219 protein-coding genes, 7 tRNA genes and 1 pseudogene (2 of these 227 running past the window's edge) are annotated in these 230,020 nt (G+C 54.1%); 140 read left to right on the top strand and 87 right to left on the bottom strand.

Annotation, left to right across the window (positions count from 1 at the left end; genetic code table 11):
• Positions 1-1,503: the 3' portion of an aldehyde dehydrogenase gene (locus tag J0X12_RS15715; RefSeq protein WP_207047381.1), read on the top strand. 3 nt of this gene lie to the left of the window's left edge; 1,503 of the gene's 1,506 nt are visible here — the last part of the coding sequence; its start codon lies beyond the left edge, outside the window; the stop codon is at positions 1,501-1,503.
• A 32-nt stretch (positions 1,504-1,535) separates the two neighbouring features.
• Positions 1,536-2,585: an alcohol dehydrogenase gene (locus J0X12_RS15710; protein ID WP_207047380.1), complete on the top strand. Its 1,050-nt coding sequence runs from the start codon at positions 1,536-1,538 to the stop codon at positions 2,583-2,585.
• Positions 2,586-2,657: 72 nt separating this feature from the next.
• Here J0X12_RS15710 and J0X12_RS15705 read toward each other — a convergent pair whose 3' ends face one another.
• The 14 genes from J0X12_RS15705 to J0X12_RS15640 form a co-directional block, all read right to left on the bottom strand.
• Complete coding sequence (locus J0X12_RS15705) at positions 2,658-2,882, bottom strand: hypothetical protein (RefSeq protein ID WP_207047379.1); 225 nt, start codon at positions 2,880-2,882, stop codon at positions 2,658-2,660.
• A 98-nt stretch (positions 2,883-2,980) separates the two neighbouring features.
• Positions 2,981-3,682: a DUF2461 domain-containing protein gene (locus tag J0X12_RS15700; RefSeq protein ID WP_207047378.1), complete on the bottom strand. Its 702-nt coding sequence runs from the start codon at positions 3,680-3,682 to the stop codon at positions 2,981-2,983.
• Between the two features lie 9 nt (positions 3,683-3,691).
• Positions 3,692-4,990, bottom strand: coding sequence for a phenylacetate--CoA ligase PaaK (gene paaK / locus J0X12_RS15695; RefSeq protein WP_207047377.1), 1,299 nt, complete (start codon positions 4,988-4,990; stop codon positions 3,692-3,694).
• A gap of 16 nt (positions 4,991-5,006) precedes the next feature.
• The gene (gene pcaF / locus J0X12_RS15690) at positions 5,007-6,209 is read right to left on the bottom strand and encodes a 3-oxoadipyl-CoA thiolase (RefSeq protein ID WP_207047376.1); all 1,203 of its coding nucleotides are present in this window, start codon (positions 6,207-6,209) and stop codon (positions 5,007-5,009) included.
• The gene (gene paaI, locus J0X12_RS15685) at positions 6,206-6,670 is read right to left on the bottom strand and encodes a hydroxyphenylacetyl-CoA thioesterase PaaI (protein WP_207047375.1); all 465 of its coding nucleotides are present in this window, start codon (positions 6,668-6,670) and stop codon (positions 6,206-6,208) included. The genes pcaF and paaI overlap by 4 nt, the downstream gene beginning before the upstream one ends.
• Before the next feature lies 1 nt (position 6,671).
• Positions 6,672-7,454, bottom strand: a complete 783-nt coding sequence (locus tag J0X12_RS15680; protein ID WP_207047374.1) for an enoyl-CoA hydratase — start codon at positions 7,452-7,454, stop codon at positions 6,672-6,674.
• Between the two features lie 162 nt (positions 7,455-7,616).
• Positions 7,617-8,648, bottom strand: a complete 1,032-nt coding sequence (locus J0X12_RS15675) for a GGDEF domain-containing protein (protein WP_288900596.1) — start codon at positions 8,646-8,648, stop codon at positions 7,617-7,619.
• Positions 8,649-8,834: 186 nt separating this feature from the next.
• Positions 8,835-9,536: an ABC transporter ATP-binding protein gene (locus J0X12_RS15670; RefSeq protein WP_237688174.1), complete on the bottom strand. Its 702-nt coding sequence runs from the start codon at positions 9,534-9,536 to the stop codon at positions 8,835-8,837.
• Position 9,537: 1 nt separating this feature from the next.
• Entirely contained in the window at positions 9,538-10,290 is a 753-nt protein-coding gene (locus tag J0X12_RS15665) for an ABC transporter ATP-binding protein (RefSeq protein WP_207047371.1), read from the bottom strand.
• The gene (locus tag J0X12_RS15660) at positions 10,287-11,279 is read right to left on the bottom strand and encodes a branched-chain amino acid ABC transporter permease (protein ID WP_207047370.1); all 993 of its coding nucleotides are present in this window, start codon (positions 11,277-11,279) and stop codon (positions 10,287-10,289) included. Before J0X12_RS15660 ends, J0X12_RS15665 begins: the two co-directional genes overlap by 4 nt.
• The gene (locus tag J0X12_RS15655; protein WP_207047369.1) at positions 11,276-12,205 is read right to left on the bottom strand and encodes a branched-chain amino acid ABC transporter permease; all 930 of its coding nucleotides are present in this window, start codon (positions 12,203-12,205) and stop codon (positions 11,276-11,278) included. Before J0X12_RS15655 ends, J0X12_RS15660 begins: the two co-directional genes overlap by 4 nt.
• Positions 12,206-12,305: 100 nt before the next feature.
• Positions 12,306-13,442 (bottom strand): ABC transporter substrate-binding protein, encoded by a 1,137-nt coding sequence (locus tag J0X12_RS15650; RefSeq protein WP_207047484.1) that lies wholly within the window; start codon positions 13,440-13,442, stop codon positions 12,306-12,308.
• A 173-nt stretch (positions 13,443-13,615) separates the two neighbouring features.
• Complete coding sequence (locus tag J0X12_RS15645) at positions 13,616-13,858, bottom strand: Lrp/AsnC ligand binding domain-containing protein (RefSeq protein WP_207047368.1); 243 nt, start codon at positions 13,856-13,858, stop codon at positions 13,616-13,618.
• A gap of 133 nt (positions 13,859-13,991) precedes the next feature.
• Positions 13,992-15,437 carry a DEAD/DEAH box helicase gene (locus J0X12_RS15640; protein WP_207047367.1) on the bottom strand — a complete coding sequence of 482 codons (1,446 nt, stop codon included), beginning with the start codon at positions 15,435-15,437 and terminating at the stop codon, positions 13,992-13,994.
• Positions 15,438-15,683: 246 nt separating this feature from the next.
• Between J0X12_RS15640 and J0X12_RS15635 the strand changes: the two genes are divergently transcribed.
• Positions 15,684-16,391, top strand: a complete 708-nt coding sequence (locus J0X12_RS15635) for an alpha/beta fold hydrolase (protein WP_207047366.1) — start codon at positions 15,684-15,686, stop codon at positions 16,389-16,391.
• A gap of 8 nt (positions 16,392-16,399) precedes the next feature.
• On the opposite strand, the gene parE is transcribed toward J0X12_RS15635, so the two are convergent.
• On the bottom strand, positions 16,400-18,361 hold the full coding sequence (gene parE / locus J0X12_RS15630; protein ID WP_207047365.1) for a DNA topoisomerase IV subunit B: 1,962 nt from the start codon (positions 18,359-18,361) through the stop codon (positions 16,400-16,402).
• A gap of 116 nt (positions 18,362-18,477) precedes the next feature.
• Between parE and J0X12_RS15625 the strand changes: the two genes are divergently transcribed.
• Positions 18,478-18,852 carry an acyl-CoA thioesterase gene (locus J0X12_RS15625; RefSeq protein WP_207047364.1) on the top strand — a complete coding sequence of 125 codons (375 nt, stop codon included), beginning with the start codon at positions 18,478-18,480 and terminating at the stop codon, positions 18,850-18,852.
• A 93-nt stretch (positions 18,853-18,945) separates the two neighbouring features.
• Here the strand turns inward: J0X12_RS15625 and glnA are convergent, their stop codons facing one another.
• The 5 genes from glnA to J0X12_RS15600 all read right to left on the bottom strand — a co-directional run bounded on the left by glnA (position 18,946) and on the right by J0X12_RS15600 (position 22,733).
• Positions 18,946-20,349 (bottom strand): type I glutamate--ammonia ligase, encoded by a 1,404-nt coding sequence (gene glnA, locus J0X12_RS15620; RefSeq protein WP_207047363.1) that lies wholly within the window; start codon positions 20,347-20,349, stop codon positions 18,946-18,948.
• A gap of 70 nt (positions 20,350-20,419) precedes the next feature.
• The gene (locus J0X12_RS15615) at positions 20,420-20,758 is read right to left on the bottom strand and encodes a P-II family nitrogen regulator (protein WP_161315108.1); all 339 of its coding nucleotides are present in this window, start codon (positions 20,756-20,758) and stop codon (positions 20,420-20,422) included.
• Positions 20,759-20,953: 195 nt separating this feature from the next.
• Positions 20,954-21,271: a DUF3253 domain-containing protein gene (locus J0X12_RS15610; protein ID WP_207047362.1), complete on the bottom strand. Its 318-nt coding sequence runs from the start codon at positions 21,269-21,271 to the stop codon at positions 20,954-20,956.
• Between the two features lie 81 nt (positions 21,272-21,352).
• A complete protein-coding gene (locus J0X12_RS15605; protein ID WP_273543435.1) occupies positions 21,353-21,556 on the bottom strand; it encodes a SlyX family protein in 204 nt (67 codons plus the stop codon).
• 7 nt (positions 21,557-21,563) lie between these two features.
• Positions 21,564-22,733: a pyridoxal phosphate-dependent aminotransferase gene (locus J0X12_RS15600; protein WP_207047360.1), complete on the bottom strand. Its 1,170-nt coding sequence runs from the start codon at positions 22,731-22,733 to the stop codon at positions 21,564-21,566.
• Between the two features lie 180 nt (positions 22,734-22,913).
• Between J0X12_RS15600 and J0X12_RS15595 the strand changes: the two genes are divergently transcribed.
• Entirely contained in the window at positions 22,914-24,083 is a 1,170-nt protein-coding gene (locus tag J0X12_RS15595) for an aminotransferase (RefSeq protein ID WP_207047359.1), read from the top strand.
• Positions 24,084-24,133: 50 nt separating this feature from the next.
• Positions 24,134-24,210 (top strand) — tRNA-His (locus J0X12_RS15590).
• A gap of 56 nt (positions 24,211-24,266) precedes the next feature.
• Here J0X12_RS15590 and J0X12_RS15585 read toward each other — a convergent pair.
• The 3 genes from J0X12_RS15585 to J0X12_RS15575 form a co-directional block, all read right to left on the bottom strand.
• The gene (locus J0X12_RS15585; RefSeq protein ID WP_207047358.1) at positions 24,267-24,731 is read right to left on the bottom strand and encodes a carboxymuconolactone decarboxylase family protein; all 465 of its coding nucleotides are present in this window, start codon (positions 24,729-24,731) and stop codon (positions 24,267-24,269) included.
• Positions 24,732-24,750: 19 nt separating this feature from the next.
• The gene (locus tag J0X12_RS15580) at positions 24,751-25,257 is read right to left on the bottom strand and encodes an RrF2 family transcriptional regulator (protein ID WP_207047357.1); all 507 of its coding nucleotides are present in this window, start codon (positions 25,255-25,257) and stop codon (positions 24,751-24,753) included.
• Between the two features lie 91 nt (positions 25,258-25,348).
• Positions 25,349-25,600 carry a PGPGW domain-containing protein gene (locus J0X12_RS15575; protein ID WP_207047356.1) on the bottom strand — a complete coding sequence of 84 codons (252 nt, stop codon included), beginning with the start codon at positions 25,598-25,600 and terminating at the stop codon, positions 25,349-25,351.
• Between the two features lie 113 nt (positions 25,601-25,713).
• Here J0X12_RS15575 and J0X12_RS15570 point away from each other — a divergent pair, with 113 nt between their 5' ends.
• From J0X12_RS15570 to gloA, 52 genes are all read left to right on the top strand, one after another.
• Complete coding sequence (locus tag J0X12_RS15570; protein WP_207047355.1) at positions 25,714-27,129, top strand: amidase; 1,416 nt, start codon at positions 25,714-25,716, stop codon at positions 27,127-27,129.
• Entirely contained in the window at positions 27,113-28,615 is a 1,503-nt protein-coding gene (locus J0X12_RS15565) for an NAD(P)H-hydrate dehydratase (RefSeq protein ID WP_207047354.1), read from the top strand. Before J0X12_RS15570 ends, J0X12_RS15565 begins: the two co-directional genes overlap by 17 nt.
• Before the next feature lie 122 nt (positions 28,616-28,737).
• Positions 28,738-28,953, top strand: coding sequence for a hypothetical protein (locus J0X12_RS15560; protein ID WP_207047353.1), 216 nt, complete (start codon positions 28,738-28,740; stop codon positions 28,951-28,953).
• Between the two features lie 253 nt (positions 28,954-29,206).
• Positions 29,207-29,291, top strand: a tRNA-Leu gene (locus tag J0X12_RS15555).
• Between the two features lie 93 nt (positions 29,292-29,384).
• A complete protein-coding gene (gene tig / locus J0X12_RS15550; RefSeq protein ID WP_207047352.1) occupies positions 29,385-30,824 on the top strand; it encodes a trigger factor in 1,440 nt (479 codons plus the stop codon).
• A gap of 90 nt (positions 30,825-30,914) precedes the next feature.
• A complete protein-coding gene (clpP, locus tag J0X12_RS15545) occupies positions 30,915-31,559 on the top strand; it encodes an ATP-dependent Clp endopeptidase proteolytic subunit ClpP (RefSeq protein ID WP_207047351.1) in 645 nt (214 codons plus the stop codon).
• Between the two features lie 210 nt (positions 31,560-31,769).
• Entirely contained in the window at positions 31,770-33,032 is a 1,263-nt protein-coding gene (gene clpX, locus J0X12_RS15540) for an ATP-dependent Clp protease ATP-binding subunit ClpX (RefSeq protein ID WP_207047350.1), read from the top strand.
• Positions 33,033-33,142: 110 nt separating this feature from the next.
• The gene (gene lon, locus J0X12_RS15535) at positions 33,143-35,554 is read left to right on the top strand and encodes an endopeptidase La (RefSeq protein WP_420497093.1); all 2,412 of its coding nucleotides are present in this window, start codon (positions 33,143-33,145) and stop codon (positions 35,552-35,554) included.
• A gap of 151 nt (positions 35,555-35,705) precedes the next feature.
• Positions 35,706-35,981: an HU family DNA-binding protein gene (locus J0X12_RS15530; protein ID WP_288900533.1), complete on the top strand. Its 276-nt coding sequence runs from the start codon at positions 35,706-35,708 to the stop codon at positions 35,979-35,981.
• 113 nt (positions 35,982-36,094) lie between these two features.
• Positions 36,095-36,171: transfer RNA gene (locus tag J0X12_RS15525), tRNA-Val, on the top strand.
• A gap of 275 nt (positions 36,172-36,446) precedes the next feature.
• Positions 36,447-36,523 (top strand) — tRNA-Asp (locus J0X12_RS15520).
• Positions 36,524-36,738: 215 nt separating this feature from the next.
• Positions 36,739-37,104, top strand: a complete 366-nt coding sequence (locus J0X12_RS15515; protein WP_161338072.1) for an NADH-quinone oxidoreductase subunit A — start codon at positions 36,739-36,741, stop codon at positions 37,102-37,104.
• Positions 37,095-37,643, top strand: a complete 549-nt coding sequence (locus J0X12_RS15510) for a NuoB/complex I 20 kDa subunit family protein (protein WP_207047348.1) — start codon at positions 37,095-37,097, stop codon at positions 37,641-37,643. Before J0X12_RS15515 ends, J0X12_RS15510 begins: the two co-directional genes overlap by 10 nt.
• 20 nt (positions 37,644-37,663) lie before the next feature.
• On the top strand, positions 37,664-38,272 hold the full coding sequence (locus J0X12_RS15505) for an NADH-quinone oxidoreductase subunit C (protein WP_207047347.1): 609 nt from the start codon (positions 37,664-37,666) through the stop codon (positions 38,270-38,272).
• Complete coding sequence (locus tag J0X12_RS15500) at positions 38,272-39,450, top strand: NADH-quinone oxidoreductase subunit D (protein ID WP_207047346.1); 1,179 nt, start codon at positions 38,272-38,274, stop codon at positions 39,448-39,450. Before J0X12_RS15505 ends, J0X12_RS15500 begins: the two co-directional genes overlap by 1 nt.
• The gene (gene nuoE / locus J0X12_RS15495) at positions 39,447-40,049 is read left to right on the top strand and encodes an NADH-quinone oxidoreductase subunit NuoE (protein ID WP_207047345.1); all 603 of its coding nucleotides are present in this window, start codon (positions 39,447-39,449) and stop codon (positions 40,047-40,049) included. The genes J0X12_RS15500 and nuoE overlap by 4 nt, the downstream gene beginning before the upstream one ends.
• Positions 40,049-41,329: an NADH-quinone oxidoreductase subunit NuoF gene (gene nuoF, locus J0X12_RS15490; RefSeq protein WP_207047344.1), complete on the top strand. Its 1,281-nt coding sequence runs from the start codon at positions 40,049-40,051 to the stop codon at positions 41,327-41,329. Before nuoE ends, nuoF begins: the two co-directional genes overlap by 1 nt.
• Before the next feature lie 26 nt (positions 41,330-41,355).
• Entirely contained in the window at positions 41,356-43,407 is a 2,052-nt protein-coding gene (nuoG, locus tag J0X12_RS15485) for an NADH-quinone oxidoreductase subunit NuoG (RefSeq protein ID WP_207047343.1), read from the top strand.
• Complete coding sequence (nuoH, locus tag J0X12_RS15480) at positions 43,400-44,425, top strand: NADH-quinone oxidoreductase subunit NuoH (RefSeq protein WP_207047342.1); 1,026 nt, start codon at positions 43,400-43,402, stop codon at positions 44,423-44,425. The genes nuoG and nuoH overlap by 8 nt, the downstream gene beginning before the upstream one ends.
• A 73-nt stretch (positions 44,426-44,498) precedes the next feature.
• A complete protein-coding gene (nuoI, locus tag J0X12_RS15475) occupies positions 44,499-44,987 on the top strand; it encodes an NADH-quinone oxidoreductase subunit NuoI (protein WP_207047341.1) in 489 nt (162 codons plus the stop codon).
• Positions 44,988-45,051: 64 nt separating this feature from the next.
• Positions 45,052-45,666, top strand: coding sequence for an NADH-quinone oxidoreductase subunit J (locus tag J0X12_RS15470; RefSeq protein ID WP_207047340.1), 615 nt, complete (start codon positions 45,052-45,054; stop codon positions 45,664-45,666).
• Between the two features lie 9 nt (positions 45,667-45,675).
• Positions 45,676-45,984, top strand: coding sequence for an NADH-quinone oxidoreductase subunit NuoK (nuoK, locus tag J0X12_RS15465; protein WP_161315086.1), 309 nt, complete (start codon positions 45,676-45,678; stop codon positions 45,982-45,984).
• Between the two features lie 12 nt (positions 45,985-45,996).
• Entirely contained in the window at positions 45,997-47,928 is a 1,932-nt protein-coding gene (gene nuoL, locus J0X12_RS15460; RefSeq protein WP_420497092.1) for an NADH-quinone oxidoreductase subunit L, read from the top strand.
• 3 nt (positions 47,929-47,931) lie between these two features.
• On the top strand, positions 47,932-49,443 hold the full coding sequence (locus J0X12_RS15455) for an NADH-quinone oxidoreductase subunit M (protein WP_207047338.1): 1,512 nt from the start codon (positions 47,932-47,934) through the stop codon (positions 49,441-49,443).
• A 14-nt stretch (positions 49,444-49,457) separates the two neighbouring features.
• Positions 49,458-50,897: an NADH-quinone oxidoreductase subunit NuoN gene (nuoN, locus tag J0X12_RS15450; RefSeq protein ID WP_420497088.1), complete on the top strand. Its 1,440-nt coding sequence runs from the start codon at positions 49,458-49,460 to the stop codon at positions 50,895-50,897.
• On the top strand, positions 50,894-51,679 hold the full coding sequence (locus J0X12_RS15445) for a biotin--[acetyl-CoA-carboxylase] ligase (protein WP_207047336.1): 786 nt from the start codon (positions 50,894-50,896) through the stop codon (positions 51,677-51,679). The genes nuoN and J0X12_RS15445 overlap by 4 nt, the downstream gene beginning before the upstream one ends.
• A 9-nt stretch (positions 51,680-51,688) precedes the next feature.
• Positions 51,689-52,456 carry a type III pantothenate kinase gene (locus J0X12_RS15440; protein WP_207047335.1) on the top strand — a complete coding sequence of 256 codons (768 nt, stop codon included), beginning with the start codon at positions 51,689-51,691 and terminating at the stop codon, positions 52,454-52,456.
• 8 nt (positions 52,457-52,464) lie between these two features.
• Entirely contained in the window at positions 52,465-54,144 is a 1,680-nt protein-coding gene (locus tag J0X12_RS15435; RefSeq protein WP_207047334.1) for a ribonuclease J, read from the top strand.
• A 13-nt stretch (positions 54,145-54,157) separates the two neighbouring features.
• Positions 54,158-54,562 carry a methylmalonyl-CoA epimerase gene (gene mce / locus J0X12_RS15430; RefSeq protein WP_207047333.1) on the top strand — a complete coding sequence of 135 codons (405 nt, stop codon included), beginning with the start codon at positions 54,158-54,160 and terminating at the stop codon, positions 54,560-54,562.
• 9 nt (positions 54,563-54,571) lie between these two features.
• Entirely contained in the window at positions 54,572-54,832 is a 261-nt protein-coding gene (locus J0X12_RS15425) for a DUF1467 family protein (RefSeq protein WP_207047332.1), read from the top strand.
• A gap of 12 nt (positions 54,833-54,844) precedes the next feature.
• A complete protein-coding gene (locus tag J0X12_RS15420; protein ID WP_207047331.1) occupies positions 54,845-55,252 on the top strand; it encodes a hypothetical protein in 408 nt (135 codons plus the stop codon).
• A gap of 80 nt (positions 55,253-55,332) precedes the next feature.
• Positions 55,333-56,652 carry a proline--tRNA ligase gene (gene proS / locus J0X12_RS15415; RefSeq protein ID WP_207047330.1) on the top strand — a complete coding sequence of 440 codons (1,320 nt, stop codon included), beginning with the start codon at positions 55,333-55,335 and terminating at the stop codon, positions 56,650-56,652.
• Complete coding sequence (locus J0X12_RS15410; protein WP_207047329.1) at positions 56,652-57,896, top strand: lipoprotein-releasing ABC transporter permease subunit; 1,245 nt, start codon at positions 56,652-56,654, stop codon at positions 57,894-57,896. Before proS ends, J0X12_RS15410 begins: the two co-directional genes overlap by 1 nt.
• Positions 57,889-58,569 carry an ABC transporter ATP-binding protein gene (locus tag J0X12_RS15405; protein WP_207047328.1) on the top strand — a complete coding sequence of 227 codons (681 nt, stop codon included), beginning with the start codon at positions 57,889-57,891 and terminating at the stop codon, positions 58,567-58,569. Before J0X12_RS15410 ends, J0X12_RS15405 begins: the two co-directional genes overlap by 8 nt.
• 141 nt (positions 58,570-58,710) lie before the next feature.
• Complete coding sequence (locus J0X12_RS15400; RefSeq protein WP_207047327.1) at positions 58,711-60,624, top strand: mechanosensitive ion channel family protein; 1,914 nt, start codon at positions 58,711-58,713, stop codon at positions 60,622-60,624.
• A gap of 396 nt (positions 60,625-61,020) precedes the next feature.
• On the top strand, positions 61,021-64,500 hold the full coding sequence (gene dnaE / locus J0X12_RS15395) for a DNA polymerase III subunit alpha (protein WP_207047326.1): 3,480 nt from the start codon (positions 61,021-61,023) through the stop codon (positions 64,498-64,500).
• Positions 64,501-64,693: 193 nt separating this feature from the next.
• Positions 64,694-65,530 carry a 30S ribosomal protein S2 gene (gene rpsB / locus J0X12_RS15390; RefSeq protein WP_207047325.1) on the top strand — a complete coding sequence of 279 codons (837 nt, stop codon included), beginning with the start codon at positions 64,694-64,696 and terminating at the stop codon, positions 65,528-65,530.
• Positions 65,531-65,607: 77 nt separating this feature from the next.
• Positions 65,608-66,531, top strand: a complete 924-nt coding sequence (gene tsf / locus J0X12_RS15385; RefSeq protein ID WP_207047324.1) for a translation elongation factor Ts — start codon at positions 65,608-65,610, stop codon at positions 66,529-66,531.
• A gap of 145 nt (positions 66,532-66,676) precedes the next feature.
• Complete coding sequence (gene pyrH, locus J0X12_RS15380) at positions 66,677-67,393, top strand: UMP kinase (RefSeq protein WP_207047323.1); 717 nt, start codon at positions 66,677-66,679, stop codon at positions 67,391-67,393.
• Between the two features lie 72 nt (positions 67,394-67,465).
• The gene (frr, locus tag J0X12_RS15375) at positions 67,466-68,023 is read left to right on the top strand and encodes a ribosome recycling factor (RefSeq protein WP_207047322.1); all 558 of its coding nucleotides are present in this window, start codon (positions 67,466-67,468) and stop codon (positions 68,021-68,023) included.
• 3 nt (positions 68,024-68,026) lie between these two features.
• Positions 68,027-68,758, top strand: coding sequence for an isoprenyl transferase (locus tag J0X12_RS15370; RefSeq protein WP_207047321.1), 732 nt, complete (start codon positions 68,027-68,029; stop codon positions 68,756-68,758).
• Entirely contained in the window at positions 68,759-69,574 is an 816-nt protein-coding gene (locus tag J0X12_RS15365) for a phosphatidate cytidylyltransferase (RefSeq protein WP_207047320.1), read from the top strand.
• Positions 69,574-70,776 carry a 1-deoxy-D-xylulose-5-phosphate reductoisomerase gene (gene dxr / locus J0X12_RS15360; RefSeq protein ID WP_207047319.1) on the top strand — a complete coding sequence of 401 codons (1,203 nt, stop codon included), beginning with the start codon at positions 69,574-69,576 and terminating at the stop codon, positions 70,774-70,776. Before J0X12_RS15365 ends, dxr begins: the two co-directional genes overlap by 1 nt.
• Before the next feature lie 26 nt (positions 70,777-70,802).
• Positions 70,803-71,954 carry an RIP metalloprotease RseP gene (gene rseP, locus J0X12_RS15355; protein ID WP_207047318.1) on the top strand — a complete coding sequence of 384 codons (1,152 nt, stop codon included), beginning with the start codon at positions 70,803-70,805 and terminating at the stop codon, positions 71,952-71,954.
• A gap of 63 nt (positions 71,955-72,017) precedes the next feature.
• Positions 72,018-74,300, top strand: coding sequence for an outer membrane protein assembly factor BamA (bamA, locus tag J0X12_RS15350; RefSeq protein WP_207047317.1), 2,283 nt, complete (start codon positions 72,018-72,020; stop codon positions 74,298-74,300).
• Positions 74,278-74,877, top strand: coding sequence for an OmpH/Skp family outer membrane protein (locus J0X12_RS15345; RefSeq protein ID WP_207047316.1), 600 nt, complete (start codon positions 74,278-74,280; stop codon positions 74,875-74,877). The genes bamA and J0X12_RS15345 overlap by 23 nt, the downstream gene beginning before the upstream one ends.
• A complete protein-coding gene (gene lpxD, locus J0X12_RS15340; protein WP_207047315.1) occupies positions 74,877-75,905 on the top strand; it encodes a UDP-3-O-(3-hydroxymyristoyl)glucosamine N-acyltransferase in 1,029 nt (342 codons plus the stop codon). The genes J0X12_RS15345 and lpxD overlap by 1 nt, the downstream gene beginning before the upstream one ends.
• Entirely contained in the window at positions 75,902-76,366 is a 465-nt protein-coding gene (fabZ, locus tag J0X12_RS15335; RefSeq protein WP_207047314.1) for a 3-hydroxyacyl-ACP dehydratase FabZ, read from the top strand. Before lpxD ends, fabZ begins: the two co-directional genes overlap by 4 nt.
• Positions 76,367-76,473: 107 nt before the next feature.
• Positions 76,474-77,259: an acyl-ACP--UDP-N-acetylglucosamine O-acyltransferase gene (gene lpxA / locus J0X12_RS15330; protein WP_207047313.1), complete on the top strand. Its 786-nt coding sequence runs from the start codon at positions 76,474-76,476 to the stop codon at positions 77,257-77,259.
• On the top strand, positions 77,222-78,097 hold the full coding sequence (locus J0X12_RS15325) for an LpxI family protein (protein ID WP_207047312.1): 876 nt from the start codon (positions 77,222-77,224) through the stop codon (positions 78,095-78,097). The genes lpxA and J0X12_RS15325 overlap by 38 nt, the downstream gene beginning before the upstream one ends.
• Positions 78,094-79,257, top strand: coding sequence for a lipid-A-disaccharide synthase (gene lpxB / locus J0X12_RS15320; protein ID WP_207047311.1), 1,164 nt, complete (start codon positions 78,094-78,096; stop codon positions 79,255-79,257). Before J0X12_RS15325 ends, lpxB begins: the two co-directional genes overlap by 4 nt.
• 1 nt (position 79,258) lies before the next feature.
• Entirely contained in the window at positions 79,259-79,669 is a 411-nt protein-coding gene (gene gloA, locus J0X12_RS15315) for a lactoylglutathione lyase (protein WP_207047310.1), read from the top strand.
• A 4-nt stretch (positions 79,670-79,673) separates the two neighbouring features.
• Here gloA and J0X12_RS15310 read toward each other — a convergent pair whose 3' ends face one another.
• The 3 genes from J0X12_RS15310 to gltX form a co-directional block, all read right to left on the bottom strand.
• Positions 79,674-79,877 carry a hypothetical protein gene (locus J0X12_RS15310; RefSeq protein ID WP_207047309.1) on the bottom strand — a complete coding sequence of 68 codons (204 nt, stop codon included), beginning with the start codon at positions 79,875-79,877 and terminating at the stop codon, positions 79,674-79,676.
• A gap of 4 nt (positions 79,878-79,881) precedes the next feature.
• Positions 79,882-81,189 (bottom strand): citrate synthase, encoded by a 1,308-nt coding sequence (gltA, locus tag J0X12_RS15305; RefSeq protein ID WP_207047308.1) that lies wholly within the window; start codon positions 81,187-81,189, stop codon positions 79,882-79,884.
• 127 nt (positions 81,190-81,316) lie between these two features.
• Positions 81,317-82,720 (bottom strand): glutamate--tRNA ligase, encoded by a 1,404-nt coding sequence (gene gltX / locus J0X12_RS15300; RefSeq protein ID WP_207047307.1) that lies wholly within the window; start codon positions 82,718-82,720, stop codon positions 81,317-81,319.
• Positions 82,721-82,837: 117 nt separating this feature from the next.
• On the opposite strand from gltX, the gene J0X12_RS15295 reads away from it, so the two are divergent.
• Complete coding sequence (locus J0X12_RS15295) at positions 82,838-84,934, top strand: ComEC/Rec2 family competence protein (RefSeq protein ID WP_207047306.1); 2,097 nt, start codon at positions 82,838-82,840, stop codon at positions 84,932-84,934.
• Positions 84,935-84,946: 12 nt separating this feature from the next.
• Here the strand turns inward: J0X12_RS15295 and lexA are convergent, their stop codons facing one another.
• The 6 genes from lexA to J0X12_RS15265 form a co-directional block, all read right to left on the bottom strand.
• On the bottom strand, positions 84,947-85,675 hold the full coding sequence (gene lexA, locus J0X12_RS15290; protein ID WP_207047305.1) for a transcriptional repressor LexA: 729 nt from the start codon (positions 85,673-85,675) through the stop codon (positions 84,947-84,949).
• A gap of 103 nt (positions 85,676-85,778) precedes the next feature.
• Positions 85,779-86,993: a molybdopterin molybdotransferase MoeA gene (locus J0X12_RS15285; RefSeq protein ID WP_207047304.1), complete on the bottom strand. Its 1,215-nt coding sequence runs from the start codon at positions 86,991-86,993 to the stop codon at positions 85,779-85,781.
• Positions 86,990-87,466 (bottom strand): cyclic pyranopterin monophosphate synthase MoaC, encoded by a 477-nt coding sequence (moaC, locus tag J0X12_RS15280; protein WP_207047303.1) that lies wholly within the window; start codon positions 87,464-87,466, stop codon positions 86,990-86,992. The genes J0X12_RS15285 and moaC overlap by 4 nt, the downstream gene beginning before the upstream one ends.
• A 10-nt stretch (positions 87,467-87,476) precedes the next feature.
• On the bottom strand, positions 87,477-88,268 hold the full coding sequence (trpC, locus tag J0X12_RS15275) for an indole-3-glycerol phosphate synthase TrpC (protein ID WP_207047302.1): 792 nt from the start codon (positions 88,266-88,268) through the stop codon (positions 87,477-87,479).
• Entirely contained in the window at positions 88,265-89,305 is a 1,041-nt protein-coding gene (gene trpD, locus J0X12_RS15270) for an anthranilate phosphoribosyltransferase (protein WP_207047301.1), read from the bottom strand. The genes trpC and trpD overlap by 4 nt, the downstream gene beginning before the upstream one ends.
• A complete protein-coding gene (locus J0X12_RS15265) occupies positions 89,302-89,895 on the bottom strand; it encodes an anthranilate synthase component II (protein WP_207047300.1) in 594 nt (197 codons plus the stop codon). The genes trpD and J0X12_RS15265 overlap by 4 nt, the downstream gene beginning before the upstream one ends.
• 236 nt (positions 89,896-90,131) lie before the next feature.
• On the opposite strand from J0X12_RS15265, the gene J0X12_RS15260 reads away from it, so the two are divergent.
• Positions 90,132-91,217, top strand: coding sequence for a divergent polysaccharide deacetylase family protein (locus J0X12_RS15260; protein ID WP_207047299.1), 1,086 nt, complete (start codon positions 90,132-90,134; stop codon positions 91,215-91,217).
• Positions 91,218-91,228: 11 nt separating this feature from the next.
• Here J0X12_RS15260 and trpE read toward each other — a convergent pair whose 3' ends face one another.
• Positions 91,229-92,746: an anthranilate synthase component I gene (gene trpE / locus J0X12_RS15255; protein ID WP_207047298.1), complete on the bottom strand. Its 1,518-nt coding sequence runs from the start codon at positions 92,744-92,746 to the stop codon at positions 91,229-91,231.
• Positions 92,747-92,749: 3 nt separating this feature from the next.
• A complete protein-coding gene (locus J0X12_RS15250) occupies positions 92,750-94,636 on the bottom strand; it encodes a SurA N-terminal domain-containing protein (protein WP_207047297.1) in 1,887 nt (628 codons plus the stop codon).
• Positions 94,637-94,842: 206 nt separating this feature from the next.
• On the opposite strand from J0X12_RS15250, the gene tpiA reads away from it, so the two are divergent.
• From tpiA to J0X12_RS15180, 14 genes are all read left to right on the top strand, one after another.
• Positions 94,843-95,601, top strand: coding sequence for a triose-phosphate isomerase (gene tpiA / locus J0X12_RS15245; RefSeq protein WP_207047296.1), 759 nt, complete (start codon positions 94,843-94,845; stop codon positions 95,599-95,601).
• 110 nt (positions 95,602-95,711) lie between these two features.
• Entirely contained in the window at positions 95,712-96,044 is a 333-nt protein-coding gene (secG, locus tag J0X12_RS15240; protein WP_207047295.1) for a preprotein translocase subunit SecG, read from the top strand.
• Between the two features lie 90 nt (positions 96,045-96,134).
• A complete protein-coding gene (locus J0X12_RS15235) occupies positions 96,135-97,766 on the top strand; it encodes a CTP synthase (RefSeq protein ID WP_207047294.1) in 1,632 nt (543 codons plus the stop codon).
• 2 nt (positions 97,767-97,768) lie between these two features.
• A complete protein-coding gene (kdsA, locus tag J0X12_RS15230) occupies positions 97,769-98,602 on the top strand; it encodes a 3-deoxy-8-phosphooctulonate synthase (protein ID WP_207047293.1) in 834 nt (277 codons plus the stop codon).
• Positions 98,603-98,620: 18 nt separating this feature from the next.
• Positions 98,621-99,898: a phosphopyruvate hydratase gene (eno, locus tag J0X12_RS15225; protein ID WP_207047292.1), complete on the top strand. Its 1,278-nt coding sequence runs from the start codon at positions 98,621-98,623 to the stop codon at positions 99,896-99,898.
• Between the two features lie 8 nt (positions 99,899-99,906).
• Positions 99,907-100,533 carry a class I SAM-dependent methyltransferase gene (locus J0X12_RS15220; protein WP_207047291.1) on the top strand — a complete coding sequence of 209 codons (627 nt, stop codon included), beginning with the start codon at positions 99,907-99,909 and terminating at the stop codon, positions 100,531-100,533.
• A 140-nt stretch (positions 100,534-100,673) separates the two neighbouring features.
• Positions 100,674-101,171 (top strand): lysozyme, encoded by a 498-nt coding sequence (locus tag J0X12_RS15215; RefSeq protein WP_207047290.1) that lies wholly within the window; start codon positions 100,674-100,676, stop codon positions 101,169-101,171.
• 115 nt (positions 101,172-101,286) lie between these two features.
• Positions 101,287-101,598 carry an FtsB family cell division protein gene (locus tag J0X12_RS15210; protein ID WP_207047289.1) on the top strand — a complete coding sequence of 104 codons (312 nt, stop codon included), beginning with the start codon at positions 101,287-101,289 and terminating at the stop codon, positions 101,596-101,598.
• A 284-nt stretch (positions 101,599-101,882) separates the two neighbouring features.
• Complete coding sequence (gene pdhA, locus J0X12_RS15205; RefSeq protein WP_207047288.1) at positions 101,883-102,926, top strand: pyruvate dehydrogenase (acetyl-transferring) E1 component subunit alpha; 1,044 nt, start codon at positions 101,883-101,885, stop codon at positions 102,924-102,926.
• 30 nt (positions 102,927-102,956) lie between these two features.
• Positions 102,957-104,357, top strand: a complete 1,401-nt coding sequence (locus tag J0X12_RS15200) for a pyruvate dehydrogenase complex E1 component subunit beta (RefSeq protein ID WP_207047287.1) — start codon at positions 102,957-102,959, stop codon at positions 104,355-104,357.
• An 11-nt stretch (positions 104,358-104,368) separates the two neighbouring features.
• Positions 104,369-105,700, top strand: a complete 1,332-nt coding sequence (locus J0X12_RS15195; RefSeq protein WP_207047286.1) for a pyruvate dehydrogenase complex dihydrolipoamide acetyltransferase — start codon at positions 104,369-104,371, stop codon at positions 105,698-105,700.
• Positions 105,701-105,710: 10 nt separating this feature from the next.
• Positions 105,711-107,114: a dihydrolipoyl dehydrogenase gene (gene lpdA, locus J0X12_RS15190; RefSeq protein ID WP_207047285.1), complete on the top strand. Its 1,404-nt coding sequence runs from the start codon at positions 105,711-105,713 to the stop codon at positions 107,112-107,114.
• Positions 107,115-107,160: 46 nt separating this feature from the next.
• On the top strand, positions 107,161-108,111 hold the full coding sequence (gene lipA / locus J0X12_RS15185) for a lipoyl synthase (RefSeq protein WP_207047284.1): 951 nt from the start codon (positions 107,161-107,163) through the stop codon (positions 108,109-108,111).
• 35 nt (positions 108,112-108,146) lie between these two features.
• Positions 108,147-108,596 carry a type II toxin-antitoxin system RatA family toxin gene (locus tag J0X12_RS15180; protein ID WP_207047283.1) on the top strand — a complete coding sequence of 150 codons (450 nt, stop codon included), beginning with the start codon at positions 108,147-108,149 and terminating at the stop codon, positions 108,594-108,596.
• Here the strand turns inward: J0X12_RS15180 and J0X12_RS15175 are convergent.
• Genes J0X12_RS15175 through J0X12_RS15165 form a run of 3 tightly spaced genes read right to left on the bottom strand, consistent with a single transcriptional unit; the run spans position 108,593 to position 110,719 of the window.
• Positions 108,593-109,093 carry a CinA family protein gene (locus tag J0X12_RS15175; RefSeq protein ID WP_207047282.1) on the bottom strand — a complete coding sequence of 167 codons (501 nt, stop codon included), beginning with the start codon at positions 109,091-109,093 and terminating at the stop codon, positions 108,593-108,595. The two genes, J0X12_RS15180 and J0X12_RS15175, sit on opposite strands and share 4 nt — an antisense overlap.
• Positions 109,080-109,571: a phosphatidylglycerophosphatase A family protein gene (locus tag J0X12_RS15170; RefSeq protein WP_207047281.1), complete on the bottom strand. Its 492-nt coding sequence runs from the start codon at positions 109,569-109,571 to the stop codon at positions 109,080-109,082. Before J0X12_RS15170 ends, J0X12_RS15175 begins: the two co-directional genes overlap by 14 nt.
• Positions 109,568-110,719, bottom strand: a complete 1,152-nt coding sequence (locus J0X12_RS15165) for a bifunctional 2-C-methyl-D-erythritol 4-phosphate cytidylyltransferase/2-C-methyl-D-erythritol 2,4-cyclodiphosphate synthase (RefSeq protein ID WP_207047280.1) — start codon at positions 110,717-110,719, stop codon at positions 109,568-109,570. The genes J0X12_RS15170 and J0X12_RS15165 overlap by 4 nt, the downstream gene beginning before the upstream one ends.
• Positions 110,720-110,847: 128 nt before the next feature.
• Here J0X12_RS15165 and dusB point away from each other — a divergent pair, with 128 nt between their 5' ends.
• From dusB to hflX, 10 genes are all read left to right on the top strand, one after another.
• Entirely contained in the window at positions 110,848-111,834 is a 987-nt protein-coding gene (gene dusB, locus J0X12_RS15160) for a tRNA dihydrouridine synthase DusB (protein WP_207047279.1), read from the top strand.
• Position 111,835: 1 nt separating this feature from the next.
• Positions 111,836-112,957, top strand: a complete 1,122-nt coding sequence (locus tag J0X12_RS15155; protein ID WP_207047278.1) for a two-component system sensor histidine kinase NtrB — start codon at positions 111,836-111,838, stop codon at positions 112,955-112,957.
• Between the two features lie 2 nt (positions 112,958-112,959).
• Positions 112,960-114,402 carry a nitrogen regulation protein NR(I) gene (gene ntrC / locus J0X12_RS15150; RefSeq protein ID WP_207047277.1) on the top strand — a complete coding sequence of 481 codons (1,443 nt, stop codon included), beginning with the start codon at positions 112,960-112,962 and terminating at the stop codon, positions 114,400-114,402.
• A 102-nt stretch (positions 114,403-114,504) separates the two neighbouring features.
• Positions 114,505-116,718 carry an ATP-binding protein gene (locus J0X12_RS15145; protein ID WP_207047276.1) on the top strand — a complete coding sequence of 738 codons (2,214 nt, stop codon included), beginning with the start codon at positions 114,505-114,507 and terminating at the stop codon, positions 116,716-116,718.
• A gap of 2 nt (positions 116,719-116,720) precedes the next feature.
• The gene (ntrX, locus tag J0X12_RS15140) at positions 116,721-118,127 is read left to right on the top strand and encodes a nitrogen assimilation response regulator NtrX (protein WP_207047275.1); all 1,407 of its coding nucleotides are present in this window, start codon (positions 116,721-116,723) and stop codon (positions 118,125-118,127) included.
• A gap of 32 nt (positions 118,128-118,159) precedes the next feature.
• Positions 118,160-119,536 carry a Trk system potassium transporter TrkA gene (gene trkA / locus J0X12_RS15135; RefSeq protein WP_207047274.1) on the top strand — a complete coding sequence of 459 codons (1,377 nt, stop codon included), beginning with the start codon at positions 118,160-118,162 and terminating at the stop codon, positions 119,534-119,536.
• Between the two features lie 5 nt (positions 119,537-119,541).
• Complete coding sequence (locus tag J0X12_RS15130; RefSeq protein ID WP_207047273.1) at positions 119,542-121,029, top strand: TrkH family potassium uptake protein; 1,488 nt, start codon at positions 119,542-119,544, stop codon at positions 121,027-121,029.
• 15 nt (positions 121,030-121,044) lie between these two features.
• Complete coding sequence (locus J0X12_RS15125) at positions 121,045-121,902, top strand: D-amino-acid transaminase (RefSeq protein WP_207047272.1); 858 nt, start codon at positions 121,045-121,047, stop codon at positions 121,900-121,902.
• A gap of 213 nt (positions 121,903-122,115) precedes the next feature.
• Complete coding sequence (gene hfq, locus J0X12_RS15120) at positions 122,116-122,358, top strand: RNA chaperone Hfq (RefSeq protein WP_207047271.1); 243 nt, start codon at positions 122,116-122,118, stop codon at positions 122,356-122,358.
• A gap of 36 nt (positions 122,359-122,394) precedes the next feature.
• Positions 122,395-123,708: a GTPase HflX gene (hflX, locus tag J0X12_RS15115; RefSeq protein WP_207047270.1), complete on the top strand. Its 1,314-nt coding sequence runs from the start codon at positions 122,395-122,397 to the stop codon at positions 123,706-123,708.
• Between the two features lie 10 nt (positions 123,709-123,718).
• Here the strand turns inward: hflX and mazG are convergent, their stop codons facing one another.
• On the bottom strand, positions 123,719-124,543 hold the full coding sequence (gene mazG / locus J0X12_RS15110; RefSeq protein ID WP_207047269.1) for a nucleoside triphosphate pyrophosphohydrolase: 825 nt from the start codon (positions 124,541-124,543) through the stop codon (positions 123,719-123,721).
• Positions 124,544-124,649: 106 nt separating this feature from the next.
• On the opposite strand from mazG, the gene J0X12_RS15105 reads away from it, so the two are divergent.
• Entirely contained in the window at positions 124,650-125,237 is a 588-nt protein-coding gene (locus J0X12_RS15105) for a regulatory protein RecX (RefSeq protein ID WP_207047268.1), read from the top strand.
• A 217-nt stretch (positions 125,238-125,454) separates the two neighbouring features.
• Here J0X12_RS15105 and J0X12_RS15100 read toward each other — a convergent pair whose 3' ends face one another.
• The 7 genes from J0X12_RS15100 to J0X12_RS15070 all read right to left on the bottom strand — a co-directional run bounded on the left by J0X12_RS15100 (position 125,455) and on the right by J0X12_RS15070 (position 132,068).
• Entirely contained in the window at positions 125,455-126,213 is a 759-nt protein-coding gene (locus tag J0X12_RS15100; protein WP_207047267.1) for an MBL fold metallo-hydrolase, read from the bottom strand.
• A complete protein-coding gene (locus J0X12_RS15095; RefSeq protein WP_207047266.1) occupies positions 126,213-126,998 on the bottom strand; it encodes a TatD family hydrolase in 786 nt (261 codons plus the stop codon). Before J0X12_RS15095 ends, J0X12_RS15100 begins: the two co-directional genes overlap by 1 nt.
• Positions 126,999-127,022: 24 nt before the next feature.
• Complete coding sequence (locus J0X12_RS15090) at positions 127,023-128,123, bottom strand: DNA polymerase III subunit delta' (protein WP_207047265.1); 1,101 nt, start codon at positions 128,121-128,123, stop codon at positions 127,023-127,025.
• On the bottom strand, positions 128,120-128,761 hold the full coding sequence (tmk, locus tag J0X12_RS15085) for a dTMP kinase (protein WP_207047264.1): 642 nt from the start codon (positions 128,759-128,761) through the stop codon (positions 128,120-128,122). Before tmk ends, J0X12_RS15090 begins: the two co-directional genes overlap by 4 nt.
• Positions 128,762-128,776: 15 nt before the next feature.
• Positions 128,777-129,940, bottom strand: coding sequence for a D-alanyl-D-alanine carboxypeptidase family protein (locus J0X12_RS15080; protein ID WP_207047263.1), 1,164 nt, complete (start codon positions 129,938-129,940; stop codon positions 128,777-128,779).
• 94 nt (positions 129,941-130,034) lie between these two features.
• On the bottom strand, positions 130,035-131,045 hold the full coding sequence (locus J0X12_RS17530; RefSeq protein ID WP_207047262.1) for a septal ring lytic transglycosylase RlpA family protein: 1,011 nt from the start codon (positions 131,043-131,045) through the stop codon (positions 130,035-130,037).
• Positions 131,046-131,081: 36 nt separating this feature from the next.
• Positions 131,082-132,068: a lytic murein transglycosylase gene (locus J0X12_RS15070; protein WP_207047261.1), complete on the bottom strand. Its 987-nt coding sequence runs from the start codon at positions 132,066-132,068 to the stop codon at positions 131,082-131,084.
• 223 nt (positions 132,069-132,291) lie between these two features.
• Between J0X12_RS15070 and J0X12_RS15065 the strand changes: the two genes are divergently transcribed.
• The 5 genes from J0X12_RS15065 (at position 132,292) to J0X12_RS15045 (ending at position 135,236) form a co-directional block, all read left to right on the top strand.
• Positions 132,292-132,381: transfer RNA gene (locus J0X12_RS15065), tRNA-Ser, on the top strand.
• Positions 132,382-132,544: 163 nt separating this feature from the next.
• The gene (locus tag J0X12_RS15060; protein WP_207047260.1) at positions 132,545-133,774 is read left to right on the top strand and encodes a tyrosine-type recombinase/integrase; all 1,230 of its coding nucleotides are present in this window, start codon (positions 132,545-132,547) and stop codon (positions 133,772-133,774) included.
• 202 nt (positions 133,775-133,976) lie between these two features.
• Positions 133,977-134,180 carry a helix-turn-helix domain-containing protein gene (locus J0X12_RS17700; protein WP_207047259.1) on the top strand — a complete coding sequence of 68 codons (204 nt, stop codon included), beginning with the start codon at positions 133,977-133,979 and terminating at the stop codon, positions 134,178-134,180.
• Positions 134,181-134,449: 269 nt separating this feature from the next.
• On the top strand, positions 134,450-134,770 hold the full coding sequence (locus tag J0X12_RS15050) for a winged helix domain-containing protein (protein WP_207047258.1): 321 nt from the start codon (positions 134,450-134,452) through the stop codon (positions 134,768-134,770).
• Complete coding sequence (locus J0X12_RS15045; RefSeq protein WP_207047257.1) at positions 134,754-135,236, top strand: helix-turn-helix domain-containing protein; 483 nt, start codon at positions 134,754-134,756, stop codon at positions 135,234-135,236. Before J0X12_RS15050 ends, J0X12_RS15045 begins: the two co-directional genes overlap by 17 nt.
• Positions 135,237-135,393: 157 nt before the next feature.
• Here the strand turns inward: J0X12_RS15045 and J0X12_RS15040 are convergent, their stop codons facing one another.
• Both J0X12_RS15040 and J0X12_RS15035 read right to left on the bottom strand, forming a co-directional pair.
• Positions 135,394-135,924: a VPLPA-CTERM sorting domain-containing protein gene (locus J0X12_RS15040; protein ID WP_207047256.1), complete on the bottom strand. Its 531-nt coding sequence runs from the start codon at positions 135,922-135,924 to the stop codon at positions 135,394-135,396.
• Positions 135,925-136,055: 131 nt separating this feature from the next.
• Positions 136,056-136,370, bottom strand: coding sequence for a DUF1294 domain-containing protein (locus J0X12_RS15035; protein ID WP_207047255.1), 315 nt, complete (start codon positions 136,368-136,370; stop codon positions 136,056-136,058).
• Positions 136,371-136,793: 423 nt separating this feature from the next.
• Here J0X12_RS15035 and J0X12_RS15030 point away from each other — a divergent pair, with 423 nt between their 5' ends.
• On the top strand, positions 136,794-137,201 hold the full coding sequence (locus J0X12_RS15030; protein WP_207047254.1) for a hypothetical protein: 408 nt from the start codon (positions 136,794-136,796) through the stop codon (positions 137,199-137,201).
• A gap of 232 nt (positions 137,202-137,433) precedes the next feature.
• On the opposite strand, the gene J0X12_RS15025 is transcribed toward J0X12_RS15030, so the two are convergent.
• Together J0X12_RS15025 and J0X12_RS15020 are read right to left on the bottom strand one after the other, a co-directional pair.
• Positions 137,434-138,048 carry a VPLPA-CTERM sorting domain-containing protein gene (locus J0X12_RS15025; protein ID WP_207047253.1) on the bottom strand — a complete coding sequence of 205 codons (615 nt, stop codon included), beginning with the start codon at positions 138,046-138,048 and terminating at the stop codon, positions 137,434-137,436.
• A gap of 413 nt (positions 138,049-138,461) precedes the next feature.
• Positions 138,462-138,842 carry a hypothetical protein gene (locus J0X12_RS15020; RefSeq protein WP_207047252.1) on the bottom strand — a complete coding sequence of 127 codons (381 nt, stop codon included), beginning with the start codon at positions 138,840-138,842 and terminating at the stop codon, positions 138,462-138,464.
• A 131-nt stretch (positions 138,843-138,973) separates the two neighbouring features.
• On the opposite strand from J0X12_RS15020, the gene J0X12_RS15015 reads away from it, so the two are divergent.
• The 3 genes from J0X12_RS15015 (at position 138,974) to J0X12_RS15005 (ending at position 140,831) form a co-directional block, all read left to right on the top strand.
• Positions 138,974-139,660 (top strand): hypothetical protein, encoded by a 687-nt coding sequence (locus J0X12_RS15015; RefSeq protein ID WP_207047251.1) that lies wholly within the window; start codon positions 138,974-138,976, stop codon positions 139,658-139,660.
• 12 nt (positions 139,661-139,672) lie between these two features.
• Positions 139,673-140,044 carry a hypothetical protein gene (locus J0X12_RS15010; RefSeq protein WP_207047250.1) on the top strand — a complete coding sequence of 124 codons (372 nt, stop codon included), beginning with the start codon at positions 139,673-139,675 and terminating at the stop codon, positions 140,042-140,044.
• Positions 140,045-140,213: 169 nt separating this feature from the next.
• Positions 140,214-140,831 (top strand): hypothetical protein, encoded by a 618-nt coding sequence (locus tag J0X12_RS15005; RefSeq protein WP_207047249.1) that lies wholly within the window; start codon positions 140,214-140,216, stop codon positions 140,829-140,831.
• Between the two features lie 27 nt (positions 140,832-140,858).
• Here J0X12_RS15005 and J0X12_RS15000 read toward each other — a convergent pair whose 3' ends face one another.
• Entirely contained in the window at positions 140,859-141,485 is a 627-nt protein-coding gene (locus tag J0X12_RS15000; protein WP_207047248.1) for a demethoxyubiquinone hydroxylase family protein, read from the bottom strand.
• 45 nt (positions 141,486-141,530) lie between these two features.
• Here J0X12_RS15000 and J0X12_RS14995 point away from each other — a divergent pair, with 45 nt between their 5' ends.
• From J0X12_RS14995 to J0X12_RS14975, 5 genes and pseudogenes are all read left to right on the top strand, one after another.
• Positions 141,531-141,734: a hypothetical protein gene (locus J0X12_RS14995; RefSeq protein WP_207047247.1), complete on the top strand. Its 204-nt coding sequence runs from the start codon at positions 141,531-141,533 to the stop codon at positions 141,732-141,734.
• A gap of 532 nt (positions 141,735-142,266) precedes the next feature.
• Positions 142,267-142,617: a hypothetical protein gene (locus tag J0X12_RS14990; protein WP_207047246.1), complete on the top strand. Its 351-nt coding sequence runs from the start codon at positions 142,267-142,269 to the stop codon at positions 142,615-142,617.
• Between the two features lie 156 nt (positions 142,618-142,773).
• Entirely contained in the window at positions 142,774-143,331 is a 558-nt protein-coding gene (locus J0X12_RS14985) for a cupredoxin domain-containing protein (protein ID WP_207047245.1), read from the top strand.
• 102 nt (positions 143,332-143,433) lie between these two features.
• A pseudogene (locus J0X12_RS17610) lies at positions 143,434-145,055 on the top strand (copper resistance system multicopper oxidase).
• On the top strand, positions 145,052-145,777 hold the full coding sequence (locus J0X12_RS14975) for a copper resistance protein B (protein WP_207047243.1): 726 nt from the start codon (positions 145,052-145,054) through the stop codon (positions 145,775-145,777). The pseudogene J0X12_RS17610 and the gene J0X12_RS14975 overlap by 4 nt, the downstream one beginning before the upstream one ends.
• Before the next feature lie 121 nt (positions 145,778-145,898).
• On the opposite strand, the gene J0X12_RS14970 is transcribed toward J0X12_RS14975, so the two are convergent.
• Both J0X12_RS14970 and J0X12_RS14965 read right to left on the bottom strand, forming a co-directional pair.
• Positions 145,899-146,324: a c-type cytochrome gene (locus tag J0X12_RS14970; protein ID WP_207047242.1), complete on the bottom strand. Its 426-nt coding sequence runs from the start codon at positions 146,322-146,324 to the stop codon at positions 145,899-145,901.
• A 10-nt stretch (positions 146,325-146,334) separates the two neighbouring features.
• Positions 146,335-146,781 carry a DUF4396 domain-containing protein gene (locus tag J0X12_RS14965; protein ID WP_207047241.1) on the bottom strand — a complete coding sequence of 149 codons (447 nt, stop codon included), beginning with the start codon at positions 146,779-146,781 and terminating at the stop codon, positions 146,335-146,337.
• 78 nt (positions 146,782-146,859) lie between these two features.
• Between J0X12_RS14965 and cueR the strand changes: the two genes are divergently transcribed.
• Both cueR and J0X12_RS14955 read left to right on the top strand, forming a co-directional pair.
• Positions 146,860-147,249 carry a Cu(I)-responsive transcriptional regulator gene (cueR, locus tag J0X12_RS14960; protein WP_207047240.1) on the top strand — a complete coding sequence of 130 codons (390 nt, stop codon included), beginning with the start codon at positions 146,860-146,862 and terminating at the stop codon, positions 147,247-147,249.
• A 476-nt stretch (positions 147,250-147,725) separates the two neighbouring features.
• Entirely contained in the window at positions 147,726-150,605 is a 2,880-nt protein-coding gene (locus tag J0X12_RS14955; RefSeq protein ID WP_207047239.1) for an MFS transporter, read from the top strand.
• Here J0X12_RS14955 and J0X12_RS14950 read toward each other — a convergent pair.
• Entirely contained in the window at positions 150,553-151,836 is a 1,284-nt protein-coding gene (locus J0X12_RS14950) for an ABC transporter substrate-binding protein (protein WP_207047238.1), read from the bottom strand. The two genes, J0X12_RS14955 and J0X12_RS14950, sit on opposite strands and share 53 nt — an antisense overlap.
• Positions 151,837-152,119: 283 nt before the next feature.
• On the opposite strand from J0X12_RS14950, the gene J0X12_RS14945 reads away from it, so the two are divergent.
• From J0X12_RS14945 to J0X12_RS14930, 4 genes are all read left to right on the top strand, one after another.
• The gene (locus J0X12_RS14945; RefSeq protein ID WP_207047237.1) at positions 152,120-152,743 is read left to right on the top strand and encodes a sulfotransferase family protein; all 624 of its coding nucleotides are present in this window, start codon (positions 152,120-152,122) and stop codon (positions 152,741-152,743) included.
• On the top strand, positions 152,652-154,550 hold the full coding sequence (locus tag J0X12_RS14940) for an adenylate/guanylate cyclase domain-containing protein (protein WP_207047236.1): 1,899 nt from the start codon (positions 152,652-152,654) through the stop codon (positions 154,548-154,550). The genes J0X12_RS14945 and J0X12_RS14940 overlap by 92 nt, the downstream gene beginning before the upstream one ends.
• A gap of 428 nt (positions 154,551-154,978) precedes the next feature.
• Positions 154,979-155,329: a hypothetical protein gene (locus J0X12_RS14935; protein WP_207047235.1), complete on the top strand. Its 351-nt coding sequence runs from the start codon at positions 154,979-154,981 to the stop codon at positions 155,327-155,329.
• Between the two features lie 607 nt (positions 155,330-155,936).
• Positions 155,937-156,284, top strand: coding sequence for an antibiotic biosynthesis monooxygenase family protein (locus tag J0X12_RS14930; RefSeq protein ID WP_207047234.1), 348 nt, complete (start codon positions 155,937-155,939; stop codon positions 156,282-156,284).
• Positions 156,285-156,305: 21 nt separating this feature from the next.
• Here J0X12_RS14930 and J0X12_RS14925 read toward each other — a convergent pair whose 3' ends face one another.
• The 6 genes from J0X12_RS14925 to J0X12_RS14900 all read right to left on the bottom strand — a co-directional run bounded on the left by J0X12_RS14925 (position 156,306) and on the right by J0X12_RS14900 (position 163,274).
• Positions 156,306-157,064: a hypothetical protein gene (locus tag J0X12_RS14925; protein WP_207047233.1), complete on the bottom strand. Its 759-nt coding sequence runs from the start codon at positions 157,062-157,064 to the stop codon at positions 156,306-156,308.
• A 51-nt stretch (positions 157,065-157,115) separates the two neighbouring features.
• Positions 157,116-160,373: a glycosyltransferase family protein gene (locus J0X12_RS14920; RefSeq protein WP_207047232.1), complete on the bottom strand. Its 3,258-nt coding sequence runs from the start codon at positions 160,371-160,373 to the stop codon at positions 157,116-157,118.
• Positions 160,374-160,475: 102 nt separating this feature from the next.
• Positions 160,476-160,712: a hypothetical protein gene (locus J0X12_RS14915; protein ID WP_207047231.1), complete on the bottom strand. Its 237-nt coding sequence runs from the start codon at positions 160,710-160,712 to the stop codon at positions 160,476-160,478.
• A gap of 376 nt (positions 160,713-161,088) precedes the next feature.
• A complete protein-coding gene (locus tag J0X12_RS14910) occupies positions 161,089-161,526 on the bottom strand; it encodes a VOC family protein (protein ID WP_207047230.1) in 438 nt (145 codons plus the stop codon).
• Between the two features lie 85 nt (positions 161,527-161,611).
• Positions 161,612-162,436 (bottom strand): helix-turn-helix domain-containing protein, encoded by an 825-nt coding sequence (locus tag J0X12_RS14905; RefSeq protein ID WP_207047229.1) that lies wholly within the window; start codon positions 162,434-162,436, stop codon positions 161,612-161,614.
• 112 nt (positions 162,437-162,548) lie between these two features.
• Complete coding sequence (locus tag J0X12_RS14900) at positions 162,549-163,274, bottom strand: carbonic anhydrase (protein ID WP_207047228.1); 726 nt, start codon at positions 163,272-163,274, stop codon at positions 162,549-162,551.
• Positions 163,275-163,463: 189 nt separating this feature from the next.
• On the opposite strand from J0X12_RS14900, the gene J0X12_RS14895 reads away from it, so the two are divergent.
• Positions 163,464-164,495, top strand: a complete 1,032-nt coding sequence (locus tag J0X12_RS14895; protein WP_207047227.1) for an alpha/beta fold hydrolase — start codon at positions 163,464-163,466, stop codon at positions 164,493-164,495.
• Between the two features lie 9 nt (positions 164,496-164,504).
• Here J0X12_RS14895 and J0X12_RS14890 read toward each other — a convergent pair whose 3' ends face one another.
• Positions 164,505-165,185, bottom strand: a complete 681-nt coding sequence (locus J0X12_RS14890) for a 5-formyltetrahydrofolate cyclo-ligase (RefSeq protein ID WP_207047226.1) — start codon at positions 165,183-165,185, stop codon at positions 164,505-164,507.
• 69 nt (positions 165,186-165,254) lie between these two features.
• Positions 165,255-166,964: a uracil-xanthine permease family protein gene (locus tag J0X12_RS14885; RefSeq protein ID WP_207047225.1), complete on the bottom strand. Its 1,710-nt coding sequence runs from the start codon at positions 166,962-166,964 to the stop codon at positions 165,255-165,257.
• A 125-nt stretch (positions 166,965-167,089) separates the two neighbouring features.
• Here J0X12_RS14885 and J0X12_RS14880 point away from each other — a divergent pair, with 125 nt between their 5' ends.
• The 3 genes from J0X12_RS14880 to arsB are packed head-to-tail and all read left to right on the top strand — an operon-like array spanning position 167,090 to position 169,079.
• Positions 167,090-167,419 carry an ArsR/SmtB family transcription factor gene (locus tag J0X12_RS14880; protein WP_207047224.1) on the top strand — a complete coding sequence of 110 codons (330 nt, stop codon included), beginning with the start codon at positions 167,090-167,092 and terminating at the stop codon, positions 167,417-167,419.
• A gap of 15 nt (positions 167,420-167,434) precedes the next feature.
• Positions 167,435-167,947 carry an arsenate reductase ArsC gene (locus tag J0X12_RS14875; RefSeq protein WP_207047223.1) on the top strand — a complete coding sequence of 171 codons (513 nt, stop codon included), beginning with the start codon at positions 167,435-167,437 and terminating at the stop codon, positions 167,945-167,947.
• 52 nt (positions 167,948-167,999) lie between these two features.
• Complete coding sequence (gene arsB / locus J0X12_RS14870; protein WP_207047481.1) at positions 168,000-169,079, top strand: ACR3 family arsenite efflux transporter; 1,080 nt, start codon at positions 168,000-168,002, stop codon at positions 169,077-169,079.
• An 18-nt stretch (positions 169,080-169,097) separates the two neighbouring features.
• On the opposite strand, the gene J0X12_RS14865 is transcribed toward arsB, so the two are convergent.
• Together J0X12_RS14865 and J0X12_RS14860 are read right to left on the bottom strand one after the other, a co-directional pair.
• Positions 169,098-169,778 (bottom strand): DUF6817 domain-containing protein, encoded by a 681-nt coding sequence (locus tag J0X12_RS14865; RefSeq protein WP_207047222.1) that lies wholly within the window; start codon positions 169,776-169,778, stop codon positions 169,098-169,100.
• Entirely contained in the window at positions 169,723-170,826 is a 1,104-nt protein-coding gene (locus tag J0X12_RS14860) for a glycosyltransferase family 2 protein (protein ID WP_207047221.1), read from the bottom strand. The genes J0X12_RS14865 and J0X12_RS14860 overlap by 56 nt, the downstream gene beginning before the upstream one ends.
• A 266-nt stretch (positions 170,827-171,092) precedes the next feature.
• On the opposite strand from J0X12_RS14860, the gene J0X12_RS14855 reads away from it, so the two are divergent.
• Positions 171,093-171,704 carry an NADPH-dependent FMN reductase gene (locus tag J0X12_RS14855; RefSeq protein ID WP_207047220.1) on the top strand — a complete coding sequence of 204 codons (612 nt, stop codon included), beginning with the start codon at positions 171,093-171,095 and terminating at the stop codon, positions 171,702-171,704.
• A 3-nt stretch (positions 171,705-171,707) separates the two neighbouring features.
• On the opposite strand, the gene J0X12_RS14850 is transcribed toward J0X12_RS14855, so the two are convergent.
• Together J0X12_RS14850 and J0X12_RS14845 are read right to left on the bottom strand one after the other, a co-directional pair.
• On the bottom strand, positions 171,708-172,961 hold the full coding sequence (locus J0X12_RS14850; protein WP_207047219.1) for a flavin-dependent oxidoreductase: 1,254 nt from the start codon (positions 172,959-172,961) through the stop codon (positions 171,708-171,710).
• Between the two features lie 9 nt (positions 172,962-172,970).
• Positions 172,971-173,738, bottom strand: a complete 768-nt coding sequence (locus J0X12_RS14845; protein ID WP_207047218.1) for a glucose 1-dehydrogenase — start codon at positions 173,736-173,738, stop codon at positions 172,971-172,973.
• Positions 173,739-173,935: 197 nt separating this feature from the next.
• Between J0X12_RS14845 and J0X12_RS14840 the strand changes: the two genes are divergently transcribed.
• Together J0X12_RS14840 and J0X12_RS14835 are read left to right on the top strand one after the other, a co-directional pair.
• Positions 173,936-175,240, top strand: coding sequence for a diguanylate cyclase domain-containing protein (locus J0X12_RS14840; protein WP_207047217.1), 1,305 nt, complete (start codon positions 173,936-173,938; stop codon positions 175,238-175,240).
• 71 nt (positions 175,241-175,311) lie between these two features.
• Positions 175,312-175,965, top strand: coding sequence for a DsbA family oxidoreductase (locus J0X12_RS14835; RefSeq protein ID WP_207047216.1), 654 nt, complete (start codon positions 175,312-175,314; stop codon positions 175,963-175,965).
• Between the two features lies 1 nt (position 175,966).
• On the opposite strand, the gene mfd is transcribed toward J0X12_RS14835, so the two are convergent.
• The gene (gene mfd, locus J0X12_RS14830) at positions 175,967-179,464 is read right to left on the bottom strand and encodes a transcription-repair coupling factor (protein ID WP_207047215.1); all 3,498 of its coding nucleotides are present in this window, start codon (positions 179,462-179,464) and stop codon (positions 175,967-175,969) included.
• A gap of 6 nt (positions 179,465-179,470) precedes the next feature.
• Entirely contained in the window at positions 179,471-179,749 is a 279-nt protein-coding gene (locus tag J0X12_RS14825; protein ID WP_207047214.1) for a succinate dehydrogenase assembly factor 2, read from the bottom strand.
• 157 nt (positions 179,750-179,906) lie between these two features.
• Between J0X12_RS14825 and recG the strand changes: the two genes are divergently transcribed.
• Positions 179,907-181,997, top strand: coding sequence for an ATP-dependent DNA helicase RecG (recG, locus tag J0X12_RS14820; protein ID WP_207047212.1), 2,091 nt, complete (start codon positions 179,907-179,909; stop codon positions 181,995-181,997).
• On the opposite strand, the gene J0X12_RS14815 is transcribed toward recG, so the two are convergent.
• The gene (locus J0X12_RS14815; RefSeq protein ID WP_207047210.1) at positions 181,986-182,756 is read right to left on the bottom strand and encodes a DUF502 domain-containing protein; all 771 of its coding nucleotides are present in this window, start codon (positions 182,754-182,756) and stop codon (positions 181,986-181,988) included. The genes recG and J0X12_RS14815 overlap by 12 nt on opposite strands.
• A gap of 218 nt (positions 182,757-182,974) precedes the next feature.
• Between J0X12_RS14815 and J0X12_RS14810 the strand changes: the two genes are divergently transcribed.
• Together J0X12_RS14810 and J0X12_RS14805 are read left to right on the top strand one after the other, a co-directional pair.
• Positions 182,975-184,687 carry a sensor histidine kinase gene (locus J0X12_RS14810; protein ID WP_207047208.1) on the top strand — a complete coding sequence of 571 codons (1,713 nt, stop codon included), beginning with the start codon at positions 182,975-182,977 and terminating at the stop codon, positions 184,685-184,687.
• 101 nt (positions 184,688-184,788) lie between these two features.
• Positions 184,789-185,544, top strand: coding sequence for a glucose 1-dehydrogenase (locus tag J0X12_RS14805; RefSeq protein ID WP_207047206.1), 756 nt, complete (start codon positions 184,789-184,791; stop codon positions 185,542-185,544).
• Positions 185,545-185,572: 28 nt separating this feature from the next.
• On the opposite strand, the gene J0X12_RS14800 is transcribed toward J0X12_RS14805, so the two are convergent.
• Positions 185,573-186,097 (bottom strand): peptidylprolyl isomerase, encoded by a 525-nt coding sequence (locus tag J0X12_RS14800; protein ID WP_207047480.1) that lies wholly within the window; start codon positions 186,095-186,097, stop codon positions 185,573-185,575.
• Positions 186,098-186,363: 266 nt separating this feature from the next.
• On the opposite strand from J0X12_RS14800, the gene J0X12_RS14795 reads away from it, so the two are divergent.
• A tRNA-Lys gene (locus J0X12_RS14795) sits at positions 186,364-186,439 on the top strand.
• A 242-nt stretch (positions 186,440-186,681) separates the two neighbouring features.
• Positions 186,682-187,188: a lactoylglutathione lyase family protein gene (locus tag J0X12_RS14790; RefSeq protein ID WP_420497091.1), complete on the top strand. Its 507-nt coding sequence runs from the start codon at positions 186,682-186,684 to the stop codon at positions 187,186-187,188.
• A 129-nt stretch (positions 187,189-187,317) separates the two neighbouring features.
• Here the strand turns inward: J0X12_RS14790 and J0X12_RS14785 are convergent, their stop codons facing one another.
• From J0X12_RS14785 to J0X12_RS14770, 4 genes are all read right to left on the bottom strand, one after another.
• Positions 187,318-187,992, bottom strand: a complete 675-nt coding sequence (locus tag J0X12_RS14785; RefSeq protein ID WP_207047202.1) for a hypothetical protein — start codon at positions 187,990-187,992, stop codon at positions 187,318-187,320.
• Between the two features lie 89 nt (positions 187,993-188,081).
• The gene (locus J0X12_RS14780; protein ID WP_207047200.1) at positions 188,082-189,425 is read right to left on the bottom strand and encodes an ABC transporter substrate-binding protein; all 1,344 of its coding nucleotides are present in this window, start codon (positions 189,423-189,425) and stop codon (positions 188,082-188,084) included.
• A gap of 88 nt (positions 189,426-189,513) precedes the next feature.
• Positions 189,514-190,713 (bottom strand): cytochrome P450, encoded by a 1,200-nt coding sequence (locus J0X12_RS14775; protein WP_207047198.1) that lies wholly within the window; start codon positions 190,711-190,713, stop codon positions 189,514-189,516.
• Between the two features lie 38 nt (positions 190,714-190,751).
• A tRNA-Leu gene (locus J0X12_RS14770) sits at positions 190,752-190,838 on the bottom strand.
• A 235-nt stretch (positions 190,839-191,073) separates the two neighbouring features.
• Here J0X12_RS14770 and J0X12_RS14765 point away from each other — a divergent pair.
• Positions 191,074-191,595, top strand: coding sequence for a fasciclin domain-containing protein (locus J0X12_RS14765; RefSeq protein ID WP_207047196.1), 522 nt, complete (start codon positions 191,074-191,076; stop codon positions 191,593-191,595).
• A 106-nt stretch (positions 191,596-191,701) separates the two neighbouring features.
• Here the strand turns inward: J0X12_RS14765 and J0X12_RS14760 are convergent, their stop codons facing one another.
• Positions 191,702-192,475 (bottom strand): competence/damage-inducible protein A, encoded by a 774-nt coding sequence (locus J0X12_RS14760; protein WP_207047194.1) that lies wholly within the window; start codon positions 192,473-192,475, stop codon positions 191,702-191,704.
• Between the two features lie 104 nt (positions 192,476-192,579).
• Between J0X12_RS14760 and sfsA the strand changes: the two genes are divergently transcribed.
• The 6 genes from sfsA (at position 192,580) to J0X12_RS14730 (ending at position 197,842) form a co-directional block, all read left to right on the top strand.
• Positions 192,580-193,281: a DNA/RNA nuclease SfsA gene (gene sfsA / locus J0X12_RS14755; RefSeq protein ID WP_207047192.1), complete on the top strand. Its 702-nt coding sequence runs from the start codon at positions 192,580-192,582 to the stop codon at positions 193,279-193,281.
• 53 nt (positions 193,282-193,334) lie between these two features.
• Complete coding sequence (map, locus tag J0X12_RS14750; protein WP_207047190.1) at positions 193,335-194,159, top strand: type I methionyl aminopeptidase; 825 nt, start codon at positions 193,335-193,337, stop codon at positions 194,157-194,159.
• The gene (radC, locus tag J0X12_RS14745; RefSeq protein ID WP_207047188.1) at positions 194,149-194,928 is read left to right on the top strand and encodes a RadC family protein; all 780 of its coding nucleotides are present in this window, start codon (positions 194,149-194,151) and stop codon (positions 194,926-194,928) included. Before map ends, radC begins: the two co-directional genes overlap by 11 nt.
• A gap of 95 nt (positions 194,929-195,023) precedes the next feature.
• Positions 195,024-196,319 carry an adenylosuccinate lyase gene (gene purB, locus J0X12_RS14740; RefSeq protein WP_207047186.1) on the top strand — a complete coding sequence of 432 codons (1,296 nt, stop codon included), beginning with the start codon at positions 195,024-195,026 and terminating at the stop codon, positions 196,317-196,319.
• Positions 196,320-196,610: 291 nt separating this feature from the next.
• Positions 196,611-197,012 carry an SRPBCC family protein gene (locus J0X12_RS14735; RefSeq protein ID WP_207047184.1) on the top strand — a complete coding sequence of 134 codons (402 nt, stop codon included), beginning with the start codon at positions 196,611-196,613 and terminating at the stop codon, positions 197,010-197,012.
• Positions 197,009-197,842 carry a sigma-70 family RNA polymerase sigma factor gene (locus J0X12_RS14730; protein ID WP_207047182.1) on the top strand — a complete coding sequence of 278 codons (834 nt, stop codon included), beginning with the start codon at positions 197,009-197,011 and terminating at the stop codon, positions 197,840-197,842. Before J0X12_RS14735 ends, J0X12_RS14730 begins: the two co-directional genes overlap by 4 nt.
• A gap of 159 nt (positions 197,843-198,001) precedes the next feature.
• Here the strand turns inward: J0X12_RS14730 and J0X12_RS14725 are convergent, their stop codons facing one another.
• Positions 198,002-198,325 (bottom strand): DUF1476 domain-containing protein, encoded by a 324-nt coding sequence (locus J0X12_RS14725; RefSeq protein ID WP_207047180.1) that lies wholly within the window; start codon positions 198,323-198,325, stop codon positions 198,002-198,004.
• A 294-nt stretch (positions 198,326-198,619) separates the two neighbouring features.
• Here J0X12_RS14725 and purC point away from each other — a divergent pair, with 294 nt between their 5' ends.
• Genes purC through J0X12_RS14690 form a run of 7 tightly spaced genes read left to right on the top strand, consistent with a single transcriptional unit; the run spans position 198,620 to position 204,274 of the window.
• Positions 198,620-199,384: a phosphoribosylaminoimidazolesuccinocarboxamide synthase gene (gene purC, locus J0X12_RS14720; RefSeq protein WP_207047178.1), complete on the top strand. Its 765-nt coding sequence runs from the start codon at positions 198,620-198,622 to the stop codon at positions 199,382-199,384.
• A 44-nt stretch (positions 199,385-199,428) separates the two neighbouring features.
• Positions 199,429-199,671, top strand: coding sequence for a phosphoribosylformylglycinamidine synthase subunit PurS (purS, locus tag J0X12_RS14715; RefSeq protein ID WP_207047176.1), 243 nt, complete (start codon positions 199,429-199,431; stop codon positions 199,669-199,671).
• A gap of 21 nt (positions 199,672-199,692) precedes the next feature.
• Positions 199,693-200,382: a phosphoribosylformylglycinamidine synthase subunit PurQ gene (gene purQ / locus J0X12_RS14710; RefSeq protein WP_207047174.1), complete on the top strand. Its 690-nt coding sequence runs from the start codon at positions 199,693-199,695 to the stop codon at positions 200,380-200,382.
• Positions 200,383-200,386: 4 nt separating this feature from the next.
• Positions 200,387-202,588, top strand: coding sequence for a phosphoribosylformylglycinamidine synthase subunit PurL (purL, locus tag J0X12_RS14705; RefSeq protein ID WP_207047172.1), 2,202 nt, complete (start codon positions 200,387-200,389; stop codon positions 202,586-202,588).
• A gap of 11 nt (positions 202,589-202,599) precedes the next feature.
• Positions 202,600-202,839 carry a BolA family protein gene (locus tag J0X12_RS14700; protein WP_207047170.1) on the top strand — a complete coding sequence of 80 codons (240 nt, stop codon included), beginning with the start codon at positions 202,600-202,602 and terminating at the stop codon, positions 202,837-202,839.
• 29 nt (positions 202,840-202,868) lie between these two features.
• Positions 202,869-203,207 carry a Grx4 family monothiol glutaredoxin gene (gene grxD, locus J0X12_RS14695; RefSeq protein ID WP_207047168.1) on the top strand — a complete coding sequence of 113 codons (339 nt, stop codon included), beginning with the start codon at positions 202,869-202,871 and terminating at the stop codon, positions 203,205-203,207.
• A 41-nt stretch (positions 203,208-203,248) separates the two neighbouring features.
• The gene (locus J0X12_RS14690; protein WP_207047166.1) at positions 203,249-204,274 is read left to right on the top strand and encodes an alpha/beta hydrolase; all 1,026 of its coding nucleotides are present in this window, start codon (positions 203,249-203,251) and stop codon (positions 204,272-204,274) included.
• On the opposite strand, the gene prfB is transcribed toward J0X12_RS14690, so the two are convergent.
• From prfB to J0X12_RS14675, 3 genes are all read right to left on the bottom strand, one after another.
• Positions 204,275-205,391 (bottom strand): peptide chain release factor 2 gene (gene prfB / locus J0X12_RS14685; protein ID WP_207047164.1). Its coding sequence is split into 2 segments (ribosomal slippage): positions 204,275-205,321 and positions 205,323-205,391, totalling 1,116 coding nucleotides; the frame shifts between segments, so codons are not numbered across the junction.
• 55 nt (positions 205,392-205,446) lie between these two features.
• On the bottom strand, positions 205,447-207,885 hold the full coding sequence (locus J0X12_RS14680; protein ID WP_207047162.1) for a penicillin-binding protein 1A: 2,439 nt from the start codon (positions 207,883-207,885) through the stop codon (positions 205,447-205,449).
• Positions 207,886-207,996: 111 nt separating this feature from the next.
• Entirely contained in the window at positions 207,997-209,193 is a 1,197-nt protein-coding gene (locus tag J0X12_RS14675) for an N-acetylmuramoyl-L-alanine amidase (protein WP_207047159.1), read from the bottom strand.
• A 506-nt stretch (positions 209,194-209,699) separates the two neighbouring features.
• Here J0X12_RS14675 and J0X12_RS14670 point away from each other — a divergent pair.
• Complete coding sequence (locus tag J0X12_RS14670) at positions 209,700-212,372, top strand: Rne/Rng family ribonuclease (RefSeq protein WP_207047157.1); 2,673 nt, start codon at positions 209,700-209,702, stop codon at positions 212,370-212,372.
• Between the two features lie 35 nt (positions 212,373-212,407).
• On the opposite strand, the gene J0X12_RS14665 is transcribed toward J0X12_RS14670, so the two are convergent.
• Both J0X12_RS14665 and J0X12_RS14660 read right to left on the bottom strand, forming a co-directional pair.
• Positions 212,408-213,568, bottom strand: coding sequence for a pyridoxal phosphate-dependent aminotransferase (locus tag J0X12_RS14665; protein ID WP_207047155.1), 1,161 nt, complete (start codon positions 213,566-213,568; stop codon positions 212,408-212,410).
• A 24-nt stretch (positions 213,569-213,592) separates the two neighbouring features.
• On the bottom strand, positions 213,593-215,029 hold the full coding sequence (locus tag J0X12_RS14660) for a gamma-glutamyltransferase (protein ID WP_207047153.1): 1,437 nt from the start codon (positions 215,027-215,029) through the stop codon (positions 213,593-213,595).
• 67 nt (positions 215,030-215,096) lie between these two features.
• Between J0X12_RS14660 and J0X12_RS14655 the strand changes: the two genes are divergently transcribed.
• Entirely contained in the window at positions 215,097-216,446 is a 1,350-nt protein-coding gene (locus J0X12_RS14655) for a M48 family metalloprotease (RefSeq protein ID WP_207047151.1), read from the top strand.
• Between the two features lie 19 nt (positions 216,447-216,465).
• Here the strand turns inward: J0X12_RS14655 and mscL are convergent, their stop codons facing one another.
• Positions 216,466-216,885, bottom strand: coding sequence for a large-conductance mechanosensitive channel protein MscL (gene mscL, locus J0X12_RS14650; RefSeq protein ID WP_207047149.1), 420 nt, complete (start codon positions 216,883-216,885; stop codon positions 216,466-216,468).
• A gap of 235 nt (positions 216,886-217,120) precedes the next feature.
• Here mscL and J0X12_RS14645 point away from each other — a divergent pair, with 235 nt between their 5' ends.
• The gene (locus tag J0X12_RS14645; RefSeq protein ID WP_207047147.1) at positions 217,121-217,906 is read left to right on the top strand and encodes a DsbA family protein; all 786 of its coding nucleotides are present in this window, start codon (positions 217,121-217,123) and stop codon (positions 217,904-217,906) included.
• An 8-nt stretch (positions 217,907-217,914) separates the two neighbouring features.
• Here the strand turns inward: J0X12_RS14645 and hppD are convergent, their stop codons facing one another.
• Complete coding sequence (hppD, locus tag J0X12_RS14640; protein ID WP_207047138.1) at positions 217,915-218,973, bottom strand: 4-hydroxyphenylpyruvate dioxygenase; 1,059 nt, start codon at positions 218,971-218,973, stop codon at positions 217,915-217,917.
• A gap of 87 nt (positions 218,974-219,060) precedes the next feature.
• Here hppD and J0X12_RS14635 point away from each other — a divergent pair, with 87 nt between their 5' ends.
• Positions 219,061-219,519: a MarR family winged helix-turn-helix transcriptional regulator gene (locus tag J0X12_RS14635; RefSeq protein WP_207047136.1), complete on the top strand. Its 459-nt coding sequence runs from the start codon at positions 219,061-219,063 to the stop codon at positions 219,517-219,519.
• Here J0X12_RS14635 and J0X12_RS14630 read toward each other — a convergent pair.
• Positions 219,516-220,271, bottom strand: a complete 756-nt coding sequence (locus J0X12_RS14630) for a DUF3750 domain-containing protein (protein ID WP_207047133.1) — start codon at positions 220,269-220,271, stop codon at positions 219,516-219,518. The genes J0X12_RS14635 and J0X12_RS14630 overlap by 4 nt on opposite strands.
• Before the next feature lie 189 nt (positions 220,272-220,460).
• Between J0X12_RS14630 and aroQ the strand changes: the two genes are divergently transcribed.
• The 4 genes from aroQ to aat are packed head-to-tail and all read left to right on the top strand — an operon-like array spanning position 220,461 to position 223,394.
• Complete coding sequence (aroQ, locus tag J0X12_RS14625) at positions 220,461-220,898, top strand: type II 3-dehydroquinate dehydratase (protein WP_207047131.1); 438 nt, start codon at positions 220,461-220,463, stop codon at positions 220,896-220,898.
• Between the two features lie 21 nt (positions 220,899-220,919).
• Complete coding sequence (gene accB / locus J0X12_RS14620; protein WP_207047129.1) at positions 220,920-221,375, top strand: acetyl-CoA carboxylase biotin carboxyl carrier protein; 456 nt, start codon at positions 220,920-220,922, stop codon at positions 221,373-221,375.
• A 15-nt stretch (positions 221,376-221,390) separates the two neighbouring features.
• Entirely contained in the window at positions 221,391-222,731 is a 1,341-nt protein-coding gene (gene accC / locus J0X12_RS14615) for an acetyl-CoA carboxylase biotin carboxylase subunit (protein ID WP_207047127.1), read from the top strand.
• A gap of 12 nt (positions 222,732-222,743) precedes the next feature.
• On the top strand, positions 222,744-223,394 hold the full coding sequence (gene aat / locus J0X12_RS14610; RefSeq protein ID WP_207047125.1) for a leucyl/phenylalanyl-tRNA--protein transferase: 651 nt from the start codon (positions 222,744-222,746) through the stop codon (positions 223,392-223,394).
• Here the strand turns inward: aat and J0X12_RS14605 are convergent.
• Genes J0X12_RS14605 through J0X12_RS14595 form a run of 3 tightly spaced genes read right to left on the bottom strand, consistent with a single transcriptional unit; the run spans position 223,331 to position 224,688 of the window.
• Complete coding sequence (locus J0X12_RS14605) at positions 223,331-223,771, bottom strand: DUF2155 domain-containing protein (protein ID WP_207047123.1); 441 nt, start codon at positions 223,769-223,771, stop codon at positions 223,331-223,333. The genes aat and J0X12_RS14605 overlap by 64 nt on opposite strands.
• Positions 223,772-223,812: 41 nt before the next feature.
• The gene (mlaD, locus tag J0X12_RS14600) at positions 223,813-224,274 is read right to left on the bottom strand and encodes an outer membrane lipid asymmetry maintenance protein MlaD (RefSeq protein ID WP_207047121.1); all 462 of its coding nucleotides are present in this window, start codon (positions 224,272-224,274) and stop codon (positions 223,813-223,815) included.
• 51 nt (positions 224,275-224,325) lie between these two features.
• Complete coding sequence (locus J0X12_RS14595) at positions 224,326-224,688, bottom strand: NADH:ubiquinone oxidoreductase subunit NDUFA12 (protein ID WP_207047119.1); 363 nt, start codon at positions 224,686-224,688, stop codon at positions 224,326-224,328.
• 448 nt (positions 224,689-225,136) lie between these two features.
• On the opposite strand from J0X12_RS14595, the gene J0X12_RS14590 reads away from it, so the two are divergent.
• On the top strand, positions 225,137-228,799 hold the full coding sequence (locus J0X12_RS14590) for a vitamin B12-dependent ribonucleotide reductase (RefSeq protein ID WP_207047117.1): 3,663 nt from the start codon (positions 225,137-225,139) through the stop codon (positions 228,797-228,799).
• Between the two features lie 224 nt (positions 228,800-229,023).
• Here the strand turns inward: J0X12_RS14590 and J0X12_RS14585 are convergent, their stop codons facing one another.
• Positions 229,024-230,020: the 3' portion of an EAL domain-containing protein gene (locus J0X12_RS14585; protein WP_207047116.1), read on the bottom strand. The gene runs 686 nt beyond the window's last position; 997 of the gene's 1,683 nt are visible here — the last part of the coding sequence; its start codon lies off the right edge, out of view — the gene reads right to left on this strand; it ends in the stop codon at positions 229,024-229,026.

The following is a 230,020-nucleotide window of genomic DNA, read 5'->3' as shown; positions in this document are numbered from 1 at the left end:
TCCGCAGCACCTGCCCCTACACGTCAAGACTGGGAAAAACTCGAAAGCGAGATTTCAATTCGCAACAAGGCCTTCATCAATGGCCAGTATGTTGACGCCGCCTCCGGAAAAACCTTCGATTGCGTCAGCCCCGTTGATGGCCGCGTTCTTACTCAAGTTGCCGCCTGTGATGTAGAGGATGTGAACCGGGCTGTGGCTGCTGCGCGTGCAGCCTTTGAGGCCGGCTCCTGGTCCCGCGCCGCGCCGGCAAAGCGCAAGGCCGTGTTGCAGAAATTTGCCGGTCTGATCATGAAGAACAAGGATGAGCTGGCGCTGCTTGAATGTCTGGATATGGGCAAGCCTGTTAAATGGGCGGGTGCCGTTGATATTCCGGGTTCTGCGGGCAGTATCTCCTGGTATGCAGAGGCGATTGACAAGGTCTATGATGAAATCGCCCCGACGGATCGCCGCCGCTCCATCGCCATGATCACCCGCGAGCCGATCGGTGTTGTCGCCTGCGTGGTTCCCTGGAACTTCCCGCTGTTGATGGGCGCCTGGAAATTTGCCCCGGCACTTGCGGCGGGTAACAGCGTTATCGTGAAGCCGGCTGAACAATCACCGCTTACCGCGTTGCGTGTTGCTGAACTCGCCATTGAGGCCGGTATTCCCGAAGGCGTCTTCAATGTCCTTCCCGGTTTCGGCGAAACTGCGGGTCAGGCACTGGGCCGACATATGGACGTGGATGCTCTGGCCTTCACGGGCTCGACAGAGGTCGGCAAGCTCTTCATGCGCTATTCCGGTGAGAGCAACCTGAAGGCAGTCGGTCTTGAATGCGGTGGCAAAAGCCCGAGCATTGTGATGGCGGATGCCGATCTTGATCTTGCCGCGAAGAAAATCGCTATGGGCGTGTTCTTCAACCAGGGTGAAGTATGTACGGCGGCGTCTCGTGTGGTTGTCCAGGACAGCATCAAGGATGAACTGGTTGAGAAGATCGCCAATGTCGCAAAAACATTGCAGCCGGGCGATCCATTGGATGCCAAAACAATTATTGGCGCCATGGTGGACAAATCCCAGACAGATCGCGTCATGGGCTATATCAATAAGGGTCAGGAAGAAGGCGCAAAACTACACTATGGCGGAAAGCAGGTCCGTCAGGAAACCGGTGGTTTCTATATTGAGCCGACGATTTTCGATGGTGTTTCCAATGATATGACCATTGCAAGAGAAGAAATTTTCGGCCCGGTTGTCAGCACGATCACCTTCAAGGATATGGAAGAAGGGATCAAGATTGCCAACGACACGATCTATGGTCTGGCGGCGTCGGTCTGGACACGGGATATCTCCAAGGCACACCAGCTCGCGCAGGCTCTGAAGGCCGGTACTGTCTGGGTGAATACCTATGATGATGTGGATATGTCCACACCATTTGGGGGATACAAACAGTCTGGTAACGGTCGTGACCGGTCTCTTCATGCTCTTGAAAAATACACTCAGCTGAAAACAACCTGGATCAACATTGCCTGATCGCTGAGTTTCAAGAACTCTGGGAGGAAAAAATGAAGAGCTATCAATTTGAAGAATATGGCGCCCCGCTGGTCGAGAAAACCGGCTCGGCACCAAGTGTGAGCGGTGAAGAAGTGCTGATGGATGTCACTGCCTGCGGTGTCTGCCACAGCGATATTCACATTTGGGAAGGGTATTTCGACCTCGGCAATGAGCGGAAGCTCGATATCCGGGGTGGGCGGGAATTGCCGCACACCTTGGGTCATGAAATTGTCGGCACCGTCACGGCAGTTGGTGAGAAGGTCACGGACGTGAAGGTCGGGGACAAACGGGTTGTCTATCCCTGGATTGGCTGTGGTGAATGTCCCATCTGTAAATCGGGGGAGGAACAGCTTTGTAATCGTCCCCGCCAACTCGGTGTTGATGTCGCAGGAGGCTATTCCGATACCTTGCTGGTGCCCCATTCCCGCTATTTGCTGGATTATGGCTCACTCTCGAAGGAATTGGCCTGTACCTATACCTGCTCGGGCCTTACGGCGTATAGCGCACTTCAGAAAGTGAAGTCGCGGGCTGATGGCGGAAAACTTCTGGTTATCGGAGCGGGCGGTGTCGGTCTGGCGGGAATGGCCATTGCCAAGTCCGTGACAGATGCCGAAATCTATGTTGCCGATATCGATCCCGAAAAACGGGAAGCTGGCATCAAAGCCGGTGCCGTTGCGGCAATTGACCCTTCCGATCCGGCAGCCTTTAAAAGCTTTATGGGCATGACCGGTGGCGGCGTTAATGCGACCATCGATTTTGTTGGGGCGGAAAGCAGCGCGGCCTTCGGTGCCAAAGTGCTCACCAAAGGTGGCAAGCTGGTCATCGTAGGTCTCTTCGGCGGCGGTTTCTCCATGCCGTTGCCCATGTTCCCGATCAAGGCTATCTCGATTGAGGGAAGTTATGTCGGAAACCTTCAGGAGATGCGGGAGTTGATGGAGCTGGCCAAGGCCGGCAAACTGAATGAACTTTCCATTACGCCGCGCCCGATGAAGGAGGCCTACAACACTCTTGAAGATCTTCGCGCCGGCAAGATTGTTGGCCGGGTGGTGCTGCAAAGCTGAATATCGGGTTTATACCGACAAAAAAGGCGGCATTTTAAGTGCCGCCTTTTTTGTTACTTGTCGCTTCTGCGATTAATGTATCGGACCGGCAATTTCCATGTCGATGAGTTCATTCACAACGCGCATCAGCTCAATGCAGGCGTAAAGATCTTCCTCTGCCTGGTCATTCCGGCGTAAAGCATTTGCCTCTGCCGTCAGCATTTCAATGGCGTTTTCTCCCTGATGAACAATCAGGTTGTGCGCCGTGCTGTATAGGTCAATTGTCGTATCGCGGTGTAATTCAATGATATTCATCATGGCATTAATCCTCAAGCGGTGCCGTTTAGTCAACTTGCCGCTAATTTTAGAAAACTTGTCTTAAAAGAAGGTTAATGCCGGTGAGCTTGAAATTACCGCTAGAAGGGAAGCTCCACCGCGTTGGTCAGGAAGCGCATGAAGGGGGTCGCTTTTTGAAAGGCTTCGTCCACCTCATCAACAAATTCCGGCGTAGTGATTTTCTCTATATTCGCGAGAGGTTTCATGACGAACAGGGTTTTGCGCCGCAGGTCCTCGATTTCAGGGTGATCAATGGGAAAGCCCTTTGGTGCGCGTTTGAGGCCATCGCCGCGAATGCCGTCAATAAATGTCGCCTTGAAGCCCGGATCGTCCTTGATAGCGTTCCAGTCCGCGCTTTTCCCGTCAATGGCATGGCGGATTTTATTGAGCACCGGGGCAGGGGGCAGATAGATACCGCCGCCAAAGCGCACCCCGTCCAGGGCGAGATGGACATAATAACCCGGCGCATGGGCATCCCGTCCGGCCTGATGACGGAACTGGCACGCGGCATGCTCTTTATAAGGCTTGGGGTCGCGGGAGAACCGCACGTCGCGGTAAATCCTGAACATGGAACCCCCGTTGGGGCGCGGGTCGGCGATAAACATCGGCGCGATGGCTTCAAGCCGCGGCGCCATTGCCTCGATGAAGTCACACATCGGATAGACGACCACATCCTTATAGCGCTGCTTGTTTTGCGCGAACCAGTCGCGATTGTTATTCGCGATAAGCTCGGCATAAAAGCGTAGAAAATCCTTCGGGAAACCTTGAAAACTGTTCGTCATAAGACGCCTTTAATTCTTTCTGTGATCTATGACACGCTTGGCCTTGCCGAGGGAGCGCTCGACCGAGCCCGGCTCGCAAATGTCAATAATGGCATTGACGCCCAGGACGCCCTTGATCCGGTCACGAAGCTTCCCGGCGGTGTCCGCAGATGCGGCGCCTGAAAGGGCGTGTTCGACCCTGACAGTGAGACTGTCGAGCGCGCCCTCGCGACGGACCTCCAACACATAATGAGAGGAAAGTCCTTCTGTCTGGACCACCAACTCCTCAACCTGGGAGGGGAAGAGGTTAACACCGCGAATAATCAGCATGTCATCCGTGCGGCCGGTAACCTTTTCCATCCGGCGCATAGATCGCGCGGTGCCCGGCAGCAGCCGGGACAAATCGCCGGTGCGGTAGCGGATCACGGGGAAAGCTTCCTTGGTGAGGGTTGTAAAGACAAGTTCGCCTTTTTCGCCATCCGGCAATACCTCGCCAGTCTCCGGGTCAATAATCTCGGGATAGAAATGATCCTCCCAGATGACCGGGCCGTCCTTCGCCTCAATGCATTCGCTTGCAACCCCGGGGCCCATCACCTCCGACAGGCCATAGATATCCAGCGCGTCGATATCGAACCGTGCCTCGATCTCGCGGCGCATCGCCTCACTCCAGGGTTCAGCACCGAATATCCCGGCCTTCAGGGGGGATTTGCGGGGATCGAGACCCTGTCGCTCGAACTCTTCCGCGATGGCCATCATGTAGGACGGCGTGACCATGATTATGTCGGCGCCAAAATCACTGATGATCTGTACCTGTCGTTCAGTCTGGCCACCGGACATGGGCACAACGGTGCAGCCCAGTTGCTCGGCACCATAATGCGCCCCGAGACCGCCGGTAAACAAGCCATAGCCGTAGGTTACATGGACCGTATGTTCCTTCCGACCTCCAGAGGCGCGTATGGAGCGCGCGACGAGATTGGCCCAGTTATCCACATCGCCTTGCGTATAGCCGACAACTGTCGCTCGGCCGGTCGTACCGGAGGAGGCATGGAGCCGGACAACATCCGTCTTTGGAACGGCGAACATGCCGAAGGGATAGTTATCCCTGAGGTCCTGTTTTTTGCAGAAGGGAAAATTCGCTAGATCCTCAAGGGAGGTTAAATCGTCGGGGTGAACGCCGGCTGCATTGAACCGCTTCCGGAAGAGCGGAACATTCTGGTAGGCATGCGTCAAACTCCATTTGAGCCGATCCAGCTGCAGCGCCGAGATTTCATCCCGGCTGGCAATCTCGATCGGATCAAACTCGTCTCTCGACGGTGGGTTCAGACGCATGCCGCCCTCATAGTCGTCAGACTCTCTCGATGACGGTGGCGATCCCCTGGCCAACACCGATACACATGGTGCAAAGCGCATAGCGTCCACCGGTGCGGTGCAACTGATACATCGCCGTTGTCAGCAGCCGTGCGCCGGACATGCCGAGCGGATGGCCAAGAGCAATCGCGCCGCCCAGCGGATTGACGCGAGGGTCATCATCTTTAAGGCCAAGCTCGCGCATGACGGCGAGGCCCTGTGCGGCAAAAGCCTCGTTGAGTTCAATCACATCCATGTCATCCATGGTGAGCCCGAGACGAGACAGCAGCTTCTGGCTGGCGGGTGCGGGACCGATTCCCATAATCCGCGGTGGTACGCCGGCTGTCGCCGCGCCGAGGATACGCGCTTTTGCGGTCAGGCCATATTCCTCTATTGCCTCATCGGAGGCGAGCAGGATCGCGCAGGCGCCATCATTGACACCTGACGCATTCCCGGCGGTAACGGAGCCGCCTGCCCGGAATGGCGCCTTAAGGGCAGCGAGTTTTTCGATGCTCGTTGCGCGGGGATGTTCGTCCTTGTCGACGATGATCGGGTCGCCCTTGCGCTGCGGGATTTGGACCGGAATGATTTCATCATTGAAGGAGCCATTGGCTTGTGCCGCGGCTGCTTTTTCCTGACTGCGGAGGGCAAACAGATCCTGATCCTCGCGCCGGATCTGATAATCCTCCGCCACATTTTCTGCCGTTTCGGGCATGGAATCGATGCCGTACTGATCCTTCATCTTCTTGTTGACGAAGCGCCAGCCGATGGTGGTATCGAAAATCTCGGCATTGCGCGAGAAGGGCGTCGTTGCCTTGCCCATGACGAACGGTGCACGGCTCATGCTTTCCACGCCGCCGGAAATGCCGAGATTGGCTTCGCCGGTCATAATCTGGCGGGCGATCGTTGCCGTGGCGTCCATGCCGGAGCCGCAGAGGCGGTTTATCGTGGCGCCACCGACACTTTCGGGCAACCCCGCGAGCAGGGCACTCATACGGGCAACATTGCGGTTATCCTCTCCCGCCTGGTTCGCATTGCCATAGATGACATCATCGACCTTTTCCCAGTTGACGGACGGATTGCGGTCCATCAGGGCCTTGATCGGGATCGCCCCAAGGTCATCAGGGCGGACAGCAGACAGGCTGCCGCCATAACGGCCAATCGGGGTTCGAACTGCATCACAGATATACGCGTTTTTCATTTTTCTTTTCTTTCATTAAGACCCGGGATCATTTGTCCCCTTATGGTGTGAGAGTTGCCGCGAAAAAAGGCGACGGTTTCACCGTTTTCATCGTGAACGGTAATATCATAAAGTCCGGTCCGGCCGGTCCGTGCAATTTCGCTCGCCGTTGCCGTCAGAAGCGTATTCAACGGTGTTGGCTGGATAAAATTGATCTGGGCGGCCTGCGCGACTGTATTCTGGTTGTAACTGTTGCAGGCATAGGCAAAGGCGGTATCGGCTAGGGTGAAGATATAGCCACCATGGCAGATATGATGACCATTCAGCATATAGTCCGTCACCCGCATGGTCATCACGGCCCGGCCGGGGCCAATCTCTTTCAGGGCAATCCCGATATGCTGCGCCGCTGTATCCTTGCGGTACATGGTTTCGCCAACGGTTCTGGCAATATCGGCGGCATTCAGCCCGTCGTTTCCGGACATCCTAGCGGCCCTTGAAATTGGCTTTCCGTTTGCCAAGGAAGGCGGAGACTCCTTCGATAAAGTCTTCCGTCCGGCTTGCCTTCTGCTGGAAATCCCGTTCCACTTTCAACTGCGCTTCAAGGTCATTTGCAAGACTGGCATTCATTGCCTGCTTGATATAGGCATACCCCTTCGTCGGTCCTGCCGCCAGTTTAGCCGCGAGGGCCTCCGCCGCGGGCATCAGCTCGTCATCCTCATAGGTTTTCCATATCAGGCCCATTTTCTCCGCCTCTTCGGCCGGAAGCTTATCGCCCAGCATTGCTAGGCCCATTGCCTTGCCCGTTCCGACAAGGCGAGGGAGAAAGTAGGTGCTGCCCGCATCCGGTACCAGCCCGATATGGCAGAAGGCCTGAAGGAAATACGCGGATTTTGCGGCCAGCACGATATCACAGGAGAGCGCAAGGCTCATGCTCGCGCCGGCGGCGATGCCGTTGACAGCCGCAATAACAGGTTTTTCCAGATTCCTGACAAACAGGATCAGCGGATTGTAATTTTTTTCCAGTGTTTCCCCGGCATCAAGGACACCTCCGGACGCACTGCTTGAGGAAAGATCGGCGCCGGCGCCGAAGGCCCTGCCTTCGCCGGTGATCAGAACGGCGCGCACATCGTCGCCTTCAAGAACGGGCATGATGGACCGAAGTTCCTCATGCATCTCGTCGCTAAAGGAGTTGAGTTTATCGGGACGGTTCAGCGTTATCCTGGCAACGCCGTCCTTTATATCGAATTTAATCGTTGCGTATGTCATTAGGTCCCGCACTTTGTTGTTTTTTTGAGAGTGTATATCCAACAAGATTAGTCGAATAGCAGCGGGGAGAACAGGATTTTCTCTAGCATCTGAAAATTAGGCGACGCAAGAATTCACATTGTAACACCTATCTCGTAGGTGTCTCTGGGTAAGGATTGGGTCTTAAAAATCGGTACTGGATTGAAGATGCTTTACGCAGTTTCGTCCGGCATTTTTCGCGGAATAGAGCGCCTGGTCCGCCCGATTGATAAAGGCGGTCGGATCTTCCGAATTTGTATACGCCGTAACACCGAATGACATGGTGATTTTTCCGACATCCTTTTTTGTCGATCTTTGAATCAGTCTTTTTGCCGCAATGGCCATTCGCAGGTCGTTAGCGAGATTGACAGCATCTGCAAGGTCGGTCGCCGGAAGGATCACACTGAATTCTTCACCGCCGTATCTTGCGGCCAATGCATTTTTCCCTATGCCTTTTGCCAAGGTAGACGCGACAAGCTTGATGACCTGATCCCCAAATGTATGACCGTGGAGGTCATTGAATTGCTTAAAATGATCAATATCTGCCATCAGAAGGCACAAGTTTGATTTGTTTTCACGTGCGACCGCTATCTCCCTTGATAACACGCTATCAAAACTTTTACGGTTTGGAATGCCAGTTAGGGAGTCGGTATAGGCTTCTCTTTGGACATGCTGGAGGCGCCGTTTCAGTTCCGCTATTTCGCGCGAAGCAAAATCAAGGCCTTTATAGAGGGAAGAGGTATTGTCAGACATTGAATTCGTCTGGGAGACAATTTCATTAATAATGTCCTGCAGATCCTGCCCGTTCATCCCTTCGGCTTTAAGCGCAAAATCATTTAGCTGTTCACCGTAGGTCGAAAAATCCGCCGTTGTTCTTTTCAGGTTGCCCATTACATTGTCCATTGATTTCTGGACCAGGCGATTGGTTTCCTGGACAATCCGCCCTTCTTTTTCACGGGTAAAGAACAGTTTGAAAAGTTCAACTCCCATATTTTCGGAATATTTGCCGTTCTTTGCCAACAGCTCGTTGAGCGCCCGAGTTAAATCCGGATTAGTTTCCTGCAAATACTCAAACCAGACAGCATAATTATGGGGTGTCGGTCGAATGCCTTGTTCTTCGATCAGGGCAAGTGTCTTTTTGGCTATGACACGTACTTTCCGATAATCCTCCGTCACTGCCAAAGCATCAAGCCTCCATATTAATTGCGGATTTTCCCAAGAATGGTATTTTGTCAGTATAAAATATTATTGGCGACGTATAATTAAAAAAAATATTCTGAAATGTAAATATAATAGATAGAAAGCGTGAAAATTTTCTAAACTTGTGGGTGCTATATTTCTAAATATAATTATAGATTACCCTTATATGCCTAAATACTGTTGTTTCGCCGTCTGGTCTTCAAGCAGTCTTTGAGACGTTCCCTCCCAGACAACGGATCCTTTCTCAATGATGTAATGTCTGTCGGCAATCTCGGCGAGAGCCTGGATATTTTTATCGATAACAAGAATGGACTGACCTTCGTCTTTCAAGTTGCGAAGACAACGCCAGATTTCCTGCCGGATGAGGGGCGCCAGTCCTTCCGTCGCTTCATCGAGCAGCAGAAGTTCCGGGTTTGTCATCAGGGCTCGGGCGATGGCGAGCATTTGCTGTTCGCCGCCGGAAATCTGATTGCCCATGCTGCTTTTTCGTTCGCGGAGTTTGGGAAACATTTTCCAGATGGACTCAAGATCCCAGCGTCCCTTGCCGCCGGGACCCGCATTGGCGGTCGCGACGAGGTTTTCCTCCACACTCAGGTTTGGTGATACCAGCCGGCCTTCCGGCACCAGGCCAATTCCCAGCCGCGCGATCCGGTATGGGGATTGGGAGGTAATATCTTTTTTCTTGAACCTGATGGTTCCCTGCCGGGCCGGCGTGAGTCCCATGATCGAGCGGATAGTGGTTGTCTTGCCCATCCCATTGCGGCCCATGAGGGTGACGACCTCGCCGTCTTTCACGGTCAGGGACATGTTGAACAACACCTGGCTTTGGCCATAAAAACTGTCGATGGCATTCACTTCCAACATGCTAGGCCTCCTCACCAAGATAGGCTTGCCGGACGTCCTCGTTGTTACGGATTTCATCAGGCGTTCCGGTGGCGATGGCCCGTCCATATACAAGGACACTGATCCTGTCCGCCAGACTGAAGACAGCATCCATGTCATGCTCGATCAAAAGGATGGTATAGCGGTTTTTCAACTCTAGAAGATGTTCAATTAGCGTCTCGCTGTCTTCTTTTGACATCCCCGCCATAGGTTCGTCGAGTAACAGCAGTTTGGGTTTGGTTGCCAGGGCTACCGCAATTTCAAGTTGACGCTGTTCCCCGTGGCTGAGGCTGGAGGTGACTGTGTGGGCCCGTTGCTCTAGCCCCATATGCTGGAGAATGGTCAGGGCGGGCTCTGTCAAATTTGTATCATTATTGATTTTTTTCCAGAAACGAAAGGAGTGTCCGCTATGGGCCTGAACGGCGAGGCAGACATTCTCCAGTACCGTGAAATTCTGAAAAAGTGAGGTAATCTGAAACGACCGTGCAAGTCCGATATGGGAACGGCCGGGCTCCGACACTCGCTTTAGATTCTGACCGGCAAATATCACCCGTCCGGCATCAGACCGTATTTCACCGGTGAGCTGCTTGATCAAGGTCGTCTTGCCGGCGCCATTCGGGCCGATAATCGCGTGCAGTTCCCCCTGACGCACCGTCAGGGACAGATCATCCGTGGCAAGCAGCCCGTCATACCGTTTGACCAGATTTTCAACGATCAGGAGGTCTGGTGTCGTCATGAGCCCTTCCTTGCACCGGGTAAGAAGCTGTCCACGCCGTTTCGGGCGTAAAGCACGACCAGGATAAGAAGGGGACCGAACAACAGTTGCCAATATTCACCGACGCGGAGTCCCCCAACTGTAAGCGGGATTGATGAGAGAAGCTCCTCCAGCATCAGGAAGGCCAGCGCACCGTATAAAGGGCCAAACAGGCTCGCCATCCCGCCCAGCAGGATCATGATGATCAGGTCGCCCGATCGCGTCCAGTGCATCACATCGGGGCTGACAAAATCATTGAGGTTGGCCATGAGAAATCCGGCATATCCGGCAATCGCCCCCGCGATAACAAAAGCCGTCAGGCGGTACTTGTAGGGGGAAAAGCCAATTGCGCGCATGCGTGCCTCGTTAGACTTACTCCCCCGGATAACGTTCCCGAAGGCCGAGCCGACCAGCCGATGCATCAGATAGAGGACGACGAGCAGGGAGACATATATCAGGTAGTAGAGGCTTTTTTCGTCATTCAGGTCGATCAGGCCCAGCATGTCACTCCGGGAGTAGATCGACAGCCCATCGTCCGCGCCATAGGTTTCAACGCCAACAGCGGTGAAATACAACATCTGGGAAAAGGCCATCGTTATCATGATGAAATAGACCCCGCGGGTCCGGAGGCTGATCGCGCCGATGATAAGGGCAATCACTGCCGACCCAAGAATTGCCGCAACAAGCTGGACATAGCCGTTCAGCATCCAGTCAATCCCATCCTCGAACGCATGAAACGCGCCGATGCCGACCACATAGGCGCCGACACCGATATAGGCGGCGTGCCCAAAACTCACCATGCCGCCATATCCGATCAGCAGATTTAGGCTTAAGGCCGCGATCGCGAGAATAAGAATACGGGCGACCAGCCCGGTATAGAAGCTGTCGCCGACCCAGTCCGTCAGGAAGGGCAGGGCGGCCAGGAAAACGAGGAGGGCGGAGTTTATCACTTGGCGGGAAGACAAGCTCATCGGCCAACTCCCTTCGGCGGAAACAGTCCTTGCGGCTTGATCGCCAGGACCAGCGCCATCAGAAGATAAATCATCATTGAGGAAATGGCCGGGGCTGCCGTTGCTGCTGTCTGGGACGGTAAAATAAGATCCAGTATCTCTGGCAGGAAGGAGCGGCCGACCGTGTCAATCAGACCGATCAGGATGGCTGCAATAAAGGCCCCCTTGATAGACCCGATTCCGCCGATAACGATCACGACGAGGGTCAGGATCAGGATGCCCTCACCCATGCCGATCTCGACCGAGAGGATAGGCCCCGCCATTAATCCGGCAAGGCCGGCCAGTGCCGCGCCGAGGCCGAAGACAAGCGTGAAAAGTAGGCGGATGTTAATGCCCAGTGCGCCGATCATCTCGCGATTGCTCGCACCGGCGCGGATCAACATGCCGAGCTTCGTCCGGGAGACTATCAGATACAGCAGTCCGGCGATCAGAAAGCCGACAATAATGATCGCCAGCCGGAAGGCGGGGTAGGGCGCGCCGGGGATTATCTCCACTGTCTGGTTGAGAAAGTCCGGGAGCGGGATGACCAGGCCGATCGGGCCCCAGATCAGGCGTGTTGCCTCATTGAAAAAGAGGATCAGGCCAAATGTCGCCATTACCTGATCCAGATGGTCGCGGGCGTAGAGGGTGCGCAGGGCAACTACCTCGACGATGATGCCGAGTAAAAAGACCGCAGGCAAAGTGAGGAGGGCACCCAGCAGGAAGGACCCGGTCCATCCCGTGAAGGTCGCACAGAAATACGCGCCCATCATATAGAGCGAGCCATGGGCAAGGTTCACCATATCCATAATACCGAAGACGAGCGTGAGACCCGCCGCCAGCAGAAAGAGGAGCAGGCCAAGCTGGAACCCGTTCAATATCTGTTCCAGCAGTAATAACCAGTTCATCGATTAGCCTTACCGTGTCGCTTTGTTTGGCATGTGAAAAAAAGTGCGCAGATCATGACGATTTACGCACCTTTTTCAGTGTTGGAAAACGCAAATGGGATTACTTCATTTTGCATTCTTTAGCATATGTATCCTGATGGTCTTCATAGACTGTAGAAACAATTTTCGTTGTGTACTGTCCCTTATCATCCTTGACGACCTGCCGCAGATAGAAATTCTGGATAGGAATATTGTTATTCCCGAATTTCAGCTTGCCGCGGACACTTTCAAACTCGGCGGCCTTGAGCGCTGCCCGGACAGCATCCTTGTTGCTCAGGTCCCCCTTGACCTTTTCCACTGCGCTGTTGATCAGCATGATCGAGTCATAGGATTGCGCGGCGTAATGGCTCGGGTAATGGCCGTATTTCGCTATGAAGTCGCCGACGAAGCGCTTGTTGGCCGGAGTGTCGAGGTCCGGAGACCAGAACATGGTCATCAGGCTGCCTTCTGCCTGTTCGCCAATGCGGGGCAGGCTGATCGAGTCGATCGTGAAGGTCGTATAGAGAGGTACGGATGTTGCCAGATCGGCCTGGGCATACTGGGCCATGAACTGTGCGCCATGTTTACCCGGATAGAAGACGAAGAGTGCATCCGGCTTTGCAGCCCGAACCTTGGCCAATTCAGCAGAGAAGTCGAGCTGGGCCGGGAATTTCGTCATATCCTTGCCGACGATCTCGCCCTTGAATGTCCGTTCAACGCCGGTCACCATATTCTTGCCCGCCGCGTAGTTGGGGGCCATGATATACAGCCGCTTGACGCCGCGCTGGTTCAGCACCTCGCCCATGGCCATCGGTGTCTGGTCATTCTGCCAGGAGGTCGAGAAAAAGTTTTCATGGCAGAGCTTGCCGGCAAGCGCGCTCGGGCCCGCATTCGAACTGATCAGGAATGTCCCGCTGTCTACGGCACTTTTATAGGACGCCATCAGTACATGGCTCCAGATATAGCCGGCGATAAAGTCGACATTGTCCTTCTTGACCAGCTTATCGGTTTTCTGCTTGCCGATTTCCGGCTTGAAGCCGTCATCTTCATAAATGACGTCGATATCGCGTCCTGCCATCTTGCCCCCAAGATGAATGACAGCAAGATCCACCGCCTCGCGCATATCCTTGCCGATCGCGCCAGCGCCGGTTGTCAAGGTGGTGACAAATCCTATTTTAACGGGATCCGCGGCGTTTGCCATGGCTGGCACCGCCATCATGGCGGCCGCAGAAATCAGGCTGATAAATTTCTTTTTCACAATGTAGTCTCCCTGTGCAGTCTCAGAAACGGTTGTCCCGCTCTACTCCCTAAAGCGATCTATAGATTAAGTAATTTTGACAGGCGCGCAAAGGAAATGTTTTCCGGCGCCGTATCCTGAGTCGATTGAAAAGATTAACTGAATGCCTTGAATGTGATCATGGTGAAGGTATCTTTTATGCCCGGCAGGGTCTGAATCTGTTCGTTGACGAAATGCCCGATGTCCTGGTCATCATCGAGATAGCATTTCATCATCAGGTCGTATTTTCCGGAAATGGAATAAACCTCTGAGACCTGCTCTACATTTTCGACGCCTTCTGCCGCAACATCATATGCCTTGCCGAGTTCACATTTCACCATGATAAAAATCGTTTTCAAGAGAAGCCACCTTTCCCGCAGCGTCGCTACTGCTCATGTTCTGGCATGTAAAACTTGCTGAATACTACAAATTACACAATTGTATGAAAACAAAAAAGGCTTCCTTTTTCAGGAAGCCCGGTGCGAAGAATGATTATTTCTGCGCCGTCTTTCGCAAGGGAATTTTGAAGAAGGCCGGAACGTTGTCTCCGAGTCCGACGACCGGGGTATCCTGATCGTCATTTGCCTGATGGTGCGAACGGCGGGGCTTTTTGTCCCTGGTCTTCTCGTCCTTTGCCTTTGCGTCGGAACCACTTGCCTCATTCTTCTTTGAAGGGGCTTTTTCGTCCCGGGGAGCACTCTTGCGCGGAGGTCTTGCCGAGCCCGAATCCTCACTCTTGCGCCGACGACCCTTCTTTTCACCGTGTCCCGAGTTTTTCTCACGTTCTGCGATGGCAGCAGCTTCCTCGGCGACTTCTTCCATGCCGTCAAGGGTGATGATCGGAAGGTCCCGGCCTACCAGTTTCTGGATCCCGTCCAGATACTTGGTCTCGCTTTTCGTGACGATCGTGTAGGCGTGGCCTTCCTGACCCGCGCGTCCCGTTCTCCCGATGCGATGAATGTAATCTTCAGAATGGGTCGGAACGTCAAAGTTGAACACATGGCTGACGGAGCTGACATCGATTCCGCGGGCAGCAACATCGGAGCAAACGAGCAATTTGATCTCGCCGCTTTTGAACTTGTCGAGCGTTTCCATGCGATGGCTCTGGCTCATGTCGCCGTGCAGCGCGCCGGCATTAAAGCCATGCTTGGTCAGGGAGCCGAGAAGAATATCCACATCTTTCTTGCGGTTGCAGAAAATAAAGGCGTTCTTCACTTTTTCCTGTTTAAGAAGCTTGCGCAAAGCCGGACGCTTTTCCGCCTTCTGCACCAAAAGCAGGCCCTGAGTCACCGTAGCTGCGGTTGATGTCGGTGGGGAGACGGCCACTTCCTTCGGGTTGAGAAGGAACTTGTCCGCAAGTTTCCGCATTTCCTTCGACATGGTGGCGGAGAAAAAGAGCGTCTGGCGAAGCGGCGGCAATAGGGAGACGATCCGCTCAACGTCTGGAATGAATCCCATGTCCATCATCCGGTCGGCTTCGTCGATCACCAGGGTTTTCACGCCATTGAGGAGAACCTTGCCGCGTTCAACATGATCGAGAAGGCGACCCGGCGTTGCAATCAGCACGTCCACACCCTTGTCGAGCTTGCTATCCTGATCCGCGAATGACATGCCGCCAATAAGAAGCGCCATGGAGAGTTTGCTGTATTTACCGTAAACTTCAAAATTGTCCGCGACCTGCGCCGCGAGTTCCCGCGTTGGTTCCAGGATCAGGGAGCGCGGCATCCGTGCTTTCGCCTGACCAGAGGCGAGAATATCAATCATCGGAAGGGTGAAGCTTGCCGTCTTGCCGGTGCCGGTTTGCGCCGTACCCAGAACATCACGCCCCATCAATACATAGGGAATGGCTTTTTCCTGAATAGGCGTCGGATTTTCGTAACCGGTTTCCTCAACCGCTTTCAACACTTCGGGGCTAAGGCCGAGATCTACAAATTTCATATAGAGAGAACTACCGTTCGTAAAAAAAATAAAATCATCTTAAAACTGTGCGCAATCTAGTGAATATGCGCATTCTGTCAAATGATTCCTGCGATTTGCCCAGTAAAACCGGGCATGCAGCAGGAGTATTACACCAAATATGCTGTATTTTAAAGTTAACGGTTCTCAAGCTGAAATCCAATCTGTAAAAGAAAGACTGAGCCAAGAACCGAAAATCTCCACCAAATTACAGCAAAGCGCGCAAAAATGACAGAAAAACATTCACTTGTTCTTGTTCCGGGGCTGTTGTGCACGGCGGATTTGTGGCGCGACCAGATCAGTGCGCTCTCCGATATCGCCGAAATTACCATCGGGGATCATACGCAGGACGACAGCATGTCGGCAATTGCCCGCCGAATACTTGACGCAGCGCCAGAGAAGTTTGCGCTCGCCGGATTGTCAATGGGCGGTTATATCGCTTTGGAGATAATGCGTCACGCGCCTGAGCGGGTAACACATCTGGCCATCATGGATTCGCGCGCCGTGGCGGACACGCCGGAGGAACGCCAGAAGAGGATCGATTTCATTAAGCTGGTGGAGCAGGGCTCTGCGTTCAAGGGTGTGACCCGTAGCCTTCTGCCAATCCTGATCCATGAATCGCGACTGGAAGACGAAGAGCTTGTCGCCCGTATTTTCAAAATGGCCGAAGATGTCGGAAAGGACGCTTTCCTTCGTCAGGAACGCGCTTCGTTGGATCGCATCGCACTATGGGATGTTCTAAAAACAATCACTTGCCCGACAATGGTTTTGTCGGGCGCTGATGACAAGTTGACCCCGGCAAAAATCCAGCGGGAAATGGCCGTCGAAATCCCGACAGCGCAATATGTCGAAATCCCCAATTGCGGTCATCTGCCAACCATGGAAGAGCCGGAGATGACCAGCAAATATATGCGTCACTGGCTCGCCCGGACGTAAAACGGCGATTAAACGTCCAGATCCTCGACATAGCGGGCATTTTCCTGGATGAAGGAGAAGCGGAGTTCCGGCCGCTTACCCATCAGGCTTTCAACGCGATCGGCAGTTTCCCCGAATTCCTCCATCGGCACATCAACCTTGAGAAGGACCCGCTTCGCCGGGTTCATGGTTGTTTCCTTCAACTGTGCTGGCGGCATTTCACCTAGGCCCTTAAAGCGGCTGATATCGACCTTGCCGCGGCCATTGAATTCAGTTTCCATGAGTTTGTCTTTATGAGTGTCATCCATGGCGTAGAAGGTTTTCCCCCCCTGCGAGAGCCGGTAGAGCGGCGGCTGTGCCAGATAGAGATGGCCGTCAGTGATCAACTGGCGCATCTCACGATAGAAGAACGTCATGAGTAGGGAGGCGATATGGGCGCCGTCGACATCGGCATCCGTCATGATGATGACTTTGTCGTAGCGCAGATCTTCGCTTCTGTATTTTTCGCGCAGGCCGCAGCCGAGCGCCTGTACCAGGTCTTTTAATTCCTGATTAGCCTTGATCTTGTCATTAGTGGCGGAGGCGACATTGAGAATTTTACCGCGGAGCGGCAGAATTGCCTGTGTCTTGCGGTCGCGCCCCTGCTTGGCGGAACCACCGGCGCTGTCGCCCTCGACGATGAAAATCTCGGTGCCGTCGCGTCCGCTCTTGCTGCAATCGGCGAGCTTGCCGGGCAGGCGCAGGCGGCTGGTCGCGGTCTTGCGGCTCGTTTCTTTTTCCTGGCGGCGGCGAAGGCGCTCTTCAGACTTTTCGATCACCCAAGCAAGCAGGTTGTTCGCCTGATCCGGGGCGGCCGCAAGCCAGTTGTCAAAGTGATCCTTAATGGCGAGATCGACAAGGCGGCTCGCCTCCGTCGTGGTCAGCTTTTCCTTCGTCTGCCCCTGGAATTGCGGGTCGGGAATAAAGACGGAAAGGACAGCCGCGGCGCCGGAGAGGATATCTTCAGCCGTAATCTGTGCCGCTTTCTTGTTGTTGATCAGTTCCCCATAGGCTTTGAGCCCGCGCAACAGCGCGCCCCGAAAGCCGAGTTCATGGGTGCCTCCCTCCGGCGTCGGGACGGTATTACAATAGGAGTTGAGAAAGGTCATATTCGTCAGCGGCCAGGCAATGGCCCATTCGACGCGACCCCGGTCATTGTCAATCTCGACGCGACCGGCAAAAGGTTCCTGGGTAACGGACTTGATGCCGTCGAGAGACGCACTCAGAAAATCGCGCAAGCCTCCCGGAAAGTGCAGCGTTGCCTCGGCCGGTGTCTCATCCTTGATTAATTCCTCGTCGCATTTCCAGCGAATTTCAACACCGCGAAACAGGTAGGCTTTTGAGCGAACCAGCTTGTATAGCTTTGCCGGGCGAAGGGCCGTGCCGGCTTCAAATATCTCCGGGTCGGGGTGAAACTGGACGGAAGTGCCGCGTCGATTTGGCGCGGCCCCGACCTTCGCGAGCGCCGTCACGGGAACGCCCTTGGAAAACTCCTGTCGCCACAGCTCTTTGTCGCGGGCAACCTCAACCGTCATACGGTCGGACAGGGCATTGACGACCGAAATGCCGACGCCATGCAAGCCGCCTGCTGTGTGGTATACCTTGTTGGAGAATTTACCCCCTGAATGGAGCGTTGTCAGAATGACTTCAAGGGCGGACTTGTCCTTGAACTTGGGATGCCGATCAATGGGAATGCCCCGGCCGTTGTCCCGGATGCTGAGTGAGCCGTCTGCAAACAGCTCCACCTCAATGCGTGTCGCATGGCCAGCCACGGCCTCATCCATCGAATTATCCAGGACCTCGGCCGCCAGGTGATGGCGCGCCCGTTCATCCGTACCACCGATATACATACCTGGTCGTAACCGGACCGGTTCCAGTCCTTCAAGGACCTCGATGTCTTTGGCGGAGTAATCTGCACTTTCGGATTTTGGTTGCTGAAAAAGATCGGACATTAAGACAATTCACTGACTGTTTTGAAACGTTGCACGCATTAAAATTTGTTCGCCCCACGGGCTGAATCTGTATAGGTTATACTCTTAATCTACAGTGATAAGGAAGCCTAAAGATCATGAGTATCGAATTCCGTGACCCCGTAATCCGTACCGCGCCAATGCCCAGTGATTGTAACAACAATGGCGATATTTTTGGTGGCTGGGTTTTGTCTCAAATGGACATGGCGGGCGGCATCATGGCGGCGCGTCGGGCGAAGGGGCGTACTGTTACGGTCGCAGTCGAGGCCATGACCTTTCACCAGCCGATCAAGGTTGGCGATGTCGTCAGTATCTATGGCGAGATCGAGAGGGTGGGGCGGACTTCCGTTGCCGTGAAACTAACAACTATCGTCACGCGGAAACTGGACCCTGAAGAGATAAAAGTCACGGAAGGTATTTATGTCTTCGTGGCCATTGACGATAACGGCAAGCCGCGACCCGTTGACCAGTAATCGCGCTATGGCCGACATGTCATAGCTTTAGCCAGTTGAAATGAAAAAGGCTGCCAGTTTCCTGGCAGCCTTTTTCATTGTTATATGTGGCGCTTAGACGCTGTAGTACATATCGAACTCGACCGGATGCGGCGCATGTTCGAATTTGAACACATCTTCCCACTTCATCGCGATATAACCATCAAGCATATCGTCGGTGAAAACGCCGCCTTTTTTCAGGAACTCGCGGTCCGCATCAAGAGCTTCGAGCGCTTCACGGAGGGAGCCACAAACCGTCGGGATGTCTTTCAACTCTTCCGGCGGCAGGTCGTAAAGATCCTTGTCCATGGCATCGCCCGGATGGATCTTGTTCTGGATACCGTCAAGGCCCGCCATCATCATCGCGGCGAAGGCGAGGTATGGGTTGGCCGTGCAATCGGGGAAGCGGACTTCAACGCGTTTGCCGTTCGGGCTTGGAGAGTACGGAATACGGCAGGAAGCAGAACGGTTGCGCGCGGAATAGGCGAGTAGGACCGGCGCTTCAAAGCCCGGGATCAGCCGTTTGTAGGAGTTGGTGCTCGCATTGGTAAAGGCATTGATCGCCTTCGCGTGCTTGATGACGCCGCCAATATAGTAGAGCGCCGACTCGGACAGATCAGCATAGCCGGAACCGGCGAATGTCGGTTTGCCGCCTTTCCAGATGGACATATGCGTGTGCATGCCTGATCCGTTGTCGCCGGAAACTGGTTTCGGCATAAAGGTGACGGTTTTGCCATAGGCATGGGCAATGTTGTGAACAACATACTTCTGCTTCTGCATTTCGTCAGCGGCCTTAACAAGAGTCGTGAACTTCATACCCAGCTCATGCTGGCTAGGCGCCACTTCATGATGATGCTTTTCAACGGAAAGGCCCATTTCCTTACAGACGGTTACCATTTCGCTCCGAATGTCTGCGCCGCTATCAATGGGCTGAACCGGGAAATAGCCGCCCTTGACGCGCGGACGATGGCCTGAGTTGCCGCCTTCAATTTCCGCCCCGGTCATGGTCGCTGATTCCACGTCATCAAGCTTGTAGAAAGTGTGGTGACTGCTGTTTTCGAACTGGACATTGTCAAACATGAAGAACTCGGCTTCCGGACCGAAATAGGCGGTATCACCGATGCCTGTGCTGGCAAGATAGGCTTCCGCTTTTTTGGCAACGGAGCGCGGATCGCGTTCATAGCTTTCGCCGCTGAGCGGATCGAGAATGTCGCAGAAGACAATCAGTGTCGGCCGCGCTGCGAAGGGATCCATGACAGCCGAGGAGGCGTCAGGCATTAGGGTCATGTCTGACTCATTGATGGCCTTCCACCCTGTGATGGATGAACCGTCGAACATCACGCCGTCTTCGAACATATCTTCGTCAACAACATCTACATGCATAGCGAGATGCTGCCATTTACCTTTCGGGTCGGTAAAACGAAGATCTACATATTCGACTTCATTTTCCTTAATCATTTTAAGAACATCAGCAGCCATTTTAACGTCTCTCTGTATAACTATTCAGGGGTAAATTCAGTCGCCGCCCGTTCGCCGGGCTGCGTATTATTCAGATCGCTTCAGAGCCTTTTTCGCCCGTCCGGATACGAATTACTTCTTCCACGGTGGAGACGAATATCTTGCCGTCTCCGATCCGCCCAGTTCTGGCAGCCTGCTGAATGGCTTCAAGTGCCCGCTCAACCAGCGAATCTTCCAGAACGATCTCGATTTTTACCTTGGGCAGGAAATCCACCACATACTCCGCGCCTCGATAGAGCTCCGTATGGCCTTTCTGGCGGCCAAAGCCCTTAGCTTCAGTGACGGTAATTCCCTGAAGCCCGACTTCATGAAGAGCTTCCTTCACTTCATCGAGTTTGAACGGTTTAATAATCGCTTCAATTTTTTTCATATGGCAGGTCTCATATTGTAGATGTCATATCTTCCAAGGTGTCTATGACCATTCTATAGCATGAGGCGTGCCAGAATTGGGAAGTAATATTGTCGCACGCGAGAGTCGCAAAAAACTGCGAATTCTTGTGGAGTTAGCGCCGCCGTGTGCAGGCTGGTCAAAAAATAGGCGATTAAAAAATAGGCATATGACTATTTATTGATCAGTTGTGACCTTGCGTAATTTATAGAGACCCTTAAGCTTATTCGGATCGGCGATTTCACCTTTGCGGATGATATGCAGGCGACCATCACGGGCGAGATGGATGGCTTGTTGGCGAACTGCCGTCATGTATTTCCGCCAAACATCCTTTGGGGCGGACGGTTTCGCGCGGTCGTTGGCAATAGTCTGGGCAATTTCCTGCGGCGACACCTCTGTACCGGCGTCGACCGCCCGAAGGATATAGTCCACGATCGGATCATCCTCTGCTATAGGTTTTCCGGCATTGTCTGAATTGTTGGTCTCGTCGGTCATATCGTCTCCCAGATTTCAGGAAAAGGCGGTTCTATAGATACAGAATCAATAATGCAAGGATCGTGACAATTGCCCTCTCATTCAATAGTGCGGTGGCTTCTCATTTGTGGAGGGGGCAGGGACGGCATCCTCCAGAGAAATGATTCGCTCATGCGTATGCGAAAGCTTGCGCTTGAGCTGCTCAATCTCCTGCCACTGGCGATTGACGATATCGCTGAGTTCGGCAATCGCCTGGTCCTGCTCCATGAATTTGAGTTCCAAATCGGTTAAGCGCTTGTCCTCCATAGTCTAATCAAAGCCCTTTCAGAAAGGTATCGAAACGGTCCATGGCGCGCTCGATATTCTCTAGTGAGTTGGCATAGGAAAAGCGAACATATCCCTCGCCATAGGCGCCGAAGCTGGTACCGGCGATGACCGCCACCCCTTCTTCGTTGAGGAGCCGGTCCTGCATTTCCTTCGCCGAGAGACCCGTGCCCGATATATTGGGGAAGGCATAGAACGCGCCCTTCGGTATCACGCAGCTTACCCCCGGCGCGGCGTTGAGGCGCGCATGAATGAGTTTGCGGCGGGCGTCAAACGCCTCCATCATCATATCGACGGGCCCCTGATCGCCCTGAAGCGCCTCTATCCCGGCGAACTGTGCCGCAGCGTTGACGCAGGAATGAAAATTCACGCAGAGGCGTTGTGCATGTGGAACGAGCTTTTCAGGCCAGAGACCCCAACCCATCCGCCATCCGGTCATGGCATAGGTTTTTGACCAGCCGTCGAGAATGATCAGTCGATCCCGCAACTCGGGGAAATTCAGCATGCTGCAATGACCTTGGCCGTCATAGGTCATGCGGCTGTAAATTTCATCGGATAGAACATATACATCCGGGAAATCCTTGAGGCCCGCTGCGAGTTTCTCGAGTTCCGCCGCGGGCACGATGCCGCCGGTCGGGTTGGCCGGCGTATTCAGGATAATCAGCCGTGTCCGGTCCGTTATGTTTGAGAGCACCGTTTCCGCGTCGAAGGAAAAGCCGTTTTCCTCGATCAGGGGGATGGGAACCGGTGTCGCGCCGGTATAACGGATCATGCTTTCATAAATCGGGAAGCCGGGATTGGGATACATGATCTCCGCACCATCCTCTCCAAACATCTCGATGACGAAGGCCATGGTCACCTTGCCGCCCGGCACAACAATAATATGGTCGGGGTTGACGGTCACGTTACGATATTTGGCGATGTCCTCGGCCACAGCTTCACGGAGTTCCGGGATACCGTTCGCCGCCGTATAACCATGCGCGCCGTCCCGAAGGGCTTTGACAGCCGCTTCAACAATATTGTCCGGTGTCGGAAAATCCGGCTGGCCGATGCCGAGATTGATGATATCCATGCCGTTTGCCGCCAGGGCGTTGGCCCGCGCCAGCACGTCGAAGGCGGTCTCTGTCCCAAGTCGGGACATCTTCGCTGAAATACTCATGCACTTCCCTTTAGTACTTCTGGTTTTGTCCAAAGATATGCCGCGCTTTCGGGGCCGGGGCAAGGAAAGAATCCGTGTCTCAAGGGGATGCTTCAGCGGTGTCAGAATGGTTTCGCTTGATATTCGCGCTTAACCGGGCGTAATTTGTGCGCGCAATGAAATTCTGACAGGGACGGCCCAGTGAAAAATACCAGTAATGTTCTTGCCGGTTTCGGCACGACAATTTTTGAAGTCATGTCGAAACTCGCGATTGAGCATCAGGCGATTAATCTCGGGCAGGGATTCCCTGATCAGGACGGTCCTGCCGATATACGCGCCGTCGCCGCGCGAGAAGGAGAGGAAGGGCCGAACCAGTATCCGCCGATGATGGGCGTGCCGGAACTGCGCCAGGCCGTCGCCGAGCATGACAGCCGTTTCTATGGCCTGAGTGTCAATTGGCAGACGGATGTCCTGGTGACATCGGGCGCAACGGAATCCCTTGCTGCGAGTATGCTGGGCCTAATCAATCCGGGCGATGAGGTGGTCTTGTTCGAGCCCCTCTATGATTGCTACCTGCCGATGATCAAGCTCGCGGGCGGCATCCCGAAGTTTGTCCGTCTCGATCCGCCGAACTGGGAGATTGATGAGAGCAAGCTCCGGGCCGCGTTCAGTGACAAGACCAAGCTGATCCTGATGAACAGCCCGATGAACCCGACAGGCAAGGTGTTTAGTCGGGAAGAGCTGGAATTGATCGCGGAGCTGGCCATCAAGCATGACACCTACGCCATCTGTGATGAGGTGTATGAGCATATTGTTTTCGGAGACAGGAAGCATCTCTCCCTACTCACTCTGCCGGGCATGGGAGAGCGGACGGCGCGTATCGCGTCTGCCGGCAAGACATTTTCGCTGACTGGCTGGAAGGTAGGCTATCTTACGGCGACAGCAGAGCTGACCTCACGCATCGCCAAGGCGCATCAGTTCCTCACCTTCACGACAGCGCCGAATTTGCAAAAGGCTGTGGCCTACGGGCTCGCCAAGGAAGATGCCTTTTATGAGGATCTGAAAAATTCCATGCAGTCCAAACGCGACCGGTTCCGCGATGGACTCCAGCGGATCGGCTTCACGACAGCGGATTGTGACGGGACCTATTTCATCAACGCGGATATCAGCTCGATCGGCTTTGACGGCACCGATGAGGAGTTCTGCCGCCTGATCACGACGGAGGCCGGGGTTGCCGCCGTTCCGTTCAGCGCCTTTTATCAATCAGAAGGCGCCCGTACGAATTTTGCCCGCTTCTGCTTTTGCAAGAGGGACGAAGTACTTGATGCTGCGATTGAAAAATTGCAGGATTTTTTTGGGAAAAGAGACTAAAGTTTTCTTGACCGGCGTTGGCAGTATCGCTAAACAGGGCCGCTCTTACGGCGAACGTAGCTCAGTTGGTTAGAGCGCCTGACTGTGACTCAGGAGGTCGGGGGTTCAAGACCCCTCGTTCGCCCCAAATTCAGAAGCCCCGAAGTCTCACGATTTCGGGGCTTTTTTGTCTCCCATCAATTATTAGGAAGCTTTTCTGACCTCGTCGATTGGGTGCTGCGAGCGGAAGCCGACGGCGAGGCGGTTCCAGACGTTTATCGTGCTGATCGCGACCGTCAGGTCCATGATTTCCTTTTCCGTGAAATGATCTTTGAGCGGTTCATAGGCCGTACTCGGAGCGCCGGTGCTTGCCACATTCGTCAGTGCTTCCGTCCATTCCAGAACAGCCCGTTCCCGCTCATCAAAGAGGGGGGATTCCTGCCAGACACTGACGAGGTTGATCCACTGCTCGCTAAGGCCGCTGTGTCGCGCTTCTTTTGAGTGCATGTCCACGCAATAGGCGCAGCCGTTGATCTGCGACGCGCGCAGTTTGAGAAGATGAATAAGGTTGCGGTCCAAACCCGACATATTGACGACATAGTTCTCTAGCCCGAGGACGGCATTCAGCGCAGCGGGGGAGGCTTTGGCGTAGTTTAATCTCGATTGCAATTTAGTCTCCATTATTAAGTTAATTGTTGGTGGTCGAGTGGCGTTCGTTCAGGGTCAGAAATCGGCAGCCCCGTTCCATGATAGTTCCGTCATCGGTGGCGCGGAGGTCCGTAATGAGGTCGGCGATGGTTACCTTGCGCAGTTCCGCGCGATAGGCCTGCTCCGCGCGGAGCATTGCTACATTGATCCCGCAGGGTTTTACATATGTGCTTTCAGGGAGTGGGTTCGGTCCGCGCTGACGAATTTCCTGACAGCGGAAGGCCGGTTCGGACCCTTCCACGGCCAGCACGATATCGAGTAGGGAAATATCCTCCGGCGCACGGGCAAGGCGGTAGCCGCCTTTAGGGCCTGGAACCGTCTGTAAAATTCCGCGGCCGGAAAGGGCCTGCAGATGCTTTAGAAGATAGCTCGTGGAAACCCCGTGGAATTCGGCAAGAGCTGCGGCGGATAAAACTCCATCGTCCGAAAGTCCGCATAGCATGGTGACGCTGTGAATTGCCTGTTCTATGCCTGCACTAAGCTTCATGGGTGCCTCTCATTAATCATGGATAAAATATATCTATGATTAAAATAATGTCAATATGGAGAAGTGGGATCATTCAAAATAAGGTAGGAAATCAGTTCTTGTAGCTATCGCTGTTCTGTTTTGCGGACTCGCGCTTCTTTTGACGTTTCCCAAGCCATACATTGAGTTTCCTGCGCCAACGTCTGGCGAAGGCGTAATCTGTCGAGAGTACGAGCAGGCCGAGCGGAATCATCCAGAAACCGAGAACGGGGAGAAATCCTAAAATTCCGCCAATAACAAGCGCCCAGCCGACGATAAATCGGCCAACTTTGGTTTTCGGGTTTCGGAAGAGCTTTTTGGACATTCCCGATCATATGACGGTAAAAATACCCGGCGTCAAGGAATGGCAGTTGCCTGATTTCGCGTGAAGGCCTAATCTCATTTTAGTTCGAGGGGCTAAATAAAAAAGGGGGCGTTATGAACAACGATCTGGCCTTTGCAACCGCAACGGAATTACTCGATGGGTACAGGGACGGGGCGATTTCCCCGGTGGAAGCGACGAAAGCGGCGCTGGCCCAGATCGAGAAGTATAATGGCGCGTTGAACGCCTTTGTCCTGGTAGACGAGGATTATGCGCTGGCCCGGGCGCGGGAGTCGGAAACGCGCTGGCGGGCGGGGACTCCGATAGGTCTCATTGACGGTATCCCAACGACGATCAAGGATATTCTCCTCACCGAAGGCTGGCCGACCTTGCGGGGGTCCTTGAGCGTGGACGCCGCGGGTCCGTGGAATGATGATGCGCCCTGCACGGCGCGCCTGAAGGAACAGGGGGCGGTGATCATAGGCAAGACGACGACCCCGGAATTCGGCTGGAAAGGGGTGACTGACAGTCCGCGCACCGGTATCACCCGCAATCCATGGAACAAGAACACAACGCCCGGCGGTTCCAGCGGGGGCGCATCGGCAGCCTGCGCCGCGGGAATGGGTGTCTTTCACGTTGGGACAGATGGTGGCGGGTCGATCCGCATTCCGTCTTCCTTTACCGGCATATTCGGCATCAAGGCGAGCTACGGGCGTGTGCCGGCCTGGCCGCTTTCCCCCTTCGGCACGGTTGCCCATGTCGGCCCGATGACGCGCACCGTCCGGGACAGCGCGATTATGCTCCAGGTGATGAGCCGGCCGGATGTCCGTGACTGGACATCGCTGCCGCCGACCGACACGGATTACCTGGCGGGGCTGTCTGCCTCGATCCGAGGAAAGAAGATCGCCTATAGTCCGGCGCTTGGTTATGCGAGCGTGCATCCTGAAGTGGCGGCGGCCGTCAAGAGTGCGGTTCTCCTCTTTGAAGATCTTGGCGCGATCGTGGAGGAGGTTGATCCGGGTTTTGAAAACCCCCTGCCGATTTTCAATACGCTCTGGTGGTCAGGCGCGGCCTTTGCACTGCGTAATCTTAGTGACAAGCAGCTGGATGAACTCGATCCAGGGCTTCGCACCGTGGTGGAGGAGGGGGCGAAAATCACCCTTACCGACTATCTGGAAGCGAACCAGGCCCGAGGCGACCTTGGCATCAAAATGCGAAAGTTCCACGAAACCTATGACCTGCTGGTCACGCCGGCGCTGTGCATCCCCGCATTTGAGGCTGGCAAGCTCGCCCCGGACGATCTGGCGGCTGTCGGGGCCTGGGTCGACTGGACACCGTTCTCTTATCCGTTCAACCTGACGCAACAGCCTGCCTGCTCGATCAATTGCGGGTTCTCCAGCGAGGGTCTGCCGATCGGCCTGCAGATTGTCGGGCCGATGCAGGACGATCTTTCCGTCCTCAACGCCGCCTTCGCGTTTGAGCAGGTCTCCCCGGTTGCCGGGGCGCGGCCCGAACTTGAAAAGCTACTCTGAACCCGTGTCGCTGCCGTCAGAACTGCTCAGTGTCGCGGAAATGTATCAGGCGGATCGCCTTGCCATGGAAGGGGGGGTATCCGGTGCGACCCTGATGGAGGCCGCCGGAAAAGGCATTGCGGATCTGATTATCGATACCTGGCCGACAGGAAGGTGTCTTGTGATCTGCGGGCCGGGCAACAATGGGGGCGATGGCTATGTCGTTGCCCGTCATTTGACGGAGGCCGGCTGGCAGATTGACCTTGCGTCCCTTGTTGATCCCGAAGTCCTGACAGGCGATGCGGCGCTGATGCGTGACAGATGGGAGGACGATATCCTGTCCCTGCGGGAAGTGATGCTCGATGATCTGGACCTGGTCGTCGATGCTGGCTTTGGCGCCGGCTTCTCGCGGTTCCTTGAAAGCGATATCTCCACCCTGCTATCCCGGGTGAAGAAAGCGGCCGTTCCTGTTGTCGCCGTCGATATGCCAAGCGGCGTGAACGGGGATACCGGTGCAGTCGATCCCGGCGCCATTCCAGCCGCGATGACGGTTACCTTTTTCCGCGCGAAGCCGGGCCATTTTCTTTATCCCGGCCGCTCTTACTGTGGAAGGTTGCAGATTATCGATATCGGGATCGATGTGGAATATCTGGAAGAAATCGACCCGGAGACGCATCTCAATGGCCCTGATCTTTGGCGCGATGATCTGCCGCTGCTAACGCCGGAGATCCAGAAATACAGCCGGGGCCATGCCGCTATTGTCGGCGGGGGCATATCCTCGACCGGTGCCGCCCGGCTGGCGGCCCGTGCCTCATTGCGGGCCGGGGCAGGGGCGACCACCATTGTCAGCCCGCCGTCCGCGCTGATGATCTATGCCGCCGCGATGGAGGCCGTGATGGTCACCTCGATCGGGGAGGCTGGTGACTTCGCTGACTGGCTGCAGGCGCGACGCATCGGGACGGTGCTGATCGGGCCCGGCAACGGCGTCACTGACCGGACGCGTGAATTTACGCTCCTTGCGCTTGAAAGTGCCGCAAATGTTGTGATCGATGCCGATGCCCTGACTGTATTCAGGGATGATCCGGATATGCTATTCTCCTTGATCAGGGAAAAGGATGAAGGCGAAGTCGTCCTCACACCCCATGAGGCGGAGTTCGAGCGGATTTTCTCGCTGGCCGGCTCAAAGCTGGAGCGGGCCCGCACGGCGGCGGCACTTTCGGGGGCCGTTGTTTTGTTGAAGGGGGCAGATACGGTGATCTCAACGCCGGATGGAAAAGCTGTCATCAACTATAATGCACCTCCCTATCTTGCGACGGCCGGATCGGGTGACGTGCTGGCAGGCTTGATCGCCGGGTTGTTCTCGGGCGGGATGACGGCCTTTTCGGCTGCAGCCACGGCCGTCTGGATTCATGGCGCTGCAGGAAACATGCTTGGTCCTGGCCTGATTTCAGAGGATATCGAGAATGTCATTCCGGAGATTTTGTCTGGGTTGTTTAGGGAACTCTGAAACTGCGTAAAAATCGCCGCATTTTTCAACCGTTTTTTTACGTTTTGCCTTTAATAAGGAGAGATCGCTAGAAAATCCGATAAAATCTTTAGGTGAGAAATATGTTTTTTAGGAAGCAAAGTTTGCGGGACCGGATCGCCTCTGGCGACATTTTTTACCGCCGCATGATGTTGAGCCTGCAAGAGCAGGCAAAAGTTCTTCGTGTCGAGGATGATGAACAGGGTATTCCGCATGTTCACTATGAAAAGACGGTTCTTCGCACCGGCTATCAGGAACATGCCGGTACAAATGTCCTGGCACTCGCAATTTTCGAGCGGGATTTTCAGGCCGCTCAATAATTCAGGTTCAAGACATATTTAAAAACGGTTCGTAAATAACCGCGACCTGTTGCCTCGGCACATTCTCCGCGTGCCTTTCCGCTATAACAGGCGCCGCATATACACGGCGAAATCCGTCCAAGCCGGTTCTTTTTACTTTTCTCACTCTTTATCGGTAATTCCCCTAGTCAATCCAAGAAATCATATGCTATAGACAGCCGCTCCCTGTTCGAGCGTCCATGTTTTATGTGGATGCCACGGGTGAAAAAATGTTGCGGGTGTGGCGGAATTGGTAGACGCGCTGGTTTTAGGTACCAGTTTCTTACGAAGTGGGGGTTCGATTCCCTCCACCCGCACCAACATATTGAATTAAGCTTTCGGGCTGGCGCTTTTCGTCACGAAATGGGACGGGAGGCGTTTATTGCTAAATAAAAGATGACGGGCGATCGTTCATGCAAATTACACAAACAAACTCTGACGGTTTAAAGCGGGATTTCACGATTGTTGTTGAGGCAGCGGAAATCGATACGAAAGTAACGGAACGGCTGACAACTGTCGGTGCGGAAGTTAAGCTTCCCGGGTTCCGCCCTGGTAAAGTGCCAATGTCGATTTTGCGTCAGCGCTTTGGCAAATCCGTCATGGGCGAGGTTCTTGAACTGACCGTCAATGAAATTAGCCAGAAGGCGCTTGATGATAACGAGCTGCGCCCGGCCCAGCAGCCGAAGATCGAGATCACCAGCTTTGACGAAGGCAAAGACCTTGAATTCACGCTTGAAGTCGAGATCATGCCAGACTTCAAGCCGATGGACTTTTCCAAGCTGAAACTGGAAAAGCCGGTTGCCGAAGTCGAAGACGCGAAGGTTGATGAGGCATTGAAGGAAATTGCCGGTCAGCAGAAGAATTTCGTTGCCGTTTCCAAAAACCGCAAATCGAAAGAGGGCGATGCCCTCCTGATTGATTTCGTGGGTAAGGTGGACGGAGAAGCGTTTGAAGGCGGTTCCGCGGAAGGCCATCAGCTGGAGCTTGGCTCGAACAGCTTCATTCCCGGATTTGAGGAACAACTCATCGGCACCAAGGGCGGCGACGCAATTGATGTCAAGGTAACCTTCCCGGAAAACTACGGCGCGGAGCATCTTGCGGGTAAAGACGCCGTGTTTGAAGTGAATGTGCATGAAGTTCAGCAGGCAGAAGAAGTCGAGATTAACGACGAATTCGCCAAAAAGCTCGGCCTCGATAGCCTGGATGCCCTGAAAGACGCTGTGCGCGGTCAGATTGCGCAGCAATATGCACAGATGTCCCGCCAGCTGCTGAAGCGCAGCATGCTGGACGCGATGGCCGATGCCCATGATTTCGAAGTTCCGCCCGGCATGAAGCAGGGCGAGTTCGACAGTATCTGGGCACAATTCGAGCAGGAACTGGAGCAGTCCGGTCAGAAGCTTGAAGATCAGGACCAGTCCGAAGAGGAACTGCGCGCCGAGTATATGGGTATCGCCGAACGTCGGGTACGCCTCGGCCTGTTGCTGGCGGAAGTTGGCCGGATCAATAACATCGAGGTTTCCCAGGACGAGGTAAACCAGGCCATGGTTGCGCAGGCGCGTAACTATCCGGGTCAGGAACAGATGATTTTCGAGATGTTCCAGAAGCGTCCTGAAATGCAGGCTCAGCTCCGTGCGCCGATTTTCGAGGATAAAGTCATCGACTTTATTTCCGAACTCGCAACGATTACGGAAAAGACGGTCTCTGTCGACGACCTGATGAAGGATCCGGACGAGGAAGAAGCCGCCAAGCCTAAGAAGAAGCCGGCCGCCAAAAAGGCCGCGCCTAAAAAGGCAGCTGCGAAGAAAACCACCGCGAAAAAGCCGGCCGCCAAGAAAGAGGCTGACAAGAAATAATCCGGAAAACCTGAATTGCGGATTTACAGTTGCGTTCGTCATACATATATGATGACGTGGCGCAGCTGCTAAACTTAAGGATACTCGAGAATGGTTGATGTCATCGACACCTATATGAATAATCTGGTCCCGATGGTGGTGGAACAAACAGCCCGCGGGGAGCGGTCCTACGACATCTTTTCCCGCCTGTTGAAGGAACGGATTATTTTTGTCACAGGGCAAGTCCAGGACAGCATGGCCGGGTTGATTACGGCGCAGCTTCTCTTCTTGGAAGCTGAGAACCCGAAAAAACCCATATACATGTACATCAACTCTCCGGGGGGTGTCGTTACATCCGGGCTCGCGATCTATGATACGATGCAGTATATCAAGCCGGATATTGCGACCGTATGCATCGGTCAGGCCGCCTCCATGGGATCCTTCCTGCTCACGGCGGGTACGAAAGGCAAGCGGTACAGCCTGCCTAATGCCCGGATCATGATTCATCAGCCCTCAGGCGGTGCGCAGGGGCAGGCCACGGATATTGAAATCCAGGCCCGCGAAATCCTGAAAGTACGGGCGCGGCTCAACAAGCTCTATGTCGAGCATACAGGGCAACCCCTGGATGTGATCGAGCAGTCCATGGAACGGGACAATTTCATGACCGCAGAAGAGGCGAAGGATTTCGGCCTGGTTGATGAAGTTGTGACGAAGCGCCCCACCGACGGGGATGAAGAAGACAAAAAATCCAAATAACTCCGCGGCGAATACAGATTTATTATTTTTTCGTAAAGCAGGCGCGAATTGCGTCATGTTAACGAAAAGTTGAGTCAATTTTACATATTATATATCCTCGAGGCGATCAAAACGGTTTGCCGCCATTGATTTCGACGAGATGAACATTATTGTTGTCGCCCGCAGTGACGACGTCTAATATGAAAAGTCGAACGGACTATTGGAGTATTTATGACCAAATTAAGTGGTGGAGATTCGAAAAATACCCTGTACTGCTCCTTCTGCGGTAAGAGCCAGCATGAAGTGAGAAAGCTGATCGCGGGACCAACTGTGTTCATTTGCGATGAATGTGTTGAGCTGTGCATGGATATTATTCGCGAAGAACACAAAAGCACATTGGTAAAGACCAATGACGGCGTACCCACGCCCATGGAAATCTGTAAGGTTCTGGATGATTATGTGATCGGCCAGTTCCATGCGAAGAGGGTTTTGTCCGTCGCCGTTCATAACCATTACAAGCGGCTTCACCACAGCGCGAAGTCGGATGATGTGGAGTTGGCGAAATCCAACATCCTGCTGATCGGCCCGACGGGTTGCGGTAAAACGCTGCTGGCCCAGACGCTCGCCCGCATTCTGGATGTTCCCTTCACCATGGCGGACGCCACGACGCTGACCGAAGCCGGTTATGTCGGTGAAGATGTGGAGAATATCATTCTCAAGCTGTTGCAATCCGCTGACTACAATGTAGAGCGGGCGCAGCGCGGCATTGTCTATATCGACGAGGTCGACAAGATCAGCCGCAAGTCTGACAATCCGTCCATCACCCGCGATGTATCGGGTGAGGGGGTTCAGCAGGCGCTTCTGAAGATCATGGAAGGCACCGTTGCCTCGGTTCCGCCGCAGGGCGGGCGCAAGCATCCGCAGCAGGAATTCCTGCAGGTGGATACGACGAACATCCTGTTTATCTGCGGCGGTGCTTTTGCCGGTCTCGACAAGATCATCGGCTCTCGTGGTAAGGATACGTCTATCGGCTTTGGTGCCTCCGTTGAAGCGGAAGAGGATCGCAATGTCGGAGAGACTCTGAAAGATGTAGAGCCTGAAGATCTCCTGAAATTCGGTCTTATCCCGGAATTCGTCGGGCGACTGCCGGTTGTTGCAACGCTCGAAAATCTTGATGAGGATGCCCTGATCGAAATCCTGACCTCACCGAAGAACGCCCTGGTCAAACAGTATCAGCGGTTGTTCGATATGGAGAATGTCAACCTGACTTTCACCGAGGATGCGCTTTCGTCGATCGCCAAGAAGGCAATTGTCCGCAAAACCGGCGCTCGCGGTCTCCGGTCGATCATGGAGAATATCCTGCTGGACTCGATGTATGACCTGCCGTCCCTTGAAGGCGTGGAAGAGATTGTTATTAATGCAGAGGTGGTTGACGGTGGAACCCAGCCTCTCCATATATATGCTGACCGGCAGGACGCCACGAGTAGCGCATAGTCCGGTAATGTGGGAGGATTTCCCTTCCCACTGATTTTAATTACTCAGGACCAGCATATTTCTCCCGGCTGCTGCGGCATGTCTGAGTGCCGGTCCCAGAAGGCAACATGATGATTGAAACACCACGTACGCAAATATTCCCGGTTCTGCCGCTTCGCGATATTGTCGTATTCCCGCATATGATCGTTCCGCTGTTTGTCGGACGCGACAAGTCCGTGCGGGCGCTCGAAGACGTGATGAAGGATGACAAGCAGATCCTGCTGGTAGCTCAGAAAAATGCTAGTCAGGATGATCCGGGAGAGGAAGATATTCACAGCGTTGGCACCATTGCATCCGTCCTGCAGCTGTTGAAGCTTCCGGACGGCACCGTGAAGGTGCTGGTAGAAGGCGGTGAACGGGCGCGGATCGACAAATTTGTCGCCAATCCCGATTTCTTCCAGGCGCATGCGGAAATTCTTGAGGAAAAGGACGCGGATACGCCGGAGCTAGAGGCGCTCGCCCGGTCCGTCATTTCGCAGTTCGAACAATATGTGAAGCTCAATCGCAAGATTCCGCCGGAAGTGCTCGTCTCGCTCAACCAGATTGATGAGCCGTCTAAACTTGCTGATACAATGGCATCGCATATGGCGCTCAAAATCTCTGAGAAGCAGGAACTGCTTGAAATCGAGAGTGCGACCGAGCGGCTGGAACGTGTCTACGCGCTGATGGAAGACGAAATCGGTGTGCTGCAGGTAGAGAAGAAAATCCGCAGCCGGGTCAAGCGCCAGATGGAGAAGACCCAGCGCGAATATTATCTCAATGAGCAGATGAAGGCGATCCAGAAGGAACTGGGCGAAGGCGAGGACGGCCGTGATGAGCTGACCGAGCTTGAAGAGAAAATCGCCAAGACCAAGCTGACGAAAGAAGCGCTCGAAAAATGTAACCAGGAGATGAAGAAGCTCCGGAACATGAGCCCGATGTCCGCCGAGGCGACAGTTGTCCGGAACTATCTGGACTGGATCATCAGCCTGCCGTGGAACAAGCGCACCCGTATCAAGAAAGACCTTGTCCGGGCAGAAAAAATTCTGAACGACGATCACTATGGATTGGAAAAGGTCAAGGAACGCATCCTTGAATATCTTGCCGTGCAGCAGCGGATGAAGAAAATCCGCGGCTCCATCCTTTGTCTTGTTGGCCCTCCGGGTGTTGGTAAAACCTCGCTCGGTAAGTCGGTTGCCAAGGCGACTGGACGGAATTTTGTGCGCGTTGCCCTTGGTGGTGTGCGCGATGAAGCTGAAATTCGCGGCCATCGCCGGACCTATATCGGCTCCATGCCGGGTAAGGTCATTCAGTCGATGAAGAAGGCGAAGTCAAGTAATCCGCTGTTCCTGTTCGACGAGATTGATAAGCTCGGTAATGATTTCCGCGGCGATCCGTCGTCCGCGCTTCTTGAGGTGCTGGATCCGGAACAGAACGCGACGTTTGCCGATCACTATCTTGAGGTTGAGTTTGACCTCTCTGAAGTAATGTTCATCTGCACGGCCAACTCGCTGAATATGCCGGGACCGCTTCGCGACCGTATGGAAATCATCCATCTTTCCGGTTACACGGAAGATGAAAAGGTTCAGATTGCCAAGCGTCATCTCGTGAAGAAACAGATGAAGGCCCATGGCCTGAAGCAGGAAGAATGGTCAATTACCGATGAAGCGATCCGCGACCTGATCCGCTATTATGCCCGCGAAGCCGGTGTGCGTAATCTGGAACGGGAATTTGCCAAGCTTTGCCGTAAATCGATTAAGCAGATCATTACCGACGGCGTAAAATCGGTAGCGATTACGTCAGAAAACCTGAAGGATTATGCCGGCGTCCGCCGTTATCGTTTCGGCGAAGTTGAGGAGAACGATCAGGTTGGCTTGACCACCGGACTTGCCTGGACTGAAGTTGGCGGCGAACTGCTCACCATCGAAGCGGTGAAGCTTTACGGCAAGGGCCGCATGCAAATTACCGGTAAACTCGGCGATGTCATGCAGGAATCCGTGCAGGCGGCGAAAAGCTATGTGCAATCGCGCTGCCTTGAAATGGGCGTGAAACCGACCGATTTCGATAAGCATGATATTCATGTCCATGTGCCCGAAGGCGCAACGCCGAAGGATGGGCCATCTGCCGGTGTTGCGATGGTGACCTCGATTATTTCGGTGCTGACCAATATTCCGGTGAGCAAGGATGTCGCCATGACCGGCGAGGTAACCTTGCGTGGCCGGGTGCTGCCGATTGGTGGTTTGAAGGAAAAACTTCTGGCCGCGCTTCGTGGCGGGATCAAGAAGGTGTTGATTCCAAAGGAGAATGAAAAGGATCTTGCTGAAATTCCGGATAATGTGAAAGAGGGGCTCGAAATTATCCCTGTTTCAGAAGTGTCGGAAGTTCTGAAACATGCCTTGACGAAACCTCTCGTTCCACTGAATTGGACCGAGGAGGAACTGGCGAAAGAACTCGCCGGGGCGTCGGCTCAGCGAAAAGTAGAGGATGGGGTAACAACCCACTGACATTAATCGAAAACCGGGTCAAAACCGCAGAAAAGTTGGGGATATCTTCACTTTTCCCTTTGACCCGGGGCAGCCGACAAACTAGTATTCCACCGTCTTAAGCGAATTTCTTGATAAGATATGTTCAAGTCTAAATTGAAGGGGGCTTATAGTGAATAAGAATGATCTCATTGCCGCAGTTGCTGACATTTCAGGTCTGGGGAAATCAGAAGCAGGGAAAAGTGTTGACGCGGTTCTCGAAGCGGTTTCCAGCGCATTAAGTAGCGGCGATGAAGTTCGCCTGGTTGGCTTTGGTACGTTCAGCGTTGCTGATCGTAAAGCTTCGGAAGGGCGTAACCCACGCACTGGCGAAACGATCAAAATTCCGGCTTCCAAACAGCCGAAATTCAAAGCTGGTAAAGCCTTGAAAGACTCGGTCAACAAGTAACAATTACGGTTACAGACCAAAATGGATGCCAGGTTCAATTAATTGGATCTGGCTTCGTTTTTTTACTTCCAATTGCCGGTGTAGGTTGATATACACGGGCTCGCTTGAAAAATGGGTGATTAGCTCAGCTGGTTAGAGCATCTCGTTTACACCGAGAGGGTCGGGAGTTCGAATCTCTCATCACCCACCATTTTCAAAACTTTTTGCTGTTTGTAGTCTGCCAGCTCTGTCGTGCGTTGACTGTACGAATGGGGTTCCGGCATGTCCTATGTCTGAATGGAATTAGCAGAAAACCGGCGATAAAGACGCAGCGAGGCAACATGTTTGATGTCTCTATGCGGCTTGATCATCGGGGTTTGTACAATGATTTCAGATATGTCGCGAGAGACCGAAAAATTATTTTCGAATTCTTTTTTAAGCGGCTTGACAGGGCCTTTCGGGTCCAATACAAAACAGCGTCCCTGCGGGGGTGTAGCTCAGTTGGTTAGAGCGCCGGCCTGTCACGCCGGAGGTCGCGGGTTCGAGCCCCGTCACTCCCGCCACTTTTCCCAAAAATTGCGAACATTTTAATGCGCTTTCGCCAATCGCTGGTGAAGACGCGCGTTTCCGTTCCTGCATAAAAAATTATGGCCGAATTTTGTTGCTAATTCGGTTTTCTTCCTTATAACCCGACACTATAATGCCGAACGTAATTGGTAGGAGGGGTTGCCGCCAAATGGGTTGATTTTGACCCGTCTGCCGTGGCAGTTTTGATATTATGGAAGCCTTGCTCGTAGAATATTTACCCATTCTGATCTTTCTGGGATTGGCGGTTGGGTTGTCCGCGGTCATCGTGATTGCGTCAATGATTGTCGCCGCGCAGCATCCGGACGCAGAAAAGCTCTCGCCTTATGAATGTGGGTTCGAACCTTTTGACGACGCCCGCAATCAGTTTGACGTCCGCTTTTACCTGGTCGCAATCCTGTTCATCATATTTGATCTTGAGGTTGCCTTTCTTTTCCCCTGGTCCATTTCTCTTGGCGGGGTAGGATTGTACGGATTCTGGTCGATGATGGTATTTCTCGGCATCCTGACAATCGGATTTATTTATGAATGGAAAAAGGGAGCTCTGGAATGGGAGTAAGTTCTGAACTGACCGGTACGGAAGCTCATCCCGGCGCACAAGATCAGGACGCGTTTTTCCGTCAGATCGGCCAGGAGCTGGATGATAAGGGCTTTATCGTCACCCAGGTCGATAAACTCGTCAACTGGGCGCGTACGGGCTCCCTGTGGCCGATGACGTTCGGTCTGGCCTGCTGCGCTGTCGAAATGATGCATGCCTGGCAGCCGCGCTACGATATGGAGCGTCTCGGTGTTGTTCCGCGCGGGTCGCCCCGTCAGTCGGACGTCATGATCGTCGCCGGAACGCTCACCAACAAAATGGCGCCGGCCCTCCGGAAGGTTTATGACCAGATGGCGGAGCCTCGCTATGTTATCTCGATGGGGTCGTGCGCGAATGGCGGGGGATATTATCATTATTCCTATTCAGTTGTTCGCGGTTGTGACAGAATCGTCCCCGTCGACATTTATGTGCCCGGATGCCCGCCAACGGCAGAAGCGCTGATCTATGGTGTTTTTCAATTGCAGAAGAAAATTCACCGTACCGGTACATTTTTGCGCTAACGGAAGGGGTCGTCAGTTAAATGAAAGAAGCGCTTGTAGAGCTGGGCGAGTTGATCGCGGCTGAACTTTCCGACGAGGTGGTTGCGACCAAGGTCGCCTTCGGTGAATTGATCGTCAATGTGCGTGCAGAATCGGTGGACAAGGTTCTCGAATTTCTGCGCAATGATCCAAATTGCAAGTTTGAAATCCTCTGCGATGTTTGCGGGGTGGATTATCCGACGCGCTTGAAGCGCTTCGATGTGGTTTATAATCTTCTCAGCCTACGCCATAACCAGCGGATCATCGTCAAGGCGGAGACAGACGCCCGGACGCCAGTTCCATCGGTCGTCGGATTGTTCCCGACAGCGAACTGGTTTGAGCGCGAAGCCTGGGATATGTACGGCATCATGTTTTCCGGCCATCCGGACTTGCGCCGGATGTTGACGGACTATGGATTTGAAGGCCATCCCTTGCGCAAGGATTTCCCGCTGACCGGCTATGTCGAGCTGCGCTACAGCGAGGATGAAAAGCGGGTTGTCTATGAACCGGTCAATCTGACGCAGGAGTTTCGCAAGTTTGATTTTGAAAGTCCCTGGGAAGGAACGGAATATGTCCTGCCGGGTGATGAAAAAGCAGAGGGACAGGGCTGATGGCGGAAGTCCAGATCAAGAACTACACGCTTAACTTCGGTCCACAGCATCCGGCCGCCCATGGTGTGCTGCGCATGGTGATGGAACTCGATGGCGAGGTGGTCGAGCGGATCGATCCGCATATCGGCCTGCTCCATCGGGGCACCGAAAAGCTGATCGAGCATAAAACCTATATGCAGGCGATGCCTTATTTCGACCGCCTCGACTATGTGGCGGCGATGAGCCAGGAGCATGCCTTTGTGCTGGCGGCGGAAAAGCTACTGGGCTGCGAAGTTCCGGAACGCGGGCAGTATATCCGCGTTCTCTTCTCGGAAATCTCCCGTGTCCTCAATCACATCATGAATGTCTGTGCGCAGGCCATGGACGTTGGTGCGACCACGCCGATGTTGTGGGCCTTTGTAGAGCGCGAAACACTGATGGAATTCTATGAGCGCGCGAGCGGGGCCCGGATGCATGCCGCCTATTTCCGTGTTGGTGGCGTCCACCAGGACATTTCGGAAAAGCTGGAAGAAGATATTCGGACCTTTATCGACCATTTCCCGGCTGTCCTCGACGACGTTGAGGCGTTGCTCACCGAAAACCGCATTTTCAAGCAGCGAAATGTTGATATTGGCGTCGTCACCGAGGAAGAGGCGATGGGCTGGGGATTCTCCGGTGTGATGCTCCGTTCGACCGGACTTGCCTGGGATCTGCGCAAGGCGCAGCCCTATGACGTCTACTCACGAATGGATTTTGACATTCCTGTCGGCCTCAATGGGGATTGCTTCGATCGCTACCTGATGCGGATGGAGGAGATGCGCCAGTCGCTCAAGATCATGACGCAATGTCTGGATCAGATGAAGCCGGGCCCGGTTATCTCGACCGATCCAAAAATTGCACCGCCCCGGCGGAGTGAGATGAAGACGTCGATGGAAGCCTTGATCAATCATTTCAAGCATTACACAGAAGGTGTGAAGGTCCCGGCCGGGGAGACTTATACCGCGGTGGAGGCACCGAAAGGCGAGTTTGGCGTTTATCTTGTTTCGGACGGGTCAAACAAGCCCTATCGCTGCAAGATCAGAGCGCCGGGATTTGCGCATTTGCAGGGAATGGACTTTTTAACCAAGGGTCATATGCTGGCCGATGCGTCGGCAATTCTCGGTAGTTTGGATATCGTTTTTGGTGAGGTGGACCGGTGAGTCAGGTTATCGAAACAGGTAAAGCCTTTGAATTTACGGCTGAAAATGTCGAAAAGGCCAAGAAATTCATTGCGAGATACCCTGACGGCCGTCAGCAAAGCGCGGTGATGCCGCTTCTCGATCTTGCGCAACGCCAGAATGAGAACTGGCTGTCCAAGGAAGCGATCGAGTATGTCGGTAACTTCCTGGATGTGCCCTACATGCGCGTGCTGGAGGTGGCAACCTTCTACACCATGTATAACCTCAAGCCGGTCGGGAAATATTTCCTCCAGCTATGCCGGACGACACCTTGCTGGCTGCGCGGAAGCGACGATCTGGAGGCGGTCTGCAAGAACAAGCTCGGGATTACCAATGGGGAAACCTCGGAAGACGGCATGTTCAGCCTGCTGGAGGTGGAATGCCTTGGCGCCTGTGTGAATGCGCCGGTCGTTCAAATCAATGATGATTTCTACGAAGATCTGAATGGAGAAAATTTCGAGGCGGTTCTCGACAAGCTGGCGAGCGGAGACGTCCCGCCGAAGGGACCGCAGATCGACCGGATCAATTCGGCACCGGAAGGTGGCCCGACGACATTGCTTGAAAAGACGGAGGGCGCGTAATGCTGAAAGATCAGGATCGGATTTTTACCAATCTTTACGGCATTCACGACTGGAAGCTCGCTGGTGCGAAAAGCCGGGGCGTCTGGGATAATACCAAGGCGCTCATCGAGATGGGGCAGGATGGCATTATCGACGCGATGAAGGAAAGCGGTCTTCGCGGACGCGGCGGCGCAGGCTTTCCGACGGGTCTTAAATGGTCCTTCATGCCAAAAGAATCTGATGGCCGGCCAAGCTATCTTGTGGTCAATGCGGACGAATCCGAGCCCGGTACCTGCAAGGACCGGGAAATCATGCGCTTCGATCCGCACCGTCTGCTGGAAGGGTGTCTCGTCGCCGGTTTCGCCATGCGGGCGGTTGCGGCCTACATTTATATTCGCGGGGAGTTCGTTCAGGAGGCGATCAATCTGGAGATTGCCATCCAGGAAGCCTATGACGACGGGCTGATTGGCAAGAACGCCTCCGGTTCCGGCTATGATTTTGATATCTACCTGCATCGCGGGGCTGGCGCCTATATCTGCGGTGAGGAAACAGCGCTTATCGAGAGCCTGGAAGGCAACAAGGGTCAGCCGCGCCTGAAACCGCCGTTCCCGGCGAACGTTGGCGTCTGGGGCTGTCCGTCGACAGTGAATAACGTTGAGAGCATTGCTGTCGCGCCTGAAATCCTGCGGCGCGGGGAGGGCTGGTTCTCCGGCCTTGGTCGCCCGAACAATACCGGCACAAAGCTTTTCTGCATTTCCGGGCATGTCAACAAGCCCTGCAATGTCGAAGAGGAAATGGGTATTCCGCTGAAAGAGTTGATCGAGAAGCATGCTGGCGGCGTCCGGGGCGGTTGGGACAACCTGCTGGCCGTTATTCCGGGCGGGTCGTCTGTTCCCCTTTTGCCCAAGGACATATGCGACGATATTCTGATGGACTTTGACAGCCTGCGCGATGCCCAGAGTGGCCTCGGGACTGCCGCCGTCATTGTGATGGATAAATCAACGGATGTGATCCGCGCGATCGAACGGCTCTCGCATTTTTACAAGCATGAAAGCTGCGGCCAGTGCACGCCGTGCCGTGAGGGCACCGGCTGGATGTGGCGGGTGATGCAGCGTCTTGTCTCCGGTGATGCGGAGGTTGAAGAAATCGATATGTTGATCAATGTATCGAAACGGATTGAAGGCCATACCATCTGCGCCCTTGGCGACGCGGCGGCTTGGCCAATTCAGGGGCTGGTGCGGCACTTCCGCCCGGTTATTGAGGAACGTATTAAATCACGGAAGGCCAGCAAGGCGGCCTGAGGGCTGGCCCGCGTGGGGAGTGAAGAATGCCGACACTTACAGTAGATGGTGTAGAAGTTACAGTAGATCCGGGAACCACGGTGCTGCAGGCCTGTGAGGAAGCGGGCGCGGAAATTCCGCGCTTCTGCTATCACGAGCGGCTCTCGATCGCCGGTAACTGCCGCATGTGCCTTGTCGAGATGGAGAAGGCACCAAAGCTGATTGCGTCCTGCGCAATGCCCGCCGGTGATGGCATGGTCATTCATACCAACACGCAAAAAGTAAAGGAAGGCCGCGAAGGGGCCATGGAATTCCTGCTGATCAACCATCCACTTGATTGCCCGATTTGCGATCAGGGCGGGGAGTGCGATTTGCAGGATCAGTCGATGGCTTACGGATCCGGTACCAGCCGTTATGACGAGCTGAAACGCGCCGTGAGTGAAAAGAATATGGGGCCGCTCATCAAGACGACGATGACCCGCTGTATCCATTGTACGCGCTGTGTCCGTTTCGCGACGGAAGTTGCCGGGGTTGAGGAACTGGGGGCGATTAACCGCGGCGAGAATATGGAGATTGCGACCTATCTTGAGCAGGCGCTCGATAGCGAACTCTCCGGCAATATCATTGATCTATGCCCGGTGGGCGCGCTCACATCCAAGCCTTACGCTTTTACGGCACGGCCTTGGGAGCTGTCAAAGACCCAAAGTATTGATGTTCTCGATGCAGTCGGGGCAAATATCCGCGTTGATAGTCGTGGCCAGGAAGTGATGCGGTTCCTGCCGAGGCTCAATGAGGATGTGAACGAGGAATGGCTCTCTGATCGGTCCCGCTTTTCCTATGATGGACTGAAGGCACAGCGGCTTGATACTCCCTATGTCCGCAAGGATGGCAAATTGCAGCCGGCAAGCTGGGGAGAGGCGTTTGATGCCGTTGTCGCCAAGTTGGACGGCCTCGACGGCGCGAAGATTGGCGCAATCGCCGGTGATCTGGCCTGTGCGGAAAGCATGAAGGCGCTGAAAGACCTGATGGATCTTATCGGGTCGCCAAATATTGATTGCCGCCAGGATGGCGCGGCCCTGTCAACGGAAAGCCGCAGCGGATATATATTCAATTCCACCATTGCCGGGATTGAGGAGGCAGATGCGCTTCTGATCGTGGGCAGCAACCCCCGTCATGAAGCAGCGCTGATCAACGCGCGAATTCGTAAGCGTTGGAAAATGGGTAACTTCCCGATTGCACTGATCGGCGAACAGGTCGACCTGACCTATGCCTATGACTATCTCGGTGCCGGCCCCGCAACCTTGAAGGAAGTGGCCGAGGGGAAGCATTCTTTTGCTGAAACCCTTAAAAAGGCCAAGCGGCCGATGATCATTGTCGGGCAGGGCGCCCTGAGCCGCAGTGACGGCGCGGCTGTTCTGGCATTGGCGAAGAAAATCGCCGATGATTTCGGCCTTGTTTCAGGTGACTGGAATGGCTTCAACGTTCTTCACACCGCTGCTGCCCGGGTTGGCGGCCTCGATCTTGGCCTCGTGCCGGGTGAGGGTGGCAGGAACGTTAAGGACATGCTGGATGGATCGCTCGACGTTCTGTTCCTGCTCTCGGCCGATGAAATTGATACCTCTAAGCTCGGCAACAGTTTTGTGATCTATCAGGGCAGCCACGGGGATGCCGGTGCCAGCGCCGCTGACGTGATTCTGCCGGGCGCCGCCTACACCGAAAAGGATGCGACCTGGGTGAACACGGAAGGCCGGGTGCAGCTTGGACGACGGGCAATCTTCCCGCCCGGTGAGGCGAGGGAGGATTGGACAATCCTGCGGGCGCTATCCGAGAAACTTGGAAAAACGCTGCCTTACAACACGATTTTTGAGCTGCGCCAGAAGATGACTGAAGCTGCTCCGCATTTTGCCGAAATTGATGAGGTGACACCATCTGAATGGGGAACATTCGGAACGGAAGGCCCGGTCGAAGATGTGGCTTTCACGAACCCGATCTCGGATTACTATCTGACTAATCCGATTTCCCGTTCCAGCCGGATCATGGCGGAATGCAGTGCGACTTTCTCTAAAGTAAAGGGTGAGGGGACTGGTACAAATGGCTGAGTTTTGGGATATTTATCTACTCCCGGCCCTGATTATTGTTGGCCAGATATTACTGATTGTCTTGCCCTTGCTGCTGGCCGTTGCCTATTTGACGCTCTATGAACGTAAAGTTATGGCGGTGATGCAATTGCGCAAGGGGCCGAATGTGGTCGGCCCGTTTGGATTGTTGCAGCCACTGGCGGACGGCGCGAAACTGTTTTTCAAGGAAACGGTTGTCCCGACAGGTGCGAACAAGGTGTTGTTCCTTCTCGCCCCGATGGTCACCTTTATCCTCAGCCTGATTGCCTGGGCGGTTATTCCCTTTGATGAGGGATGGGTGCTCGCCGATATCAATGTGGGTGTCCTGTACCTGTTCGCGATCTCCTCGCTTGGGGTGTATGGCATTATTATCGCCGGTTGGGCCTCGAATTCGCGCTACCCCTTTCTGGGCGCGCTGCGGTCGGCGGCGCAGATGGTCTCTTATGAAGTGTCCATCGGCTTTGTGATCGTGACGGTGCTGCTCTGCGCGGGAACTCTTAACCTGACGGGCATCGTGGAATCACAGAAAGGCGATCTTGGCCTTCTGAACTGGTGGTTCGTCCCGCTGTTTCCGATGTTCATCATATTCTTTGTCTCGATCCTCGCGGAAACAAACCGTCACCCGTTCGACCTGCCGGAGGCAGAGGCCGAACTGGTTGCCGGGTATCAGACAGAATATTCATCGATGGCGTTTGCGCTCTTCTTCCTGGGTGAGTATGCCAACATGATCCTGATGAGCGGAATTTGCACGGTGCTGTTCCTTGGGGGATGGTTGCCACCGGCGGACTGGGCGATTTTCACCTGGATCCCGGGAATTATCTGGTTCGGTATCAAGATCGCTATACTGCTGTTCGTCTTTATCTGGGTCCGGGCGACATTGCCGCGGTATCGGTATGACCAGTTGATGCGGCTTGGCTGGAAGGTGTTCTTGCCCTTCTCCCTGTTCTGGGTGGTCCTGACCGCCGGGGTGCTGGTGTACATGGATTTGGTCCCGGCTTAGGGCAAAATGTTGTTAAGTGTTGCCGCCTGAGGGTTGGCGGTTACAGAAATGAGATAGTGAAAAGGCTGTTATTATGAGCTTTATCGATAAACAGGCGCGTAGTCTGCTTCTGGCGGAGATTGTCACCGGTCTGGCGACAACATTTCGCTATATGTTCAAGACGAAGGCGACCATCAACTATCCATATGAGAAGGGGCCGCTCAGCCCGCGCTTTCGCGGAGAGCACGTCCTTCGGCGCTATCCCAACGGGGAAGAACGCTGCATCGCCTGCAAGCTGTGCGAGGCGGCCTGTCCCGCGCTCGCCATTACCATCGAGGCCGAACCGCGCGAAGATGGCAGCCGGCGCACCACCCGTTACGACATTGACATGACGAAATGCATTTATTGCGGTTTCTGTCAGGAGGCTTGCCCGGTTGATGCCATTGTGGAAGGGCCGAATTTCGAGTTTGCGACAGAAACCCGCGAAGAGCTTTTCTATGACAAACAGAAGCTGCTTGATAACGGGGATCGCTGGGAGCAGGAAATTGCCCAGAACCTGGTTGCGGAAGCGCCTTATAGATAATCGAAAGTAAGATTGTGACAGCCATGCGTATAACGGATCTAATTAATACGGGAAGAGGGGCGCGATGATTATCTCGACTATTGCCTTCTATCTTTTTGCGGCGATGACCATTGCCTCGGCATTTATGGTGATCTCGGCGAAGAATCCCGTTCACTCCGTGCTTTACCTAATCCTCGCCTTCTTTAATTCGGCGGCGCTGTTTGTGCTGCTGGGGGCGGAGTTTATTGCGATGATCCTGGTGGTTGTCTATGTGGGCGCCGTGGCCGTTCTCTTCCTCTTTGTCGTTATGATGCTCGATATCAATTTCGCCGAGCTGCGTCAGGGGTTTTTGCAGTATTTGCCGATTGGTGGACTTATTGGCCTGATCCTGTTGATTGAGCTGATCCTGGTGGTCAGTGGCTGGGCCCTGTCGCCGGAAGCCATACAGGTTGGATCGCAGGTCTCGCCTGTTGTGTCCGACCTCACCAATACGGAGCAGCTGGGGCACATTATTTACACGGACTATGCCTATCTGTTCCAGATTGCGGGCATGATCCTGCTGGTGGCGATGATCGGCGCGATCGTGCTGACCAACCGGTCACGGCCGGGTGTCCGCAAACAGAATATTGCACGCCAGGTATACCGTCGTCCTGAAGACTCGATGGCGGTTCGTAAAGTTGAGCCTGGACAAGGCGTGTAAGGGGGAAACATGGAAATCGGTCTTGCACATTACCTGACAGTGTCCGCGATTTTGCTGACCCTGGGTATTTTCGGCATTTTCCTGAACCGGAAGAATGTCATCGTGATCCTGATGTCGATTGAGTTGATGCTGCTTGCCGTCAATATCAATCTTGTCGCCTTCTCCGCCTATCTGGGCAACCTTGTCGGGCAGGTATTCGCGCTGTTTATTCTGACCGTCGCAGCCGGTGAGGCGGCGATCGGACTTGCCATTCTCGTAGTTTATTTCCGAAATCGCGGCACCATCGCGGTTGAGGACATCCATCACATGAAGGGTTAAGACAAAATCATGATGTACGTCCTCATCGTTTTCCTGCCGCTGCTTGCGGCACTGATTGCCGGGCTGTTCGGCCGCGCCATCGGGGATCGCGGTAGCCAACTGATTACCTGTACCGCCGTTATTATCAGCGCCCTGCTTTCCTGGGTTGCGCTCTACCAGATCGCGTTCCAGCAGACGACGGAAGTTGTGGAACTGCTGACCTGGATCGATTCAGGTGATTTCGACGTCAACTGGATGCTTCGGATTGACAGCCTGACAGCCGTTATGCTGGTGGTGGTCAATACGGTCTCCTCCGTCGTGCATGTCTATTCCATCGGCTATATGGCACATGATCCACATAAGCCGCGATTCATGTCCTATCTGTCGCTCTTCACCTTTGCGATGCTGATGCTGGTAACGTCCGACAACTTCGTGCAGCTTTATTTCGGCTGGGAAGGGGTTGGGCTCGCGAGTTATCTGCTGATCGGGTTCTGGTTCAAGAAACCAACTGCAAATGCCGCAGCAATCAAGGCATTTGTTGTCAACCGGGTTGGTGACTTCGGCTTTGCCCTTGGCATTATGGCCATCTATCTTGTCTTTGATTCCGTCAGCTTCGACGACGTTTTTGCCGCTGCGTCAAGCCAGGTCGGCCAGACATTCGAGTTTCTGGGCTATCAAGTCGATATTTTGACGACGATTTGCCTGCTGCTCTTTATCGGGGCCATGGGCAAGTCCGCCCAGATCGGCCTGCACACCTGGTTGCCGGACGCTATGGAAGGCCCGACGCCTGTTTCCGCGCTTATCCACGCGGCGACGATGGTGACGGCTGGTGTCTTCATGGTCGCGCGTTGTTCGCCGATTTTCGAGTATTCACCTGATGCCCTGATGGTGGTGACCGTCGTCGGCGCGTCCACGGCGTTTTTTGCGGCGACTGTCGGCCTCGTACAGAACGATATTAAGCGGGTGATCGCCTATTCGACCTGTTCACAGCTTGGCTATATGTTCTTTGCGATCGGTGTCGGTGCCTATCCGGTGGCAATCTTCCACCTCTTTACCCATGCGTTTTTCAAGGCGCTTCTGTTCCTCGGGGCCGGGTCGGTGATTCATGCCGTGTCCGATGAGCAGGACATGCGCAAGATGGGCGGCCTCTGGCGCCATATCAAGATCACCTATGCGATGATGTGGATCGGTTCTCTGGCACTTGCGGGAGTCCCCTTCTTCGCGGGCTACTATTCGAAGGACGCGATCATTGAATCCGCGTTCGCGTCAGGCAGCCCATTTGGCATGTATGCCTTCTGGATGGGTGTCGCCGCCGCGGTCTTGACGGCGTTTTATTCCTGGCGCTTGCTGTTCATGACCTTCCATGGCGAGCCGCGGGCAAGCAAGGAAGTAATGTCGCATATCCACGAAAGCGGGAATGTGATGCTAATTCCGCTGTATGTCCTCGCGGCTGGCGCAATCTTTGCCGGTATGGGTTTCTACGGACCAATGGTTGGGCATGGGTATGAGGCATTCTGGGGCGAGGCTCTTTTCTTCATACCCGAAAACCATATCATGCATGATTTCCATGATGTGCCGGGCTGGGTCATCGCAACGCCGTTGATCGCGACTGCCCTCGGCATCCTGGTTGCCTTCAACATGTATATCCGCCGGACGGACATTCCTGTGCAACTCGCCAAGACCCATTCGGCGCTTTACCAGTTCCTGCTCAACAAATGGTATTTTGATGAGCTATATGACTTCATCCTTGTCCGTCCCGCCAAGGCCATTGGCCGGTTCTTATGGAATTTCGGGGATGGCAAGGTGATCGATGGGCTGGGCCCGGACGGAATTGCCGGTCGTGTGTTGGTGCTGGCGCGGCGCGCCTCTCAGATGCAGAGCGGGTATGTGTATCATTACGCGTTTGCCATGCTTCTCGGCGTCGCAGCCTTTGTTTCTTACTTTTTCTTTGCAGGTGGACATTAAGTCATGCTTGATTGGCCAATCTTATCAACGGTGACATTCTTACCCCTGATCGGGGTAGTGCTTATCCTGCTGACCAGCGGCAAGGAAGAGTCGGCGGCGCGCAATGCCCGCTGGGTCGCGCTTTGGACAACCCTGTTCACCTTCGTCATCTCGCTCTTTATCTGGATCAATTTCGATAACAACACCGCGGCCTTCCAGTTCGTGGAAAAGAGCAGCTGGCTTGGAAACAACATCAATTATCACATGGGCGTGGATGGCATTTCGATGCTGTTCATCATCCTGACGACCTTCCTGATGCCGTTGTGTATCCTGGCAAGCTGGGAAGCGATTAACGTACGTGTGCGGGAATATATGATCGCGTTCCTGGTCATGGAAACGCTGATGATCGGTGTGTTCTGCGCGCTTGATATGGTGCTGTTCTACCTCTTCTTCGAGGCCGGCCTGATCCCGATGTTCCTGATTATCGGCATCTGGGGCGGCGGACGGCGTGTTTATGCCAGCTTCAAGTTCTTCCTCTATACTCTCATCGGGTCGGTCCTGATGCTGGTGGCGATGATTACGATGTATTTCATCGCCGGGACAACGGACATTCCGACATTGATCGGCTTTAATTTCGATCCGCACCTGCAGCTCTGGCTATGGCTCGCCTTCTTTGCCTCCTTTGCGGTGAAGGTGCCGATGTGGCCGGTGCATACCTGGTTGCCTGACGCCCATGTTCAGGCGCCGACGGCCGGCTCTGTCATTCTGGCCGGGGTGCTGTTGAAGATGGGGGGCTACGGATTCCTCCGGTTCTCCATTCCGATGTTCCCGGAAGGGTCGGAGTATTTTACGCCGCTCGTCTTCGCGCTCAGCGTAATCGCGATCATCTACACATCGCTCGTGGCCCTTGTGCAGAAGGATATGAAGAAGCTGATCGCCTATTCATCCGTTGCGCATATGGGTTTTATCACCATCGGCATTTTCACATTCACACAGCAGGGGCTCGAAGGCGGCATCCTGCAGATGATCAGTCATGGTATCGTTTCCGGTGCGCTGTTCCTTTGTGTCGGGGTGGTTTATGACCGGTTGCACACTCGCGAAATTTCGCGCTATGGCGGCCTCGTCAACCGGATGCCGCGCTATGCGTTGATTTTCCTGATCTTTACAATGGCGACAATCGGTCTGCCCGGGACCAGCGGGTTCGTGGGTGAATTCCTGATCCTCGTTGGTGCCTATCAGGTCAACACAACGGTCGCCTTCTTCGCGACAATCGGCGTTATCCTCGGGGCGGCCTATAGCCTCTGGCTGTATCGCCGGGTTGTCTTTGGCGAGTTGGTGAAGGATGACCTTAAAAATATAATGGATGTTGGCCGGCGGGAAATCCTGATTTTTACCCCGCTCGTCCTGGTGGCGTTCTGGATCGGGATCTATCCGGAGCCGTTCCTGGATGTTATGCATGCCTCTGTCATCAATCTGATGGATCAGCATGAAACGGCCATGCAGGCCAGCAAATCAATACTCAACGCGGCTAAGTAGGTAGGTTTAAAGAAATGGTTTTGCCTGATTTTTCAATCGCACTTCCGGAAATATTCCTCGCCTGTGTCGCCATGGCGCTGCTGATGGTCGGCGCCTACCGGGGAAACAAGGCGACAAGCCTGATTTCCTGGCTGTCGGTGCTGTCCTTTATCATTGCCGGATTGCTTGTCCAGTTTGATGGTTACACCACCGTCACCACATTTGACGGTCTTTACCGCGATGACGCCTATGGTGTCTTCATGAAGACGCTTTGTCTTGGCGCCTCTGCGTTCGCCATCATCATGTCGATCGACTTTAACAAGCGTGAAAAGCTGGTTCGTTTTGAGTTTCCAATCCTGATCGTGATTGCCACGCTTGGCATGATGGTCATGATTTCTGCGAATGACCTGATGACCATGTATATGGGTATCGAGCTGATGAGCCTGTCGCTTTACGTGACAGCAGCGTTCAAGCGCGACAGCGTTCGCTCGACAGAAGCCGGCCTTAAATATTTCGTTCTTGGCGCGCTCTCATCGGGCATGCTGCTGTATGGTGTCTCCCTGATCTACGGATTTACCGGTACGACCAACTTTGATGTTCTCGCCGGTTTGTTCACAGGTGAGAAGGAAGAGGCGGGCCTCGGACTGTTGATCGGGATGGTCTTTATGATTGCTGGTCTTGCCTTCAAGGTATCGGCAGTTCCGTTCCATATGTGGTCACCTGATGTCTACGAAGGTGTACCGACCCCGGTCACCGCCTTTTTTGCCGCGGCACCGAAAGTGGCGGCAATCGCCTTGTTCCTGCGTGTTTTCGTGACACCCTTTGGGGAATTGGTCGACCAATGGCAACAGATTATTGTCTTTGTTTCCATTGCGTCGATGATTCTCGGGGCATTTGCCGCGATCAACCAGAAGAATATCAAGCGGCTGATGGCCTATTCCTCGATCGGGCATATCGGATATGCCCTTGTTGGGCTTGCCGCGGGCACGGAAGAAGGGGTGCGCGGCGTCCTGATCTATATGTCGATCTATGTGGTGATGAATATCGGCACCTTTGCCTGCATTCTCTCCATGCGCCATCGTGATGGCATGGTTGAGGATATTTCTGAACTCGCGGGTCTCAGCAAGTCTCAGCCCTGGATGGCCTTCTTCTTCCTCATCTTCATGTTCAGCCTGGCCGGTATTCCGCCGCTCGCGGGTTTTTTCGGGAAGTTCTATATCTTTATCGCCGCGGTCAATGCTGGACTTATCCCGCTTGCTGTGATCGGCTTGGTGACCTCTGTTGTCGGGGCCTATTACTACCTGCGGATCGTCAAGATCATATATTTCGATGATCCGGCCGAGGGATTCGAGCCAACCACCCGGACACAGTCCGTCATCATGACAGCGTCCGGGCTGTTCATCGCCTTTTTCGTCATTTTCCCGGGACCCTTGCTTGATGGTGCCCAGGCTGCGGCAGCTGTGCTCTTCCCGTGATCCAGACTATGGATGGCGGGATTGACCTCCCGCCGTTTTACGGGCTCACGGCGCTTGAAACCGTGGGCAGCACAAATCTGGAGGCACGTGCACTCGCCGACGCCGGAGCGGACGAAGGAACCCTTGTCTGGGCAAAAAGGCAGCAGCAAGGGGTCGGCCGTCGAGGCCGGCAATGGTCAAGCCCCGAAGGCAATCTTTATTGTTCGCTGATTTTACGGCCCGAATGCGATCCGTCCTCAGCCGCGCGTCTTTCCTTTCTGACAGCGCTTGCCATCCGTAGGGCCGTGACAAAATTTGTTGACCCCGGCACTGATGTTCGCCTGAAATGGCCGAACGATGTGCTGATAGGGGGGTGTAAATCAGCCGGCATTCTTCTGGAAAGCAAAATGAAACCGGACGGCCAGATGAGCTACGTCATCGTTGGGACCGGAATCAATATTGCCACCTATCCCGAAATTACGGACGGTCTTCCCGCGATATCACTGACGAAAGTCGGTGCCGACGTCACGGTTAAGGAAGTATTGTCCGCCTATGGTTATGCGTTCCTTGACCTATATATGAGCTGGAAACGAGACGGCTTCGCACCAATCCGCGAGGAGTGGCTGGCCCATGCGACAGGGCTCGGCGGGCGGATCACGGTGCGTCTTTCCAACGAGATGCTGGAAGGCGTCTTTTCGGACCTGGATAATAACGGTGCCCTTATCCTGACGATGGATAACGGCCAAAGAAAAATGATAACGGCGGGAGAAGTGTTTATAGTTCCCTCTGCCCCTACTGAATAGGAGGTCTTGATGTTACTGGCGATCGATGTCGGAAATACCAACATAACCTGTGCGGCATACAAGGGCCGGGAACTGGTCAACGAGTGGCGGATATCAACATCCGGCTCTCGCACCGCCGAGGAATATGGCGTCTGGCTGAGCCAGGCAATGGCCATCGACGGGTTGCATCTTGAAAATGTGAAACATGCAATTGTCGCTACCGTGGTGCCCGAGACGCTGTTCAATATCAAGGGATTTTGCCGCCGCTATTTCGGGGTGACCCCGCTGGTGATCGGGGAGGCGAATGTCAATCTTGGCATGACACCCCTGATCGACCGCCCGTCCGAGGCCGGTGCGGACCGTCTCGTTAATGCCGTGGGCGCACATTCCCTGTATGGCGGCCCGCTTGTTGTGATAGATTTCGGAACGGCGACAAACTTCGATGTTGTCGATGGAGACGGGAACTATATCGGTGGCGTGATTGCACCCGGCGTCAACCTCAGTCTTGATGCCCTGTATCGGGCTGCGGCCAAGCTCCCCCGTATTGCCGTGGAGGCACCCGGCCGGGTGATTGGCAAGAACACCATTGAATGCATGCAGGCGGGTATCTACTGCGGATATATCGCGATGGTGGAGGGGCTGGTCAGCCGCATCCGCGCGGAATATGGCACCGACATGAAAACAGTGGCTACTGGGGGGCTCGCGCCACTTTTCTCCAAGGGCACGGACATGATCGAGATTGTTAATGGTGACCTGACCCTTATCGGGCTGGTTGAAATTTTTTACCGGAATAGCTGAAAGACTTTATGACCACTCTTGATACGACACTTAAGGAAGGCCTTTATTTCCTCCCCCTCGGCGGCAGCGGGGAGATTGGCATGAACCTTAATCTGTATTGCTGTGACGGCAAGTGGCTGATGATTGATTGCGGGATTTCCTTTGCCGACGATCGCGCGCCGGGAATTGATGTAATCGTTCCTGACCCGGCCTGGATTGCGGCGCGGCGCGAGGATCTGCTGGCGATAATCGTCACCCATGCCCATGAGGATCATGTAGGTGCCGTCGCCCGGCTTTGGCCGCAGTTCCGCTGTCCGGTTTATACCAGTCCGTTCACGGCCGAGATCCTGTCGCTCAAGCTGGCGGAGGAAGGGCTCGGAGATGAGGTAGAAGTGAATGTGATCGCGCCCGGCAGTTCCATGGCTATCGGTGACTTCCATATTGATTTTGTTGATCTCACCCATTCGATTCCCGAAATGCAGGCCCTGATGATCACCACGCCGTATGGCCGGGTTCTGCATAGCGGCGACTGGAAGCTGGATCCTGATCCGGTTGTGGGGCCGTCCAGCAATCTCGCAAAGATGCAGAGAGTGTCCGAAGCTGGTGTGCTCGCGATGATTTGTGATTCCACGAATGTATTCAAGGAAGGCGTCTCCGGTTCAGAGCTGGCGGTGCAGGACAGTCTCGATGTCCTGTTGCGGGATATCCCGACTGGCAGGATTGCCGTGACAACCTTTGCGTCCAATATCGCACGGCTGAAGACCATCGCCTATGTGGCGGAGCGGAATGACCGGCATGTCGTTCTCGTCGGCAGGTCGCTGCACCGGATGACAGGTGCTGCCAAAAAGGCGGGGTACCTCAATGACTTGCCGCCATTTCTTGATGAGAAAAATGCAGGTCATATCCCGCGCGACAAGATACTGCTGCTGTGTACGGGAAGTCAGGGTGAGCCGCGCGGTGCCATGGCCCGCATTGCCCGCGGAGAGCATGCGCATATCGAGCTCTCGGAAGGGGATACCGTGATATTTTCTTCCAAGGTGATCCCTGGAAATGAAAAGTCGCTCTACGGGCTGCATAACCAGCTAACCGAGTCCGGTGTAAATGTCATCACCGAAGCCGATGAATTTGTTCATGTTTCGGGCCATCCAGCGCGGGAAGAACTGACTGACATGTACAGGATCGTGAAACCGAAGATAGCGATCCCGGTGCATGGCGAGGCGCGTCATATCCGCGCGCATTGTGAACTGGCATTGTCTCTCGGCGTTGAGCAGGCTATTGAAATTACGAATGGAAATGTTTTAAAACTGGCTCCGGGTGACGCGAAGATCATTGACGATGTGCTGTCGGGGCGGCTTGCTGTCGATGCAGGCGGGCTGACGCCGCTTGACGGGGAATTTTTGTCAACCCGACGCCGCCTTGTTTATAATGGCAGTATAAGCGGGGTTGTGATCGTCAACGACAAGGGTGAGATAACGGAAGACCCGATCATCCGTTTGCGTGGTGTGCTGGATGAGAATTTGTTTCCCGATCTGCAAAAAGAATTATGTAAACAAATAATGACGAGCCATAATCAGTTGAAAAAACAAGATAAACTGGATGACGGCAAGGTTGAGGAAACAGCGCATAATGCGGTACGGCGGGTTTTTCGGAGACTGGCGGGCCGGCGACCGATAACAGATATTTACGTGATTAGGTTTGAAGAAGAATAAGGAAGAATAAAAGATGATTGGACGATTGAACCATGTTGCTATTGCCGTGCCGGACCTTGAGGCAGCGGCGGCGATCTATCGTGACACTCTCGGCGCAAAGGTAAGCCCACCCCAGGACGAGCCCGATAATGGCGTGACCGTGGTTTTTGTCGAACTTGAAAATACGAAGATCGAATTACTGCATCCACTTGGGAAAGACTCCCCGATCGAGGGTTTTCTCCAGAAAAATGCCTCGGGTGGTATCCATCATGTTTGCTATGAAGTAGAGGATATCATTGCGGCGCGGGATCGGCTGAAAGCCAAGGGCGCGCGTATACTCGGGGATGGAGAGCCCAAGATCGGCGCTCACAAGAAGCCGGTTCTCTTTCTGCATCCCAAGGATTTTAGCGGTACTCTGGTTGAGCTGGAACAGGTATAGGTCACCCATATGTCTTTTGTCGGCGGCATCGTTATTTTCTGTATCACCTGGATGGTAGTCCTGTTCACCGTCCTGCCCTGGGGTGTAAGGCCTCAGAGCGAAGAAGAGGGGGAGATGGAGCCGGGAACTGTGGAAAGCGCACCGGCCAATCCCAGAATCTGGATCAAATTTGCGATGACGACAGTGATCACGACCCTGATATTTATCATTATCTGGACGATCTTCGAGCTGGAACTGATTGATCTACGGGCATTTTTCCAGAATAGTTAAGGAACAGAATGTATGATCCGCTGTCTTCTTGGTCTGGCTTTTCTCTTCGCGTCCACGGGCCTGACTTTGGCAGAGGATGTCCGGATGGAGGTGTCGCGCACGGACTGCGAACGGATCGTGAAATATACAGCCGACCCGGATGTAACCTATAAGCCGGGTGTTGATGTTCATGGAAAGTCTGTTGCGCCCGCCGACCTCAATGACAATCAGGTCAAGATTCCGGACCAGATTTTCATTGAATTATCTTTGCCGTTCAAGGATTTGTTGAAGAATTACAACCCGAAACTTGAGAATGCAGAAGTTTATGTGGGAACAGTGGAATATGATATCGCGTCTGGGCGGCTTTTCTTTAATGGTCAGGAGCTGACGGATCCGGCCGAGAACGCGATCGCCAAAGAATGCCGCAAGCGGTATCAATAGGGTGAAAGCCTTGCAATCTCTGTAAATCCCGTTAAAAGTCTGAAATCTAATCAACTCCGTCTTATTGAGCCGAGGCCCCAATGCGTTTGTCCCGTTTTTTTCTACCGACTTTGAAGGAAGACCCGAAGGAAGCGCAAATCGTTTCCCACCGGCTGATGCTGCGCGCGGGAATGATCCAGCAATCTTCCGCCGGGATCTATAGCTGGCTGCCGCTTGGCTTTCGGGTGCTGAAAAATATCGAGCGGATCGTGCGCGAAGAGCAGGATCGTGCCGGAGCGCTTGAAATTCTCATGCCGACCATACAGCCGGCCGATCTCTGGCGGGAATCCGGTCGTTATGACGACTATGGCAAGGAAATGCTGCGCATCACCGACCGGCATGAACGCGACATGCTCTACGGTCCGACGAATGAGGAGCAGGTCACGGATATCTTCCGGACCCATGTGAAGAGCTACAAAAACCTGCCGCTTAATCTCTACCATATTCAGTGGAAGTTCCGTGATGAGGTTCGGCCCCGGTTTGGAATCATGCGGGGGCGGGAATTCCTGATGAAGGACGCCTATTCCTTCGATCTGGATTATGAAGGTGCGAAAACGGCTTATAACAATATGTTCGTAGCTTACCTGAAGACATTCGCGCGGCTTGGGCTGAACGCAATTCCCTTGCGGGCGGAAACCGGTCCCATCGGCGGCGACCTGTCTCACGAGTTTATTGTCCTCGCGGATACCGGTGAAAGCGAGGTGTTCTACCATAAAGATCTGCTCGCGCAGAAAACGCCGGACCGCGACAACTATACCGCACAGGAACTGCAGGAAATTGTCGATCAATGGACCAGCTATTATGCGGCGGCGGATGATATGCATGATCCGGACAAATGCGATGTGAGCGACGCGGACCTTGTTACCCGCCGCGGGATCGAGGTCGGCCACATCTTCCATTTCGGTGAAAAATATTCAAATGCCATGGGGGCATCTGTTGCCGGGCCGGAAGGCAAGGACATCACCGTTTCCATGGGCTCTTACGGTATTGGCGTGTCGCGTCTTGTGGGCGGCATAATTGAGGCGAGCCATGACGATGACGGCATTATCTGGCCAGAAAGTGTCGCACCGTTCAAGGTTGGCCTGATCAATCTCAAAAGCGGTGATGAGGCCTGCGATGCCGCATGTGAAGATTTCTACGGAAAGCTCCTCAGTGCCGGTGTTGATGTTCTCTATGACGATACGGCCGGCCGCGCCGGAGAGAAATTTGCGAATATGGACCTGATTGGGCTTCCCTGGCAGGCAACCATCGGTCCGCGCGGCGTTAAATCCGGCGTTATCGAGGTGAAGAACCGCGCCTCCGGCAATAAGCAGGAACTCTCCGTTGAGGCCGCGTTGGATCTGTTGGCGGGCAAGAACTAGTGTTTTCCCGTTTTGAATGGACAATGGCGCTTCGCTATCTGCGCGCCCGGCGGCAGGAAGGGTTTATCTCTGTCATAGCGACCTTCTCCTTTCTCGGGATCGGCCTTGGCGTCGCAACCCTGATCATCGTCATGTCGGTGATGAACGGTTTTCGTGCTGAGCTTCTCGACCGCATTCTTGGGCTTAACGGTCATTATGAAGTACGGGCACCAGCACAGGAGCCCCTCGTCGATTTCGACGGTGTGGTCGCCCGATTGGCCGATATTCCCGATGTGGTCCGCGTTACGCCGATTGTCGAAGGGCAGGTAATGGCGTCAGGCAAGGCAGCGAGTGGTGCCCTTGTCCGTGGTATATCGCCAAACCAGCTTGTGTCGCTTGATGTCCTCTCCACAAATATTATTGAGGGTTCGCTTGAAACCTTCGGTAATGATAACTCGATCATTCTCGGCTACCGGCTTGCGCGTACCCTTGGAATTTCCGCGGGCGACAAGGTCAAGCTTATCTCGGCCAACGGCACCCCGACGGCGTTCGGGACGATGCCCCGGGTCAAGACCTATGACGTTGCGGCGCTCTTCGATACCGGCATGTATGAGTATGACAGCGGTTATATCTATATGTCGCTGAAAGCAGCGCAGAACTATTTCCGGCTTGGCGACGGAATTACCGCCCTTGAGGTGTTTGCGGTCGATCCGGACAAGGCACTAGAAATACGCCGCGAGGTTATCCAGGCGGTTAACATTCGCGCCTTTATCTATGACTGGCAGCAGTCGCGTGCAAGCTTCTTCAACGCCCTTGAAGTGGAACGGAATGTCATGTTCCTGATCCTCACCCTGATCATCCTCGTCGCTGCGTTCAACATCATCTCCAGCCTGATCATGCTGGTTAAGGACAAGGGGCGGGATATCGCGATCCTCAGGACCATGGGGGCAACGCGCGGCATGATCATGCGCGTGTTCTTTATCTCAGGCGCCAGTATTGGCGTTGTCGGCACTCTGTTCGGCTTTTTGCTGGGCCTTGGCTTTTGCCAGAATATCGACAAAATAAAGGGGCTTATCGAGGGGATAACCGGGGCCGAGCTTTTCTCCGCCGAGATTTATTTCCTGTCCCGTCTGCCCGCGAAAATCGATCCGGTAGAGGTAACAACGGTGGTCATCATGGCCCTGGTCATTTCGCTGCTTGCGACGATCTACCCCTCCTGGCGCGCCGCGCGTCTCGATCCGGTGGAGGCATTGCGCTATGAGTGAACCGGTCCTCAAGCTGGATAATATTGGCCGGACCTTCGCACAAGGCCCGGAAAAGCTCCTTGTCCTTGAAAAAGTGGTGCTCGAGCTTCGTCCCGGTGAGATCGTTGCGCTGCTCGGCCCATCTGGGTCAGGCAAATCGACGCTTTTACAGATTGCGGGCCTGCTGGAGCCGCCGACGAGTGGATCGGTTCTGATCGACGGGGTCGATTGCAGCAAGACGCGAGATAACAAACGGACGGAAGTCCGTCGCGACAAGATCGGATTCGTCTATCAGTTCCATCATCTGCTCCCGGAATTTTCGGCGCTCGAAAATGTCATGATGCCAAACCTGATTTCCGGTGTTCCCAAGAAAAAGGCAAAGGCACATGCAACGGCACTCCTGACCCGGATGGGGTTGGAACATCGCCTTTCTCACCGTCCGGCGAAATTGTCCGGGGGAGAACAACAACGTGTCGCCATTGCCCGGGCACTGGCCAATAATCCGTTGATTTTACTCGCGGATGAACCGACAGGCAATCTTGACGAACAGACGGCCGAGATGGTCTTCCAGTATTTTCTCGATGTGACCCGGGATCGCGGCGTTGCGGCCCTTGTCGCGACCCATAATACCGATCTTGCCCGTCGCATGGATCGCATTGTGCGTGTTCATGACCATAGCCTGGTCGTGGGCTAGATTTCGCGAATTAGTGGTGATCTTCCTTTTTATCCCTAAGTTAGCCATTTGTTATTCCCGCGCAGGAATTTTCTTAAGATAATTTAAAGCAAGTTTCGACAATATCCCATTAACTCTAAAATGAATTGGGTATGGGACGGCATGTCGAACTTACTATCGGTTTTCACCTTCAATGGATTTCAGCGACCAAAGACCTTGATCATGGCGTTATTGCTATGTTTTCTGTGCATTGGTTTTGTGGCGCCTTCTGCGGTTGCGCAGGAAGTTGATGGTAACGGGACAGTTAATCCAAGAATCGTGCCGGACATACATCCGGACCCAAGCCGCCTCCAAAGGCAATATCTGCTTGAAAACCCTATCTCACCCCCGGACACGTCCAGTCCGCGCGCCACGATAGAGAGTTTCCTCTTCCTCATGGGGGAAGCGCGTAATATCTGGCTTGATGTGCGCGATGATTATGCGAGGGGCGACACACTGTTTTTGAGTGAAGCTGACGATCAGCGACTCAGCATGGTTCGGACGATCCTTGAAAAAGCGTCGCAGACCTTCGATTTGAGTGCCGTTCCGGCAAGTGCGCGCGAGCATGTTCGCATAGAGGTCGTCCTCCAGCTTCTTGAAATATTTGATAGAATTGAATTGCCGACACTATCCAGTATTCCGGGTTATGAAGTGGGTATTTTTCCTGCCGCTGCGGATGTCGCGAGTTTGTCCTCAAATTGGTCTGTTCCGGGGACAAACATTGTCATTGCACGCCTGCACCAGGGCGCCGAACAGGGAGCCTATTTATTTTCAAAGGAAACGGTTGAGCGCATTCCGGAAGATTACGAAACGATAAAAAACTTCCCTCTGAAACATGACCGGACAGAGGATCTTTATAATTATTATATCTATACGCCGGGCGGCTTTGTTGCCCCAAAATGGTATGATCTGGTCATCGCTGGACCGGATTGGCTGCAGAAGGAATTTTACAATCAGACGGTTTGGCAATGGTTAATGTTTGGCGTTCTGACACTCCTGTTTGTCCTTACGCCTGCTGTTTTTCTTCGCAGGTCTGAACAGACTGAAGAGGAAGAGGTAACAGCGCGTCGTCAAATTCGTCAGATGACATCCTGCGGTGCCCTGATAGTCCTCGCATTACTGTATCGCTACATCTGCAACGACCAAATTAATATTACCGGCGGGCTGATGCAGGGAATCAGCACGATGACGACAACTATAATCTGGTCTTGCGTGGCGTTGCTAACCTATCAATTGTTGAATTTCCTGTATTCCTCGGCCGTTAGAAACCCTTCGGTTCCGACGGGCAGTATCGATGCAAGCCTGCTCCGGACCGGGTTTCGGGTATTTGCCTGTACAGTGGCGTTGATTATCATGGGCTATGGCGCAACGCAGATCGGTATTCCGGTCTATGGCGTGATTGCCGGTCTTGGTGTCGGCGGCCTGGCAATCGCACTCGCCGCCCAGCCAACCATCGAGAACCTGATCGGCGGCATCATTTTGTATGCGGACCGGATGGTGAGGGTTGGCGAGTTCTGCCAGTTTGATAATCTTTCGGGTACGGTCGAATCAATCGGCATCCGCTCCACCCGGATTAGGGCGCTTGACCGAACGGTCATCACCATATCGAATGCGGACCTCGCCAAGCGAAAAATCACCAACTACAGTCGCCGTGACCAGTTCCATCTGCGTCACCGCATTGGACTGAGGTATGAGACCACGCAAGCACAACTGATCGTGATTATAGATGCTATTCACAAATATCTTGAGGATCATGACCGGATAAAGGATGATCCGCTGCGTGTCCGCTTCGTTGAGCTTGGTGACTATTCCCTTAATATTGAAATCTATGCCTATGTGGCGGTTGGAACTATGCCTGATTTCCTGCGTATTCAGGAAGAAGTGCTGATGAAGATCGTCGAGATTGTCCGCGCACGCGGCGCCGATTTTGCCTTCCCGTCCACTACGACTTACATCGCCTCTGATAGTACGTCGGAAACAGATGTTTCGTTAATCAACTGGCCAGAGAAGGATGGTATAAAAACCATCTCGAAATAAGGGTGTTTTCACTGGTTTTGTTTGAATTATTCTAGAAATCCTTTTGATTATAGTCATTTACCAGAAGATAAGGGGCTTGGATATATTTGATTGACAAAAGAACAAAACAAGAACATTATGCGTCTCAACAGACAATAAGGAGTAGCAATCATGGAAATTGATCGGATCATAAAAAGTGGGTTTGAATGCGCGGCTTTTGCGGGTGCGCTGGGCATGATGGTGTTCTGGGCGGATATCGTGACGGGGCTGACAGGGTAAGTGTTGATACCAAAGCTTAAGGCAGGAAGAGGGGGAGTTATCCACAAGAAATTTGGCGGGTGAGGCTGTCAAGGCCTGATCTTTTAATAAGGACGTGCAATAGTGGGTCGGCTGAAATCACAGATTGGAGATGAGCCGTTGTCCAGCGTCCAGGGTGATCCCCGTTTCGTGCATTTGCGTGTCCATTCCGCCTATTCCCTTTCGGAAGGGGCGGTGCCGGTCAAGCAGCTTCAGAAGCTATGCGCGGACAATCGCATGCCCGCCGTGGCGATCACGGACACGAGCAATATGTTCGGCGCGCTCGAGTTCTCCCTGGCGATGATGGGCGGTGGGGTGCAACCGATTATCGGGTGCCAGATTGCGATCATGCGCGAAGACGGCGTTGATCGAAGCGGTCGTCGGCCGGAGCCGGATTCGGTCGTGCTGCTGGCTCAGGATGAAACGGGGTACAACAATCTCCTGAAACTGACTTCCTACGGTTTCCTCAAGACCGAGTCCGGTGAGACGGCGCAGGTTCCCTTTGAACTTCTCGCGGCGAATGCGGCAGGGGTAATTTGCCTGACCGGCGGGGCGGAAGGGCCGATCGGGCGATTGATTGCGACGGATCAACTCGATGCGGCGGAGGGCTATGCCCGAAAACTTGCCAAGACATTCGATGGCCGCCTTTATATGGAACTCCAGCGTCATGGGCTGCCGCTGGAACAGCGGACCGAGCCCGGTATGCTGAAAATTGCCTATGATCTGGATATTCCACTGGTCGCGACGAACGAGGTATTTTTCGCCGGCCGCGATATGTATGAAGCGCATGACGCGCTGCTGTGCATTGCGACAGGGAAATATGTCGGCGACCAGGACCGGATCAAGCGCTCGCCGGAGCATTATTTCAAGTCGCAGGCGGAAATGGTCGCGCTTTTCTCTGACCTGCCAGAGGCTATCGACAATACGCTGGTGATTGCGCAGCGATGCGCCGTTGCCTCACCGACACGCAATCCGATATTGCCGGCGTTTTCCTCCGCGGAGGGTCGGGATGAAGCCGGCGAGCTTGCCGCGATGGCAACGGATGGCCTCAAGATCCGGCTTGAAAATGAAGTCTTTACCGAGGAGATGACGGACGCCGATAGGGAGGCCAAGTCGAAGGAATATTTTGACCGGCTCGAATATGAAATCGGCGTGATCAATGAAATGGGGTTCCCGGGCTATTTTCTGATCGTTTCCGATTTTATTCAGTGGTCGAAAGAGCATGATGTGCCGGTGGGCCCGGGCCGTGGTTCGGGCGCAGGTTCCGTCGTAGCCTGGGCGCTGACCATCACCGACCTGGACCCCCTTCGCTTCGGTCTGCTCTTTGAACGGTTCCTGAACCCCGAACGCGTGTCCATGCCCGACTTCGATATCGATTTCTGCCAGGACAAGCGCGAACAGGTGATCCGCTATGTGCAGGATAAATATGGTCATGACCAGGTCGCGCAGATCATTACTTTTGGTAAGCTGCAGGCCAAGGCAGCGGTGCGCGACGTCGGGCGCGTTCTCCAGATGCCATATGGTCAGGTCGACCGAATCAGCAAGATGATTCCCGCCAATCCGGCCAATCCGGTCAGCCTGCAGCAAGCATTGGACACGGAACCGCGCCTCCGGGAAGAGCGGGCCAACGATCAGGATGTCGCGCGGCTTCTTGAGATAGCCCTGCAGCTGGAAGGGCTGTATCGCCATGCCTCGACTCATGCCGCCGGCGTTGTGATCGGCGACCGGCCGCTGGAGGAATTGGTACCGCTCTATCGCGATCCACGCTCCGATATGCCGGTAACGCAATTTTCGATGAAATATGCGGAAACCGCCGGTCTGGTGAAATTCGACTTTCTCGGGCTGAAAACCCTGACGGTCCTCGACCGTGCCAAGGCGCTTCTTGCCCGCCGCGGTATCGAGATTGACTATGCAAAAGTGCCGCTTGATGACCCGGCGGTGTTTGAGCTTCTTTCCACCGGCAACACGATCGGTATCTTCCAGCTTGAAAGCTCCGGTATGCGGGACATGCTGCGCAAGATGCGTCCCGACGCGTTCGAGGATATCATCGCCATCGTGGCGCTCTACCGTCCGGGCCCGATGGAAAACATTCCCACCTATATCCGCCGCAAGCATGGGGAGGAGGAGCCCGACTATCTCCACCCTGAACTCAAGCCTGTGCTTGAGGAAACCTATGGCGTGATCATCTACCAGGAACAGGTGATGGAAATCGCCAAGACCCTGGCGGGCTATAGCCTCGGCGATGCGGATCTCTTGCGCCGCGCGATGGGCAAGAAAATTCAAAAGGAGATGGATGAGCAGCGCGCTATTTTCGCGAAGGGGGCCAAGGAAAAGGGAATTGCGGCAAAAGACGCCACTCATATCTTTGACCTGGTGGCGAAATTTGCGAACTACGGCTTTAACAAGTCTCACGCCGCCGCTTATGCGCTCGTCTCCTATCATACCGCCTATCTCAAGGCGAACTATCCGGTGGAGTTCATGGCCGCGTCCATGAGTCTCGACATGAACAATACGGACAAGCTCAATATCTTCCGCCAGGATCTGGATCGGATGAAAATTCCCGTTTATCCGCCCTGCCTGAACAAGTCGGAGGTGGAGTTTTCGGTGGAATTTGACGGCGAGCAGGGGGCGGTGCGTTACGCGCTCGCGGCGGTCAAGAATGTCGGGCGGGAAGCAATGGCCGGCATCGTGCGGGAGCGCGCGGAGAATGGAGCTTACAAGGATCTGTTTGATTTTGCCGAACGCCTCAATCCGAAGCACATGAATAAACGTCAGGCGGAAAATCTCGTCAGGGCCGGTGCGTTCGACGACCTTCTGGATCATCGCGCGCAGGTGTTCGCCTCGATCGAAACTCTCCTACGCCTGGCGCAGCAGTCGGAAGAGGAACGCGGATCCGGGCAGGTGAACCTGTTTGGCGGGGCGGCGGAATCGCTGGTGGTCAGGCCTGATCTGCCGCAAGTGTCCCCATGGACATCAATGGAGAAGCTGAAGCAGGAATTCGATTCCATCGGTTTTTATCTCTCCGGCCATCCGCTCGACGCCTGGGACAAGACCCTTGATAAGGCCGGCGTCCGCAATGCGGCCAGCTATCTGGCGGGTCTCGGCGCGACGGAGAGCGCCGGAATTCTTGCGGGCACGGTGATGGGCAAGCGGGAACTGCGCACGCGCAAGGGCAAGCCGCTTGCCTTTGTCCAGCTTTCCGATGCGACCGGCGCTTATGAGGTTACGTTGTTTTCGGAAACACTGGACAAATACCGCGATCTTCTTGTCGTCGGGCAGTCGCTTGTCTTGAGGGTGACCGGAAATCTTGACAATGACCAGCCGCGCCTGACGGTCCAGAGTCTGCAGCGCCTCGAGACAATGGCGGCGACCATCGCCGACGGCGTGCGTATTTTCGCGAATGATGACAAGCCTTTGGCGGAAGTAGCCACAATTCTCAAACAGGGGGGGCGGGGGCGGGGGCGTGTCGCCTTTGTCCTGAATCTTGAGACCGAGGCGAAAGAAGTCGAATTCGATCTGTCCGACCAGGCCAATATCACGCCGGAAGTGCGTCAGGCGCTGAAATCCGCTCCGGGTGTGATCGATGTTCACGATATTTAGCTATTTGCTCCGTAATTGTCGGTAATTCAGCATTTTTCCCTTGCATATGGCGGCGGAGGGGCCTATTTAGCGCACTGTTAAATTCACACGTGGGCTTTGGGTCAGGCTGTGTTGGTCTTTCCCTTCCGGTGTTCTGAGGATGAACCTTTGGACCACTGCTCACGGAGGTTCAACCGGAAAAGGAGAATGCAGAATGGCTCTGCCAACTTTTACTATGCGTCAGCTTCTGGAAGCTGGTGTTCACTTTGGTCACCAATCCCGCCGCTGGAACCCGAAAATGGGTCCTTATATTTTCGGCGCTCGCAACAAAATCCATATTCTTGATCTGCAGCAGACTGTGCCGATGCTTTATCAGGCACTTAAAGTCGTGCGCGATACCGTTGCAGGCGGTGGACGTGTACTTTTCGTCGGCACAAAGCGTCAGGCTTCTGACGTGGTCGCGGAAAGCGCAAAACAGTGTGCCCAGTTCTATGTCAACCATCGCTGGCTCGGCGGTATGCTGACCAACTGGAAGACGGTTTCTGAATCGATCAAGCAGTTGCGCAAGCTCGAAGAACAGCTCGCCGGTGAGCATACAGGCCTGACCAAGAAGGAAGTCCTGAAAATGACCCGCCAGCGGGACAAGCTGGAACGGGCACTTGGCGGTATCAAGGAAATGGGCGGCCTGCCCAACGTAATCGTCGTGATCGATACCAACAAGGAAGAGTTGGCAGTTCAGGAAGCCAACAAGCTCGGTATTCCGGTTGTTGCGATCCTCGACAGTAACTCTGATCCGGACGGCATCACTTACCCGATCCCGGGCAATGACGATGCGCTCCGCGCCATCAGCCTTTATTGCGATCTGTTCAAGCAGGCGGTCATTGACGGTATCTCCGTGGAAATGGCGAGCCAGGGAACCGATCTTGGTGCCGCGGAAACGCCGGCACTGAGCGAAGAGTTGCCGGCAGAAAAAGCTGCTGAGGAAGCGCCGGCGGAAGAAGCCGCTGCGGAAAAAGCTGAAGGTGACGAGGCAAGCGCGCAAGCGTCTTAAATCTGAGAGGGGCGCCCCTATCTATGTAGGAGATAGGGCGCTTTCCCATTTTAAGAAATCAAACGCGAGGATGAATAATGACTGCTATCACAGCGGGAATGGTTAAAGAACTCCGCACCCGGTCCGGTGCGGGTATGATGGATTGTAAAAAAGCGCTGAAGGAAACAGACGGCGACATGGATGCAGCGATTGACTGGCTGCGGACCAAGGGCCTTGCAACAGCTGCCAAGAAATCCGGCCGCGTCGCAGCGGAAGGCCTTGTTGGCGTAGCCGCCAGCGGCACTTCTGGCGCAGTGGTTGAGGTGAATGCCGAGACCGACTTCGTTGGCCGTAACGAGGATTTCCAGAATCTTGTGAGCGGGATTGCCGCTGTTGCCGCTGAAACCAGCGATGACGTGGAGCAGATCAACGCCGCGACGTTCCCCGGTGGGTCCGACACGGTTGCAGCAAAGCTAACGGATGCCATCGCCACGATTGGTGAAAACATGGCCCTGCGTCGCGCGGCTCGGTTGAGCGTGAATAACGGCGTTGTTGCGTCCTATGTTCATAACGCTGTTTCTGACGGCCTTGGCAAGATCGGTATTCTCGTCGCTCTCGAAAGCGAAGGGGACACGGCCGCGCTTGCAACACTTGGCAAACAGATAGCGATGCATGTAGCGGCAACAAGCCCGCAGTCGATCAGTGTTGCGGATCTGGATCCGGCAGCCGTTGAGCGTGAACGCGCGGTTCTGTCACAGCAGGCACGTGAATCCGGCAAGCCGGAAGAGATTATCGCCAAGATGGTCGAAGGCCGCCTCAGCAAATTCTACAAGGACGTTGTCCTGCTGGAGCAGACTTTCGTGATTGACGGTGAAAATACGGTTAAGGCCGCGATCGAGAATGTCGCCAAGGAAATTGGCAGCCCGATCGAAGTCGTCGGAATGGTCCGCTACGCCGTTGGCGAGGGGATTGAGAAGGAAGAGAGCGACTTCGCAGCCGAAGTCGCCGCCGCTGTTCAATAATAGCGGCAGTATAAAGAAATTATGGCGGTCTCCTTCAGAGGCCGCCATATTTTTATGTGCGGCATCGCGGCTTTTCAAATCATACTTTTTCTGTATGCTGTCTTGCCGATGCCGTTAACCATTTGTATGAGTTGTGGGGAAGAAGATGTCGAATAAGCCTCAGTACCGCAGAGTTCTCTTGAAATGCTCCGGTGAAGCACTTTTGGGAAGTCAGCAATATGGTATTGATGTCGAGACAGTTTCCCGAATAGCCAAGGATATCGGCGTTGCCCATGATATGGGCGTTGAGGTTTGCGTCGTTGTGGGCGGCGGTAATATTTTTCGCGGCATGTCCGGTTCCGCCAAGGGAATGGACCGCTCCAGCGCCGACTATATGGGGATGCTGGCGACCGTGATGAATGCCCTGGCACTTCAGAATGCGATTGAGGCCCTCGGCATGCACAGCCGGGTCCTTTCCGCCATCCCGATGTCAGCTGTTTGTGAGCCCTATATTCGCCGCCGCGCGGAGCGTCACCTGGAAAAAGGCCGGATCGTTATTTTCGCGGCCGGTACCGGCAATCCCTATTTTACGACGGATACGGCAGCCGCACTCAGAGCGGCTGAAATGAAATGTGACGCCCTACTAAAGGGGACGAATGTGGACGGCGTCTACAACAAGGATCCGCGTCTTCACTCCGATGCGGAACGGTATGAAACCCTGTCCCATCTTGATGTGTTGGCCAAAGACCTCAAGGTAATGGACGCCGCGGCAATTTCACTTGCGCGGGAAAACCATATTCCTATCCTTGTATTTTCGATCCAGGAAGAGGGGGCCTTCGCCCGTGTCCTTAAAAAAGAAGGATGTTTCACAGAAGTTGTTTAACGATATAGCATCGTCTGGTTTATAATTAAGAGAGGCCGGGAGAACCGTCCCGGTGATGGAGGAGAGATTAAGATGGCGGCGCCAAATTTGAAGGACCTTGAAAAACGCATGCAGGGTGCGCTTGACGCGCTAAAGCATGAGTTTGCCGGGCTGCGGACAGGTCGCGCGCATATTAGCTTGCTCGATACGGTCACGGTGGAAAGCTATGGCGCTTCCATGCCGCTCAACCAGGTCGGCACGGTCAGCACACCGGAACCGAGAATGCTCAGTGTTCAGGTATGGGACAAGACCAATGTCAAGGCTGTCGAAAAAGGTATCCGGAATGCTGGGCTCGGCCTTAATCCCGTGGTCGACGGCGCGATGGTTCGGGTGCCAATCCCGGAATTGACCGAGGAACGTCGCGCAGAGCTTGCCAAAGTGGCCGCAAGTTATGGGGAAAATGCAAAAATCGCCATTCGCAACGTACGGCGTCATGGCATGGACGACGCCAAGTCTGCGGAAAAAGATGGTGATTTCTCTGAAGACGACCGCAAGAAGGCGGAAGACGATATCCAGAAGCTGACGGACAATTATGTCGTTAAGGTTGATGAAATGCTATCAGAGAAACAGCAGGAAATCATGCAGGTTTGACGCATGACAGTCATACCCTCTGCCGAAACCGGCGCAACTATCATCCCGGAACATGTAGCGATTATCATGGACGGGAACGGACGCTGGGCGGCGAAGCGGTCCCTGAAGCGTCTGCGTGGCCATGAGCAAGGCGCGGAAGCCGTACGGGAAGCGCTCAAGGGATGCGAGGAGCTGGGCGTACGCTACTTGACTCTGTTCGCATTCTCGTCGGAAAACTGGAGCCGACCCATCGAAGAAATCAATCACTTGATGGGTCTTTTCCGGTATTTTTTCAAGAAAGAGATCAAGGCCATTTGCGATGCCGGTATTAGGGTGAAATTTATTGGTAATACCAGTAAGTTACCTCAGGATATTCAGGACTTGATTGAAGAAATAAAGGTTCTGACCAAGGACAATACGAAGCTGATCCTGACCTTGGCGCTCAGCTATGGTAGCCAGTCTGAAATTGTTGGCGCGGTGAAGGCTCTTGGGGAAAAAATCAAGGCCGGGGAGCTTTCTCCTGAGGACATTGATGAAAACATGGTCGCGCGTCATCTCGAGACCGCAGACCTTCCTGAACCAGATCTCTTGATCCGCACCAGCGGGGAACAACGGCTCAGCAATTTCCTGCTCTGGCAATGTGCCTATACGGAATTTGTTTTTCTGGAAGTACTCTGGCCGGATTTTAGAAAGCAGGACCTGATCGCTGCGGTGGAGGAGTTCGGGAGCCGGAACCGCAGGTACGGGGCTCTTTAAGTGCTGCTCTCTTCCCTGACCTCGCTGCAGCAACGTGTGATTTCTGCCCTTGTTCTCGCGCCCATTGCGATTGCTGCGCTGTATTTCGGCGGGATCTATTTTCTGCTGTTCCTGATGGCTGCTTCCGCGGTTATGGGCTATGAATGGTGCCGGGCATCGCTTGAAAAATCTCTGGGCCTTGCGACAACACTGACGGGAACAAGTGTTGTTGTCGCCTTGTTTCTCGCGCAAAAAGGACTTTTTTTACAAGCTGTTATCGCCCTTTTATTGGGATCTGCCTTAGTGGCGGTGGGGACCGTTTTCCGCAAGAGGCATGACCGCATTGTCTGGGCCCTGGCCGGGCCGTTCTGTATCGGCCTGCCTGTTCTGGCGCTTATCATGTTGCGCGCCCATCCGGAGACCGGTTTTGGCTTGACCTTTGGCCTGTTTCTCACAATCTGGGCCACGGATATCGGTGCCTATTTCAGTGGTAAATCGATTGGCGGGCCAAAAATTGCGCCGTCCATTAGCCCAAACAAAACCTGGGCTGGGTTAATCGGCGGTGTTATTTCTGCCATGATTGTCGCCTATCTTGTCAATCGCTATCTCGTTGGCGGACAAGTTGCGACAATCGGCGTACTGGGTCTGGGCGCAATCTGTGCTATTCTTGCTCAAATGGGGGATTTTGCTGAATCCGCCTGGAAGCGTCGTTTCGGGATCAAGGATGCGAGCAATCTTATTCCCGGGCATGGCGGTGTCATGGACCGGCTGGATGGCATCTTCCTGACAGCGCCGATGTTGATGATAATAATCATGTTAACGAATGGAATATGGTGATGAGTATAAGTGCCGCCGCAGCGGATACTTCTCCGAAGACAACAGCCGGTCTTAGGCATGTCAGTATATTCGGCTCAACCGGTTCTGTCGGTGTGAGCACGCTGGACCTGATTGCCGGTGCGCCAGACAAATTTTCTGTCGATGTACTGACGGCGAACGAGAATGTCTCCTTACTGGCAGAGCAGGCCCGGCAGTTTAGCGCCGGCCTCGCGGTCATTGCGGATGAAAGCAAGTATGCGGAACTCAAGTCTTCGCTCGCGGGCAGCGGCATTGAAGTCGCAGCGGGAAGGGATGCCCTTATTGCGGCCGCAGGCCGGAAGGTGGATTGGGTGATGCTGGCGATCGTGGGCGCGGCCGGGTTGGCGCCGGCGCTTGCCGCCGTTCGAACAGGTTCCATCATCGCCATCGCCAATAAGGAAGCCCTGGTATGCAGCGGTGATCTTGTGTTGGGCGATGCAAAGAAATACGGGGCAACGCTTCTTCCGGTGGACAGCGAGCATAATGCGATATTCCAGGTGCTGGATTTTGATCAGATCGATACTGTCGAGCGGTTGATCCTGACAGCCTCGGGGGGACCGTTTCTCGATTTTACCCTCGATCAAATGAAATCCGTCACGCGCGAACAAGCACTTGCCCATCCGAACTGGGACATGGGCGCCAAGATTTCAATCGACAGCGCGACCATGATGAACAAGGGACTGGAATATATCGAGGCGGTTCGGCTGTTTCCGGTAAGCCCCGAGAAAATAGATATTCTGGTCCATCCGCAATCGGTTATCCACAGCATGGTGGAGTATCGCGACGGGTCGGTACTGGCGCAGATGGGGGCACCGGACATGCGCACACCGATCTCCTACACACTTGGCTGGCCGGAACGGCACAGCTTTCCAGCGGAGCGGTTAGACCTCGCGAAAACCGGTTCACTGACATTTCTAGAGCCGGATCTGCTGAGATTTCCGGCCATCAGGCTGGCGCGTGAAGCGCTTTTTGCTGGAAAATCAGCGCCGACAACGCTAAATGCGTCCAATGAAGTAGCGGTTCACGGCTTTCTAACCGGAGCTATCGGGTTCCTGGATATCGCGGCCGTTGTCGAGGAATGCCTGAATCGGGCACAGGTTGTCGACCTCTCCTCAATCGAGGATATATTTGAGTGCGACAGACAAAGTCGGGAGTTGGCGCGCACCGTTATGGCCTCAATCTAAGCAGAAATCGAAAGCGGTAGAGTTATATGAATTTTCTGATAGAGAACTGGATCTACATTCCGGCCTTTGTTGTCGTTATTACGGTTCTTGTGTTTGTCCATGAATATGGACATTACAAGGTGGCCCGCCTGTGCGGTGTGAAGGTCGATGCGTTCGCGATCGGATTCGGTCCCGAGTTATGGGGGCGGTTTGATAAGAACGGGTGCCGATGGAAAGTCTGCGCCGTACCGTTCGGCGGATATGTCAAGTTTCACGGGGACGCTGGCGTCGCGAGTGACGCCTCAGACGAGATTGACGACATGTCCGAAGAGGAAAAGAAAGTCAGTTTCCATCATAAATCACTGCTCCAGCGAACGGCGATTGTTTTTGCAGGGCCTGCCGCCAACTTCATCTTTGCAATAGTCGCCATGGCGATCCTTTTCATGGCACTGGGCCAGGCGCAGACACCGCCGGTCGCGGGTGATGTCTTGGCGGAAAGCGCCGCCGCGGAAGCCGGGATTGAACCAGGAGACCGGGTACTTTCCGTAAATGGTGCCGCTATCAGCAGCTTTGAAGAGTTGCGCCGGACGGTCCTGGTTGGTCTTGATGAGCCCCTCTTGATGAAACTTGATCGGGGTGGACGTACTGTCGATGTGTCTGTCCGGCCGCATATTGTCGAGGAAATTGACGCCGACGGGAATGTACAGCGCATCGGGCGTCTCGGGATTGTCTCGACAGGCCGGGAGTTTGTGAAACATGGTCCCATAAGCGCTTTGACCAGTGCTGTGGATCAGACGTGGTTCATCACCACGGCGACGCTCAAAGGTGTTGGGCAAATGATTTCGGGAACACGGGATACAAAAGAACTGAGCGGTCCGCTCGGCATTCTGAAGATGTCCGGTGACGCGGCGAAGCGGGGCGAGGGGCTGCTCGATAATGCGCTTTCCCTGTTCAACTTCATGATCTTCGTTTCTATCAGCCTTGGCCTGATTAATCTGTTTCCGGTGCCGATGCTCGATGGTGGGCATCTTGTCTTTTATGCCTATGAAGCCGTACGCGGAAAACCACCCTCTGCAAAAGCCATGGATTTTAGTTTCAGAATTGGACTATCACTCGTTCTGATGCTAATGATATTTGCCACTTGGAATGATATCAACAAACCATGGGTAAAAGATTTTTTCACAGGCTTGTTTTCCTGACAGATTAGGTCTGATAAAACTGTTCGACGTTAATTGAGGCTGTCCGCTCAGGGGGGTGGGATTTTGCGCGTTTTTGTATTATTTGCGGTGTTCGCATTTGCAATGCTTTCGGCGACACTGTCGACCAGCCCGCATGTCTACGCGCAATCTTCCGTTATTATCTCTGAAGTCCGGGTAGAGGGGAATCAGCGGATTGAAGATGATACGGTAAAATCGTATCTGCTGGTGTCCGCCGGAACGCCTTATGATCCCTCCCGCGTGGACCGGTCTCTCAAGGCGCTCTTCAATACAGGCTTGTTTGCGGACGTGTCTATTCGTCAGGACGGGACCGTCCTGATCGTCGACGTCGTTGAAAATCCGATTATCAACCGGCTGGCGTTTGAAGGCAACCGGCGCATTGACGATGAGACGCTGGCCGCGGAAATTCAACTCAGGCCGCGTATTGTCTATACCCGTGCAAGAGTGCAGAACGATGTCCAGCGGATTATCACCGTCTACCGGCGGAGTGGCCGGTTTGCGGCGACTGTCGAACCGAAGGTGATCCTGCTTCCCGAAAACCGCGTTGACCTTGTCTTTGAAATTAACGAAGGCGAAGCGACGGGCATCAAGAAGATCCGGTTCTATGGCAACAAGAACTTCAGTGACAGCCAGCTGCTGAGCGAGATTTCAACCGAAGAAACCCGCTGGTACAATTTCCTCTCGGACTCGGACACCTATGATCCGGACCGCCTGACGTTTGATCGTGAACTTTTGCGGAAATTCTATCTCTCCAAAGGATATGCCGATTTCAGGGTGGTCTCGGCTATTGCCGAGCTGACACCCGACAGAGATGGATTTTTCATTACTTTTGCCGTTGAAGAAGGTCAAAAATACAGCTTTGGCGCGATTGACGTAAAGAGTGAGATCAAGGACGTTTCGCCTGACGCGCTTATGGCACAGGTGACCACCATTGAAGGCGAAACCTATAACGCCGACAAGATTGAAGACACGATCCAGAAAATCACTTTTGAACTCGGCAAGCTTGGCTATGCCTTCGTCAATGTACGTCCCCGTATTGATCGTGACCGTGAAAATCTGAAAATCTCGGTTACCTATGAAATCAACAAGGGACCGCGGGTTTATGTGGAGCGGATCAATATCACCGGTAATGTTCGGACACTTGATTATGTCATCCGGCGGGAAATGAAGCTGGCGGAAGGCGACGCCTTTAATACGGCCCTGCTGCGCCTGTCTCAATCACGTGTACGCGGCCTTAATTTCTTTGAAAAGGTCGAAGTAACCCAGGAAGAAGGGACAGACGCGGACAAGACGGTTATCAATATCGATGTGCAGGAGAAATCGACGGGGGAGCTCAGTGTCGGTGCGGGCTTCTCCACCACGGAGGACGTGTCGGCTGATTTGCAAATTCGCGAACGGAACCTGCTTGGCCGTGGACAGGATTTGCGGTTTGGTGTTTCTGTTGGCTCCGATAGCCAAACAATAGATGTCGGCTTTACGGAACCCTATTTTCTCAATCGTGACCTGAGTGCCGGTTTCGATATTTTCCGGACAGTGCGCGATTACCAGGATGAAAGTGGATATGATCTGGAGCGTACTGGCTTTTCACTGAGATCCGGCTTCCCGATAAAAGAGAAAATTCGCGGCGATGTATTCTATAGCCTTGTAAACGAGAAGATCGACAATGTGCAATCAACGGCGCCTGTCAGTATTCAAAAATCGGCTGGGGAGTATCTGATTTCCTCAGTGGGATATACCATTACGATCAGTGACCTTGATGACACCCTGTTGCCGACAACGGGCAGTAAGTACACCTTTGGACAGATAATTTCCGGACTTGGCGGGGATGTCCGTTCTCTTGCCACAAATGCAAGCTATATCCGGTTTTTCCCTGTCTATGAAAATGATGTAGTATTAAGTGCGGGGATTACCGGCGGATATATTTTCGGGTTGGGTGAAGATGTTATATTGGCGCAGCGCTATAATGTCGGCGGGCGTAATTTCCGCGGATTTGAGAGCCGGGGCATCGGGCCGCGCGATCTCGCATCCGGAGATGCGCTTGGGGGTAATGCCTATTTCGTTGCATCATCTGAGCTTCGCTTTCCGGTGGGACTTCCACAGGAATACGGGGTCTTGGGCCGAACGTTTATTGATGTAGGAACGTTGACGGAAATCGACGACAATGATCCGGGTATTGTCGACAGCGCAAGCATAAGGGCGGCCGTTGGCGTGGGCCTCAACTGGGTGTCACCCTTTGGGCCAATCCAGATAAATGTCGCAGTTCCTATAATGAAGGAAGACTATGATAAGGACGAGATTTTCCAGTTTGATTTTGGAACGCGCTTCTAGGAAAGGAACCATGATCCGACGTTTAGTTCAAACATCCTTTTTTCTCCTTTGTGTGGTATTCGGTTCTGCGCAATTGAGTTTGGCGCAAGCAACCTCATCGGCGGTTATCGGTGTTGTTGATATGCAAAAGATCATGCGTGAGCTGGACGTTGTGAAGGACATCAATGCACAGGTAAAAGCGCTCGAAGATAAAGCCAATGCGGAATTGATGGCGGAAGAAAATAAGCTCAAAGATGAACGCAAGCAGATAGAGCGGCAGAAGACTCTTGTAACGCCCGACGCATATTCGAAGAAGCAGTCGGACTTTAACCGCAAGGCAGCTGAATTTCGGGTCAAGGTGCAGGAAATAAACAGGCAATTGCAGATTAGCCGGGTTAATGCACTCGATAAAATCAGAGCGCAAATGCTGCCAATCATCCGTGAAGTGATGGACAAAAATGGCGCGGCTCTGGTCCTTGATGTCAGCGAGATCCTGTTTGTTGAAAAGCCGCTTGAAATAACAGAAGAGGTTATGGGCCGGCTCAACAAGGATCTTAAGAAGATCAAGGTTGAAATTGTTCCATTGAAGAAGAGCTGATGCCTGATCCACATTTTTATCATGTAGCGGGTCCTTTTTCACTCGCGGAACTCGCTGAAATACCGGATGTCCAACTAGCGCCAGGTGTTGATTCAAGCATTATGATTTCGGATGTTCGCCCTCTGGATCAAGCGGGCGAGGGAGACCTTACTTTTCTCAGCAATCCAAAGTATCTGGAAAAGTTTTTAACGACCAATGCTACGGCCTGTATCGCGAGCCGCAAGGCTCTTAATAAATTTCCTGAAGGCTTGGCCATACTTGTCGCCGAAAATCCCTATAAGGCCTATGCGCGGATTGCGAATAAATTCTATGCGCCGGTATCCGGGTCCGGCGGCATACATCCGACGGCCGTCATTTCGCCCAGTGCAGTTGTCGGCGAGAATGCCTCCATTGGACCTTATGTCGTCATAGAGGATGATGTTGTCGTTGGCGACAATTCCATCATTGGCCCGCACGCTGTGCTGAGCAAGGGGATCCGCATCGGTAAAGATTGCCGAATTGCTGCAGGCGTGTTGCTTAGCTACTGCTATATTGGTGACAATGTCGTTATGCATAACGGCGTCAAGGTTGGCCAGGACGGCTTTGGATTTGCCCCGGATGCGACGGGAAATATAAAAATACCTCAGCTGGGTCGGGTGATTATCGGATCGAACTGCGAGTTCGGCGCCAATACGACGATAGACAGAGGGTCCGGACCGGACACGATCATTGGCGATAACACCTGGCTCGATAATCTTGTCCAGGTGGGTCATAATGTCACCATTGGAAATGACGTGATCATCGCCGCGCAAACAGGGATTTCCGGCAGCACGGTCATAGAAGATCAGGTTGTGATCGGCGGGCAGGTAGGACTTGCTGGTCATATACGGATCGGCCGGGGTGCACAGATTTCTGCAAAGTCCGGCGTGATTTCCGATATTCCACCGGGTGAGATATATGCAGGCTTCCCCGCGCGACCCCGCAAACAGTTTTTCCGCCAGATGGCGATTCTGCGTAAATTATCGAATAACAAGGGTTCTGAAACATGACTGAAAAATCCTCCGCCGATACGGCCGACACCCTCGATATTCTCAAAATTATGGATATGATCCCGCATCGGTATCCACTCCTGTTGGTAGACAGGCTGGTCGATATTGTCCCGGGCACTTCGGCGACGGGTATCAAGAATGTAACCATGAACGAGCCGCAGTTTCAGGGGCATTTCCCGAACCGGCCAATTATGCCCGGCGTGATGATCGTGGAATCCATGGCGCAAACTGCCGGCGTTCTTGTCATCAAGACCCTCGGCGCGGAATCACAGGGAAAACATGTTCTCTTTATGTCGATCGACAATGCCCGGTTTCGCAAGCCCGTGACACCCGGCGATACGATGCATGTACATGTGCATGTCAAGCAGAACCGCGGCGCCGTCTGGCGTTTCACCGGGGAAGTTCAAGTCGACGGCAAAAAGGTGGCTGAAGCTGATTTCTCCGCCATGATCGTCGATTGATGTAATAGGTAACCGGTTGTAACACAGCTTGATTTGTGATCCGACCTGTTCCGCGTTAGCTATAGCGCAATATTATTATCTGATTTGTTAGGGTAACTGGATACCGAATGGGCAATATTCATCAGACAGCAATTATTGAAGACGGCGCATCGGTCCATCCGGACGCGGTTGTCGGCCCATTTTGTGTTGTCGGCAAGGATGTCACGCTGAATGCGAATGTCACGCTGAAATCGCATGTTGCGGTGGATGGCTGCACGCATATCGGGCAGGGCACGACCATTTTTCCTTTTGCATCTATCGGGCATGCGCCGCAGGACCTGAAGTACAATGGGGAGAAGTCCAGGCTCACTATCGGCGAGAATTGCATTATTCGCGAACATGTCACGATCAACCCCGGAACGGAAGGCGGGGGCATGCTGACCGAAATCGGCAATCAGTGCCTGTTGATGATCGGGGCCCATGTCGCGCATGACTGTATGATCGGGAACAATGTAATCCTCGTGAATAATGCGACGCTGGGCGGGCATGTGGTGCTCGGTGATTTCGTGATTATTGGGGGCCTATCGGCTGTTCATCAGTTCGTCCGTATCGGGGAACATGCGATGATCGGCGGGGCATCAGGCGTTGAAACGGATGTCATTCCGTTCGGATCGGCAACGGGCAACCGCGCCGCCCTCGGCGGCCTTAATCTTACCGGCATGAAAAGGCGGGGATTCTCGCGGGAGGATATTCATGCCCTGCGCAGTGCCTATAAATACATGTTTACCGGCGAAGGTACCTTCGCGGACCGGTGCAAGACCGTACCGGCTGATATTGCCGGTTTCCCCTCCGTGCAAACGGTTCTAAAATTCATCAATGAAGAAACAAAGCGTGGGTTCTGTCAGCCAGAGTAACGCAACGGTGATGCGTATTGGCATCATAGCCGGAAGCGGCAGCCTGCCGCTTGCGCTTGCCTCAACCCTACGGGCGCGGGGGGAGACGCCATATCTTCTGCTGGTCGAAGGGGAAGCTGAACCTTCGCAATATGCCGAATTTCCTCACGAGGTGATCCGAATAACAAAGGTCGGGCGCTTCCTGAAAGCCCTCGCGCGGGAAAACTGCACGCATATCACGCTGGCAGGCCCCGTAAAGCGTCCTGACCTGAAAAACCTCGTGCCGGATATGGAAGGGATGAAACTCCTCGGCCGGATTACAGGGGCGGTGCGCAAGGGGGATGACGGCCTGATGCGGGCCATCACCACCTACCTGAAGGAAAAAGGCTTCACTGTCGTTGGCGTACATGAACTGGCGAGTGACCTGCTGGTTCCGGCGGGGCGTCTTGGCAAGGTTATCCCGACGGCGCGAGACGAGACAGACATCACCGCTGGTATCCGCATCGTGAAGGCTGTGGGTGCGCTTGATATCGGACAGGCCGCGATTATCCGGGATGGCTATGTGCTGGCAGTCGAGGCAGCGGAGGGAACGGATAAACTGTTGATACGTTCATCCGAGTTCGCCTGGGATGAACCGGCGGGCGTCCTCGTCAAGCTGTCCAAGCCCGGGCAGGAGCTAGCGGCGGATATGCCGACAATTGGCCCGGAAACAGTCTCGCTTGCGGCTCAGGCGCATTTGCGGGGAATTGCGGTTGAAGCAGGGCTGACGCTTGTTCTCGACCTCAAGGAAACCCTACGCCGTGCGGATGAAGCAGGGCTCTTTGTGGTTGGGCTCGACTCGCAGAGAATATCAGAATGAATGTCAACGGCCATCGCCGGATATTTATTCTGGCAGGAGAACCCTCCGGTGATGCGCTTGCGGCACGGCTTATGTCGGGCCTGAAGGAAAAGGCGCCTGACGTTGAGTTTTTTGGCGTTGGTGGTCCGCTGATGGCGGCGGAAGGGCTTGAAAGCCTTTTTCCCATGGAAGAACTCAGCGTGATGGGCCTGTTCGAGGTTCTGCCCCGGTTGCCGACGCTCCTGAAACGCATCGATCAGACGGCGGCGGAAGTCAAACGCCTGAATCCGGATATTTTTATTTCCGTTGATGCTCCTGATTTCAGCTTTCGCGTTGCACGCAAGCTGGCCGGAAGCTCCTTTCCCAAGGTGCATTATGTGGCGCCGTCGGTCTGGGCCTGGCGCCCGGGCCGGGCCAAAAAAGTGGCCGCGTTGTACGATCACCTTCTAACCTTGCTTCCGTTCGAGCCGCCCTATTTCGACGCAGAAGGGTTGCCGGCGAGTTTCGTCGGCCATTCGGTGATTGAAACCGGGGCAGACAAAGGAAACGGACCAGCGTTCCGGGAACGCCATGGCATCGGCGCGGAAGAGAAGCTGTTGATGCTGCTGCCGGGCAGCCGACGCGGGGAGGCGACACGGCTACTTCCAATATTCAAGGAGGCAGTGGCGCAGTTGCAGGCCGACATCGGCGCGGTCCGGTTGGTTGTACCAGTTATCGGCCGGGCGGGCGACATTGTGCGCACCGAAACCGCGACCTGGGAGGTGGAACTGCTTATTGTTGACGGAGAGGTCGAGAAATTTGACGCGATGGCCGCGTCAGATGTTGCTCTCGCCGCTTCCGGCACTGTCGCCCTGGAATTGGCGCTTGCTAGGCTGCCGAGCGTTATCGCCTACCGGATGAACCCCATAACCGCCATGATAGCGCGCCGTGCCGTCAAGCTCGATCACGTCAACCTCGTTAATATCCTTCTCAAACGAGAGGCTGTGCCGGAACATATCCTGGAAAACTGCCGGGCTGAAAATTTGTCCCGGTCACTCGCGGAGCTTTTCCAGTCTGAGGAAAAGCGGGCGCAGCAGATTGTTTCCTATGAAGAGGCCATGTTACAGTTGGGCGAGGGCGACGCGGCTCCCGGGGCGCGGGCGGCAGATATTATCCTGAAACTCATTGCAAGGAATAGATAACATGAGTGGTAACAGCGACAGCAATTTCAGAATGCTGCATACGATGATCCGGGTGAAAGATCTCGATAAATCCCTGGATTTCTATGTCAATAATCTGGAAATGAAGGTCTTGCGCAAGTCTGATTTTCCGGGCGGGAAATTCACTCTGGCCTTTGTCGGATATGGGGATGAAAAGGAAAATACGGTCATTGAGCTGACCCATAACTGGGATCAGGAAGAACCCTATGATCTGGGCAATGGTTTTGGCCATCTCGCGCTTGGGGTTCAGGATATCTACGGGATTTGTGAGAAGCTGGAAGCAAAAGGGGTGAAAATCCCGCGGCCGCCAGGGCCGATGAAACACGGCACATCCGTCATTGCTTTTATCGAGGATCCGGACGGCTACAAAATCGAGTTGATAGAGAAAAAGTAGCAGCCTAGTTGCTGCCAAAATACCAAGCGGCGGCAAAGAAAATCAGCATGGCCGCAGGCAGAAGAATCATGGATAGTTTCTTGAGGCGATAAAAAAGCGGCGCCCGATTATCGTTCGCCGCTTTCAAATAGAGTCGTCTCGCATGCTTTGCACCTTCGGTCGGAACCGAAGGTGCTATATTTTTGCTGCTGCGCGAGACACCGCTCATGTGATTACCGTTTGTTCAGTTCAACATAGGAGCGTTCGGTATAGCCTGTGTAAAGCTGGCGCGGACGTCCGATTTTCTGAGACGGATCTTCCATCATTTCGTTCCACTGTGCCACCCAGCCGACTGTGCGGGCGAGGGCGAACAGCACGGTGAACATGCTTGTCGGGAAGCCAAGTGCCTGCAGGATGATTCCGGAATAGAAGTCGACGTTCGGGAAGAGCTTCTTCTCGATGAAATACGGATCTTCGAGCGCGATTTTCTCCAGCTCCATTGCCAGCTTGAGCATCGGCTCATCCTTGATGCCGAGTTCGTCAAGAACTTCATAGCAGGTCTGCTGCATTACCTTGGCGCGCGGGTCGTAGTTTTTATAGACCCGGTGACCAAAGCCCATCAGGCGGAACGGGTCGTTCTTGTCCTTTGCCTTGGCGATATATTCCTGAACCCGGTCAACACTGCCGATTTCATTGAGCATGGTGAGCACGGCTTCGTTCGCGCCGCCATGCGCCGGGCCCCAGAGACAGGCGATACCGGCCGCGATGCAGGCAAACGGGTTGGCCCCGGAGGAACCGGCAAGACGCACCGTCGAGGTGGAGGCATTCTGCTCATGATCCGCATGAAGGATGAAAATCCGGTCCATGGCGCGGGCGATGGTCGGGGACAGCTTGTACCGTTCTGCGGGAACGCTGAACGTCATGTGCAAAAAGTTTTCCGCATAGGACAGTTCATTGCTTGGATAGATAAAGGGCTGACCAACGGAGTATTTATAGGCCATGGCCGCAATCGTCGGCATTTTCGCAATCAGGCGATAGCTTGCAATCATGCGCTGTTTCGGGTCAGTTATATCGGTACTGTCATGATAGAAGGCGGAAAGCGCGCCAACAACACCGACCATAACGGCCATCGGATGCGCGTCGCGCCGGAAACCGCGGTAGAACTGGGTCAGCTGTTCATGCAGCATGGTGTGATAAGTGATGTCGTGCGTGAACTTGTTCTTCTGCTCAACGTTGGGGAGTTCCCCCTTCAGCAACAGATAGCAGACTTCCATAAAGTCACTTTTTTCGGCCAGTTCCTCAATCTTGTAGCCGCGATGCATCAGGATGCCCTGGTCACCATCGATATAGGTAATCGCGGAATCGCAGGAGGCTGTCGAGGTGAAGCCTGGATCATAGGTGAAATGCCCGGTATCGGCATATAGTTTGCGCACGTCTATGACAGACGGCCCAACCGTGCCCGCAATTAGCGGCAGGCTTAGCGTATTTTTGTCCGACCCTTCGGACAGGGTGACATTGCCAGTAACGGTAGAGCTACTCATTCATCCACTTCCTTTTCGTTTTTCAGGCTTTGTCGCGCCCGTATTTACAAAAAAATTCCGGGTGGAATTTCCCATTTTTATGTGACGATATTCTCGTCGGTACTTCTGCGCCCTGAAGCATTCGGCCTTAATCCGAACGCACGTCCCGGATACGTCCGATGGACTGTTCCCGGCCTAGGACGTTCAGGACGTCAAAAATACCGGGTGAAACCGTGGTTCCAGTCAACGCAGCCCGCAAAGGCTGTGCAATTTTTCCTAACTTGAGATTTTCCGCCTCGGCCGCCGCGCGAACGGCTTCCTCGACTGTCTCCGGATTCCACTGCTCAAGCGCCTCCAAACGGTCCGCCAGCCGCATTAGAACTGCGCTCGCCTCTTCGGTAATCAGGCTTTTGGCTTTGTCATCCAGCGCAAGCGGTCGCTCGGCAATCAGAAACAAGGAACTCTCTGCGAGGGAGTTTACAGATTTTGCGCGTTCTTTCAAGCCGTTCATGGCTTTTTCTATTAATTTCAGTTGATTAGAAGATATCTCTTGACCGGTATTTTTGGCCAGTATTGGGGCAACCAGACTTGTCAGATAGGCGTCGTCGGCATTCCGGATATAGAGGCCATTCAGGTTTTCAAGTTTGGCAAAATCAAAGCGAGCTGCTGATTTTCCAATATTTTCAAGGTTAAACCATTCGATTGCCTGCTCGGTGGAGATCACTTCATCATCTCCATGCGACCAGCCGAGCCGAAGCAGGTAGTTCCGGAGGGCCTCCGGCAGGTAGCCCATATCCCGGTAGGCTTCTACGCCAAGCGCCCCATGGCGTTTCGATAATTTCGCGCCATCCGGGCCGTGAATCAGGGGAATATGGGAGTGATTGGGAACTGGCCAGCCGATGGCTTCTATGAGCTGCTTCTGCCGCGCCGCATTGGTGAGGTGATCGTCCCCGCGGATAATGTCCGTAACGCCCATATCATAATCATCGACAACAACGGACAGCATATAGGTCGGTGTGCCGTCTGCGCGCAACAGGATCATGTCGTCCAGCTGTTCATTGGCGAACGTCACGTCGCCCTGCACCAGGTCATGTACAACCGTGACGCCTTCATTCGGGGATTTGAACCGGACAACCGGGTCGACGCCTGCCGGCGCCTCCGACGGATCGCGATCGCGCCAGCGTCCGTCATAGACAGGAGGGCGCCCTTCCGCCCGGGCGGTCTCGCGCATGTCCGCAAGCTCCTCCTTGGAGGCGTAGCAGTAATAAGCCTTGCCCTCGTCAATCAGTTGACGTGCAATTTCTGCATGGCGGTCACGTCGGGAAAACTGGAACACGGGCTCCTCATCCCAATCCAGGCCAAGCCATTTCATACCGTCAAATATCGCTTCGATCGCCTCGTCCGTGGATCTCTCCCGGTCGGTATCCTCGATGCGAAGCAGGAATTTGCCTTCGTGATGGCGCGCATACAGCCAGTTGAACAACGCCGTGCGGGCACCGCCAATATGCAGAAATCCAGTCGGGGAAGGGGCGAAACGGGTTACGACAGTCATAAGAATTTACTTTGCAATTCGTTCAGTTATAAATTTGATCCGGATGATCATTAAAAAGCAGGCATTTGTACCCTGTGTCTCGGCAGAGGGCAAGTATGCCGTTGGAAGGCGCGAGCCATGATCTTTTCGGGCCCGACAGGCCATGACAATTTGGCGGATCAGTTTCGCCGCGACCGGGCGCGCTGGTTCCTGTGGTTCCCGGCACTGATCGGGGGTGGCATTGCTCTTTATTTCACGCTTCTCTTTGAACCCGGCTTACCTTGGCTGATTTTACCCGGTTTCCTCGCCATTTTGCTATTTGCGCTAAGAGAAAGCCGGCTGGCCGGGCTTCGCCTGTTTCTTGGGGCGGTGTTCCTTGTCTCCCTAGGATTTTCAGTGGCACTTCTGCGCTCAGAGATTGTCGCGGCGCCCATATTGCAGAAGAAGCAGGTGACGGAACTGACTGGTCGCATTCTGGAAAAATCGACCGGTATCAACTCCGCAAGGTTCCTGCTTGGAGACATCCGGTTCGCGAGAGCAGATCGCGTCCCCGCTCTTGCCTATATCCGGTTGTCGTCCCGGACCAATTTTCAGGACATCAGTCCGGGAGAGATCGTCAAGGTTAAGGCGGTTCTGCTGCCACCGCCGGAGCCAGCCTATCCCGGCGCCTATGATTTCCAGCGTCGATCCTATTTTCAGTCAATTGGAGCCGTCGGCTATAGCATTAGTGCATTTGAGGTGGTCGGGCAGAACCATAGCCTGCTTTCTCGGCTCCGAAGCCTTTCGGCGGAAGTGCGCGCCAATATTGCCGATTTTGTTCTCTCCAATGCATCGTCCGAAAGTGCCGGCTTTGCTATTGCCATCATGACCGGTGACAAGGCGGCAATTCCGGAAGATCAGCTCGATGACATGCGGTTTTCCGGTCTCGCCCATCTGCTCGCCATTTCGGGCATGCATATGGGGATGATCGGCGGTCTGATCTTTTTCGCCGTACGGTTTCTGCTGGTGCTGTCGCCCTATGTCGCCCTTTACTATCCGGTCAAGAAATTCGCGGCCATTGTCGCGTTGATCGGCCTAGCGGGATATCTGTTCGTGAGCGGGATGAGTGTTTCCGCCATTCGCGCCTTTATCATGATTGCTGCCCTTTTCATCGCCATATGCTTTGACCGAACCGCGCTGTCCCTGAGGATGGTCGCTCTTGCCGCGGTGATCATATTGTTGTTATTTCCGGAGAGCCTGGTGAGCGCCAGTTTCCAGATGTCGTTCGCCGCCGTATTCGCCCTGATATCGCTGTATGAGCAGTTGGGACCGAAGCTCTCCCGTTTCGCGCGCAGCGGCGGTATAATCCGGCGTGGCCTGGCCTATATTCTTGGCATTATCCTGACCTCGCTTGTGGCCGGGCTGGCGACGGCGCCCTTTGCCCTCTATCATTTCGGGCAGGTGGCGACATACAGCCTTGTTGCCAACTTGTTTGCGGTACCGATCATGGGCCTCTGGGTCATGCCGGGCGTTATCCTGTCCTTTATTGGCTATTCCGTCGGCTTGAGTTTTCCCCTCTCCATTGTTGGAAGCGGGATTGACCTTATCCTTTGGGTGGCGCGGGAGACGGCCGCCCTGCCGAACGCGGTGCTGCACACCGGCACCTTTTCCGAATTACAGCTGATCGGGATCACGGTTATCGGGTTGTGGTTTATAATCTGGCGGCAGTCTGTCCGCTGGCTCGCCCTGCCGATGCTGGCGGTACTGACGCTGACATTTTTAGCCAATAGATCGCCGGATATTCTGATCTCGGAAAGCGGTAATCTTTATGCCCTGAAGACCGAGACGGGAGAGACCTTCTATTCCAGTCAGCGGGCCGACCGGTTTGAGGCGCAACGTTGGCGACTTGTCATGGGGCCGGATAGGGTAGAGGATCCGCCCTCGCGCCTTGCCTGTGATCCGTTCGGCTGTGTATTGCGGCGTACGGGGGAATTGATCGCCTTTCCGGAAACCACGGAAGGGGTTGAGATGGATTGTCGCCGTGCGGACATTATCGTCAGCCGCGTTCCCGCGCCGGATAATTGCACTCGCGCTCGACTGGTCATAGATAAGTTTGATCTCTGGCGGCGCGGCGCACATAGCCTTTATTTGGACCCGAACGGGAACATACTGTTGGAAACGACCAATGACGTGCGGGGAAATCGGCCTTGGGTGCCGGATCGCTACCGGCATAACCCGGCAACAGGATCGAACTAAGAGGCGTTGATCCTAATATTGCCGGAAAAGCCCGACCAGATGTCCCTGCACCTTGACCCGGTCGGGCCCGAAGATGCGGGTTTCATAGGCCGGATTCGCTGCTTCAAGGGCGATGGACCCGCCTTTGCGCCGCAGCCTTTTGAGGGTTACCTCATTATCATCGATCAAGGCGACAACAATTTTCCCATTTTCCGCGGTTTCGCTTTCGCGGATGATAACCGTATCACCGTCAAGAATACCAACATCGATCATCGAATCACCGGCAACTTCCAGGCAGTAATGGCGCCCCATTCCGATCATGCCCGCCGGCACGTTCACGAAACTGCTAGGATCACTTAATGCCTCAATCGCCGTACCAGCGGCAATCCGTCCGTACAGCGGGAGGGAGAGCGATCCGTCTTCAACCAGATCGGGCGTGACAATTTCTTTTGCGGCCTCTTTATCTTGTCCAAAATTAACCTCGACCAGATTGGGCGCATTGGCCGCCTCGGCGCCCTGCTCGTTCGCAGCAATGCGATTTTTCAGGTCGTCGGGGAGTTTCAACACTTCAAGCGCCCGCGCGCGATGGGGCAGGCGACGGATAAAGCCGCGTTCAGTTAAACCTGTAATTAATCGGTGGATGCCGGATTTTGATTTTAAATCAAGGGCTTCCTTCATTTCATCGAAAGAAGGCGAAACCCCCCGGGTTTCAAGGCACTCGTGGATGTAAAGAAGGAGCTGGTGCTGTTTTTTGGTCAGCATATGATAATCCACCGTAAAGAACAAATCAAAAACATTAGTTAAATGTTCTACAAAGGTTCCTATGCTGCGTCAAGGAAAAAGCGCGGTTTTCCGCATATGCAACTCAGACAACCGGATAGGGCTGGGTGAGGGGGATCATGTCAACCATGTCGTTCTTGCCCAGGGCTTTCGCAAAGGGCGGTCGCACGATAAGACAGTCGGCTGCGGAAAGCGGCGAGAGCATGGAGCTGTCCTGTTTCGCGAAGAGCTTGACAACCGGCAGCCCGTCTTTCTCTCCGAGGACAGTAGCGCGCATATAGTCTTCCCGCTGGTCATTCTCCTTCAACTCATGGCTGAGCCATGCCTTCTGGCGGGGAGGGTGCCGGGGTTCAATGCCTCGCAGGGCATCAATGGCGGGGATCAGAAAGAGGAAGCTGCAGATCATGCTGGAGACCGGGTTTCCCGGCATACCGAGCATGGGAATTCCGGCGAACTTGCCGAACATCAGCGGTTTGCCTGGGCGCATGGCGATCCGCCAGAAATCAACGGAAAGACCTTCTTTTCCCAGTACCGGCTGGATCAGGTCATGATCGCCAACCGATGCGCCACCGAGGGTAATCAGCATATCCGCCGATTTGGCATCCTGAACCTTTTCGCGTAAAGAGCTGGCGTTATCCTTGGCAATCCCGAGGTCTATCGCTTCACCCCCAGCGGCCTCGACAAGGGCGGCAACCAACAGGCTGTTGGAGGAAATGATCTGGTTCGGGCCGATCGGTTCTCCGGGACGAACGAGTTCATCGCCGGTTGAGAGAAGGGCAATCCTCGGCTTGCGCCGGACCGTCACCCAGGGACGGTTCATAGCGGCGAGCAGGCCGATATCCCGCGGGCTTAATATGCGCGGGGCTTTAAGGCCAATATCACCTTCGCGAAAATCAAGGCCGGCCGGGCGGACGTAGGTCCCTCTTGCGGCGCCTTCCTTGATCGTGACGGAATGGTCGTTGAAGTCCGTATCTTCCTGTATAACGATGGTATCGGTATCTGGCGGCAGCGGCGCGCCTGTAAAAATGCGCACGGCTTCGCCTGCCTTAACCGCGCCGTCATAGGCACCACCGGCGGGAACCTCGCCGATTATTTTCAGGGTGGTCGGGATTGTGTCAAGGTCGGCAGCCCTGACCGCAAAGCCATCCATTGCCGACATATCGGCAGGTGGCTGTGTCCTCCGGGATCGGGCGTCCTCGGTCATCACCCGTCCGAAGGCCGAACTTAGGGCAACCACTTCCGTGCCGACGGGGTGAATGTCTTTCAGGATTTTTGCGCGGGCTTCATCTACGGATATCATGATGCTTCATAAGTTCCTGATTTTCCGCCACTTTTCTTAAGGAGTTTGGTTTCCACTATTGTCATGCCGCGATCAACGGCCTTGCACATATCATAGATCGTGAGCGCCGCGATCGATGCGGCGGTAAGCGCCTCCATCTCTACGCCGGTGCGTCCCTTGAGTTTGCATGTCGCGTGTACCTCGATCATGCTCTCTACTTCATTAACGGTAAAATCGACCGAAACATTGCTGAGGGCAAGTGGATGGCAAAGCGGGATCAAGTCTGCTGTTTTCTTCGCGGCCATGATCCCGGCAAGGCGGGCGACCCCTAGAACATCGCCCTTTTTGGCATCGCCGTCCTGAATCAGTTTCAGGGTTTCGGGGGCCATCTTGATACTGGCCGCCGCGGTCGCTTCCCGTTCGGTCACGTCCTTACCCCCCACATCGACCATATGGGCCGCGCCCTTTTTATCGAAATGGGTCAGCTTGCTCAAAATACTCTCCTTAAGCCCGGCGCATCAGGGCACGGACGGCGGCCGCGACATCGTCCTGCCGCATGAGGGATTCCCCGACCAGGAAACAGCCGCATCCCGCCTTTTCCATCCGGGTAAGATCTGCAGGGGAATAAAGACCGCTCTCGCTGACGGCGACGCATCCCTCGGGAAGCGCACCGGCTAATTCTTCCGTGGTCGCTATATCCACCTCAAGGGTTTTCAGGTTGCGGTTATTGATACCGATCAGCGGGCTTTTCAATATAACGGCGCGGTCCAGTTCCTCTCGGTCGTGCACCTCAATCAGGACATCCATGCCCCAGTCATGGGCGCAGGCTTCCAGTTCTGCCGCTTGCTTGTCATCCAGTGCCGCCATGATCAGCAGGATGCAATCAGCCCCGAGGGCACGGGCTTCGGCCACCTGATAGGGATCGAGCATGAAATCCTTGCGAAGCACGGGGAGGGATACCGCGCGCCGTGCCGATACCAGATAATCGTCGGACCCCTGGAAATAAGGAATATCGGTCAGCACAGAGAGGCAGGTTGCGCCGCCGTCTTCATAAGCCTTGGCAAGCGATGGCGGGTCGAAATCTGCCCGGATCAACCCCTTGGAGGGCGAGGCCTTCTTGATTTCGGCAATCAAGCCATATTCCCCGGCATCCCGGCGCGCTTCAAGCGCGCGGATGAACCCGCGTGGCGCGCTAGCGGCCTTTGCCGCCGCCTCGATATCAGATTGGGAAACCCGGTTTTTCGCGTCGCGGATATGCTCGCGCTTGTCATCGCAGATTTTTGCAAGAATACTCATTCGGCGGCACCGGTTTCGTTGGAGATGCGTTTCAGGGTTTCAAAGGCGTTGAGTGCCTTCCCGGTATCAATTGATTGTTCGGCAATCCTGATACCTTCGGCGACGGTCTCGCACTTACCGCCGATCATGATCGCCGCGCCCGCATTGAGCAGCGTAACATCCCGGTAAGGGCCTTTCTCGCCATTCAACAGCGCCATGAGCGCTTTCGCATTGTCTTCCGGCGTGCCGCCCTTCAATTCATTGAGCGAGACCTTCTTGAGGCCAAATTCCTCAGGCGTGATATCGAATTCGGAAAATTCGCCGTTTTTCATCTCGACAACCTTCGATGGGCCGGTCGTCGTCAGTTCATCAAGGCCGTCAGAGCCATGCATGACCCAGATGTGAACGGAGCCAAGCTCCTTCAATGTCTCCGCCATCGGTCGCATCCAGCGCGGGTCATACACGCCGATCAGCTGCCGTTTGACAGCCGCCGGGTTGGACATGACGCCAAGCAGGTTGAAGATGGTGCGAATGCCAAGTTCCACCCGTGCCGGGCCCACATGCCGCATGGCGCCGTGATGCCGGTAGGCGACCATAAAGCCGATGCCGGCCTCGTGAACCGCCCGCTGCGTCAGGTCGAAATCGCATTCCGTATTGATGCCGAGAACCGCCTGCACATCCGCCGTGCCGGAACGGGAGGAGGCGGCCTTGTTGCCATGCTTGGCGACGGGTACACCCGCGCCAGCGGTGACAAAGGCGGCGGCCGTCGAGATGTTGAGAGTGCCATGCCCATCGCCGCCGGTACCGACGACATCAACCGCATTTTCAGGCGCCGTGATATAGGTGGCTTTTTCACGGAGGACAGATACGCCCCCGATCAGTTCATCGACCGTCTCGCCGCGCAGATGCAGGCCCATCAGGAACGCCCCCATTTGAGACGGGGTGGCGTCGCCCGAGAGGATGGTGTTGAAGGCGGCCTTCGCCTCTGTCTGGCTTAAGGTCTGGCCAGCAGCAATCTTCGCGATCAGCGCCTTGAAGTTAGGTTGAACATCACTCATGCCGCGGCCTTGGTATCCGGGCGGGTGAGGTTCAGGAAATTCTGCAGCAGGTCATGGCCATGTTCGGAGGCAATACTCTCCGGGTGAAACTGGACGCCATGAAGCGGCAGGCTTTTGTGGCTGAGTCCCATGATAACGCCGTCATCCGTCGTTGCGGTCACTTCGAGGGTATTGGGAACGGTCGCCGGGTCAATCGTCAGAGAGTGGTACCGTGTCGCGGTAAAGCGGTTGGGCAGGCCTTTGAAAAGGCCGGTACCGTTATGGGTAATTTGCGACGTCTTGCCATGCATAAGCTGATCTGCGCGTACGACCTTGCCGCCAAAAACCTGACCAATCGTCTGATGGCCAAGACAAACACCGAGGATTGGGGTTCCTGTCACCCTCGCGCGCTTGACCGTTTCCAGGCAGATGCCGGCCCGGTCCGGATCGCATGGGCCAGGTGAAAGGACAATGCCTGCCGGGTTTTCCCCAAACAACTCATCCACTGTCACCACATTGTTGCGGTAGACCTTTACCTCTGCGCCCAATTCACCAAGGAAATGCACGAGATTGTAGGTAAAGCTATCGTAGTTATCAATTAACGTAATCATATCAGTATAATATCACGCTTTCTTAATTATGCGTCAGAATTCAACCAGCGACGGTGGCAGGCCTCTATACTCTGATAAGCAGTTTCTCTTTTTTTAAAACAAAATCAAGAGTACAAATACCCCCGCTAGCACGGAAGCTCGCCATCTTTATGCCTTGTTTACCATATTGAAATAGAATTAACATAGGTAAGTGGCTGTAGAGTAATGAGTATCATTTGATGAAGGGTTTGTTTTCAATGTCATCCCCACAGACAGGGAAAAAGATGCCGGAGGGGCAATCACGCATCGATCGGCTGACGGCATCTCCGGTTCGTGTCGCCGTTCTGTGTGTGGCCGTGCTTATGATAAGCGCGAGTGGTGGCATATTGATTGGCAAGATACTTAATCCCTTCGCAAAGTCCCCGGAAATGCTTGCGGTAAACGCCCTTGCGGCTCCGACTGTGACGGTTGAACCAATCCTGCGCGACGAGGTTCTGGTCCCGGAAAGCCCATATGCCTTTAACAATTATCCCGTAAATATACCGGAACCGGTGAGGGCTGAGCCTGAACCCGCGCCCGCGCCCGCCGATCACGCAATGCCAGAGGAACCGGAAAATGCGGAGCCCGCGTGGAAACGCTACGCGGCCCTGTCGCCGCCTCTCGAAGGACGTCCGCTGATTGCCATTGTCATTGATGATGTGGGGCTCAGCCATCGGCGGGTGGAAGAACTCAATGATTTACCGGCTCTTTTGACACTGGCGTTTTTGCCTTATGCGCCCTCTCTTCAGGGCAAGGTGGAACTGGTGCGCCAACATGGCAATGAGGTCATGCTGCATTTGCCGATGGAGCCAACCGACCATCACACGGACCCGGGCCCGGATGCCCTGCTGACAACCTTATCGGAAGAAGAACTTAAAGCGCGGACCATACGTAACCTCGACAAGTTTGAAGGCTATGTCGGTGTCAATAACCATATGGGAAGCCGTTTTACCGCCGATGGTGCGGCAATGGCCGTCGTGATGGATATCATGGCGGAGCGGGGCCTTCTGTTCCTTGACTCCAAGACAACGTCTGCCTCGACTGGATATCGCCTTGCCGTGGAACGGGGGATGCCGTCGGTCAAGCGCGATATCTTTATCGATCACATTATTGACGAGGTGGAGATCCTGAAACAGCTTGCCAAGGTGGAAGCGACGGCGGAGCGGTCGGGCGTCGCTATCGCCATTGGCCATCCACATCTGGCCACAATCCGCGCCCTTAAGAAATGGCTGCCTGAAGCGAAGAAAAAAGGTTTCCTGTTCGTACCGATTAGCGCCGTCACGGCCCTGACCTTTAAGGGATAGAGGCTCCCGGTTTATCTGTTCCGGTTGTTGCTGGAAGCATAGCGAACCGCTTCCTGTGCCGCCCTGACCAGGGCCTTTGCCTTGTTCACCGTTTCCTGAAATTCCGCTTCCGGATCGCTGTCCGCGACGACACCGCCACCAGCCTGGATATAGACTTTATGGTCCTTGACGAGGGCGGTGCGAAGGGCAATACAGGTATCCATCGACCCATTTGCCGAAATATAGCCGACTGCACCGCCATAAATGCCGCGGCGGCTTTTTTCCAACTCGTCGATTATTTCCATCGCGCGGACTTTCGGGGCGCCGGAGACGGTTCCCGCCGGGAAGCCCGCTTTCAGCGCGTCAATGGCCGTTAGCCCTTCCGCGAGGTCCCCCTCCACATTGGAAACGATGTGCATCACATGGGAATAGTTTTCGATCTCCATTTTCTCGGTAACGGTGACGGAGCCGATTTTGGCAACTCGCCCGACGTCGTTGCGTCCAAGATCGAGCAGCATCAGGTGCTCCGCCAGTTCTTTCGGATCGGAAAGCAGATCCTCGGCAAGCGCCGTGTCCTCGGCGGCGTTGGCACCGCGCGGACGGGTGCCGGCAATGGGACGGATCGTAACCTTGTTGTCGCGCAGGCGAACCAGAATTTCGGGGCTGGAGCCAACCACTGAAAATTCCCCGAAGTTCAGGTAGAACATGAAGGGGGACGGGTTGGTGCGCCGAAGCGCTCGGTAGAGGGCGAGCGATGGCAGCTCGAATGGCAATTCAAACCGCTGTGACGGGACGACCTGGAAAATATCACCGGCGCGGATATACTCCTTCGCCTTCTCGACCATCGCATGATATTCGGCCTTCGATGTGTTTGACGTCGGTTCCGGCAGGTCAAGTTTGCCGGCATCGAGAGAGGCCGTATGGGGCAGGCTACGCTCAAAATCATGCACGGCGTCAGAAATGCGTTCCGCGGCATGGTTATAGGCTTCCTGCGCCGAGCGGGTGTTGTCCGCCCAGACCGGCGTCACAATGGTCACCAGGTCGAGGATGCTGTCGAATATCGCCATGACTGTCGGCCGGATAAACATCCCTTCGGGAATATGCAGCTCATTCGGATTGCCGTCCGGAATATTCTCCATCAGGCGAACAGTGTCATAGGACATGTATCCGACCAGCCCGGCCGCCATGGGCGGAAGATTCGCCGGCAGGTCGATATGACTCTCATCAATCAGGGCTTGCAGGGTATCCAGCACGTCGCCGTCACAGGCGACAAAAGCGTCTGGATCGAACCGCGCCATACGGTTGATACGCGCCTCATTCCCGTCACAGCGCCAGATCAGGTCGGGCTTCAGGCCAATAATGGAGTACCGGCCGCGCACCGCGCCACCCTCGACAGATTCCAGAAGGAAGGAATTAGCCTGTCCCTCCGCAAGCTTCATCATCGCGGAGACGGGTGTTTCCAGATCGGCAACCAGGGTCGTCCACAGGATTTGTGACTGGCCGGCTTCATGTTTTGTCTTGAAATCGGCAAAGCTGGGTTGAATGGACATATCTCAAAAATATTCCTTGATCAGCTCTTCTTTGACGGAAATACCGATGTTTTTCTGGAGATAGTTTTCATATTCTGCAAGAATGCCGGCCCGCATACTGGCCGTAATCTGTTCGGACATCTGCGTATAGGCATCCTGGTCAGCCGCAGGATCTGCCGGGATAATATCGGCAACGCCATAGAGCAGGGTGCCGTTGCCGGCTTTATTGACATTGACGCCATAGGCGGTGGGTTCGAGATCAAAAAGGCCATCCCGGGCAACGGGAGAGAGTTCTCCGGCCGGCCCGCTTCTTAAAACAGGGGATGAAGTCTGGACGGTCAGGCCAAGTTCTGTAGCGATCTTGTCGAGGGTCTCTCCGCCGCTAAGCTTGTCCAGTAGTTCCTCTGCCTTTTTGCGGGCCTCTTCATGACGCCAGTTGCTCTGCCAGTCCTGCGTCGCCTGCTCCTTCACGTCAGCAAGCGGCTTGATGGCCGCAGGATCGATTTCATTGACGACAACGGCGTAATAGCCACCTTCGGGGGTTTCGCTCACCTCTACCTCATCACCAACCTGGCGGGCAAAGGCTTCAGTCAAAAGGCCGGTCGCAGACGGCAGGCTGGCGACGGGTGTCCCCGTCCTGTCATTGCCAGAGGCATCAATCCAGTCCGTTGTCACAACAGTAAGGTCGAGAGACTGCCCCGCCTCATCCAGCTTCGCGCCGCCAGCAAACTCGTCTTCAAGCTTTGTGGCTTGCGCATAAAGTAATTCCTGCGCCCTGCCGTGAAGGATATCTTTCTTCAATTGGTCTTTTACCGCGTTGAAGTCGCGCTCTTCACCGGGGACGATTTCCTCGACTTTTGCTACATGCCAGCCCAGGACGGTTTTGACCGGCTGGGTTACGCCGCCATTTTCAAGGTCGAATACCGGTCCCTGCAGTTCGGGAAGGAGGTCAGTCTTCGACATCATGCCAAGATCGATGTCCGACGGGGTTAGCTGCAGGTCGGACATGGCAACTTCTGCGAAGTCGGCGCCCTCGCTGATTTTCTTGAAGGCCGCCGCGGCTTTCTCTTCATTCTCGAAGATCATCTGCACGACAGCGCGCCGTTCCGGTGTATCAAACTCGCTTTTCCGCGCGTCATACTCGGCCTTGAGGTCCTCGTCGGAAATTTCCGTGTCTGCCGCAATCGTCTCCGGGGTCAGCAGGATGTAGCTGACCTTGCGATACTCTGGCGCCGAGTAATTCTCCGGGTTTTCCTTGATCAGGATTTCAAGTTCCTCATCCGTCGGGGCAGGGGCGAACCCGATGCTGCTGTCGAGAATGTCGATATACTTCGCCGTCCGTTTCTCTGCGAGAAAGGCATAGAAGGTGTCGACCAGAACCGCCGGCGACTTGCTCACACCCTGTGACAGGGTGCCAAAGAGCTGATTCCCGGTAATATCATTGCGGACAATTTCGATATACTCACCTTCGCTGTAACCGTTCCGCGCGAGAAATTGTTCGAACATGAAGCGATCAAACTGCTGAAACTGGTTTTGAAACGCGGGTTGGCTTTGAATCATCTTGCGCACAGCCTCGTCATCCGCACTCAGGCCGAGGGACTTGGTCTTTTCATCGACCAGCGCGCGGGAGGCAATCTGGTTTATCGTCATCTGTGCCAGCCCGAATTGGCGCGCCTGCTCCTGCGTCAGCTGCGTATTGAAGCGCGCCGAGAGAAGATTGAGATTCCGCTGGTAGTCGCGCTGGAACTCACCGAGAGAGACGGAAGTATCGCCGACCTCGATCACGTTACTGCCGACTGAACTGGTGAGCATATCGCCGCCGATACCCCAAACGCCGAAACTTGCGACCAGAAGAAGCAACAAACCTTTTGCGAGCCATCCGCTGGCTCCTTTTCGCATCGCATGAAGCATATTAATTGTCTACCAGTAACCCGTTAGTATAAAGTTCGCCGGCCGCTCTCATGACGCCCGGCGTGAGCGCGCCAGATTATAGGTACAGGACGGGGCGGGGCAACATGGAATTTTGCAAAGCGGTATCTTTCTCGCTTAAAAAATGGCATACGAACGTGAATTTACAATATCTGTCCTAATTTATGCGAAGATTCTGAGGGAAATAGATGTCTAATCAAAGACGCCCGCTGATTGCCGGGAACTGGAAAATGAATGGCCTGGCGACAGCGGCTACGAGTGAATTAAAAGAACTGGTGGCGCTTGCCAAAGATCATACTGCACCGAAATGCGATATCTTGATTTGCCCTCCGGCGACCCTTGTTCGCGAAATGGCATCGGCTGCGGAGAATAGTTCGGTGCAGATCGGCGGCCAGGACTGCCATGCGAATGACAGCGGCGCGCATACGGGGGACATCGCGGCGGAAATGCTGAAAGATGCGGGGGCAAACTATTGCATTGTCGGACATTCGGAACGTCGGGCGGATCATGGCGAGTCCAATGCCGTAGTCAAGGCTAAGGCGGAGGCTGCACATCGCGGCGGGTTGATCGCGATCGTCTGTGTCGGCGAGACGCTGGCAGAGCGTGAGGCCGATAAAACCCTTGATGTGATCAGCGACCAGGTCAGGAACTCCCTGCCGAATGGGGCGACCGCATCAAACACTGTGATCGCCTATGAACCTGTCTGGGCCATCGGAACAGGAAAGACGCCGACCCCTCTGGACGTCGCGACTGTCCATGCCCATATCCGGGAAGAGTTGGCCGCGCTGATGAGTGATTCGGCTCAGGTGCGCGTCCTGTATGGCGGCTCGGTCAAGGGCAGCAATGCCGAGGAACTGATGGCCGTCGAGAATGTGGATGGCGCACTTGTTGGTGGCGCGAGTTTAAAGGCGGCTGATTTCTGGCCGATTGTCGCCACGTCAATTTGAGAACCAGGGCGGGAAAGTTACTAGCAATCAAGTGAACTTTGGTGTAGAAGCCCTGCAATTGTTGAATAAAGGGGCGGCGCTGTCCGCCCGTAAAGCTGGATTTGAAGAGAATGGAAACTGTCCTTCTGGTCATTCATGTTATGATTGCCATCTTCCTTATCGGGGTTGTGTTGTTGCAGCGCTCCGAAGGTGGGGCGCTCGGAATCGGTGGTGGCGGTGGCGGCGCAATGTCGAGCCGCGGAGCCGCGAATTTGCTTACCCGGACAACGGCAGGGCTGGCGGCAGCCTTTATGCTGACGAGTGTTCTGCTCGCCATTGTCAGTGGCACGCATTCCGAGCCGACCTCCATTCTCGACACCCCGGCAACGACGGAAGCCCCGGCTAACGGCGCACCCGCCGTCCCCGCAGTCCCGGCGGAGCCCACGGCTCCCTTGTCGGAATAACCGGGGTCTATCACAAAAAAATTCGGAGGCGGCAAAATTGCCGCCTCTTTTACTTCCCGTCGAATACAGAATTGGTTATAACGTAACTCCATGGCTCGGTTTATTTTCATTACCGGTGGTGTGGTTTCCTCGCTTGGCAAAGGTCTCGCCGGGGCGGCTTTGGCCTCCCTTCTTCAGGCGCGTGGCTACAAGGTCCGCTTACGGAAACTGGATCCCTATATTAACGTCGATCCCGGCACGATGAATCCCTATGAACATGGCGAATGCTATGTAACGGATGACGGCGCGGAGACCGACCTCGACCTTGGGCATTATGAGCGGTTTACCGGTGTTCCTTCCAAACAGACGGATAACGTAACAACCGGGCGGATTTACCAGACCGTGATCCGCAAAGAGCGCCGCGGCGACTATCTTGGCGGCACGGTGCAGGTCATTCCCCATATCACCAACGCCATCAAGGAATTTGCCACGGCCAATCTGGATGACGAGGATTTTATCCTTGTCGAGATTGGCGGCACCGTCGGCGATATCGAGGGATTGCCGTTTCTGGAGGCCATTCGCCAGCTCGGCTATGAGCTTGGCAATAACGCCGTCTTCATTCATTTGACCTTGCTGCCCTATATTGCGGCGGCGGGGGAACTTAAAACCAAGCCGACTCAGCATTCGGTAAAGGAGCTTCGCTCCATCGGCATCCAGCCGGATATCCTGCTCTGCCGGAGTGAACAGCCGATACCGCAGGGCCAGCGCCGGAAGATTGGTCTGTTCTGCAATGTGTCGGAAGATGCCGTTATCCAGGCGCTCGACGTCCGCACCATCTATGAAGTGCCGCTCAGCTACCATAAGGAAGGGTTTGATGAGCAGGTCCTGAAAGCCTTCGGGATTATGGATGCGCCGAAGCCGGATCTTTCCAAATGGGAAAATATCGTTGACCGGGTGCTGCATCCGGAAGGCGAAGTGAATGTGACAGTTGTCGGCAAGTATATCGAGCTTCAGGATGCCTATAAGTCGCTGACGGAATCCCTTATCCATGGCGGTATCGCCAACAAGGTACGGGTCAAGATCAACTGGCTGGAATCGGAACAGTTCGAATCAGGCAAGGTTTCGCCGGCAGAGCTTCTCGGTGATGCGGATGCCATTCTCGTTCCCGGCGGATTCGGGGAACGCGGCGCCGAGGGCAAGATCAAGGCGGTCCAGTACGCCAGGACCCAGAAGATTCCGTATTTCGGTATTTGCTTCGGCATGCAGATGGCCGTCATCGAGGGATGTCGCAATCTGGCGGGCCTGCCAAATGCCGGAACCTCCGAATTTGGCACCTATGAGCCCAATGTTGTCGGCCTGATGACTGAATGGACACGCGGCAACATGACGGAAGTACGCAGCAAGGACAGTGATCTGGGCGGTACCATGCGTCTAGGATCCTATCCTTGCGAGCTTGTTCCGGGCACGCGGGTGAACGAGATTTACGGCACTTCCCATGTCGATGAACGCCATCGTCATCGGTTTGAGGTCAACATCGCCTATAAAGAGGTGCTGGAGAAGGTCGGGTATAAATTCTCCGGACTTTCACCGGACGGTGAACTGCCTGAAATTGTCGAGATATCGGATCACCCCTGGTTTATTGGCGTTCAGTTCCATCCTGAGTTAAAATCGAAGCCCTTTGCGCCGCATCCGCTTTTTGAAAGCTTTATCGAGGCGGCGGTCAAAAAATCACGATTGGTATAGACATGACCAAAAGCCATCACGTTCAAATCGGCAACATTACGGTCGGCAATGATTTGCCCTTTGCACTCATCGCGGGGCCTTGCCAGATGGAAAGCATGATCCACGCGATGGATATGGCGGGCCAGCTGTTCGAGATGACACAAAAGCTCGGCATGGGGCTTGTCTATAAAACGTCCTTCGACAAGGCCAACCGGACATCGCTGACTGCGCAGCGGGGCCTGGGCCTGGAAGGCGCCATCCCGGTGTTCCAGCGTATCCGGAGTGAGTTTGGCATACCTGTCCTTACCGATGTGCATTTGCCCGAACATTGCGCCGAGTTGGGCGATGCGGTGGATGTGTTACAGATACCCGCCTTTCTTTGCCGCCAGACGGACCTCCTGATCGCAGCCGCCAAGACCGGCAAGGTGATCAATGTGAAAAAGGGACAGTTTCTTGCCCCCTGGGACATGAAGAATGTCGCCAACAAGCTGATCGAAAGCGGCAACAACCGTGTGCTGTTGACCGAACGCGGCGCCAGCTTTGGATACAACACGCTTGTCTCCGATATGCGCAGTCTTTCCATCATGGCGGAACAGACCGGCCAGCCGATTGTTTTTGACGCCACCCATTCCGTGCAGCAGCCGGGCGGGCAGGGTACATCCTCCGGCGGACAGCGCGAATTCGTGCCCGTGCTGGCGCGTGCCGCTGTCTCTGTCGGGGTTGCCATGGTCTTTATGGAAACACATCAGGATCCCGATAACGCCCCATCTGACGGGCCGAACATGGTGCCCATCGATCAGATGGAAGCCTTGCTCACCACCTTGCAAAAATTCGATAATCTCGCGAAAAACCTCTAGAAACAGGAACAAAGTCGTATGAGTGCAATTCTTGATATTACCGGCCGTGAAATTCTGGATAGCCGGGGCAACCCCACGGTTGAGGTCGATGTTATTCTGGAAAGCGGCGCCTTTGGCCGCGCCGCTGTACCTTCCGGCGCCTCCACGGGCGCGCATGAGGCGGTAGAACTCCGTGACGGTGATAAATCACGCTATGGCGGCAAAGGGGTGCTGAAAGCCATCGACTCGGTCAATGGCGAGATTTTCGATATTTTGTCGGGCCGTGATGCGGATGACCAGATCGCACTGGACCGGGCCATGATCGCGCTGGACGGAACAGAGAACAAGGGTCGCCTCGGCGCGAATGCCATTCTTGGTGTCAGCCTGGCTCTCGCCCGTGCCGCGGCAGAGGATTGCGGCCTCCCGCTCTATCGGTATATCGGCGGTGCCTCCGCACGGACCCTGCCGGTGCCGATGATGAATATCATCAATGGCGGTGAACATGCGGACAACCCGATCGACATTCAGGAATTCATGATTATGCCGGTTTCCGCCGATACCTGCGCGGATGCGATCCGTATGGGGTCGGAGGTTTTCCAGACTCTGAAAAAAGAACTCTCCAAGGCTGGGCATAACACCAATGTGGGCGATGAGGGCGGGTTCGCCCCGAATATCGCCAGCACTCGCGATGCCCTTGATTTCATTATGAAATCCATTGAAGGCGCGGGCTATAAGCCGGGCGAGGATATCTATCTCGCCCTCGATGCGGCCTCGACCGAATTCTTCAAGGATGGCAAGTACCATCTCAAGGGTGAGAACAAGATTCTCGCGCCGGATGAGATGGCAGATTACTACGCCGCCCTTGTCGGCGATTACCCGATCATCTCGATCGAGGATGGCATGAGCGAGGATGACTGGGCCGGATGGAAGGCACTGACCGACAAGATCGGCAACAAGGTGCAGCTGGTGGGTGATGACCTGTTTGTGACCAACCCGAAACGGTTGGCCGACGGGATTTCCCAGGGCGTTGCCAATTCCATCCTGGTGAAGGTCAACCAGATCGGCTCGCTTACAGAGACGCTGGAGGCTGTCGAGATGGCGCACAAGGCGCGCTATACCGCTGTGATGTCCCATCGTTCCGGTGAGACAGAGGATTCCACCATCGCCGACCTAGCCGTTGCCACCAACTGCGGCCAGATCAAGACAGGCAGCCTGAGCCGGTCTGACCGGCTGGCGAAATATAATCAGCTGATCCGCATTGAGCAGGAACTCGGCGACGCGGCGGAATATGCTGGTCGCGGTATCCTGAAGGGGTAAGACCCAACTTGACGCTCTCGCTATCCGATCTTGCGAAGACAACGCAGGATGTCTATGAGCGCAATGCGGAGCGCTTTGATGCGGAGCGATCTAAAACCCTGTTTGAGAGGAACTGGCTAGACCGGTTCCTCTCCCTTATCCCGGAAAAGGGGTATGTCCTCGATCTGGGATGTGGGGCGGGCGACCCCATCGCGCGTTACATCCTCTCCAAGGGATACATTCTTGCCGGCATAGATGCGTCTGCCGCGATGCTCCGCCTGGCAGAGAGACGGTTTCCGGCCGGTGACTGGCGACAGATGGATATGCGGTCTCTCGATCTGCAGGAGCGGTTTCACGGCATTATCGGATGGGACAGCTTCTTTCACCTGAGCCGCGAGGAGCAGAGGTTGGTTCTTCCGAAACTGGCGGCTCACCTTCAGTCCGGCGGCGCGCTCCTGCTGACGGTTGGGCCGACGGACGGTGAAGTGGCCGGGCACGTTGGGGATGATGCAGTTTATCATGCCAGCCTTTCCATTGAGGAATACATCTCCATCCTGGCATCCGGTGGCCTGAAGGTTGTTGATTTCCGGCCCGAGGATCCGGATTGCGGGCAGCGTAGCGTCCTGCTGGCCCAGAAACAGGCCAGTTCTATTTAGCCGCCCTTCAGGAAGGCAGGAGTCCAATGGTTAGGCCGCCCGGAGAGGGCATTTTTTTCTTCCGATAATACAATTATAGATTGAAAATAATTTGAAAATTAATATCTAAAAAGGAGAGTTTCTAGGGTAGGAGGTCACTTATGGCACAGCAGCTTTCCGCGAAAGGGGCGGAATTTATCAAACAATTCGAGGGCCTGCGGCTAACGGCCTATAATGACGGTACCGGCGTGATGACCATCGGGTATGGCCATACGGGCGATGTCAATGCAGGACAGACTATTTCACAGGCCCAGGCAGACAGCTATTTTGCCGGCGACGTCAAATGGGCGGTCGATACGGTCAATTCGTCCGTAAAAGGGGAGTTACAGCAAAATCAATTCGATGCGCTGGTTTCCTTCACCTTTAATGTCGGGGAGGGGGCCTTCAAATCCTCCACGCTGCTGAAGAAGCTGAATTCGGGCGATTATAAATCCGTCCAGTCCGAGATGGGCCGATGGATTTACGCAGGCGAGAAAAAGGGGGCGTTTGCCAAATTTGTCCGCTGGGCCCATCTGGGCAGTGGCAAGGAGGTCTCGCCGGTCTTGAAGGCGCGACGGGAGCGTGAGGGCAAACTTTTCAAAAGCGGGACCTATTCCTGACGCGAAACAGAATAAATCCACAGTTTTCGGACCATTAGCGGATTAATTGCAACTAATTTATCCACAAATCAATTTTACGGTTGACCTCGACTCTTGTATTTGATTCACTTCGTAAATGATTATTAGCCTTGAGATAAGAAAGCGTGCGAAAGCCGGAGCGGGACCCATCCTAGGAATCCTGGCCGTCGCCTATTTCAGTTATCATCTGATTGAGGGTGATCGGGGGCTTTTTGCCTATCTCAAGCTTCAGCATGAGATCGATAGGGCCGAGGCCGTCTATCAACTCACGGAAAATGAAAAGCAGGCACTCGAAAAGCGCGTTGCCTTGTTGCGTCCGGAGAATCTTGACATAGATATGCTGGAGGAGCGCAGTCGCGACGTTTTGGGACTCGCGCATCCGGATGAGATCGTCATCTATACGAAATAGCCGGGAACGCGCCCGGTTGAAGATTATATCCTGTTGATTATCGTTTTCTTTGCGTTTCTTGCGTAAAAATGGGTGAATTTATCGCATTCTTCTTGATGCGATAAATTACTATGATTTCAGTTAATCTTTAAATTTTCAAAATCTATTTAAATTATTAACCGATATTACGTTAATCAATAAATTCTACTTGTCTATTAGGGTTCTGTCGGCCACATTCCGACTATGGTCAACGTGCATCGGAGGCAATAGGGAAGCCTCTGGTGCCAATAAAAATGGGAGATATCATGGCACGTCAATCCGCCAGCAGGGCAAAAAGTTCTGCGTCGAATGCCAAGAAGTCGACACAGGGTGCCAAAAAGGCAGCCCCGAAGTTCTCAAAAGAGCAAATCCAGAAATTTTATTACGATATGCTGCTGATCCGCCGGTTCGAGGAGAAAGCCGGACAGATTTACGGCATGGGCCTGATCGGCGGGTTCTGCCATCTCTATATCGGCCAGGAAGCTGTCGTTGTCGGCATGAAATCTGCCATCACGGATGATGATGCGGTGATCACCTCTTATCGTGACCATGGCCATATGCTGGCCTGCGGGATGGACCCGAAGGGCGTTATGGCGGAACTTACCGGGCGCGAGGGCGGCTATTCCAAGGGGAAGGGCGGCTCCATGCATATGTTCTCCAAAGAGGCCAATTTCTATGGCGGTCATGGTATCGTCGGGGCCTGCGTCCCGCTCGGCACAGGGCTCGCCTTCAGCCAGAAATACCAGGGCAGCAAGGACATCACCCTGTGCTATATGGGCGATGGCACGGTGAACCAGGGCCAGGTCTATGAAAGCTTCAATATGGCGGAGCTCTGGAACCTGCCGGTCGTCTATGTCATTGAAAATAATGAATATGCCATGGGGACTTCTGTCAAACGCTCGTCCGCCCAGACGGAACTCTATAAGCGCGGTGACAGCTTTAATGTTCCCGGTGAACAGGTTGACGGCATGGATGTTTTCGCCGTTGCCGCCGCGGGCAAGAAGGCGGTCGACTATGTCCGTGCAGGTAAAGGTCCCTACATCCTTGAAATGAAGACCTATCGCTATCGCGGCCATTCTATGTCGGACCCAGCGAAATACCGCTCAAAAGAGGAGGTCAACAAGAAGCGGGCGGAGCATGACCCGATCGACCACCTGCGGCAGACCATGCTGGACGATAAAATCAATACGGAGGACGAACTCAAGGAAATCGATCGCGAGATCAAGGCTATCATTGCCGATGCGGTCGAGTTTGCCCAGAACAGTCCGGAGCCACAGCCGGAAGAGCTTTACACGGATGTTTTGGCCTGAGCGCCGATCAGCTTGAGAAGGACTAGATAAATGCCAACAGAAATTTTGATGCCGGCTCTCTCGCCGACGATGACAGAAGGCAAGCTGGCCCGCTGGATGGTCAAGGAGGGCGATACGGTCAGTTCGGGTGATGTGCTCGCAGAGATAGAGACTGACAAGGCCACAATGGAGGTCGAGGCCGTTGATGAAGGCAAAATCGGCAAGATCCTGATTGAGGGGGATACCGATAATGTTGCCGTCAATACGCCGATTGCCGTTCTTCTTGAAGAAGGCGAGGATGCCAGCGACCTAGATGATTTCACACCTAGCGCGGCGCCATTTGCTTCAGAAGGATCGGACGATACGACCGAGGATACCTCTGACAAGGAAGAGCCTGCGCCGCGCGTCAGCACTTCAAAAACGCCCGATGCCTATGACGCCAGCGGGGAGATTCCTGAGGGGACGGAAATGGTCAAGATGACTGTTCGCGAGGCCTTGCGGGATGCCATGGCAGAGGAAATGCGCAAAGACGAGCGCGTTTTTGTCATGGGTGAGGAAGTTGCCGAATATCAGGGTGCCTATAAGGTCACGCAGGGGTTGCTGGATGAATTCGGTGGTCGCCGGGTGATCGACACGCCAATTACCGAACATGGATTTGCCGGTGTCGGTGTCGGCGCGGCGTTCCATGGTCTGCGGCCGATTGTAGAGTTCATGACCTTCAACTTCGCCATGCAGGCGATTGACCAGATTGTCAACTCGGCAGCCAAGACACGCTATATGTCCGGCGGCCAGATGTCGTCCCCGATCGTTTTCCGGGGCCCCAACGGCGCGGCCTCCCGCGTGGCGGCACAGCATTCCCAATGCTATGCCTCCTGGTATTCCCATGTTCCTGGGCTGATCGTAATTGCGCCCCATACGGCGGCGGACGCGAAAGGGCTGTTGAAGGCGGCAATTCGCGATCCGAACCCCGTCATTTTCCTGGAGAATGAAATTCTCTATGGCCAGAGTTTCGACGTGCCGGTGATGGATGATTTTGTCCTGCCCATCGGCAAGGCGAAGATCGAGCGTCCCGGCGACGATGTGACCATTGTGTCCTTCGCGATGGGGATGAGGTATGCGCTAGAGGCGGCGGACAAGCTCGCCGAAGAAAATATTTCGGCCGAAGTGATCGACCTTCGAACTATTCGCCCGATGGATATGGAAACAGTGCTGGCCTCCGTTCGCAAGACGAACCGTTGCGTCACTGTTGAGGAAGGCTGGCCACAAAGCGGTATCGGCGCCGAAATAACGGCGCAGATCATGCACCACGCCTTCGATTACCTGGATGCACCGGTTCTCCGGGTGTCGGGCAAGGATGTGCCGATGCCATATGCGGCCAATCTCGAGAAACTGGCGCTGCCACATACCGATGAAGTTGTGGCGGCGGCCAAATCTGTCTGTTATCGCGATTAAAGGGGGCGAAAATGCCAATTACCATTACCATGCCAGCCCTCTCACCGACAATGACCGAGGGTACGCTTGCCAACTGGCAGATGAAAGAGGGCGATACGGTCTCCTCCGGGGACGTCCTCGCGGAGATCGAGACTGACAAGGCAACCATGGAGGTCGAGGCGGTTGACGAGGGAACGCTCGGAAAAATTCTCGTTCCGGGCGGCACCGAAAATGTTGCCGTGAATACGCCGATAGCGATCCTGCTGGAGGAGGGGGAGGATGCGTCCGCCCTTGACGGTTTCGATGCCGGATCGGCACCAGAGCCAGCAACCGAAGAATCTGATGAGGCACCAAAGAAAGACGCAGATGACGGCGGGAAAAAGAAATCCGCTGACGAGGCGGCAAAAACTTCAAAACAAGACGCGGCCCCGGAAGCTAAAGGCAGCAGCGGACCGGCGCTGGTGACGAAGGACGGCGAGCGTATTTTCTCAAGCCCGGTCGCCCGCCGGATTGCGGCGAACGAGGGCCTCGACCTTAAGTCCATCAAGGGCAGTGGTCCGCATGGCCGGATTATCAAGGCGGATGTCGAGAAGGCGCTTGCCTCCGGTGGCGCGAAAGCGGCAGCGCCCGAGAAGGCGGCATCTGCACCTGCACCGGCTGCGGCGACCCCACCGCCAGAGGGGAATTACGAGGAAATCCCACTCACCAGCATGCGCAAGACCATTGCAAGGCGGCTTTCGGAAGCCAAGCAGACTATCCCGCATTTCTATCTCACCATTGAGTGCGAGCTTGATAACCTCCTGGCCATGCGCAAGGAGCTGAACGGGCGCTCTGATGACTACAAGATTTCGGTCAATGACTTCATTATCCGGGCTTCAGCCCTGGCGCTGAAGAAAGTCCCGACAGCCAATGCCTGCTGGGGTGGCGACAAGATCCTGCAGTATAAGGATTTTGATGTGTCGGTCGCGGTGGCGATTGAGGGGGGCCTGATTACCCCGGTGGTCCGAAAGGCGGACCAGAAAGGCCTTGCCGTCATATCCAACGAGATGAAGGAACTGGCAACCAAAGCCAAGGCCGGAAAATTGATGCCGGAGGAATATCAGGGCGGCTGCTTCTCCATCTCGAACCTTGGTATGTTCGGGATCAAGGAATTCTCCGCCGTGATCAACCCGCCGCAGTCTGCCATTCTTGCGATTGGTGCCGGGGAACAGCGTCCTGTTGTTAGAGACGGCGCGCTCGCCATGGCGACGATGATGAGTGTAACGCTCTCCTGCGATCACCGCGTGATTGACGGGGCACTGGGCGCGGAACTGCTGAAACATTTCAAGGGTTATATTGAAGAACCTTTAACCATGATGCTGTGAGGAACCGGATATGAGCGAAACGAATTTCGACCTGGTTGTTGTCGGTTCCGGACCCGGCGGATACGTAGCAGCGATCCGGGCGGCGCAACTCGGCTTGAAAACCGCTGTAATCGAAAGAGAGCATTTGGGGGGCATCTGCCTCAACTGGGGCTGTATCCCCACCAAGGCACTGCTGCGGACGGCAGATATCTACAACCTGATCAAGCATGCCGATGAGTTCGGAATCAAGGTGGAAGGCGCAACGGTTGACCTGAAGAAAACCGTTGATCGGTCCCGCAAGGTGGCAGGACAGCTATCCGGTGGTGTGAAGCATCTGCTGAAGAAGAACAAGATCACCGTGATCGACGGGCATGGCAAGTTGGCTGGCTCGGGCAAGGTTGAGGTGAGCAAGGATGGCAAGGTTGTGTCTACTGTTGCCGCCAAGCATATCATTCTCGCCACCGGCGCGCGGGCACGGACACTGCCGGGGCTGGAGCCGGACGGCAAGCTGATCTGGACCTATAAGGAAGCGCTTGTTCCTGACGTAATGCCGAAGAAGCTGCTGGTTGTCGGCTCCGGTGCGATCGGGATCGAGTTTGCAAGCTTTTTCAACGCCTTGGGATCCGATGTTACGGTTGTCGAGGTGATGGACCGGATCCTCCCGGTGGAGGATGCGGAAATTTCCGCCTTCGCCGAGAAATCCTTCAAGAAGCAAGGCATGACCATCCACAAGGGCACGACGGTGTCGGAGCTTAAGAAGTCAGGCGATAAGGTCACGGCCACCTTCAAGGACAAGAAGGATAAAACCTCCTCTGATAGCTTCGATCGGGTCATCCTCGCTGTTGGTATTGTCGGCAATGTCGAGAATATCGGGCTTGAGGGCACCAAGGTGAAGGTCGAGAAAACCCATGTGGTTGTCGATGAATTCTCCCGTACTGGGGAGCCCGGCGTCTATGCCATTGGGGATCTGACCGGTCCCCCATGGCTCGCGCATAAGGCATCCCATGAAGGGGTGATCTGTGTTGAGAAGATCGCGGGCGAGAAGGATGTGCATCCGCTCAACACCTCCAATATTCCGGGCTGTACTTATTGCCATCCGCAGGTTGCCTCCGTCGGGATGACGGAAGCGGCGGCGAAAGAAAAAGGCTATGACATCAAGGTCGGGCGCTTTTCCTTTATCGGGAATGGCAAGGCCATTGCGCTTGGTGAGGCAGAAGGGCTGATCAAGACCATTTTTGACGCGAAAACCGGCGAGATGCTGGGCGCGCATATGGTCGGTGCGGAAGTGACGGAACTAATTCAGGGCTATGGCATCGCCAAAACGCTGGAGACGACCGAAGTCGAGTTGATGCATTCGATCTTCCCGCATCCGACACTTTCCGAAATGATGCATGAATCTGTGCTTGACGCCTATGGCAAGGTCATCCACATGTAGGTATAAGCTGTTCCGACAGCCTGTGAATGTATGATAAGGTAAGATCATGACTGAGACGACCGCCATAAAGCGTGTACGCCATCCGGAAAAGGTAAATCGTCCGGATAACCCGATCCAGCGCAAGCCCGCCTGGATCCGGGTAAAAGCACCTGTCTCGAAGACCTATCATGAGACGCGTGAATTGATGCGTGGCCTCAACCTCACCACGGTGTGTGAGGAGGCGGCCTGCCCGAACATTGGCGAATGCTGGTCAAAGAAGCATGCCACCATGATGATCATGGGGGAGATTTGTACCCGGGCTTGCGCCTTTTGCAACGTATCCACCGGCAAGCCGAACGCGCTCGATCCGTTTGAGCCCACAAATGTGGCGACGGCGGTCAAGACCATGGGGCTTAACCATGTGGTGATCACTTCCGTTGACCGGGATGATCTGAAGGATGGCGGGGCACAGCATTTCGCGGACGTCATCCAGGCCATTCGCGAGGCGGCGCCGAACACCACCATAGAAATTCTGACACCGGATTTTCTCAAGAAACCCGGGGCGTTAGAGGTCGTTGTTGCAGCCAAACCTGATGTCTTTAATCACAATCTTGAGACCGTGCCAAAGCTCTATCCCTCCGTCCGTCCGGGCGCGCGCTACTACCATTCGCTTCGGCTGCTGGAGCGGGTGAAGGAACTTGACCCGAACATGTTTACCAAATCCGGCCTGATGGTTGGCCTCGGCGAAGACAAGGACGAGGTGTCGCAGGTCATGGATGACATGCGCGTTGCCGGCATCGATTTCATTACCATCGGTCAGTATCTGCAACCAACGGTGAAGCATCATGCGATCCATCGTTTCGTGACACCGGATGAATTTGCGGTTCTGGAGAAACAGGCCTATGCTAAGGGCTTCCTGATGGTCTCCGCATCGCCGCTCACCCGTTCCAGCCATCATGCGGGCGAGGATTTCGCGAAGTTGAAAGCCGCGCGGGAGCGGGCCAACGCCTCAAAATAACGTTTATGCCGTGTTGTATGGGTAGAATGTAGAGTATGCCAACACATGCCGAAAAACGGGTTCTGCCCTATAAGCCAAAAGAAATGTTCGATCTTGTGGCGGCGATTGACAAATATGACGAGTTTCTGCCCTGGTGCATCGGCGCGCGTATCAAGGAGCGAAAGGACAACGTCGTCCTTGCCGACCTGGTGATCGGTTTCAAGCTCTTCCGCGAGAAATTCACGTCGAAAGTGACATTGGACGAAGCCAATAACCACATTGATGTTGAGTATATGGACGGGCCTTTCCGGTATCTCAACAATCACTGGCAGTTCAACGAGCATCCGGACGGCTGCGAGGTTGATTTCTTCGTCGATTTCGAGTTTCGCTCGATGATCCTGCAGAAAACCATCGGGATGCTCTTTAACGAGGCGGTTGCCCGCATGATTTCGGCTTTCGAGGGGCGCGCAAAAGAGCTTTACGGCCCCAAGTCCGACACCCGCTAGCGGTCAGCGGCGGCAAGCAGCATTTCAAGGGCTGTCTTGACCGTGGCAAGGCGAACTTCCGAACGGCCAATCTCTCCATATTCCATTTTACGATGTTCGGCGATGCCGTTCTCGGTCGCGACGGCAAAATGAACGAGGCCGACAGGCTTGCCTGGTCCGCCTCCGCCCGGGCCCGCAATGCCCGTTACCGCGACTGTGATGTTGGCCCCGGCTGTCTTTAAGGCACCAAGCGCCATTTCCCGTGCTGTTTCCTCGGATACAGCCCCATGGGCCCGCAGGATGTCTGTGCTCACGCCGATCACGCGGGCCTTTGCCTTGTTGCTGTAGGTGACAAAACCGCGGTCGAACACGTCAGAGGAACCCGCGATATCCGTGAGTGCCCCGCCAATCAAACCACCGGTACAGGATTCTGCCGTTGCCAGTTGCCATTTCTTACCTCGGCATTTTTCAAGGACCTCGGTTGCCAGATTTTCGATTTCACTGCTAAAAATTCCCATAATACACCTTTTTTATTATTACCAGCAGGACAGAGGCAATCAGTCCCGCCGCATAGTCATCAATCATAACGCCGAATGCGCCTTTTACTTTCCGGTCCAGCCAGCCGATCGGCCAGGGCTTCCAGATGTCGAGTATCCGGAAGATAACGAAGGCAAGAAAGATCATCAGCGGCGTCAGGTCTGCCGCATGGAGCGCGAGCCAGATTCCCGCCACCTCATCAATTACCACCTCGCCGGGATCGGACTTGCCGGTCCTCTCGAGATATATTTTTGTGCTCCACCAACCGACGAACAAGGCAACAAGAGACGCCATGCCGAGCGCCGGTGCCCCAAAGAAGTAGTAAATCAAAATACCAAAGGGAAGCGCGGCGAGGGTGCCAATGGTTCCCGGAGCCTTCGGCGCCAAACCACTCCAGAACCATGTGGAGAGGATAACCGCCGGATGCCAGAGAGAGAGGGGGGCGATCTTCTGGTTCATTCGGGAAGTCTCACGGTTGCTATGGCTTGGGCGGCGATGCCTTCACTGCGGCCGGTGAAGCCAAGTTTTTCTGTTGTTGTGCCCTTGATGCTCACCCGTTCCTTTTCCAGCCCGAGGATATCGGCAATGCGTTCCTGCATGGCGGCACGATGCGGGCCGATACGCGGAGCCTCACAAATAATGGTGAGATCAACATGATTGATCTGGCCGCCTTTATCGCTGATAAGGTCGCCTGCATGGCGCAGAAACCGGTCGGAGGCGGCGCCTCTCCATTGGGCGTCTGACGGGGGGAAATGCGTGCCGATATCGCCTGCGCCAATGGAGCCGAGCAAGGCGTCGGTCAGGGCATGGAGGGCCACATCCGCATCCGAATGTCCTTTCAGTCCTTTATCATGGGGGATGTTGACGCCACCGAGCCAGACACTCTCGCCGGTCTCAAAGGCATGCACATCGAAACCAAATCCCGTCCGGACATCAGTAAGGTTTCTTGTGATCATGGCGCGTGCACGGTCTATGTCGTCGACCGTGGTGATCTTGAAATTTTCGGTCTCTCCCGTAACCATGGCAACCTCTATTCCGGCCCGATCGGCAAGCGCGGTATCATCTGTCATATTTTCGCCCGCAAAGGCCCGGTGCGCCGCCAGTATGGGGTTAAACGCGAAGCATTGCGGCGTTTGCGCGGCAACAATTTTGTCCCGGTTCAGCGCGCCGGTAATGCGCTCCCCGTCAAAGGATTTCAGGCTGTCTGTCATGGGAAGGCAGGGAAGGACCGCATCGGAGGTCGCAAGCTTTTCCAGGCACCGACTGATAAGAGCCTCGCTTACGAAAGGTCGTGCGGCGTCATGTATCAGGACGAATTCCGGTGCCAGATCGATCAGGCTCTCAAGGCCGTTCCGGACCGATTCCTGCCGTGTCGCGCCGCCGATTACCGGCGGCAAAAGGTCCAGCCCGGATACGGCATCATTGTAATGCGGCGAACCTTTCTCTCCGATGACTACGCAAACATTGTCAATGCCGGGGTGCGCCAGAAACGCCTCAATGCTTCGCCGAAGAACGGATTTCCCCGCAATTTCAATATATTGCTTTGGAGTGTCAAGTCCGGTCCGGATGCCTTTTCCGGCGGCGACGATAAGGGCGATGCTTGTCATGAGGCGACAATAGATTGCTAATTCGCAAGGTTCAATAAAATTGACCGGCCGGTAATGAATCTGTTGCAGTGCAATAAAAACCTGCCTATATTGCCTAAATTATAGTCATAATATTTATTGCTTAAAAAATGATCATCACTCTTGGCGCCATTACAATTGATCCCCCGGTGTTTCTCGCGCCGATGGCCGGAATTACCGATCTCCCTTTTCGCCGCCTGGTGACACGATATGGCGCGGGGCTGGTCTTTACCGAGATGGTTGCGAGCAAGGCCATGGTGGCGGAGACACGCCGATCGCTTCGCATTGTCCGGTCTGCGAATGATGACCAGCCAATGGCGGTTCAGCTTGCGGGTTGTGATCCCGACATCATGGCGGAGGCGGCAAAGCTCAACGAGGACATGGGCGCACGGATCATTGATATCAATATGGGCTGTCCGGTCAAGAAGGTGACCTCCGGCATGGCCGGTTCCTCGCTGATGCGCGATCTTGATCATGCGGCGAAGATACTGGAGGCGACGGTGAGCGCCGTGAACATACCTGTCACGCTCAAGATGCGGACGGGCTGGGATGAGGACAGCCGCAACGCGCCGGAGCTTGCCCGGATTGCCGAGGATGTTGGCATCCGCATGATCACTGTGCATGGTCGCACCCGCTGCCAGTTCTTCAAGGGGTCGGCGGATTGGCGGTTTATTGCCAAGGTCAAGGAAGCGGTCTCGCTGCCCGTGATTGCCAATGGCGATATCCAGTCGGTCGAGGATGCCGCGATGGCGAAACGCCAGTCCGGGGCAGATGGTGTGATGATCGGACGGGGCAGCTATGGGCGCCCCTGGTTTGTCGCGCAGGTGGCGGAATATTTGAAGTCAGGCGTCAAGCGGCCTGATCCGGATTTTAACGAGCAGAAAGCCGTCCTGCTCGAGCATTATGACGCGCTCATCGGATTGTATGGGGAAGAGGTCGGGGTCCGCGTCGCGCGGAAGCATCTCGGGTGGTATTCCGAAAGACTGCCGGGCGGAGAGGGATTCCGGCAAAAAGTCGTCCGCCTTACCGATCCGGATGACGTTCGCGGCGAAATTAAGTGTTTTTATGAAGCTTTGCAGTTGAAGGAAAGTGCATAAGATGGCTCTGCCAAACCCATTTAGCGGGACGAAACGCAAGAAAACGGAAGTTGATGCCCTTGCTGTATTGAACGCCTTGCCCGATCCACTGATCGTTATTGATGACGACGGCTACATCTGCTTGACAAATCCGGCCGGAGAGGAATTTTTCGGCCTGTCCTCGAAAAAGCTTCTGCGCATGTCGGTCAACGAGATTGTGCCGTTCGACAGCCCGTTGCTGGGCCTGGTGGAGCAGGTACGCACAACGGGCGATTATGTGTCGGAATATAGCGTAGATCTTGGCACCCCGAAAACCGGGATCAAGAACGTCAATCTCCAGGTTTCTCAGCTTTATGGCACGTCCAATGTCATGGTCCAGATCGGGGAGCGGACCATTGCCGCCAAGATGGACCGGCAGTTGACCCACCGCGGCGCCGCTCGCTCTGTTACCGCCATGGCAGTCATGCTGGCGCATGAGGTGAAAAATCCGCTCTCGGGCATTCGGGGGTCGGCGCAGCTGCTGGAAATGAACGCCTCGGATGCAGACCGGGCGCTCACCCGGCTGATCTGCGATGAAACGGATCGTATCTGTGCGCTCGTCGATCGGATGGAGGCGTTCTCAGACGATCGTCCGATCGATCGGGATGCGGTCAATATTCATGAAGTATTGGAACATGTCCGTCGGGTCGCCGAGGCGGGATTTGGCCGCAACATTGTATTCCGGGAGCAATATGATCCGTCGCTGCCCTTTGTCTACGGTAACCGGGATCAGCTTGTGCAGGTGCTGCTCAATCTGATTAAGAATGCGGTTGAAGCGGCACCCGACGACGGCGGAGAGATTATCCTCAGCACCGCCTACCGCCATGGCATCCGCCTGGCCATCCCGGGCGCACAGGAAAAAGTGCAGCTACCGCTGGAGGTCGGGGTGCAGGACAATGGTCCGGGTATTCCAGAGGAGATATTACCCCATATCTTCGATCCATTCGTCACCACCAAGGCAGGCGGCAGCGGACTCGGACTGGCCCTGGTGGCGAAAGTTGTCGGAGATCACGGCGGGATTGTCGAATTTGATTCATCGGTAGTGGGCAGCAAGGTGCTGATCCGCCTGCCGGTCTATAATTTTATTAAAACGGATTTGGAATAGACATGCCGGGAACAATTTTAGTCGCAGATGACGACCAGAGTATCCGCACGGTCCTTGAACAGGCTCTCTCCCGTGCAGACTACAATGTGCGTTCCACCAGCAATGCCTCAACGCTCTACAACTGGGTCATGGAAGGGCTTGGCGATGTCATCCTGACCGATGTCGTTATGCCCGATGAAAACGGGCTGGACCTGCTTCCGCGGATCAAGAAGATCAGGCCGGAACTGCCTGTGGTGGTCATGAGTGCACAGAACACGCTGCTGACCGCGATCAAGGCGACGGAGCGGGGCGCGTATGACTATCTTCCCAAGCCATTTGACCTCAAGGTCCTGCTGCAGGTTGTAGACCGTGCACTCTCCAAGCCAAAGAAAGCCGCGAACCGGTTTGGCAAGCCGGAAGAAGAAGAGACGAAAACGCCCCTGATCGGCCGCTCTCCGGCTATGCAGGAGATTTATCGGGTCTTGGCGCGCCTCATGGGCACAGACCTTACCGTTCTGATTTCCGGTGAAAGTGGTACAGGTAAAGAACTCGTGGCCCGTGCGCTTCATGAATATGGCAAGCGAAAAGCAGGTCCGTTTGTCCCGATCAATATGGCGGCCATCCCGAAAGAACTGATTGAATCCGAGTTGTTCGGGCATGAGAAAGGCGCGTTCACGGGCGCTGACTCACGCGCAATCGGTCGCTTTGAGCAGGCTCAGGGCGGCACCCTTTTTCTTGACGAGATCGGGGATATGCCGATTGAGGCGCAAACGCGGTTGCTACGCGTGTTGCAGCAGGGCGAGTATACGACGGTGGGCGGCCGGACGGCGATCAAGACGGATGTCCGGATTATTGCTGCGACCAACCGGGATTTGCGTCAGTTCGTGCGGCAGGGACTGTTTCGCGAGGATCTTTATTACCGATTGAATGTGGTGCCGCTTCGCTTGCCTCCACTCCGGGAGCGGGCAGAGGATATTCCGGATCTTGTGCGTCATTTCCTCTCCCAGGCGCAGGAGGAGGGCCTGCCGGTCAAAAGCATCGACAAGGAATCGCTCGAAGCCATGAAAAAGCATAAATGGCCGGGCAATGTGCGGGAACTTGAAAATCTGGTGCGCCGTCTAGCCGCGCTATATTCCGATGATGTCATCAATCTCTCCGTGGTCGAGCAGGAGCTGCAACCGCAGGAAGTCGGCAGTATTGAAGGTAGTCCGGGTGAAGACGAGAACCTCGGTATGGCCGTGGAGCGGCATATTGCCAAGTATTTCGCGGCACATGCGGGCAGTTTGCCTCCCAGCGGCCTTTATGAGAGGGTTATTCGCGAAGTTGAGCGGCCGCTTTTAACGCTTTCCCTTGAAGCGACGAATGGAAACCAGATCAAGGCCGCCGACCTTTTGGGCGTCAATCGGAATACTTTGCGTAAAAAAATACGGGAACTGGATATTCAGGTTGTGCGCGGCATGAAGTGATGCTTAAATGCCACAATGTGGTATTTTGAACAAATGACTGACGTCGGCGACTTGGACCGGCAGACCGAGGTCGCATCGTGACCCGTGCGGTCGGAGGATGTTGTGGCAGAATCACAGCAATCTAATGTGAAACGTCCCTTTTCCTTTGTCCGCTGGACAAAAAAGATCGGGCTGGGTCCGAAGACCTCTTTCTTCGTCGCCATGCTGGCCATCGCGAGCGGTATCGCCACCTATGAATCACTGACCATAGAAAACGCTGCCTATACGCGCGTTCTTCTTATCATAGACGTGGCGATTGTCGTCATTCTGGCGATTATCATTACCCATCGTTTGATCAGGACCTGGCGAAAAGGTCAGGTCGGCGGCACGGGCAGCATGATGCATCGTCGCATTCTGCGACTTTTTTCATTGATTGCCGTCGCCCCGGCGTTGATGGTCGCGCTTTTCTCGGCACTGTTTTTCAACATTTATTTTCAGCGGCATTTCTCCGATCCGGTGAATATGGCGGTGTCGGAATCGATTGCGGTGGCCGACGCCTATATCAAGGAGCATATCCAGAATATCCGATCCGATGTCCTGGCGATGGCCGGGCAGATTAACCGTGCGCCGACACGGGTTCTGGAAAATCGCAGTCTGTTTGATTCCTATCTCAGCGATCAGGTTATCGCCCGTAACCTCAGTGAGGCTGTAGTCGTGGACGGCAACCAGAATATCATTGCCCAGTCTGACCTCAGCTTTGCGCTCGAATTTGATAAAATCGCTCCCACGCTTTTCAGCGAGGCGCGCGAGCGGGAGATCGTCATCACCACGAACGACGGGGATGACCAGGTGCGGGCGTTGATACGGCTCGATCGCTTGCTGGATGGCTTCCTATATGTCGGGCGCTTTATCGAGCCCAGGGTTCTCGCTCATATGGAGAGAACGCGCGCCGCGGCGGCGGAATATGAGCAATTGAAGGAAGAAGGCTTCGGTATCCAGATCCAGTTCGCCGTCATTTTCTTTCTCATTTCGCTGATGGTGGTCCTGGCCGCCGTCTGGTTTGGCCTGGTGATTGCCTCGCGCCTTGTTGGCCCGATCGAAAGTCTTGTTCGGGCGGCGGAGCAGGTCCGTTCCGGCGACCTGACGGCCAAGGTGGATGAAAGCCGCGCCTATGACGAGATGGCGACATTGAGCCGCGCCTTCAACCGGATGACAGAACAGCTGTCTACGCAACGACAGGAACTCGAGAAAACCAATACCAAGCTGGATGAGCGCCGTCGCTTTACCGAAGCTGTTCTATCCGGCGTTTCCTCTGGCGTCATAGGACTGGACAAGAAAGGCGTGATAAATCTGCCCAACCGCAAGGCGACAGAGCTTTTGGGGCATTCCGAGGCGGAGCTTATTGGCCGACCATTTTCCGAAATACAGCCGCAGATGGCGGCACTTCTGGATGAAATCCGGGAAAAGCCTTATCGTGTTGCCGAACGCCAGATCCAGCTCCAATCCACAAATGGCCACCGACATTTGCTCGTACGTGCGGCAGCGGAAATCTCCGACGGCAGCATTCAGGGGTTCGTGGTGACGCTGGACGATATTACGGATCTTGTTTCGGCACAGAGAATGGCGGCCTGGGGTGATATTGCGCGCCGAATTGCCCATGAAATCAAGAACCCCCTGACCCCGATACAGCTTTCCGCCGAACGGATAAAGCGCAAATACGGTCGGCAGATTCAGGAAGATGTTGATATTTTTAATCAATGCACGGACACGATCATCCGTCAGGTCGGGGATATCGGCCAGATGGTGGATGAATTCTCGGCTTTCGCGCGGATGCCGACCCCGGAATTCAAACCGGAGGATCTCGGAGAGCTTGTCGGGCAGGCTATTTTCCTGCAGAAAATTGCGCATCCTGAAATCGAGTATCTTTTTGAGGTACCGGTGTCCCCGATGACCTGTGCCTGTGATGCGCCGCAGGTGAATCGCGTTCTGACAAATCTCCTGCAAAATGCGGCAGATGCGATTGAGGGGCGGGACGTGGCGGGCGGCGAGCTTCCAAGGGGCCGGATAGAGGTATCTCTTGCCGTCACGGCGGATGAAATCTGCGTCGAAATCACGGACAACGGGCGCGGTCTGCCCGAAGAAAACCGCAGTCGGTTAACCGAACCCTATGTCACCCACCGGGAAAAGGGGACGGGCCTTGGTCTGGCGATCGTCAATAAGATCATGGAGGAACATGGCGGCAGTCTCGCCATGACAGACGCGAAAGAAGGGACGGGGGCCTGTGTCAGGATCTCTTTCCCGGTAAGTAAAGCGAACTTGAAAACGGGGAATGACTAACGATGTCAGCAGACATTCTAATCGTCGATGACGAAGCCGATATTCGGGAACTTGTGGCCGGGATCCTGGAAGACGAGGGGTATGAGACACGCATGGCAGCGAATAGCGACCAATGTCTTTCCGAGATCGCTCATCGGCGACCGAACCTGGTTATCCTGGACATCTGGCTGCGCGGAAGCAAGCTCGATGGGATAGAGATTTTGCAGGCCGTGAAGAAGGATCAGCCGGATCTGCCGGTTCTGATGTTTTCTGGGCACGGCAATATTGAAACGGCGGTCCAGACCATCAAGCTGGGAGCCTATGATTTTATCGAAAAGCCGTTCAAGGCAGAGCGGCTTATCCAGCTCGTTGACCGGGCTCTGGAGGCTGTGAGACTGCGGCGTGAAGTGGCGGACCTCAAGACTCGTGGCGGGGGGATGATGACGGAACTTATCTGTCGGTCCCATGTCATGATTCAACTGCAGCAGAGTATCGAAAAAGTGGCACCCACAAACAGCCGGGTCCTCATTTCGGGTCCCTCCGGATCCGGCAAGGAAGTGGTCGCTCGTCTTATCCATGAACAGTCCCATCGCAAAACCGGTCCGTTTGTGGTCCTCAATGCGGCTACATTGGCGCCGGAACGGCTGGAAATTCAGCTGTTCGGTGTTGAAGATGGCCGCATGAATTCAGTCAAGGGAGAACGCCGCGGCTTATTGGAACAGGCGCATGGCGGCACGCTTTTCCTTGACGAGATCGCGGATATGCCGATGGAAACACAGGGCAAGATATTGCGGGTGCTGGTTGACCAGACGTTCCAACGGGTCGGCGGCACGGAGAAAATCAAGGTTGATGCACGCGTCATTTCCTCCTCCAGCCGGGACCTGCATGAGGAAATGGCCAACGGACGCTTGCGCGAGGATCTGTACCACCGTCTTGGCGTTGTCCCGATATCCGTACCTTCCCTGAAGGAGCGGCCGGAAGACATCGGGCCGCTTGCCCGTCACTTTGTGGAAAGGTTTTCAAGAAGCGCCGGACTGCCTCCGCGGAAAATTGGGGAGGATGCAATCGCGACATTGCAGGCCTCTTCGTGGCCGGGCAACGTGCGTCAACTCAAGAATGTGATAGAGCAGATCATGATTCTGGCGACCGGCGATAAATCGGCGCCCATTACCGCGAATATGGTACCGGCGGACGCCGGGGCGGCGAAGTCAATCATGATCGGGCAGAACGACAATACGGAGATTATGGCGCTTCCATTGCGTGAGGCGCGTGAAAGGTTTGAAAAGGAATATCTCGAAGCACAAATCAACAGATTCGGCGGAAATATTTCGCGTACTGCGTCATTTGTTGGTATGGAGAGGTCAGCCTTGCATCGGAAGCTGAAAACGCTTGGCGTGAGTAATGGTGAGCGAAAAAGGTCGTCAGATTAGATGCGTAACTTGGGTAGGGGGACAGAAAAGCGATGAAGGTAATCGTTTGCGGTGCGGGGCAGGTCGGCTCCAATATCGCGCGGCAGCTTGCCCGGGAAAACAATGACGTCACCTTGATCGACCAGTCCCCTGAACTGGTGCGCAAGATAGGGGATGAACTGGATGTGCGGGCCATGGTCGGTCATGCGTCTCATCCCGATGCGCTGGAACGGGCAGGGGCCTATGACGCGGACATGATCATCGCCGTGACCTATAGTGATGAAGTCAACATGGTCGCCTGCCAGATTGCGCATTCGATCTTCAATATCCCGAAGAAGATCGCCCGAATTCGCGCACATCAATATACGGATCCTCTCTGGGCGCATCTATTCAGTCGCGAGAACCTGCCGATTGACGTGATTATCTCCCCGGAGGATGAAGTCGCCCATGCGATTGAACGACGCCTGAAAGTCCCCGGCGCCTTCGATACGGTTTCCTTCGCGGATGGCAAAGTGCAGGTTATCGGCGTCCGTCTCGATGAAAACTGTCCGATCGTCAATACCCCGCTCAAGCAGCTGACCGAGCTGTTTCCAGATCTGAATGTTGTTGTCGTGGCCATCTATCGTGACGGCAAGATGATCGTGCCGGCCAGCGATGACCAGATGTTCCCCGGGGACGAGGTCTATTTTGCCGCCGACAGCGCCCATGTCGCCCGCGCCATGCCGCTTTTCGGTCATGAGGAGCAGGAGGCGCGCAGTATCGTCATTGTTGGCGGTGGTAATATCGGTTTTCATCTTGCCCGGTATATCGAAGAGAACATGCGCAAGGTCTCGCTCAAGCTGATTGAGACGAACCGGGAGCGGGCCGAGAAAATTACCGATGAGCTCGACAGGACGGTCGTGCTGCATGGCAGTGCGCTTGATCCCGAACTGTTGCAGGAGGCAAATGCGGCGCAGGCCGAGACAATTGTTGCGCTCACCAATGATGACCAAGTGAATATTTTGGCGTCCTTGCTGGCCAAGGGGCAAGGGACGGAAACCGCCGTCACGCTGATAAATAACCCGGTTTTCGGTAATTTGGTCACCTCCCTCGGGATTGAGGTCGTAGTGGATCCGCGGGCAACCACCGTGTCGGAAATTCTTCGCCATATCCGTCGAGGTCGGATCCGGGGACTACATTCCTTCCGTGATGGAGCGGCGGAAGTGGTTGAGGGGGACGCGCTGGAAACCTCCTTGCTTGTGGGTAAACCCTTACGGGACATCAAGCTCCCGCATGGTACCATAATCGGTGCGGTCATCAGGGGGGATACGGTTGAAATTCCACGAGGGGATTCGGTCATTCAGGCCGATGACAGGGTCGTTATCCTGAGCCTTCAGGATTCTGTTCAGAAGGTTGAGGAAATGTTTTCTGTCGGCCTTGAATTTTTCTAGAACCGATGTTGTTCGCCCCTGTCTTTTCATTTGTTGGCTGGTCGCTCGGGTTTATGGCGATGTTGATGGGCGTGCCGCTTCTGTTCGCCCTGGCCCAGGGGCAGACAGAACTTACCCTGAGTTTCTTTGTTTCGGCCATCATAACGCTCTTTTTCGGCGGCGGTATGATACTCGCGGTGCGGCGGGAAATAACCATTCTCGGGCGTCGTGAAACCTTTCTGGCGGCAACACTGATCTGGATTATCGTGCCGGCCTTCGCCGGCCTTCCTTTCTATCTAAGCGATGCCATCCCGTCGGCGACCAACTCGTACTTCGAGGCATTTTCCGGATTCACGACAAACGGGGCAACCGTTATTGATGATGTGGATGCTCAGCCTCGGGCGATTATCCTGTGGCGCAGCCTGATCCAGTGGGTGGGCGGTTATTCAGTTATTGTCTTCCTGGCGATAATGGCAAGCGCCTTCAATTTGCCGCGCAGCAATCCCTTGACGCGGGCCATCGCCAAGAGCAGCAGACGGCGCATGTCCCGGCGAATCGCCTCCGCCGTGCTGTCGCTGCTGAAAATCTATAGTTTGCTGACAGCGATCTGCATTGTTGCCCTGTGGTTTGCCGGCATGTCGGCCTTTGATGCCATTTGTTATGCCTTCAGCACCCTGTCTACCGGCGGCTTTATGACATCGAATTCAGCCGGGACGGCTTTTGCCAGCCGCGGGATTGAAGTCATCCTGATGATTTTCATGGTATTCGGCGCGATTAATTTTTCCCTGCATTGGTCGTTTTTCAATGGGGACCGCCTTTCCTATTTCAAGGATCCCGAATATCGCTACCTCATGATCGCCATCGTTCTTGGCAGCCTTTTTGTTTTCTCCCTGATGATGACACAAACGGATATGTCGACCGGGGATACCATGCGGTATGCGGTCTTTAATACGGTGTCTGCTGTGACCACAACTGGTTACAACCTGCCGCTTGTCTCCGAGACCGGGCAGTATTACTGGCCGATCGGCGCGCTTTTTGTAATTCTTGTCCTGACGACGATCGGTGGATCAATTGGCTCATCCGCCGGCGGAATCAAGATGATGCGCATCGCCATTCTCCTGAAGGTGTCCAATGCCGAGGTCAACCGCCTGAGCTTTCCAAGCAGTATCTTTCCCCTGACCTATGGCGGACAGCGCATCCTGCGTGAACAGATTACGGCGGCCTGGAGCTTTTTCGTGCTTTATTGTCTGGTGCTTGTCGCGGCAACATTGCTTCTGGCCTTTGACGGACTGGACCTGCAGTCATCAATCACTCTCGCCATCACAAATCTTGCCAGCGCCGGCTCGGCAGCGCAGCCATTGATCACCGATGTTGTTGTTGGAGAGGAAAATTTTATCAGCTATGAAGCCTTACCCAAGTTTTCTAAATGGGTATTATGTGTCACCATGCTCGTGGGACGATTGGAATTTTTTGCGGTCCTTTCCCTGTTCAATCCGGCCCTTTGGCGGCGTTAAAATTATAGGAAAACAATGTCCAGAATTGCATATGTAAACGGCCAGTATCTCCCGCACCGGGACGCTAGCGTCCATATCGAGGATCGCGGCTATCAATTTGCCGATGGCGTGTATGAGGTTGTCACCATTGTCGGAAGCCGGATGATCGATGAAGAGGGACATCTGGATCGGCTGTGGCGGAGCTTGGGCGAGCTTAGAATCGACGCCCCGATGAAACGGGAACCGCTAAAAATGGTGATGCGAGAGGTAATCCGGCAGAACGGTATCCGCGATGGCATCATCTATCTTCAGGTAACGCGCGGTGTTGCGCCGCGAGACCATCCCTTTCCAGATGACATCCCGACATCGCTGGTGATGACCGCGAAAAGGCTGTCGATGGAAAAGGCGGCGAAAAAGGCACAGGAAGGGGTCAGCGTGATCACGGTGCCGGATATTCGCTGGACCCGGCGGGATATCAAGTCCGTCTCCCTGCTGCCGAATGTCCTGGCGAAGCAGGAAGCCAAGGAAAATGGAGCCTATGAGGCATTTCAGGTGGACGAGGATGGCATGGTCACGGAGGGCAGCTCAACAAATGCCTGGATCGTCAGCAAGGAAGGGAAGATCGTGACCCGCCCGACCAGCAATTCCATTCTCGCAGGTATTACACGGGCGTCCCTGATCCGGGAACTGGAGAAAAACGGAATCGAGCTGGAACTGCGCAGTTTTTCAGTCGAGGAGCTGCTTTCAGCCCGTGAAGTATTTATCACCAGTAGCACATCATATGTCCTTCCTGTTGTAAAAGTTGATGATCAGGTGATCGGGAATGGTCATCCCGGCCTCATTTCGTTAAAGCTTAGGAAGATTTACGAGAAATTTATGTCTGCGGATGCCTAGTATTTCCCGAATAATACAGTTGAGACTGTGCTTTTTTTGCCAAAGTCGTTATTTGTTGCAATTTCGGCGTTATAATGCTTGTGTTTAGGGGGAGAAATCCTTATGTCAGGGAAACTTTTTTGCCTTTTATTTTAAAGAAGCAATCAGAATGTCCCTGATTTGACTGACAAAAGGCGAGCTGAAAACGATTTGACAGACGAGAGATAATTCAAGATGGGCGCTGAGAAGTCACAGAATGTACAGGATGTTTTTCTAAACAAGGTACGCAAGGACAAGATTCCGGTAACCGTGTTTCTGGTTAATGGTGTAAAGCTTCAAGGCTCAATCAGCTGGTTTGATAATTTCAGCGTATTGCTGAGACGGGATGGCCACGAACAGCTTGTTTACAAGCACGCCATTTCGACGGTAATGCCTGCCGGCCCCATACAGCTTTTTGATCCTTCGGCAGAAAGCTGACCTTCAACATCGCAATGCTACCCCTATATCCATCCTATGGACTCTAATACGGAACGCGACAGCCTGCGTTCGGGGGAGGCGGCGCTTGTTCTGCATCCCTCCATAAAAACCAGGACGCAAAGCAAGCTCCGGGATCCGCAAGGGTGCCTGGAAGAGGCCGTTTCCCTGACTGCGGCCATATCACTTGATGTGGTCCATTCGGAAGTCGTCACCTTGGCGAAAGCCCGGCCGGGAACGCTGTTCGGTGAGGGCAAGATTACTGATCTTGGGGCGTTCATAAAAAATTCCGGCATAGAAGTCGTCATTATCGACGGACCGGTAACACCGGTCCAGCAGCGCAACCTGGAACGACGCTGGCATGTCAAGATCGTCGATCGGACGGGCCTTATCCTCGAGATATTCGGGGAGCGCGCGCAAACCCGCGAAGGCGCGCTGCAGGTCGAGCTTGCGCATCTCAGCTACCAGCGTACGCGGCTTGTTCGGTCCTGGACCCACCTGGAGCGGCAGCGCGGTTCCTTGAGCTTTATCGGGGGGCCCGGTGAATCGCAGTTGGAAATTGACCGGCGGCTGATTGACGAGCGGATCACGAAGATCAAGCGGCAGCTCAATTCCGTTGTCCAGACCCGCGAGTTGCACCGGGCCAAGCGCAAAAAGGTCCCGTATCCTATCGTTGCCCTTGTTGGCTATACCAACGCTGGAAAATCAACGCTTTTCAACCGGATGACAGAATCAGACGTGTTTGCGGAGGATTTACTCTTTGCGACCCTTGATCCGACGATGCGAAAAATCGTCCTGCCGGGCGGCCAACCGGTGATTCTCTCCGACACTGTGGGATTTATCTCTGACTTGCCGACGGAACTGGTCGCGGCATTCCGAGCAACCCTTGAGGAGGTGCTCGAGGCGGACCTGATTGTCCATGTCCGTGACATCACCCACGAAGACACGGCCGCGCAACGTCAGGACGTCCTCGACGTCTTGGGGCGCCTCGGTGTTGATACGGATGACACGAGCGGTTACTTGGAAATATTGAACAAGATCGACCTCCTCGAGGATGAGTCGCGCGATAAACTTTTCAACAGCGTGGCACGCGAAGACGGACAGGTTGCCATTTCCGCCGTAACAGGTGAGGGGACGCCCGTATTTCTTGCGCTTATTGAAGAGAGGCTGACGGCGAAGCAGAAAATTCTGGAGCTTGATATTCCGGCCGAAGACGGCGCGACCCTTTCCTGGATCTATCGTCATGGGACGGTGCTCGATCGTTCGGACCGGGACGACACGGTGCATATTGAGGCAAAATTCTCTCCGGAGAATCTTGGACGGTTAGAGAAGATTCTTAAAAAGCTGAATTAATCCTCTGTTTTTACTGATTTATTTTGTCCTCAATCCGAATTTCATTCCACACGTCATCCATTTCCTCTAGGCTGCATTGATCCAGGGATTTTCCCTTATTTTCAAGGCGTTGCTCTACTATTTGAAAGCGACGCACGAATTTTCGGTTGGCGGCTCTCAGGACTGTTTCGGGGTCGAGTTCGAGGTGGCGTCCGAGATTGGCGAGTACGAAAAGTAGGTCGCCATATTCCTCGGCGATACGATCCTTACTGCCGTTCTCGTCGATTTCCGCTCTCAGTTCCCCAAGTTCCTCTTCAATTTTGTCAAACACCGGAGTAATTGATGGCCAGTCGAACCCGACGCGGGCGGCCCGTTTCTGCAGCTTCACGGCGCGTGTGAGGGCAGGCAGTGTCTCGGCCACGCCATCCAGTGCGGACGGCGCCTTGTCGCTATCCTTGGTTTTTTCTGCGCGTTCTTGTGCTTTTGTTTCTTCCCAGGCCGTGGTTTGCGCTTCTGCTGTTGCGATATCGGCGGTGCCGAACACATGGGGGTGACGGCGGATCATTTTCTCCGAAATCGCCTCTATCACGTCATTGAAGTCAAAATCACCGGCTTCCTTTGCCATTTGCGCATAGAAGACCACCTGGAACATCAGGTCACCGAGCTCGTCTTTCAGCTCTGCCATGTCGTTTCTGGCAATGGCCTCGGCGACCTCATAGGCTTCCTCGATCGTATGGGGGGCAATGGTCTCGAAATTCTGTTCCAGATCCCATGGGCACCCGCCATCCGGATTACGTAATTTCTCCATGATATCAAGGAGTTGATTGATCGATGTCGAGGATTTTGGTTGTGACATGTAGGATCTCTCGCGAAAGAACTTTAAAGCAGTACCAGTTTAAAGGATTTCCTTTGACCCTGGCCATAAGTAACATACGCATACTGACGAAATAATCGAGTTTTGGATGACCGACGAGAAAGAACCGAAAGCAAAACGCCCCCGAAAACCGGTGGAGCCAACGCCAAAATGGCTGCGCGATCAGGCACTTCGTTATTTGAACCGCTTTCCGGCAACCAGCCGAAAAATGGCGCAGCATTTGTTTAATAAGGCCGCGCCGCAACGGGAGCATTTTGATCTGCCTGAGGAAAAGCTGAAAGAGGATATCGCAAAGGTCGTTGAGGATATGATCAAGGCCGGCTTTATCAATGACAGCGAATTTGCGGCCAGCAAGGTGCGGATAATGGCGCGGCAGGGACGGTCGGTCGCCCAGATCGGCCTCAAGCTGCAGGAGATGGAGTTTTCCGATAATGATCAATCGGACGCGCTTGACGCGCTTGGCGACGACAGGCAGGCGCTTGACAGGCGTGCGGCAGCACGTTTCGTGAAGCGGCGGCGGTTTGGGCCGTATAAACCGGAAGAGACACGCGCCGAGCGCCGCAACAAGGAACTGGCATCACTTGCACGACAGGGGTTTTCTTTCGATGTCGCCACGCTGGTGATTGATGCCGAGAGTGTTGATGTCATAGAAACCATTATCTATGGCGAAGAATAACTGCATGCCATTTAAATAATTCTCTGAAGAGGGCAGCGGAATACGGTATTTATTCAAATATCAATTTTGCGCATAATATATATTATGGAAAATATCGGGTATGGATAAATAGGGCCCCCACAGGCCGGGGGGCTTTTAAGTCCCCATTCTGAGGGGGTTCGTCGATACAAGGGAGCGTCTTCAGCGCTGAGCGCGCTGAAAATAAGGGTATGTTTTCTTATACAGTGATCACCATGCCGTCATAGGCCGGTTCGACACCGTCTGGCAGTTCCTTGATCAAGGTCTGGTAATCCAGGTCCACATGCATATTCGTCAGGATCGCGCGCCGTGGTTTCAGCCGTTCAATCCATTTAAGCGCGGTTTCCAGATTTACATGTGTCGGATGCGGCGTATAACGCATGGCATCAACAATCCAGGTATCGACGCCGTTAAGGATTTCAAATCCATGATCGTCGAGATGGACAAGATCGTTTGAATAACCGATCGCACCCATCCTGAAGCCAAGGCTCGTGATGCTGCCGTGATCCTGATCGAATGGAATAAACTCGATATCGCCGATGCTGAACGGCCCCTTAATATAATGCTCTTTTAAAATGGCCGGATATGGATTGCCGTCCAGTTGACGGAAGCAATAATCAAAACGTGTCGTCAGGATATCGAGGGTTTTCTTGTCGCTCCAAACGTTAACGCGTTCGCGGTTGCGAATGGCGAGCACGCGAAGTTCATCAATGCCGTGACATTGATCGGCATGTTCATGGGTCCAGACAACCCCGTCGAGCCGGCCGATATTGGCATCGAGGAGCTGCTCGCGGATATCCGGAGACGTATCGATCAGGACCGTCGTGTCCTTTTCCTTGACCAGGATTGAGCAACGACGGCGGCGGTTTTTTGGCTCGTTCGGGTCGCAGGCGCCCCAATCATTCCCGATGCGCGGTACCCCACCGGAGGTGCCGCAACCAAGGATCGTCACTTCCATTAGAGGTTCCGTTCTATCTTATTGAAAAGGTTAAAGAAATTATCCGTCGTGATGGCGGCGAGCCGATCCGGGTCGAGCCCCTTGAGTTCGGCGACTTTCGCGGCCGTATGGGCCACGAAGGACGGTTCATTGGTTTTGCCGCGCTTGGGTACCGGCGCCAGATACGGGCTGTCCGTCTCGACCAGCAATTTTTCTACCGGAATCTTGCGGACATGCTCGCGAAGTTCCTCGGCAGGCTTGAAAGTCACAATTCCGGAGATGGAGATATAAAAACCAATTTCCATCGATTTCTCCGCGACTTCCCAGCCAGAACTAAAGCAATGGATTACCCCGGTGAAAGGCCCCTTCTCATACTCTTCATGCAAAATCTTAACAGTATCCGCATCTGCATTGCGGGTATGTACGATGATCGGCAGGCCGGTTTCACGCGCCGCCTCGATATGCAGGCGAAAGGATTTTTTCTGTAGCTCGCGTGGAGCATGCTCGTAGAAATAATCAAGGCCGGTCTCACCAATGCCGACGACTTTCGGGTGATTGCTAAGCTCGATCAGCTTCGCTGCCGTGACCTCGTCGCCCTCGCTTTCGGCCTCATGCGGGTGCACACCGACGGAACAGTGGATGTCGTCAAACCGCTCGGCAATGGCACGCACGCCCTCGAATTCGCGAAGTTTGGTCCCGATGGTCAGCATATGGCCGACCCCGGCCGCCCTCGCCCGCGCGACGACATCGTCTATCTCGCTGGAAAGCTGTTCAAAGTTCAAATGGCAATGGCTATCGACTAACATTCGTTATCCGCAACATTGTTGTTGTTATCTGCTCATGCGTTCTACATTCAAAAACAGGTTGAGGACAACCTGTTTGCGGTCGAGATTGATTGAATCCGCCCTTTTAATCAACTCATTCCCTTTTTCCCAAAGTTCGGCCCAGGCAGACGGGAGATGACGGGAGATCATCCGTTTCATGATATCCGCTTCCCCGGGAATAAGGGTGTCGCCGGTAAAGTCCTCACTGGCGGCGCGTACTAGCCGGGTCAGCCACCAGGGGTAAATCTCGCAGACACTCCGGTATCGTGTATCCCCATCCTTCAGGCCACTCTTATCCGCAAGCGCATGAAGTTTCTCTGCGTCGAGACGGGGGTATTCCCTAAAGATATCGAGGAGAGAGGTAAAGATTTCAAGTCCCCCCGCTTCCAGCAGACGGAGTGCCTTCCCCGGGCTCCCTTCCGAGAGAGTCAACAGCATATCAAGTTCGCCCGGCGACAAGGTTTCGCAATGCGGGGCGAGGACGGCCCTCATATGGGCGTCATCGAGTGGCCGCAGCGCAAGCTGGCGGCAGCGCGACCGGATGGTTGGCAGCAGCCCCGCCGGCGTGTGGGAAAGCAGCAGGAACAGGGTTTTCTTCGGCGGCTCCTCCAAGGTTTTAAGGATCGCGTTGGCGGCACTTGTGTTCATGTCGTCGACGGGATCAATGATAACAATCCGCCAGCTCCCCTCGGACGCCGTGAGCTGAAAAAACGGGCTCAGGGTGCGGACGTCATCGACCCGGATCGCAGTGTAGAATTTCTTGTTCTTGGTATCATACTGCCGACGCAGAACCGCAAGGCCGGAATGCGATCCCGCATGTATCAACGCAAGGGCCGGGTCGTCTTCGGGCACATCGAGAGTGTCGGGAGGGCCGAACAGCCCCCCTCCTCCACTGGCCTGGCGGCTCAGGAGGAATTTCGCTGCGCGGTAGGCGAAGGTAGCCTTGCCGACGCCCTTTGCGCCGGTGATCAGCCAGGCATGATGGAAGCGGTCACTCAGAAAGTTGTCGAGAAAGCGCGCCTCCGCTGACTCATGACCGATGAGCCTGGTCGTATCCTGCGGATGAGGATAACCATCGAGCTTGTCGGATTGCGGTAGGTCGCTCACGACAGCAGGCGCGCATTCAGGATGTCGCGCAGCTCCTGCTGGATGTCATCGACGGCGCGCGTTGCATCGATAAGCACGCATCGATCCGGGTTCTTCTGTGCAATTTCCTGAAAGCCTTCCCGCAGCCGTTCGTGAAAGCCAAGATCCATCTTTTCGAACCGGTCTTCATTATGGGTTCGCCCCATGGTGCGTTGAAGCCCCTCTTCCGCCGGAAGGTCGAAAATGAAGGTCAGGTCGGGCACGAAGTCGCCGACCGTGAATTCATGAATTCTCCGTACGGCCGCTTCACCGAGTTGATTTCCATACCCCTGATAGGCCAGGGTGGAATCGGCAAACCGATCGGAGATAACCCAGCGTCCGGCATCCAGCGCTGGCCAGATGGTAAGGCGGAGATGATTTCTGCGGGAAGCATAGAAAAGCAGTGTTTCCCCGATGGCGTCCCATCGGTCCGGTTCTCCTGTAAGGATCAGCTCACGGATTTCGTCCGCACCCGGCGCGCCGCCCGGCTCCCGTGTCAGCAGACTGTCAATGTCCTTCTCTTTCAGGAATTCGGCAAGCAGGCGGCTTTGCGTCGACTTGCCACTTCCGTCCCCGCCTTCAAATGTGATGAATTTTCCATTCCGCTTTTTCGTCTGCATCCTGTTTGCTTCAGCCTAGTTCGCGGACGGGCCAAAGACGAGATACTCGACAGCCGAGGTCAGGCGCTTTAGCGGGCCGGGCCGGGTAATATCCTCCATTGCGATCAATGGCACTGTCACCGTGTCCATTTCAGGGCCTTCTACGACCAGCTGGGCCACCGGGGTTCCCTTGATGATCGGGGCTGGGATTGGCTCGTTATAGACAACTTTCACCGTCATGGATTTGCGCGCCGCACGATTGAGCGTGACCGTCAGATCGGATTCCAGGGTGAGCGGAACCAGGTCCTTGCTGCCCAGCCAGACCCGGGCATTGTCGACAACATCGCCAGCCTTGAAGAGGGCATAGTTGTTAAACTCCCGAAAGGCCCATTCCATCAGCCGTTCGGATTCACGGCTGCGCTCTTTTGCATTATCGAGACCATTGACCACGAGAATGATGCGCCGCCCGTCCCGCTCCGAGGAGCCGACAAGGCCATAACCGGATTCTTCCGTATGGCCGGTCTTGAGACCATCCGCCCCGTTGTTCTTGTACAAAAGCGGATTACGGTTGCCTTGCTTGATCTCACTGAAGGTGAAATCCTTTTCGGCAAATATGGGGTAATATTCCGGAAAGTCCTGGATGATATGCTTTGCGAGCAGTCCGAGCTCCCGCGCTGTCATCTTATGGTCCGGATCCGGCCAGCCCGTCGCATTCCGGAAGGTACTTTTTTCAAGGCCAAGTTCCCGCGCGCGCGTCGTCATCGCGTCCGCAAACCCCTCTTCGGAGCCGCCGAGTCCTTCCGCCACCACAATACAGGCGTCATTTCCGGATTGTACGATGATCCCGCGCAGCAGGTCACCCACGGCGACCCGGGTATCCACCTCGACAAACATTTTCGAGCCGCCCTTTTTCCACGCCTTTTCACTGACAGGCAGCGTGTCATCCATTTTGAGCGAGCCTTCCTTCAGGCGCTCAAACACCATCGTCACCGTCATCAGCTTGCTCATGGAAGCCGGCGACATCAACTCATCGGCATTTTTCTCCAGAAGTACAGTGCCCGTATTCATGTCATAGACAAAGGCCTCCCGCGCCGGTGTCTCAATGCTTTGCGCAGCCGCGCCGCCCGCAAAGAGCGTCAGGCAGAAGCAAAGAGCGGAAAAAAGGCCTGTTGGTGATGTCTTGTGTGTCATCGCACTCATGCTTTCAGTTAGTCTCGTTCCTGTCATAGGTTGGCAATGGCCAGCCGATATCAGTTTAATGTCCTAAGGCAGTAATTTGGCCAGTTTATGACCGTTATTCGACAATAATCCGGGCATCTGCATGGCCGGTATTGATCAGGTCGGCCAGCAATTGGTCTGCCTTGTCAATATCCTGCACGGGACCGACGCGCACCCGGTAAAAATCCTGGCCGTTGACGAGAACCTGGCTCACTTTCGTCGGTCCCATGGCAGAGAGCCGCGCGCTCAAGATATTGGCGTTGTTATAGTCGATAAATGCCCCGGCCTGAATAAAAATCTCGCTCCCTGTGATTGGCGAGACGCTGACCGTTGGGGTTGGGGCGCTGTAGGCAGATGTCGATGCCACCTGCGTCCCGGTCGCTGTCGCGGTTGTGGCCGTCGGGGCAGGCAGCGACTGAATTTCAGGGAGTGGCGCTGACTTGATATTCGGGGGCGGCGCAAGGGTATTGGAGACTACCTTGGCCTGCGGCGCCGCAGCAACATTGTTTTGCTCGTTCATCGGCGTTTCCGGCTTGGCGATGATTTTCTGATCCAGGTCGTTGCTCCCGTTAATAATCTGGACGCGGACCTTTGCGGTTCCCTTCTCCACCATGCCAAGCAACTGGGCGGCCCTGTAGGAAAGGTCGATGATGCGCGAATGAGCGAACGGGCCGCGGTCATTGACCGTCACGATGATGGAGCGACCATTCTCGAGGTTTGTTACACGTACATCGGACGGCAGCGGCAGTGTTTTATGGGCCGCGGTGAGCTGATGCATGTCATAGATCGCGCCATTGGCGGTCTTGCGTCCATGGAAGGGTTCCCCGTACCACGAGGCGATGCCGGTTTCATCATAGCTGTTATCCACTTTCGGATAGTACCAGATGCCCGCTACTTCATACGGCTTGCCAAGTTTCGGAAGCCCGCGATCAATGCCATTCTCGTCGACGGTCGGGTTGGCTTGCTCGTGAGTCGCGTGATATTTTTTGGCCCCGTAACTGAGCAGGTTGACTTCGGAGCAGCCGCCGATCAGCAAGGCGGTTGCAAGTAGGGCCAGGATACCGGAATTCGGGGCAAATTTTTTCATTTCGATTTCGCCTTTTACGCTACGCTTAATCAACATTTATCCGTCTCCGATCAGGTCGGCGAGATGGCCGACGGACATTGCGAAATAGGTTGACCGGTTCCACTTCAGGATCGTCCGGTAGTTATCATAGACCAGGAATGTCTGACCATTGCCGCCTTTCGGCTGCACCAGGGATCCGACAAGCTGGCGTGAGGGCAGCGGGCCGCCACCGATCTTGGTCACGCCGAGGGCTTCCCACTCCTTCATGGGCTTGGCGATCTTCAGGTCAACCAGGGAGAGGTCGAAATCCTTTGGCAACTGGACCTCCCTGCCCCATGTCTGGTCGTCCTTCCAGCCGGACTTGGAGAGATAATTTGCCGCCGAGGCAAACACATCGGCTTTCGTTGTCCAGATGTCGCGACGGCCATCCGCATCAAAATCGACAGCGAAATTGACGAAACTTGACGGCATGAACTGTGATTGCCCCATCGCGCCGGCCCAGGATCCCTTCATATCTGCTAGCTGAATATGATCCTCATCGAGGATCTTGAGCGCAAGCAGCAGCTCTTTCCTGAAATAGGCGGCACGCCGGTTATCATAGGCGAGTGTCGTTAGGGCATCGATCACGCTGAAACCGCCGGTATATTTTCCGTAACGGGTCTCGACGCCCCAGAGGGCGACTATAAAGCGCGGCTGCACCCCGTATTTACGTCCGACTTCCTCCAGAAGGACGCGATTCTGGTTGAGCATGGTCTTGCCGGTATCGATGAGGGATTGCGGCAGGCGCTGCGCCATATATTCCTGGAATGTCTGGACAGTCTCGGGCTGCTTGCGGTCCAGCTTGACCACTTTCTCGATCAGCGTGACATTGGCGAAGGCGCTGTCGATTGTTGTCTGGCTGATGCCATTCTCCCGCGCCTCGACCTTCAGCTTGGACAGCCATTGATCGAACGGTTCTTTCGCGGCAAAGCTTGGTGTTGAGAGAGCAATTAAGAAAATGCCGACCAAAGAGAAAATTATACTACGCGCCGATTTCTTTGCCATTGGAACTCCGATTTACTAATCTCCCCTTTTTGCCACAACTTCCGTGGATTCGCAACGGTTTCAGGTGGAAAAGACCTGATTTCGGGCCCTAATTCTCATGACGGGCAGAAATGCAGTTTTTAAAATCAAATATATTGACAGCTTCGGACGGGAACTTTAAACGATCAGGACTATCCGCAGCCGCGAGCGTCCGTTGACCGACGCTGTGCCGGAAATGCGATACGGAGGGTTGGCAGAGCGGTTGAATGCACTGGTCTTGAAAACCAGCAAGGGTGCAAGCCCTTCCGGGGTTCGAATCCCCGACCCTCCGCCACTTTCCTGTTTTTCAATGTTTCCCACCATTCGCTAACATCCTCCAAATGCCCAGTAATTCTGCTATTTATGATACATCAGTAATTCCTGATATCCGCTAGCGTTCGCCTAAAGCCTGTGTTAAAATATGGGTAGAAAAATGGGTAACAACGAAAGGCAGGCGGATGGCAAGGCAACTTCACAGGCTGAATGCACTCTCGGTCAAGGCTGAAACCCGCAAAGGCATGTATGCCGATGGTGGCGGGCTTTATCTCCAGGTGAGCAGTTTTGATACGAAATCCTGGATATACCGCTTCACCCGAAACAGGCGCACGCGGGATATGGGGTTGGGTGGTTTCCCTGACGTTTCCTTATCTGAAGCCCGAGAGGAAGCGCAGAATTGCCGCAAACTGGTTCGTAAAGGATTAGACCCGATAGAAATCAGGAAGTCTGAGCGTCAAGCCTTGCAGGCGGAAACTGTTAAAACAATGACGTTCAAGCAATGCGCCGATAAATACGTTGCCGCACACAGCAAGGGCTGGAAGAACGTCAAGCATGCCCGCCAATGGACCAGTACCCTTGAAACATATGTGTATCCGGTTATCGGTAATCTTTCTGTCAAAGACGTAGATATAGGCTTGGTGTTGAAAATTCTGGAGCCTATCTGGTCCGAAAAATCTGAAACCGCCAGTCGGGTGCGAGGCCGGATTGAATCTGTGCTGGATTGGGCGACGGCGAGGAAATACCGTGAAGGTGAGAATCCAGCGCGATGGAAAGGCAATCTGGACAAGATACTGCCCGCACGCTCCAAGGTGCAGCAGGTCAAACATCATGCCGCCCTGCCCTATGATGAAATGGGCGACTTCATGGCGGCACTGCGGAAGCAGGAAGGCATAGCTGCGATGGGGCTTGAATTACTTATTCTAACAGCGGCGCGCACGGGTGAGATTATTAAGGCGCGCTGGTCCGAGTTTGATCTGGACGCGGCAATTTGGACTATCCCGGCGGAGCGAATGAAGGCGGGTAAGGAACACCGTGTTCCCCTGTCAGCGCCTGCGCTAGATGTTCTCGCCAGATTAAGAGAAGTATCTCAGAACGAATTTATCCTGCCAGGGCAAAGGCCAAAAAGCGGTCTTTCTAACATGGCATTCCTGCAGCTATTGAAACGGATGAACCGCAATGACCTGACGGCGCATGGATTTCGGTCAACATTCAAAGACTGGGCAACGGAGCGAACAAACTACCCGAATGAAGTTTCTGAAATGGCACTGGCGCATAGTGTCGGTAATAAAGTGGAAGCAGCTTACCGCCGGGGCGACTTATACGAGAAAAGGGTGCGAATTATGCGGGATTGGGGACGCTTTTGCGCCCGACACGAAACTGTTTTCGAGGATAAAATAGTAACGATAAGATAACTCCTAAATTAAGTGGCATACTATATTTTGAGCTAAATTCGATTTTATCCCCAACACCCACATAATGTGGGAAAAAGTTATCCACAGACTTCTTGCTGAATTACTAATTAACGTCTGAACTTCAAAGAGTTTTCGCGTATAATAGCGGCCGTAGAACGAATCGTGAAAATCGGCAGAAATATAGTAACAAGAGGACACCAATTTGGATAATAGCAACACTGATTATAAAGCCGTACTTTCTGTAAACGAAACTTGTCAGCGGGCAGGAATAGGCCGGACAAAACTTTATCAGGAAATCGCGTCAGGAAGATTGAAGGCTCGCAAATGCGGTCGCCGGACAATCATACCTGTGACAGAATTTGAAGATTGGCTTGGACGTTTGCCAGAAATTGGGGAGGCCCAATGAAAAACGTCAATCAGAAACGAGAACGGCTATGCGCCGCGACCAAACTTTGCATAGCCGCTCTCAAAAAATCCCACCAATAATAGGAATTTATAGATGAAGAGAGTAACAGTATTTTGTCCAAGTGACAAGCTTCCCTTGTTTCATTGGGCCAACAAAGAGAAGGCTCAGAACACCTCCCTTCCCCTTACAGCCTCACTCGTTCGGCATAGGCACAATCTATCAGATGCCCACGCAAAATTGATCGCGTCAGACCACTATGGGGTGGATCAATGAAGCGGTTCGAAATCAATGCATCTTATGATGTGGACGGCAAGCGCATCACCCGTGAAATCATCGGTCGATATGCCTGGGCACTCCTAGAGCTTAAAAAGGCAGGCAAGCGAGGCTGCACGCCAATTGACAATCCTGCCCCGCGCTGGAGCGCCTATATTCATCAGCTGCGCCATGAATACGGGCTGGATATTCAAACCATTTGGGAAACCCACAAAGGTCCCTTTCCCGGCAACCATGCCCGGTATGTGCTTCAGTCTAATGTAAGCCTGGAACCGGTTGATAGTAGTGCGGAGGTTGCCAATGGCAAAGCCGCGTAAAGCCGGTGTGAACCAAAAGGGCCGGAACAAGCATGAGCAGTTTGTTCCGCTCCCCTACCGTATGTTGGACAGCGATGCCTGGACGAGCTTGCGGCCCGCGTCTGTTAAAGTCTGGGCAGAGCTCCATCGCGGGTTTAACGGGCGCAATAATGGCGAAATACTGCTCCCCTATGCCATGACCCAAAAAAAGCTGAATATGGCTTCTGCGACGATTAAGCGGGCTTTAACAGAGCTTGAGGAAAAGGGTTTTATAGAGATGGTAAAACCTGGTCACTGGTATGGGCGCAAGGCAACGGAATGGCGTGTGACCGATCAACCTTACAAGGGGCATATCGCCACTAATGAGTGGCGACAATGGAAGCCGGGTATGTCATTCCTGAAAACAGAAGTCGCCTCCGAAACGGAATATACAAACGTGCTGACGGTTCCGTTTCAGATGCGAGAGAAGAAAGCATGTTCCGCATGAGGCATCGTCAGGCGTCATTTCGCGCCTGATTATATTCCATTTCAGATGTACCTATAATTACCATGTACAAGCGTAGCTGGAGGGGGAACGTTAATCTCTCCCTCCAATACTCTACCCGATAAAGATGTTCGAATTTGAGTGGGTATGATGCTTGTTATTAACTACGCCCGATCACGCGAAATTTACGAATTGCCGCAAACGCAAGCAGGCCAGCGCCAAATAGCGGCAAAGCTGCTGGAAGAGGAACAGGTGAAATAGTCCATTTTCCGCTACTATAAAGGTTCCCAATCCTGGTGTCTCTAGTTTCAAAACCTGCAAGGTTAGCGGAATAAGACCCCGGCATTTCAAAGGCAAGCCACGTGAAATCTACGAGTGTTCCATTTAAATCTGTTTCTGCATAGGCACATTCCCATAAACAACCAATTCCAGGTGGCACGTTGAAGTCATTCCACCGGACGGATGTTTGATCTATTGTACCGTCGAATATCAGTTTGAAAACGCCATTGTTGGATTGATCAAGACTAATTCGGCTACCAAAATCTGATTCGTCAATTTCAAAAGACAGTAATGCCTTATTTGAAATGGATTCGGTTCCCGTGAAAGTCGTTCCCTGGCCGATAAAATTATAGATTGCTGCATTTGCAGAAATTGGAAGTAAGCACAGCACAAGCGCTAATATACGTATCATGACCAAGATTCCCTTTCTTGTTGTGATTGTGTAGGAAAATAATACGGTCTGTGTGGAAATATCAATAAAATTATCTAAAAATTATTAGTTAATAGGGCAATACTATCAGGAAGCCGGTTGCTTGGTTGCTGTCATAGAAAGTCTGAGAGTTCTAGCAGCATATCAGGAAATGATAACGCGAGAATAAGCAAAACCTGCAAAGCGGCAATTCCATACAGAAAAGATTTAAACGGTTGTTTGCGTGTCTTGTGCCTTAGAAGGTGCTGAGCGGCAATCGAGCCAACAATTCCCCCTATGAATGCGATGGACAGTAATTCTGATTCCGGTATGCGCCGTGTGTTTTGAACCGCGCAATGCTTATCCCAGGCGAATGCCAGGAACCCAATGATACTGATAACGCCTACATAGGCGGCGGCAATGAGCGCAATGGTATAATTAGCGGACAAATTCAAAATTCCTGGTTCAACGAAATCCGAAGCGCGATTTTACCTCAGATTGTATTTATGTAACCTTAATTGGATATTAATGGGCGTGATGAGTGTTACGGCTTTAGCTATGCCATCCCTCAGATGAATTTTATGAACTTCTTGGGTGGTGTTTGGACAATGAGAGTTTGGAGCAACTGGCAGAAACTGAAAAACAATCAGGATTTATAACAACGGCATCGCGATCTTAAACCCAGTAAAGATACAAATGCCTAGATATGTAAACAACAAGCAGACTTTAGATGTTTAACTCCATCGTTTACCAAGTTTATGAAATCGCTGGTTGATTAAAAGATTTACACCCGATAAGAATGAATTGATTTTAGAAATTATTCTTTTATCGAGCGCTATACTAATCAAGAAACATAAAAAGGCTCAACAAAAATGAACATTATTAAAATTGTCGCGACAGCATCCCTTTGCTTGCTCATCACCGCGTGCAATACGACCCCACAAGACACAAGCATACCCACCGCGGCAGGCACGGCCTATGACGGTGTTTGGGTAGGCGACATGAGCCGGGGCGACAATATGCGTTGTGACGATATCAAAATTACGGCAACTATCACAAATGGCCATGCCTCGGGAGATATTTCAATAAGCAATAGCGGTCGGCTAGTTACTGACAGCTTTATTGGCAAGCTGAATAAAAACGGCGAAATGGTTCCTATCCTAGCGAAATATCCCGCAGACGTATCCGGCATCGTCAAGTTCAATACAGATGGGACTACAACCGGGAAGATGAGCACTACACTTTGCTCGACTGACAAGATGGATCTCAAGAGAACATAATAGTTCTTATAAAACAGATACTAAATGGCAGATGCTTCCTAACTAGCATCTGCCTTAATCGTGTTTAGGCATAAAGCCTTAATAAGCTGAGACTAAACTTTCGTCTAAATACTCTAATTTGCTGATACAGAAAGCATCGGGTTCTTTATTCTGAACTGTGTGGCCAGTTGTTACTATCTGAACAATCGCGCGAAAAGTGAAGGCCCGATACACGATATCTATCAACGGCATCCTACGCTGATTTCTTAAACTTCCGAAATAAACCAAATGCCAGCAATCCGGCTCCGAATAGCGGAAGCGCGGCGGGTAATGGTACCGCAGAGATTGAGTAGGTCCCACTTCGCGTATGGTCGAAGTCCGAAAAGTTGTTTGTTACCACTTCGCTGTAACGACCGTCGGGTGAGGCATGTATGCTGATCCAAAAGTCTGCATATCCACCAAAATAACTGCAAAAATCGCTGGTGGGACAGCTATTTCGCGGGCCATCGTTATAAAACGCTGATAAATTTAGTGAGTTCTTTGTTTTGTCATATTCCCCTGTTGCGAAAGGTCTGGCGTAGGTTTCGTTATATAACTGAAATAATTCCGCAAATGGCGTACCGTAGAAAACAACATTTTGAATGGATCTAGAGCCTGCAGCGCCAACCTCATTGTCATACTCAAATTTAGCGTAAAACCCTTCAAGAAAGGGCGATGGATAGCGGGGCGTCTGAGTAAATTCTTCGCCACTATGTAAGTCTAACTGCGTGTAGCTATCCGGAACGTTGAAGGTTATTTGCATCGGAATGATACTTGCATTGGCTGAGAATGGAAGTAAGCATGCCAAGAGTATTAAAATTCGGATCATTTTGCCCCTCTTTTCTAGTTGAGAAAACTATAAATTAATTCGCGTTTTTGTAAAATTTTTACGTAACTAAGGTTAATCTTTGCACTGCCGTAGGTTGAGGTTATGCAGTGCTATCTAGTACCTACCCAATTGACCTATTTATAATCCGCGCCACCTTGTTGGCTTCCATATGCCTCAAGCCGGGGTTTGGTTCTGCAAGCGCCCTCATAAACTGCCGCGTCAGTTGCGACCCTTTCTAAAACTGGCGACTGTGAATATTGCGGCTGGTGCAATCCTGTGCAGCCTGCTCAATTACGGACAGGTATTTTTGCAGCCGATGGGTGGCGATTGAAGAATATTTTCCACGAGGATACTAACTTCATTCTGTCAATTTACGCCGTCTTTTCGCAGGAGAAGGCGTTTTTATTCCTGCCTCAATAGCCAGCTGCTTTACAGGCTTGTTGCGATAAGGCTTTAACTCCTGTTTTTGTTCTACTATAGCCTTTGACAGTCATCTCTATTTTGAAGGTGTACCCTTGTGTTTCGAGATCGGCATATGGGCGGTTTCTTTCGCAATATTCAATAAGCACCTGTTGAATGTCTTGGTCTTTTGTTTTCTTTGCTTTCGTCAGTTCTTCTGCGCTCATGACTGTCGCGTCAAATACAATAACGGTAACAAGGCTAGTACCCCTCACCTCAATTTTTTCTAAAACAAATTGCTTCCCTTGAGGCAGTTCGGCATTCACCTCTGCCAAGTATTTTTTGACAAGATTGGGGTCTTTGTAGTTAGCGGCACAGGCTGCCAAAACCAACATAGATAGTATGATTAAGTATCTCATCCTTTGAATATAATCACATTGGCGCGGAAGTCTTGCGGTAAATAAGCGTTGTTCCCTAATGCTTTGTCGTACTATCGTAGGTAAAATTTAGCTTATGGGAGTTAAGGATGAGATATTTTGCTATTCTGTTTGGGATGCTCGTGTTGGTAGGGTGCAATACGACGAGTGAACCAGTAGACATTTCTGATGTTGACCTCACTAATTCTTATACAGTTGGTTGGTATACGACGAAAAGCGAAGTATGCGGTCATTTCCTAGGAAGCGGTGCGAGCAACCAGAAAATACAGGCTGTTATAGAGCGTTACCGCGGGAATGAGCGCTTTAAAAAAGGCTACGATTTAAACCATGGCTTACTTGCGTTTGATGGAGTTACAAATCTTTATAACTGCGACAAGGCAAAAGCAGTCGTGGAGGCTGTGTATAGCGGGCAGATTGCCACTTCGAAGCCCGGCTACCCTACTCAGACCCAAGAAAAGAACGCCCGTTTCTATCTGGATGTTAGCTGGGAAAACGTACTCAAAGGTAGAGAAGTTTATCCTGTCATGGTCAAGCAAGTTGGCCGCACAGGGACAGTGAAACCTACGACTATTACTGATGGCAAGACGTGTGACGCTACTTTCACATACTATGATATTTCTGGTACGGGAGATTGGGACGTAAATTGCACTGACGGAACAAGTGCCACTGGGACGCTAAGAACTCGCGGTCCCGGAAAAGGCTCGAGTGGGTTTGGTGTAGACACATTAGGAAATAAAATAGAATTCTTGATGTTGCCTGCTCCTGCAATGAGTTAGGCAATAGGGTGGATGAGTAGGGATGGATTTTGCGCGCGACAGTTTCAGCTTTCTATCGTGTTCATTGACTATCGCCGATGGGAGGTCGGCTGGAAAATATCTCCCACGATGGATACTAAATTCATACTGGCAGTCTACGAGGACTTGTGGCGGGAGATGCGTCGCAGAACGAATGGCGACATTCTGTCGATTACCGTTCATTTTGGGGATTTGATCCTGCTTACGGAGCGCAATGGCGACCTGTTCGCGCCTCTCTCGCCGGGAATGCCAAATAAGCCCGAAAAGCTCGCCACCGTCATCGACCATATCAACCGCCGTTTTGGAGAGCGCATCGTGAAATATGGAGAGCATCAGGACCATCCTGGGTTCTTCGAAAAGGGGTAAGGGAGTAAGGAAACCAGCGCAGGCGCAGAAACTGCTTATCTAAAGTAGAGAAAAGTAGATATTCCTGTCTTGCACAAAAAGCTCTGTTCCGAGCCTGATTTGGTGCAGGAATCTGCTGTTTATGGTATAATTTCCTATTGATTTCGACAAAAAAATTATTGGGTGGATTATGGGCGGAAGTGGTTCCGGTACCTGGTATCGGTGGAGCAAGAAAACGGTTGTGGAAGACGGCTTGACGCTGGACCTGTTCAAGTTGGTTCGGGAGAAGGCAATCATTCCGGGAAAGCATGTTAGGGGTTCCCTCACCTGGTGGAATAACCGGACAGATGAAGAGCGGGCTAGCATTAGCTATGAAGCGGACCTGATCGATCCATATGCGGCATGGGTGCGGCTGCATTATCATCGCGACGGCACTCCAGAAGATTACAAGGTTCGAATGGCTGTAACCTATCCTCACTATGGCGGCATGCGCTGGTGGTTTGTTTGCCCTGCTAATGGCTCCAGGGTGGCAAAGCTACACCTTCCCCCAGGTGGCAACCTTTTTGCGAGTAGAGCGGCCTACAGGCTCGGATATAACAGCCAGCAAGAAAGCCCGATGTTCCGTTATCTATCGCAAGCGCAAGATATCCGCCGTCGGCTTGGCGGGAGTACCTGCATTGATGAGTGGTTCCCGAAAAAACCCAAAGGCATGCACTGGAAGACATATGAAAAACTACAGGCGAAATGCGAGCTCTATGAGCAGCGCTGCAATTCTATGGCTGCGCAACGGTTTGGGGGCATGTTTTAGCTCTTAGAGGTTCTTCAGCAGTTCGCTTTATCGCATACCGAACCTTATAACGCATTCTGTACAAAACTTGACTACCTGTATCAGGATATTTGTCATTAGCTGGTTTTCTTCAAGCTGGTCTTTTGCTGCATCGTGATGCGCTTTTTCATCTTCAATTATCTGTGCCACGCAAGCATGGGCAGCTAAATCATTATTACATAAATATGCTCTCTGCTCTTCCAGATGCTCAAGAACGACATTTTCAACCGCATAGGTGGTCGCTGCAACGGCTCCCGGTCCGATTATCCCAGTTACAAAACCCAATACATATCCCCCTGCCCCGCAAGCGAAATAACTTTTGCATCGCCGTATGCCGTTTTCCACCAGGTAGTTTGCAAATATCTTCCGATGGGCGAGTTCATGCTCCATATTCTGTTCAAGCTGATAAACGAGTGACTTAGATCGAAAGCGGGCAACAATTCTTTGTGCGCGATATATATTAACAGCGCCATTTTCCCCTGCATGATTAACCTTTATCATTTTTTCGGCTTTTGTTTGGGCTGGCCGCAAAGTTGATATTATCAAGAAAGTATTTCCTGTTGAGCTATTGTCAAAGAAGGTTGGAATTTTTGATATTTTAGCAGAGAAAATATTATGGTTGATTTGTGCTATCATATCGCACAATTTTGAGAAGCATACTAATTTGTAAGAGGATCCAATATGGCTGGCAGTTCCGGAGATATGGCAAATGCTGAAGAAGGCATTTCCAAGCTTGAACTAAAGGGAGAGGACTATAAACAAGCTTCGATATTTGCCATTCAAAAGAAACAACGGAAAAATATGCGGTATATGGTTATTGGTAAGGTTGTGGCGTTGCTTTTTGCTGTCGGAATGGTGCTCGTCCACTACTTCATCTCTTCTTAGCGCAATTTGGGTTGAGATAGGGAAAGTCAAATGAATAGCTGCGCAAGAGTAGCTTTCCAAATTTACTCATTCATTCCTGTACTCGCTATTCTGATTTGCTTGTACTCTTCAGTATTTGTTTTCGCAATCAGAAGGCCGCCAGGGCTATTAAAAAAACACTTTGGGCGTAATCCTGGCATTTGTTGCTATATTGGTTTTTGCCCCGCTATTTTGGTCAAGTGTAAAGTATACTTATGCTGTACTATGCGGCTCAAATTGACGTTTCTTCATCTTTAAAAGATGGGTATAAATATGGGTAGAAATAAATTTCACTGTAAAAGCATTTAAAAACATCAAATTGTGGCGGACCGACCCTCCGCCACCATACTTGAAAAATTACAGTAAAAATAAATACTTAAACGTTATGTTGTTCTAGCGGTCCCCCGTTCAGTCCCCCAATTGTACAATAAACACGTTTCCAGAATGGTTGTTGAAATGATATCTGTCAGAGTATACATAGGTTCAGGAGATATTTACTTTCTGAGAGAAGCAGTTGGCAGAAATTCGGAAAACACTGAACTGGCGTAGGAAAAGTGTGAGCATTTTCGTTGCTCTTGCAATTGCGCTTAATGTTTTTGCGATAATACCTTCTGCCGAAAGTCATGAGGCTAATGAAAGCCCTTCTCATTTTATGGTTTCAGCGACGGGTGATCTGTCAAAAAGTCATGAAACTGACCGGCATAATCATATCGAAAAATGTGGCATGGTCTCTTGTGCGATTGGTTTGCCCGCAAATTTTCACGTAACAACAACGACATTCGGAACGAAAACGCCGTTTGACGTCATTGCCGTGCAAGTACTTTCCCTCGCTTCTGCGCCGCCCGAGCACCCACCAAAGATTTAGTTCCTCTTTTAGGCCATTTCTCAAGGCAGCCATGTTTGTGCTGTCAATGCGGTTATGCGCCTTTCTCAAACTTCGACTATTGAAATTTGAATCTGTCTCCCTGCCTGACCGAAGTGAGGTCTGCATTAGATGGAGACTGGAATAGGAACTGATTAGATGAAGATTAAGCGTACTTTTTTATCCGGTGTTGCCGGAGCAACTCTCACTGCCGTCTTGGCACTAAGCTCAGCGATTGCATTTGCGGCAGGGAATCATCACGGGAGTCACGGCGAGAAATCGGGCATTGGCATCCCCGGTAACGCCGCAGATGTTACTCGAACCATCGAGATCAAGATGGGAGATAATTTTTACGAACCGGAAGAGATTTCCATCAAGAAAGGTGAAACGGTTCGTTTCAAGATCATCAATACCGGGGAATTCGTTCATGAATTCAATATCGGGACAGCCTCCATGCATGCCGCGCATCAGGAAGAAATGATTATGATGGTAGAACATGGTGTATTGGAAGTGGATAAGATCAATCGGGACATGATGAAGATGGATATGGGAAATGGCAAAACCATGGAACATAACGATCCAAACAGTGTGCTGTTGGAGCCCAAGGAAACAGCGGAAATTGTCTGGAAGTTTACGGACGATGCCGAATTGGAATTCGCCTGCAATGTTCCCGGTCATTATGCCTCCGGCATGATGGGGGAAGTTCATTTTGAGTAAATGCTCTGCGCAGCCCTCTGTGGCTGCGTATTTCAACTATTCTAAATCAAAAGGAACAGCAGAATGAGAAAATCATTTATGCAATCTCTGCAGATCGGCTTTATGGCAGCTGCAAGCATCGCAATTCTACCAAGTATGAGTGTTGCCGGAATCTATGATTTGACGGTGGACAGGGTTACCATTGATACAGCGACTTCCAAAAAGAAGGGATCGGTTATAACGGAAAATCCCCTGGACCCGTACTCCGGTTCAAGGAAGGCGAAGATGTCACGATCAATGTGACAAATAATCTCGATGAATCGACGTCAATTCACTGGCACGGTCTTATCCTCCCCTTCCAGATGGATGGTGTGCCAAAAATCAGTTACCCCGGAATCGCACCAGGTGAAACCTTCACCTATAAATTTCCGATTATCCAATCCGGAACCTACTGGTTCCATAGCCATTCCGGTTTTCAGGAGCCTGATGGCGCTTACGGATCAATTGTTATCGAGCCAGAGAAGCGAGATCCGTTTCGTTTCGACAAGGATTATGTTGTTCAGTTTACGGACACCCATCCGCATTCCGGCAAGCGAATTTTTCGGAACTTGAAAATGTCGGCGGATTATTACAATCGCCAGCAACAAACCATCGGGGATTTCTTTTCAGATGTCAGCAAGAACGGCCTGAAAGCAACTATCGATGACCGGATGGCCTGGGGTGACATGCGGATGATGAAGACAGACATTGAAGACGTACAGGGCTTCACACCGCTTATCAATGGCAAGGGCCCCGAACAGAACTGGACCGGGTTGTTCGAGCCAAAAGAACGCATCCGCCTGCGGCTCATCAATTCCTCAGCCATGACCTATTTTGATGTCCGTATCCCGGGATTGAAGATGACAGTGGTTGCGGCTGACGGAAACAATGTACAGCCCGTTACAGTCGACGAACTTCGTTTGGGCGTTGCTGAAACCTATGACGTTATCGTCCGGCCCATGGACGATAAGGCCTATACGATTTTCGGGGCAAGCATGGGAAGGACAGCCTATGCACGGGGAACACTTGCCCCGCGCGAAGGTATGGTAGCTGACATCCCGGACATGTCAAAGGCGCCGCTTCTGACTATGGCAGATATGGGGATGGACCACTCCAACATGAAAGGAATGGACCATTCCAACATGAAAGGAATGGATCATTCAAACATGATGGGTATGGAGCAGGAGAAGGATAGCTTCTATGCAAATGGCAGCGGTCTAGTTCCCACAGCGGCAAATGGTGGCAAATTCCTTTCCTATGCGGATTTGAAAGCACAGAAGCCACTCTATGACGACCGGGAGGCCACGCGGGAGATTGAGTTGCGCCTGACCGGGAATATGGAACGTTATATCTGGTCGATCAATGGCGTAAAATATGAGGATGCAGATCCGATTGTCCTTCAGTATGGAGAGCGTGTCCGGTTTAAGTTCGTCAATGAAACCATGATGACCCACCCAATGCACCTGCATGGTATGTGGAGCATTTTGGATGTCGGTGCCGGTAAATGGGATCCGGCAAAGCACACAATCAGCGTCGCGCCCGGAACAACCGTTTATTCCGAAACCGAGGTTGATGCGCCTGGTCAGTGGGCGTTCCATTGCCACCTATCCTTTCACATGGATGCTGGAATGTTCCGGAAGATAGTCGTTGAAGGTGGCCCGAAATCCGCAAGTCTTAACCCTTTGGATAAGGGAGAACTGCAATGATTGAATTGAAGAAACCTCTTCTGACGACCGCTTTTAGCCTGTCTCTTTTGATGCCCGTCGCCGGCCACGCGATGGAGACGTCGAATATTTACTATGGCGTTCAGATGGAGGAATTTGAATATCGATACGGAGAAGGCGGAGAAAAACTGTTCGCCTTTGATGGTGATGCCTTCATCGGGACCGATGAACTGAAACTCCGTTGGGAAGGCAGCGGTGAGTTGGATTTGAATGTTAATCGCTTTGAATCCCTTTCCAATCAGCTTGCCTTGCAAACACCCATATCGGATTTTTGGGACATTAAAGGGGGCGTTCGATATTCGAGTCCGCAAGGGCCCGACCGATGGTATGCTGTGGTTGGCCTGAGTGGGCTGGCTCCGCAGTGGATAGAGGTCGATACGCATCTGTTCCTGAGTGAAAAAGGGAAGCTTTCTGCCGATCTCGATATCGAGTACGAGATTTTGCTAACCAACTATCTGACCTTGACGCCTTCCGCAAATATCGATGCGGCCTTTTCGAGTGATCGGGAAATTGGAGTCGGCTCCGGTATTAACAGTGTAGAGGCAGGCCTAAGGCTCAGCTATGACGTCTGGGATAGAATTCTCTCGCCTTACGTTGGTGTCGTCTACGAGCGTAAGTTCGGGCAGACCGCAAATTACGTCGAAGCAGAGGGTGAAAGTGCGGATATTTGGTATGCCGTAATCGGTGCCAAGCTAATGTTCTAATACGTCGTATGACGGATTTTTACCGATTCTGGGGGGAGCATAAGGCTCTCTCCAGAGATATGCCCCAACTAGGGAATCGTCATGCCTAGAATACATATTATAGTGCTGGGTTTTGTTGGGTTTAATTTATCCCATTCGCGCGCTGTAACTCTCGAACGTAAAGAATGATATTCTGAATTTCCGCTTCGGATATGCCTTCCACTGGCGGCATATTACCGAAAGGCCAATGATGCGCCCGCACACCATTTTTAGCGGCCAGTAAAAAAGCCATATCACCATGATGATTGGGCTCATATATCCGATGAATGAGCGGTGGCGCCCTGCCCTCCTGCCCGGCCGCATTACTGCCGTGACAGGAGGCGCAATATTTATCGAAAGCCTGTTTGCCGGACTGAGAGGCAATCGACAACTCGGGAACGTTGACGACAACAATTGGCTGTCCCGTCTTTACCTCTGGTTGGCCAGGATATAGCCAGAAATAGCCAGCTACCGCGACCAAGGCCAAGACCAGAGTGATAACATATAATTTACTATTCGGTCGCTTCATTTATCCATCTTCAGTGACAGGCCTTGCCTAATGCTTTCAAGCGCCAGTAATTGTAGGGCAGTGGTGTAATAAACCCGGCAAACCACATCAAAGGCAGAACCCACAGGGTCAGTCTGGCGCCTCCGGTAAACAGATAATCAATATAGTTCATGGCAACTTCCATTGATATCATCGAAATCAAGGACATGCCTATGGCTGTTTTAAACGCTAGTTTGAAAATCATCTGCCGAGATAAAATAATCGTCTCCAGCGCTATGGACGTCAACAGTCCGTTGACAATTGCCAAAGCCATAATTGCCATGGTCGGCCACGGGATACCCGTAACCTGAAAGAACAGGATAGTTCCCATATCACCGATCGAACAACCCACTAGGCACCATAAAGTATTGACCGAAGCACGACGCCAGGTGTGTCGGCAGGTCCAGCTAATTCCAATAACAGTTTCTGCGATACTCATTTTATCCTCTCAAATAAAGTGAATTGACTCCAATGACCGGATTTGTAATGCTTCCAGTAACTGGAAGGTCAAGGGAAAATGTACACAATCGGTGACGTTGCAAAAGCAACGAACTTACCAACGAAAACTGTCCGCTATTATGCTGATATTGGCCTCGTTATACCGAGCGGCCGATCGACTAACGGCTACCGTCTATACAGCGGCAAGGAAATAAACAAACTTATCTTCACCCGGCGGGCCAGAAGCTTTGGGTTCTCCGTGCAAGAATGCCGGGAGCTATTGGGCTTATATGAAGACAAGGACCGCTCAAGTCGAGACGTCAAGGCCATAGCCCTGCACCGGATTGCGGAGATTGAAGAAAAATTACTGGAACTACGGTCCCTTCACCAAGAGCTAACGCATCTTGCAGACAGCTGTAATGGAGATAATCGCCCTGACTGCCCAATCATCAGTGGAATGTCGGGGTGATATTGAACCTAATTACAAATTCACAGGACTAATAAAGAAATCTGGTGCAGATTAGCCGATGCAAAGGGACTACTTAATTCTAATCCCTTGATATAATTACATCGGAAAAACGCGGCGGTTTCTCCCTGACTCTTTAACCGCAGATACGACAATAACAAAACACGTAGACGCACTATCTGTCTGTCGGCAGATCGTTGTCGTCCCTGCACGTGATTATTTGGAATTTATGATAATCCCTGTTTGCAGCATAGATTAGATCCAAAAGCGACAGCAGCGGTTCGACATATGTTTGTAGTAAAAAGACATATTATCAGAACAGTTTGTATCTAACTTTCAGGTATAAAACTGCCAATTACTTACACGGATAGAACGATTGCTTTTTGAACCAAAGCGATCATTATTAGGAAGTATCCTGTGTTGGCTATTCTGTCTCGATGAAATATTCAGCAGGATTAGGGAAAAGGGAAATTTCTTGGATGTCGATGCTCTGGAGGAATTGGACCGCATTCATAGCTGTTTTGGCAACCACTCTCAGTATACTGGCCGTACTTTCAATCCTGCAATATGAAACGGTTTTATCGAGATTGATACAGGAACGGCTCGCCGTTGTAGCTGAGACAACAGCCTCATCATTTCGTTCGGTGATCAACCTCGGTTTACCTATAGCGAGCGTTCGCAACGCCAAGGAGGTTTTGGCTTGGGCTGAAGATATTGATCCCGCGGTTACCTCTATTCAGGTATTTAACCCGACCGGAATAATTGTGCATAGCACCATCGCCAACGGGCGCGAACCAATTGCCAAAGATACTCTTATAGTGCAGTCCTTGAGTGCGGATGATCGCTGGGATACCGAAAACGATAGTGAGCTACAGGCTGGGCTTACCCTCCGGAATCTTCAAGGGGACAGGATCGGCGGTATTCTCGTGTCCGCTGCCAATACCGATTTTAAGGAAAAATCTCGGACTATGTCTTTTCAGATAGCCTCGGCTGCGGCGGTTATCTTTGTTGTGTTTTCGCTTCTTGCTCTCTTGATGCTGCGCATAAAACTTGGAAGCGCAATGCACGGGCTGGAAAAGCTGGAACGGTTATCAGACGAGTATAGTGAAGACCAAAAAAATAGCCGCCTGGCGGAGACCAAAGCTCCTTTCATTGCTGATGACGGATTTTTAAGTAGTGAGATAGTAGAGCTTGAATCGAAGCTAGACGCGGCTTTCCGAAAATTTAAAAGCGTCCGTCGGATAATATCAGAATTCTCGAACCACAATCAAAAGGTTGCCGATGTCGGACAAGAGAATACTGCGTCGCTTGAAACCGCAATTGCACCGGCCCCCGAAACGGCGTTGGCAAATGTATTTGCCCGCAGCCTCTCCCCATGGTCCGCCGCGATCATATTGGGATCAGCATTAGTATTGGGGCTATATGCCCATAACGAAGTAACGCGTTCGCTGGAGCCGGAATTAGCCGCGCGTACGAAGGTGATAGGTGCCGTCGCTAACAGGAACATTCAGCGCGCGGTTAATGCCGGAGTTCCTCTGACAAATCTCGTCGGTGCGGAAAACTATTTCAGCGAACTATTGAAGCATTTTCCGGAAGTGTCTTACTTTGGAGTCGCGACTGGCCGCATCGTCTATGAGGCGGGAACACGGCAAAATTACATTTTTGCACCGGCTCAGTCGCGAAAGGATGTACCAACTTTTCCAATTATCGCTGACGGAAATCAAATCGGTTACATTATTGTCGATATTAATCCCGATTACTTTGCCCTTCAATTCAGGGATATGTTGCTGGATTTTGGCGTAGTGGTCCTTGTCGTTATGTTGCTGGCGTTCCAGATCATAACAGTGGTTATGAGCCGTTCATTGACAGCCCCCTTCCTGCAGCTTCAATATTTGGCGGGGCTTCAAGCAGCGGGCGATTTTTCCAGCGTGATAGTCGCTAAAGGTTTGACCGCCATCGATCGCCTTAACAACAAATTGTCAGAACATGCCATGCGGCTTCACCGGGCTTTCACCGCTGCCACATCGCACCAGTCCAATAACAGTGAACTGATATCGCTCGAAAAACTCGGTGACCGCTTCAAACTCCGTCATGGATGGCCTACCCAGTTAAAGTTTTCTTACTTGAACGATGTGCGGCTACCGCTGTTTCTGTTTGCAGCGGCGGATCAGTTGCCCATAGCATTTCTTCCTATTTTTACCAGAGCCGCCAACAATTCTCTGCCTTGGCTGGATACAGGCATTGTCATCAGTTTACCGATAGCTGGATATCTGATTGCGATCGTTGTCGGTTCGTTATTGGTGCGCCCTCTGACAGGGAAATTCGGGCATCGCAAGTTGTTGCTATATGCAGCGGCACCCACATTGTTAGCTCATATAGGGCTTTACGCTTCTACCGACGTTACAGAAATTGTAGTGTTCCGTATGGTCACAGGCCTGGGATATGCTTTTGCAGTAATGGCTTGCCAAGATTATGTCCTTAGAGCAGTTCCAAAAAAAGATAGGAACCGCTCGCTGGGTTTGTTTACCGCTGCATTGTTCAGTGGCATTTTCGCCGGAACCGCGTTAGGTGGAATACTAGCAGACCGGCTTGGGCAACCTTCGGTTTTTGTAGTCAGTGCCGGGTTGGTCCTGCTTTCAGGCACCCTCACCTACAGGTTACTCCCAACATACACTGGCAAAAATGTCTCCGCACCCATTGCGCACACTTCCTATTTACCCCCCATTTGGCGGCCACTTGGCAACCCACAATTCGCGGCGCTCGTGTTCGGGATTGCTGTGCCAGCTAATATTCTTCTCCAGGCTTTCATCTCATTCCTTGTGGCTCTGGAACTTAACGCCCTTGGCGCTTCCACTGCCGATACCAGCCGCATTTTGATGACCTATTTTCTGGCGATCGTATTTGTTGGGCCCGCCGCCCCCCATTTCCTTGAACGAAAACTGAATCCTTCTCAGGTCGGCCTTTTGGGGGCGGTGTTATCGGCAGTCAGTTTGTGCGCCGTCGTTATCTGGCCCGCACAGTGGTCCATCCTTGTCGCCGTCGCTGGAGCCGGTATTTCCCATGGCCTAATTCGGGATCCCCAAGTCGCTGCCGCGTTGGAGATTGCAGAGCGGGACCTAGTTCATTTGGACTCGGACATAGTGCTGGCTTCTCTGCGCGCTTTTGAGAGGTTGGGAAGTATTGTCGGATTACTTCTGATCGCGTTTTTATCCAGCTATGTCGGGTATTTGAATGCGATTGCGGCAATTGTGGTCATAGTGATTACAGGCGCGGCAGCATTTGCGCTAACATTCTATAGCAATTTCTTCAGTTCACAGTCTCAGCGAACTGAAGAATCTCAACAGGCGGATACAGATTGAGTTTCTGAGCAACTTTCATATTTATGACATAGGCAAAATCAGTCATTTGAAGTACCGGAATATCTCCGGGTATTTTGTTATCCATCAATATCTTTTCTGCCTGTTCGCCCGCCAGTTTTCCAAGGTCATAATAACGAGCTGCTATTGAGAGCAGTGCATCGGATTTCCGAACCAGATTTTCATAAGGGCTTAGGACAGGAATGCCATTTTCGACGGCCGCCCCCGTGAAAGCTGCGCCGTTCTTACGGAGAAAAGAGCTTGAGCCAAGATAAATGAAATCGACCCCCCTGTCTTTTAGTTCGACCACTTTTTTCTGAATGTCGTCTACTTGCGGGTACCCGTCATTTCCTAATTTTAACTCAAGGGCGACCAAATCAAAATCCAGCGCTTTTGACAGGGCCATTATTTCATCGCGCTTTTGTAATGAGTTTGGCTCATTTGTATTATAGAGAAGCCCAAGACGCTTAAACGTGGGTTTATAGGATCGGATTGTATTGATATTGACCACTTCAGGAACACGGTTAAATGTACCCGTAATATTCCGTCGCCCCGTATTTACCAGGCTTTCAATAATGCGAGCGCCGACCGGATCGGCTACGACTGTAAATACCTGAGGAATATCATTGTTAAACTTCGGACTGTCTTGGTCTTCAAGCGTACCCGCGATACCAAGCGTCACGGAAGTTCCCCACGACAGAATTAAATCCGCCTTCATCTCGCGGGCTTCTTTCAGAAAACCGGGGAGCTTGGTTTTATCTTGCGCTGCATCACGGAGGACAAGTTCGGTGTCCAGACCTTTTTCTGAGACATAGTCTTGAAATCCGTTGCAAACTTCTTCGCATCCACGCCAAAGTGCCACATAAATTAGCTTGCTTGCGGCGTATCCATTTGTCACAGAACCTAATAGTAAGGCAATAAAAACTAAAAAAGGCACAAATAGTGAGCGTCTTATCATACCGATCAACCTACCTGCTTTTAATTTGCATAGATAATGAACCTGCGAAGTTGAAAAGGCAATACTTGCTGCAAGCGTCGTCGGTGCAATACTTTCAGAAACGACATGACTATTGCACAGAAAGTTGGAGACAGTATTTGAACAAATAGCGGATACTATCTTCAACGAACACAAATGTTTGCTTGTGACCAAGCGCAGATGAATTGAAATTACATGTGTATCAGCGAGATTATCTTGATCACTTGCCAACAGCAAAGCAAGGATACCGGCAAGCAAACCCTCGAAATCGTAGCGTGCTTAAATGCAGCAAAGGCCCCAGAAAGAATAGCACCGATCAGGTAAAGCATGCTGAAAGCATAATGCTTTGTTTGCAGATTCTCCAGTAGACCTTCCAATCCGCTTGAGGTGTATAGGTCAATCAATCGTCGTTTTATTGTGCACTTTCCATCTGGGGCAGTCCTTTTCCGTTGCCAGTTTTTCCTTGTTGGGGCAGTGTTGATTAAGTTGTTAAATGTTTTACGCGTCCTTTGTACTTGCCAATATTTCTTGGAGGGTCAATATGCCAATAAATGTCATCGGCGTCGGCGTAGGCAGAACAGGAACCTATTCCCTTAAGCTCGCGATAAATCAGATTGGGCTGGGGCCTTGCCATCACATGGAAGAAGTGCTCCACAATCTATCTGTGCAAGTGCCGCTATGGTCGGCAGCTGCCAAAGGCGCTCCTGATTGGATGGCAATTTATGAGGGATATGAAAGTGCCGTCGATTGGCCCACCGCTGGATTTTTTCGGGAATTGTACGCGACCTATCCAACAGCTAAGTTCATCCTGACGCATCGCACCCCGGAAAGTTGGGCGCAAAGCTTTTCACAGACGATTTACCGATTGCTTGCCGAACGGGATCAGGCCCCCGAGGAATTACAGGAGTGGCTTGATATGACCAGCGAGGTTATTGGTAAAACAGGATTTCCTTCTGGACTTAGTGAAGCAGATTTGAGGGAAGCGTTCATCGCTCATAATGAGGCAGTCGTAGCAAGGATTCCCGCCGATCAACTTCTTGTCTATCAGGTTAAAGATGGTTGGAAACCTCTCTGTGACTTTCTGGATGTTCCTGTTCCCGATGATCTTTTTCCACGCACCAATGATCGTGCAGAGTTTTGGGATCGCGTATCTGGCAAGATCTGAATCAGACATGACTGAACGAAGGAAGCTAGCAGCAATATTCGCCGCAGACGTAGTCGGGTTCAGCCGCCTCATGGGGGCTGACGAAGAAGGCACACTGGCGCGTTTACGGACAGTGCTTGATCATCTGGTTGATCCAAACATAACCGCCCATAATGGACGTGTGTTCAAGCGAACGGGAGATGGTGTCTTAGTCGAATTCCTAAGTGTGGTTGATGCTGTGCGCTGTGCAATTGACGTGCAGGAAGCAATGATCGAGCACAACGGCGGTTTGCAGGAGGAGCACACCCTCGTGCTTCGCATAGGCATCCATCTCGGAGATGTAATTGAACAGAGCGATGGCGATTTGATGGGTGACGGCGTTAATATTGCGGCACGTTTGGAAGGGGTTGCCAAACCTGGCGCAGTCTGCCTATCAGAGGACGCATATCGCCAAGTAAGAGCAAAGATCAATCTGTCTGTTACGGACCTCGGCGAAACGACTCTCAAAAATATTGCAGAACCCATCCGGATCTATTCGCTGGCGGTTGGCAATGAGCTGCCTATGAAGGATAAGTCGGCGGAACAACTCGTTTTGCAGACAGAAAAGGCCACCAACCATAGTACGTCCGAAAAAGCCTCGATTGCCGTTCTACCGTTTACGAACATGTCTGGGGATAACGAGCAAGAATACTTTGTTGACGGTATGGTTGAGGATATCATCACGGCGCTGTCACGCTTTAACCAGCTCTTCGTTATCGCCCGAAATTCGAGCTTTGTTTACAAGGGCCGGGCTGTGGATATAAAGCAGGTCGGTCGTGAGCTTGGTGTACGCTACGTGTTAGAAGGCAGCGTACGTAAGGCAGGGAACCGGTTGCGTATTACCGGACAGTTAATTGATGCTACCTCAGGCGCTCACCTGTGGGCAGACCGCTTTGACGGTGAGTTGGAAGATGTGTTTGATCTTCAGGACAGAATTACTGACAATGTGATCGGAGCGATTGAACCGACGGTACGCAAGGCAGAGATCGAACGCTCACGACGCAAATCAGCCGGCAATCTAGATGCTTACGATCTTTATCTTCAGGCGCTCCCCCATATTTATGCCATACGTCCTGATGAAAACCGGATAGCGCTTGATTTACTCATTCATGCTATTGATCTTGACCCGTCTTACGGACCGGCTCTTGCACATGCAGCCTGGTGCTTTGTGCAACGGATCAGTCGACCCTGGCCACCTTACGGCAGCGATGATTTAGTCACTGCAATCTCGATGGCCCGCCGAGCGCTCACTGCCGAGACAGACGACGCGGTGAGTATCGTGCTTGGGGGCTTTACGCTCGTGATGTTGAAACAGGACTACGCGACTGGGCTGGATGCTGTCCGTCGCTCGGTTAAACTTAATCCAGGATCAGGTTTTGTAAATGCAATGGCCGGCTGTGCTCTTGTATTCGGCGATGATTCAGAGGCCGGATTGCGTCTTTTGGAGCGAGCAAGGGCACTCGGCCCGATGGACCCCAATTTCTTTAGCCATCTGACTGTTTCGGCAGTAGCTCACCTTTTCAACGATCGCGCTGATCTCGCCGCTGAATTGGCTGAGCGCTCTCTTGCCCTCAACTCGGAATGGGACTCGACCTACTGGGTGTTGATTGCAGCCTACACCCAGCTTGATCGCTTGTCAGAAGCCCGAGTTGCGGCCAGGAAAATTTTAGCGATGTCACCAGAAGCAACGGTTACTAAATATAGAAAAGCACTGCCTATCAGGAACCCAGATTCCCTTGAACTGGTCCTTGGGGCACTCCAGCTAGCCGGCTTGCCAGAGGGAGCCTGAGTTCTAATAAACATTTTTTGTAATTTCGACGCTGGATCCTATGTAGCCTAGGGGCACAAGTGACCAGGAAAAATGGTGATAAACCACAAATACTAAAGATGCTTAATTCTATAGAACCCCATATCATCTCTATCCTTGAGGCTTATAGTCTAAATTCTCAACTCAAAATCGTATTGACTGCAACCAACTATTATATCACTGAATAGCGATCTATTTGTAATTAGGTCTAAATCCTTTCCCTACTTTGTAGTTTCACATAATAATTATTCCGCATTTTTATTGGGTCCAGGACACTAATAAAAATTTGAGCAATCGGAAGGAGAATTAAATAAGCCTTAAACCATGCTAGATATTTGGGATAGTGTGTTACGATAGAGCATCTTGCACGCGATACTGCGTGCCTGTCCTGATACAGATCGGACTTATTTATGGAAATTCCTACATGGATTAAACCTGCGCTTATGGGCGCGGGAGCAGGCGCTATCGCCGTGGCTATAGTGGGATTCAACTGGGGTGGCTGGATGACGGAGAACGCAGCCAATGATATGTCGAGCGAAAACGCCAAAATGGCGGTTGCGACGGCACTTATACCCTATTGCTTGCAGAACTCCAAGAATGACCCCAATTCAATGGACGTGCTCGCCAAGTTTGGAGAGGCCAATAGCTATAAACGACGTGGGATTGTTGAGGATGCAGGCTGGGCAACTCCATTAGGAGCTGAAAAGCCGGATCGTGAACTGGCAGAAGCCTGTCAAAATGCTCTTGCGGAAAATATCTAGTTTTTAATTCCGCAGGCGTCTTGCGTTCTGCGTGGATAAAATACATTAAAAAAAACACAAGAGAGACGCAGTGCGTTGCGTCTTCTTGAAAGAGGTCTGCGCGCTCTCCTCTGCGCCCCTCTCCTGACGGTAATCGTCGTGGCAAATGCCGCATAGGTACCGCATGTTGAATTTGCCTTGCCGACACGTCCAATAACTGTGATTGCTTTGCCAGCAAAATCCCGTTGCTGGCTCCAAGTGATCATCACGGAAACAAAATGCCTTCCGTTTCACAAGTCAATCAACCGCGGGCGTTTATCCGCATCAACGAACCCGCAATTCTCAAGGGCTCTGGATCGGCTATAAAATTCCCGGTTCGCGATATTCCAAGATCAACCAATACGGCAATCGTGTATTGTGAAGGCAATGCGTGGAGAAACCTAATCAGCATTGTTTCCATCTAGCGCATATAAGTGATTGCCAATTTACTAAAGCCTATTATTTCTGCAAACTTGTTACCGGACGAAACGCTGAGTTCAGGGGTATGCCGCGATATTAACGTTGCCTCGTTTGGTTGCGGCAATTACCGATGAACCGGAAAAGCCGTCATTTGGAAAGGATGCGAACAATGATAGCCGTAATTTTTGAAGTTTATCCCCATGACAACCATAAACAGGAATATCTGGATATCGCGGCGGGCTTGCGCCCGACACTTGAGGAAATAGACGGATTTATTTCGGTTGAACGTTTTCAGAGCCTGACGGACGAGAAAAAAATTCTTTCCATCTCGTTCTTTCGCGACGAAGCGGCGATTGAGCAATGGCGCAATATCTCGGCGCACCGCAATGCCCAGGCCAAGGGCCGCGCCTCCGTCTTTAAGGATTACCGGATACGTATCGCCAGCGTCATCCGCGACTATGGCATGTATGAACGGGACGAGGCCCCTGCTGACAGCAAAGTGAAACACGCCGGCTAACAGGTGGGTGTATGCGCGAGTTTAGGCCGCTTTGTCCCGTGCGCGTTTGTGTGATCGACTATTGTTTTCAGTCCGGCGCCGCGCTTTAGGCTTGTCCTTGGGTGCCGATGATTGGGTCAGGATCGTTTTTTCGCCAATATTGATCATATTCACGATCCCCCATTTTCGGATTACAAGATCCAGTCTTTTTTGCGCATATTCCTCCCAGGACACAGAACCGGCGACGGGATGCTGCTTTTCCGGTGACGGGAAGTACTCGAATACATAGCCGTGTTTTCTGAACATGTGGAAATCAGTGGAATCCGTGATGAAGAGAGGCACAAAATCCTCCCGGATGGCCTGTTGGGAGCTGATCTGCTCTACGACCTTCTCCATTTCTTCCGTGGCGACACCGAATAACGAGATCCCGTAAACCAGCGTCGTCGTCCCCTGCACCGAATGGTTTATCCACCCGGCATTTGGCACAAGATAGTTGGCTTGCTTGCGATTGCTGGGCCACCATTCGTTATCCGTTTCCGCTCTTTGCGGTGCCGGCGGCGGAGCGTCCGCGTAAGGCCGGCTTCCCGTTGGAAAATGCTTGAGGTTTACCCCCTCACCCAACGGTTCAAATTCATGAAAAACCTGAAGGGTCTCGCTTTTCAGGCCCAGCTCGTCCAACAGGCGCATAAGATGAGCCTCGACGACATCGGCATGGCGTGACTGGATCTGAACATGTTCCCGCAGCTGTCTCGCTTCAGAAGTTGCGGGCCGGAAACTGTCGCTAAATACAAAATTTGTCATCGTCTTTTCCCACTGATCTCGTAACTCTGATCAAGAGTATTGATTAAGCGTCTATAAGAAATTCACAATTGATTCCGCAGCGGCGGTTGCCCCGTTTTCCAGGGCCAGCCGTTCGCAGTTATATCGCATGGTATTCTGGATTTCAGGGTCGAGAATATTCTCTATGGACCTCTCGACGATATCCAGGTTGAGGCCGGGTATATGATAAGCCGCCTCCTCTTCTTGGACAAAGGCGGCGCGGCCGCCCTGATCATCCATGGTGGCATGCTCGTTGGCCATAAAAATCGCCGGCAGCGAGAAGGATATGATCTCGTTGAAGGAGTTATAGCCGGCGGCACTGACCGTGAAATCGAAGGCATTGAAGTAACGGCTTAACGGGAAGCCTCTCAAGCGCTTGATACCGGGCCAGAAATCGAGCGATTTCGGCGCGATCATCCATTCCGCAATAACCGGTTGGATACTCGGGTTGGCCTTGAGCTTGTCAAGAACCGTGTCAATCATCGACACGATATCCCGGTTGGATCCTGACCCCAGCTGGATAAGGACGGCGGGTCGGTTCGGGTCGATCCCCAGCTCCTCGCAGGCCTGCCCCTTGGAAAGTATTTCTTCCTTGTCCAGCAAGCGGATGGGAGGAACCTTGACGGTAACGGCGCGGTTATAGGCCGTGACCCCTTTATCCCTGCTTTCCGCGATATCTGTCGGTTCGATCACGAGGTCAAAAAACTTCTGGCGCGAAATGGACAGGGAATTGTTCTGTTCTTCTTTCCACATTCCCCGGCGAATCCAGACCAGCTTGATGTCCCGCGGGAGAATGGCCTCGATCAGGCCGGAATAAGGGTTGCTGCCGTCGAAAACAACCGCGGAGGGCTGGTGAAAGTCGAGCACCTGCTCGAGATGTTCGCGAAACCAGACGTTCCAGTTGTTAGGGTTGTTGTTTGCATAGACATGGAAGGGAAGAAATTCGACCGGGTACCCGGCCTGCTCGACAACGGGCAGCGCCTGACTCATTGTCAGGAAGACGGGTTCTACGGTCGGTCCCATGCGCCGCGCAATCGCCAGAAGTCGCGTCAGGTGACCGACACCAACGCCATTTGAAGATACAAAGAGGACGCGGGTACGCTTGTTTGACTGCCGATCCCGGACGCGCGTTTGGCCCGATGTTCCGACAAGCTTGTTCAGACGGGCCAGATGAATTGCCGGGCCAAAATTCTTCCGTGCAATACGCGCCTGTTCCGACGCTACCCGTGCGTATTCCTCTTTCTCCGCAAAAAGTTCCGTCACATACCCCTCTACTCTCGCAGGGGGCATATATTTAGGGCCGCGACCAAAGATGTTCTGTAGTCGGCCATCCAGTATTGCCGGCACACCTTGACACATCGCATAGGCGATGGCGTGAACCGGAATTTCAAAGTCCCCATAACCGGGGTAGTAGCTCATGAAATCAAGGTTTTCGATAAAGCGCGTCGCCATAATATCTTGCGCCTTAAATGTTTCCCGGGCGTCCAGAAAGCAGGTGCGAGGGCCATTCTTGATGTTTGTCATGCCAAGCAGACGGGAAGATACCTCGCCGGAAACGGGCAAAGATCCGTCAAGATTTTCTGATGTCGGCCATTGCCCCTCCTCACCGAGACTAACGCGGCCGACGATTGGCAATAAACGTCCGTTTGTGGAAGGATCTTTCCAATCCCTGAAGGAGATTGATACGGTCCAGAGCTGTGCATCCACGGTTATCGACGGTACGGCCTGCAAGGCAGCCCTGATTTCCGCTGTCGTGCCATACCATATGATGTTTCGGCCATAGATGGTTTTTAGCAACGCATCCCTTTTTCTGATTGCCCTCGATGACGCCATTCTATCCAGGATGACGGCCGTTTTGTCGGCAATGACACGTGGCCCGACAATATAGCTTTCGTCACCGGCCCCTTCAAAAAGGGACAGCGGTTGATGGATGGTGAGCAGCTTCGTCCGGACATTCGGTGTTTCCGGATTGACCGGTAGCGCCATGGATTTTTCAACAAGGGCCTGCACGTCGGGGTTGACGATCCGTAAGTCCCCCCGCGTTTTGGTCGGATGATGAATGAGGGCGGACTTATAGCCGTTCTCCCATTGAATCTTTACATCATTGACAATTCTCCAGATTTCCTCGCGGCAGGAGCGAAAATCGCCGATATGAGTGACATCGACGCTGACATCCTCCAACACAACAGGGTCGGAACCAGAGTCAATGTCATCAGACGTGAATTCCGCGTGCCCCAAATATTTCCCGATACGTTCAAGATATTTTTCGGGGCCATACAGGTTATTGATCATATGCTGGCCAAGACCGGACTGCAGCATGAAACGGTATGGATCCTGGTGCAGTTCCTTGACCGTATCGATAACATCCTCGGGGCGCCTGTAGAGGGCAGCCTCACCAAATGTCTGGCGAAGATACTCCGGCAAGATAACAACCGCGCCTGCGGCGGCGGCTTCGGCAATCGTGCGGCCAAAGCCTTCAACCCAGTCGGGGTGATGGAAATAAACAAAAAAATCTATGCCTTCCAGGAACTGTCGGGGCGGAATTTCGCCAAACTCGAATGTCTCCCAGTTTTCAGGGTATGTCCCCTGCATAAGGTCCTGCAGGCCGTCCCCAACCCCAAGAAGACGAATATCGATATCCTCTGCGTCGGGATAAATTTTCAGCATGTCTTCGCGTGTTGCAGGCCATTTTGCCCAGTCCGGTCGGCTGTGGCGCCCAATTATCGGTTTGGTGCCGAGGACGCCTGACCGTTCGACCTTCCAGTCCTCCACAAAAATCAGATTGGTCCAGTCGCAATCGGCGATGGGGAAGCGGAAATCCTCCGCAATCATATTTTCCCGGGAAACCGCGGAAATCGGCGCCCAGATCAATCCTTCGCCGACGACACTCTCGGCATTTTCATGGACTTTCTCTACATCAAAATACAGGACGCCATTGCTATCGCGGATCGGTTGATGGGCAACCATGATTTTCGTGTCGGCCACGACTTTCGGAAAAGGTCCCTGCGGGAGGTCTTCAAAGACAAATGGATTGTGAATGAGAACCAGTTTTGCCTCTACCCGCGAGGTTGTTGCCGGATCCACCAAGAAGGCGTTTTTCTTGTCAATCTGTTCGGTGATGGCAGGATGAACAGGTCGCTGTTGCTTCAGGGTCCGTGCATCCTTCTGGAGGAGACCAACTTTATATCCTGCGTCTGAGAGTGCCCTTATTTCGGCTTCAATGGCGGTAGAGGTGCCACCGGGAAAGCGAAAATCTCCGATTTTTAGGATATCATACATTTCAACGTTCACTTTACTTTTGTCCAAGGTATCAATTAAACATTGCGTCTAATTGTCGGAAAGTTGTCATGAAAGTAGCCAACTACAACTGGCTACTTTCATGAAGGTGAGTCTTTAGTACGTACCTGGTCCATCGCCTGGAGCGGCACCACTACCCGCATTGTCTGAATCGTTGCTGGTGGCCGCTGCGGTGCTGGAGGCTACCGAGACCGCTTTGGAGATGGTCTCCGCACTAACATTTTGAATTCCAACAGTTATATTGAAACCATCCGGTGAAACAGCTGGCGCTGCCGTGGCGGCGACACCTGCTACAGCTGCAACTGCAAGTGATTTCTTGAATTTATTAGTCATATAGCATTTCCCTTAACTCGAGTTACTGCGTAATTGCCAGTATGTGAAATGCTGGGTGAAAATGGTTAATTAGCTATTAAGTATCGTTGATTTCTCGTTAAATGCTAATATAACGAAGATAAATAATATTCTTTTTAAATCTAAAGGTGTAAGATGGACGCCTAATGCACCATTTTCCCACCTTTGACGCTGTTTTTTGCACTCTTTGAACAAGGCATCCTGCATCGGCTGAATCATGGTGGGCGGTGATCAGCCGTGAATTCCTGAAGGAAAAGGCCGATAATCACCGATCTTTTTGTATTTTCTGTCGGTGTGGGCAGGCTAGACCGGAAGGGTGCAGCACCCCTTCCCGTCTTTTGCAGCCGGTATTCTTGCGTCAGCCACCCATTTCGTTGTAGCGCCGCTGCATCTCCTCGGGCGCAACCTCCTCTATGGAATGACCGATGATCCAGTCAAATCCGAACGGATCGCGGATCGTCCCGGAACGCTCCCCATAAAACTGATCTGTTGCCTCCCGGATCACTGTCGCGCCCGCCGCAGCGCTTTTGGCGATCAGTGCGTCTGCATCTTCGACATGCAGATGGATCGAGAAGCCTTTAGGGGCATCGGGTTCAGGCGCATGAATACCGAATTCGGGAAACTCGCTCGATAACATGATCACGGTGTTGCCGAGTGACAACTCGATATGGCCAATACGCCCGCCCGGTTCAACAAGACGGAATTTTTCAGTTGCCCCGAAAACATCCTTGTAAAAGGCAATGGCTTTTTCCGCGTTTTTGGCGCGAAGATAGATATAGACTTCATGGATAGACATATGGGTTCTCCTGTTTGGTCTCTTTCGGGCCTAATCTACCGGGCGTCTCATTAGACGTATTGAACGTTTTTGACCTGACGGAAATTTATTGGCTTAACGGAACATGACGAGGTGCGGATGGAACCGCCTTGCGGTAATCACCCGGTGAGAGGGCGGCAAACTCCCGGAATTCGCGCGTCATATGCGCCTGGTCTGCATATCCTTCGGCATAGGCCAGATCACCCCATCCGATGCCCGGTTCCCTCTGCATTCGGTCAAGGACGCGCCCGAAGCGCAGGACCCGGCAATATTTTTTGGGGGAAAGGCCGACTGCTTCCGTAAATATCCAGGAAAAATAGCGATGGCTGTATCCGCTCTGCCGGGCAACCTCCCCAACCGGGACGGAAAGGCGAAAATTGTCGAGGGCATGAATGATCAGCGGATTGAGGCCCCGCATCCGCGGCAGGCGGGCCATCAATACATCCTCGATAACGGCCAGCCGCTGTTCGAGTTGCGGCTTTTCCAAAAGCCTGGACCGGATTTCACCCAGCTGTGTCGGCGACCAGATATCCTCGATCTTTGTATGTTTCCCTGCCAGCTCATTTGCCGGCACGCCGAAGATAAGTTTCGCCGCGCCGGGACGCAGCAACACGCCGACGGTTGGCTCTGGGGTTGTAATGTCCTTGATATAGGGTCTCGCGCGAGGACCGCCGATCACCGATGTCCCGACTGTCTGGCCGGTTATATCATCCGGCGCCGAATATATTTTTAACGGCGTCTCGCCGAGACGGAAGACGAGATGAGTCGCGCCGGTTGGAAGAACAAGCTCTTTTATGGTTCTTGATGGATTGGCAACCGCCTCTCCATCTGACACCCAGAGGAGATCGATGAAGGGCGTCAAGGCGGCCTTGGGTGGTCGACTGAGTCTCATGATATGGGTGCAAGCTCCCTCTTCTGTTTCCTCAGAGCACAGCGTTATAATATGCCAGCTATCACAAAAGGGATAGGACCGGTCGAGACTACCCGCCCGGTCCGTCCAAGTATTACACTAGGGCAATGCGGCCGGTCTTCAAGTCATAGACGGCGCCGACGATATCGATTTTCTGGTCGGCATAGTATCTGTCAACGATCGGCGACGATTTTTTCAGCTGTGCTACCTGCAGACGCACATTTTCCGCGATTGAGCTTTCCAGTAAATCCGTCGGATGGGAGGCTTTCGCCTGCGCGACCGCTGGTTTGATGGAGGCGATCAGGTCGGGCAAGTGGCCTGGAAGTTCGGTTTGGTCCTGAAGCACGCTAATGGCCGCACTGACGGCGCCGCAGTTGGAATGTCCGAGCACCATGACCAGCGGTGCGCCGAGGAATTTTACGCCATATTCGAGGGAAGCTAGCAAATCCGGGCTCATGACATTCCCGGCAACCCGCATAATAAATAGATCGCCCGGGTTTTGATCGAACAGAAGCTCGGGGGCCACACGTGAATCGGCACAGCTTAATATCGCGGCAATCGGGAACTGCGATTTCGCTCTTGCGGCTCTGCCGGCAGAGAAGTCACGTTCATTCGGTGTATTCGCGGCATACCGGACATTGCCCTCCATCAACCGTGATAGCGCGAGCGAGGGGGGAATGGCATTGGCGGCAGATGTTGCGCTGGCGGCAAAGGCTTGCGAAATGCTGAACGGGGTCAAGGCGACAGCGGCGCCGGCCTTCAGAAGATGCCGACGCGAAAACGCGACCTTTGCCAATGGTTCCTCCGGTAAATCGCACATTTGTCTAACTCCCTCGCCTGATTGTTATTTTTAAATTATTTGGAAACCATTTCATATCAACCGTGTGTGGTCAAGGCGGGAAAAAACGCGTAAGTTTAATGAATAGCGGGATAGAACGGTGATAAACGCCGTTTCGCCGGTATCAGGGAACAACCTAAAGTCCGCGTTACTCAGCCATCGAGGAATGCCATGAACTTCACGACAATTACCGAAAACGCCGTCAAGAGCGCACGTCATACGACATTCTATCTGTCCGCCGGTCCGGAGGATGGGCCGCTTATCATCTTCGTGCATGGCTGGCCCGAACTGTCGTTGAGCTGGCGGCATCAACTGCCGGCGATGGCCAGTCTCGGATTTCTGGCCGTTGCTCCGGACATGCGGGGTTATGGCCGATCCAGTGTCTATGGTGAGCATGACGATTACGCCCAGGAACAAATCGTTGCCGACATGATTGAATTGCTGGATGGCCTTGGTCGAGAAAAGGCCATCTGGGTCGGCCATGACTGGGGCAGCCCGACGATCTGGAATATTGCCAGCCACCATCCGGAGAGATGCCATGCGGTCGCAAGTCTCTGCGTTCCCTACGGATGTCTTGAGCGCGGCCTGGATGCCTGCCTTCCCCTGATCGACCGGGATCTGTATCCGGAAGATGAATTCCCGGCAGGGCAATGGGAATATATCCGCTTTTATGCGGAGAATTTTGCCCGAGCCTGTGCGGTGTTTGACGCCAACCCCTATAATTCAGTCAAGGCGCTCTTCCGCAAGGGTAAGCCCGGCTATACCGACAAACCGTCCCCTACCGCCTTTGTCCGCTTGAGCGGCGGGTGGTATGGCGGCGCCGATGAAGCGCCCGATATCCCGCGCGACGGGTCTGTCCTCAGCGAGGAGGACCTGAAAGTCTATGCTGCGGCCCTCACCCGGAACGGATTTTTCGGGCCCGACTCATATTACATGAATGACCAGGCGAATGCGGCCTACGCCACGCAGGCGCTCAATGACGGCTATATCGACCTGCCGACACTTTTCCTGCTCGCGGAATATGATTACACCTGTGAGTGCGTCCGGTCTCCGTTGACAGAGCCGATGAAGACATACTGCCGGGATCTGACAATTCGCAATATCAAGTCAGGTCACTGGATGGCGCAGGAAAAACCGAGAGAGGTCAACGCGGCCCTCGCCCACTGGCTGGCAACCTCGGTGCCGGACGTCTGGCCGGGATAATAAAGCTGCTTAGGGTTCGCGACTGATCACGCCTTCCCGGCCGGTCACAATCATGTCCATCGGGATATCATGGGGTTGGGGAAATATGCTGGACAGGCGGCTGTCCGGATAGCCGATCCCGATAACTTTCGGGCGTGGCTTAAGAACTGCCAGTGTCCGGTCGAAATACCCGCCGCCATAGCCAAGCCGGTAACAGTCCTTATCGAAGCCCACCAGCGGCGCGATAACAACATGAGGTGTCACCTCGTCCGTATTAACAGGTGTTGGAATTTGCCAGATGCCTGGTTCCATCTCTGCATCCGGTTTCCATTCCCGGAAAATCATCGGATGTGCTTTTTCCCTAACGACAGGAAGCGCGATACGCACGCCCTTCTCCACCAGTTTCTTCATCCAGCTGCGCAAGTCGAATTCTGCCTTCATCGGCCAGTAAAGGCTGAGGATCATGCCCGCTTTTGGGGTGAGAATCCGTTCCAGTTCCTCCGTGATTTCTTGCGCAAGGGCGCGGCGGTCTTTCACGGAGAATTTTAGTCGGGCGGCGATGAGCTCATCGCGCTTCGCCTTGCGCCAACGGGCAACATCCAGCGCGGCCTGCACATCCACGCCCATATAGCCGTTATCAAAGAGTTCAAGCTCATGCGCATAGCAGGGTGGTGATGCAAAGCCCGTCTTAATGTCGTCATCCTCCGCCATGTCTCATTCCCTATCACAAATGCAGTTGCGCTTCCAATGCAATATAGGGTTGTTGGGTAATTAGAAAAGTCACACGTTGAACTGAAGCTGGATGCGGATATCCTGGCCACGGGCAAAGGACTCCATCTTGTCCGGATAGGCGCCAATCAGGAAATCGGCAAGCCCGTAGGAAAATGCCTCCTCCTCCAGGAGGACGCCATGCTTGACCCCCACATGAGGTAAGGAGAGCAGCATCCCCTGATAGGTTATGCCGATGATGAAATTGAAGTCATCAAAGCTGAGCTCGACGGCCACGGGGCCGTTCGCGAGACTGGCCCGGCGGATATGTTCGAGCACCTGCGTGGCTGTACTCTCCGCCCGGGAAGCCGTGCCGCTGTCGATATTCCATGCCCGCGCCTTATCCTGAAGGATGTGGGAGAACTCATCAACCGAATGCTCGACCTTTTCAAAGCCGACATTTGCCTTGCGGCGGCTCCCTAGCCGAAATGTAAGATGCAGGGCCAGCGCGGAGAGGACCGCAATCGGCATCATGGAGCTGGTAAAGGGGTGAAAAAATCCCGGCAAGCTTTTGAAATAGTTCTGGAAAACGTCCCTGCTCAGGCCCAGCAACATGGAGAAGCCGATCACATAGGTCATGCGGTTATCTATGTTGCGCGACATCATGATCTGGATGCCGCCTGAAATCATGAAGGAGGCGGTGAACATCAGGATCGCCCCGATGACTGCGTTGGGCAGGATCAGGAAGAAGGAGGAAATCACCGGCATGAGTGAAAACAGGATCAGGATGGCAGCAGCCGTAAAACCGATCGAGCGGCTCGTCGCACCGGAGGCCTTGGAGACACCGACCAGGCTGGGGGCCGCGTTCGTTCCCATGGTGCCGAGGGCACCCGCCAACATGCAGCCAAGGCCATCGGCGAACATCCCGCCCTTGATGGATTTTATGTCCGGCCGTCGCCAGTCGTCATCGTTTATCTTCTGACAGGTGGTAATGACCCCTACCGTGCGAAGCGCTGCGGCAATTCCCGAGATCAGGAACGCCGGCAACAATGCCGCATCGAAGTCATAGGAGATAAAGCCGGGATCAGGCAGCGCGAACAATTCCGCGCCAAGGAGGACTTGCCAATGTGCCTCGGGGATGAGACCGAAGGCAACTGCAAGGCCGAAGCCGACCCCCAGCCCGATGATGGAGCACATGAGCCGCGCCAGCCCGGACGCCCAAATGCTGAGCGCTACCGTCAGGGCGAGCGTCAGCCCGGCGACAATTACATGATTGACATAATCGGGGAGCTGTCGCTGATCGATATCGAGCACATGATCGATGGCGACAAGGCCAAGCTGTATGCCAATAATTGCCACAATAAAACCGCTGATTGCGGGCGGAAAAAAGATCCGCAGGCGACGCAGGCTGCGCGCAATGATAATTTCGAGAAGCCCCGCAAGGATCGTCATGCCAAAAACCGCAGGCAGGCCAACCGTCTTCGCCGCAAGAACAGAGGGACCGAGATAAATCGCGGAGAAGACCGGCGCCGCGAGAAAGCCGGAACCAACCGGTCCCTTGCGCAGTGCCTGAAGAACCGTCGCAATTGCCACCGCAATCATGCCGAGACTGACCGCGCTGATCGTATCCTCATGGGAGGCCCCGCCTGCCTTGAACACGATAACTATCAGGACGAGATAGGCGGCGAGCAGTCCGGCATATTGCCCGCCAAGGAGCAGCAGGGTCAGCCAGGGCGGCCGTTCATCAACGGCAAAGATCAGTCCTTCCGGGCGTTTGGTCATCCCTTCCCCGATTTTTTATCCTTATCTTAAGGAGTTAGCTTACAAGGATCATCCAGGATGTGCCAGTAGACAAGACAACAAAATAAGGGGTTGCCAAAACAAAACATATCTACTATTCAAGATATATGGATGAAAATACAACATTACGCGCCCTCGCCGCCTTGAGCCAGAAAACACGGCTTGATGTCTTCCGCCTGCTGGTCAAGGCGGGACTTGAAGGCATGCCTGCGGGCGAGATCGGTGACAGCCTTGGCGTCCGGCAGAACACCATGTCGACCAACCTGTCAATCCTGATGAACGCCGGCCTGATCCGGAACGAGCGCCAGGGCAGAACGGTTCGATATTTCGCGGATTTTGACGCCATGCGCGGGTTGCTTGCCTTCCTGATGGACGATTGTTGCAATGGTCGGCCTGAAATCTGTGAAGGCATTTATGACGAAATCAATTGTTCTTGATACGGGTAAAATTCAATGACTGACGCTATTTATAATGTATTGTTTCTCTGCACTGGCAATTCGACACGATCCATCATCGCGGAAGCGATCATGAACCGGGTTGGCCAGGGAACCTTCAAGGCCTACTCCGCAGGCTCTTCACCGCTTGGCAGCGTTAATCCCAAGGCGATCGAGGTTTTAAAGGGTCTGAATTTCAACACGGACTTCGCGCGTTCCAAATCCTGGAATGAATTCGCCGGACCGGATGCCCCGCGGCTGGATTTCGTCTTTACGGTTTGTGACAATGCGGCGGGAGAGGTTTGCCCGATCTGGCCGGGACAGCCGATGACGGCGCATTGGGGCGTGCCCGATCCTTCAGACCACAGCGGGACAGTCGCGGAAATCAATCTCGCCTATATGGATACCTACCGGATGCTGTACAACAGGATCTCCCTGTTTGCGAACCTTCCGATTTCCAGTCTCGACAGGCTATCCCTGCAGAAGCATCTGAATGAGATTGGTACAGAGCGCGATACAGTAAAATCATAAATAAACTTAGTAACCCATTATCTTAAGGACATAATCCTTGACTGAAGAACGCATGCATAGCGCCCCGGCTCCGACAAAGGGAGCGCCGGCTGGAATAGGTGTTTTCGAAAAATGGCTCTCTATCTGGGTGGCCTTATGCATCCTGGCAGGGCTTGTTCTTGGAAATTTGCTTCCCTCCCTGTTCGAGACCATTGCCGCCATTGAATATGCGTCGGTCAATCTCATTGTCGCGATCCTCATCTGGGCGATGGTTTACCCGATGATGGTCGGCGTCGATTTCGCCAGCCTGAAGCATATCGGGGACCGCCCGAAGGGACTGATCCTGACGGTTGCGGTCAACTGGCTGATCAAGCCCTTTACCATGGCGGCGCTCGGGGTGCTGTTTTTCGAGTATCTCTTCGCGGACCTGATCGCGCCCGAGGATGCCCAAAGTTACATTGCGGGATTGATCCTGCTCGGGGCGGCGCCCTGCACGGCCATGGTCTTTGTCTGGTCACAGCTGACGAAGGGGGACGCGACCTATACGCTGGTGCAGGTATCGGTCAATGACGTGATCATGATCTTCGCCTTTGCGCCGATTGTCGCCTTCCTGCTCGGCATTACCGATATCGTTGTTCCCTGGCAGACGCTTATTCTCTCTGTCGGTCTGTATGTGGTCATCCCGCTGCTTGCCGGCGCTATGACCCGTCACCTGCTGACCGGTTCCACGCAATCAGCCGATGCGGCGCCGCGTGTTGACCGGTTTACGGCAAAGGTGAAGCCGTACTCGATTATCGGGTTGCTGGCGACGGTTGTTCTGCTGTTCGGGTTTCAGGGCCCGGTCATTATTGAACAGCCCCTGCTTATCGGGTTGATCGCCGTCCCGCTGATTATCCAGTCCTATGGCATATTCGCCCTTGCCTATGGCGCGGCCTGGGCCTGGCGTGTACCGTACAAGGTGGCGGCTCCCTGCGCGCTGATTGGGACATCGAATTTCTTTGAGCTTGCCGTAGCGGTCGCCATCAGCCTGTTCGGCCTGAATTCAGGTGCCGCCCTGGCGACCGTTGTCGGCGTGCTGGTAGAGGTTCCGGTCATGCTGTCGCTTGTCGCCTTCGCCAACCGGACAGGGCACCTGTTCCCCGGCTCTGACTAATGCGCGATTATATGGCGCCTATGTGCGCCGACGTTGCAAGGTAGACTTGATAAAATAGGGAAGAACTGATCTTAGAGGGGTATGAAAGTAGGTTCTGTCCCTGTTTCGCTCAATTATCCTCTGCGGGGATCTGGTGCTTACTTCCCGGAAGCCGGAAGCGATTTTTTCTGCGCCAATTCCGGTACTTATACCGATAATATACGCCGCTGGATCATCCATTTTTATAAATGGCCAGAGGGCGTTCTTATGCGTGGCAATTGGTCCCCTTTCCTCCATGAAATCTTCGAGCATATCGGCGAGTTTCAGGAGGATCAGGTTTCTCTCTGTCTCGGAAAGCGCAGGCAGCTTCTGCGGGTCCAGTAGCGCACGCCAGTCTGCCATTTGATAGGAATGGACAATCTGTTCTGTTTCTTCCCCGACATACCGGGCGACAATCTTACGTCGCTTGTTCAGCATTGGCGGTAAAAGCCATCCCCGAAACCGGCCAAATTCATAGGATGAATGCAGCAGTGCTGCGGATATCAGCTTCACGTCCCGGGTTTCGAGGGCGGTAAGGCTGGCGACGCCAATCAGGTGATTGTAAAATGGCCGCCCGGTTGCCCGATAACCACCCGCAACCAGTTCCGCCATAAGGTCGCAGGCCTTATTGAGCTCTTCCAGCTCGTTCCTCGGCATGTCCAGCGCGAGCAATTGAGTCATCAATTGCACGTTGGTCTGGGATATGTTCAAGATTGTCATTTTTTTCTTTTTCCAGAGTATAGGCCTGCCATTTTGCCAGATCCTTCCGGATTGCCCGATTTACCAGTGTGGGATCGATGCGAACAACAACCCTGTTCAGAAACACGCTGGCTGCTTTGGCACCGAATATGCTCGCAAGGAATCGACGTGTCTTTACATATTTGTGCAATCTGTGGGTTTTGACATAGCCTCTGACGGCTTTCAGGTTTCCCTGATCGGGGGTGAGGCTGTATTTTTCCTCAAGTCGCGAAATAGACCCATTCACCCAGTCATCGCACCAACGCAGGTTAAACAGCCGGATATCGTCTTCCGTCGGCTTGAAGGGCGGCAAATAGCACGCTCTTGACGCGGGCTCGAAATAGATCTTTCGTCCCAGTTCCTGCGCCAAAACGCTAACATCCCAGTGCTCGGAAACGGACAGGAGCGCTTCGTCCAGCATGCCGATTTCCAGTAGGAACGCCCGGTCTATCAACACAACATGAAACTCGAACAGCTCGGTTGGGCAACGCTCAAGAGTCTCAGGAACCGTGTCGATATCCTGTCTTGAGTAACGATGCAGCTCATGGCAGACCCGGATGCCGTTGCCGGGTTCCTTAATATGGGCTTCCCCGCCCGCGATATGAACATATTTCCAGAAGGGAAAGCGTTCAAAGATGAGTGGCGAAACAATATCCGCCCCCTCTTCTTCAGCGCAACGGACCAACGGTTCGAGCCAGTTTTCCCCCAACTCGACGTCATTGTCGATAAAGGCGATATATTTCGTCGTCGCTTCCCGGATGATCAAGTTTCGCGCCTGGTTCGGGCTGAGGTAGCAATCTTCATGGATGATCTTGATGTCGCGTGTGCTGCCAAGAGACCGAACGTCGCGCAGTATGCTGTCAGGGAGGCCGCTGGAGATAAAGATTATGGGAACGTTGTCCGGCGTGTTGGCCAGAACGGACTTAAGCGAAGGGACTGTCCTGGAAAAGGTTTCCCGGATCGATATCCCGACTGTCACGTCCATTCTCATTGATAGGCTTCTCCAATGATTGCAGGGACAAGTTCTTCACATCGAGTTTATAAAAATCCACTAATATCAAACAATTATTCACAAATTTACATTTTTACAAACCTTTTTTGCGATCAAGGGTCAAAACAATTTTTGACCTGTAGCATTTACACAAGTGTCCGGAACTGCCAATAAAGACGATAATTTCCTCCAATGTGGGTCATTCAATGGCCTGTTAACAGTATCAACTGTAGATCACCAGATTGCTCGAAGGGGCTTTAAAATTAATGTCGGACGTCAAAATCGGAATCATAATCGGTAGTATCCGGAAGAAATCTCAATCTGATAGAATAGGTAAATATATCAGTGAGTTGCTAAAAAATTCTAACTTAAGCGTGGAAGTAGATTATTTCTCCCTTCGTGATCTCGAGGTTCCGCTCTGGAACGAGGAAAAATGGGAAAGCGGCAGCGATCTCAAGAAATTCTGGAAACCGATCTCTGACCGTCTGAAATCCTGCCAGGGCTTTGTTGTTATTAGCCCCGAATGGGCGGGCATGGTGCCGCCGCATCTGAAAAATTTTCTCCTTATGTGCGATGGCGGGGAACTGGCGCACAAGCCCGCGCAGCTGATTGCGGTCAGTTCCGGTACCGGGGGCGCCTACCCTGTCGCCGAGCTTCGGATGAGCGGATACAAGAATAACTTCCTGTGGTGGATGCCCGATCACATGATCCTGCGTCAGGTGGAGTCGCTGTTTACCAGTACCCCGCCCACCGATCTTGATAGCCGCCTGACTGCGCGCCTGAATTATGGGCTTGAGTTTATGATTGAAACGGCGAAGGCGGTGGTCCCGGTGCGCGAGAAAGTGCAAAACCTGAAGCTTTACAAGAATGGTATGTAGTTCCTACTTCGCGGTCTTCAGGGACTGCTTGTCAAATCCGGCGAGTTTCTTGTAGGCCGTCGCAACTTCCTCAAGGGTATCTTGTGGGATACAGGAATGCGTCTCGCCGCAGGTGCCCGGGCATTGATCCTTGACCATCTGCATAACGAGTTCAGGACCCGTCTGCCGGTTGGCGAGTGAGATTTTTGCTGTAGCCTCCCGCCGCGCCTCTTCATACGCCTGGAGTGTCGCCTCAATGTCTGTTGCGTCCTCCAGCAGGTCCGCGAAGGTCATCGCATCCAGCACCCCCTGGGAGACGCCGTTGGACCCGTTGGGGTACATGGCATGGGCTGCATCTCCCATCAGCGTGACGCGGCCAAAGGACCATTTCGGGAGTGGATCGCGGTCGACCATCGGGAACTTGTGGATGGAGAGGGCATTGTCGAACAGCTTGCCAATATCCAGCCAGCCGAGATTCCAGTCCGCGAAATAGGGCTTGAAATCCTCAAGGCTGCCCGTCTCGTTCCAGTCCGCGGCTCGTGCGGCCAGATCTGACGGAATACGTCGCTCCGCGATCCAGTTGATGTAGGACTTACCGCGCGTCGCGCTCTCGGCGCGGATCGGATAGGCTACGAGCTTGAGATCATTATGCCCGGCCATGAACATGGACCGCCCATCGAGAAAGGGCTCCATTTCTGTCACCCCGCGCCAGAGCATCTGGCCGGAGTATTTCGGCGGTCCCTCTTCCGGGTAAAAGAGGTGGCGAAGGCGGGAGTTGATGCCGTCGGCCCCGACCAGGAAATCTCCGCTTGCCGTGCCGACAGTTTTGCCGCTCTGGCGATCGATGAAGGTGGCGGTCACCCGATCCGCCTCCTGTGTGAATTCGGAAAAATGATGCCTGGTCAGGATATTTTCCTCCCCGAGCCGTTCACGGGCTGCATTCAGCAGGATCATATGGAAGTCGCCACGGTGAATGGAGAATTGCGGTACATCATATCCCGCCTCCAGCCCGCGAGGCTCCCGCCAGATCGTCTTGCCGTCCTCCGTATAATAGGCGAGGCTGGACGTTTTAATGGCGACTTTCTCAATTTCCGCCAATAGTCCAAGTTTTGCAAGATTTTGAACGGAATGAGGTAAAAGATTAACACCTACTCCTAATGGCTTGATTTCCTTGACGGCTTCAAAAACACGAACTTTGACTCCCTTCTGGTGAAGCGCCAGCGCAAGTGTGAGGCCGACCAGTCCACCGCCCGCGATTATCCCGTTCACATCAGCCATTTACATCCTCTAAAACCCTTGGGCGGTCATGCCGTCGTCGACCGCAATGACGGAGCCGGTCATGAAATCGGAACCAGGACCGGCAAGCAGCAAAAGCGCACCGTCCAGATCGGCCGGATCCCCTACCCGTCGGCCCGGCAACTTGGAGATGAGACGCTTTCCGGACTCGGTTTTCCAATATTCACTGTTGAGTTCGGTGACAATATAGCCCGGATTCAGGCAATTGACCTGAATTTTATGGCGCCCCCATTCCTCGGCAAGCGCGCGGGTCATATGGGCGACAGCCGCCTTTGACATGCAATAGGTGATACTCTGCTTGAGCACTCTTGAGGCGGCGACGGAGGCGATATTGATGATCTTCCCGCCTTGACCATGGCGGATCATGCTTTGCCCGACGGCCTGGGCCATGAAAAACGCGCCCTTGCCATTGGTATCCATGACATAATTGAAATCTTCCTCGGTCACATTCTCGGCCGGGCACTGGGCGCTGACACCGCTGTTATTGACGAGGATGTTGACCGGCCCGAGTTCCGTTTCCGCGACATGGACAGCCTCCTGAATGCTGGCGACATCCGTGACATCCATTCGCACCGGCAGGGCCCGTCCGTCAAACGCCGCAATCTCCGTCGCGAGGGCTTCCAGCCGGTCTGTCCGGCGCGCCGCAAGTGTTACCTTTGCCCCGGCCCGTGCGAGGGTCAGCGCGAATTGACGGCCCAGGCCGGAGGAAGCACCCGTTACCAGGGCATGCCTGCCCTCGAGATTGTGCGGCGATGTCATAAATATCTCCTGAATTACGGCTAATTGTTGATTGTCTCTCCCTATCATATGATTTCCCGTCCCCATCCCAAAATCAAGGTTCCATTTGCATATCCAGCAATCAATACGGACATGATTGGCGGAAATTACGGAAAACTCACGTTATTTTAAGAATTTAAATGTCAAACTGGTGCCAGTAAATTTGGAGATGTTGAGTTATGCGTTACGCCGCCAACCTTCTGGTTGTCTCGGACAGCCCGGCAAATAAGATTGAACCCTGTCTGGTTGAGGCAGGATACCGCTGCACCCGCCTGTCCTTCCTTCAAATGTTCGAGGAGGATTTTGGAGATCAATCGTTTGACCTGATCCTGATCGATGGTGAGAACAACACCGCCCATGTCAATGTGAAGGACATTGCCCGAATGGCGATTGAGCACGCCCTTCCGACCTTGCTGATCGGTCCGGCGGACATTAAGTGCCGGATCCAGACCATCTCCCCGGGATATTGCGATCTTGAGCTTTTGAGCCGTGTCGCCTCTCTTGTACGGCTGGAGAATATGGAGCAGGAACTGGCGCGCCGGATTGCGACCACGGAAACCTATGGGGTCGACCTCTCAACCGTCACCTCTCCCGAGCCGGATATCGGGGAAGCCAATATTCTGATTGTCGGTAACAAGACGGTTGTTTTGGGAAATATTCTCCTCCGTCTCGATACCAAGACAAATATCCATATCTGCAAAAATCCGGAATTGGCGCTTGAAGACTTGCGATCGCGGGAATTTGACGCGGTGATCCTCTCCGGCGTGGGGCTTGGCGATGCTAATTTGCGGCTCTGCAATGATATCAGGGCGGATACGCGCCTCTATAACCTCCCTGTTCTGATGGTGCTGGAAAATACCGAGAACCGTCGCGCCGCCTTTGTACATGGCGTATCAGATATCATTTTTCACGAGACGGAAATGGACGCGCTGATTAACCGTGTTGGCCTGCAAATCCAGCAATACCGTTATCGCTTTGCTATCCAGAACCTGTTCAGGCTTGCCAAGCAGCATCCCGTGGCCGATGGACCGTCAGACCTCTATTCCAGCGGCTTCATGCGGACCCATTTGCCGGTTATGTTCAAGGAACATGCGGCGCAACACAAGGTCCTGTCCGTGGCAACCATCAAGATCGACAATCTGGATAAAGTGAAGGAAAAATACGGCTACCCGCCTTCTGACCAGCTTCTCCGGCAGGTCGGCTCCGCCCTTTCCAATCTCGTGCGCGGAGAGGATTTCTGCAGCCATCTTGATACCGGTCATTTCCTGATTGCCCTGCCCGGCACCCGCAAGGTGGAAGCACTTATCGCGCTTAAGCGGGTTGAAGGGGTGCTGCGGAGCACCGAATTCGCCCTGTCGTATGTTCCCAAGTCCGTCCAGGTGGAAACATCGGTAGGGCTGGCAGAAGTCCAGCCGAATGATACGATTGAAGATGTCGTCGAGCGTGGACTTTCCCAAGGGATGGGTGACGAAAAAGCGGCGTAAGTTTCAGTATTCTAGACCGATCGTTCCAGATACCCCTTGAATGACCTCAGCGGCCGCCCTATAATTAGGGGATGAAAATAGATATTGTCTCCGATACCGTCTGTCCCTGGTGCTTCATTGGCAAACGGAAACTAGAAGCGGCCCTCGCGGCCCGGCCCGACCTTGAGGTAGAGGTTACCTGGCATCCCTTTCAGCTACATCCCGACATGCCCGAAGGGGGCGCGGACAGGAAGGAATTCACTGCCCGAAAATTCGGGAGTGCCGAACGAGCGAAAGAGCTCTATGAAAACATCAAGATTGCCGGTCAAGCGGTTGATATTCCTTTTAATTTTTCAAAAATAGAGCGTACACCGAACACCCTCGACTCCCATCGGTTGATCCGCTGGGCCCATTCTGCGGGATGTCAGGATGCCCTTGTGGAAATCCTGTTCCGCCGTTTCTTTGTTGATGGCGAAGACATCGGAGACCATACCGTCTTGATCGCCGCCGCGGAAGAGGCCGGGATGGACAAGACGCTGGTAACGGACCTGCTGGAAAAAGGCGCTGATCGTGACCTGGTGAGTGAAGAGGACATGCGCGCCCGCCAGATGGGCGTTTCCGGCGTCCCCTTCTTTATCCTGAATGATAAATATGCCGTGTCCGGGGCGCAGGATCCAGCAGCTTTCCTCGCCGCCTTCGACAAGATCGCGGAACATGAGGCCAACGAGGCGGAAAACCCGGAATAGGTCAGGCTGCCGCCCGGGCGATCTTCGCGAGGTTCTGGGCCAGCCAGAGAACTCCCTTTAACCGATCCTCCGGATGCTGCCAGCTGCGGCTGTGCACCAGTTTGTGATCGCCGCGCAGCTTCGTTGACCCCGGCGCGCGGGAGATAAACTCCACAAGCCCGCCCGGATTGTCGAACTTGTTGTTGCGGAAACTCAGCACCGCCCCTTTTGGCCCGGCCTCGATCTTTTCAATATTCGCCTCGCGGCAGAAATACTTGATCGTCATCACCTCGATTAAGTGGGACACCTCATCGGGGAGCGGTCCGAAACGATCCACCAACTCAATGGCGAAGGCGTTGATTTCCTCGGCGGTTTCCTGTGCGGCAATGCGGCGGTAGAGTTCCATCCGCAGCGACAGATCGGCGACATAATGCTCCGGAATCAGCACGGATGTACCGATATTGATGCTGGGCGACCATTTATCCTCTGTTTCGCCCGCATGGCCGAGTTCCGTTTCCCGGGCGTTCGCCACCGCTTCTTCCAGCATTTCCTGATACAGCTCGAACCCGACTTCCTTGATATGACCCGATTGTTCATCGCCGAGAAGGTTCCCTGCCCCGCGAATATCCAGGTCATGGCTTGCAAGGGTGAACCCTGCCCCCAGGGTGTCGAGTGATTGCAGGACTCGCAGGCGTTTCTCCGCGGCATCCGTAAGTCGCTTGCGGGGTGGCAGGGTAAGATAGGCGTAGGCACGCGTCTTGGAGCGTCCAATGCGGCCCCGGATCTGGTAGAGCTGGGCCAGACCGAACATATCGGCGCGATAGGTAATCAGCGTGTTGGCGGACGGGATATCGAGGCCGGATTCGACAATATTCGTCGCCACCAGAACGTTATAGGCGCCATCATAAAATGCGTTCATCACGCTATCAAGTTCCTTGGCGGCGAGTTGGCCATGCGCCGTGACATATTTAACTTCCGGCACATGCTCCCGGAGGAAGTTGCCAATCTCGGGCAGGTCCTTCAGGCGTGGACAGACAATAAAGCTCTGGCCGCCACGGTAATGCTCCCGCAGCAACGCCTCGCGCAGGACAACCGGATCGAACGGCAGGACAAAGGTGCGGATTGCAAGCCGGTCCACTGGTGGGGTCGCGATGATCGAAAGGTCACGAATACCCGTCATTGCTTGCTGCAGGGTGCGCGGGATCGGCGTCGCGGTCAGGGTGAGCACATGGACGTCGGCGCGCAATTCCTTCAATCGTTCCTTGTGACCAACGCCAAAATGCTGTTCCTCATCGACAATAACGAGTCCCAAGTTATTGAATTTTATGGATTTTGCGAGAAGTGCATGGGTGCCGATGACGATATCGACCTGCCCCGTCGCGAGTTCCACTTTCGTCTGGCTTGCTTCTTTGGCAGTCACCATGCGCGAGAGCTGGGCGATCTTGACAGGCAGGTCCGCGAAGCGCGCGGTAAAGCCTTTATAATGTTGGCGGGCAAGCAGCGTCGTCGGGGTAACAATCGCCACCTGCTGCCCGGCCATGGCCGCGGTGAAGGCAGCCCGGAGGGCCACCTCCGTTTTACCGAAGCCGACATCGCCACAGATTAGCCGGTCCATCGGTCGTCCGCTTGCCATATCGGCGAGTGTATCCTCGATGGCTTTGAGCTGGTCTTCCGTTTCCTCGAACGGGAATTCCGCACAGAATTCGGCATAGAGACCATCCGGCGGTGACAGCCGGTCTGCCTTGCGGAGCGCCCGTGCGGCGGCGATCCCGATCAGTTGATCTGCCATCTCCATCACCCGCTTTTTCAGCTTCGCCTTGCGGGCCTGCCAGCCGGAGCCGCCAAGCTTGTCGAGCACGGCCGCCATATCGCTGCCGCCATAGCGCGAGAGCATCTCGATATTCTCGACGGGCAGGTAGATCTTGTCCCCGCCGGCATAGAGCAGCGTCACGCAGTCATGCGGCGCGCCCGAGATTTCAATTGTCGTCAGCCCCTCATACTGGGCGATCCCGTGGTCTACATGGACGACATAGTCGCCGGGGGAAAGCTGCGAGGCCTCGGCGATGAAATTTTCATGGCGTTTCGATGATTTTCGCGGCCGTACCAGACGGTCGCCAAGCACATCCTGTTCACCGATGATTACAAAATCCGGGGTCTCAAACCCCTTTTCGAGCGGGAGGACGGCAAGGTTTGGGATATTTGGCCCGGAAATATCGCGAAAATCCTCAATCTCCCGGACCGGCTCGATCCCGTGATCGGCGAGAACGGTCTTGTTCCGCACGCGCGAGCCATTGGTGAAATAGGCGAGAATAACCCGCTTCTTGTCGCCCAGTGCCTCGACGACATGGGACTTAAGGTAATCATAGATATTGGCCTCATGGCGGGCACGTTCCGGCGCGAAGTCCCGCCCCGCCTTCCCGTCCGCATCCAATGTAACGGTATCCTCGGTCCCACTTCTGAACGGGGAAAACTGCCCGACGGCCCGGTTGGCGATGGCCTGATGCCACTCATCAGGAGGCAAGTAAAGATAGTCAGGCGGCAGCGGCTTATAATCGGCGGCTCCCGATGGGGCGGCATCCTTCCGACTCTGGTAATAGTCGATGACCGTGTCGTGTCGTGCCGCCAGTGCTTCTTCCAGCATATGATCGAGAAAGACGGTGGCTTCCGGAAGGTAGTCAAAAACCGTTGCCATCTTCTCGTGATATAGCGGCAGCCAGTGCTCCATTCCGGCATGGCGGCGTTTCTCGCTTACTGCCTCATAGAGGGGGTCATCCTGGGTGACGGCGCCGAACTCCTCCCGGTAGCGGGAACGGAACAGCGGCACTGAGCTGTCATTCAGCAGAAACTCGGAGGCGGCCGTGAATTCGAGCTTGTCGATCTTGCCCGTCGATCGCTGCGTCAGCGCATCGAAGGCGCGGATGCCATCGACCTTGTCGCCGAAAAGATCCAACCGGACCGGATTTTCCGCACCCGGCGGAAAGATGTCGATCAGACCGCCGCGCACGGCAAACTCGCCTGGTTCCATCACTGTCCCGATGCGGGTAAACCCGTTGGCGACGAGATAAGCAGCGAGCTCCGCCCCGTTTACCTTGTCTCCCAATTGAATGCTGAGACGACTGTTCCTGACCATCTCGACCGGCGGTACCCGCTGGGTGACGGCATTGAGGGTGGTGAGGAAAATACGCGGCCGGTCAGAACTTTCCGTCATCCGGCCAAGGCTTGTCATCCGGTGGGCAACAATCTCGGAGTTCGGCGATACCCGGTCATAGGGCAGGCAGTCCCAGGCGGGAAAGCTGATAACCTCTATGTCAGGGCGGAAAAAAGCGAGTGTCGCTTCACTGGCTGCCATGCGCAGATCATCGCGCAGCACGAAAAGAAGGTCGCGGTCACTTTCGCGCAGCACTTCGCCTAGAAGATAGGCGTCATACCCTTCCGGTACCGATTCAACGCGAAAGGCATGCCCGCCTTGCGACAGCTCCAAAATCCGGGTGCGAAGGCGCGGAATTGTTGTCTCACTCATGCAGGCTTAATCTTTGCTGCGTTGCTCAAACCGGGTGAATTCCTGAAGCAGCGCCATGACATTTGTCTGGAATTCCGGCGGCACTTCTTCGCGACCAACGGCCCAGACATAAATGTTCGGATCTCCTGCTTCAAGCAACGCCTCATAGGTATCGAGTTCTTCGTAGGAAAAATCCATCAGGTGCTTGCGGGCAAAGCCGCCAAGCAGCAGGTCTGTCTCTTTCATGCCGGTATAGAGAGAACGATGAATAAGCCGTTTGCGGCGGATTGTAATATCTTCTGTCATGGTCACATGCTTTTTTTTGAGGTGGGGTAGGATATAACCTGTCTTGCCCGCCCTGTCAGCAGGAAGTGACATCGATAGCGGATTATCGAGGATGCGGCATTGACCTGAGACGGCGTCACGCAGCACAATGGCCGGAAATAATCCATGAGGAAAACCGGTGCGCCCAGAAATCCTGTATCAACTTTTTTCCCCTGTCAGCAAGCTTACCGGTATCGGGCCACGGTTGACGGCGTTGATCGAGAAGCTGGCCGGGCCAAACATTATCGATCTTGCGTGGCATTTGCCGTCCGGGCTGGTCACACGGCAACAGGTGACCTCCCTGACGCCGGATTTAATCGACCAGAATGTCATCGTGACACTTCGGGTCGATCAGCATCAACCCTCCCGCAATCGCCGGGTGCCATACAGAATCCAGTGCCATGCCGGCGATTCGCCCCTCACCCTCACCTTCTTCAATGGCCGCGAGGGGTATCTGCGACAGCAACTTCCCGAGGGGCAAGAGCGGATCGTCAGCGGTAAGCTGGAGGAATATGCCGGTGACTACCAGATTACCCATCCCGATCATATCGCCACAAATGAGACAGCGGCGACGATCCCGACCTTCGAGCCGGTTTATCCCCTGACAGCGGGGGTGACCAACGCCACTTTCCTGAAGGCGGCGCGGCAGTTCCTCGCCATGCTTCCCGACCTGCCTGAATGGAATGATGCCAGCCTGGTAACGCGGGAGGGCTGGAAAAGCTGGAAGGATAGCCTGATCGAGGCGCACTCCCCGACTACGGAGGTGGATTTTGACCGATCCACCCCCGCCCGCGCCCGCCTTGCCTATGATGAACTGCTCGCCAACCAGTTGGCACTGGAGCTTGTTCGCCGTAGCATGAAGCGTAAGCCCGGCAGGTCGCTTGTTGGTAAGGGCGAGGTGCGGGAGAAAGTTCGGGCCGCCCTGCCCTTCACCTTAACAGCGGCGCAGAATAATGCGCTTAAGGAGATCGAGGACGACATGGCCGGGCCGCACCGGATGCTGCGGTTGCTGCAGGGGGATGTGGGCAGCGGCAAGACGGTGGTCGCCCTGCTCGCGATGGCGCAGGCCGTTGAGGCCGGGGCGCAGGCCACCATCATGGCGCCGACGGAAATCCTTGCCCATCAGCATTTTAACGCGATCGAGCCGCTGGCGACCGAGGCAGGACTCAAATGCCTGCTGATTACCGGCCGGCTTAAAGGAAAGAAACGGACGGAAGTACTGGCGGAGCTTGAATGCGGCGCTGTCGATTTGGTGGTTGGCACTCATGCTCTTTTTCAGGAGGATGTCCGGTTTCATGATCTCGGTCTCGCCATTATCGATGAGCAGCATCGTTTCGGCGTGCATCAGCGTCTGGCGCTAAGCGCGAAGGGGCGCGATGGTAACGGGGGCGTCGATGTGCTGGTGATGACGGCAACGCCGATCCCGCGTACGCTGGCGCTCACGGCCTATGGCGACATGGATGTTTCGATCATCGCGGAGAAGCCACCGGGGCGAAAGCCCGTCGATACACGGGCCATTGATCTTGCGCGGCTTGACGCGGTTGCAGAGGGGTTGAAGCGCAAGCTCGCCGCGGGAGAGCGGATCTACTGGGTTTGCCCGCTGGTTGAGGAATCGCAGGTACTCGATGTGGCCGCCGCGGAGGAACGCTTTACCACCCTCCAGCATCTATATGGGGAGCAGGTTGGCCTGATCCATGGTCGGCTGAAGGCGGACGAGAAGGACGCCACCATGCGCCGCTTTATGGCGGGGGAGATCAAGATACTGGTGGCCACCACGGTGATCGAGGTGGGCGTCGACGTGCCCGAGGCGACGGTGATGATCATCGAGCATGCGGAACGCTTTGGCCTTGCCCAGCTCCACCAACTGCGCGGGCGTGTCGGGCGCGGCGGTCTGGAAGGTACCTGCCTACTGCTCTATTCAGGACCGCTCAGTGAAACGCAAAAGGCGCGCCTTGGCATTCTGCGCGAGACGGAGGATGGCTTTCGCATCGCGGAGGAGGATTTGCGCTTACGCGGCGCCGGTGAACTTCTGGGCACGCGACAAAGCGGCCTGCCGGAATTCAAAGTCGCCGATCTGCATGCACATTCGCGCCTTTTGACCATTGCCCGCGATGATGCGCGACTAATTCTGGAAAAAGACAGGAAGCTTGACGGGAAACGGGGAAAGGCGCTCAAAACCCTGCTCTATCTGTTCGAGCGGGACAGCGCGATAAAGTATTTATCCGGTTGACGAGGATTTAGCCTTGTCTTCCGGCTTCTTTGGCGACTGCTTTGTCGCTTTCTCGTTGCCCTTACCCTCTGGTTTCGGGGGTTCCGGCCAGATCATGCCGGCGGAGATAACGAGCTTGACCCCCTCCTCAACCGTCATCTTGAGATATTTGAGGTCTTTTTTGGGCACAAACAGCAGAAAGCCGGACGTCGGATTGGGCGTGGTCGGCAGGAAGATGCTGATCATGTCGTCATCCTGCAGCTGGTCAACCTCCCCTTCTGCGGTGCTGGTCACGAAAGCGAGTGCCCATATACCTGGTCGCGGATATTCCACCAGGACAACATCCCGGAAGGACGTGCTCGATTGCGCGAGAACCGTTTCCATTATCTGCTTGAGTGCATGATAGATGGAACGCACCACCGGCATCCGGCCGACAATTCGCTCACCAAAGGTAAGGAGGGCACGGCCGAGGTAATTGGCCGTCAGGAACCCGATCACGATCAGGGCGAATGCGGCGATAATAACGCCAAGGCCCGGAACGCTGAACGGCAGATATGTTTCGGGGTTATAGCGTGCCGGGATGAGCGGCGTGATATTCGCGTCGACAAAGGAGACAAAAACATAGGTCAGGTAAATCGTAATCGCGATCGGGGCGGTGACGACAATACCGGTCAGGAAATAGGTGCGAAGACGTGCGAACGGGCTGACTTTTGGGGCCGGTTCAACCAGAACGGGCTTTCTGTCTTCGTCTTCGGCGGGGGGTGTCGATTTTTTAAACATGTCTCGCTAACTAGCTTCAAAACAATATAAATAATACAGAGTTACCGGCATAACCTGAACATTGGCGCACATTACCACGAAGCCCGAGACCTGTCTTTGGAAAATTCTTTTCCGCGGTGTTTCGTAAACCTCCTCTTAAGAAAAACCTTGTACAATTACCGCTAGTTTACGGTGCTGCCTGAGTCACCGTGTATATTAATGGGACCAGAAAACGGTCGATGGCCTATCAAAAACTTAGAAATATATGGGGTGATAACAGAGTTGCCCTGGTATCGGGATCGCTTGGCGGCGTTCTGCTGGTGTCATTTTTGACCCAGAGCATGTTTAGCTCCGTTTACTGCCTTATTGCCGCCGCTGGTCTGCTGATCTGTTCGGGTTTTGCGCTCCTGCAGTCGCGGCAAACAAGACATGAACATCAATCCTTGCAGTCCAAGCAGTCAATGCTGGATATCGTCTTTGATAATATCGAGATCGGTATCAGCGTGTTTGACGAACAGTTCCGACTGCTAAAATGGAATAACCGTTATGTGGACCTGTTCGAGTTGGACGATAGCCTGTTCAAACCGGAAACAACGTTGCGTGATATTCTCGCCTGTAATTTCGAGAAATATGTAAATGTTGGTGATAATCCGGACGCCTTTATTGCTGAAACGTTGGAGCATATGGATGGCCGCGTATTCGGCAAGGTGGATCGCGAGTTCGCAAATGGCAAAATCCTTGAGATCTCCTTCAGCATTTGTCCTGACGGCGGATTTATCCTGACTGCTTCGGATGTGACCGCGACCCGCCTCGCCGACAAGGCGTTGCGCGAAAATGAGGACCGCTACCGCAGCATGGTGGAGCTGTCACCGGATGCAATTGTCGCGCATAAGGGCGGCTTCATCATCTATGTCAATGAAGCGGCACTGGAGCTGTTCAAGCTTAAGAACCGGCATGATCTGATCGGCCGGAAGATTTCCAGCTATTTCCCTTATTCGGACAGTGAGGCGCTGGCCCCCTATTTTGGCAGCGCCGACAATGCTGACATCATTAAGAACCTGCCGCCGCTCAAGTCGAAGGTTATCCGCGAGGACGGCGGGAAGACCGATGTTGAAATGGAAGCCTCCGCCCTGCTCTATGGGGAAGGAAATATCCTGCAGCTGGTGATCCGCGATATTTCGGCGCAGATGCAGATTGAGGATTTCCTGAAACAGGCCAAGGATGAAGCGGAATATGCGGCCCAGATCAAGGGCAAGTTCCTGGCCAATATGAGCCATGAACTGCGTACGCCGCTCAATGCCGTGATCGGATTTTCCGAGGTGATTATCAGCGAGATATTCGGACCCGTCGGATCGAAGAAATATCTGGAATATGCGCATGATATCAATTCGAGCGGCTTGCATCTTCTGGACCTGATCAATGATATTCTCGATTTCTCCAAGATTGAGGCCGGTGAGCAGAAAATCAACGAGGAAAAGGTCGAGATCGATGTGCTGGTCAATGAATGTATCCGGCTGACCCAGCAACGCGCCATCGAGAATGACATCAATATCAAGCTTGAATTCGATCCGCTGCTGCCGCAGATATTCGCGGACCGGCGGATGATCAAGCAGATCCTGATCAACCTTCTGTCCAATGCCGTCAAGTTCACCCCCACAGGCGGGCGCATCATCACCTCTGTCCAGCTACTGGAGAATGAGGGGATGAAGATAAGCGTGAGTGATAACGGCATCGGTATCCGCGAAGGCGATATCGAGCGCGCGCTGACGCCATTTGTCCAGGTGGACAATGACAAAAGCCGGAAGTATCACGGCACGGGGCTCGGCCTGCCGCTGTCGAAAAACCTTGCGGAAATGCACGAAGGGCGGCTGGAACTTATCAGCAAATATGGTGAGGGAACCGTCGTCACCCTTTATCTGCCGCGAGACAGAATCTGCCCCAAGGCGGCCTGACCTTTCCGCCCGCCTGATCCAGCCTGTAAAAATTTTTGCCGGGCCTCTTGCCAATTGAGCGCGAAGAGTGAACTATCCTGCCAGATAATAGGAGGATATTCATGCGGTTAAAAGACAAGGTCGCCATTGTAACGGGCGCGGGTTCCGGTTTTGGTGAAGGTATGGCGAAGCTGTTCGCTGCCGAAGGGGCGAAAGTCGTGGTCAGCGATCTCAACGGCGCGGCGGCTGCGGCAGTCACAAAAGATATTACCGATGCCGGTGGCATTGCCATCAGTTCTGAATGTGATGTCACAAGCGCGGATGACATCGCCGCGATGGCACAGCAGACACTGGATAATTTTCAGAAGATCGACATCCTGGTGAATAACGCCGGCATGCCCCAGCGCAACGGATCGATGTTCGACGTGGATGTCGAGACATTCGATAAAATCTTCGAGGTGAATGTCAAAAGCATCTTCCTGACGACGAAAGGCATTATCCCGCATATGCTGGAAAATGGCGGAAACGTCGTCAATATCGCCTCCACTGCGGCCTTGAGCCCCCGCCCCGGCCTGACCTGGTATAACGCCAGCAAGGGGGCCGTAGTCACCATGTCAAAATCCATGGCCATAGAACTGGCGCCGAAGCAGGTGCGGGTCAACGCGCTCTGCCCGGTCTTTGCCCATACGCCGATGGCAGTGGAATTCATGGGGGGTGTCGATACGCAGGAAATCCGCGACAAGTTCGTGGCGACAATCCCGCTGGGGCGGGAAAACACGCCGCGTGATCTGGCTCACGCGGCGCTGTGGCTGGCCTCTGACGATGCATCCTTCATCACCGGTGTCGCCCTGGAAGTGGACGGCGGCAGGTGCATCTAGGCGAGACGACTAGAACAACGGCGAAGGATTAATCCTTCGCATCCGCGGCGACCTGCATCTTGACGATGATGTCAGGCTCGCCCGGGACCATGCCGCTTCTGCCGACTCCCTTCTTGATCAGGTCGACGAACTCCATACCCTCAACCACTTCGCCCCAGACGGTGTACTTCCGGTCGAGGAAGTGAGAATCGGCCGTTACAATGAAGAACTGGCTGTCGGCGCTATGGGGAGAGCTGGCCCGGGCCATGGAGACGACACCCCGCACATGCGGCGCGTTCGAGAATTCGGAGCGTAACTTGCGTCCCGAACCGCCGGTGCCATCCCCTTTGGGATCGCCGGTCTGGGCCATGAAATCTTCAATTACGCGATGGAATTTGAGGCCGTCATAGAATCCCTCCCGCGTCAGTTCCTTGATCCGGGCAACATGGTTCGGGGCAAGATCCGGCCGCATTGCGATGACCACGCGTCCGTATTCCAGGTCAAGGTAAAGGGTGTTTTCCGGGTCTGCGGCCTGCGCCGGGGTAACAGAGAGCGCAAGCAGACCTGCCAGCATCAGTCCGACGCTCAGGCGTGACAGAAATTTCGAAATCATCCGTTTCCTCTTTCATTAACAAGACATACGGTAATTACTGCCATTTGGCCGCCGGGCCGTCCATCCTTAAAATACTTCCGTGGCAAATAACCGCAATTCGCCGGGTCGGGTAAAAAAAACGAAATGGATGCTTGACCATCCGGCGGGACGTCCCTATGTTGCGGCGCATTGCGATGTTACGGTGTCCTTTTCGGAGAGCCAAGGTCGTGATATACATCACAAATTGTGGGCCCGTAGCTCAGTTGGTAGAGCAGCTGACTTTTAATCAGCGGGTCACAGGTTCGAATCCTGTCGGGCTCACCATTTCTCCTAAATATCCTATATTATGTAAGATATGATTTTTCCGGGTGATTGAACCGCAGGTAATTTGCTGTGGCTTTCCGTCAAAATAATCATTTCCGCCAAGATCCGGGTTGAAACATCCTGTTTGTATATCCATGTACCCCGTTCCCACAATTAGTGGAACCGGAAAGCTAATCATGTCTGCAGCCCAACCCCACTAATAACTTTTCCGGGTTATTCTTATATTTTTAGAGGTCACAGTGATAAATCCCGTCTATCCAAGAACATTTTCCCATATCGGCATTTCGGTTCCGGATCTGGAAAAGGCCGTCAAATTTTATACCGAAGTGCTTGGTTGGTACCTGATTATGGAGCCGACAACGATAACCGAAGATGACAGTGCCATTGGTGAAATGTGCACAGATGTCTTTGGCGCGGGCTGGGGTGAATTTAGAATTGCCCATCTTTCCACCGGAGACCGTGTCGGCGTAGAATTATTTTGTTTCAAGAATCAGGAAAATCCGGAAAATAATTTTGAGTACTGGAAGACCGGCGTCTTCCATTTCTGTGTTCAGGATCCCGATGTTGAGGGCTTGGCGGAGAAAATTGTCGCCGCAGGTGGGAAAAAACGCATGAAAGCCCCACGGTATTATTATCCCGGCGAAAAACCATACCGCATGATTTACATGGAAGACCCGTTTGGCAATATCCTGGAGATATACAGCCATAGTTACGAGTTGACCTATGCCGCCGGAGCCTACCAAGGCTGATTTTCGGCAGATGGTCGTTGTGACCGTCATAGGTTAAATATGTGAACTTATCTGGAAAAGCGGCCTCTTCCCGGGGTCGCTTTTTTTGTGTCATGTCCTTATTAGTTCTCTATCGACGTGACGGCGGGTTTAAGCTGTGCGAACCGGCGTTTCCGGAAATGCGAGCTCATGGCGCGCGCGCCATTTATCGGTGACATAATTGACAATCAGGCTCTTGCGGATTCCGTTGATGGGGCGCGGTTCAAACCCGTGCCAGGTATGCGGCGACGGTACGAACACATTTGCCGTATTGCTCCGGAAAGGCACATTGCGGACGAAGGTTTGGCTGTCCTTGTAGATGGAGGAGCCCCAGGTTCCCGCCTCCGCATCGCGGGAGAGGTAGATCTGCATGGTGAACTTCTTCACCCCGATGTCAGTGTGCGGCTCGAGCCAGAATCCGTCCGTATCCTGCGTGAGCTCGATCCGGAGGAAGGTCCCGGTGAGGTCGAGGTTGAATTTCTTCTCGATCGCGGAAACGGTTTCGGGCGCCTGCAACAGCGCCGCCACATTCCGGCAGACCGGGAATTCCGCCTGACGTCCGACATCGAAATAGTTGCGCTTGTCATTATTAATCTCGCGGCGGCCGATGCGGTAGTCCATCTCGCCGGGCCCGATCTTGAGGGTCAGCAACTCATCGACCACCTCGGTCGGGAAAACGTCATTCAGCTCCCACAGATCATAGGGATCATCGGTATAGCCCGCCGTACCAAGGCATTTAAGAAAGGTCGTCTCCAGGTCGATCAGCGCCGTCACAATATCTTCCACTTGATGGTTGCTAAATTAACTTTACGCATAATATGCGCAGACATCTAGCAGAAACACTGTAGGCATACAACCTTCGCCATTGCAGCGGGTCAGGGTTCCTCGCGGTTGGGCTTGAACTCCTTCGCGAGCAGCTCCGCGCGAGTGATATCGGCGTCGGCCATGCGGCCTTTATAGAGTTTCTGCCATTCGGCCGCGTCCTCCTCCCCCTCCTGCGTGGCGAGGATGGCCCATTTCAGCGCCTCCACATCATCATGGGCGATCCCCTCCCCGCTGCCGTAGCGTGCGGCGAGCTTGGCCTGCGCCTTGCCGTGGCCTTGTTGGGCCGCCCGCTCGAACCAGGTGAAGGACGCCTCTATATCCGCTGCCGTGCCATAGCCGTCCCGATAGATTTTACCGAGATTATACTGCGCCTCGGGCAGGCCGGAATTGGCGGCGAGACGGATATACTCAAAGGCGCGGGCCGGGTCCTCCCTCACTCCAAGGGCGTAGCTGTACATCTTGCCAAGGGTATATTGTGACGGCGCGAACCCTGCCCGCGCGGCTTTTTCGAGAAGCGCGACCGCCGCCTTTTCCTGTTTCTGCGCCAGCAGGCTCAGCGCGTGGTTATGCTGCGCCGGCGGATAGCCCGCTTTAAGTGCCCGGTTGTTCCAATAGTCGGCCTTGGCGCTGTCAGGCTCGGTTCCGCGGCCCTCCGCATACATGGTTGAGAGGTTGAACTGCGCCTCCGGGTTGCCCTTTTGCGCCAGATCCTCCCAGATCGCGACCGCTTCCGCAAAGCGGCCCTGCTCGAAAAGCTCGCCGGCGGCAAACCCGCGGGTTTCTGCATTCAGCCGTTCGGCGCGGATCTGGAACAATGTGATCAGGCCCTCAATCCCGTCGCTGGAGAGCACCGGCTGAAATCCTTCTCGGTGGCTGATGGCGACACTGGTCCCGTTGATGAGGATATCGATGATAAGCGGTGAGCCGAGAACCTCCCGCAGGCGCCAGTCGACCACGACCGGGTCCCTTTTGGGGCGGATCAGGCGTGTGGTGACGAAGGCGTCGCGCGCGCCTTTCTCCTCAACCGCGAGGATGGTGAAGTCGTCATCGGGATAGCCGCCGAGCTGGCTGCCGTAGGAAAGGAGGTAGAAATCGCGAAAAAGATTGAGGAATTCCTGCCGTTGATGCTGGGGCAAATCCGCCCAATCCGGCCCGACAACAAGTTCTGATATCAGGGTGAAATGAAAATGTCGGCCAATGGAAGTGGCAAGCTGGCTTTCACGGGCGCGGATCGGCTTGTCGGTCTGCGAGAGAATGTCCCGCGCCTGTCGCGAAAGGTCGAGGATAACGGCCTCCGCACGCGTTGCCCGCTCCGCGGCGACAGCATCCGGCGGTCCGCTCACGAGGGCGATTACAACCCCTGCTGCAAGCGTTGCTATTCGAAAGAGTGCCATACTCGCGTCCTCAACTGCCCGTCGTGTCGATCCAACTGTTATATTATGGAGTTGGCGTTAAATTGCAAAAGGCTTTATCGGGTTGTGTTCAGCTCGCCGGCTTGACGTTCAACGGCATTGCTTCGGGACAGCGGAGATTTACATTCGTACCGAACTCTATGGTGTCGGTGGCGAGGGAGATATCTTTAAATGTCTCCAGCAAGGTCTGAAACGCAATTCGGCCTTCCATTCGGGCGAGTTGGAGGCCAGCGCAGATGTGATGTCCGCTGCCAAAGCTCACATGCTGGATGGGATGGCGGTCAATTTGCAGATCATCCGGCGCGTCGAAGGTTTTCGGGTCGCGTCCGGCGGCGCCAAGGGCGAGCAAGACGGTGTCTCCTTCCCGGATACTCTCGCCGCCCAGTTCGATATCCGTCGCGGCAAGGCGACCCATAAACTGGATCGGGCTGTCGTAACGGAGCATTTCCTCAACGGCATTCGGGATCAGCGACGGGTCGCGACGAAGCCGCGCCATCGCCTCGGGATTCTGGATCAGGGCGAGCAGGCCGTTTGTCAGCAGGCAGGTCGTGGTTTCATTCCCCGCATTGAGCAGAAGCAGCGTGTTGGCGGCCAGTTCATCGAGACTGAGTGTGTCCCCGTCCTCTTCCGCATGGACAAGGGCGCTCAGGATGTCTTCTTTCGGGTGAGCCCGCAACTCGGTCACCTTGGTGCGAAGATAGTCGGTAAAGGCGGCGACGGCCTCCGCCCCGGCATTGAGCTGCGCATCGGTGATATTGGCGTAGAAATTGAGCGCAACGACGGAAAAGGCATCACACCAGGCCTTTACCTGTGCACGATCCGCCGCGGGAATGCCGACGATCTCTGAAATCACAAGAATGGGGAGCGGCACGGCGAATTCACCGACAAACTCGAGCCTGCCCGAAGTCAGAGATGGATTCAGAAGCTTTTCGGCGAGCCGCTGGATCTCACTTTCGTAGGTTCCCACAGCCGTCCGCTTGAATGCATAATGTATCAGGTTGCGAAGGCGTGTATGGGACGGCTCGTCCTGCTGCAACATCAGGTGCGACAGCGTATTGAAAAGCGGGACCAGTTTTTCGTTCGCGAACTTGCCGCGAAACTTGGACACCCTGTCGGAGGAAAAGCGCGCATCCTTGAAGGCCATGGCCACTAAATCATGTTCCAGGACCACCCAGGCCCTCAGGTCCGGGTCCCAGAACACCGGATGTTTCTCGCGCGCGGCGGCGAGCACCGGATAAGGATCGTCGATATGGTCAATGCTGAAGATCATGCTCCGTCCCCCCCGAACCGGAATCATCTTTCAAGCGATGGTGCCCGCACCCGGACTTGAACCGGGAAGCCCTTACGGGCGGCAGATTTTAAGTCTACTGTGTTTACCAATTTCACCATGCGGGCAGCGCATTGCAAACTAACCAAATCGGTTTTGCGAAACAAGGAGATAATGCACCGGCATGGATTTTTTGGCACGGCTTTCCCGCCTTGCCGAAATGGTTCTGGCATCAAAATTCATGGTCGGGTGAAAAGAAAAAAGACTCTCCTGTGATCTATTCCTTACCCCAGCCCGTAAATCTCTTCAAACGCAGGTCGCGACTGAGTTTTGAGAATGAACCTGAAATTTTGAGGAGGCACTATGTCTAAATATTTAAAATTACTTACAGCAGTCCTGTTTGTCGGCGTGTTCGCCGCGGCCTGTGCTCAGGATAACAAGATGGCTGCAAAAGCGGCGCCCGCAGAGAAAGATATCGTCGTCACTGCCGTTGAAGCTGGCAAGTTTAACACCCTCGTAGCCGCAGTGAAGGCTGCCGACCTGGTGGAGACCCTGCAAAGCCCCGGCCCATTCACAGTCTTCGCGCCAACAGACGCAGCCTTTGACAAACTCCCCGCCGGTACGGTTGAGGATCTGCTAAAGCCTGAAAACAAGGCGAAGCTTGTTGAAATTCTCACCTATCATGTCGTATCTGGCGTGGTCCCGGCTTCCGCTGTTGTCGGCAAGAAAGTCGATGCGGACAGCGTTCAGGGCAGCAAGATCATGATTGATGGAATGGACGGTGTTGTACTGAACGGTTCTGCCAAGGTGGTTACCGCGGATGTGATTGCAAGCAATGGCGTCATTCACGTCATCGATACGGTCATCCTGCCACCTGCTAACTAATACGGAAAAGGGCCCAGTTTTCTCCCTTGGTGGGCCCCTCATTGTCGACGTGGTGGTGTTTTTTGATAGGTCTCCCCTTCATGAAACACTGCCACGCGACATTTTTTTATGTTGTCTCGACGACAGACGCCCCTTCCTCCTTAAGATAAGCCGCAAGATCGTCATAGGCCGCATCGAGCGCCGTCTTGTCGATAGAGCGCAGCACAAGATTTGTTCCGACCTCTCCCTGACGGAAATAGGGATAGGAACCCATGGAAACATCGGGATAGGTTTCTTGCAACGCTCCCAGCTTTTCTGCCACCCGCCCTTCGGGTAGCCCCGCGCCAATCGTCCGGCTCAATACCTTGGGACCGCCAACAAGTTCCGGCGCAATTTCTTCAAACATTGCCTGCATAATCGTCGGCACACCAGCCATGACATAGACATTCTCAATTCTAAAACCCGGCGCCTTGCTGACCGGATTGTTGACCAGGCTGGCGCCGTCGGGAATACGGGCCATTCGTTTCCGCGCATTGTTGAACTCAATGCCACTCGTTTCATAGTGGCGGGTCAGCAGCGCCATAGCCTCGGGATGATGATCTATGCCGACCCCGAAGGCTGCGGCGATGGAATCTGCCGTGATATCGTCATGGGTCGGGCCGATGCCGCCGGTCGTGAAGACATAATCAAACTTTGCACGGAGTGCGTTGACGGCCGCGACAATCTCCGCCTCGATATCAGGTACCACCCGTGCCTCGCGAAGCTGTACGCCGATATCATTCAGACGCCCGGCCAGCCAGGCCATGTTCTTGTCCTGCGTACGGCCGGACAAAATCTCGTCGCCGATGACCAGAATTGCGGCAGTAACTATTTTTGTCTCGGCTGGTTTCGGATCTGGCATGGAAATTCCCTGTATATTCTGGACTTGGGGGTGTTGTTATCATAACAAAGTGAGTAAAAAGGGCATCTGATATTTTTGCCCACCTGAATGTTTGACGTGAAATTATGAAGTTTTCCACTCCCCTCATCAAGGGCCGCTTGATCAAGCGGTATAAACGCTTTCTCGCCGATGTCGAGCTTGAAAGCGGCGAGTTGTTGACGGCCCATGTCGCCAACCCGGGATCGATGATGGGATTGAAGGAGGAAGGCATGACGGTCTGGCTCTCCCTCTCCGATAACGCCAAGCGGAAACTGCCTTATAGCTGGGAACTGGTCGAGGTGGACGGGGCGTTGGTCGGCATCAATACCGCGCATCCGAACGGCCTGGTTGCCGAGGCGATTGAGAGCGGTCAGGTCGCCGCGCTCTCGGGTTACGAAAAGCTGACGCGGGAAGTAAAATATGGTCTGAATTCGCGGATTGATATCCTGCTGTCAGGGGACGGACTGCCCGATTGCTATGTGGAGGTCAAAAATGTCACGCTGAAGCGCGACGACATTCACGCGGAATTCCCGGATTCGGTCACGGCCCGCGGGGCAAAGCATCTGAAAGAGCTTGTCTCCATGGTCGAGCAAGGGCATCGGGCGGTGATGTTCTACCTGATCCAGCGAACCGACTGCACGAAATTCCGGATTGCCGGCGATATCGATCCCGCCTACGCAGCGGCGTTTCAGGAGGCGATTGACGCGGGAGTTGAAATTATCTGCTATGACTGCCACATAACGACCAGTGAAATTCGCCTCGGGTCTGTCGTTCCGGTTATTCCCTAGTTTGTTTTTGGGGTGACATGAGGTATTATCCAGAAAAAATATGAAGAGCGCTTATGAGATATGAAACGAGTATAGCTGCGCCGGATCGCAATACCGGCGTGATAAAATTGCATGGTCCTGAGGCCTTTGAGGGCATGCGTAAAGCAGGTCAATTGGCGGCGGAAACGCTCGACATGATTGCCGAGCATGTGGTCCCGGGTGTCACGACGGACGAGCTCAATACGCTCTGCGCGAATTTTATCTCGGAACGTGGCGGCATCTGTGCCCCGCTTAACTATCGCGGATTTCCGAAATCCATCTGCACCTCCATCAACCATGTTGTCTGTCACGGGATTCCGGGGCCGAAAAAGCTGAAAGAAGGCGATATCGTCAATATTGACGTCACGCCGACCGTCGATGGCTGGCATGGAGACAGCAGCCGGATGTATATCGCGGGTAAGCCAAGCGTGAAAGCGGCGCGCCTTATTGATATCACCTATGAATCCCTGATGCGCGGGATCGAGGTGGTAAAACCGGGTGCGACGACCGGCGATATTGGCTATGCGATCCAGAATTTTGCTGAGGGCAAGCGCTGTTCCGTGGTGCGGGATTTCTGCGGCCATGGTCTCGGGCGTGTTTTCCATGACGTGCCGAATATCGTTCATTACGGCACCCCTGGCGAAGGTGTGGAACTGAAACCCGGGATGATCTTCACAATTGAGCCGATGATCAATCTCGGTACCTGGCAGGTCAAGATTCTTGATGATGGCTGGACAGCGGTGACGAAGGATCGGTCTCTCTCCGCCCAGTTTGAGCATTCCCTTGGAGTCACCGAAACGGGATATGAGATATTCACCCTGTCACCCAAGGGATTGGACAAACCACCGTATGACGTCTGAGGCAAAGAAATCGACGACGAAGGCCGCGTTGCATGAACTGGATGCACCGGACTTCGGCCTCGGTTTTGAAGAACGCCCTCCGAATACCAAGGAAAAAGACAATCACCGGCTTGGCCATCGTGAAAGAATGCGCGAGCGGGTGTTGAAAGCCGGGGCACGTAGCCTCGCGGATTATGAAATTCTTGAAATGCTGCTTTTTGCCGCGGCTCCCCGTGGTGACACGAAACCGCTGGCAAAAAACCTGCTCTCCACCTTCGGAAGCCTGTCCAAGGTCCTGAAGGCAGAGCCGGAAGCCCTGCGTAAGGTGCCGAAAGTCGGCGATGCGGTTATTGCCACGCTAAAAGTCGCGGAAACCCTGGGTGAAAAGCTGCTGCGCGCGGAAATCGAGAAGAAAAATGTCCTCGGCTCCTGGCAGGCCCTGCTGGAATATTGTCAGGGTACGATGGGGAACCGCGGAATTGAGCATTTCCGCATTCTGTTCCTCAATAACAAGAATCACCTGATTTCCGACGAGGTCCAGCAGACTGGCACGGTCAATCACACGGCCGTCTATCCGCGAGAGGTGGTGAAACGGGCGCTGGAACTGGGCGCAACGGCGCTGATCCTCGTGCATAACCATCCTTCCGGGGATACCACCCCGTCCAAGGCCGATATCGACATGACCTCCGAGATCATGAGTGCCGCCGCCGCGCTCAATATCCGGATTCATGATCATATTATCGTCGGCAACAGTAAATGCGTCAGCTTCAAGTCGCTCGGCCTGATGTAAGCGGGATTGATTCGACGCTAAGCAGTTGAGATTTTCCGCTATCTCTGCTAGTCAGCCCTTCTTTTCGCAAATCTAATCAGAAAGTAAGGCCCGCCATGATCCCGCGTTATGCCCGCCCCGAGATGACTGCCCTCTGGGAGCCGCAAAGTAAATTCCGTATCTGGTTCGAGATTGAAGCCCATGCCTGTGATGCGCAAGCCAAACTGGGCGTGATTCCCGAAGCCGCCGCGAAGGCCGTCTGGGAACGTGGTAATTTCGATATTGACCGGATTGACGAGATCGAGCGGGAAACCAAGCATGACGTGATCGCCTTTCTCACGAATCTCGCGGAATATGTCGGGGATGAGGCGCGTTTCGTACATCAGGGCATGACGTCTTCCGATGTTCTGGATACCTGCCTCTCCGTCCAGCTGACCAAGGCCTGCGACATTCTCCTCGACGATATGGACAAGCTTCTTGCCGCGCTTAAAGCCAAGGCCTACGCCCATAAGGACGATGTGTGCGTCGGACGGTCTCACGGGATCCATGCCGAGCCGGTGACCTTCGGCCTCAAGATGGCACAGGCCTATGCGGAGTTTGACCGTAACCGCGAACGGCTGGTGAATGCGCGCAAGGATATCGCGACCTGTGCTATTTCCGGGGCTGTCGGGACATTCGCGAACATCGACCCCTTTGTCGAGGAACATGTCGCCAAATCACTTGGCCTGACGCCGGAACCCGCCTCCACCCAGGTCATTCCGCGGGACCGCCACGCGATGTTTTTCGCGACCCTTGGCGTCATTGCAAGCTCGATCGAGCGCGTGGCCGTTGAAATCCGCCATTTGCAGCGCACGGAAGTGCTGGAAGCGGAAGAATATTTCGCACCGGGGCAGAAGGGCTCCTCGGCCATGCCGCACAAGCGCAACCCGGTCCTGACCGAAAACCTGACCGGCCTCGCCCGACTCGTTCGCATGGCGACAATCCCGGCGATGGAGAATGTCGCGCTCTGGCATGAACGGGATATCTCTCATTCTTCCGTTGAACGCGGAATCGGGCCGGATGCGACGATTACGCTGGATTTCGCTCTTGCGCGCCTGACAGCCGTGATTGAGAAGCTGGTGGTCTATCCCGAGAACATGATGAATAACATGAACAAGCTCGGCGGTCTCATTCATTCGCAGCGGGTCCTGCTGGCCCTGACGCAGGCCGGTGTCAGCCGGGAGAATTCATACCGTCTCGTTCAGCGCAATGCCATGCGTGTCTGGAAGGAAGGCGAGGATTTCATGGAGCTTCTGAAGGCCGACGCTGATGTGACGAAGGCACTTACGACCGAGCAGATCGAGGGAGTCTTTGATCTTGAGTACCACACCAAGCATGTGGATACGATTTTCCGCCGGGTTTTCGGTGAATAATCCTGAAGTGACGCATTTCTGAGGGAAAAGTCCTCATCTCGATATGTTAGCATCACGGCAAAGGTTGGCCATACCGCGGCCAACCTTATCTACTTCAGTTTATACCGTAAAACGAAATATCTCCATCTTGCGTGAGGCGTTCGGCTAGTTGTCGTCGTTGAATAGGTGGTTTCCGTGAAATATTTTCTCCAAAACAAATAAACTACAGTTTTTATGTCACGTTTTTATCTGCCGCCGCCTCTTTATTAACAGGCACCCGGATTTCCCGGTGTCGTTATTAAAGGAAAAACAATGAAAACTCATGACGTACAATCTGTAGGTATCGCGCGCCCCTTCAAAGAGGTATTTGACTATGTGGCGGAACCAATGAACCTGGTTGAATGGACCAATGCTTTTGCCAGGGCCGATCATCAAAGCGCGGAACTGGTCACGCCACAGGGTAATGTACCAATCGAATTGATTACGCGCACGGATTCCGCTTGTGGTACCGTGGATTGGGAAATGCGATTTCCTGACGGTTCAATCGGCACGGCCTACTCTCGTGTCACACCGGATTCAGACGAGAATTCCATTTTTTCCTTTTTATTGATGGCGCCGCCGGTCCCGCTGGAAATCCTGGAAGGCGCGCTTGCTGAACAGATGAAGACGCTAGAAAAAGAACTGTTGGCGTTGAAAGAAAGGCTGGAGAAGTGATCTTTCTAGATCCGCAAGAAGTTGAGGCGGCGCAGCAGGGAGACCGCGCCGCACTCGACCGCTTACTTCGGTCGGCTGAACGACCGGTCTATAATTTGGCGATACGCTTTCTCGCTCATCCTGCAGATGCAGAGGATGCAACGCAGGAAATTCTGATCCTCATTATAACCAACTTAGGTGCCCTTCGGGAAACAACATCTGCGGGGGCCTGGGCAATGCGTATTGCCTGTCGCCATTTGGTCGGCAGGCGAAAGAAAAGCCGGGTTGAGAAAATGCGCCTGACATTTGAAGGGTTTGCCAAAGATCTGGAACAGGGGCTTTCCGATCCACCTGATGCGATAAATGTAACGCCGGAAACCACCCTTGCAATTGAGGAAATTAAAATCAGCTGTACTTTGGCGGTGCTGACCTGTCTGAGCCGCCCCTTGCGGATAGCTTATGTGCTGGGCGAGATTTTTGAAATGGCAGATAGCGAATCCGCCAGAATACTGGAAATCTCCCCAACCACTTATCGTCAGCGCCTCAAACGTGCCCGCGCGGCGGTAACGGAATTTGTTTCAAACAGCTGCGGGATTGTTGCGCCCCAGGCAGCCTGTCGATGTGAGCGCCGCCTTAACGCAGCGGAAACCACAGGCCGGGTCAAACGAGGTCATCCAATTTTTGACCGATCGACAGAGCAGGAATACGATTTGCCAGAATTGCGTACACACATACGGGCGCTCGAGGAAGGACGGAAGACTGCTGCGCTGATGCGCTCAAATCCGGATTTTAATTCGAAAATCACCGAACTGGTCATCGAACTGACAAAGCCCGGTCTTCATACCAGTTGACCGTCGATTTCCGTTTTCTGCTGGCGGCTGGCCCACCTGACACGGCAGCAGGCGCTAGGCATATTGAGTCCGGCCTGATGTGAAATTGAACTGGGCAGGATGTGAAGTGAGAGAAAAGGAGGCGCAATTCACATGCGCCTCCTTTACTTTCGGGATGGATTATTTACCGCTGAGGATTTGTTCGCGGGCGACGGACATCAGCTCTTCCATCTGGCGGCGGATGCGGTGGTCTGACATTTCGATACTCTGTGCATCGAGGTCGCCGCGGATTTTACGGAAGACGTCTTCGTCGCCTTTCTCTTCCATATCCGAGATAATTACCTCTTTGGTGTAAACTTCTGCCTCTTCACCCGTTTTGCCCATTAGTTCGGCGGCCCAGGCGCCCAGCAACTTGTTTCGGCGTACCGAGATTTTGAATTCCATTTCCTGATCATGGGCAAATTTGCTTTCCTGCCCCTTTTTGCGGTCGTCGAATCCTGACATATCTGTTTCCAGTCCTTAAAATCTTGTTTCAAATCACCAATTCTGTTTCTGGCCTTGCGTTATAGCTAACTTGGTATGTGTCGCCTAGCCCTGCAAGTTAATTTCTGAACTTTATACAACATTTACCTCACAGGAAATGTTGTATTTCCGGTATTTCTGCATTATGTTCCGCTTGCTTTGGCGCCGAGAATTGGGCGACAGGGCCAGACAGCGTTGATCCATTCCCGAATGAAGGCCGTCTGACTATTTTTTCTCTGGCGGATGGCCGCCTTTTCGATGAGTTGGAGTTTATCCATGACCCGACGTAGACGTGTCTACGAAGGCAAGGCAAAAGTTCTCTTTGAAGGCCCGGAATCGGGCACACTGGTACAGTATTTCAAGGATGATGCCACCGCATTCAATGGCGAAAAGAAAGCAACGGTCACCGGCAAGGGTGTTCTGAATAACCGTATTTCGGAATATCTGATGATCAAGCTTGCCGAAATCGGCATTCAAAACCACTTTATCCGCCGCCTCAACATGCGCGAGCAGTTGATCAAGGAGGTCGAGATCATTCCGGTGGAAGTAATTGTCCGCAATATTGCCGCCGGATCAATCTGCACGCGCCTCGGGATTGCCGAAGGTACGCCCCTGCCCCGGCCGATTATCGAATATTGCTTCAAGTCCGATGAACTCAATGACCCGCTGGTGTCTGAAGAGCATATCACGGCGTTTGGCTGGGCAAATCCGCTGGAACTTGACGACATTATGAGCCAGTCGCTCCGGGTGAATGACTTCCTCCTCGGCCTGTTTGCCGGGATCGGCATTCGCCTCGTCGATTTCAAGCTGGAGTTTGGCCGGTATTATGAAGCTGACGAGATGCAGATTATTCTCGCCGACGAAATCAGCCCCGATAACTGCCGCCTGTGGGATGTCGTGACCAACAAGAAACTCGACAAGGACCGTTTCCGCCGTGATCTTGGCGGTGTCGAGGATGCCTATCAGGAAGTTGCGCGTCGTCTCGGGATTATTCCTGAAGGTGGCCCCGGGGATTTACAGGGTACAACCGCAATCCAGTAAAGGCGCATATTTAGCGCCTTTTTTTAAACCTTTAAGAGGACCAGATGAAAGCACGTGTCTATATTTCCTTGAAAAACGGGGTTCTAGATCCGCAGGGGAAGGCGATTTCCCATTCTCTGCAGGGACTTGGCTTCAACAGTGTACTGGATGCCCGCCAGGGCAAGACGATCGATCTGGATCTTGCCGACATGGACCGCGATGCGGCAGCGGCGGAAGTGGAGAAAATGTGCCAACAGCTTCTCGCCAATACAGTAATCGAGAATTATTCCATCGAAATGCTGGATTGACCGGACAGGGAGTTTTGGACAATGAAGGCTGCTGTAATTGTATTTCCCGCCTCCAATTGTGATCGTGATCTGAAAGTTGCCCTGACCCAGGCGATGGGCCGGGAGCCGGATATGGTCTGGCATGGCGAAAGCGAGCTGCCCGAGACGGACCTGATCGCCATTCCCGGCGGGTTTTCCTATGGAGATTACCTCCGGGCGGGTGCCATGGCGGCAAATTCACCGATCATGCGTGAAGTCGTGAAACGGGCCGAGGGCGGAACGCCCGTGCTCGCCATCTGTAACGGGTTCCAGATCGCGACGGAGACAGGCATGTTGCCGGGCGCGCTGCTTCGCAACGCAGGCCAGAAATTTGTCTGCCGCGATGTTGACCTGCTGGTCACCTCGCAGAATGAACGCTTCGTCGGCTGTTTCGAACAGGGCGAAGTTGTCCGCTTTCCCGTCGCCCATCATGACGGAAATTTCTATGCGGATGAGGACAAACTCAATGAGTTGGAGGCCGAGGGTCAGGTGGCCTTCCGCTATGTCACGCCCGACGGGGAACAGACGGCCGAAGCCAATCCCAACGGCTCGCTCAATAATATCGCCGGCATTTATAACAAGGCGGGCAATGTGCTTGGACTGATGCCGCATCCCGAACGGCTGATCTCTGACGAGCTTGGCGGGACCGACGGCAAACGCTTTTTCGATCATCTTGTAAATTCCATTGTTTGAAAATATGACTGAAATTACCAAAGAACTCGTTGCCGAGCATGGCCTGACCGAAGAGGAATATGCGGACGTCCTCAAAATCCTCGGCCGGACGCCCAACCTGACGGAACTCGGGATTTTCTCCGTGATGTGGAGTGAGCATTGCTCCTACAAATCCTCGAAAAAATGGCTGAAAACCCTCCCCACCGAAGCCCCCTGGGTGATCTGCGGGCCCGGTGAGAATGCCGGCGTTATCGATATCGGCGATGGCCAGGCCGCTATTTTCAAGATGGAAAGCCATAACCACCCGTCCTTTATCGAGCCTTATCAGGGCGCGGCGACTGGCGTTGGCGGCATTATGCGCGATGTCTTCACCATGGGCGCCCGCCCCATCGCCAATATGAATGCGCTGCGCTTCGGCCGGCCGGATCATCCGAAAACCGGCCATCTTGTCTCCGGCGTTGTGGCCGGGATCGCGGGCTATGGCAACTGCATGGGCGTGCCGACGGTTGGCGGGGAAACCAATTTCCACGCCTCCTATGACGGAAACATCCTTGTCAACGCCATGACAGTGGGTCTTGCGAATACGGACAACATCTTCTATTCCGCCGCCGCCGGTGTCGGTAACCCGGTTGTCTATGTGGGCTCCAAGACCGGACGCGACGGTATTCACGGTGCGACCATGGCGTCTGCCGAATTCGATGACGACAGCGAGGAGAAACGCCCCACGGTTCAGGTCGGCGATCCCTTCACCGAGAAACTCCTGCTCGAAGCCTGTCTTGAGTTGATGGCGACCGACGCGATCGTTGCCATTCAGGACATGGGCGCGGCGGGCCTTACCTCTTCTTCTTTCGAGATGGCGGACAAGGGTGGCGTCGGCATTGAGCTCAACCTCGATCATGTCCCGATGCGCGAGGAAGGCATGACCCCTTACGAGATCATGCTCTCCGAAAGTCAGGAGCGGATGCTGATGGTCCTGAAACCGGGCCGTGAAGAGGAAGCGCGCAAGATTTTCGAAAAATGGGAGCTTGATTTCTCCGTTATCGGCAAGGTCACTGACACGGGCAGGATGGTGCTCACCATGAATGGCGAAGTGGCTGCCGACCTTCCCGTTGCGCCGCTTGCCGATGCTGCACCGGAGTATGACCGTCCCTGGATCAAGACCCCGCCACCATCTGTCCTGAAGGGTGAGGATGTTCCGGCGCCGAACGATCTTGGTGACGCCCTCCTGAAACTCATGGGATCTTCCGAGATTGCGAGCCGCAGATGGATCTGGGAGCAGTATGACCATATGGTCATGGGCGATACGATCCAGCGACCCGGTGGTGATGCGGCGGTTGTCCGGGTGCATGGCACCCAGAAGGCGCTTGCCATCACAACGGATTGTACCCCGCGCTATTGTTACGCCGACCCGGAGATGGGTGGCGCACAGGCAGTCGCCGAGGCGTGGCGGAATATCACCGCAACTGGCGGCCAGCCGCTTGCAATTACCGACTGCATGAATTTCGGCAACCCACAGCGCCCCGAGATCATGGGGCAGTTCGTCGGCTGTATCGACGGCATGCGACGGGCCTGCACAGCTCTTGATTTCCCGGTGATTTCCGGCAACGTCTCGCTCTATAACGAAACCAACGGCACCGGTATCTATCCCACCCCGGCCATCGGCGGCGTCGGCCTGTTGAAGGATTACTCGAAAATGACCACCCTTGCCTTCAAGGAGGACGGGGATGTGGTCATGCTGATTGGGGATCCGACCGGGGAAATGGGCCAGTCCCTGTATCTGCGCGAGATTGAAGGACGCGAGGATGGTGCGCCGCCAACCGTGGACCTAGAAAAGGAACGCAAGCATGGCGATTACCTGCGGGAGATGATAGACAAGGGACTCGTCACAGCAGCGCATGATATTTCCGACGGCGGACTTGGTGTTGCGCTCGCCGAAATGGCGATTGCGGGAAATATCGGCGCAGAGATCGTCCTGGACACCGAACTGCCGTCCCATGCCGCCCTTTTTGCGGAGGATCAGGCCAGCTATATCCTCACGGTGAAGCCCGATGATGTGGAATTGGTACGGGGATTTGCCCTTGCCGAAGATATTCCCCTACACATAATTGGAACGATCGGTCATACTGATTTGAAAATAGACGGCTCGCTCACCATATCCGTGAGTAAGCTGAAGGATGTACATGCAAAGTGGTTGCCGGACCTTATGTCCCGTCCGGGCAGCGAATAGGAGTTTTATCCATGGCAATGGATGCGAGTGAAATTGAACGGCTTATCAAGGAAGGCATCCCCGATGCCCAGGTGCAAATCACCGATTTGCGCGGCGATGGAGACCATTATGCCGCCATGGTGACGTCCGCCAGCTTTGCCGGGTTGCCGCGGGTTCGCCAGCACCAGATGGTCTATGAGGCGCTGAAAGGGAATATGGGAGAGGCGCTGCACGCCCTCGCCCTGCAAACCTCGGTGCCGGAAGGCCAGTGATTAGTTTTAACATTAAGAAGGATCGATAAATGCTTGATCAAGTAACAAAAGATCGAATTTCCCAGGAAGTTTCTGGAAATGATGTAGTCCTCTTCATGAAGGGCTCCGCGATCTTCCCGCAGTGCGGTTTTTCCGCGACAGCGGTTCAAATCCTGTCCCATCTCGATGTGAAATTCAAAGGCATCGATGTGTTGAGCGATCCCGCCATTCGCGAAGGCATCAAGGAATACAGCCAGTGGCCGACCATTCCACAGCTGTACGTCAAAGGTGAGTTCGTTGGCGGTTGTGACATCATGCGCGAAATGTTCGAAACCGGCGAGTTGCAGGAAATTTTCGAACAGAAGCAGGTGACCCGGGCGTCGGCGTAATTTACGCCGCGTCGTGATCCGCTAGTTTCCGAGCCGATAAGATGGAGCGATTGATTCTCGCCCTTGTCGCGCTCCTGCCCGAGTCCTTCTTCAGTCTCTGCTACGGCTTGAAGCCGATCATTATCGATGGCCAGAAACTGAACAGCAAGGTTCGTCTTCTCTGCGATATCGACCGTAAAACGGCGACTCCGGTCCGTGACACGCCGGTTGAGACGACCCGTGCCAATATGGAACGACTGGCGGGCGCTCTGGCCGGGAAAAAGCCAAGGCTTAAGGCTATCCGCGATATTGAAATTCCGGCGGATTTCGGCCCGATTGCGGCCCGGCTGTATAAACCGACCGACGATCCCTCCCTTCCCGTTCTTGTCTATTATCATGGTGGCGGCTATATCCGGGGTTCGCTGTACAGCCATGACGGGCTATGCGCGCGCCTGGCAAAATATGGCGGTTTCGCCGTGCTCTCCGTCGACTATCGCCTGGCCCCGGAAAACAGATTCCCGGCCGCCGTTGATGATGCGATTGCCGCCTTTGACTGGACCGTCCAACAGGGCGCGGACTATGGTCTTGATCCCGCAAAGGTTGCCGTCGGCGGCGACAGTTCGGGCGGGTGTTTGGCGGCGGCAGTGGCGCAACAGGCGAAACTGCGTGGCGGTGCAATGCCGTTTTTCCAGATGCTGCTCTATCCCTCGCTGGATGCACATCTCACCGCGAAGAGCTATCAGCTGTTCGAGGATGGATTTTTTCTTACCTATGACCGCATCCGCGATTACCGCGACTTGTATCTCAATAACGCGTCCGAACGGGATGATTACCGCGCGTCTCCGCTGCTCAATCCGGATCTGGCGGGACTGCCCCCTGCCCTGATCATCACGGCGGGGTTTGATCCGCTCCGCGATGAGGCGGAGAGCTATGGCAAGGCGTTGCAGGCGGCAGGTGTCGGGGTGGGAACGGTACGCTTTCCCAGCATGGTGCATGGCTTTATGTCGATGACAGCGTTATTGCCGCATGCCGAAAAGGCCGTCCACCAGGCGGCGGACGCCCTTCGCCATGTCTTTACCGGCGAGTGATCAGGCCGCGTCTTCTTCCCCACCGACCTTCTGGGCCAGCGCAGCGGCGAGATAGTCATCGAGGTCACCGTCGAGTACGCCTTGTGCGTTCCCCTTCTCAACCCCGGTGCGGAGGTCCTTCACCATCTGGTAAGGATGCAGCACGTAGGAGCGAATCTGGTGTCCCCAGCCGATATCCGTCTGTCCGTCCCGCGTTTCCTGCGCTTCCGCCTCGCGCTTTTGCAGCTCGAGTTCATAGAGCCGTGATTTCAGCATCTTCATCGCTTCTGCGCGGTTTTTATGCTGGGAGCGGTCATTCTGGCACTGGACAACCACATTCGTTGGAATATGGGTAATACGGATGGCGGACTCGGTCCGGTTCACATGCTGTCCACCGGCGCCGGAGGCCCGGTAGGTATCGATGCGGAGGTCTTTTTCGTCGATCTCGACCTCGATATTGTCGTCGATCACGGGATAAACGCCGACAGAGCAAAAGCTCGTATGGCGGCGTGCATTGGAATCAAAGGGCGAGATCCGTACCAGCCGATGGACGCCACTTTCGGTCTTGAGCCAGCCATAGGCGTTTTCACCCGACACCTCGATGGTGACGGATTTGATACCTGCCTCTTCCCCGGCGCTTTCTTCCAGAATCTTAACCTTGTAGCCATGCTGGTCGGCCCAACGCATATACATCCGGAGGACCATCTGCGTCCAGTCCTGCGATTCGGTGCCGCCAGCGCCAGAATGAACTTCCACATAACAGTCATTGGCATCTACTTCGCCCGACAGCATACTTTCCAGACGCCGCCGATTGACTTCGCTCAGCAGGGATTTCAGGCTTTCCTCCGCCTCTGAAACCGTTTCCTCATCCTCCTCCTCTTCGGCGAGGGCGATAAGTTCACAGTTATCTTCCAGTTCCTGATTGATGCGGTTATAGGCATTGAGCGCCCCTTCAAGGGAGGTTCTCTCGCGCATCAGGGCCTGTGCCTTGGTGGCATCATTCCATAGGTCGGGATCCTCGACGAGGGAGTTCAGCTCTTCCAGACGACGGGTTGCATTTTCCCAGTCAAAGATACCTCCTCAGCAGGGCCATTCCCTGCTTGATTTCATCGACTATCGACTGGTGTTCTGCACGCATTCTTCACTCCAACAACGGTAAAATTTCTCGCGGGAAGGTAATCTGAATTTTCTGATCAGTAAAGCCCACCTGTGCCGGACCGGACCGCCTTTTCGGGGACCGTCCCGGTGGTGACAGGGGAAATGCCGCTTTCGGATCCATCCAGGACGCCATTGGTGGTCAGCCTGCTCGTCGTGGTCTTGAAGGCTTCCAGAATGACATTCTTGTCACCGCGTTCGGCCGGCTCGCCAGTCTGCCCGTTGATCCGGACAAGACGAATACCCTCGGGCACCCGGAAAGGTGTTGCGGGCTGGTCTTTCAGGATCTCGGCCATGAAATCGCGGAATATTGGCGCGGCAACGGACGCCCCCCCTTCTTTCTGGCCAAGGCTTTGCGGTGTATCAAAGCCGACATAGATGCCGACCGCGAGATCGGGCGAGAACCCCATGAACCAGGTATCGTTGGCATCGTTGGTGGTGCCGGTCTTGCCGGCGAGCGGCTTGCCGATCACGCTGACGGCCCGTCCGGTGCCCCGCTCAACCACGCCTTCGAGCATGGAGACGACCTGATAGGCGGTTGTCGCCGGCAGGATCTGCTCGCGATTATCCGGAAGCTGCGGTTCCTCCTGGCCGTTCCAGGCCTCTACATTGCAGCCCTCACAGGGGCGCTTGTCATGACGGTATATCGTCTTGCCGCGGCGATCCTGTACCCGGTCGATCAAGGTCGGGGTGATTTTCTTGCCGCCATTGACCAGTTCCGCATAGGCCGTGGTGAGCTTCAGCAGGGTCGTCTCGCCGGCGCCAAGCGACATGGACAGAGCCGGCATCAGGTTGTCTGTAATGCCAAAGCGCCGGGCATAATCGACAATCGGGTCCATGCCGATGGCGCGGGCAAGCCGCACGGTCATCAGGTTCCGCGATTTTTCAATGCCAAGACGGAGCGTGCTCGGCCCGTAGAAGCGGTTGGTGTAGTTGGACGGTTTCCAGCGGTCCCCGTTTGGCTGGGTCAGCACGAAGGGGCCGTCCATCACCTTGTCCGCAGGCGTAAAGCCATTATCGAGTGCCGCGGCGTAGACAAAGGGCTTGAAGGCGGAACCGGGCTGGCGATAGGCCTGTACTGCGCGATTGAACTCTGACGATTCCGGGCTCCAACCGCCAACAATGGCATACACGCGACCGGTATGCGGATCCATCGCGACAAGACCACCGGAAACTTTCGGAATCTGTTCGAGGCTGAACAGCTTTTCCGTCGCTTTCGCCCCTTCCTTGGGGGCGACCGCAATGATATCCCCCACCTTGACGACATCGGACGGCTGCTTGATGGCCGGCCCCTTCTTGTCCTCATCGATAAATTTGCGGGCCCAGGTCATATCCTCCAGCAGGATGCGGCCTTTCGAGGTATCGGGAAAGCCGATTGTGGCGGCTTCCTTATCCAGCTCCAGCACGACCGCGATATACCAGTCGCCAAGACCTTTGGGCCGCGGAAACTGAATCAGCCGGACAGTCCAGTCCTCGCCGACCTCAATCGTTGAGAGCGGTCCGCGCCACCCGTGCCGGCGGTCATATGTGCGAAGCCCGTTGCGCAACGCCTGTTCGCCAATCTGCTGCATCGATGTCTGCATGGTGGTGCGCACCGACAGACCGCCATCATAGAGCGCTTTCTCGCCATAGACGTCGTAAAGCTCGCGCCGGACCTGCTCGACAAACCATTCGGCCTGGATAACCTCGGCATCCCCCCCCTTGCGGGCGAGAAGCGGCATCGCGAGAGCCTCGTCCGCCTGCTCCGGGGTGATATAGTTATCTTCCAGCATCCGGCCGATGACATAATTGCGGCGCTGAACCGCGCGTTCAGGATAACGGAACGGGTTGTAGTTGTTGGGGGCTTTGGGAAGGGCGGCCAGATAGGCCGCCTCGGCAATGGTCAGGCGATCCAGCGGCTTGTCGAAATAATAGAGCGCTGCCGCCGCCACGCCATAGGCGCGATGGCCGAGATAGATTTCATTGAGATACAGCTCCAGCACCTGGTCCTTGCTGAGGGCGCGATTGATCCGCATCGCCAGAATGGCTTCCTTGGCCTTGCGTTCATAGGACACTTCATTCGTCAGCAGCATGTTTTTCGCCACCTGCTGCGTAATGGTGGAGGCGCCTACTGGCCGGCGCCCCATGCCTATATTCTTGAGATTTGTGATGGCCGCGCGGGCAATGCCCTTAAAATCGACACCGGGATGGTCGTAGTAGTCCTGGTCCTCCGCCGCGATGAAGGCCTGCTTGACGAATTCCGGGATGGTCTCGATGGGCACGAACAGACGCCTTTGAGTCGCATATTCCGCAATCAAGCTGCCATCCGCGGCATGGACGCGCGTCATTACCGGCGGCTCATACTCGGTGAGCTGGTCATATTCCGGCAGTCCCTTGCCAAAGTGATAAAGGCCGTAGCCAACCGCTCCGACGGCAATGACTCCGAAGAAAATCACCAGGGCAAAGCAGAGAAAGAGAAATTTCGCAAAGCGATTCATAAGCTAACTAATCTCAAAATACATATTCATTCTGTGAATATAGAACAGATTCGGTTTTTTTCAGGCAGAAAATATGACTTTTCGGAAATCCGGTCCCTGATCACATCCAATTCAGGGATCAACCGTTTCAAAATACCGGTCGATTGCATTGGCAATGGCTTGCGCCAGACGATGTTGTCCCGAGCTTGATTTCAGGATTTTCTCATCTTCACTGTTCGACAGATACCCAAGCTCGACCAGAACGGAGGGTACGTCCGGTGCCTTCAGCACACGAAACCCGGCAAAACGATGGGATCGGCCACGGGTTTGCATGCCCGATTTGGCAATTTCCGGGATGATCATCTCGGCAAACTTAACCGAAAAATTCATCGTCTCGCGCTGTGCAAGATCGATCAGGATTCCCTGCACCGTATCGTCCTGTACACTCATGTCGACACCGGCGATCAGGTCGGACTTGTTCTCGGCCTTGGCCAGTTCCGCCGCTTCGTCATCGGACGCGTTTTCAGACAGGGTATAAACCGCGGCGCCCCGGAAATTGGGGCGGCCAATCGAATCGGCATGGATCGAGACAAAAAGATCCGCCGCGGCGTGCCGCCCGACGGACACCCTCTCGCGCAGGCTCAGGAAGGTATCGTCATCCCGGGTCAAGATTACATTGTACTTCTTGTTCTTCGACAGGATGTCATACATGCGCTTGGCAACACCGAGGGTAATCTTCTTTTCATAGACCCCGCTCTTTCCAATGGCGCCGGGATCAATCCCGCCATGTCCGGCATCGATTACAATGGTATGCTTGCGGCTAGTGGGCGTTGGTTCCGGCGCAAGGATGGCGACCTGCGTGTTTTGCTGTTGCTTGCGTCGTGCCGCCAGTTCCTGCCGGAAGCTTGCGTCATCGGTTTCCTGAATATCGATGAAGAACCGGTAGGGCTTGCCCGAGGACGGCGGCAGAACCACCGTCCGGAGGATTTTTACCGGCCGGCCTACATCCAGTACGACGCGGGAGGTATCTTTCTTGAACAGCCCGAATCGATAGTTCTCGACCAGTCCCTTCTTGCGGCTCGCATTTTCGTCCGCCAGCCAATTGAGCTCCGGTAAATCGATGACGATCCGGTAGGGGTCGGCCAGCAGGAAAACATCATATTGAGGGGCGGCGCTCAGTTCCAGCACGAAACGGGTCTTGTCCTCATGCTGACCCAGACGGGCCGAGGAGACATCGATGGTCGGCGCCGCAACGGCGGGAACCGACAAGCCGGTTCCGACAACCAAGAGGCAGGCCGTCAAGACACATCGGAAAAAGCGATTGACCATATCCATATCCGGTTCACATAAATTTTACGATATCGTTTTGACGACCACGCGTTCGCCGAACGGGGTTAAATTAACGACTTCGGCGCCTCTTATCAATGCATGGCGCTCTTTTATCGGGAATATTTTTTATCCGCCCCTCATTATTCACTTGGTATGTCAGTCATATTGAAGGTATCATAGTAACGTGAGTTCCTGTGGTCAGTCCCATACTCATATATATGAGATAGGGCGGCGCCGTTATCGACAGCTTTTGCAGGCATTGAAAAATTTCAATCCCCGGAGCGTCTGATGGCAGCGCTTAAGACAATGCAGTGAAAATAGGTGAAACAGAAATCGTCCCAGCCCTCAATGTTGAGGGCGGATTAAGGCAGCCAAAGACTCAGACCGGACCGGTTGGCGGGTTGGAAAAACGTTTTGTCAATTGAAAACGTGGCGCCGACGATTTCCACAGACATAGGCTGGTGTTCTTTTACTCATAGGAAGGGCATCCAGTCACGGAGCTAAGTATGGCTACGCGCATGCTGATCGACGCGTCTCACGAAGAAGAGACACGCGTCGTAATAGTTAAAGGTACCCGTCTCGAAGAATTTGATTATGAGACGGCTTCAAGAAAACAACTTAAAGGCAATATCTACCTTGCCAAAGTAACACGGGTAGAACCCTCCCTTCAGGCGGCTTTTGTCGAATATGGCGGTAATCGCCACGGCTTCCTCCCCTTCAATGAAATTCATCCCGATTATTACCAGGTGCCGATTTCCGACCGCGAAGTCCTGATTGAACAGGAAGCTGCGGCCGAACGGGAAGCGAGCGATCTGGAGGATGCGGAAATTGACGGTACCGCCGTTAATGCAAAGGCCGCTGCGACGGATGACGATGACGCCGAAGAGACGGAGGCCATGACGGACTCTGCCCCTCACGCCGACGATGACGACGATGACGGTGTTGTCGACTATGCGGATGACACGGGCGGCGGTCTTGAGGTCGTTGACAGGGGCGACAATGATATTGTCGAGAACCTCGGTGGTGAGGATGATGTCGATGACCGGCGCGTTGCGCCGCCACGCCGCAACTACAAAATACAGGAAGTGATCAAGCGGCGGCAGATCCTGCTGGTGCAGGTGGTCAAGGAAGAGCGCGGCAACAAGGGCGCGGCGCTTACAACCTATATCTCCCTGCCCGGCCGCTACAGCGTGCTGATGCCGAACACCGGCCGCGGCGGCGGTATCAGCCGCAAGATCAGCAATCCTGCGGACCGCAAGCGCCTCAAGAAGATCGCAAACGAGCTGGAAGTCCCTGATGGGATCGGCGTTATTATCCGTACCGCGGGCCTCAGCCGGACCAAGGTCGAGATCAAGCGCGACTATGAATTCCTGATGCGTCTCTGGGACGATATCCGGGAGCTGACACTCAAATCCATTGCCCCCCATTGCGTCTATGAAGAAGCGAACCTCATCAAGCGCAGCATTCGCGATCTCTACGACAAGGAGATCAGCGAGGTTCTGGTTGAGGGCGATAATGGCTACAAGCTGGCGAAGGACTTCATGCGCAAGTTGATGCCAAGCCATGCGAAAAAGGTCCAGCCCTACAAGGACAAGATCCCCCTCTTCCATCGGTTCCAGGTGGAGCAGCAGTTTGCGTCCATGTATCACCCGGAAGTGCAGCTTAAATCCGGCGGCTATATTGTTATCAACCCGACGGAAGCGCTTGTTTCCATCGACGTCAACTCCGGCAAGGCCACGCGGGAGCGCAATGTCGAGGATACGGCAACCAAAACCAATCTGGAAGCGGCGGAGGAAATTGCCCGTCAATTGCGCCTGCGCGATCTTGCCGGCCTGATCGTCATCGACTTTATCGATATGGACGACAACCGCAACAATCGCGCGGTGGAACGACGGATGAAGGATTGCCTGAAATCCGATCGTGCTCGTATCCAGGTCGGCCGGATCAGCCCGTTCGGCCTGATGGAAATGTCACGCCAGCGGTTGCGCCCAAGCTTCCTGGAAACCAGTACGACGATGTGCCACACCTGTGGTGGTTCGGGCTTTGTCCGCTCCATCGAGTCGACGGCGCTACTGATTATCCGCACGCTGGAAGAAGAAGGCGTGCGCGAAAGAAGCGCGAAAATTACCGTTGCGGTTCATACGGATGTGGCAATTTACCTGCTTAACCAGAAGCGGGCCGTCATTCAGGAACTGGAAAATCTTTATGGCATGACGATCCTGATCACAGCTGATCCGATGTCTAACATGAACGACTACAAGATTGAGCGGGAAAAAGGCAAGCCGGGTGATCTGACACCAGTCACGCGCGAAGTAACGTCTGCCTACGTCGGCACAATCGATGAAGAGGAAGCCGAGAAACCTGCAAGCGAGTCTGCGGGTGAAGAGGATGGCACGGCGACAAAACGCCGTCGGCGCCGTCGTCGGCGGAAGCCTCGTGACGAGAATGCGCCGCAGGAAGCAAATGCCGAGGAGCAATCCGGCGAGAGCCCTGCAGCCCCGTCTGCGGGCAGTGAAGAGGACGTTGAAACGGGCGAGCCCAAACGCCGTCGTCGTGGCAAACGCGGCGGTCGCCGTCGCTCGCGCAATGCCTCCTCCGAGGAGCAGCAGACACAGGACGGAACCACCGTCGAGACTAACAGCGGTTCCGACGGATCCGACGAGGCTGCGGCTATTCCCGCCACGGTAAATGTCGATGAGACGAGCGAGACTGCAGGCGTTCCTGACGTCACGCCGGAAGCAGACGCGGTTGCGGCACCTGATGCCCCTGTATCTGCTGAAGAGACAGAGGTTGCGGAAGTCGCGGAAAAGAAACCGCGTCGTTCCCGTCGCAAGCCCAAATCTGACGAGGTGAAAGCCGAGGACGAGGCGAGCGAGTCACCGGAAACGGCGGAGAGTTCTACCGAGACAACCGATGAGCAGGCGGAGGCGCCGAAAAAGGCACCGGTCCGTCGTCGGAGAGCAGCCAAGAAAGAGGAAGTCCCGGCAGCGGAACCCGTAGAATCGGAAACCGTGGCGGAAACGCCTTCCGAACCTGCCTCTCCTGCCCCTGCCGAGGAAAGCCCGGAAGTGGAAGTCGCTGAAAAGCCGGTTTCCGTAACTCTGGTGACCGAGCAGGCCGCAGAAGAAACCGTCGTCGAGAAAAAGCCCAAACGCAGCGGCTGGTGGCGGCGCGGCTAGGCTTTGATCAGACCATGAGATGATAAAAAGGGAGCTTATTGGCTCCCTTTTTTAATGCCGGGCCAGTCCTTCAGCCGTTCAACGGCCTGTTCGATGGTGGCTGTCGATCCGGCAAAGGAAAAGCGGACATATCCGTTGCCCCGATGGGGATCGAAATCGAGCCCGGGGGTCGCCGCAACGCCTGTCTCGTTCAGCATTTTTTTACAGAACGCTACCGAGTCATTGGTGAAATCCCGTACATCCGCATAGACATAGAACGCACCATCGGCGGCGGCCAGCCGCGAGAGGCCGAATTTTGGTAATTCACGCAACAGGATTTCCCGGTTGCGAGCGTAAGCCCTGACATTTTCCTCCATCTCGTCCCGACACTCGAACGCGGAGATGGCGGCATACTGGCTGAGCGCGGGCGGTGAGATAAAGAGGTTCTGCGCGAGTTTCTCGATTGTGCTGACCAGCCGCTCGGGCACGATCATCCAGCCGAGCCGCCAGCCGGTCATGGAGAAATATTTGGAGAAGGAATTGATAATAATCGCCTCGTCCGTCAGTTCCAGTGCGGTGGTCGCCGGCTCATCATAGGTGATGCCGTGATATATCTCGTCGGAGATGAACTGCAATCCATGTTCCTGGCAGTAATCGATTAGTGCCGCCAGTTCGTCCTTCTTGATCATGGTGCCAGTGGGGTTCGACGGGCTGGCAACAAGTAATCCGGCAATAGGGTCCGTCAGCGTGTCGATCAGGTCCGGGGTCGGCTGGAAATTTGTCGCCTCCTGACAGGGCAAGCCGACGGGCACGAGATCGAGTGAAGTGAGAATATTGCGATAAGCAGGATAGCCTGGTTCGGCGAGCACGATACCGTCGCCCTTTTCAAAGGCGGAGAGGAAGGTCAGGAGAAAGCCGCCGGATGACCCGGTGGTCACGACAACCCGTTCCATCGGCACGTCGATGCCGTAAAAATCCTTATAGTGGCGGGCGATCGCTTCGCGCAGCGGCGCAATGCCGAGTGCATCCGTATAGCCGATCTGCTGATTCTCCAGCGCGTCCTTCGCGGCGGCCAGCACTTTCGACGGCGCAGGTGTACCCGGTTGTCCCACTTCCATATGAAAGACCTCCCCGCCCTGCTGTTCGCGCAGGTTCGCGGCTTTCAGAACTTCCATGGCGATAAAGGGGCTGATTTCCCGGCCCGGCTTGCGTGTCATGTTTCTACCTTCGGATTGTCGTTATCAGTTTTCGATCAGAGACAGGCCGTAACCCCGTGGATCATGGCGGGAGATACAGTTGAAGACCTTGCCGTCCCGGCAATAGACCGCGTTGACGGCGGCCAGACGGTCAACTTCCACCATCACCGGGAAGTCGGTTGCCAGGCTGTTCACGTCCGTGTCCGCCATGGAGCTTTCATAGAGCAGCGGGAGTCCCTCGCCCATGGTAAAGAGCCGCGCGGAATCCATGGCCGGATCGAGCGCGCTGCCCTTGGCAAATACATTGAGGGCCGTCGCAACAGAGGCGACGGTTGCCGCCGCACCGCCCGTCGCCGCGCCGCCATAGTAGAAATCCTTGTTCGGGATATTGACGATCAGTAGCGGAGAGGACGGAAACTCCCGGCGTTCCGGTGGCAGGTTCCCGGCCATGACAATGCCGGTTATTTCGCCCATATAGCCACTGCCGAACGGCGCACCGAGACCGACGACACAGGCCACCGCGCCACCCTGGTTATCCGCGGTGACAAAAGAGGTGGTGCCATGGCTGATAAAGGGCGAGATGCCGCGCGTCTCGGAGAAGACAGCCGCCGTGGCCTTGGCGATTTCACTCTGGGGAATTGCGACATCGATACCGAGAAGGCCCTTACCGTCAAAGAGTGATTTCCACAGTTTGCGGTAAATATCGCCCGACGGGCCAGCGGAAACGCCGGCCATATTGTTATCGACGCGGAAGCTTTGGGCGTCGAGCCAGACCGGCTTGAAATTAAGCATGTCTGAAATTTGCACCTTGCCACCGGCAGCGCGCGAATCCTCGATAAAGGTGCGCGCCCAGTTGCCGCTGTAGAAGGAGGCCCCGCCTTCAGAACGCAAGGCCGACAACAGGCTGGCGAGGCGGATCTGGCGGATTTTCGTGCCCTCTGCCACAAACTCTCCATCTTTATCCATGAATATGCTCTGGAGATTGTAGTCGAGGAGAAGCTGATCCTTGTTCAGGACCATAGCCATATGCTGGGCACGGGAAAGCGGCTGGCCGAAATTGGCGATTTTCTCGGCCGGGGACAGAAGCTGCGACCATTCAAGCTTGCCGTAACGCGCCTGCAACGCCGCCATGCCCCGGATATTGCCGGGTATGGAGATCGAACCGCCGCCAGCCGGGGCGCGATTGAAGAATTGGAGGTTCTCGAGTTTATTCGTTTTGGTGTCATAGACAATGCACTCACCGCCACCCCCAAGGGATGCAGCAACCGGATAGGTAACGGCAAGGGTGAAGTAAAGGGCGGTTGCCGCATCCGCCGCGGTGCCGCCGGAGGAGAGAATATCCTCCGCGACGAGGGTCGCGCGCGGTTCATCGGACGCCGCACCACCGAGATTTCCCTCGACATTGCCAATTTCACCGACGGGAACACTCGGGCCGCTACAGGCGCTGAGAGCGATCGGCGCAAGACATGCGAGGGAGAACAATCTAACCTTCCATTGACGGGCGCGGCCGCAATTCCTAGTTTGAGGAAGTGACGAAAGGAATTTATTCTTGATCAAACGCATATTAACGCCGGTATCCATAATCTTGGTCCTGTTGCTGTCTTTGGGGAACGCTTCTGCCAAACAGACGGCCCCTTCCTTCATTCGTGACGCAGAAATTGAACATACCCTTCGTGCTTACGCAAGGCCTCTGTTCAGGGCGGCGGGACTGAACGGTGATGATGTGGAAATTTATATCATCAATAGCACCGATCTCAACGCTTTTGTCGCGGGCGGACAGCGGCTTTTCATGTTTCGGGGGCTTTTGGAGCGGGTCGAGACCCCGGGCCAGCTCAAAGGCGTGATTGCCCATGAAACGGGCCATATCGCGGGTGGCCATCTGGCGCGGATGCAGGATGCGCTCGCCAAAGCGAATGTCAAAAGTATAGTCGGCATGATCCTTGGTCTCGCGGCCATGGTGGCAGGCGGCGGGGAAGCCGGTGCGGCGGTGGTTCTCGGCTCGCAGGATGCGGCGACGAAATCCTTCCTCAGCTACAGCCGGACGCAGGAATCATCTGCTGACCAGGCGGCGATCACCTATCTTAACCGGACCGGCCAGTCCGGGCGCGGCATGCTGGAGTTTCTGGAAATCATCGGCCAGGGGCAGTACCAGCCACAGACGACCATTTCTTCCTATTACCGGAGCCATCCCGTCAGCAGTGAACGTGTTGCGGCCCTGGCGCAGCGGGTGGATAAATCCCCCTATAAGGATACACCGCCAAGCGAGGAGGATGTCATTGCCCTTAAACGGATGCAGGGCAAGCTCTACGGGTTTACACGGCCGCTGCCCAAGACCCTGAAAAAATACCCGGTGAGCGACAATAGCATCGAAGCGCGCTATGCCCGGGCAATCGGCTTTTTCAGGTATCCCGATCTTCCCAAGGCAATCAAGGAGATCGATAGCCTTATCGCGGAAAACCCCAGCGATCCCTATTTCCACGAGTTGAAAGCACAGGCGCTCTATGAGAACGGCGATATCATGGGGGCCCTTCCCTCCCTTGAGACAGCCATTACGCTCGCACCAAACGAGCCGTTAATATTGACTTTTTATGGTACCGTCCTGAATGCGACAGGGGATGTGCGGGATGCAGAACGCGCCATCGCCGTACTGAATGACAGCCTCGCAATCGATCCCAACGACGGCAATACTTGGGACCAGCTGGCTACCGCCTACAGCCGGACCGGAGATACGGGAATGCTGTCCATGGCGAGCGCTGAACGGTCTCTTTTGGAGGGGGAATATCAAAAGGCCATCTTCCATGCGAAGCGGGCGCAGGACTTCTTTAAAATCGGCAGCCCGTCCTATCTTCGTTTGGAAGATATCATTACTTACGCAAACCAGGCGTCACGAAAAGAATAATCCGTGACGCCTCCGTAGTTTACTTCTGGCTTTTCAGCAAATCGCGAATTTCTTCGAGCAAAACCTCTTCGCGTGGCGGCGGAGCTGGCTCTGCAGGCGCTTCCTCTTCCTTCTTGGTCAAGCGGTTAACCTGCTTGATGAGGAGGAAAACCGCGAAGGCGACGATGATAAAGCTGATCACCGTATTAAAAAAGGCGCCATAATTCAGGGTGACCGCGCCGGCCTCTTTTGCGGCCTCGAGGGTCTCATAGCTTCCGCTGGAAAGAGTAATAAAGAAGTCGGTGAAATCCACGCCGCCAAGCAGCATTCCAATTGGCGGCATAATCACATCAGCGACGAGCGATTTGACAATAGTTCCAAACGCGGCACCAATAATGATACCAACGGCCATATCGACAACATTGCCACGCATGGCGAATTCTTTAAATTCTTTAAGCATTCCCTACCCCCAACTCAATAAAGTATAAGCGCTTATTCGTACTCTGTTACGGGGTTTTGCGCAGTCTTCCCGCGATTTTAACTATAATATACTTTGGAGAATCCACAATCTTGTTTCTTCCGGAGGGGAAATACCTGTAATAGCTGTGCTGTGTGAATGATCACAGGAAAGTTTATTTGATTTTATGTTGGCCGTGGGCATACTCGGTCAATATTATTATTCCGAAAGTGTTTTAATGTCCGCCAGAACAAAGCTCAGTAGTCTCAGCATCCTTTCATTCGTCGCGCTTGTCGGGTTGATCGCCTTTGGCGTCTATCAATATATGATGGAGAAACCAACCACAACGGAGGATGAATTTGGCGAACGGGTGCGCGCCTATCTCCTGTCCAATCCGCAGGTTCTGCGGGAGGTAATTGCAGAACTCGCCAAGCAGGAAGAGATGGCGGCCGCGACGGATCGTAAGGGTTTGCTGGCGTCGCTATCGACGGAGCTGAAAGAGGATGGATACAGCTTTGTTGCCGGTAATCCCGACGGCGATGTGACGATTGTGGAATTTTTTGACTACCGCTGCGGCTATTGCAAGCAGACGTTCCCCGAAGTCATGAAAGCCGTCGAGGCGGACGGCAATATCCGCTTGGTCCTGAAGGAATTTCCTATTCTCGGCGCGGACTCCTTCCTTGCCGCTCAGGCGGCCATCGCCTCAATTGAACAGGGTAAATACCTTGAATTCCATACCGCCCTGATGAGCAGTCGTGGCGGGCTGACGATGGAACGTATCCGCAGTATTGCAACGGACGTTGGTCTCGACCTGGAAAAGCTTGAGGCTGACATGAAAAAGGACGCGGTGCGCGCCGTTGTCGAAAAGAACTATGCCCTCGCCAAACAGCTTGGGATCAGTGGCACACCGGCCTTTGTCATCGGGGATGAGTTTATTCCCGGCGTGATATCGAGTGAACAGATGCAGGCGCTTATCGCGGCGGCACGGGAGTCAGCCGAACAGGCGGATAAAAATAAATCCTGATACAGCCTTTAGATAACACCCCGGCGGATCTGGTCGAGCTCGATTGATTCGAAAAGGGCCTGGAAATTGCCCTCGCCGAACCCTTCGTTGCCCTTTCTCTGGATAATCTCGAAGAAAATCGGGCCGATCACATTCTGGGTGAATATCTGGAGCAGGAGGCCCTGCCCCTCCGTAGGTGCGCCGTCGATCAGGATCTGTAACGCCTTGAGCTTTTCGACATCCTCGCCGTGGTATTTCACACGGCTATCTATCTGTTCAAAATAGGTGTCAGGCGTTTCCTGAAACAGCGTGCCTGTCTCGCGCATGGCCGAGACGGTCGAGTAAATATCATTGGTGCCGAGGGCGATATGCTGGATCCCCTCGCCATGATAGGCATTGAGATATTCCTGAATCTGCGATTTGTCGTCAGAGCTTTCGTTGATCGGGATGCGGATCTTGCCGCACGGGCTCGTCATCGCCTTGCTTTTCAGGCCCGTCAGCTTGCCCTCGATGTCGAAATAGCGAATTTCCCGGAAATTGAACAGGCGCTCATAGAATTCCGACCATTCGGCCATGCGCCCGCGATGGACATTATGGGTCAGGTGATCGATATAGGTGAGGCCGTTCCCCGCGGGATGGCGTTCCTCTCCCTCAATGGGGAGGAAATCCACATCATAAATGGTGCCCTTGTCGCCATAACGATCCACAAGATAGATAAGCGAATCCCCGATTCCCTTGATTGCCGGAATATTCAACTCCATCGGTCCCGCGTCCGACGGTACGACCCAGGCGCCGAGTTCCTCCGCGCGCTTGATGGCCTTCGCCGCGTTCTTTACCCGGAATGCCATGGCGCAGGCGCAGGGCCCGTGAATGCGGGCGAAGGACTGGGCGAAGCTGTTGGGCTCGGCATTGACAATGAAATTGACATCCCCCTGACGGTAGAGGGTCACATCCTTGGAGCGATGCTTTGCCACCGGACGAAAGCCCATCGAGATAAACAGCTTGCCCAAGGCCTCCGGGTCCGGCGCGGCATATTCGACGAATTCGAAGCCGTCAGTTTCCATCGGATTGTCCCATAAATCAGCCATATCGATCCCTCCGGTCAGAAAGTAGTTTCATTTGAAACTTTAATCCGTAAAATGGATCGGGTACTGAATAATGTCAAGGCCGTTTCGATGAATGAAATGCAACGCACTCTCTATCTGCCCCGGTTCCTTCCCTACCGGCTGACCAAGTTATCCGGGATGATCAGCCGCAGCCTCGCGGCGAAATACTCCGCCCTGTTCGACCTGACCATCGCGGAATGGCGGATTGTGGCGTTGCTGGGCTCCAATCCCGGCCTGACTGCGCGCGAGATTGCCCCGCTCGCCTCCCTCGACAAGGTCAGCATCAGCCGGGCGGTGGAACGGCTCGTAAAATCGGGCCGCCTGGAGAAACGCACAGTGGAGGGGGACCGACGCTCCGCCGCGCTGTTCCTTACACAGGCGGGTCAATCGACCCTCGCGGAGATCATTCCGCTCGCGCAGGACTATGAAAACCAGCTCCTCGCCGAGTTCAGCCCGGAGGAGATTGAGCAGCTTGATAATTTCCTGAACCGCCTCGATGCGACGGCGGAGGACCTTCAGGAAGGCTAGAACAGCTCGACCCGGCCGAATCCCGGCAGCTTGAGCGCGGCGTCATCGACATCGAGACCGAGGGTAAGTCCGAGTAGATGCAGTTCCACTCCTTCCACTGGGCTGGCCGTGAAACCGCCGTACCCCAAAACTGAAAACTGAACCCCTCGCCCGCTCACGGCGCTGCCAAACGGGACACCGCCGGAGATGTAATCCTTGCCGATAGCGGTTGGTGGCAGATCGAGTGCAAGTTCCGGTACCGCGCGGCCTATATGGCCAATAAAGCTGTTGGAGTTGGGGCCGGGCCAGACGCGATAATCATATTTATGCGGATAGCTCTCGATCGCCGCCTCGATCCGGTTCATCAGCTTTTCAGCCGCGGGCCCTTTAACGGTGGCGAGGACTTCCGGTGCATTGCCGAACCAGTGATTATCGGGTGCGCCGCGACTTTTTACCAGCGCGTTGCCGCCATGTCGCGCCCGCCAGCCGATCACCTCATAGCGGTCATAGCTGTTCGCGCTCTCGCGTTTCATGGAAATCCAGGTATGGATGGCGAAATTCCCGCGCCAGCCCCAAGTACGAGCGCCAAAGACCTGGATGATTGCATCAGTGTGGGTTTCGGGCGCCGGTGACAGCCCGCTTGCATCTCGCCGGGCGGAGGACCAGCTTGTTGCCTCCGACGAATTTCCCGCCGCGACCGACAGCATCTGCGGCAGGCCAAACAGCAGCACTGCGCATAGACCGACTAAAAGTATTCTGCGCGTTGCTTTCATTGTGACTTTCAAGAAACGGAAAAGGAGCAGGAGTATAAAGTTAAGGCTCTTATCACGGAAATCAATCCCCCTACTCCCCACTCCTTCATCGACTAATTTTCACGATTGCTTTAAACTTGTTAAAGACTTCTGTATAAGGGGGCAGTTTGGCTGAGAGGCCTGTTCGCACGGGAAGTTGCGGGGGAATGTATGGGTAAGTCAGTAATTGTCATCAACGGTCCGAACCTGAACCTGCTGGGCAAGCGGGAGCCGGAGATTTACGGGTCCACGACGCTCAAGGACATCGAGGAGCAAACCCGCGCCCATGGCGACAAGATCGGCATCGAGACTGTCTTCTTCCAGAGCAATAGCGAAGGCGACCTTGTGGATGCGATCCAGCGTGCGGGCGCTAGCCACAGCGGCATCATCCTGAACGCGGCCGCCTATACCCATACCTCCGTCGCGCTTCATGATGCGATCAAGGCCTGTGGCCTGCCGGTGGTGGAAGTGCATCTGTCAAACATCTTTTCGCGTGAAGAATTTCGCCATCACAGCTATATTTCGCCCGTTGCCGCTGGTGTTATCTGCGGATTTGGGGCAAAAGGCTATGGGCTGGCCCTCGACGCGCTTGCCGACCTGATTGATTAAAGTAACCGAGACTTGGACATTATGAATAAACTTAACATCGACAAAAAGGCGATCCGGGACCTGGCCGAGATCATGAACGAAACCGGCCTGGGGGAAATTGAAATAGAGAATGGCGACCATCGCCTGCGGGTGTCGCGGGGATCTTCCGCCGCGTCGGAAGCCATCCAGACCGTTATTCCCGCCGCACCGGTTGCGGCCCCAGCCGCCGCACCGGCAGCGGCGGCACCTGATGCCAGCAGCCATCCCGGCGCCGTCAAATCCCCGATGGTCGGCACAGTCTATCTTTCGCCGGAGCCCGGCTCGGCACCGTTCGTGCGGCCCGGCGACATGATCAGCGAGGGTCAGACCCTCCTCATTGTCGAGGCGATGAAAACAATGAACCCGATTGCCGCCCCGAAATCGGGCAAGGTCATCGAAATCCTGGTCGGCAATGAAGAGCCGGTTGAGTACGGCCAGCCCCTCGCGATTATTGAATAAACGACAGTAGGTTCGATGTTTGAAAAAATCCTGATTGCCAATCGCGGCGAAATCGCCCTCCGGATCCATCGCGCCTGCCGCGAAATGGGGATCAAGACGGTGGCGGTGCATTCCTCCGCCGATGCGAACGCCATGCATGTCCGCCTTGCTGACGAAAGCGTGTGTATCGGTCCGCCGAGCTCGACTGAAAGCTATTTGAATATCCCCTCCATCATCGCCGCGGCGGAAGTGACCAATGCGGATGCCATTCATCCGGGTTATGGCTTCCTGTCCGAGAATGCGAAGTTCGTCGATATCGTCACCGCCCACGGAATCAAGTTTATCGGCCCGTCCGCCGATCATATCCGCATGATGGGCGACAAGATCACGGCCAAAGAAACCATGCGCAAGCTTGGCGTGCCCTGCGTGCCGGGATCGGAAGGTGAAGTCGAAACCCTCGCTGATGCGGAGCGGGAAGCGGGGAATATGGGCTATCCCGTGATTATCAAGGCTTCCGCTGGCGGCGGCGGGCGTGGCATGAAGGTGGCGGTGAACAAGGAAGCGTTGTCAGAGGCGTTTTCCTCCGCCCGCTCGGAAGCGAAACTCGCCTTCGGGAATGACGCGGTCTATATGGAGAAATACCTGAGCGGCCCGCGCCATATCGAGGTGCAGATCCTGGCCGATGGCCAAGGCAATGTGGTGCATCTGGGAGAACGCGACTGCTCGCTGCAGCGGCGGCACCAGAAAGCGCTTGAGGAGAGCCCCTCACCCGCCATCACCCCCGAACTTCGCGCGCGGATCGGCAAGACGGTCTCCGATGCTATCCGTGATATGCGCTATGAAGGTGTCGGCACGATCGAGTTCCTGTTCGAGAATGACGAGTTCTATTTCATCGAGATGAATACCCGCCTGCAGGTGGAGCATCCGGTTACCGAAATGATTACCGGGATTGACCTCGTTCAGGCGCAGATCAATGTCGCGGCGGGCTATCCGCTGGATCTCAAGCAGGAAGACATCAAATTTTCCGGCCATGCGATCGAATGCCGCGTAACGGCCGAGGATCCAAAGACCTTCGCCGCCAGCCCCGGCCCGGTAACGGAGTTTCATGTCCCGGGTGGTTTGGGGGTTCGTGTCGATAGTGCGCTGTATACCGGCTATAATATCCCGCCCTATTACGACAGCCTGATTGCCAAGCTGATCATTCATGCGGCAACCCGTGAGGAATGCCTCCTGCGGCTCAATCGTGCGCTTGAGGAATTTGTTGTGAGTGGCATCAAGACGACACTGCCGCTGCATCAGGAAATCATCCATAATCCGGAATTCCGCGACGGCCAATATGATATTCACTGGCTGGAAAAGTTCATTGCCACGCGCTAGTTCGCGAATGAGATGACGTCACTCACCGCGGAGACCATTTTGGCCGCCTACCGCATCGGGGTTTTCCCGATGGCGGATAGCGCGGAGGATACCGATCTTTACTGGGTTGAGCCCGAACGGCGGGGGATTTTTCCGCTTGACGCCTTTCATGTCCCGAAACGGCTGGCGAAAACCATTCGCAAGATGCCCTTTAGGGTGACCGTGGATACGGCGTTTCGGCAGGTCATACGCGAATGCGCGTCACCGCGTGGCGACCGGGAAGATACCTGGATCAACGACATCATTCTGGAACGCTATGGTGAGCTGCATGACATGGGCTATGCCCATAGCGTGGAATGCTGGGACGGGGATGAACTCGCCGGCGGCTTGTACGGCCTTGCGTTTGAAAGCGTCTTTTGCGGGGAAAGCATGTTCACGCGGGTGACGGACGCCAGCAAGATTGCGCTTGTCTATCTTGTCGCACGGTTGATCCGCGGGGGATTCACGCTTTTGGACGCGCAGTTTATGAACCCGCATCTTGCAACCTTCGGCGCGACGGAAATCAGCCGGCTGGACTATCTCGCCCGGCTGAAACAAGGCCTTCAACACAAGGGGAATTTCTATTCCTTGGGTGACGGCGTGACGGGGGCCGAAATCTTGCAGTCAATCACCCAGACATCATAGACAGGATGCTCGAGTGCGTTGATCGCCGGGCTTGACGCAAACATCCAGCCGGTAAAGAGCGGCAGGTTGTCATCGTCAACCCTAACTTCGGAGATTTCCAGAAATGCGGAGGTTTCGGGCGGCTCTTCCGGCGGGCGCTTCAGGCATTTACGTGGCCGAACGGCAAGGCTCCCGAAAATAGCGGTTTCGTCGATGGGAACGAAAAGATCCTTGGTGCGCGCGGTCACCTTGTCGAGGGCGCGCAGGATGACAATATCCCCTTCCAGCGAGTCAGCCGCGTTGCCAGGGCGTGGCTGCAGGCTCACCGCGACAAGACCGAGAAGTGACAGGAGTGCGAGTTGCCGGAAGCGGCGGCGGTTTGAGACGCGGAACCACATTGTCAAATGACCCAACAAAGGTAAGACAGCATGTGGGCGGGCTATTTCTTGGTGCCGTTGTTGCTGCTGCTGAAAATCGCCTGGGCGATCAGATCCTGGATATTGACGGCCCCTTGCGTATAGGAAATGGTGCCGCCATCCTTCAGCATGTCGTCGGATCCCCCTGGGGACAGCTGCAGGTAGTTGTTGCCGAGCAGGCTGCTTGACGTGATCTTGGCGGAACTGTCGTCAGGCAGGTCGATACTTTCATCAAGGCTGATCCGCAGGATCGCGCGATATGTTTTGGGATCCAGCGTCTGGGATGTTACGGCGCCGACCTTGATCCCGCTCATGCGGACATCGCTGCCGACGCTCAGTCCGTCTACATTGTCAAAGGATGCCGTGAGGTTGATCCCGCCGCTTCCGGTGTTGACGTCCGCGGTGCGGTAGGCAAAGACAAGGAAAATGGTCGCAAACGCCAGAACCACGGCGCCAATGACGGTTTCCACAATATTACTGCTCATTTAGTCCTCCTCCGCTTGCGCGAAATAACTGGCGCAAGGAAATCGTCTTATTTACGGCTTCCAGGCTTGGTAATCGCCTGTACCCTTTTGGCGCGGGCCGCCCTTTAGTATTGATCCGTCCGGACGATAGGCAAATTCCGTCCCTGTAAGATTAGGCAAATGCTCTTCCTGCCAGTCAGCCTGTGGCAGGTCCTGTTGGTCTGGCAGGTTGTCCGTCGTGTAATGAAGCCAGATGTGCCACGCAGGCGGGACTTTCGACGCCTCGGGCCTGCCTTTATAGACTACCCAGCGGCGCTCCCGCCCGGTCGGTCCCGTCGGCTTGCCCTTTTCGCGGTAATAGCGGTTGCCGAACTGGTCCTCTCCGACCTGTTCGCCGCGCCACCATGTAAACAGCCTTGTGCCAATCGTCGCCATCTATCTCTTCTCACTGAATAGGAACTGAGTTATTTGCCCGGAATATGGCATTGTGACGGGCGTTCGTCCAGTCTAACTTTTCATCGCGCGCTTGTGGATGCCCCTTCATTCCGATGCCTGATTCTATTGATTCCGATCCAGAACGCGGCTCATCGTTGCTTTTGTACAACGCCGTCCCGTTTTCTTATTAACTATAATTTTCGCCAATGGTCACGAAACTGCCATATTTCGCGATCGATAAAATTTTAGACACTAAATGTAGTATTTTTGCTGTTGACTTGGCTGGGTCAGGACGACATCATCCTATGCCAATGGGGGGACTTTCCTACTATATCTAGTAGGAGTTGGAAATGAGGGAGTCGTTGCTGACCCTGCGTTTTCCGGCGTTTATTACCAAATCCCCCGCTTAAAAGACGACCAAATTGATCTGGCGAATGGAAGGTATGAGATGCGTATAGAGCGACAATTTACTAACAGAGATTCTTCTCCTTACGCGACCATTAAATTCAGGCAGACGACCAGTGAAATTCGCAATCCGGATGGCTCCGTCGTTTTCAAGCTCGAAGGGATTGATGTTCCCGCCGATTGGTCGCAGGTCGCCTGTGACATCATTGCCCAGAAATATTTCCGTAAAGCTGGCGTCCCTGCCCGCCTGAAACCGGTGTCTGAAAAGGACGTGCCGGAATGGCTGTGGCGGCAGACGGCCGACAAGGAAGCGCTTGAAGACCTACCGAAAGAGGAACGCTATGTTGGCGAAACCTCCTCGACAGAAGTTTTTGACCGGCTCGCCGGGACCTGGGCCTATTGGGGCTGGAAGGGCGGCTATTTCGATGGCGAAGAGGATGCCCGCGCCTATTTCGACGAGATGCGCTATATGCTGGCCCGCCAGATGGGCGCGCCGAACTCCCCGCAGTGGTTCAATACCGGCCTGCACTGGGCCTATGGGATCGAGGGACCGGCGCAGGGTCATTCCTATGTCGACTTCAAGACCGGCAAGCTGAAGAAATCTGTCAACTCCTACGAACATCCGCAGCCGCACGCCTGCTTCATCCAGTCTGTCGATGACGATCTCGTCAATGAAGGCGGTATCATGGATCTTTGGGTGCGTGAGGCGCGCCTCTTCAAGTATGGCTCCGGCACCGGCACCAACTTTTCCAACCTCAGAAGTGCGGGCGAAAGCCTCTCCGGCGGCGGCCGCTCCTCCGGCCTGATGAGCTTCCTGAAAATCGGGGACCGGGCTGCGGGCGCGATCAAGTCCGGCGGCACGACACGGCGCGCCGCGAAGATGGTCACGCTTGATATCGACCATCCGGATATCGAGGAATATATCGGCTGGAAAGCGATTGAGGAACAGAAGGTTGCCTCCCTCGTATCCGGATCGAAGCTGTGCAACATCCATCTTAATAACGTGATCAAGGCCTGCCACGAGATCAAGGGCGACGAAGCCTTTCTTCCGGCGGAAAACCCGGCCCTCAAAAGAGCGATCATCGACGCACGTAAGGCCATGGTGCCGGAAAACTATGTCCAGCGGGTGATCCAGTTTGCGAAACAGGGTTATACCGAGATTGACTTCCCGACCTATGACACGGACTGGGATTCGGAGGCCTATCTCACGGTTTCGGGTCAGAACTCGAACAACTCCGTGCGGGTAACAGACGGCTTTATCGAGGCTGTGCTGAAGGACGGCGACTGGAACCTGATCCGCCGCACCGATGGCAAGATCGCGAAGACTGTCAAGGCCCGTGACCTGTGGGAACAGATTGGGGAGAGCGCCTGGCAGTCCGCCGACCCGGGCCTGCAATATGATACAACCATCAACGACTGGCATACCTGCCCGGCGGATGGCCGCATCAACGCATCGAACCCCTGCTCTGAGTATATGTTCCTGGATGATACGGCGTGTAACCTCGCGTCCCTCAACCTGATGACTTTCCGCCGCGCCGACAAGAGCTTCGATATCGAGGCCTTTGAACATGCCGTGCGGATCTGGACAGTCACGCTTGAAATCTCTGTCCTGATGGCGCAGTTCCCGTCCGAGGAAATTGCCGAACTCAGCTACAAGTTCCGCACGCTCGGCCTTGGCTACGCCAATATCGGCGGGTTGCTGATGGCACAGGGTCTTTCCTACGATTCGGATAAGGGCCGCGCCCTGTGCGGCGCAATTACGGCGGTCATGACCGGCGTTGCCTATAAGACAAGCGCGGAAATGGCATCGGAACTTGGCGCCTTTCCGGGATATAAGAAGAACGCGAAGAACATGCTCCGCGTGATCCGCAACCATCGCAATGCCGCCTATGGCCTGACGGACGGTTATGAAGACCTTTCAGTCCAGCCGGTCCCGCTTGATGCGATTAACTGCCCGGAACCGGGCCTGACCGAAGCCGCCAAGAACGCTTGGGATGCCGCCCTCGAGCTGGGCAAGAGCCACGGTTATCGCAACGCGCAGACGACAGTGATCGCGCCAACCGGCACGATTGGCTTGGTCATGGATTGCGACACGACGGGGATTGAGCCAGATTTCGCCATCGTCAAGTTCAAGAAGCTGGCCGGCGGCGGTTATTTCAAGATCATCAACCGCACGGTGCCCGAGGCCCTGAACCATCTGGGTTATGGCAAGAGCCAGATCAAGGATATCATTGATTATGCGGTCGGCCATGGCACGCTCGAGGAGGCCCCGGGTGTCAATCATCAGGCACTGCTGGAAAAAGGCTTTACCGTCGAAACATTGGGCCGGATCGAGGCGGATCTTGGCGCCAGCTTCGATATCAAGTTTGTCTTCAACAAATTCTCTCTTGGGGAGGACTTCTGCCGCGACGTGCTCGGCATCTCGGATGCGCAGCTCAATGACTATACCTTTGATATGCTGTCATATCTCGGCTTCACCAAGAAAGAGATCGAGGCGGCAAACACTTATTGCTGTGGTGCCATGACCTTGGAAGGTGCACCTCATCTAAAGGATGAGCATCTTTCCGTCTTTGATTGCGCCAATCCCTGCGGCCGGATCGGCAAGCGGATGCTCTCCGTTGAAAGCCATATCCGCATGATGGCGGCGGCGCAGCCGTTTATCTCCGGGGCGATCTCGAAAACCATCAATATGGCCAATAGCGCAACGGTTGAGGACTGCAAGGATGCCTATCTTCTTTCGTGGAAGCTCGGCCTAAAGGCCAATGCCCTTTATCGCGATGGCTCCAAGCTGAGCCAGCCCCTCTCCGCCCTCACCTTCGATGAGGAGGATCTCGAAGAGGTCAAGGAACAGGTACAGGCCTCCCCGGCGGCGGCGAGCAATGTCATCGCCGAGCGGATCGTGGAACGGATCGTGTCGGAACGCAAGAAGCTCCCGACGCGCCGCAAGGGCTATACGCAGAAGGCGGTTGTCGGTGGGCACAAGGTTTATTTGCGGACCGGTGAGTATGATGACGGCGGCCTTGGCGAGATATTCATCGACATGCATAAGGAGGGCGCCGCCTTCCGCAGCCTGATGAACAACTTCGCCATTGCCATCTCTATCGGCCTGCAATATGGCGTTCCGCTGGAGGAATTCGTTGAGGCCTATACCTTCACCCGGTTCGAGCCATCGGGCATCGTCGAGGGCAATGACGCGATCAAGATGTCCACGTCGATCCTTGACTATCTCTTCCGGGAACTGGCGATTTCCTATCTTGGCCGCAACGATCTGGCGCATGTCGCGCTTGATGACCTGCATAACGACAGCCTCGGCACCGGTGATGATCAGGCCAAAATCTCAGAGGATGAGTATTCGGAGAACAAGGCCGCGATCAACAATGTCATCAATCTTGCCTCGACCGGCTATGTCCGGGCGAACAATTTTGAGGTGCTTCAGGGGGGCCTGTCGGCCATGTCAGCGAGCCTGGGCCAGGGTCAGGTCAGCGCCGCGGCTGCCAGTGTCGGGGCCACGGGCGCCGTTGCTGCCGCGAGCGTGTCAGTCAGTGGCGGAACACCCGGCGGATCTGACAAGCTCAGCCGGTCCATGGAGGCGCGCATGAAGGGCTATGAGGGGGACAGCTGCGGCGAATGCGGCAACTTCACCCTTGTCCGCAACGGGACCTGCATGAAATGCGATACCTGCGGCGGTACGAGTGGGTGTTCATAAAAATATAGGTAATTCAGTAGCTTGATTAGTTTTGTGAATCTGGCAGATCAAGAGTTTTGTCGCGTAACCAGTAGAGTACAAGAGTAGCGTAACCAGTAGCGTAAAGCGTAAATTTACGATGAGTAAGGGTTGGAAAGTGCAGCGTATCCGCACTTTCAGGATTGCTAAACCTATTTGTCTTACTCCCTTTTAAAAGAGCATGTCTCCGGAGGCATGCTCTTTTTTTATGTCCAGGTCGTTGCAAATCCCTTGCGCTTAAGGTTCTGGGTAATCCCGCGGGGCTTCCGCCTCGTCTCGATATCGGGTTGAGGTTTGCCAAAATACCAGCCCTGACCATATTTAACGCCCAGGACATTGAGGACGTGAAGCTGGTCCTTCGTTTCGACCATTTCGGCAATCGTTCCGATACTCAGTTCCTGACACAGCCGCGACAGGGCTTTCAGGATGGCCGCGTCGCGTTTGGACGTCAGGACCTCCTTGATATAGGAGCCGTCAATCTTGATATAATCAACCGTCAGCGAGCGGATATACTGGAAAGAGGCGGAACCGGAGCCCATATCATCGAGGCTGATTTCCATTCCCGTTGACCGCAGGGACCCGATAACCTTGTCCGCGCGTTCCAAATCCTTGATCTGGCTGGTTTCTGTAATTTCCAGCCCGATACTCTCGCGAATTTCATCATTATCACGGAAAAGCGTGACCAGGCTCTCGATAAAGATATCTGAGTCCAGGGAGTTTCCCGAAACATTAATCGCCAGTTTAGGAAGAATATCGCCGCGCTTCTGTATTTCCAGCAACTTGTCCTTGACCTTTTTGGCGACGCCGAGGTCCAAATCCTGGATAATGCCGGTTTCTTCCGCGAATACGACCGGTTCATAAGGCGATTCCCCGTCCTTAAAACGGGAAAGAACTTCATAATGATGGAGTTCCTTGTCTTCGATCGTCACAATAGGCTGATACACCAGCTTGAATTTGTAATTCTGGAATACCGATTTAAGCGCCAACATGCGGTTCATCGTTTTTTCCAGGCGGTTGTCCATTCCCTCAGCCAGCGATTTGATATTGAACTCTTCCGTATCACTGTCGACAAAACGGTTGATCACATACATCAATGCCTGTGTCGCGTTATTGGCAGACAAGGTCCCTTTCAGGAGGTCAACCGTGCTGCTTTGTATGGAAAAATTGCCCTTGGGGTCTACTTCCTTGCTGAGTTCGGATATT

It is taken from the genome of Sneathiella sedimenti (genome assembly GCF_017313765.1).
Classification (GTDB): Bacteria; Pseudomonadota; Alphaproteobacteria; order Sneathiellales; family Sneathiellaceae; genus Sneathiella; species Sneathiella sedimenti.
This window is presented reverse-complemented; position numbering and strand designations above follow the sequence as displayed.

What these genes read in the sequence shown, in the direction of transcription:
- J0X12_RS15235 (WP_207047294.1), top strand. Translation starts at nt 96,135, where the DNA reads ATGGCTCGGTTTATTTTCATTACCGGTGGTGTGGTTTCCTCGCTTGGC.
- J0X12_RS14935 (WP_207047235.1), top strand. Translation starts at nt 154,979, where the DNA reads ATGGAAATTCCTACATGGATTAAACCTGCGCTTATGGGCGCGGGAGCA.
- J0X12_RS14845 (WP_207047218.1), bottom strand. Translation starts at nt 173,738, where the DNA reads ATGACATCGCCGCACAATCTCGAGGGCAGGCATGCCCTGGTAACGGGT.
- purC (WP_207047178.1), top strand. Translation starts at nt 198,620, where the DNA reads ATGACCCGACGTAGACGTGTCTACGAAGGCAAGGCAAAAGTTCTCTTT.
- purQ (WP_207047174.1), top strand. Translation starts at nt 199,693, where the DNA reads ATGAAGGCTGCTGTAATTGTATTTCCCGCCTCCAATTGTGATCGTGAT.
- J0X12_RS14680 (WP_207047162.1), bottom strand. Translation starts at nt 207,885, where the DNA reads ATGAATCGCTTTGCGAAATTTCTCTTTCTCTGCTTTGCCCTGGTGATT.
- dusB (WP_207047279.1), top strand. Translation starts at nt 110,848, where the DNA reads ATGATCATCACTCTTGGCGCCATTACAATTGATCCCCCGGTGTTTCTC.
- J0X12_RS14995 (WP_207047247.1), top strand. Translation starts at nt 141,531, where the DNA reads ATGGCTGGCAGTTCCGGAGATATGGCAAATGCTGAAGAAGGCATTTCC.
- J0X12_RS14690 (WP_207047166.1), top strand. Translation starts at nt 203,249, where the DNA reads ATGGAGCGATTGATTCTCGCCCTTGTCGCGCTCCTGCCCGAGTCCTTC.
- paaI (WP_207047375.1), bottom strand. Translation starts at nt 6,670, where the DNA reads ATGTCCGGAAACGACGGGCTGAATGCCGCCGATATTGCCAGAACCGTT.
- J0X12_RS15425 (WP_207047332.1), top strand. Translation starts at nt 54,572, where the DNA reads ATGTCTTTTGTCGGCGGCATCGTTATTTTCTGTATCACCTGGATGGTA.
- J0X12_RS14985 (WP_207047245.1), top strand. Translation starts at nt 142,774, where the DNA reads ATGAAGATTAAGCGTACTTTTTTATCCGGTGTTGCCGGAGCAACTCTC.
- J0X12_RS15575 (WP_207047356.1), bottom strand. Translation starts at nt 25,600, where the DNA reads ATGTCCAAAAAGCTCTTCCGAAACCCGAAAACCAAAGTTGGCCGATTT.
- J0X12_RS15060 (WP_207047260.1), top strand. Translation starts at nt 132,545, where the DNA reads ATGGCAAGGCAACTTCACAGGCTGAATGCACTCTCGGTCAAGGCTGAA.
- J0X12_RS15700 (WP_207047378.1), bottom strand. Translation starts at nt 3,682, where the DNA reads ATGACGAACAGTTTTCAAGGTTTCCCGAAGGATTTTCTACGCTTTTAT.
- J0X12_RS15680 (WP_207047374.1), bottom strand. Translation starts at nt 7,454, where the DNA reads ATGACATACGCAACGATTAAATTCGATATAAAGGACGGCGTTGCCAGG.
- aroQ (WP_207047131.1), top strand. Translation starts at nt 220,461, where the DNA reads ATGGGTAAGTCAGTAATTGTCATCAACGGTCCGAACCTGAACCTGCTG.
- J0X12_RS14895 (WP_207047227.1), top strand. Translation starts at nt 163,464, where the DNA reads ATGAACTTCACGACAATTACCGAAAACGCCGTCAAGAGCGCACGTCAT.
- J0X12_RS15070 (WP_207047261.1), bottom strand. Translation starts at nt 132,068, where the DNA reads ATGGCAAAGAAATCGGCGCGTAGTATAATTTTCTCTTTGGTCGGCATT.
- hppD (WP_207047138.1), bottom strand. Translation starts at nt 218,973, where the DNA reads ATGGCTGATTTATGGGACAATCCGATGGAAACTGACGGCTTCGAATTC.
- nuoK (WP_161315086.1), top strand. Translation starts at nt 45,676, where the DNA reads ATGGAAATCGGTCTTGCACATTACCTGACAGTGTCCGCGATTTTGCTG.
- J0X12_RS15610 (WP_207047362.1), bottom strand. Translation starts at nt 21,271, where the DNA reads ATGACCGACGAGACCAACAATTCAGACAATGCCGGAAAACCTATAGCA.
- J0X12_RS14875 (WP_207047223.1), top strand. Translation starts at nt 167,435, where the DNA reads ATGACTGACGCTATTTATAATGTATTGTTTCTCTGCACTGGCAATTCG.
- J0X12_RS15625 (WP_207047364.1), top strand. Translation starts at nt 18,478, where the DNA reads ATGAGTATCGAATTCCGTGACCCCGTAATCCGTACCGCGCCAATGCCC.
- rpsB (WP_207047325.1), top strand. Translation starts at nt 64,694, where the DNA reads ATGGCTCTGCCAACTTTTACTATGCGTCAGCTTCTGGAAGCTGGTGTT.
- J0X12_RS15050 (WP_207047258.1), top strand. Translation starts at nt 134,450, where the DNA reads ATGAAGCGGTTCGAAATCAATGCATCTTATGATGTGGACGGCAAGCGC.
- J0X12_RS15260 (WP_207047299.1), top strand. Translation starts at nt 90,132, where the DNA reads ATGTCATCCCCACAGACAGGGAAAAAGATGCCGGAGGGGCAATCACGC.
- trpD (WP_207047301.1), bottom strand. Translation starts at nt 89,305, where the DNA reads ATGAGTGATGTTCAACCTAACTTCAAGGCGCTGATCGCGAAGATTGCT.
- hflX (WP_207047270.1), top strand. Translation starts at nt 122,395, where the DNA reads ATGGACTCTAATACGGAACGCGACAGCCTGCGTTCGGGGGAGGCGGCG.
- fabZ (WP_207047314.1), top strand. Translation starts at nt 75,902, where the DNA reads ATGACTGAAAAATCCTCCGCCGATACGGCCGACACCCTCGATATTCTC.
- J0X12_RS14905 (WP_207047229.1), bottom strand. Translation starts at nt 162,436, where the DNA reads ATGAGACTCAGTCGACCACCCAAGGCCGCCTTGACGCCCTTCATCGAT.
- J0X12_RS14590 (WP_207047117.1), top strand. Translation starts at nt 225,137, where the DNA reads ATGCGTATAGAGCGACAATTTACTAACAGAGATTCTTCTCCTTACGCG.
- pcaF (WP_207047376.1), bottom strand. Translation starts at nt 6,209, where the DNA reads ATGAAAAACGCGTATATCTGTGATGCAGTTCGAACCCCGATTGGCCGT.
- J0X12_RS14860 (WP_207047221.1), bottom strand. Translation starts at nt 170,826, where the DNA reads ATGAGAATGGACGTGACAGTCGGGATATCGATCCGGGAAACCTTTTCC.
- dxr (WP_207047319.1), top strand. Translation starts at nt 69,574, where the DNA reads ATGAGTATAAGTGCCGCCGCAGCGGATACTTCTCCGAAGACAACAGCC.
- tig (WP_207047352.1), top strand. Translation starts at nt 29,385, where the DNA reads ATGCAAATTACACAAACAAACTCTGACGGTTTAAAGCGGGATTTCACG.
- J0X12_RS15265 (WP_207047300.1), bottom strand. Translation starts at nt 89,895, where the DNA reads ATGATTACGTTAATTGATAACTACGATAGCTTTACCTACAATCTCGTG.
- mscL (WP_207047149.1), bottom strand. Translation starts at nt 216,885, where the DNA reads ATGCTTAAAGAATTTAAAGAATTCGCCATGCGTGGCAATGTTGTCGAT.
- purS (WP_207047176.1), top strand. Translation starts at nt 199,429, where the DNA reads ATGAAAGCACGTGTCTATATTTCCTTGAAAAACGGGGTTCTAGATCCG.
- trpE (WP_207047298.1), bottom strand. Translation starts at nt 92,746, where the DNA reads ATGTCCATTCAACCCAGCTTTGCCGATTTCAAGACAAAACATGAAGCC.
- ntrX (WP_207047275.1), top strand. Translation starts at nt 116,721, where the DNA reads ATGTCAGCAGACATTCTAATCGTCGATGACGAAGCCGATATTCGGGAA.
- clpX (WP_207047350.1), top strand. Translation starts at nt 31,770, where the DNA reads ATGACCAAATTAAGTGGTGGAGATTCGAAAAATACCCTGTACTGCTCC.
- J0X12_RS14670 (WP_207047157.1), top strand. Translation starts at nt 209,700, where the DNA reads ATGGCTACGCGCATGCTGATCGACGCGTCTCACGAAGAAGAGACACGC.
- J0X12_RS14630 (WP_207047133.1), bottom strand. Translation starts at nt 220,271, where the DNA reads ATGAAAGCAACGCGCAGAATACTTTTAGTCGGTCTATGCGCAGTGCTG.
- lipA (WP_207047284.1), top strand. Translation starts at nt 107,161, where the DNA reads ATGACTGAGACGACCGCCATAAAGCGTGTACGCCATCCGGAAAAGGTA.
- J0X12_RS15200 (WP_207047287.1), top strand. Translation starts at nt 102,957, where the DNA reads ATGCCAACAGAAATTTTGATGCCGGCTCTCTCGCCGACGATGACAGAA.
- J0X12_RS15660 (WP_207047370.1), bottom strand. Translation starts at nt 11,279, where the DNA reads ATGAGCTTGTCTTCCCGCCAAGTGATAAACTCCGCCCTCCTCGTTTTC.
- J0X12_RS14945 (WP_207047237.1), top strand. Translation starts at nt 152,120, where the DNA reads ATGCCAATAAATGTCATCGGCGTCGGCGTAGGCAGAACAGGAACCTAT.
- mce (WP_207047333.1), top strand. Translation starts at nt 54,158, where the DNA reads ATGATTGGACGATTGAACCATGTTGCTATTGCCGTGCCGGACCTTGAG.
- J0X12_RS15165 (WP_207047280.1), bottom strand. Translation starts at nt 110,719, where the DNA reads ATGACAAGCATCGCCCTTATCGTCGCCGCCGGAAAAGGCATCCGGACC.
- J0X12_RS14970 (WP_207047242.1), bottom strand. Translation starts at nt 146,324, where the DNA reads ATGAAGCGACCGAATAGTAAATTATATGTTATCACTCTGGTCTTGGCC.
- pdhA (WP_207047288.1), top strand. Translation starts at nt 101,883, where the DNA reads ATGGCACGTCAATCCGCCAGCAGGGCAAAAAGTTCTGCGTCGAATGCC.
- trpC (WP_207047302.1), bottom strand. Translation starts at nt 88,268, where the DNA reads ATGAGTATTCTTGCAAAAATCTGCGATGACAAGCGCGAGCATATCCGC.
- ntrC (WP_207047277.1), top strand. Translation starts at nt 112,960, where the DNA reads ATGCCGGGAACAATTTTAGTCGCAGATGACGACCAGAGTATCCGCACG.
- rseP (WP_207047318.1), top strand. Translation starts at nt 70,803, where the DNA reads ATGAATTTTCTGATAGAGAACTGGATCTACATTCCGGCCTTTGTTGTC.
- J0X12_RS15705 (WP_207047379.1), bottom strand. Translation starts at nt 2,882, where the DNA reads ATGATGAATATCATTGAATTACACCGCGATACGACAATTGACCTATAC.
- map (WP_207047190.1), top strand. Translation starts at nt 193,335, where the DNA reads ATGAGATATGAAACGAGTATAGCTGCGCCGGATCGCAATACCGGCGTG.
- J0X12_RS15655 (WP_207047369.1), bottom strand. Translation starts at nt 12,205, where the DNA reads ATGAACTGGTTATTACTGCTGGAACAGATATTGAACGGGTTCCAGCTT.
- J0X12_RS15005 (WP_207047249.1), top strand. Translation starts at nt 140,214, where the DNA reads ATGGGCGGAAGTGGTTCCGGTACCTGGTATCGGTGGAGCAAGAAAACG.
- J0X12_RS15405 (WP_207047328.1), top strand. Translation starts at nt 57,889, where the DNA reads ATGAGTGAACCGGTCCTCAAGCTGGATAATATTGGCCGGACCTTCGCA.
- J0X12_RS15580 (WP_207047357.1), bottom strand. Translation starts at nt 25,257, where the DNA reads ATGAAGCTTAGTGCAGGCATAGAACAGGCAATTCACAGCGTCACCATG.
- J0X12_RS15615 (WP_161315108.1), bottom strand. Translation starts at nt 20,758, where the DNA reads ATGAAAAAAATTGAAGCGATTATTAAACCGTTCAAACTCGATGAAGTG.
- J0X12_RS15130 (WP_207047273.1), top strand. Translation starts at nt 119,542, where the DNA reads ATGTTGTTCGCCCCTGTCTTTTCATTTGTTGGCTGGTCGCTCGGGTTT.
- eno (WP_207047292.1), top strand. Translation starts at nt 98,621, where the DNA reads ATGAGTGCAATTCTTGATATTACCGGCCGTGAAATTCTGGATAGCCGG.
- J0X12_RS14775 (WP_207047198.1), bottom strand. Translation starts at nt 190,713, where the DNA reads ATGATCTTCAGCATTGACCATATCGACGATCCTTATCCGGTGCTCGCC.
- J0X12_RS14835 (WP_207047216.1), top strand. Translation starts at nt 175,312, where the DNA reads ATGAAAATAGATATTGTCTCCGATACCGTCTGTCCCTGGTGCTTCATT.
- paaK (WP_207047377.1), bottom strand. Translation starts at nt 4,990, where the DNA reads ATGCGTCTGAACCCACCGTCGAGAGACGAGTTTGATCCGATCGAGATT.
- J0X12_RS15210 (WP_207047289.1), top strand. Translation starts at nt 101,287, where the DNA reads ATGATTATTAGCCTTGAGATAAGAAAGCGTGCGAAAGCCGGAGCGGGA.
- parE (WP_207047365.1), bottom strand. Translation starts at nt 18,361, where the DNA reads ATGTCCGATCTTTTTCAGCAACCAAAATCCGAAAGTGCAGATTACTCC.
- J0X12_RS15170 (WP_207047281.1), bottom strand. Translation starts at nt 109,571, where the DNA reads ATGAACCAGAAGATCGCCCCCCTCTCTCTCTGGCATCCGGCGGTTATC.
- J0X12_RS15180 (WP_207047283.1), top strand. Translation starts at nt 108,147, where the DNA reads ATGCCAACACATGCCGAAAAACGGGTTCTGCCCTATAAGCCAAAAGAA.
- J0X12_RS15215 (WP_207047290.1), top strand. Translation starts at nt 100,674, where the DNA reads ATGGCACAGCAGCTTTCCGCGAAAGGGGCGGAATTTATCAAACAATTC.
- J0X12_RS15080 (WP_207047263.1), bottom strand. Translation starts at nt 129,940, where the DNA reads ATGAGTGCGATGACACACAAGACATCACCAACAGGCCTTTTTTCCGCT.
- J0X12_RS14765 (WP_207047196.1), top strand. Translation starts at nt 191,074, where the DNA reads ATGTCTAAATATTTAAAATTACTTACAGCAGTCCTGTTTGTCGGCGTG.
- J0X12_RS15500 (WP_207047346.1), top strand. Translation starts at nt 38,272, where the DNA reads ATGGCGGAAGTCCAGATCAAGAACTACACGCTTAACTTCGGTCCACAG.
- J0X12_RS15370 (WP_207047321.1), top strand. Translation starts at nt 68,027, where the DNA reads ATGACAGTCATACCCTCTGCCGAAACCGGCGCAACTATCATCCCGGAA.
- kdsA (WP_207047293.1), top strand. Translation starts at nt 97,769, where the DNA reads ATGACCAAAAGCCATCACGTTCAAATCGGCAACATTACGGTCGGCAAT.
- nuoH (WP_207047342.1), top strand. Translation starts at nt 43,400, where the DNA reads ATGGCTGAGTTTTGGGATATTTATCTACTCCCGGCCCTGATTATTGTT.
- J0X12_RS15605 (WP_273543435.1), bottom strand. Translation starts at nt 21,556, where the DNA reads ATGGAGGACAAGCGCTTAACCGATTTGGAACTCAAATTCATGGAGCAG.
- pyrH (WP_207047323.1), top strand. Translation starts at nt 66,677, where the DNA reads ATGTCGAATAAGCCTCAGTACCGCAGAGTTCTCTTGAAATGCTCCGGT.
- J0X12_RS14595 (WP_207047119.1), bottom strand. Translation starts at nt 224,688, where the DNA reads ATGGCGACGATTGGCACAAGGCTGTTTACATGGTGGCGCGGCGAACAG.
- J0X12_RS15295 (WP_207047306.1), top strand. Translation starts at nt 82,838, where the DNA reads ATGATCTTTTCGGGCCCGACAGGCCATGACAATTTGGCGGATCAGTTT.
- lpxB (WP_207047311.1), top strand. Translation starts at nt 78,094, where the DNA reads ATGAATGTCAACGGCCATCGCCGGATATTTATTCTGGCAGGAGAACCC.
- J0X12_RS14925 (WP_207047233.1), bottom strand. Translation starts at nt 157,064, where the DNA reads ATGACAAATTTTGTATTTAGCGACAGTTTCCGGCCCGCAACTTCTGAA.
- grxD (WP_207047168.1), top strand. Translation starts at nt 202,869, where the DNA reads ATGCTTGATCAAGTAACAAAAGATCGAATTTCCCAGGAAGTTTCTGGA.
- J0X12_RS14645 (WP_207047147.1), top strand. Translation starts at nt 217,121, where the DNA reads ATGTCCGCCAGAACAAAGCTCAGTAGTCTCAGCATCCTTTCATTCGTC.
- mlaD (WP_207047121.1), bottom strand. Translation starts at nt 224,274, where the DNA reads ATGAGCAGTAATATTGTGGAAACCGTCATTGGCGCCGTGGTTCTGGCG.
- tpiA (WP_207047296.1), top strand. Translation starts at nt 94,843, where the DNA reads ATGTCTAATCAAAGACGCCCGCTGATTGCCGGGAACTGGAAAATGAAT.
- J0X12_RS15600 (WP_207047360.1), bottom strand. Translation starts at nt 22,733, where the DNA reads ATGAGTATTTCAGCGAAGATGTCCCGACTTGGGACAGAGACCGCCTTC.
- J0X12_RS15640 (WP_207047367.1), bottom strand. Translation starts at nt 15,437, where the DNA reads ATGAAATTTGTAGATCTCGGCCTTAGCCCCGAAGTGTTGAAAGCGGTT.
- J0X12_RS15570 (WP_207047355.1), top strand. Translation starts at nt 25,714, where the DNA reads ATGAACAACGATCTGGCCTTTGCAACCGCAACGGAATTACTCGATGGG.
- J0X12_RS14855 (WP_207047220.1), top strand. Translation starts at nt 171,093, where the DNA reads ATGTCGGACGTCAAAATCGGAATCATAATCGGTAGTATCCGGAAGAAA.
- J0X12_RS15435 (WP_207047334.1), top strand. Translation starts at nt 52,465, where the DNA reads ATGACCACTCTTGATACGACACTTAAGGAAGGCCTTTATTTCCTCCCC.
- J0X12_RS15100 (WP_207047267.1), bottom strand. Translation starts at nt 126,213, where the DNA reads ATGGAAGTGACGATCCTTGGTTGCGGCACCTCCGGTGGGGTACCGCGC.
- mfd (WP_207047215.1), bottom strand. Translation starts at nt 179,464, where the DNA reads ATGAGTGAGACAACAATTCCGCGCCTTCGCACCCGGATTTTGGAGCTG.
- J0X12_RS15285 (WP_207047304.1), bottom strand. Translation starts at nt 86,993, where the DNA reads ATGATATCCGTAGATGAAGCCCGCGCAAAAATCCTGAAAGACATTCAC.
- J0X12_RS14725 (WP_207047180.1), bottom strand. Translation starts at nt 198,325, where the DNA reads ATGTCAGGATTCGACGACCGCAAAAAGGGGCAGGAAAGCAAATTTGCC.
- arsB (WP_207047481.1), top strand. Translation starts at nt 168,000, where the DNA reads ATGCATAGCGCCCCGGCTCCGACAAAGGGAGCGCCGGCTGGAATAGGT.
- radC (WP_207047188.1), top strand. Translation starts at nt 194,149, where the DNA reads ATGACGTCTGAGGCAAAGAAATCGACGACGAAGGCCGCGTTGCATGAA.
- J0X12_RS15040 (WP_207047256.1), bottom strand. Translation starts at nt 135,924, where the DNA reads ATGATACGTATATTAGCGCTTGTGCTGTGCTTACTTCCAATTTCTGCA.
- J0X12_RS14965 (WP_207047241.1), bottom strand. Translation starts at nt 146,781, where the DNA reads ATGAGTATCGCAGAAACTGTTATTGGAATTAGCTGGACCTGCCGACAC.
- J0X12_RS14635 (WP_207047136.1), top strand. Translation starts at nt 219,061, where the DNA reads ATGAATGAAATGCAACGCACTCTCTATCTGCCCCGGTTCCTTCCCTAC.
- J0X12_RS14825 (WP_207047214.1), bottom strand. Translation starts at nt 179,749, where the DNA reads ATGACAGAAGATATTACAATCCGCCGCAAACGGCTTATTCATCGTTCT.
- J0X12_RS15000 (WP_207047248.1), bottom strand. Translation starts at nt 141,485, where the DNA reads ATGATAGCACAAATCAACCATAATATTTTCTCTGCTAAAATATCAAAA.
- J0X12_RS15125 (WP_207047272.1), top strand. Translation starts at nt 121,045, where the DNA reads ATGTCCAGAATTGCATATGTAAACGGCCAGTATCTCCCGCACCGGGAC.
- proS (WP_207047330.1), top strand. Translation starts at nt 55,333, where the DNA reads ATGCGTTTGTCCCGTTTTTTTCTACCGACTTTGAAGGAAGACCCGAAG.
- J0X12_RS17530 (WP_207047262.1), bottom strand. Translation starts at nt 131,045, where the DNA reads ATGAAAAAATTTGCCCCGAATTCCGGTATCCTGGCCCTACTTGCAACC.
- cueR (WP_207047240.1), top strand. Translation starts at nt 146,860, where the DNA reads ATGTACACAATCGGTGACGTTGCAAAAGCAACGAACTTACCAACGAAA.
- J0X12_RS15650 (WP_207047484.1), bottom strand. Translation starts at nt 13,442, where the DNA reads ATGATGGCGGTGCCAGCCATGGCAAACGCCGCGGATCCCGTTAAAATA.
- J0X12_RS15015 (WP_207047251.1), top strand. Translation starts at nt 138,974, where the DNA reads ATGAGATATTTTGCTATTCTGTTTGGGATGCTCGTGTTGGTAGGGTGC.
- J0X12_RS14760 (WP_207047194.1), bottom strand. Translation starts at nt 192,475, where the DNA reads ATGCCAGATCCGAAACCAGCCGAGACAAAAATAGTTACTGCCGCAATT.
- J0X12_RS15030 (WP_207047254.1), top strand. Translation starts at nt 136,794, where the DNA reads ATGAACATTATTAAAATTGTCGCGACAGCATCCCTTTGCTTGCTCATC.
- J0X12_RS15505 (WP_207047347.1), top strand. Translation starts at nt 37,664, where the DNA reads ATGAAAGAAGCGCTTGTAGAGCTGGGCGAGTTGATCGCGGCTGAACTT.
- J0X12_RS15020 (WP_207047252.1), bottom strand. Translation starts at nt 138,842, where the DNA reads ATGTTGGTTTTGGCAGCCTGTGCCGCTAACTACAAAGACCCCAATCTT.
- accB (WP_207047129.1), top strand. Translation starts at nt 220,920, where the DNA reads ATGAATAAACTTAACATCGACAAAAAGGCGATCCGGGACCTGGCCGAG.
- lpxD (WP_207047315.1), top strand. Translation starts at nt 74,877, where the DNA reads ATGCCTGATCCACATTTTTATCATGTAGCGGGTCCTTTTTCACTCGCG.
- J0X12_RS15400 (WP_207047327.1), top strand. Translation starts at nt 58,711, where the DNA reads ATGTCGAACTTACTATCGGTTTTCACCTTCAATGGATTTCAGCGACCA.
- J0X12_RS15155 (WP_207047278.1), top strand. Translation starts at nt 111,836, where the DNA reads ATGGCTCTGCCAAACCCATTTAGCGGGACGAAACGCAAGAAAACGGAA.
- J0X12_RS15665 (WP_207047371.1), bottom strand. Translation starts at nt 10,290, where the DNA reads ATGACGACACCAGACCTCCTGATCGTTGAAAATCTGGTCAAACGGTAT.
- J0X12_RS15710 (WP_207047380.1), top strand. Translation starts at nt 1,536, where the DNA reads ATGAAGAGCTATCAATTTGAAGAATATGGCGCCCCGCTGGTCGAGAAA.
- J0X12_RS14865 (WP_207047222.1), bottom strand. Translation starts at nt 169,778, where the DNA reads ATGACTCAATTGCTCGCGCTGGACATGCCGAGGAACGAGCTGGAAGAG.
- J0X12_RS15420 (WP_207047331.1), top strand. Translation starts at nt 54,845, where the DNA reads ATGATCCGCTGTCTTCTTGGTCTGGCTTTTCTCTTCGCGTCCACGGGC.
- clpP (WP_207047351.1), top strand. Translation starts at nt 30,915, where the DNA reads ATGGTTGATGTCATCGACACCTATATGAATAATCTGGTCCCGATGGTG.
- J0X12_RS14800 (WP_207047480.1), bottom strand. Translation starts at nt 186,097, where the DNA reads ATGCTGGCAGGTCTGCTTGCGCTCTCTGTTACCCCGGCGCAGGCCGCA.
- J0X12_RS14930 (WP_207047234.1), top strand. Translation starts at nt 155,937, where the DNA reads ATGATAGCCGTAATTTTTGAAGTTTATCCCCATGACAACCATAAACAG.
- lon (WP_420497093.1), top strand. Translation starts at nt 33,143, where the DNA reads ATGATTGAAACACCACGTACGCAAATATTCCCGGTTCTGCCGCTTCGC.
- J0X12_RS15250 (WP_207047297.1), bottom strand. Translation starts at nt 94,636, where the DNA reads ATGCTTCATGCGATGCGAAAAGGAGCCAGCGGATGGCTCGCAAAAGGT.
- J0X12_RS14810 (WP_207047208.1), top strand. Translation starts at nt 182,975, where the DNA reads ATGGCCTATCAAAAACTTAGAAATATATGGGGTGATAACAGAGTTGCC.
- J0X12_RS14665 (WP_207047155.1), bottom strand. Translation starts at nt 213,568, where the DNA reads ATGACACGCAAGCCGGGCCGGGAAATCAGCCCCTTTATCGCCATGGAA.
- lexA (WP_207047305.1), bottom strand. Translation starts at nt 85,675, where the DNA reads ATGCTGACCAAAAAACAGCACCAGCTCCTTCTTTACATCCACGAGTGC.
- J0X12_RS14910 (WP_207047230.1), bottom strand. Translation starts at nt 161,526, where the DNA reads ATGTCTATCCATGAAGTCTATATCTATCTTCGCGCCAAAAACGCGGAA.
- J0X12_RS15010 (WP_207047250.1), top strand. Translation starts at nt 139,673, where the DNA reads ATGAGTAGGGATGGATTTTGCGCGCGACAGTTTCAGCTTTCTATCGTG.
- J0X12_RS15670 (WP_237688174.1), bottom strand. Translation starts at nt 9,536, where the DNA reads ATGTTGGAAGTGAATGCCATCGACAGTTTTTATGGCCAAAGCCAGGTG.
- nuoI (WP_207047341.1), top strand. Translation starts at nt 44,499, where the DNA reads ATGAGCTTTATCGATAAACAGGCGCGTAGTCTGCTTCTGGCGGAGATT.
- hfq (WP_207047271.1), top strand. Translation starts at nt 122,116, where the DNA reads ATGGGCGCTGAGAAGTCACAGAATGTACAGGATGTTTTTCTAAACAAG.
- J0X12_RS14975 (WP_207047243.1), top strand. Translation starts at nt 145,052, where the DNA reads ATGATTGAATTGAAGAAACCTCTTCTGACGACCGCTTTTAGCCTGTCT.
- J0X12_RS15045 (WP_207047257.1), top strand. Translation starts at nt 134,754, where the DNA reads ATGGCAAAGCCGCGTAAAGCCGGTGTGAACCAAAAGGGCCGGAACAAG.
- J0X12_RS14840 (WP_207047217.1), top strand. Translation starts at nt 173,936, where the DNA reads ATGCGTTACGCCGCCAACCTTCTGGTTGTCTCGGACAGCCCGGCAAAT.
- frr (WP_207047322.1), top strand. Translation starts at nt 67,466, where the DNA reads ATGGCGGCGCCAAATTTGAAGGACCTTGAAAAACGCATGCAGGGTGCG.
- J0X12_RS14815 (WP_207047210.1), bottom strand. Translation starts at nt 182,756, where the DNA reads ATGTTTAAAAAATCGACACCCCCCGCCGAAGACGAAGACAGAAAGCCC.
- J0X12_RS15175 (WP_207047282.1), bottom strand. Translation starts at nt 109,093, where the DNA reads ATGGGAATTTTTAGCAGTGAAATCGAAAATCTGGCAACCGAGGTCCTT.
- J0X12_RS14900 (WP_207047228.1), bottom strand. Translation starts at nt 163,274, where the DNA reads ATGTGCGATTTACCGGAGGAACCATTGGCAAAGGTCGCGTTTTCGCGT.
- secG (WP_207047295.1), top strand. Translation starts at nt 95,712, where the DNA reads ATGGAAACTGTCCTTCTGGTCATTCATGTTATGATTGCCATCTTCCTT.
- sfsA (WP_207047192.1), top strand. Translation starts at nt 192,580, where the DNA reads ATGAAGTTTTCCACTCCCCTCATCAAGGGCCGCTTGATCAAGCGGTAT.
- nuoG (WP_207047343.1), top strand. Translation starts at nt 41,356, where the DNA reads ATGCCGACACTTACAGTAGATGGTGTAGAAGTTACAGTAGATCCGGGA.
- nuoL (WP_420497092.1), top strand. Translation starts at nt 45,997, where the DNA reads ATGTACGTCCTCATCGTTTTCCTGCCGCTGCTTGCGGCACTGATTGCC.
- J0X12_RS14735 (WP_207047184.1), top strand. Translation starts at nt 196,611, where the DNA reads ATGAAAACTCATGACGTACAATCTGTAGGTATCGCGCGCCCCTTCAAA.
- J0X12_RS14780 (WP_207047200.1), bottom strand. Translation starts at nt 189,425, where the DNA reads ATGGCACTCTTTCGAATAGCAACGCTTGCAGCAGGGGTTGTAATCGCC.
- J0X12_RS15470 (WP_207047340.1), top strand. Translation starts at nt 45,052, where the DNA reads ATGATTATCTCGACTATTGCCTTCTATCTTTTTGCGGCGATGACCATT.
- J0X12_RS15025 (WP_207047253.1), bottom strand. Translation starts at nt 138,048, where the DNA reads ATGATCCGAATTTTAATACTCTTGGCATGCTTACTTCCATTCTCAGCC.
- accC (WP_207047127.1), top strand. Translation starts at nt 221,391, where the DNA reads ATGTTTGAAAAAATCCTGATTGCCAATCGCGGCGAAATCGCCCTCCGG.
- J0X12_RS14890 (WP_207047226.1), bottom strand. Translation starts at nt 165,185, where the DNA reads ATGGCGGAGGATGACGACATTAAGACGGGCTTTGCATCACCACCCTGC.
- gltA (WP_207047308.1), bottom strand. Translation starts at nt 81,189, where the DNA reads ATGAGTAGCTCTACCGTTACTGGCAATGTCACCCTGTCCGAAGGGTCG.
- nuoF (WP_207047344.1), top strand. Translation starts at nt 40,049, where the DNA reads ATGCTGAAAGATCAGGATCGGATTTTTACCAATCTTTACGGCATTCAC.
- J0X12_RS15515 (WP_161338072.1), top strand. Translation starts at nt 36,739, where the DNA reads ATGGAAGCCTTGCTCGTAGAATATTTACCCATTCTGATCTTTCTGGGA.
- tsf (WP_207047324.1), top strand. Translation starts at nt 65,608, where the DNA reads ATGACTGCTATCACAGCGGGAATGGTTAAAGAACTCCGCACCCGGTCC.
- J0X12_RS14805 (WP_207047206.1), top strand. Translation starts at nt 184,789, where the DNA reads ATGCGGTTAAAAGACAAGGTCGCCATTGTAACGGGCGCGGGTTCCGGT.
- J0X12_RS15635 (WP_207047366.1), top strand. Translation starts at nt 15,684, where the DNA reads ATGACAGAAAAACATTCACTTGTTCTTGTTCCGGGGCTGTTGTGCACG.
- J0X12_RS14915 (WP_207047231.1), bottom strand. Translation starts at nt 160,712, where the DNA reads ATGACTAATAAATTCAAGAAATCACTTGCAGTTGCAGCTGTAGCAGGT.
- purL (WP_207047172.1), top strand. Translation starts at nt 200,387, where the DNA reads ATGACTGAAATTACCAAAGAACTCGTTGCCGAGCATGGCCTGACCGAA.
- nuoN (WP_420497088.1), top strand. Translation starts at nt 49,458, where the DNA reads ATGGTTTTGCCTGATTTTTCAATCGCACTTCCGGAAATATTCCTCGCC.
- J0X12_RS14885 (WP_207047225.1), bottom strand. Translation starts at nt 166,964, where the DNA reads ATGACCAAACGCCCGGAAGGACTGATCTTTGCCGTTGATGAACGGCCG.
- J0X12_RS15325 (WP_207047312.1), top strand. Translation starts at nt 77,222, where the DNA reads ATGAAGAAACAAAGCGTGGGTTCTGTCAGCCAGAGTAACGCAACGGTG.
- J0X12_RS14850 (WP_207047219.1), bottom strand. Translation starts at nt 172,961, where the DNA reads ATGGCTGATGTGAACGGGATAATCGCGGGCGGTGGACTGGTCGGCCTC.
- aat (WP_207047125.1), top strand. Translation starts at nt 222,744, where the DNA reads ATGACGTCACTCACCGCGGAGACCATTTTGGCCGCCTACCGCATCGGG.
- gltX (WP_207047307.1), bottom strand. Translation starts at nt 82,720, where the DNA reads ATGACTGTCGTAACCCGTTTCGCCCCTTCCCCGACTGGATTTCTGCAT.
- J0X12_RS14700 (WP_207047170.1), top strand. Translation starts at nt 202,600, where the DNA reads ATGGCAATGGATGCGAGTGAAATTGAACGGCTTATCAAGGAAGGCATC.
- lpdA (WP_207047285.1), top strand. Translation starts at nt 105,711, where the DNA reads ATGAGCGAAACGAATTTCGACCTGGTTGTTGTCGGTTCCGGACCCGGC.
- J0X12_RS15105 (WP_207047268.1), top strand. Translation starts at nt 124,650, where the DNA reads ATGACCGACGAGAAAGAACCGAAAGCAAAACGCCCCCGAAAACCGGTG.
- J0X12_RS15310 (WP_207047309.1), bottom strand. Translation starts at nt 79,877, where the DNA reads ATGAGCGGTGTCTCGCGCAGCAGCAAAAATATAGCACCTTCGGTTCCG.
- mazG (WP_207047269.1), bottom strand. Translation starts at nt 124,543, where the DNA reads ATGTCACAACCAAAATCCTCGACATCGATCAATCAACTCCTTGATATC.
- lpxA (WP_207047313.1), top strand. Translation starts at nt 76,474, where the DNA reads ATGGGCAATATTCATCAGACAGCAATTATTGAAGACGGCGCATCGGTC.
- purB (WP_207047186.1), top strand. Translation starts at nt 195,024, where the DNA reads ATGATCCCGCGTTATGCCCGCCCCGAGATGACTGCCCTCTGGGAGCCG.
- trkA (WP_207047274.1), top strand. Translation starts at nt 118,160, where the DNA reads ATGAAGGTAATCGTTTGCGGTGCGGGGCAGGTCGGCTCCAATATCGCG.
- J0X12_RS15440 (WP_207047335.1), top strand. Translation starts at nt 51,689, where the DNA reads ATGTTACTGGCGATCGATGTCGGAAATACCAACATAACCTGTGCGGCA.
- J0X12_RS15195 (WP_207047286.1), top strand. Translation starts at nt 104,369, where the DNA reads ATGCCAATTACCATTACCATGCCAGCCCTCTCACCGACAATGACCGAG.
- J0X12_RS14955 (WP_207047239.1), top strand. Translation starts at nt 147,726, where the DNA reads ATGTCGATGCTCTGGAGGAATTGGACCGCATTCATAGCTGTTTTGGCA.
- J0X12_RS14675 (WP_207047159.1), bottom strand. Translation starts at nt 209,193, where the DNA reads ATGGTCAATCGCTTTTTCCGATGTGTCTTGACGGCCTGCCTCTTGGTT.
- tmk (WP_207047264.1), bottom strand. Translation starts at nt 128,761, where the DNA reads ATGCAGACGAAAAAGCGGAATGGAAAATTCATCACATTTGAAGGCGGG.
- J0X12_RS15455 (WP_207047338.1), top strand. Translation starts at nt 47,932, where the DNA reads ATGCTTGATTGGCCAATCTTATCAACGGTGACATTCTTACCCCTGATC.
- J0X12_RS14880 (WP_207047224.1), top strand. Translation starts at nt 167,090, where the DNA reads ATGGATGAAAATACAACATTACGCGCCCTCGCCGCCTTGAGCCAGAAA.
- J0X12_RS15510 (WP_207047348.1), top strand. Translation starts at nt 37,095, where the DNA reads ATGGGAGTAAGTTCTGAACTGACCGGTACGGAAGCTCATCCCGGCGCA.
- glnA (WP_207047363.1), bottom strand. Translation starts at nt 20,349, where the DNA reads ATGGCTGCTGATGTTCTTAAAATGATTAAGGAAAATGAAGTCGAATAT.
- gloA (WP_207047310.1), top strand. Translation starts at nt 79,259, where the DNA reads ATGAGTGGTAACAGCGACAGCAATTTCAGAATGCTGCATACGATGATC.
- J0X12_RS15095 (WP_207047266.1), bottom strand. Translation starts at nt 126,998, where the DNA reads ATGTTAGTCGATAGCCATTGCCATTTGAACTTTGAACAGCTTTCCAGC.
- J0X12_RS14605 (WP_207047123.1), bottom strand. Translation starts at nt 223,771, where the DNA reads ATGTGGTTCCGCGTCTCAAACCGCCGCCGCTTCCGGCAACTCGCACTC.